General features: G+C 69.3%; 216 protein-coding genes and 4 tRNA genes (2 of these 220 cut by a window edge). 67 read left to right on the forward strand and 153 right to left on the reverse strand.

Annotated features, from left to right (window positions below; genetic code table 11):
- Window positions 1–729: the 5' portion of a Fe-S cluster assembly protein SufD gene (sufD, locus tag ACFWH5_RS10265; protein ID WP_378834417.1), read on the reverse strand. The gene continues 468 nt to the left of window position 1, outside the view; 729 of the gene's 1,197 nt are visible here — the first part of the coding sequence; it begins with the start codon at window positions 727–729; the stop codon falls past the left edge of the window.
- A 1-nt stretch (window position 730) separates the two neighbouring features.
- The gene (gene sufB, locus ACFWH5_RS10270) at window positions 731–2,149 is read right to left on the reverse strand and encodes a Fe-S cluster assembly protein SufB (RefSeq protein ID WP_378834419.1); all 1,419 of its coding nucleotides are present in this window, start codon (window positions 2,147–2,149) and stop codon (window positions 731–733) included.
- Window positions 2,150–2,386: 237 nt separating this feature from the next.
- Here sufB and ACFWH5_RS10275 point away from each other — a divergent pair, with 237 nt between their 5' ends.
- Window positions 2,387–3,502, forward strand: coding sequence for a heme A synthase (locus ACFWH5_RS10275; RefSeq protein ID WP_378834420.1), 1,116 nt, complete (start codon window positions 2,387–2,389; stop codon window positions 3,500–3,502).
- 164 nt (window positions 3,503–3,666) lie between these two features.
- Here ACFWH5_RS10275 and ACFWH5_RS10280 read toward each other — a convergent pair whose 3' ends face one another.
- Window positions 3,667–4,581: a heme o synthase gene (locus tag ACFWH5_RS10280; RefSeq protein WP_378834808.1), complete on the reverse strand. Its 915-nt coding sequence runs from the start codon at window positions 4,579–4,581 to the stop codon at window positions 3,667–3,669.
- Window positions 4,582–4,809: 228 nt separating this feature from the next.
- On the opposite strand from ACFWH5_RS10280, the gene tkt reads away from it, so the two are divergent.
- Genes tkt through pgl form a run of 6 tightly spaced genes read left to right on the forward strand, consistent with a single transcriptional unit; the run spans window position 4,810 to window position 12,924 of the window.
- Window positions 4,810–6,915 (forward strand): transketolase, encoded by a 2,106-nt coding sequence (tkt, locus tag ACFWH5_RS10285; protein ID WP_378834422.1) that lies wholly within the window; start codon window positions 4,810–4,812, stop codon window positions 6,913–6,915.
- Complete coding sequence (tal, locus tag ACFWH5_RS10290) at window positions 6,912–8,024, forward strand: transaldolase (protein ID WP_378834423.1); 1,113 nt, start codon at window positions 6,912–6,914, stop codon at window positions 8,022–8,024. The genes tkt and tal overlap by 4 nt, the downstream gene beginning before the upstream one ends.
- Window positions 8,021–9,625 carry a glucose-6-phosphate isomerase gene (locus tag ACFWH5_RS10295; RefSeq protein WP_378834425.1) on the forward strand — a complete coding sequence of 535 codons (1,605 nt, stop codon included), beginning with the start codon at window positions 8,021–8,023 and terminating at the stop codon, window positions 9,623–9,625. Before tal ends, ACFWH5_RS10295 begins: the two co-directional genes overlap by 4 nt.
- A gap of 32 nt (window positions 9,626–9,657) precedes the next feature.
- Window positions 9,658–11,208 (forward strand): glucose-6-phosphate dehydrogenase, encoded by a 1,551-nt coding sequence (gene zwf, locus ACFWH5_RS10300; protein WP_378834427.1) that lies wholly within the window; start codon window positions 9,658–9,660, stop codon window positions 11,206–11,208.
- On the forward strand, window positions 11,205–12,134 hold the full coding sequence (locus ACFWH5_RS10305; protein WP_378834428.1) for a glucose-6-phosphate dehydrogenase assembly protein OpcA: 930 nt from the start codon (window positions 11,205–11,207) through the stop codon (window positions 12,132–12,134). The genes zwf and ACFWH5_RS10305 overlap by 4 nt, the downstream gene beginning before the upstream one ends.
- A gap of 10 nt (window positions 12,135–12,144) precedes the next feature.
- The gene (gene pgl, locus ACFWH5_RS10310; RefSeq protein ID WP_378834810.1) at window positions 12,145–12,924 is read left to right on the forward strand and encodes a 6-phosphogluconolactonase; all 780 of its coding nucleotides are present in this window, start codon (window positions 12,145–12,147) and stop codon (window positions 12,922–12,924) included.
- Here the strand turns inward: pgl and ACFWH5_RS10315 are convergent.
- Entirely contained in the window at window positions 12,918–13,985 is a 1,068-nt protein-coding gene (locus tag ACFWH5_RS10315) for a DMT family transporter (protein ID WP_378834429.1), read from the reverse strand. The genes pgl and ACFWH5_RS10315 overlap by 7 nt on opposite strands.
- Window positions 13,986–14,040: 55 nt before the next feature.
- On the opposite strand from ACFWH5_RS10315, the gene def reads away from it, so the two are divergent.
- Both def and ACFWH5_RS10325 read left to right on the forward strand, forming a co-directional pair.
- Window positions 14,041–14,607, forward strand: a complete 567-nt coding sequence (gene def / locus ACFWH5_RS10320; protein ID WP_378834430.1) for a peptide deformylase — start codon at window positions 14,041–14,043, stop codon at window positions 14,605–14,607.
- Window positions 14,608–14,616: 9 nt separating this feature from the next.
- A complete protein-coding gene (locus tag ACFWH5_RS10325; RefSeq protein ID WP_378834431.1) occupies window positions 14,617–15,129 on the forward strand; it encodes a septum formation family protein in 513 nt (170 codons plus the stop codon).
- A gap of 60 nt (window positions 15,130–15,189) precedes the next feature.
- Here the strand turns inward: ACFWH5_RS10325 and ACFWH5_RS10330 are convergent.
- The 5 genes from ACFWH5_RS10330 to dusB form a co-directional block, all read right to left on the reverse strand.
- Window positions 15,190–15,265, reverse strand: a tRNA-Asn gene (locus tag ACFWH5_RS10330).
- An 89-nt stretch (window positions 15,266–15,354) separates the two neighbouring features.
- Window positions 15,355–16,122, reverse strand: a complete 768-nt coding sequence (locus tag ACFWH5_RS10335) for an ATP-binding cassette domain-containing protein (protein WP_378834433.1) — start codon at window positions 16,120–16,122, stop codon at window positions 15,355–15,357.
- Window positions 16,123–16,156: 34 nt separating this feature from the next.
- Window positions 16,157–18,019: a DNA primase gene (gene dnaG, locus ACFWH5_RS10340; protein ID WP_378834434.1), complete on the reverse strand. Its 1,863-nt coding sequence runs from the start codon at window positions 18,017–18,019 to the stop codon at window positions 16,157–16,159.
- Window positions 18,019–19,422, reverse strand: coding sequence for a deoxyguanosinetriphosphate triphosphohydrolase (locus tag ACFWH5_RS10345; RefSeq protein WP_378834435.1), 1,404 nt, complete (start codon window positions 19,420–19,422; stop codon window positions 18,019–18,021). The genes dnaG and ACFWH5_RS10345 overlap by 1 nt, the downstream gene beginning before the upstream one ends.
- Window positions 19,415–20,593: a tRNA dihydrouridine synthase DusB gene (gene dusB / locus ACFWH5_RS10350; protein WP_378834437.1), complete on the reverse strand. Its 1,179-nt coding sequence runs from the start codon at window positions 20,591–20,593 to the stop codon at window positions 19,415–19,417. Before dusB ends, ACFWH5_RS10345 begins: the two co-directional genes overlap by 8 nt.
- 60 nt (window positions 20,594–20,653) lie before the next feature.
- On the opposite strand from dusB, the gene ACFWH5_RS10355 reads away from it, so the two are divergent.
- Window positions 20,654–21,157, forward strand: coding sequence for a glutathione peroxidase (locus ACFWH5_RS10355; protein WP_378834438.1), 504 nt, complete (start codon window positions 20,654–20,656; stop codon window positions 21,155–21,157).
- Window positions 21,158–21,232: 75 nt separating this feature from the next.
- Here the strand turns inward: ACFWH5_RS10355 and ACFWH5_RS10360 are convergent, their stop codons facing one another.
- On the reverse strand, window positions 21,233–21,907 hold the full coding sequence (locus ACFWH5_RS10360) for a DsbA family protein (RefSeq protein ID WP_378834440.1): 675 nt from the start codon (window positions 21,905–21,907) through the stop codon (window positions 21,233–21,235).
- A gap of 53 nt (window positions 21,908–21,960) precedes the next feature.
- Between ACFWH5_RS10360 and ACFWH5_RS10365 the strand changes: the two genes are divergently transcribed.
- Window positions 21,961–22,566: an AAA family ATPase gene (locus tag ACFWH5_RS10365; RefSeq protein ID WP_378834441.1), complete on the forward strand. Its 606-nt coding sequence runs from the start codon at window positions 21,961–21,963 to the stop codon at window positions 22,564–22,566.
- Here ACFWH5_RS10365 and ACFWH5_RS10370 read toward each other — a convergent pair.
- Both ACFWH5_RS10370 and recO read right to left on the reverse strand, forming a co-directional pair.
- Entirely contained in the window at window positions 22,500–23,309 is an 810-nt protein-coding gene (locus ACFWH5_RS10370; RefSeq protein ID WP_378834443.1) for an isoprenyl transferase, read from the reverse strand. The genes ACFWH5_RS10365 and ACFWH5_RS10370 overlap by 67 nt on opposite strands.
- Window positions 23,306–24,049, reverse strand: coding sequence for a DNA repair protein RecO (gene recO / locus ACFWH5_RS10375; protein WP_378834444.1), 744 nt, complete (start codon window positions 24,047–24,049; stop codon window positions 23,306–23,308). The genes ACFWH5_RS10370 and recO overlap by 4 nt, the downstream gene beginning before the upstream one ends.
- Before the next feature lie 36 nt (window positions 24,050–24,085).
- Between recO and ACFWH5_RS10380 the strand changes: the two genes are divergently transcribed.
- Window positions 24,086–24,772 carry a trimeric intracellular cation channel family protein gene (locus ACFWH5_RS10380; RefSeq protein WP_378834445.1) on the forward strand — a complete coding sequence of 229 codons (687 nt, stop codon included), beginning with the start codon at window positions 24,086–24,088 and terminating at the stop codon, window positions 24,770–24,772.
- 138 nt (window positions 24,773–24,910) lie between these two features.
- On the opposite strand, the gene leuA is transcribed toward ACFWH5_RS10380, so the two are convergent.
- The gene (gene leuA / locus ACFWH5_RS10385; protein ID WP_378834447.1) at window positions 24,911–26,665 is read right to left on the reverse strand and encodes a 2-isopropylmalate synthase; all 1,755 of its coding nucleotides are present in this window, start codon (window positions 26,663–26,665) and stop codon (window positions 24,911–24,913) included.
- Between the two features lie 198 nt (window positions 26,666–26,863).
- On the opposite strand from leuA, the gene ACFWH5_RS10390 reads away from it, so the two are divergent.
- The gene (locus ACFWH5_RS10390; RefSeq protein ID WP_378834448.1) at window positions 26,864–27,520 is read left to right on the forward strand and encodes a hypothetical protein; all 657 of its coding nucleotides are present in this window, start codon (window positions 26,864–26,866) and stop codon (window positions 27,518–27,520) included.
- Between the two features lie 41 nt (window positions 27,521–27,561).
- Here ACFWH5_RS10390 and era read toward each other — a convergent pair whose 3' ends face one another.
- The 8 genes from era to hrcA all read right to left on the reverse strand — a co-directional run bounded on the left by era (window position 27,562) and on the right by hrcA (window position 34,628).
- Complete coding sequence (era, locus tag ACFWH5_RS10395) at window positions 27,562–28,458, reverse strand: GTPase Era (RefSeq protein ID WP_378834449.1); 897 nt, start codon at window positions 28,456–28,458, stop codon at window positions 27,562–27,564.
- Complete coding sequence (locus ACFWH5_RS10400) at window positions 28,451–29,746, reverse strand: hemolysin family protein (RefSeq protein WP_378834450.1); 1,296 nt, start codon at window positions 29,744–29,746, stop codon at window positions 28,451–28,453. Before ACFWH5_RS10400 ends, era begins: the two co-directional genes overlap by 8 nt.
- Window positions 29,743–30,201, reverse strand: a complete 459-nt coding sequence (gene ybeY / locus ACFWH5_RS10405) for an rRNA maturation RNase YbeY (RefSeq protein WP_378834451.1) — start codon at window positions 30,199–30,201, stop codon at window positions 29,743–29,745. Before ybeY ends, ACFWH5_RS10400 begins: the two co-directional genes overlap by 4 nt.
- Window positions 30,198–31,223 (reverse strand): PhoH family protein, encoded by a 1,026-nt coding sequence (locus tag ACFWH5_RS10410; RefSeq protein WP_378834811.1) that lies wholly within the window; start codon window positions 31,221–31,223, stop codon window positions 30,198–30,200. The genes ybeY and ACFWH5_RS10410 overlap by 4 nt, the downstream gene beginning before the upstream one ends.
- A gap of 67 nt (window positions 31,224–31,290) precedes the next feature.
- Window positions 31,291–31,638, reverse strand: coding sequence for an HIT domain-containing protein (locus ACFWH5_RS10415; RefSeq protein ID WP_378834453.1), 348 nt, complete (start codon window positions 31,636–31,638; stop codon window positions 31,291–31,293).
- Between the two features lie 42 nt (window positions 31,639–31,680).
- The gene (locus ACFWH5_RS10420) at window positions 31,681–32,409 is read right to left on the reverse strand and encodes a 16S rRNA (uracil(1498)-N(3))-methyltransferase (RefSeq protein ID WP_378834455.1); all 729 of its coding nucleotides are present in this window, start codon (window positions 32,407–32,409) and stop codon (window positions 31,681–31,683) included.
- Window positions 32,410–32,435: 26 nt separating this feature from the next.
- Window positions 32,436–33,542, reverse strand: coding sequence for a molecular chaperone DnaJ (dnaJ, locus tag ACFWH5_RS10425; RefSeq protein WP_378834456.1), 1,107 nt, complete (start codon window positions 33,540–33,542; stop codon window positions 32,436–32,438).
- A 42-nt stretch (window positions 33,543–33,584) separates the two neighbouring features.
- Entirely contained in the window at window positions 33,585–34,628 is a 1,044-nt protein-coding gene (gene hrcA / locus ACFWH5_RS10430; RefSeq protein WP_378834458.1) for a heat-inducible transcriptional repressor HrcA, read from the reverse strand.
- A 237-nt stretch (window positions 34,629–34,865) separates the two neighbouring features.
- On the opposite strand from hrcA, the gene ACFWH5_RS10435 reads away from it, so the two are divergent.
- A complete protein-coding gene (locus ACFWH5_RS10435; RefSeq protein WP_378834459.1) occupies window positions 34,866–35,789 on the forward strand; it encodes an endonuclease domain-containing protein in 924 nt (307 codons plus the stop codon).
- 103 nt (window positions 35,790–35,892) lie between these two features.
- Here the strand turns inward: ACFWH5_RS10435 and hemW are convergent, their stop codons facing one another.
- From hemW to lepA, 3 genes are all read right to left on the reverse strand, one after another.
- Window positions 35,893–37,113, reverse strand: a complete 1,221-nt coding sequence (hemW, locus tag ACFWH5_RS10440; RefSeq protein ID WP_378834461.1) for a radical SAM family heme chaperone HemW — start codon at window positions 37,111–37,113, stop codon at window positions 35,893–35,895.
- The gene (locus ACFWH5_RS10445) at window positions 37,113–37,763 is read right to left on the reverse strand and encodes a DUF1990 family protein (protein WP_378834463.1); all 651 of its coding nucleotides are present in this window, start codon (window positions 37,761–37,763) and stop codon (window positions 37,113–37,115) included. Before ACFWH5_RS10445 ends, hemW begins: the two co-directional genes overlap by 1 nt.
- A 69-nt stretch (window positions 37,764–37,832) precedes the next feature.
- Window positions 37,833–39,683: a translation elongation factor 4 gene (gene lepA, locus ACFWH5_RS10450; RefSeq protein WP_378834464.1), complete on the reverse strand. Its 1,851-nt coding sequence runs from the start codon at window positions 39,681–39,683 to the stop codon at window positions 37,833–37,835.
- Between the two features lie 262 nt (window positions 39,684–39,945).
- Here lepA and ACFWH5_RS10455 point away from each other — a divergent pair, with 262 nt between their 5' ends.
- The 5 genes from ACFWH5_RS10455 (at window position 39,946) to ACFWH5_RS10475 (ending at window position 46,476) form a co-directional block, all read left to right on the forward strand.
- Complete coding sequence (locus ACFWH5_RS10455) at window positions 39,946–40,929, forward strand: ABC transporter permease (protein ID WP_378834466.1); 984 nt, start codon at window positions 39,946–39,948, stop codon at window positions 40,927–40,929.
- A 1-nt stretch (window position 40,930) separates the two neighbouring features.
- Window positions 40,931–41,863: an ABC transporter permease gene (locus ACFWH5_RS10460; protein ID WP_378834468.1), complete on the forward strand. Its 933-nt coding sequence runs from the start codon at window positions 40,931–40,933 to the stop codon at window positions 41,861–41,863.
- Window positions 41,860–43,794 (forward strand): dipeptide ABC transporter ATP-binding protein, encoded by a 1,935-nt coding sequence (locus ACFWH5_RS10465; protein WP_378834469.1) that lies wholly within the window; start codon window positions 41,860–41,862, stop codon window positions 43,792–43,794. The genes ACFWH5_RS10460 and ACFWH5_RS10465 overlap by 4 nt, the downstream gene beginning before the upstream one ends.
- Before the next feature lie 152 nt (window positions 43,795–43,946).
- The gene (locus ACFWH5_RS10470; protein ID WP_378834470.1) at window positions 43,947–45,665 is read left to right on the forward strand and encodes an ABC transporter family substrate-binding protein; all 1,719 of its coding nucleotides are present in this window, start codon (window positions 43,947–43,949) and stop codon (window positions 45,663–45,665) included.
- A gap of 88 nt (window positions 45,666–45,753) precedes the next feature.
- A complete protein-coding gene (locus tag ACFWH5_RS10475) occupies window positions 45,754–46,476 on the forward strand; it encodes an alpha/beta fold hydrolase (RefSeq protein ID WP_378834472.1) in 723 nt (240 codons plus the stop codon).
- On the opposite strand, the gene ACFWH5_RS10480 is transcribed toward ACFWH5_RS10475, so the two are convergent.
- Together ACFWH5_RS10480 and ACFWH5_RS10485 are read right to left on the reverse strand one after the other, a co-directional pair.
- Window positions 46,427–47,656: an MFS transporter gene (locus ACFWH5_RS10480; RefSeq protein WP_378834473.1), complete on the reverse strand. Its 1,230-nt coding sequence runs from the start codon at window positions 47,654–47,656 to the stop codon at window positions 46,427–46,429. The genes ACFWH5_RS10475 and ACFWH5_RS10480 overlap by 50 nt on opposite strands.
- Window positions 47,653–49,050, reverse strand: coding sequence for a GH1 family beta-glucosidase (locus ACFWH5_RS10485; RefSeq protein WP_378834474.1), 1,398 nt, complete (start codon window positions 49,048–49,050; stop codon window positions 47,653–47,655). The genes ACFWH5_RS10480 and ACFWH5_RS10485 overlap by 4 nt, the downstream gene beginning before the upstream one ends.
- 244 nt (window positions 49,051–49,294) lie before the next feature.
- On the opposite strand from ACFWH5_RS10485, the gene rpsT reads away from it, so the two are divergent.
- Window positions 49,295–49,555, forward strand: coding sequence for a 30S ribosomal protein S20 (gene rpsT, locus ACFWH5_RS10490; RefSeq protein ID WP_378834475.1), 261 nt, complete (start codon window positions 49,295–49,297; stop codon window positions 49,553–49,555).
- 61 nt (window positions 49,556–49,616) lie between these two features.
- Here the strand turns inward: rpsT and holA are convergent, their stop codons facing one another.
- The 7 genes from holA to pabB form a co-directional block, all read right to left on the reverse strand.
- Window positions 49,617–50,681 carry a DNA polymerase III subunit delta gene (holA, locus tag ACFWH5_RS10495; RefSeq protein ID WP_378834477.1) on the reverse strand — a complete coding sequence of 355 codons (1,065 nt, stop codon included), beginning with the start codon at window positions 50,679–50,681 and terminating at the stop codon, window positions 49,617–49,619.
- A gap of 150 nt (window positions 50,682–50,831) precedes the next feature.
- On the reverse strand, window positions 50,832–50,960 hold the full coding sequence (locus tag ACFWH5_RS10500; RefSeq protein ID WP_378834478.1) for a hypothetical protein: 129 nt from the start codon (window positions 50,958–50,960) through the stop codon (window positions 50,832–50,834).
- Between the two features lie 93 nt (window positions 50,961–51,053).
- A complete protein-coding gene (locus ACFWH5_RS10505; protein ID WP_378834479.1) occupies window positions 51,054–51,506 on the reverse strand; it encodes a hypothetical protein in 453 nt (150 codons plus the stop codon).
- Between the two features lie 24 nt (window positions 51,507–51,530).
- Window positions 51,531–53,858 (reverse strand): ComEC/Rec2 family competence protein, encoded by a 2,328-nt coding sequence (locus ACFWH5_RS10510; protein ID WP_378834480.1) that lies wholly within the window; start codon window positions 53,856–53,858, stop codon window positions 51,531–51,533.
- Complete coding sequence (locus ACFWH5_RS10515; protein WP_378834481.1) at window positions 53,855–54,469, reverse strand: helix-hairpin-helix domain-containing protein; 615 nt, start codon at window positions 54,467–54,469, stop codon at window positions 53,855–53,857. The genes ACFWH5_RS10510 and ACFWH5_RS10515 overlap by 4 nt, the downstream gene beginning before the upstream one ends.
- Before the next feature lie 105 nt (window positions 54,470–54,574).
- Window positions 54,575–57,136, reverse strand: coding sequence for a leucine--tRNA ligase (gene leuS, locus ACFWH5_RS10520; protein ID WP_378834482.1), 2,562 nt, complete (start codon window positions 57,134–57,136; stop codon window positions 54,575–54,577).
- Between the two features lie 53 nt (window positions 57,137–57,189).
- Window positions 57,190–58,554, reverse strand: coding sequence for an aminodeoxychorismate synthase component I (gene pabB / locus ACFWH5_RS10525; RefSeq protein ID WP_378834483.1), 1,365 nt, complete (start codon window positions 58,552–58,554; stop codon window positions 57,190–57,192).
- A 43-nt stretch (window positions 58,555–58,597) separates the two neighbouring features.
- Between pabB and ACFWH5_RS10530 the strand changes: the two genes are divergently transcribed.
- From ACFWH5_RS10530 to ACFWH5_RS10575, 10 genes are read left to right on the forward strand one after another with little or no spacing between them, the layout of a single operon-like run.
- On the forward strand, window positions 58,598–59,254 hold the full coding sequence (locus tag ACFWH5_RS10530) for a DedA family protein (protein WP_378834485.1): 657 nt from the start codon (window positions 58,598–58,600) through the stop codon (window positions 59,252–59,254).
- 33 nt (window positions 59,255–59,287) lie between these two features.
- On the forward strand, window positions 59,288–60,316 hold the full coding sequence (locus ACFWH5_RS10535) for an App1 family protein (RefSeq protein ID WP_378834486.1): 1,029 nt from the start codon (window positions 59,288–59,290) through the stop codon (window positions 60,314–60,316).
- The gene (locus tag ACFWH5_RS10540) at window positions 60,313–61,188 is read left to right on the forward strand and encodes a 3-methyladenine DNA glycosylase (protein ID WP_378834487.1); all 876 of its coding nucleotides are present in this window, start codon (window positions 60,313–60,315) and stop codon (window positions 61,186–61,188) included. The genes ACFWH5_RS10535 and ACFWH5_RS10540 overlap by 4 nt, the downstream gene beginning before the upstream one ends.
- A gap of 35 nt (window positions 61,189–61,223) precedes the next feature.
- Window positions 61,224–62,066, forward strand: coding sequence for a hypothetical protein (locus tag ACFWH5_RS10545; protein ID WP_378834488.1), 843 nt, complete (start codon window positions 61,224–61,226; stop codon window positions 62,064–62,066).
- The gene (locus tag ACFWH5_RS10550; RefSeq protein WP_378834489.1) at window positions 62,059–62,811 is read left to right on the forward strand and encodes a hypothetical protein; all 753 of its coding nucleotides are present in this window, start codon (window positions 62,059–62,061) and stop codon (window positions 62,809–62,811) included. The genes ACFWH5_RS10545 and ACFWH5_RS10550 overlap by 8 nt, the downstream gene beginning before the upstream one ends.
- Before the next feature lie 10 nt (window positions 62,812–62,821).
- Window positions 62,822–64,444, forward strand: coding sequence for an AAA family ATPase (locus tag ACFWH5_RS10555; RefSeq protein ID WP_378834491.1), 1,623 nt, complete (start codon window positions 62,822–62,824; stop codon window positions 64,442–64,444).
- A 25-nt stretch (window positions 64,445–64,469) separates the two neighbouring features.
- Window positions 64,470–64,679, forward strand: coding sequence for a DUF2997 domain-containing protein (locus ACFWH5_RS10560; RefSeq protein WP_378834492.1), 210 nt, complete (start codon window positions 64,470–64,472; stop codon window positions 64,677–64,679).
- A complete protein-coding gene (locus ACFWH5_RS10565) occupies window positions 64,676–65,401 on the forward strand; it encodes a 4Fe-4S single cluster domain-containing protein (RefSeq protein ID WP_378834493.1) in 726 nt (241 codons plus the stop codon). Before ACFWH5_RS10560 ends, ACFWH5_RS10565 begins: the two co-directional genes overlap by 4 nt.
- Window positions 65,398–65,904, forward strand: a complete 507-nt coding sequence (locus ACFWH5_RS10570) for a hypothetical protein (RefSeq protein ID WP_378834495.1) — start codon at window positions 65,398–65,400, stop codon at window positions 65,902–65,904. The genes ACFWH5_RS10565 and ACFWH5_RS10570 overlap by 4 nt, the downstream gene beginning before the upstream one ends.
- Window positions 65,901–66,689: a helix-hairpin-helix domain-containing protein gene (locus tag ACFWH5_RS10575; RefSeq protein ID WP_378834496.1), complete on the forward strand. Its 789-nt coding sequence runs from the start codon at window positions 65,901–65,903 to the stop codon at window positions 66,687–66,689. Before ACFWH5_RS10570 ends, ACFWH5_RS10575 begins: the two co-directional genes overlap by 4 nt.
- Here the strand turns inward: ACFWH5_RS10575 and ACFWH5_RS10580 are convergent.
- Window positions 66,683–67,870: a glycoside hydrolase family 3 N-terminal domain-containing protein gene (locus tag ACFWH5_RS10580; protein ID WP_378834498.1), complete on the reverse strand. Its 1,188-nt coding sequence runs from the start codon at window positions 67,868–67,870 to the stop codon at window positions 66,683–66,685. The two genes, ACFWH5_RS10575 and ACFWH5_RS10580, sit on opposite strands and share 7 nt — an antisense overlap.
- Before the next feature lie 38 nt (window positions 67,871–67,908).
- The gene (locus ACFWH5_RS10585) at window positions 67,909–68,991 is read right to left on the reverse strand and encodes an NAD(P)-binding domain-containing protein (protein ID WP_378834499.1); all 1,083 of its coding nucleotides are present in this window, start codon (window positions 68,989–68,991) and stop codon (window positions 67,909–67,911) included.
- Between the two features lie 128 nt (window positions 68,992–69,119).
- On the opposite strand from ACFWH5_RS10585, the gene ACFWH5_RS10590 reads away from it, so the two are divergent.
- Window positions 69,120–70,304 (forward strand): calcium:proton antiporter, encoded by a 1,185-nt coding sequence (locus tag ACFWH5_RS10590; protein WP_378834500.1) that lies wholly within the window; start codon window positions 69,120–69,122, stop codon window positions 70,302–70,304.
- Between the two features lie 75 nt (window positions 70,305–70,379).
- Here ACFWH5_RS10590 and ACFWH5_RS10595 read toward each other — a convergent pair whose 3' ends face one another.
- Window positions 70,380–70,862, reverse strand: coding sequence for a winged helix-turn-helix transcriptional regulator (locus tag ACFWH5_RS10595; RefSeq protein WP_378834501.1), 483 nt, complete (start codon window positions 70,860–70,862; stop codon window positions 70,380–70,382).
- Window positions 70,863–71,043: 181 nt separating this feature from the next.
- Here ACFWH5_RS10595 and ACFWH5_RS10600 point away from each other — a divergent pair, with 181 nt between their 5' ends.
- Window positions 71,044–72,189 (forward strand): serine hydrolase domain-containing protein, encoded by a 1,146-nt coding sequence (locus tag ACFWH5_RS10600; RefSeq protein ID WP_378834502.1) that lies wholly within the window; start codon window positions 71,044–71,046, stop codon window positions 72,187–72,189.
- 96 nt (window positions 72,190–72,285) lie between these two features.
- On the opposite strand, the gene ACFWH5_RS10605 is transcribed toward ACFWH5_RS10600, so the two are convergent.
- Window positions 72,286–74,319, reverse strand: coding sequence for a hypothetical protein (locus ACFWH5_RS10605; RefSeq protein WP_378834504.1), 2,034 nt, complete (start codon window positions 74,317–74,319; stop codon window positions 72,286–72,288).
- A 99-nt stretch (window positions 74,320–74,418) separates the two neighbouring features.
- Here ACFWH5_RS10605 and ACFWH5_RS10610 point away from each other — a divergent pair, with 99 nt between their 5' ends.
- Window positions 74,419–75,474, forward strand: coding sequence for a family 43 glycosylhydrolase (locus ACFWH5_RS10610; RefSeq protein ID WP_378834505.1), 1,056 nt, complete (start codon window positions 74,419–74,421; stop codon window positions 75,472–75,474).
- A 61-nt stretch (window positions 75,475–75,535) separates the two neighbouring features.
- Here the strand turns inward: ACFWH5_RS10610 and ACFWH5_RS10615 are convergent, their stop codons facing one another.
- From ACFWH5_RS10615 to ACFWH5_RS10625, 3 genes are all read right to left on the reverse strand, one after another.
- A complete protein-coding gene (locus tag ACFWH5_RS10615) occupies window positions 75,536–76,432 on the reverse strand; it encodes a carbohydrate ABC transporter permease (protein ID WP_378834506.1) in 897 nt (298 codons plus the stop codon).
- Window positions 76,429–77,310, reverse strand: coding sequence for a carbohydrate ABC transporter permease (locus tag ACFWH5_RS10620; protein ID WP_378834507.1), 882 nt, complete (start codon window positions 77,308–77,310; stop codon window positions 76,429–76,431). Before ACFWH5_RS10620 ends, ACFWH5_RS10615 begins: the two co-directional genes overlap by 4 nt.
- A 69-nt stretch (window positions 77,311–77,379) precedes the next feature.
- Window positions 77,380–78,657, reverse strand: coding sequence for an ABC transporter substrate-binding protein (locus ACFWH5_RS10625; RefSeq protein ID WP_378834508.1), 1,278 nt, complete (start codon window positions 78,655–78,657; stop codon window positions 77,380–77,382).
- A 155-nt stretch (window positions 78,658–78,812) separates the two neighbouring features.
- Between ACFWH5_RS10625 and ACFWH5_RS10630 the strand changes: the two genes are divergently transcribed.
- Window positions 78,813–79,784: a LacI family DNA-binding transcriptional regulator gene (locus tag ACFWH5_RS10630; RefSeq protein ID WP_378834510.1), complete on the forward strand. Its 972-nt coding sequence runs from the start codon at window positions 78,813–78,815 to the stop codon at window positions 79,782–79,784.
- A 211-nt stretch (window positions 79,785–79,995) separates the two neighbouring features.
- Here the strand turns inward: ACFWH5_RS10630 and ACFWH5_RS10635 are convergent.
- A tRNA-Ala gene (locus ACFWH5_RS10635) sits at window positions 79,996–80,071 on the reverse strand.
- 215 nt (window positions 80,072–80,286) lie between these two features.
- Here ACFWH5_RS10635 and ACFWH5_RS10640 point away from each other — a divergent pair.
- A complete protein-coding gene (locus ACFWH5_RS10640) occupies window positions 80,287–80,604 on the forward strand; it encodes a hypothetical protein (protein WP_378834511.1) in 318 nt (105 codons plus the stop codon).
- 13 nt (window positions 80,605–80,617) lie between these two features.
- On the opposite strand, the gene rsfS is transcribed toward ACFWH5_RS10640, so the two are convergent.
- From rsfS to rplU, 9 genes are all read right to left on the reverse strand, one after another.
- The gene (gene rsfS, locus ACFWH5_RS10645) at window positions 80,618–80,995 is read right to left on the reverse strand and encodes a ribosome silencing factor (RefSeq protein WP_378834813.1); all 378 of its coding nucleotides are present in this window, start codon (window positions 80,993–80,995) and stop codon (window positions 80,618–80,620) included.
- Window positions 80,995–82,236 carry a hypothetical protein gene (locus ACFWH5_RS10650; RefSeq protein ID WP_378834512.1) on the reverse strand — a complete coding sequence of 414 codons (1,242 nt, stop codon included), beginning with the start codon at window positions 82,234–82,236 and terminating at the stop codon, window positions 80,995–80,997. Before ACFWH5_RS10650 ends, rsfS begins: the two co-directional genes overlap by 1 nt.
- On the reverse strand, window positions 82,233–82,835 hold the full coding sequence (gene nadD / locus ACFWH5_RS10655) for a nicotinate-nucleotide adenylyltransferase (protein WP_378834513.1): 603 nt from the start codon (window positions 82,833–82,835) through the stop codon (window positions 82,233–82,235). Before nadD ends, ACFWH5_RS10650 begins: the two co-directional genes overlap by 4 nt.
- Before the next feature lie 7 nt (window positions 82,836–82,842).
- Window positions 82,843–83,055, reverse strand: a complete 213-nt coding sequence (locus ACFWH5_RS10660) for a hypothetical protein (RefSeq protein WP_378834514.1) — start codon at window positions 83,053–83,055, stop codon at window positions 82,843–82,845.
- A 49-nt stretch (window positions 83,056–83,104) separates the two neighbouring features.
- Window positions 83,105–84,376, reverse strand: a complete 1,272-nt coding sequence (locus ACFWH5_RS10665) for a glutamate-5-semialdehyde dehydrogenase (RefSeq protein ID WP_378834515.1) — start codon at window positions 84,374–84,376, stop codon at window positions 83,105–83,107.
- 66 nt (window positions 84,377–84,442) lie between these two features.
- Entirely contained in the window at window positions 84,443–85,231 is a 789-nt protein-coding gene (gene proB, locus ACFWH5_RS10670) for a glutamate 5-kinase (protein WP_378834516.1), read from the reverse strand.
- Window positions 85,228–86,724: a GTPase ObgE gene (gene obgE / locus ACFWH5_RS10675; RefSeq protein WP_378834518.1), complete on the reverse strand. Its 1,497-nt coding sequence runs from the start codon at window positions 86,722–86,724 to the stop codon at window positions 85,228–85,230. The genes proB and obgE overlap by 4 nt, the downstream gene beginning before the upstream one ends.
- A gap of 87 nt (window positions 86,725–86,811) precedes the next feature.
- Window positions 86,812–87,069 (reverse strand): 50S ribosomal protein L27, encoded by a 258-nt coding sequence (gene rpmA / locus ACFWH5_RS10680; RefSeq protein ID WP_378834520.1) that lies wholly within the window; start codon window positions 87,067–87,069, stop codon window positions 86,812–86,814.
- A gap of 19 nt (window positions 87,070–87,088) precedes the next feature.
- On the reverse strand, window positions 87,089–87,397 hold the full coding sequence (rplU, locus tag ACFWH5_RS10685; protein WP_378834521.1) for a 50S ribosomal protein L21: 309 nt from the start codon (window positions 87,395–87,397) through the stop codon (window positions 87,089–87,091).
- A gap of 217 nt (window positions 87,398–87,614) precedes the next feature.
- Here rplU and ACFWH5_RS10690 point away from each other — a divergent pair, with 217 nt between their 5' ends.
- The gene (locus ACFWH5_RS10690; RefSeq protein ID WP_378834522.1) at window positions 87,615–87,881 is read left to right on the forward strand and encodes a DUF4031 domain-containing protein; all 267 of its coding nucleotides are present in this window, start codon (window positions 87,615–87,617) and stop codon (window positions 87,879–87,881) included.
- On the opposite strand, the gene ACFWH5_RS10695 is transcribed toward ACFWH5_RS10690, so the two are convergent.
- Entirely contained in the window at window positions 87,846–90,293 is a 2,448-nt protein-coding gene (locus tag ACFWH5_RS10695; protein ID WP_378834524.1) for an Rne/Rng family ribonuclease, read from the reverse strand. The genes ACFWH5_RS10690 and ACFWH5_RS10695 overlap by 36 nt on opposite strands.
- A gap of 269 nt (window positions 90,294–90,562) precedes the next feature.
- Between ACFWH5_RS10695 and ACFWH5_RS10700 the strand changes: the two genes are divergently transcribed.
- Entirely contained in the window at window positions 90,563–91,174 is a 612-nt protein-coding gene (locus ACFWH5_RS10700) for a vitamin K epoxide reductase family protein (protein WP_378834525.1), read from the forward strand.
- Between the two features lie 66 nt (window positions 91,175–91,240).
- Here the strand turns inward: ACFWH5_RS10700 and ndk are convergent, their stop codons facing one another.
- From ndk to ACFWH5_RS10765, 13 genes are all read right to left on the reverse strand, one after another.
- Window positions 91,241–91,657 (reverse strand): nucleoside-diphosphate kinase, encoded by a 417-nt coding sequence (gene ndk / locus ACFWH5_RS10705; protein WP_378834527.1) that lies wholly within the window; start codon window positions 91,655–91,657, stop codon window positions 91,241–91,243.
- A gap of 1 nt (window position 91,658) precedes the next feature.
- Entirely contained in the window at window positions 91,659–92,078 is a 420-nt protein-coding gene (locus ACFWH5_RS10710; protein WP_378834529.1) for a DUF4233 domain-containing protein, read from the reverse strand.
- The gene (locus ACFWH5_RS10715) at window positions 92,066–93,418 is read right to left on the reverse strand and encodes a bifunctional folylpolyglutamate synthase/dihydrofolate synthase (RefSeq protein WP_378834531.1); all 1,353 of its coding nucleotides are present in this window, start codon (window positions 93,416–93,418) and stop codon (window positions 92,066–92,068) included. The genes ACFWH5_RS10710 and ACFWH5_RS10715 overlap by 13 nt, the downstream gene beginning before the upstream one ends.
- Window positions 93,411–96,770 (reverse strand): isoleucine--tRNA ligase, encoded by a 3,360-nt coding sequence (gene ileS / locus ACFWH5_RS10720; RefSeq protein WP_378834532.1) that lies wholly within the window; start codon window positions 96,768–96,770, stop codon window positions 93,411–93,413. The genes ACFWH5_RS10715 and ileS overlap by 8 nt, the downstream gene beginning before the upstream one ends.
- Before the next feature lie 234 nt (window positions 96,771–97,004).
- Entirely contained in the window at window positions 97,005–98,024 is a 1,020-nt protein-coding gene (locus tag ACFWH5_RS10725; RefSeq protein WP_378834534.1) for an ArsA family ATPase, read from the reverse strand.
- Complete coding sequence (locus ACFWH5_RS10730) at window positions 97,967–98,251, reverse strand: cory-CC-star protein (protein WP_378834536.1); 285 nt, start codon at window positions 98,249–98,251, stop codon at window positions 97,967–97,969. Before ACFWH5_RS10730 ends, ACFWH5_RS10725 begins: the two co-directional genes overlap by 58 nt.
- 3 nt (window positions 98,252–98,254) lie before the next feature.
- Window positions 98,255–99,982 (reverse strand): carbon starvation protein A, encoded by a 1,728-nt coding sequence (locus tag ACFWH5_RS10735; protein WP_378834537.1) that lies wholly within the window; start codon window positions 99,980–99,982, stop codon window positions 98,255–98,257.
- Window positions 99,983–100,033: 51 nt separating this feature from the next.
- Window positions 100,034–100,744: a hypothetical protein gene (locus ACFWH5_RS10740; RefSeq protein ID WP_378834538.1), complete on the reverse strand. Its 711-nt coding sequence runs from the start codon at window positions 100,742–100,744 to the stop codon at window positions 100,034–100,036.
- Entirely contained in the window at window positions 100,741–100,908 is a 168-nt protein-coding gene (locus tag ACFWH5_RS10745; protein ID WP_378834540.1) for a CopG family transcriptional regulator, read from the reverse strand. The genes ACFWH5_RS10740 and ACFWH5_RS10745 overlap by 4 nt, the downstream gene beginning before the upstream one ends.
- A gap of 71 nt (window positions 100,909–100,979) precedes the next feature.
- Entirely contained in the window at window positions 100,980–102,464 is a 1,485-nt protein-coding gene (locus tag ACFWH5_RS10750) for an ATP-binding cassette domain-containing protein (protein WP_378834541.1), read from the reverse strand.
- Window positions 102,461–103,270 carry an ABC transporter permease gene (locus ACFWH5_RS10755; RefSeq protein ID WP_378834543.1) on the reverse strand — a complete coding sequence of 270 codons (810 nt, stop codon included), beginning with the start codon at window positions 103,268–103,270 and terminating at the stop codon, window positions 102,461–102,463. The genes ACFWH5_RS10750 and ACFWH5_RS10755 overlap by 4 nt, the downstream gene beginning before the upstream one ends.
- Window positions 103,267–104,262: an ABC transporter permease gene (locus tag ACFWH5_RS10760; protein ID WP_378834544.1), complete on the reverse strand. Its 996-nt coding sequence runs from the start codon at window positions 104,260–104,262 to the stop codon at window positions 103,267–103,269. The genes ACFWH5_RS10755 and ACFWH5_RS10760 overlap by 4 nt, the downstream gene beginning before the upstream one ends.
- Before the next feature lie 12 nt (window positions 104,263–104,274).
- Window positions 104,275–105,906 carry an ABC transporter substrate-binding protein gene (locus ACFWH5_RS10765; protein WP_378834546.1) on the reverse strand — a complete coding sequence of 544 codons (1,632 nt, stop codon included), beginning with the start codon at window positions 105,904–105,906 and terminating at the stop codon, window positions 104,275–104,277.
- A gap of 167 nt (window positions 105,907–106,073) precedes the next feature.
- Between ACFWH5_RS10765 and valS the strand changes: the two genes are divergently transcribed.
- Window positions 106,074–108,647 (forward strand): valine--tRNA ligase, encoded by a 2,574-nt coding sequence (valS, locus tag ACFWH5_RS10770; protein ID WP_378834547.1) that lies wholly within the window; start codon window positions 106,074–106,076, stop codon window positions 108,645–108,647.
- A complete protein-coding gene (locus ACFWH5_RS10775; RefSeq protein ID WP_378834549.1) occupies window positions 108,647–108,874 on the forward strand; it encodes a hypothetical protein in 228 nt (75 codons plus the stop codon). The genes valS and ACFWH5_RS10775 overlap by 1 nt, the downstream gene beginning before the upstream one ends.
- A 75-nt stretch (window positions 108,875–108,949) precedes the next feature.
- On the opposite strand, the gene ACFWH5_RS10780 is transcribed toward ACFWH5_RS10775, so the two are convergent.
- The 4 genes from ACFWH5_RS10780 to tdh all read right to left on the reverse strand — a co-directional run bounded on the left by ACFWH5_RS10780 (window position 108,950) and on the right by tdh (window position 112,099).
- Complete coding sequence (locus ACFWH5_RS10780; RefSeq protein WP_378834550.1) at window positions 108,950–109,168, reverse strand: hypothetical protein; 219 nt, start codon at window positions 109,166–109,168, stop codon at window positions 108,950–108,952.
- Window positions 109,169–109,170: 2 nt separating this feature from the next.
- Window positions 109,171–109,779, reverse strand: a complete 609-nt coding sequence (locus tag ACFWH5_RS10785; protein WP_378834552.1) for an ArsR/SmtB family transcription factor — start codon at window positions 109,777–109,779, stop codon at window positions 109,171–109,173.
- Window positions 109,780–109,861: 82 nt separating this feature from the next.
- Window positions 109,862–111,040 carry a glycine C-acetyltransferase gene (locus ACFWH5_RS10790; protein WP_378834814.1) on the reverse strand — a complete coding sequence of 393 codons (1,179 nt, stop codon included), beginning with the start codon at window positions 111,038–111,040 and terminating at the stop codon, window positions 109,862–109,864.
- 15 nt (window positions 111,041–111,055) lie between these two features.
- Entirely contained in the window at window positions 111,056–112,099 is a 1,044-nt protein-coding gene (gene tdh / locus ACFWH5_RS10795; RefSeq protein ID WP_378834553.1) for an L-threonine 3-dehydrogenase, read from the reverse strand.
- An 86-nt stretch (window positions 112,100–112,185) separates the two neighbouring features.
- Here tdh and ACFWH5_RS10800 point away from each other — a divergent pair, with 86 nt between their 5' ends.
- Both ACFWH5_RS10800 and ACFWH5_RS10805 read left to right on the forward strand, forming a co-directional pair.
- A complete protein-coding gene (locus tag ACFWH5_RS10800; protein WP_378834555.1) occupies window positions 112,186–113,088 on the forward strand; it encodes a LysR family transcriptional regulator in 903 nt (300 codons plus the stop codon).
- A gap of 28 nt (window positions 113,089–113,116) precedes the next feature.
- Window positions 113,117–115,168, forward strand: coding sequence for a M3 family metallopeptidase (locus tag ACFWH5_RS10805; RefSeq protein ID WP_378834556.1), 2,052 nt, complete (start codon window positions 113,117–113,119; stop codon window positions 115,166–115,168).
- 9 nt (window positions 115,169–115,177) lie between these two features.
- On the opposite strand, the gene ACFWH5_RS10810 is transcribed toward ACFWH5_RS10805, so the two are convergent.
- The 13 genes from ACFWH5_RS10810 to ACFWH5_RS10870 all read right to left on the reverse strand — a co-directional run bounded on the left by ACFWH5_RS10810 (window position 115,178) and on the right by ACFWH5_RS10870 (window position 126,528).
- Complete coding sequence (locus tag ACFWH5_RS10810; RefSeq protein ID WP_378834558.1) at window positions 115,178–115,723, reverse strand: NUDIX hydrolase; 546 nt, start codon at window positions 115,721–115,723, stop codon at window positions 115,178–115,180.
- A gap of 130 nt (window positions 115,724–115,853) precedes the next feature.
- Window positions 115,854–116,564, reverse strand: a complete 711-nt coding sequence (locus tag ACFWH5_RS10815; protein ID WP_378834559.1) for a Type 1 glutamine amidotransferase-like domain-containing protein — start codon at window positions 116,562–116,564, stop codon at window positions 115,854–115,856.
- A 3-nt stretch (window positions 116,565–116,567) separates the two neighbouring features.
- Window positions 116,568–117,836, reverse strand: coding sequence for an ATP-dependent Clp protease ATP-binding subunit ClpX (gene clpX, locus ACFWH5_RS10820; RefSeq protein ID WP_378834560.1), 1,269 nt, complete (start codon window positions 117,834–117,836; stop codon window positions 116,568–116,570).
- A gap of 155 nt (window positions 117,837–117,991) precedes the next feature.
- The gene (locus tag ACFWH5_RS10825; RefSeq protein ID WP_378834562.1) at window positions 117,992–118,240 is read right to left on the reverse strand and encodes a hypothetical protein; all 249 of its coding nucleotides are present in this window, start codon (window positions 118,238–118,240) and stop codon (window positions 117,992–117,994) included.
- 375 nt (window positions 118,241–118,615) lie between these two features.
- Window positions 118,616–119,467, reverse strand: a complete 852-nt coding sequence (locus tag ACFWH5_RS10830) for an aldehyde dehydrogenase family protein (protein ID WP_378834563.1) — start codon at window positions 119,465–119,467, stop codon at window positions 118,616–118,618.
- Window positions 119,464–120,906, reverse strand: a complete 1,443-nt coding sequence (locus ACFWH5_RS10835) for an aldehyde dehydrogenase family protein (RefSeq protein WP_378834564.1) — start codon at window positions 120,904–120,906, stop codon at window positions 119,464–119,466. The genes ACFWH5_RS10830 and ACFWH5_RS10835 overlap by 4 nt, the downstream gene beginning before the upstream one ends.
- Window positions 120,907–120,916: 10 nt before the next feature.
- Window positions 120,917–121,918, reverse strand: a complete 1,002-nt coding sequence (deoC, locus tag ACFWH5_RS10840) for a deoxyribose-phosphate aldolase (RefSeq protein ID WP_378834565.1) — start codon at window positions 121,916–121,918, stop codon at window positions 120,917–120,919.
- Window positions 121,915–122,850 (reverse strand): sugar-binding transcriptional regulator, encoded by a 936-nt coding sequence (locus ACFWH5_RS10845; protein WP_378834566.1) that lies wholly within the window; start codon window positions 122,848–122,850, stop codon window positions 121,915–121,917. Before ACFWH5_RS10845 ends, deoC begins: the two co-directional genes overlap by 4 nt.
- A gap of 173 nt (window positions 122,851–123,023) precedes the next feature.
- Window positions 123,024–123,665, reverse strand: coding sequence for an ATP-dependent Clp protease proteolytic subunit (locus ACFWH5_RS10850; RefSeq protein WP_378834567.1), 642 nt, complete (start codon window positions 123,663–123,665; stop codon window positions 123,024–123,026).
- Between the two features lie 16 nt (window positions 123,666–123,681).
- Complete coding sequence (locus ACFWH5_RS10855) at window positions 123,682–124,323, reverse strand: ATP-dependent Clp protease proteolytic subunit (protein ID WP_378834816.1); 642 nt, start codon at window positions 124,321–124,323, stop codon at window positions 123,682–123,684.
- Between the two features lie 30 nt (window positions 124,324–124,353).
- Window positions 124,354–124,830, reverse strand: a complete 477-nt coding sequence (locus ACFWH5_RS10860) for a tetratricopeptide repeat protein (RefSeq protein WP_378834568.1) — start codon at window positions 124,828–124,830, stop codon at window positions 124,354–124,356.
- A 70-nt stretch (window positions 124,831–124,900) separates the two neighbouring features.
- Entirely contained in the window at window positions 124,901–126,391 is a 1,491-nt protein-coding gene (gene tig, locus ACFWH5_RS10865; RefSeq protein WP_378834569.1) for a trigger factor, read from the reverse strand.
- Between the two features lie 60 nt (window positions 126,392–126,451).
- Window positions 126,452–126,528 (reverse strand) — tRNA-Pro (locus tag ACFWH5_RS10870).
- Window positions 126,529–126,636: 108 nt separating this feature from the next.
- Here ACFWH5_RS10870 and ACFWH5_RS10875 point away from each other — a divergent pair.
- The 5 genes from ACFWH5_RS10875 to ACFWH5_RS10895 all read left to right on the forward strand — a co-directional run bounded on the left by ACFWH5_RS10875 (window position 126,637) and on the right by ACFWH5_RS10895 (window position 129,550).
- Window positions 126,637–126,707 (forward strand) — tRNA-Gly (locus ACFWH5_RS10875).
- A gap of 160 nt (window positions 126,708–126,867) precedes the next feature.
- Window positions 126,868–127,419 (forward strand): alternate-type signal peptide domain-containing protein, encoded by a 552-nt coding sequence (locus ACFWH5_RS10880; RefSeq protein ID WP_378834570.1) that lies wholly within the window; start codon window positions 126,868–126,870, stop codon window positions 127,417–127,419.
- Between the two features lie 279 nt (window positions 127,420–127,698).
- Window positions 127,699–127,947: a hypothetical protein gene (locus ACFWH5_RS10885; RefSeq protein WP_378834571.1), complete on the forward strand. Its 249-nt coding sequence runs from the start codon at window positions 127,699–127,701 to the stop codon at window positions 127,945–127,947.
- Window positions 127,944–128,465 (forward strand): hypothetical protein, encoded by a 522-nt coding sequence (locus ACFWH5_RS10890; protein WP_378834572.1) that lies wholly within the window; start codon window positions 127,944–127,946, stop codon window positions 128,463–128,465. The genes ACFWH5_RS10885 and ACFWH5_RS10890 overlap by 4 nt, the downstream gene beginning before the upstream one ends.
- 8 nt (window positions 128,466–128,473) lie before the next feature.
- Window positions 128,474–129,550 carry a signal peptidase I gene (locus ACFWH5_RS10895; RefSeq protein WP_378834817.1) on the forward strand — a complete coding sequence of 359 codons (1,077 nt, stop codon included), beginning with the start codon at window positions 128,474–128,476 and terminating at the stop codon, window positions 129,548–129,550.
- Between the two features lie 155 nt (window positions 129,551–129,705).
- Here the strand turns inward: ACFWH5_RS10895 and ACFWH5_RS10900 are convergent, their stop codons facing one another.
- From ACFWH5_RS10900 to ACFWH5_RS10975, 16 genes are all read right to left on the reverse strand, one after another.
- Window positions 129,706–130,062, reverse strand: coding sequence for an RNA polymerase-binding protein RbpA (locus ACFWH5_RS10900; protein ID WP_378834573.1), 357 nt, complete (start codon window positions 130,060–130,062; stop codon window positions 129,706–129,708).
- Window positions 130,062–130,310, reverse strand: coding sequence for a preprotein translocase subunit SecG (gene secG / locus ACFWH5_RS10905; protein ID WP_309128603.1), 249 nt, complete (start codon window positions 130,308–130,310; stop codon window positions 130,062–130,064). Before secG ends, ACFWH5_RS10900 begins: the two co-directional genes overlap by 1 nt.
- 82 nt (window positions 130,311–130,392) lie before the next feature.
- Complete coding sequence (tpiA, locus tag ACFWH5_RS10910) at window positions 130,393–131,199, reverse strand: triose-phosphate isomerase (protein ID WP_378834574.1); 807 nt, start codon at window positions 131,197–131,199, stop codon at window positions 130,393–130,395.
- On the reverse strand, window positions 131,190–132,404 hold the full coding sequence (locus tag ACFWH5_RS10915; protein ID WP_378834576.1) for a phosphoglycerate kinase: 1,215 nt from the start codon (window positions 132,402–132,404) through the stop codon (window positions 131,190–131,192). The genes tpiA and ACFWH5_RS10915 overlap by 10 nt, the downstream gene beginning before the upstream one ends.
- A gap of 10 nt (window positions 132,405–132,414) precedes the next feature.
- A complete protein-coding gene (gap, locus tag ACFWH5_RS10920) occupies window positions 132,415–133,425 on the reverse strand; it encodes a type I glyceraldehyde-3-phosphate dehydrogenase (RefSeq protein WP_309128606.1) in 1,011 nt (336 codons plus the stop codon).
- A gap of 90 nt (window positions 133,426–133,515) precedes the next feature.
- Window positions 133,516–134,142 (reverse strand): superoxide dismutase, encoded by a 627-nt coding sequence (locus tag ACFWH5_RS10925; RefSeq protein ID WP_378834577.1) that lies wholly within the window; start codon window positions 134,140–134,142, stop codon window positions 133,516–133,518.
- A gap of 147 nt (window positions 134,143–134,289) precedes the next feature.
- Window positions 134,290–135,282 carry a DNA-binding protein WhiA gene (whiA, locus tag ACFWH5_RS10930; RefSeq protein ID WP_378834578.1) on the reverse strand — a complete coding sequence of 331 codons (993 nt, stop codon included), beginning with the start codon at window positions 135,280–135,282 and terminating at the stop codon, window positions 134,290–134,292.
- A 100-nt stretch (window positions 135,283–135,382) separates the two neighbouring features.
- Window positions 135,383–136,255, reverse strand: coding sequence for an RNase adapter RapZ (rapZ, locus tag ACFWH5_RS10935; protein ID WP_378834580.1), 873 nt, complete (start codon window positions 136,253–136,255; stop codon window positions 135,383–135,385).
- A gap of 26 nt (window positions 136,256–136,281) precedes the next feature.
- A complete protein-coding gene (uvrC, locus tag ACFWH5_RS10940) occupies window positions 136,282–138,243 on the reverse strand; it encodes an excinuclease ABC subunit UvrC (RefSeq protein ID WP_378834582.1) in 1,962 nt (653 codons plus the stop codon).
- Window positions 138,243–141,149 (reverse strand): excinuclease ABC subunit UvrA, encoded by a 2,907-nt coding sequence (uvrA, locus tag ACFWH5_RS10945; protein WP_378834584.1) that lies wholly within the window; start codon window positions 141,147–141,149, stop codon window positions 138,243–138,245. The genes uvrC and uvrA overlap by 1 nt, the downstream gene beginning before the upstream one ends.
- A 51-nt stretch (window positions 141,150–141,200) precedes the next feature.
- Window positions 141,201–141,755 (reverse strand): hypothetical protein, encoded by a 555-nt coding sequence (locus tag ACFWH5_RS10950; protein WP_378834585.1) that lies wholly within the window; start codon window positions 141,753–141,755, stop codon window positions 141,201–141,203.
- Window positions 141,752–143,068, reverse strand: a complete 1,317-nt coding sequence (locus tag ACFWH5_RS10955; protein ID WP_378834587.1) for a DUF58 domain-containing protein — start codon at window positions 143,066–143,068, stop codon at window positions 141,752–141,754. The genes ACFWH5_RS10950 and ACFWH5_RS10955 overlap by 4 nt, the downstream gene beginning before the upstream one ends.
- Window positions 143,065–144,030, reverse strand: a complete 966-nt coding sequence (locus ACFWH5_RS10960) for an AAA family ATPase (RefSeq protein ID WP_378834819.1) — start codon at window positions 144,028–144,030, stop codon at window positions 143,065–143,067. Before ACFWH5_RS10960 ends, ACFWH5_RS10955 begins: the two co-directional genes overlap by 4 nt.
- Before the next feature lie 50 nt (window positions 144,031–144,080).
- Window positions 144,081–144,548: a hypothetical protein gene (locus ACFWH5_RS10965; protein WP_378834588.1), complete on the reverse strand. Its 468-nt coding sequence runs from the start codon at window positions 144,546–144,548 to the stop codon at window positions 144,081–144,083.
- Window positions 144,545–145,291 (reverse strand): DUF4129 domain-containing protein, encoded by a 747-nt coding sequence (locus ACFWH5_RS10970; protein WP_378834590.1) that lies wholly within the window; start codon window positions 145,289–145,291, stop codon window positions 144,545–144,547. Before ACFWH5_RS10970 ends, ACFWH5_RS10965 begins: the two co-directional genes overlap by 4 nt.
- Window positions 145,292–145,348: 57 nt before the next feature.
- Entirely contained in the window at window positions 145,349–145,741 is a 393-nt protein-coding gene (locus ACFWH5_RS10975) for a MarR family winged helix-turn-helix transcriptional regulator (RefSeq protein WP_378834820.1), read from the reverse strand.
- A gap of 93 nt (window positions 145,742–145,834) precedes the next feature.
- Between ACFWH5_RS10975 and ACFWH5_RS10980 the strand changes: the two genes are divergently transcribed.
- Window positions 145,835–146,077 carry a hypothetical protein gene (locus tag ACFWH5_RS10980; protein WP_378834592.1) on the forward strand — a complete coding sequence of 81 codons (243 nt, stop codon included), beginning with the start codon at window positions 145,835–145,837 and terminating at the stop codon, window positions 146,075–146,077.
- Window positions 146,078–146,106: 29 nt separating this feature from the next.
- Here ACFWH5_RS10980 and ACFWH5_RS10985 read toward each other — a convergent pair whose 3' ends face one another.
- From ACFWH5_RS10985 to coaE, 3 genes are all read right to left on the reverse strand, one after another.
- On the reverse strand, window positions 146,107–146,433 hold the full coding sequence (locus ACFWH5_RS10985; RefSeq protein WP_378834594.1) for a TfoX/Sxy family protein: 327 nt from the start codon (window positions 146,431–146,433) through the stop codon (window positions 146,107–146,109).
- 20 nt (window positions 146,434–146,453) lie between these two features.
- Window positions 146,454–148,532: an excinuclease ABC subunit UvrB gene (gene uvrB / locus ACFWH5_RS10990; RefSeq protein ID WP_378834596.1), complete on the reverse strand. Its 2,079-nt coding sequence runs from the start codon at window positions 148,530–148,532 to the stop codon at window positions 146,454–146,456.
- A gap of 102 nt (window positions 148,533–148,634) precedes the next feature.
- Window positions 148,635–149,234, reverse strand: coding sequence for a dephospho-CoA kinase (coaE, locus tag ACFWH5_RS10995; RefSeq protein ID WP_378834597.1), 600 nt, complete (start codon window positions 149,232–149,234; stop codon window positions 148,635–148,637).
- A gap of 216 nt (window positions 149,235–149,450) precedes the next feature.
- Between coaE and ACFWH5_RS11000 the strand changes: the two genes are divergently transcribed.
- From ACFWH5_RS11000 to ACFWH5_RS11015, 4 genes are all read left to right on the forward strand, one after another.
- Window positions 149,451–150,005, forward strand: coding sequence for a hypothetical protein (locus ACFWH5_RS11000; protein ID WP_378834599.1), 555 nt, complete (start codon window positions 149,451–149,453; stop codon window positions 150,003–150,005).
- A gap of 41 nt (window positions 150,006–150,046) precedes the next feature.
- A complete protein-coding gene (locus ACFWH5_RS11005) occupies window positions 150,047–150,559 on the forward strand; it encodes a signal peptidase I (protein ID WP_378834601.1) in 513 nt (170 codons plus the stop codon).
- The gene (locus ACFWH5_RS11010; RefSeq protein WP_378834602.1) at window positions 150,556–151,086 is read left to right on the forward strand and encodes a SipW-dependent-type signal peptide-containing protein; all 531 of its coding nucleotides are present in this window, start codon (window positions 150,556–150,558) and stop codon (window positions 151,084–151,086) included. The genes ACFWH5_RS11005 and ACFWH5_RS11010 overlap by 4 nt, the downstream gene beginning before the upstream one ends.
- Before the next feature lie 114 nt (window positions 151,087–151,200).
- On the forward strand, window positions 151,201–151,944 hold the full coding sequence (locus ACFWH5_RS11015) for a response regulator transcription factor (protein WP_378834603.1): 744 nt from the start codon (window positions 151,201–151,203) through the stop codon (window positions 151,942–151,944).
- On the opposite strand, the gene ACFWH5_RS11020 is transcribed toward ACFWH5_RS11015, so the two are convergent.
- From ACFWH5_RS11020 to rpsA, 3 genes are all read right to left on the reverse strand, one after another.
- Window positions 151,926–153,092, reverse strand: coding sequence for a hypothetical protein (locus ACFWH5_RS11020; protein ID WP_378834605.1), 1,167 nt, complete (start codon window positions 153,090–153,092; stop codon window positions 151,926–151,928). The genes ACFWH5_RS11015 and ACFWH5_RS11020 overlap by 19 nt on opposite strands.
- The gene (locus tag ACFWH5_RS11025) at window positions 153,089–154,723 is read right to left on the reverse strand and encodes a sensor histidine kinase (RefSeq protein ID WP_378834606.1); all 1,635 of its coding nucleotides are present in this window, start codon (window positions 154,721–154,723) and stop codon (window positions 153,089–153,091) included. The genes ACFWH5_RS11020 and ACFWH5_RS11025 overlap by 4 nt, the downstream gene beginning before the upstream one ends.
- A 93-nt stretch (window positions 154,724–154,816) precedes the next feature.
- Window positions 154,817–156,271, reverse strand: a complete 1,455-nt coding sequence (rpsA, locus tag ACFWH5_RS11030; RefSeq protein WP_378834608.1) for a 30S ribosomal protein S1 — start codon at window positions 156,269–156,271, stop codon at window positions 154,817–154,819.
- A gap of 194 nt (window positions 156,272–156,465) precedes the next feature.
- Here rpsA and ACFWH5_RS11035 point away from each other — a divergent pair, with 194 nt between their 5' ends.
- Window positions 156,466–157,383 (forward strand): 5'-3' exonuclease H3TH domain-containing protein, encoded by a 918-nt coding sequence (locus tag ACFWH5_RS11035; protein WP_378834610.1) that lies wholly within the window; start codon window positions 156,466–156,468, stop codon window positions 157,381–157,383.
- 2 nt (window positions 157,384–157,385) lie between these two features.
- Here ACFWH5_RS11035 and ACFWH5_RS11040 read toward each other — a convergent pair whose 3' ends face one another.
- On the reverse strand, window positions 157,386–158,378 hold the full coding sequence (locus ACFWH5_RS11040) for a PHP domain-containing protein (RefSeq protein WP_378834611.1): 993 nt from the start codon (window positions 158,376–158,378) through the stop codon (window positions 157,386–157,388).
- A 21-nt stretch (window positions 158,379–158,399) separates the two neighbouring features.
- A complete protein-coding gene (gene trpD / locus ACFWH5_RS11045; protein ID WP_378834613.1) occupies window positions 158,400–159,458 on the reverse strand; it encodes an anthranilate phosphoribosyltransferase in 1,059 nt (352 codons plus the stop codon).
- A 156-nt stretch (window positions 159,459–159,614) separates the two neighbouring features.
- Here trpD and ACFWH5_RS11050 point away from each other — a divergent pair, with 156 nt between their 5' ends.
- From ACFWH5_RS11050 to ACFWH5_RS11070, 5 genes are all read left to right on the forward strand, one after another.
- Complete coding sequence (locus ACFWH5_RS11050; protein WP_378834615.1) at window positions 159,615–160,313, forward strand: heme-copper oxidase subunit III; 699 nt, start codon at window positions 159,615–159,617, stop codon at window positions 160,311–160,313.
- Window positions 160,314–160,333: 20 nt separating this feature from the next.
- On the forward strand, window positions 160,334–161,164 hold the full coding sequence (locus ACFWH5_RS11055; protein WP_378834616.1) for a c-type cytochrome: 831 nt from the start codon (window positions 160,334–160,336) through the stop codon (window positions 161,162–161,164).
- A 36-nt stretch (window positions 161,165–161,200) separates the two neighbouring features.
- A complete protein-coding gene (locus tag ACFWH5_RS11060) occupies window positions 161,201–162,277 on the forward strand; it encodes a ubiquinol-cytochrome c reductase iron-sulfur subunit (RefSeq protein ID WP_378834617.1) in 1,077 nt (358 codons plus the stop codon).
- Window positions 162,274–164,100 carry a cytochrome bc complex cytochrome b subunit gene (locus ACFWH5_RS11065; protein ID WP_378834618.1) on the forward strand — a complete coding sequence of 609 codons (1,827 nt, stop codon included), beginning with the start codon at window positions 162,274–162,276 and terminating at the stop codon, window positions 164,098–164,100. The genes ACFWH5_RS11060 and ACFWH5_RS11065 overlap by 4 nt, the downstream gene beginning before the upstream one ends.
- A 111-nt stretch (window positions 164,101–164,211) precedes the next feature.
- Window positions 164,212–164,631 (forward strand): rhodanese-like domain-containing protein, encoded by a 420-nt coding sequence (locus ACFWH5_RS11070; protein WP_378834620.1) that lies wholly within the window; start codon window positions 164,212–164,214, stop codon window positions 164,629–164,631.
- Window positions 164,632–164,725: 94 nt separating this feature from the next.
- On the opposite strand, the gene ACFWH5_RS11075 is transcribed toward ACFWH5_RS11070, so the two are convergent.
- The 5 genes from ACFWH5_RS11075 to ACFWH5_RS11095 form a co-directional block, all read right to left on the reverse strand.
- The gene (locus ACFWH5_RS11075) at window positions 164,726–165,142 is read right to left on the reverse strand and encodes a cytochrome c oxidase subunit 4 (RefSeq protein ID WP_378834621.1); all 417 of its coding nucleotides are present in this window, start codon (window positions 165,140–165,142) and stop codon (window positions 164,726–164,728) included.
- Window positions 165,143–165,146: 4 nt separating this feature from the next.
- Window positions 165,147–166,871: a cytochrome c oxidase subunit I gene (gene ctaD, locus ACFWH5_RS11080; protein ID WP_378834622.1), complete on the reverse strand. Its 1,725-nt coding sequence runs from the start codon at window positions 166,869–166,871 to the stop codon at window positions 165,147–165,149.
- 3 nt (window positions 166,872–166,874) lie between these two features.
- A complete protein-coding gene (gene coxB, locus ACFWH5_RS11085) occupies window positions 166,875–167,774 on the reverse strand; it encodes a cytochrome c oxidase subunit II (RefSeq protein ID WP_378834624.1) in 900 nt (299 codons plus the stop codon).
- A gap of 90 nt (window positions 167,775–167,864) precedes the next feature.
- Window positions 167,865–168,227 (reverse strand): iron-sulfur cluster insertion protein ErpA, encoded by a 363-nt coding sequence (erpA, locus tag ACFWH5_RS11090; RefSeq protein ID WP_378834626.1) that lies wholly within the window; start codon window positions 168,225–168,227, stop codon window positions 167,865–167,867.
- Window positions 168,228–168,333: 106 nt separating this feature from the next.
- The gene (locus tag ACFWH5_RS11095; RefSeq protein ID WP_378834627.1) at window positions 168,334–169,749 is read right to left on the reverse strand and encodes a dipeptidase; all 1,416 of its coding nucleotides are present in this window, start codon (window positions 169,747–169,749) and stop codon (window positions 168,334–168,336) included.
- A 44-nt stretch (window positions 169,750–169,793) separates the two neighbouring features.
- Between ACFWH5_RS11095 and ACFWH5_RS11100 the strand changes: the two genes are divergently transcribed.
- A complete protein-coding gene (locus ACFWH5_RS11100; RefSeq protein WP_378834628.1) occupies window positions 169,794–170,354 on the forward strand; it encodes a DUF3043 domain-containing protein in 561 nt (186 codons plus the stop codon).
- Window positions 170,355–170,395: 41 nt separating this feature from the next.
- Here the strand turns inward: ACFWH5_RS11100 and ACFWH5_RS11105 are convergent, their stop codons facing one another.
- The 7 genes from ACFWH5_RS11105 to ACFWH5_RS11135 all read right to left on the reverse strand — a co-directional run bounded on the left by ACFWH5_RS11105 (window position 170,396) and on the right by ACFWH5_RS11135 (window position 179,981).
- Window positions 170,396–171,418 (reverse strand): quinone-dependent dihydroorotate dehydrogenase, encoded by a 1,023-nt coding sequence (locus ACFWH5_RS11105; RefSeq protein WP_378834629.1) that lies wholly within the window; start codon window positions 171,416–171,418, stop codon window positions 170,396–170,398.
- A gap of 10 nt (window positions 171,419–171,428) precedes the next feature.
- Window positions 171,429–171,899 (reverse strand): transcriptional regulator NrdR, encoded by a 471-nt coding sequence (gene nrdR, locus ACFWH5_RS11110; protein WP_378834631.1) that lies wholly within the window; start codon window positions 171,897–171,899, stop codon window positions 171,429–171,431.
- 39 nt (window positions 171,900–171,938) lie between these two features.
- Entirely contained in the window at window positions 171,939–173,243 is a 1,305-nt protein-coding gene (gene hisD / locus ACFWH5_RS11115) for a histidinol dehydrogenase (protein WP_378834633.1), read from the reverse strand.
- Between the two features lie 4 nt (window positions 173,244–173,247).
- Window positions 173,248–174,570, reverse strand: a complete 1,323-nt coding sequence (locus ACFWH5_RS11120; protein WP_378834634.1) for a hypothetical protein — start codon at window positions 174,568–174,570, stop codon at window positions 173,248–173,250.
- A 121-nt stretch (window positions 174,571–174,691) separates the two neighbouring features.
- Window positions 174,692–178,210 carry a DNA polymerase III subunit alpha gene (gene dnaE, locus ACFWH5_RS11125; RefSeq protein ID WP_378834635.1) on the reverse strand — a complete coding sequence of 1,173 codons (3,519 nt, stop codon included), beginning with the start codon at window positions 178,208–178,210 and terminating at the stop codon, window positions 174,692–174,694.
- Between the two features lie 96 nt (window positions 178,211–178,306).
- Complete coding sequence (locus tag ACFWH5_RS11130) at window positions 178,307–179,341, reverse strand: hypothetical protein (protein WP_378834637.1); 1,035 nt, start codon at window positions 179,339–179,341, stop codon at window positions 178,307–178,309.
- Between the two features lie 37 nt (window positions 179,342–179,378).
- Window positions 179,379–179,981 (reverse strand): RNA polymerase sigma factor, encoded by a 603-nt coding sequence (locus ACFWH5_RS11135; RefSeq protein ID WP_378834638.1) that lies wholly within the window; start codon window positions 179,979–179,981, stop codon window positions 179,379–179,381.
- Between the two features lie 71 nt (window positions 179,982–180,052).
- Here ACFWH5_RS11135 and ACFWH5_RS11140 point away from each other — a divergent pair, with 71 nt between their 5' ends.
- Window positions 180,053–180,535, forward strand: a complete 483-nt coding sequence (locus ACFWH5_RS11140; protein ID WP_378834639.1) for an NUDIX domain-containing protein — start codon at window positions 180,053–180,055, stop codon at window positions 180,533–180,535.
- Here ACFWH5_RS11140 and ACFWH5_RS11145 read toward each other — a convergent pair.
- The 20 genes from ACFWH5_RS11145 to ACFWH5_RS11240 all read right to left on the reverse strand — a co-directional run bounded on the left by ACFWH5_RS11145 (window position 180,525) and on the right by ACFWH5_RS11240 (window position 199,596).
- Window positions 180,525–181,106 carry a GNAT family N-acetyltransferase gene (locus tag ACFWH5_RS11145; RefSeq protein ID WP_378834641.1) on the reverse strand — a complete coding sequence of 194 codons (582 nt, stop codon included), beginning with the start codon at window positions 181,104–181,106 and terminating at the stop codon, window positions 180,525–180,527. The two genes, ACFWH5_RS11140 and ACFWH5_RS11145, sit on opposite strands and share 11 nt — an antisense overlap.
- A 103-nt stretch (window positions 181,107–181,209) precedes the next feature.
- A complete protein-coding gene (locus tag ACFWH5_RS11150; RefSeq protein WP_378834642.1) occupies window positions 181,210–182,133 on the reverse strand; it encodes an RluA family pseudouridine synthase in 924 nt (307 codons plus the stop codon).
- Between the two features lie 2 nt (window positions 182,134–182,135).
- Window positions 182,136–182,708, reverse strand: a complete 573-nt coding sequence (gene lspA / locus ACFWH5_RS11155; protein WP_378834644.1) for a signal peptidase II — start codon at window positions 182,706–182,708, stop codon at window positions 182,136–182,138.
- A gap of 6 nt (window positions 182,709–182,714) precedes the next feature.
- Entirely contained in the window at window positions 182,715–183,302 is a 588-nt protein-coding gene (locus tag ACFWH5_RS11160; RefSeq protein WP_378834645.1) for a DivIVA domain-containing protein, read from the reverse strand.
- Between the two features lie 147 nt (window positions 183,303–183,449).
- A complete protein-coding gene (locus tag ACFWH5_RS11165; RefSeq protein ID WP_378834647.1) occupies window positions 183,450–183,749 on the reverse strand; it encodes a YggT family protein in 300 nt (99 codons plus the stop codon).
- A gap of 2 nt (window positions 183,750–183,751) precedes the next feature.
- Window positions 183,752–184,219 (reverse strand): cell division protein SepF, encoded by a 468-nt coding sequence (locus ACFWH5_RS11170; protein WP_378834649.1) that lies wholly within the window; start codon window positions 184,217–184,219, stop codon window positions 183,752–183,754.
- 44 nt (window positions 184,220–184,263) lie between these two features.
- Complete coding sequence (locus ACFWH5_RS11175) at window positions 184,264–184,941, reverse strand: YggS family pyridoxal phosphate-dependent enzyme (RefSeq protein ID WP_378834650.1); 678 nt, start codon at window positions 184,939–184,941, stop codon at window positions 184,264–184,266.
- A complete protein-coding gene (gene ftsZ / locus ACFWH5_RS11180) occupies window positions 184,938–186,077 on the reverse strand; it encodes a cell division protein FtsZ (protein ID WP_378834652.1) in 1,140 nt (379 codons plus the stop codon). Before ftsZ ends, ACFWH5_RS11175 begins: the two co-directional genes overlap by 4 nt.
- 172 nt (window positions 186,078–186,249) lie before the next feature.
- A complete protein-coding gene (locus ACFWH5_RS11185; protein WP_378834653.1) occupies window positions 186,250–187,278 on the reverse strand; it encodes an FtsQ-type POTRA domain-containing protein in 1,029 nt (342 codons plus the stop codon).
- A 1-nt stretch (window position 187,279) separates the two neighbouring features.
- On the reverse strand, window positions 187,280–188,680 hold the full coding sequence (gene murC / locus ACFWH5_RS11190; protein ID WP_378834654.1) for a UDP-N-acetylmuramate--L-alanine ligase: 1,401 nt from the start codon (window positions 188,678–188,680) through the stop codon (window positions 187,280–187,282).
- Window positions 188,681–188,718: 38 nt separating this feature from the next.
- Window positions 188,719–189,798, reverse strand: coding sequence for a glycosyltransferase (locus ACFWH5_RS11195; RefSeq protein WP_378834656.1), 1,080 nt, complete (start codon window positions 189,796–189,798; stop codon window positions 188,719–188,721).
- Window positions 189,795–191,015, reverse strand: coding sequence for a putative peptidoglycan glycosyltransferase FtsW (locus ACFWH5_RS11200; protein WP_378834657.1), 1,221 nt, complete (start codon window positions 191,013–191,015; stop codon window positions 189,795–189,797). Before ACFWH5_RS11200 ends, ACFWH5_RS11195 begins: the two co-directional genes overlap by 4 nt.
- 16 nt (window positions 191,016–191,031) lie before the next feature.
- A complete protein-coding gene (gene murD / locus ACFWH5_RS11205) occupies window positions 191,032–192,537 on the reverse strand; it encodes a UDP-N-acetylmuramoyl-L-alanine--D-glutamate ligase (protein ID WP_378834659.1) in 1,506 nt (501 codons plus the stop codon).
- A gap of 7 nt (window positions 192,538–192,544) precedes the next feature.
- Window positions 192,545–193,654 carry a phospho-N-acetylmuramoyl-pentapeptide-transferase gene (mraY, locus tag ACFWH5_RS11210; protein WP_378834661.1) on the reverse strand — a complete coding sequence of 370 codons (1,110 nt, stop codon included), beginning with the start codon at window positions 193,652–193,654 and terminating at the stop codon, window positions 192,545–192,547.
- Window positions 193,651–195,063 (reverse strand): UDP-N-acetylmuramoyl-tripeptide--D-alanyl-D-alanine ligase, encoded by a 1,413-nt coding sequence (gene murF / locus ACFWH5_RS11215; RefSeq protein ID WP_378834662.1) that lies wholly within the window; start codon window positions 195,061–195,063, stop codon window positions 193,651–193,653. Before murF ends, mraY begins: the two co-directional genes overlap by 4 nt.
- Before the next feature lie 32 nt (window positions 195,064–195,095).
- The gene (locus ACFWH5_RS11220; RefSeq protein ID WP_378834664.1) at window positions 195,096–196,889 is read right to left on the reverse strand and encodes a peptidoglycan D,D-transpeptidase FtsI family protein; all 1,794 of its coding nucleotides are present in this window, start codon (window positions 196,887–196,889) and stop codon (window positions 195,096–195,098) included.
- A 20-nt stretch (window positions 196,890–196,909) separates the two neighbouring features.
- A complete protein-coding gene (locus tag ACFWH5_RS11225) occupies window positions 196,910–197,470 on the reverse strand; it encodes a hypothetical protein (protein ID WP_378834665.1) in 561 nt (186 codons plus the stop codon).
- A complete protein-coding gene (rsmH, locus tag ACFWH5_RS11230) occupies window positions 197,467–198,405 on the reverse strand; it encodes a 16S rRNA (cytosine(1402)-N(4))-methyltransferase RsmH (protein ID WP_378834667.1) in 939 nt (312 codons plus the stop codon). The genes ACFWH5_RS11225 and rsmH overlap by 4 nt, the downstream gene beginning before the upstream one ends.
- Window positions 198,406–198,502: 97 nt before the next feature.
- Window positions 198,503–198,934 (reverse strand): division/cell wall cluster transcriptional repressor MraZ, encoded by a 432-nt coding sequence (gene mraZ / locus ACFWH5_RS11235; RefSeq protein ID WP_378834669.1) that lies wholly within the window; start codon window positions 198,932–198,934, stop codon window positions 198,503–198,505.
- A 275-nt stretch (window positions 198,935–199,209) separates the two neighbouring features.
- Window positions 199,210–199,596 carry a DUF3040 domain-containing protein gene (locus tag ACFWH5_RS11240; RefSeq protein WP_378834670.1) on the reverse strand — a complete coding sequence of 129 codons (387 nt, stop codon included), beginning with the start codon at window positions 199,594–199,596 and terminating at the stop codon, window positions 199,210–199,212.
- 92 nt (window positions 199,597–199,688) lie between these two features.
- Here ACFWH5_RS11240 and ACFWH5_RS11245 point away from each other — a divergent pair, with 92 nt between their 5' ends.
- On the forward strand, window positions 199,689–200,765 hold the full coding sequence (locus tag ACFWH5_RS11245) for a polyprenyl synthetase family protein (protein ID WP_378834822.1): 1,077 nt from the start codon (window positions 199,689–199,691) through the stop codon (window positions 200,763–200,765).
- A 51-nt stretch (window positions 200,766–200,816) separates the two neighbouring features.
- On the opposite strand, the gene ACFWH5_RS11250 is transcribed toward ACFWH5_RS11245, so the two are convergent.
- On the reverse strand, window positions 200,817–201,161 hold the full coding sequence (locus tag ACFWH5_RS11250) for an Rv2175c family DNA-binding protein (protein WP_378834672.1): 345 nt from the start codon (window positions 201,159–201,161) through the stop codon (window positions 200,817–200,819).
- Between the two features lie 125 nt (window positions 201,162–201,286).
- On the opposite strand from ACFWH5_RS11250, the gene ACFWH5_RS11255 reads away from it, so the two are divergent.
- Together ACFWH5_RS11255 and pknB are read left to right on the forward strand one after the other, a co-directional pair.
- Window positions 201,287–202,459, forward strand: coding sequence for a LysM peptidoglycan-binding domain-containing protein (locus tag ACFWH5_RS11255; protein WP_378834673.1), 1,173 nt, complete (start codon window positions 201,287–201,289; stop codon window positions 202,457–202,459).
- Between the two features lie 91 nt (window positions 202,460–202,550).
- Complete coding sequence (gene pknB / locus ACFWH5_RS11260; RefSeq protein WP_378834674.1) at window positions 202,551–204,497, forward strand: Stk1 family PASTA domain-containing Ser/Thr kinase; 1,947 nt, start codon at window positions 202,551–202,553, stop codon at window positions 204,495–204,497.
- A 24-nt stretch (window positions 204,498–204,521) separates the two neighbouring features.
- On the opposite strand, the gene ACFWH5_RS11265 is transcribed toward pknB, so the two are convergent.
- Both ACFWH5_RS11265 and ACFWH5_RS11270 read right to left on the reverse strand, forming a co-directional pair.
- Window positions 204,522–205,859 (reverse strand): class II 3-deoxy-7-phosphoheptulonate synthase, encoded by a 1,338-nt coding sequence (locus ACFWH5_RS11265; protein ID WP_378834676.1) that lies wholly within the window; start codon window positions 205,857–205,859, stop codon window positions 204,522–204,524.
- A gap of 70 nt (window positions 205,860–205,929) precedes the next feature.
- The gene (locus ACFWH5_RS11270; protein WP_378834677.1) at window positions 205,930–206,628 is read right to left on the reverse strand and encodes a lysophospholipid acyltransferase family protein; all 699 of its coding nucleotides are present in this window, start codon (window positions 206,626–206,628) and stop codon (window positions 205,930–205,932) included.
- A 117-nt stretch (window positions 206,629–206,745) separates the two neighbouring features.
- Here ACFWH5_RS11270 and ACFWH5_RS11275 point away from each other — a divergent pair, with 117 nt between their 5' ends.
- Window positions 206,746–208,572: an AMP-dependent synthetase/ligase gene (locus ACFWH5_RS11275; protein ID WP_378834678.1), complete on the forward strand. Its 1,827-nt coding sequence runs from the start codon at window positions 206,746–206,748 to the stop codon at window positions 208,570–208,572.
- Between the two features lie 144 nt (window positions 208,573–208,716).
- Here ACFWH5_RS11275 and ACFWH5_RS11280 read toward each other — a convergent pair whose 3' ends face one another.
- The 3 genes from ACFWH5_RS11280 to ACFWH5_RS11290 are packed head-to-tail and all read right to left on the reverse strand — an operon-like array spanning window position 208,717 to window position 214,652.
- The gene (locus ACFWH5_RS11280) at window positions 208,717–209,208 is read right to left on the reverse strand and encodes a peptide deformylase (RefSeq protein WP_378834680.1); all 492 of its coding nucleotides are present in this window, start codon (window positions 209,206–209,208) and stop codon (window positions 208,717–208,719) included.
- On the reverse strand, window positions 209,208–211,202 hold the full coding sequence (locus ACFWH5_RS11285; protein WP_378834681.1) for a MinD/ParA family protein: 1,995 nt from the start codon (window positions 211,200–211,202) through the stop codon (window positions 209,208–209,210). Before ACFWH5_RS11285 ends, ACFWH5_RS11280 begins: the two co-directional genes overlap by 1 nt.
- A gap of 42 nt (window positions 211,203–211,244) precedes the next feature.
- A complete protein-coding gene (locus ACFWH5_RS11290; protein WP_378834682.1) occupies window positions 211,245–214,652 on the reverse strand; it encodes a pyruvate carboxylase in 3,408 nt (1,135 codons plus the stop codon).
- Window positions 214,653–214,744: 92 nt separating this feature from the next.
- Here ACFWH5_RS11290 and ACFWH5_RS11295 point away from each other — a divergent pair, with 92 nt between their 5' ends.
- Window positions 214,745–215,557 (forward strand): ParA family protein, encoded by an 813-nt coding sequence (locus tag ACFWH5_RS11295; RefSeq protein WP_378834684.1) that lies wholly within the window; start codon window positions 214,745–214,747, stop codon window positions 215,555–215,557.
- Between the two features lie 130 nt (window positions 215,558–215,687).
- On the opposite strand, the gene ACFWH5_RS11300 is transcribed toward ACFWH5_RS11295, so the two are convergent.
- The 3 genes from ACFWH5_RS11300 to ACFWH5_RS11310 all read right to left on the reverse strand — a co-directional run bounded on the left by ACFWH5_RS11300 (window position 215,688) and on the right by ACFWH5_RS11310 (window position 217,516).
- Window positions 215,688–216,233 (reverse strand): MerR family transcriptional regulator, encoded by a 546-nt coding sequence (locus ACFWH5_RS11300; RefSeq protein ID WP_378834685.1) that lies wholly within the window; start codon window positions 216,231–216,233, stop codon window positions 215,688–215,690.
- A 117-nt stretch (window positions 216,234–216,350) separates the two neighbouring features.
- Complete coding sequence (locus ACFWH5_RS11305; RefSeq protein WP_378834687.1) at window positions 216,351–217,040, reverse strand: MerR family transcriptional regulator; 690 nt, start codon at window positions 217,038–217,040, stop codon at window positions 216,351–216,353.
- Complete coding sequence (locus ACFWH5_RS11310; protein ID WP_378834688.1) at window positions 217,040–217,516, reverse strand: FHA domain-containing protein; 477 nt, start codon at window positions 217,514–217,516, stop codon at window positions 217,040–217,042. Before ACFWH5_RS11310 ends, ACFWH5_RS11305 begins: the two co-directional genes overlap by 1 nt.
- 110 nt (window positions 217,517–217,626) lie before the next feature.
- Here ACFWH5_RS11310 and lpdA point away from each other — a divergent pair, with 110 nt between their 5' ends.
- A complete protein-coding gene (lpdA, locus tag ACFWH5_RS11315) occupies window positions 217,627–219,024 on the forward strand; it encodes a dihydrolipoyl dehydrogenase (RefSeq protein ID WP_378834690.1) in 1,398 nt (465 codons plus the stop codon).
- Between the two features lie 145 nt (window positions 219,025–219,169).
- On the opposite strand, the gene ACFWH5_RS11320 is transcribed toward lpdA, so the two are convergent.
- From ACFWH5_RS11320 to ACFWH5_RS11350, 7 genes are all read right to left on the reverse strand, one after another.
- Window positions 219,170–220,282, reverse strand: a complete 1,113-nt coding sequence (locus ACFWH5_RS11320; RefSeq protein ID WP_378834691.1) for an FAD-dependent oxidoreductase — start codon at window positions 220,280–220,282, stop codon at window positions 219,170–219,172.
- Window positions 220,269–220,991: a methyltransferase domain-containing protein gene (locus ACFWH5_RS11325; RefSeq protein WP_378834693.1), complete on the reverse strand. Its 723-nt coding sequence runs from the start codon at window positions 220,989–220,991 to the stop codon at window positions 220,269–220,271. Before ACFWH5_RS11325 ends, ACFWH5_RS11320 begins: the two co-directional genes overlap by 14 nt.
- The gene (locus ACFWH5_RS11330) at window positions 220,991–222,145 is read right to left on the reverse strand and encodes a type III polyketide synthase (protein ID WP_378834694.1); all 1,155 of its coding nucleotides are present in this window, start codon (window positions 222,143–222,145) and stop codon (window positions 220,991–220,993) included. The genes ACFWH5_RS11325 and ACFWH5_RS11330 overlap by 1 nt, the downstream gene beginning before the upstream one ends.
- A gap of 79 nt (window positions 222,146–222,224) precedes the next feature.
- Window positions 222,225–222,851, reverse strand: coding sequence for a CYTH domain-containing protein (locus ACFWH5_RS11335; protein WP_378834695.1), 627 nt, complete (start codon window positions 222,849–222,851; stop codon window positions 222,225–222,227).
- Complete coding sequence (locus ACFWH5_RS11340) at window positions 222,841–223,056, reverse strand: response regulator (RefSeq protein WP_378834696.1); 216 nt, start codon at window positions 223,054–223,056, stop codon at window positions 222,841–222,843. Before ACFWH5_RS11340 ends, ACFWH5_RS11335 begins: the two co-directional genes overlap by 11 nt.
- A 45-nt stretch (window positions 223,057–223,101) precedes the next feature.
- Window positions 223,102–223,572, reverse strand: a complete 471-nt coding sequence (locus ACFWH5_RS11345) for a prepilin peptidase (protein WP_378834698.1) — start codon at window positions 223,570–223,572, stop codon at window positions 223,102–223,104.
- Window positions 223,573–223,626: 54 nt separating this feature from the next.
- Complete coding sequence (locus ACFWH5_RS11350) at window positions 223,627–223,917, reverse strand: DUF1905 domain-containing protein (protein WP_378834699.1); 291 nt, start codon at window positions 223,915–223,917, stop codon at window positions 223,627–223,629.
- A gap of 103 nt (window positions 223,918–224,020) precedes the next feature.
- Between ACFWH5_RS11350 and ACFWH5_RS11355 the strand changes: the two genes are divergently transcribed.
- Together ACFWH5_RS11355 and ACFWH5_RS11360 are read left to right on the forward strand one after the other, a co-directional pair.
- Window positions 224,021–224,737, forward strand: a complete 717-nt coding sequence (locus ACFWH5_RS11355; protein ID WP_378834700.1) for a hypothetical protein — start codon at window positions 224,021–224,023, stop codon at window positions 224,735–224,737.
- Window positions 224,734–224,994: the 5' portion of a DNA polymerase Y family protein gene (locus tag ACFWH5_RS11360; protein ID WP_378834702.1), read on the forward strand. The gene runs 1,317 nt beyond the window's last position; the window shows 261 of its 1,578 coding nt (coding positions 1–261); the start codon lies at window positions 224,734–224,736; its stop codon lies off the right edge, out of view. Before ACFWH5_RS11355 ends, ACFWH5_RS11360 begins: the two co-directional genes overlap by 4 nt.

The raw sequence follows: 224,994 nt of genomic DNA on the forward strand, positions 1-224,994 counted from the left end.
CATGCGCCCTTCGGACCCCGCTCCGGCGAGCTCCAGGGTCGGGTTCACCCGCACGACCCCGCCGCCGAAGCTGACGACGATGTGCGTGAGCTTCGCGTCGCGGTCGACGCGAGCCTGGTGGGCGGCGGCGTGGATCGCATCGTCCTGCCACTGCTGCACCGAGACGACGGTCAGCTGTGCGCCGTCGCGGACGATGATCTCGACGTTCTGCGCGTACTGGGCCGTACCGGCGTGACGCAGCACGACGGTGGCCGCACTGTGTCGTCCCGCCTCGATGACGAGGTGGCCGTCGGCGCGCCCGCCGTTGCCGTCGATCCGCACGACGACCGGCTCGGCGAGCTCCTCATCGTCCGGGATGCTGATGTGCAGCGCCTCGTCGGCGCCCTGCCAGGCCACCGCCGACACGACGTCCTCCGGACGGAAGAACTCACCGCGCGGCGCGGCGCCGTGCGCGAGCGCGGGCCGCACCACGGTGCTGTCGCTGACCGTGCAGCTCACGCCGTCGTTCGTGCCGGCGACCTCGAAGAGGGGCTTCAGCTGCGCGATCGGCGTGTGCTTCCAGTTGACCTCGCGACCGGTCGGAGCGCCGAAGTCGTCCGGGTCGAACGAGACGGGCCGCTCCGAGCGGGTCTGCACCGGGACGAACCCGGCGTCGGCGACCTGAGCCGCGGGGTCGATGTGCGCGTTCGTCTGCGACGCCTGCGCGGGCGCCTGGGTGGGGGCCGTCATCTCAGCCGACCGATCCTTCCATGCCCATCTCGATGAGCTTGTTCAGTTCCATCGCGTACTCCATCGGCAGCTCGCGTGCGATCGGCTCGATGAAGCCGCGCACGATCATGGCCATCGCCTCGTCCTCGGGCATACCGCGGGACTGCAGATAGAACAGCTGCTCCTCGCTGACCTTCGAGACGGTGGCCTCATGACCGAGCTGCACGTCGTCGACGCGGATGTCGATCGCGGGGTACGTGTCGGAGCGCGACTGGGTGTCGACCAGCAGCGCGTCGCAGCGGACGGTGTTGGCCGAGTGGTGCGCTGCAGCATCCACGCGCACCTCGCCGCGGTAGCCGGCGCGGCCGCCGCCGCGCGCGATCGACTTCGAGATGATCGACGACTGCGTGTAGGGCGCCATGTGGACCATCTTCGCGCCGGCATCCTGGTGCTGGCCGGGGCCCGCGAAGGCGACGGAGAGGGTCTCGCCCTTGGCGTGCTCGCCCATCAGGAAGATCGACGGGTACTTCATCGTCACCTTGGAGCCGATGTTTCCGTCGACCCATTCCATGGTGGCGCCCTCGTGCGCCACCGCGCGCTTGGTGACGAGGTTGTAGACGTTGTTCGACCAGTTCTGGATCGTCGTGTAGCGCACCCGGGCGTTCTTCTTCACGATGATCTCGACGACGGCCGAGTGCAGGGAGTCCGACTTGTAGATCGGGGCCGTGCAGCCCTCGATGTAGTGGACGTAGCTGTCCTCGTCGGCGATGATCAGGGTCCGCTCGAACTGACCCATGTTCTCGGTGTTGATGCGGAAGTACGCCTGCAGGGGGATCTCCACGTGCACGCCCTTGGGCACGTACACGAACGAGCCGCCCGACCAGACCGCGGTGTTCAGCGCGGCGAACTTGTTGTCACCGGCCGGGATCACGGTGCCGAAGTACTCCTCGAAGAACTCGGGGTGCTCGCGCAGCGCAGTGTCGGTGTCCATGAAGATGACACCCTGCGCCTCGAGGTCCTCGCGGATCTGGTGGTAGACGACCTCGGACTCGTACTGCGCGGTGACGCCGGCGACGAGGCGCTGACGCTCGGCCTCGGGGATGCCGAGTCGCTCGTAGGTCTCGCGGATCTCGGCCGGAAGGTCCTCCCAGGTCTGCGCCTGCTTCTCGGTGGACCGGACGAAGTACTTGATGTTGTCGAAGTCGATCTCGCTGAGGTCGGCACCCCAGGTCGGCATCGGCTTGCGGCCGAAGAGCGAGAGTCCCTTGAGGCGGGTCTTGAGCATCCATTCGGGCTCGTTCTTGAGCGCCGAGATTCCACGGACGACCTCTTCGGAGAGACCGCGTTTCGCGGTGGCGCCAGCGGCGTCCTCATCGTGCCATCCGAATTCGTACACCCCCAGACCATCCAGCTCCGGGCGATCGATCAGCACATCCGACATCACACACTCTCCTCACAGGTCCCAAAACGGTGTCATCCGCCCCGACACACCTGATCCCCGTCGAGTCTGCGGGAGCGGGTGCCGTTGGTGGGCCCTCATCATCGGCGCTCGCGTCGCGCCTAAACTGTCAGTGATGGACGCCGCGCGTCGCGCACCCATCCCGAACAATCCGATTCTACAGGTTCCACCTGATCAGCGGGCCGTGCCCGCTCGCCGACCCGCGAGCCCGGAGGCATCATGACTGAAACCCTCGCACACCGCACCGACGAGCGCTCGACGCGGCGCCGGAGCGGCGACGCCGTCGCCGGGCTGCCCGGTGCGCGCAGCGCGCTGCGGGTGTTCGCCTGGCTGTCGTTCCTCGCCGAGGTCATCATCATCGGCACCGGCGGAGCCGTGCGCCTGACGGACTCCGGCCTCGGATGCACGGAATGGCCGTTGTGCACCCCGGAATCGCTCGTGCCGCTGCCCGAACAGGGCATCCACGGCATCATCGAGTTCGGCAACCGCACGATGACCGGTGTGGTGGGGCTGATCGCGTTGGCGGTCGTGCTCTTCACCCTGCACGCCGTGAGCGGTCGCACCGCCGTCATGCGTGCGCTCGGGTTCGCGCTCGGCGGAGTGATCCTCGCCGTCCTGGTCTACATCGCGGCCTCCCTCCTGTCCCTTCCCGCCGCGGCGCTCATGTCGGGCGCACTGCTGCTCGCCGTGCTCGCCGGGGCGGTCGACTCGCTTCGCCGGCCCATGGTGCGCCGCGACCTGGCAGTGCTCGCCTGGATCGTGCTGGCCGGTGTCATGGCGCAGGCCGTCGTCGGCGGTTTCGCGGTGCTGAGCCAGCTGCATCCGTTCATCGTGGGCTTCCACTACACGGTTTCGCTGCTGCTGGTCTGCGTGACCGCCGCCTATCTCGTGCGTCTCGGCGTCGCTCCCGGCCCGCGCACGCGCTCGGTGCCGCTCTGGTTCGCGATCACGACCCACGTCACCGGACTCGCCCTCGCGGCGACGATCCTCTTCGGAGTGCTGACCACCGCCTCCGGCCCGCACTCGGGAGACCTCGCGGTGGTCCGCGACGGCTTCGATGCGACGGTGCTCGCACACGTGCACTCCTGGCCGGGTTACATCCTCGGCGCGCTCGTCGCCGTCCTCGCCGCCTCGGCGGGGGCGCTGCGGCTGCCGCTGAGGCGGTGGCTGCTCGTGCTCATCCTCGCGATCCTCGTGCAGATCGGCGTGGGCGTGTGGCAGGCCCGCGAGGGGCTGCCGCAGATCCTCGTCGGCATCCACATGGTGCTCGCCTCGCTGTCGGCCGCCGCGTACACGGTCGTGGTGCTGAAGCTCAAGCGACCCGTCGACGCCTGAACTCGGTCCGTCGCGGGTGAGGGTGACCCGCCACAACACCGCACACGGCACCCGCGCGGCCGGTCACCGGGCCGACGACGTCCGATCCGTTCCGACCGGCGGGAGTGCTCAGTGCACGTGGGCGGCGGTCAGAACGGCCGCAGCAGTCAGAACGGCAGCGGCTATCAGAACGGCAGCAGCGGGTCGACCGCGACGGAGAGGAAGATCAGCGTCAGGTATGTGATCGAGGCGTGGAACACGCGCATCGGACGCGCCTCGCCGCCGCGCACCGCGCGGTTGTAGAGACGGTGCGACTCGTAGATGAACCAGCCGCCGAAGACGAGGGCCGACACGGTGTAGACGAGCCCCATGTGCGCGACCGGCACGAGCAGCAGCGAGCACGCGACGGTCGCCCAGGCGTAGAGGATGACCTGCAGACCGACCTGCGAGGCCGAGCGCGTCACGCCCAGCATCGGCACGTCGACGTCGTCGTAGTCGTCCTTGTACTTCATCGACAGCGGCCAGTAGTGCGGCGGGGTCCAGAGGAAGACCAGGACGAAGAGGACGAAGGGCGGCCAGTCCAGCGAGCCGGTCACGGCGGTCCAGCCGATCAGCACGGGGAAGCAGCCGGCGATGCCGCCCCAGATGATGTTCTGCTCGGTGCGTCGCTTGAGGATCATCGTGTAGATCACGACGTAGAAGAAGATCGCTCCGGCCGACAGCGATGCGGCCAGCACGTTCGTGGTGACCAGCAGCCAGACCGTGGACACGACGGCGAGCACCCACGAGAACACCAGGGCGCCGCGGGGCGACACCTCACCGGTGACGAGCGGACGGTTCTCGGTGCGCTTCATGTGCACGTCGATGTCGCGGTCCAGGTACATGTTGAACGACGCCGCCGAGGCGGCGCTCATCGCCCCGCCGATGACCGTCGCCAGCACGAGCCACAGGTCGGGCAGCCCACCCTGGGCCAGGAACATCACCGGCACCGTGGAGACGAGCAGGAGCTCGAGCACACGAGGCTTCGTGAGCGCGATGTACCCGCGGAACTTCTGACCGAACGAGTGGCTCGTCCCGGTGGTCTGCGACGTCGTCGAGATCGCGATCGCCTCCTCCTGCGCGCATGTGGACACTCCTTCCAGTCTATGCCACCGGGCGTGTCGGACCACGCTCGCGAGCCGGTCCGTCACGCCGTGAAACCTGCCCCCGCTCACCGGTACCGCCCCGCTATGCTGAAAGCCACTCGCGCGCCCGGCGCTGTGCATCCATTCCGTGACGACGCGGACCGCGCAGGGAATACGGGCGCCTTCGCAAGTGTCAGAAGGAGCATGGCCGTGACAGAACTTCAGTGGGACGAGATCGACCAGCGCGCGGTGGACACCGCGCGCGTGCTGGCGGCGGATGCCGTCGAGAAGGTCGGCAACGGGCACCCGGGCACCGCCATGAGCCTGGCCCCGGTCGCCTACCTGCTGTACCAGCGCGTGCTGCGACACGACCCCAGCGACACCGACTGGCTCGGCCGTGACCGATTCATCCTGTCGGCGGGGCACTCCTCGCTCACCCAGTACGTGCAGCTGTACCTCGGCGGGTTCGGACTCGAACTCGAAGATCTCGAGTCGCTGCGCACATGGGGCTCGAAGACCCCGGGTCATCCCGAGTACGGCCACACCAAGGGCGTCGAGATCACCACCGGCCCGCTCGGACAGGGTCTCGCCTCGGCGGTGGGCTTCGCCTATGCGGCGCGCTACGAGCGCGGTCTGTTCGATCCGGAGGCAGAGGCGGGCACCAGCCCGTTCGACCACTTCGTCTACGTCATCGCGAGCGACGGCGACCTGCAGGAGGGCGTCACCAGCGAGGCCGGGTCGCTGGCCGGTCACCAGCAGCTGGGGAACCTGATCGCGATCTACGATTCGAACCAGATCTCGATCGAGGACGACACCGACGTCGCCTTCACCGAGGACGTCGCGGCGCGCTATGAGGCGTACGGCTGGCACGTGCAGACCGTGGACTGGAAGAAGACCGGCGAATACGTCGAGGACGTCGCCGAGCTGCATGCGGCCGTCGAGGCGGCCAAGGCGGAGACCGGCAAGCCGTCGCTGATCGTCCTGAAGACCATCATCGGCTGGCCGTCGCCCGGCAAGCAGAACACCGGCAAGATCCACGGCTCGGCGCTCGGCGCCGACGAGCTCGCCGCCACGAAGAAGGCACTGGGCTTCGACCCCGAGCAGAACTTCGCCGTGGCGGATGACGTGATCGAGCGCACGCGCTCGACGCTCGCCGAGCGCGCGAGCACCGCGCGCGCCGAATGGCAGGAGTCGTTCGACGCGTGGGCGGCGGCGAACCCCGAGCGCAAGGCGCTGCTCGACCGTCTCGAGGCGGGTGAGCTGCCCGATGCCATCGCCGACGCGCTTCCGGTGTTCGAGGCCGGCAAGGACGTCTCGACGCGGGCCGCCTCCGGGCAGGTGATCAACGCGCTCGCCGCCGAGCTGCCCGAACTGTGGGGCGGATCCGCCGACCTCGCCGAGTCGAACCTGACGACCATCAAGGATGCGCCCTCGTTCATCCCGTCCGAGTGGTCCACCCACGAATGGGAGGGCAACCGCTACGGCCGCGTGCTGCATTTCGGCATCCGCGAGCACGCGATGGCCGCCATCGTCAACGGCATCGTGCTGCACGGCCCGACTCGCGCCTTCGGCGGCACGTTCCTCATCTTCAGCGACTACATGCGCCCCGCGGTGCGCCTGGCCGCTCTGATGAACATCCCGAGCATCTTCGTGTGGACGCACGACTCCGTCGCGCTCGGCGAAGACGGTCCCACCCACCAGCCGATCGAGCAGCTCGCAGCGCTCCGCGCGATCCCGAATCTCACGATCGTGCGCCCGGCGGATGCCAACGAGACGGCGGCCGCGTGGCTCGAGCTGCTGCGCCGCAACGCCGGTCCTGCCGGCATCGCGCTGACCAGGCAGAACATCCCCGTGTTCGAGCGCGGCGATGGCGCGGCATCCGGCGACGCGTTCGCCTCGGCCGACAACACTGCGAAGGGCGCATATGTCCTCGCCGAGGCGCCGAACGGCACACCGGACGTGATCCTCATCGCCACCGGCTCCGAGGTCCAGCTCGCCGTGAGTGCGCGCGAGACCCTCGCCGCCGAGGGCGTGAACGCGCGCGTCGTTTCCGCGCCGGCGCTGGAGTGGTTCGCCGAGCAGGACGCGGCGTACCGCGAATCGGTGCTGCCCGCCTCGGTCACCGCCCGGGTCTCGGTCGAGGCCGGATCCGTGCTGAGCTGGCGCGGGATCGTGGGTGACCGCGGTCGCTCCGTCGGCATCGACCACTTCGGTGCGTCGGCCGACTACAAGACCCTGTTCCAGAAGTTCGGCATCACCGCCGAGGCCGTCGTCGAGGCGGCCCGCGAGACTCTGAAGGAGAACGCATGAGCACCCCCACCGCAGACCTTTCCGCCGCCGGCGTCAGCATCTGGCTCGACGATCTGTCCCGCACGCGCATCGCCACCGGCAACCTGCAGCACCTCATCGAGACGCGCAACGTCACCGGCGTCACGACGAACCCGACGATCTTCGCCGGCGCCATCACGAACCCCGACGACACGTCCTACGACGCGCAGGTCGTCGAGCTCGCCGCATCCGGGGCGAGCGCCGAGGAGGCCGTGTTCGCCGCGACCACTCAGGACGTGCGCGATGCTCTCGACGTGTTCCGCCCGGTGTGGGAGGCCACGAACCACGTCGACGGCCGCGTCTCGATCGAGGTCTCCCCCGACCTCGCCCACGACACCGAGGGCACGGTGACGCAGGCGAAGGAGCTCTGGCACAAGATCGACCGGCCGAACCTGCTGGTCAAGATCCCCGCAACGAAGGCCGGCCTGCCCGCCATCACCGAGGCGATCGCGACCGGCATCAGCGTCAACGTGACCCTGATCTTCAGCCTCGAGCGCTACGCGGAGGTCATCGACGCCTACCTGACGGGTCTGGAGCGCGCGCACTCGGCGGACTTCGACCTGGCGAGCATCCACTCGGTCGCGTCGTTCTTCGTGTCGCGCGTCGACACCGAGACCGACAAGCGCCTGGAGAAGATCGGCACCGACGCGGCCCAGGCTCTGAAGGGCAAGGCGGGGCTGGCGAACGCCCGTCTCGCGTACGAGTTGTTCGAGAAGACCTTCGCCGAGAAGCGTGCGCAGGATCTGATCGCGCTGGGTGCCAACCTGCAGCGTCCGCTGTGGGCATCGACCGGCGTCAAGGACCCGGCCCTGCCCGACACCCTGTACGTCACGGAGCTCGTCGCCCCCGGCGTCGTGAACACCATGCCGGAGAAGACCCTCGAGGCGACCTTCGACCACGGCGTCATCACCGGTGACACCGTCACCGGCGGCTACGACGAGGCGCGCGAGGTCTTCGCCGGCCTCGCCGAGGTGGGCGTCGACTTCCACGACGTCACCAAGGTGCTCGAGGAGGAGGGCGTCGCCAAGTTCATCGACTCCTGGCACGGTCTGCTGGCTCAGGTCACCGAGGGGCTGGAAGCCACACGATGACCGTCTCGGTGCACGTGTCGCAGGCGGCTCGGGCCGCCGTCGACGAGCTCGTTCCCGGGCTCGTCGCAGGCCTCGTGGCGTCACGTGTCACCGCCGGCGATTCGACCCTCTGGGGTCCCGACGCCGAATCCGAGGCCGCCATCCGCCTCGGCTGGGTGGAGGCGGTCTCCGTGTCGCGGCCGCTCGTCGACGAGATCACGGCTCTGCGTCGTGCTCTCGCCGCGCGGGGAGTCGACCGGGTCGTGCTGGCCGGGATGGGCGGCTCCTCCCTCGCCCCCGAGGTCATCGCGAACACCGCGGGCGTGCCGCTCACCGTGCTCGACTCCACCTCCCCCGCCCAGGTGCTGTCCGCGCTCGACGGCGACCTCTCGCGCACCGTCCTCGTGGTGTCGTCGAAGTCCGGGTCGACCGTCGAGACCGACTCGCAGCGCCGCGTCTTCGAGACGTCCTTCCGGGACGTCGGTCTCGAACCCGCCGAGCACATCGTGGTCGTGACGGACCCGGGCTCGCCGCTGGACGCGTCGGCGCGCGAGGCCGGGTACCGCGTCTTCCACGCGGACCCTCAGGTGGGCGGGCGCTACTCCGCGCTGACCGCGTTCGGTCTCGTGCCCGCGGGCCTGGCCGGCGTCGACATCGCCGAGCTGCTCGACGAGGCGGAGGCCTCGATGCTGCAGTTCGCCGTCGACTCCGCAGAGAACCCGGCTCTGCGGCTGGCCGCCGCGATCACGGGGGTCGCGCCGCGGCGCGACAAGCTCGGCCTGGTCAGCGACGGCACCCACATCGTGGGCCTTCCCGACTGGATCGAGCAGCTGATCGCCGAGTCCACGGGCAAGAACGGCACCGGCCTCCTGCCCGTCGTCCTGCTTCCGGTGTCGCCGGAGCTCGAATCCCGCCCGCAGGACATGCAGGTCGTGCGGCTGGTCGACGACGCCGATGAGTTCCACATGACCGAGCACCACCCGGGCGAGATCCTGGTCAGCGGCACGCTCGGGGCGCAGTTCCTGCTCTGGGAGTACGCGACGGCGATCGCCGGGCATCTGCTCGGCATCAACCCCTTCGACCAGCCGGATGTGGAGTCCGCGAAGACCGCCGCACGCGGCCTGCTCGACGCGCAACCCGAAGCCACCGCACCCGCCTTCACGCAGGACGGCGTCGAGGTACGCGTCTCGGATGCGCAGCTCGCCGCCTCCGCAACGATCGAAGGCGTGCTCGATGCGCTCTGGTCCCGGCTCGCCGACGACGGCTACGTGGCGATCCAGGCGTACGTGAACCGTCTGGATCTGGAGCAGCTGCAGGGTCTTCGCGAGTTGGTCGCGGCGGACTCGGGGCGCCCCACGACCTTCGGCTGGGGTCCTCGATTCCTGCACTCCACCGGCCAGTACCACAAGGGCGGGCCCGCGCAGGGCGTGTTCCTGCAGATCCTGGAGCGCAGCGAGGTCGACCTCGAGATCCCCGGGCGCCCGTTCACCTTCGGCCGGCTGATCGAGGCGCAGGCCGCCGGCGACGCCGCTGTGCTCGCCGCGAACGGTCGTCCCGTCGTGACGCTCACCATCACGGATGCCGTCGACGACGTCCTCGCCCTCTTCGAGGCCGCTCAGTAATCCCTTCCGGAACCTGGAGATATCCCCCACCGATGACTGCCCCCGTCTCACGCGGAAACAACCCGCTCCGCGACCCCGATGACCGTCGCCTGAACAGGATCGCCGGCCCCAGCGCACTGGTGATCTTCGGGGTCACCGGCGATCTGTCCCGCAAGAAGCTGATGCCGGCCGTGTACGACCTCGCCAACCGCGGTCTGCTCCCCCCTGGCTTCGCGCTCGTCGGCTTCGCCCGCCGCGACTGGGAGGATCAGGACTTCGCCGAGGTGGTGTACGACGCGGTGAAGAAGCACGCGCGCACCGAGTTCCGCGAGGAGACCTGGCAGCAGCTGCTGCAGGGCATCCGGTTCGTGCAGGGCACCTTCGACGACCCGGAGGCCTTCGCGCGACTGCGCGAGACGGTCGAGCGGCTCGACGTCGAACGCGGCACCATGGGTAACCACGCGTACTACCTGTCGATCCCGCCGAAGGCCTTCGCCGAGGTGGCGAGACAGCTGCGCGAGTCGGGTCTGGTCGGCCCCGACAGCGACGACGCCTCGCACTGGCGACGCGTCGTGATCGAGAAGCCCTTCGGCCACGACCTCGAATCGGCCCGTGCCCTCAACGAGGTCATCGAGCAGACCTTCCCCGTCGACTCGATCTTCCGCATCGACCACTATCTCGGCAAGGAGACGGTGCAGAACATCCTCGCGCTGCGCTTCGCGAACGAGCTGTACGAGCCGCTGTGGAACCGCAACTACGTCGATCACGTGCAGATCACCATGGCCGAGGACATCGGCGTCGGAGGTCGCGCCGGGTATTACGACGGCGTCGGCGCCGCGCGTGACGTCTTCCAGAACCACCTGCTGCAGCTGCTCGCCCTGACCGCCATGGAAGAGCCGATCAGCATGTCGGCCGACCACCTGCGTGCCGAGAAGGAGAAGGTCCTCGAGGCCGTGCGCCTGCCAGACGACCTGTCCCTCGCCACCGCCCGCGGCCAGTATGCCGGCGGGTGGCAGGGCGGCGAGCGGGTCAACGGCTTCCTCGAGGAGGAGGGCATGGACCCGCAGTCGGCCACCGAGACGTACGCGGCGGTGAAGCTGGAGATCGATACGCGCCGCTGGGCGGGCGTGCCGTTCTACCTGCGCACCGGCAAGCGGCTGGGTCGCCGGGTCACCGAGATCGCCGTGGTGTTCAAGCGCGCGCCCGAGCACCTGTTCGGCCGCGCACAGACCGCGGAGCTCGGCCAGAACGCGCTGGTCATCCGGGTGCAGCCCGATGAGGGCGTCACCATCCGGTTCGGCTCGAAGGTGCCGGGAAGCGGCGCGAACGTGCGCGACGTGACGATGGACTTCGGCTACGGCCACGCGTTCACCGAGGCCAGCCCCGAGGCGTACGAGCGGCTCATCCTGGACGTGCTGCTCGGCGACCCGCCGCTGTTCCCGCGGCACCAGGAGGTCGAGCTGTCCTGGAAGATCCTCGACCCGGTCGAGGAGTACTGGGCATCGCTGCACGCGCCGCTCGAGCAGTACGCCCCCGGTTCCTGGGGGCCGGCATCCGCCGACGCACTTCTTGCCCGCGACGGACGAGTCTGGAGACGCCCGTGATCATCGACCTTCCCGACACCACGGTCAGCCAGGTCGCGAAGCAGCTCGTGCGGGTTCGCGAGGAGGGCGGTGCCGTCGCCCTCGGTCGCGTGCTGACCCTGATCATCATCGCCCGTCACGGCGTCGCCGAGGCCGCCATCGATGCGGCGAACGACGCGTCGCGCGAGCATCCGATGCGCGTGATCGTGCTGATCGCCGACGACGGCGACGCGCATCTCGACGCGCAGATCCGCGTCGGAGGCGACGCGGGCGCCAGCGAGGTCATCGTGCTTCGTGCCCACGGTGACGCGTCCAGCAACACCGAGAGCCTGGTCACGGGCCTGCTGCTTCCCGACGCGCCCGTCGTCGCGTGGTGGCCGGAGGAGGCGCCGACGGATGCCGCGGCGTCGCCGCTCGGGCGCATCGCCCAGCGCCGGATCACCGATGCGGCGACAGCACCCGATGTGCCCGAGCGTCTCGCGCTGCTCGGCAGGACGCACGCTCCCGGCGACACCGATCTGGCATGGACGCGCCTGACCCACTGGCGCGAGCAACTGGCGGCGGTGCTCGATCAGCCGCCCTACGAGCGGGTCACCGCCGTCGAGGTGCGCGGCGCCGCCGCATCGCCCTCGACGGCCCTGCTGGCCGCCTGGCTGCGCATGGCGCTGGATGTGCCGGTGAGCTGGTCGTACGAAGACCCTGAGCACTGGCAGGAGGGCATCAAGTCCGTGCGTCTGACGCGGGCGAGCGGTGACATCCTGCTCGAGCGGCCCGAGCCCGGCGTGGCGGTGCTGACGCAGCCGGGGCAGCCCGATCACGAACTGCATCTGCCGCGGCGCACGCTGCGCGAGTGCCTCGCCGAGGAACTGCGGCGCCTCGACGCGGATCTGCTGTACGGTCGGGTCATCACCGAGGGATGGAGTCGGCTCGGGCCGGCGGAGAAGTGAGCGGGTGAGCATGAAGGTGCAGGGATCGACCAAGACCGTCGTCGTCGAGCCGACGCCCGCAGCGCTGGCTGCGCGCGTCGCGGATCGGTTCCTCGCCCGAGTGGTCGCCCGCACGCGCAACGGACGCCTCGCACACATCTGCCTCACCGGCGGGTCGATGGGCGGCGCGGTCCTCGCGGCCGCCGCGGACGACGAGCGCATCCGCACGATCGACTGGTCGCTGGTGCACTTCTGGTGGGGTGACGAGCGCTTCGTCGAACTCGACGACGCCGATCGCAACTCCCGGTCGTCCCGCGAGGCGCTGCTCGACCGTCTCAGCATCCCGGCCGAGAACATCCATGAAATCGCCGTGCCCTCCTCCGGAGTCGGCCTCGACGAGGCCGCAGCCGCCTATGCCGACGACCTCGCCCGCTTCGGGCGGGGCGACGAGCCGTGGCCGTCGTTCGCGGTGTGCTTCCTCGGCGTGGGACCGGACGGGCACATCGCCTCGCTGTTCCCCGACCGCGCCGAGGTGACCGTGACGGATGCCGCGGCGCTGCCGGTGCGCAACTCGCCGAAGCCGCCCCCCGAGCGGGTCACCCTGACCCGCCCCGTGCTGAACGCCTCCAAGCGCGTGTGGCTGGTTCTCACGGGCGCCGACAAGGCGTCGGCGCTGGGGCTGGCCCTGGCCGGCGCCAGTTACCAGAGCGTTCCCGCAGCCGGGGCGAAGGGCCGCCGGCGCACCGTCTTCTTCGTCGACGAGGCCGCTGCGGCCGAGGTCTCCCCCGACCTCATCGACCGCGACTACTGATCGTCGCGGTCGTCCGCGCCTCCCGGTTCGGCGGGCGGATGCTGCGGCCCGGGCGGCCGCAGCGGGTTCGCGCTGTCGTTCCCGTCGCCAGGTGCCGCCGTTCCCCCGCTGCCGCGACGGATGGCGAGCTCCTGGCTCTCGCTGAGCACCTGCGGATGGTAGCGGGCCAGCCCGAACACACCCCACACCGCGATGGCACCGGCGACGACGAACACGATGACCACCCACAGCGGTGCGGCCTCCGCCTCGCCGAGCACGAGCGCGCCGATGAGCACGGCGACGATCGGGTCGATGACGGTGAGGCCGGCGATCACGAGGTCGGGCGGTCCGGAGCTGTACGCGGTCTGCACGAAGTAAGCGCCCACGACGCCGGCGGCGATCAGTGCGATGACGCACACCACGGTGAGCCACTCGAAGTCGCCCGCCTGGATGCGCTTGATGACGGCCTTGGCGAGGGTGGCGACGAAGCCGTAGAGGATGCCGGCGCCGGTGACGTAGAACAGCGCGCGCATGCGGTGTCGCAGGATCAGCCAGCAGGCGCCGAGCACGATGATCACCAGCAGCAGCACGGTGAGGATCGTGAACAGATCCTCGTTGCTGATCTCGCGCTCGGTGGCGTACAACGCGGCGAGGGCGACGAACAGGAAGATGCCGCCCAGACAGCACCCGATCGCGATCAGCGACTGCCGGGTGGGTGCGTGACCTGAGATGCGCGCGTTGAGCAGCGTCGTGATCACGAGGGCGACCGCGCCCAGCGGCTGCACGACGATCAGCGGTGCGATCGCGATCGCGCTGAGCTGGCACGCGATGGCGAAGCCCAGCATGACGGTTCCGAGGATCCACGACGGCCGTCGCAGCAGACCGCGCAGCTGCGCGCCGCTGAGCCCGCTCGTGCCCTCGACGCCGGTGATCCGCTCGACCTTCTCGACACCGCGGTGCTGGTACTGCGCGCCCAGCGACATGAAGACGGCGCCGGCGAGGGCGAGAGGGATGCCGAGCAGGAGCGCCGGGTTCTCGAACACGCCGACCAGCTGGTCGCGGACGCCCTCAGCGATCTCCACCCCATGATGCACAGTACGACCTTACCGGCCATCGGCCGCCCAGTAGTGTTGTGGCGTGGCTGTTCTTCCGATCCGCATCATGGGCGATCCCGTCCTGCACTCCCCCGCGAGCCCGGTGGGCGAGGTGACCGACGAGATCCGCACTCTCGTCGCCGACATGTACGAGACCATGGACGCCGCACCCGGCGTCGGCCTGGCCGCCCCGCAGGTGGGCGTCGCACTGCGCGTCTATGTGTACTCGTACGTCGACGACGACGAGCAGCCGTGGCGCGGCGAGATCCTGAACCCGGTGCTGTGGATGACGCCGCCCGAGCCCGGCTCGCCCGACCCCGACCTGGAGTCGGAGGGGTGCCTGTCGTTCCCCGGCGAGCGATTCCCGCTGAGACGCGCCGACCGGGTGATGGTGACCGGCACCGATCTCGAGGGCGCTCCCGTGCGCCTCGAGGTGGACGGATGGCGGGCCCGCATCATGCAGCACGAGTTCGACCACCTCGACGGCATCCTCTATGTCGACCGGCTGTCGGACGGCGATCGCAAGACCGTGCAGAAGATCGCCCGCAAGCGCGGGTGGGGCCGTCCCGGCGCCAGCTGGATGCCCGGCGTCGACGACCTCGAGGGGTGACCTGCCGCCATGCTCGACACCCGCATCCGTCGCGTCCTCACCGTCACCGCAGCGGCGATCCTCTTCTCCGCGATGCTCAGCGGTTGCGGCACGATCACCGGCATCATCAACGGCGGCGACGCTCAGCGCGACCGGGACGGCAGGGTCACCGAAGAGAAGCAGATCGACATCTTCTCCCTGAAGGTCGGCGACTGCCTGACCGCCGATGCCCTCACCGGCGGCGAGACGACCAGTGCGCCGGTGGTGCCCTGCGAGCAGGCGCATCCGTTCGAGGTCTACGCGGAGTTCGACCTGGAGGACGGCGAGTTCCCCGGCACCGAGGCGATCGAAGAGCCGGCGACCGAGTTCTGCGAGGCGGAGTTCGCGACGTTCGTCGGCGTCGGGTACCAGGAGTCGTCACTCGCCTACACCTGGTTCGAGCCCACCGCCGAGAGCTGGTCCGCCGATGACCGCCTGGTGCAGTGCATCATCGGCGACCCGGAGGGCGACGTGCAGGGCAGCCTGGCGGGCGTCAAGCGCTGACAGCGTCGGGGGGGGGAAGCGTCAGACGCCGAAGCCCCGCCACAGGGGCGGGGCTTCTGTTGGCTCCCCGGCTTGGACTCGAACCAAGAACCTGCCGGTTAACAGCCGGCTGCTCTGCCAATTGAGCTACCGAGGATCACGTTCCCCGCTCGGCGGGCAACTCCCCCAGCTTAGCAAACTCCGCGGGTGCTGCTGAACACCGGCCAGCGCCCGGGCGTGGCGCGGTCAGCCACGGAAATCGCCCTCCGCGTTCGGCGCCCAGATGAGGTTGCGGCCGACGCCGCGCGCGACGACGTGACCGGTGCGGAGCATCAGCGCCTCCGCACCCAGCTCGCGGATGAACGCCGCGTCGTTGGTCACCAGCAGCGCTGCCATCGACCGCTCGGTGCGCCGGCGCGTGATCGCGTCGAACACCACCGGGCGCACCTCGAGGTCGAGGTTCGAAAGGGGCTCGTCGGCGATGAGCACGCGAGGCTCCATCACGAGCGCACGGGCGATCGCGACGCGCTGACGCATGCCGGCGCTGAGCTCATAGGGGAACTTCGATGCGGCACCGAGCGGAAGGTGCAGCTCGTCGAGCAGCGACGCCACGCGGATCGCCAGCGCCTTGCTGTTCACCTTCTTCTCGCGCAGCGTGATCGGCTCGGAGATCACCTCACCCACCGTCAGCCGTGGCGGCAGAGCGGCGCCCGCGCCCTGTCCGACGTATCCGCTCAGCGCGGTGAGTACGCGCAGCTTGCGACCGGGCCGGCGGATGTTCACTCCGCAGACCTGCGCCTGACCGCCGGCGACGCGCAGCGAGGCATCGGCCCTGCCGGCGAGTGCAGCCACCAGCGTGGACTTCCCCGATCCGGTCGGACCGCCGATGCACAGCAGTCCGCCGGGCTCGACCTGAAAGCTGACCCCGTCGATCGCGCGCGTGACACCCCCGTGGCCGATGCGGTCGATCACCAGATCGGAGCACTCGATCGCATTCGCACCGGCGGCAGACATGACTCCATCCTGCCCGCTCGCGCGGTGTTCGCGCTCAGGACTCGGCGAATCTCGCCCGCTCTGCATCGAGATCGCGCAATCGCATCCGCAGTGCCCGTCCTCCGTCCGAGTCCGCCGGCACCCGCTGCACGGCACCGAGCAGTTCGTTCTTCTCACGGTCGATGCCGCGCACGATCAGGCGGCGGCAGAGATCGGCGGCCGAGGCCAGAGCGCCCTCCTCGTCCCGCGCGGGGAACGGCATCATGAGCAGCTCCCCGGCGAGGCCGCGATACGGCTCGCGCACGGCATCCGCGGCCGCCGTCGCCCAGCCGACCCTGGTGCGGTCCGCGACCGCGGCGACCGACTCGCGCACGGCCTCGAGCGCGGGGTGGCGGAACGGCTCGGCCAGCGCCCGCGAAAGCAGGTCGATGTCGATGCGGTGCCCGTACTGCAGTACGCCCATCAGCGCGTCGCGCTCGATCGCGACATCGGCGGTGCGCGGCAGATCCTGCAGGCGCATCCGTGCCGTCGCGGGCTCTGCCCCGGGCTGGGATCCCCCGGCCGGCGGCCGCTGGTCCTGCCTGCCCGGTGTCGCCGGCGCCCGAGACGCGCGCATCACCTGCTGGTGCACGGCCGTGGGATCCATGCCCAGCCGTCGTGCCAGCACGCGTTCGTACCCGGGTCGGAGCAGCTCGTCGCGGATCTCGGCGACGATCGGCGAGGCCGCGCGCAGCGCGCCCACCTGCCCCTCGACCGTGGCGAGATCGAAGCCTGCGAGCTTGCGATCGATCGCGAACTCGAACATCGGCACCTTGGCGTCCATCAGACCGCGCACGGCGGCGTCTCCACGCTGCAGACGCAGATCACACGGGTCGAGCCCGTCCGGCGCGACGGCGACGAACGTCTGCGCGGTGAAGCGGGAGTCCTCCGAGAAGGCACGCAGGGCCGCCTTCTGCCCCGCCTCGTCGCCGTCGAAGGTGAAGACCACCTCTCCCGCGGCGGAATCGTCGCCCATCACCCGCCGCAGCACCTTGATGTGCTCGGTGCCGAACGCGGTGCCGCAGGTCGCGATCGCCGTGGTCACACCCGCGAGATGGCAGGCCATCACATCGGTGTACCCCTCGACGACGACGACGCGTCGCGGGTCGCCGCGCGCGATGTCCCGCTTGGCCAGGTCGAGACCGTAGAGCACCTGCGCCTTCTTGTAGATCGGCGTCTCGGGCGTGTTCAGGTACTTCGGCCCCTGGTCGTCGTCGTACAGCTTGCGCGCACCGAACCCGATCGTCTGTCCGGTGACATCCCGGATCGGCCACACCACGCGGCCGCGGAAGCGGTCGTACACGCCGCGCTGGCCCGCGGAGACGAGGCCGGCAGCGGTCAGCTCGTCGCGGGTGAAGCCCTGCGCGATGAGCGCCTTCAGCATCCCATCCCAGCCCCGGGGCGCGTAGCCCACACCGAAGTGCGCGGCGGCTCCCGCATCGAAGCCGCGTTCGCCGAGGAACCGCCGCGCGCTCTCGGCCTCGGCGCTCAGCAGCTGCGAGCGGAAGAACTCTCCCGCGGCGGTGTTCGCCGCATACAGCCGGCTGCGTCCGCTGGTCTCCGGAGCGGCGCCGCCGTCCTCGTAGTGCAGCGAGTAGCCGATGCGTCCGGCCAGCCGTTCCACGGCCTCGGTGAAGCTGACGTGATCCATCTCGCGCAGGAACGAGTACACGTCGCCGGATGCTCCGCATCCGAAGCAGTGGTAGTAACCGACCTGCGGGCGCACGTGGAAGCTCGGGCTCTTCTCGTCGTGGAACGGGCACAGGCCCTTCATGGAACCCACACCGGCGGACTTCAGCGCGACCCTCTCGCCCACGATGTCGGCGATGTTCGTGCGGGTCTTGACCTCTTCGACGTCCGCCTGCCGGATGCGGGGCATCAGACCGCCCCTTCGACGGTCTGCGCCTCGGCACGCCGGCGCGCGCCGGGGCGCGCGTGACGCGGCGACCAGATGCCGACCTCGGCGGGGTCGATCTCGCCGACCAGCCTGTTGTGCCAGTCCACGGCCGTCTGGTCCGTGAGGCTCGCGATCTGGTCGACCACGACGCGGGCTCGGGCGGCGTCATCGGTGGCCGCCAGGAAGTCCGCGGCGAAGGCGGGCTCGAGCACGTCGGCGCCGGCCGACCAAAGGGCATCCGTCGACCACAGCGCGTCGGCGAGGCGCTTGAGCACGCGGCGCTGTTCCTTGTAGACGCCCTTGCGTGCGTCGATGGTCACGATCGCCTGGCCCATGATGCCCTTGAGCACGGCGATCTCGGCCTCGACGATGCGCGGCACCACCACGTGCGCGTTGTAGCGCGCGAGCGTCGCACCGCCGTACGCCTCCCTCGTGGCGGCGACGGCCGCCCGGGCGAAACGACCGATCAGGTCGCTGGTGAGATTCTTCAGGCGGGCGAGATCCTGCCGAGACCGGTCGAACGACTTCAGCCACATCGGCTGACGCGTGAGCCGGTACAGCGCATCGGCCAGCTCCTCGCGTGTGAAGTCGTAGCCGACCCACTGCTGGATCCGCCCGACCAGGGGGTGGTGCTCGACGGGGTCCGAGAGCTGGGCCACGTCGAGGTAGCCGTTCACGATGGCGTCCTCGAAGTCGTGCACCGAATAGCCGATGTCGTCGGAGAGATCCATGATCTCGGCCTCGATGCAGCGCAGGCGCCCCGGCGCGCCGTCGCGCATCCAGCGGAACACCGCCTCGTCCTCGGGGTACACCCCGAACTTCAGCCGTCCGCCCGGGTCGGGCAGCGGGCTGTCGACCGTCCAGGGGTACTTGCATGTGGCGTCGAGGCTGGCGCGAGTGAGATTGAGTCCGACGGAGTGGTCGTCGTCGTCGAGCACCTTGGCCTCGAGTCGGGTGAGGATGCGCAGCGACTGCGCGTTGCCCTCGAAGCCGCCGATGGGCTCGGCCCACTCGTTCAGAGCGCGTTCGCCGTTGTGCCCGAACGGCGGGTGCCCCAGATCGTGGCTCAGGCATGCGGTGTCGACGACGTCGCCCGAGACGCCGAGCGCGTGTGCGAGCTCGCGGCCGACCTGCGCCACCTCGAGGGAGTGGGTCAGCCGGTTGCGGGCGAAATCGGCCGTGCTCGCCGGACTCAGCACCTGGGTCTTCGCCGCCAGGCGCCGCAGCGCGGCGGAGTGCAGCACGCGGGCGCGATCGCGCGAGAAGTCGTCGCGTTCCGAACGGTGCGTCTCTGCGAAGAATCGCTCGGCGTCGTGCGCGGCGTAGCCGTCGACGAGTCGCGGTCCGCCGGCGCGCACCGCGGATGCCGCGGGCGCCTCAGCCACCACTGTTCTCGATCTCCGCCCCGCGCATCATGTCGCCGGTCTCGGCGGCGATGTCACGCGAGGTCAGCCACCCTTCCGGCAGCGCCGTGCGCTTCGGCGAGCCGGCGCGGCCGCGCTGGCCCTCCGCACCGGCACCGGGATACGGGGCGTCCTCGAGCGGGCCGAGCAGATCGTCGATCTCCTGCAGCGTCGAGACCCGGGCCAGCGCTGCGCGCAGCTCCCCTCCGACGGGATAGCCCTTGAAGTACCAGGCGACATGCTTGCGCACGTCCTTGCAGCCGCGATCCTCGTCCTCGAAGAACTCAACGAGCAGCTGAGCGTGCCGCCGGAACGCAGCCGCCACGAAATGCAGCGTCGCGTCGACGGCGGGCGGGGCGGCATCGGCCGGCCCGAGTGCGGCGGCCAGCTCACCGAAGAGCCAGGGCCGTCCGAGGCAGCCGCGCCCTACGACGACGCCGTCGCAGCCGGTCTCGGTCATCATCCGGACGGCGTCGTCGGCTGACCAGATGTCGCCGTTGCCGAGCACCGGGATGCTGGTGACAGCCTGCTTCAGCGCACCGATGGCGCCCCAATCCGCATGCCCGGAGTAGTACTCCGACGCGGTGCGCGCATGCAGCGCGACGGCGGCGGCGCCGGCGTCCTCCGCGGCACGTCCGGCGTCGAGGAACGTCAGGTGGTCGCGGTCGATGCCCTTGCGCATCTTCACCGTGAGCGGGACGTCGCCGGCCGCCCGCACCGCGCGCTGCACGATGTCGGCGAACAGCGTCGTCTTCCACGGCAGCGCCGCTCCGCCCCCCTTGCGGGTGACCTTGGGAACCGGACAACCGAAGTTGAGGTCGATGTGATCGGCCCGATCCTCGGCGACGATGATGCGCACGGCCTCGGCGATCGTCGCCGGGTCGACGCCGTACAGCTGGATCGACCGAGGGGTCTCGCTCTCGTGGTGCTGGATCAGGCGCATGGTGATCGCGTTGCGCTCCACGAGTGCGCGCGACGTGATCATCTCGCTGACGTACAGGCCGGCGCCGTACTCGCGGCAGAGGCGACGGAACGCGGTGTTCGTGATGCCGGCCATCGGAGCGAGCACCACGGGCACGTCGAGGTCGATCGGTCCGATGCGCAGCGCGGGCGCCGCCGCGGTGGCGAGAGGGGTGTGCGTGGCGAGAGTCATGTCCCTTCCATTCTCCCAGACGACGGCGCCCACCGGCGGCGCCGGAATTAGGCTGTGGATATGACCGACATCCCGCTCCGCCAGATCCCGTTCGTCGACGCCGCCGGCGACCGCAAGACCCTCGACGACTACGGCTCCGACGTCGTGCTCGTGGTGAACGTCGCCTCGAAGTGCGGTCTCACCCCGCAGTACGAGCAGCTCGAGCAGCTGCAGCGCGACTACGGCGACCGCGGATTCTCCGTGATCGGGTTCCCCTGCAACCAGTTCTTCGGACAGGAGCCGGGGTCGATGGAGCAGATCCTCGAGTTCTGCTCCACGACATACGGTGTGAGCTTCCCCGTGAACGACAAGGTCAAGGTCAACGGCAAGCACGCGCACGAGCTCTACAAGGCGCTCACGCAGACCGCGGATGCCGCCGGCAAGGCCGGCCGCGTGGAGTGGAACTTCGAGAAGTTCCTCGTCGGGCCGGACGGCTCGGTGCAGCGCTTCCGCCCGAAGCAGCGCCCTGACGCACCCGAGATCGTCGCGGCGATCGAAGACGCACTGGTCGCGGCTCGTCGCTGAGCGCGGCGTGCTCGGCATCCACCGCTCACAACCCTGAATTTCCGCCCTCGTCCGATCGGATCGGGCCGACAGCGTTCAGGCCTCGACGGGCGCTCCGCGCTGGGCCCACAGGTCGCGCAGCACGTTCTCGAACGCGGCGGGCGGCTGCGCGCCGGAGATGCCGTATCGGCCGTCGATGACGAAGAACGGCACGCCGTTGATGCCGTATGCCCGCGCCTGCGCCTGATCGGCGCGCGCGGCATCGAGATACTCCGCCGATTCCAGCGCCGTGCGTGCGTCATCGGCATCCAGTCCTGCCTCGACCGCCAGCTCGACGAGGTCGTCGATGCGGCCCACGTGCCTGCCCTCGGTGAAGTAGGCGGACATCAGCCGCTCCTCCATCTCGTGCTGCCGGCCCTTCGCCTTCGCGAAGTGCAGCAGCTCGTGGGCTTTGACCGTGTTGGTGTGCTGCAGCAGGTCGAAGCGGTACTGCAGGCCGGCGCCGGCGGCGACGTCCGTCACGTGCGACAGCATCTGCTCGACCTGCTCGCGCGGCATGCCCTTGTGACCGGCGAGGAAGTCGACCTCGTCGCCGTCGAAGTCGACGGGCGTGTCGGGTGACAGCTCGAAGGAGTGGAAGGTGATGTTCACCTGCGGCGCGTCCGCGTCATCCGCGACGGCGGCCAGCCCCTTCTCCAGGTTGCGCTTGCCGATGTAGCACCACGGGCAGGCGATGTCGGACCAGATGTCGATCGAGATGGGTTCGCTCACACTCCGGTGCAACGGCAGCCGCGCGGATCGTATTCCGCTGATAGCATCCACGGATGCCTTCGCCGCCTGTCGCGTCCTTCTCCCGCGTTCTCGTCGCCGGGGTGACGGGGTCGGGCAAGACCACGTTCGCGCGCCGGCTGGCCACGGCGTGGGATCTGCGTCATGTCGAGATCGATGCGCTCTTCCACGGCCCGGACTGGACTCCGCGGACAAGCTTCCTCGACGACGTGCGCGCCTTCGCCGCCGAAGAGCGCTGGGTCACCGAATGGCAGTACACCAGCAAGGGCACCAGCGAGATCCTCGCGCCCCGCGCGCAGCTGGCGATCTGGCTCGACTATCCGTACCGCGTCGTGCGCGCGAGGCTCATCCGGCGCACATTCGGCCGTGCGGTGCTCAGGACCGAGCTGTGGAACGGCAATCGCGAACGCGGGCTGGTGAACATGTTCCACCCCGACCCGCACCAGAACATCCTCGCGTGGCAGACGAAGACGCTGGGGCACTGGACCGAGCGCATGCCGGGCTTGCGGAAGCAGTACCCGCACCTGCGGGTGATGCGCTTCGGACATCCGCGCGAGGCGGAGCGCTGGCTGCGTCAGCTGTCGTCCTCGGCGGAGGGCGCGTCCACCGCGCCGCCGAAACGGCGATCGCGCGACAGATAGATGCCGATGGCGCGCCAGAGCTCCTCCCGCGAGAAGTCCGGCCACAGCGTGTCGAGGAACACCATCTCGGCGTAGGCCGACTGCCACAGCAGGAAGTTCGAGGTGCGCTGCTCCCCCGAGCTGCGCAGGAACAAATCGACGTCCGGCATGTCCGGCACGTACAGGTGGCCCCGGATCTGCTTCTCGGTGATGGCACCGGGTTTCAGCCGGCCCGCCTTCACGTCCTCGGCCATCGCGCGCATGGCATCGACGAGCTCGACGCGGCCGCCGTAGTTCACGCACATCGTCAGCGTGAGCACGTCGTTGTGGCGGGTGAGCTGTTCGGCGTACTGCAGCTCCTTGATCACCGATCCCCAGAGCCGCGGCTTGCGGCCGGCCCAGCGCACCCGCACGCCCCATTCGTTCAGCTGATCCCGGCGACGGTGCAGCACGTCGCGGTTGTAGCCCATGAGGAAGCGCACCTCGTCGGGCGAGCGGGCCCAGTTCTCCGTCGAGAAGGCGTACACCGACAGATGCTTCACCCCCGCCTGCACGGCACCGGCGACGACGTCGAGCAGCACCTCCTCACCGGCCTTGTGCCCCTCGATGCGGTTCAGGCCCCGGCGGTTCGCCCACCGCCCGTTGCCGTCCATGACGATCGCGACGTGGTTCGGCACCGCGGGGAAAGCCGGAGGACGGATGCCGGTCCAGTCCAGCGGACGGTACGGCACGGCGTCTTTGTGGGTGTACGGTTTCGGGGTCACCGGGGTCCTTCCGAGCGGCCGTCGGAGACGTGCGCGAGCGAGCGGATGCCGCGTTCGAGATGGTACTGGGCGTACGCGGCGATGGTGCCGGATGCCGCCGCGGTGTCAGCCGCAGGCGCGGCATCCACCGTCTGCCAGTCCCCCGCCATCAGTGCTCGCAGCAGCGCGAGCGCGGATGGCGCGATGCGCGGGCTGCCGGCCGGCGCGCATGCCGCGCAGACCAGCCCGCCCAGCGGCGCTCCGAACGCTGCGTGCGGCCCCGGCGCACCGCAGCGTGCGCAGTCGTCGAGAGCGGGAGCCCATCCCGACAGCGCCATGACGCGCAGCAGGTAGGAGTCGAGGATGCTGCGCGCGGCATGTTCGCCTCGCGACAGGGCTCGGAGCCCGCCGACGAGGAGCAGATACTGGTCGACGGTCGCCTCGGCCTCGTTCAGCCGATCCGCGGTCTCGACCATGGCGCTGGCCGCCGTGAACCTGTCATAGTCGGCGGCGATGTCGGCGCCGTAGGCGCCCAGCGACTCGGCCTGCTGCACGATGTCGAGCGAGCGCCCCTGGTACAGCTGCACGTCAGCCACCATGAACGGCTCGAGACGGGAGCCGAACTTCGAGGAGGTGCGCCGCACGCCCTTGGCGACGGCACGGATCTTGCCGTTGCTGCGCGACAGCATGGTGACGATGCGGTCGGCTTCACCCAGCTTGTGGGTGCGCAGGATCACCGCTTCGTCTCGATAGGTGGGCATCTGACGATTATCCTCCGCGCACGGAAGAATGGACGCGTGACGGAACCGCTCTTCACCATCCCGCTCTGGGCGGATCTGCTGGGCGTGGGCCTCGGCGGCATCCAGGGCGCAATGTTCGCCTCCGGGTTCCAGGGGCAGCGCCGGCTGGACTGGCTGGGTGTGGCGATCATCGGTGTGATGATCGGCATGGGAGGCGGTCTCATCCGCGACCTGATGATCGGTCAGCCGCCGGCGACCCTGCAGAGCAACTGGTACCTGCTGACCGCCGCCGGGGCCGCGCTGCTGGACATGCTGCTCGCCGGGGTCTTCCATCGCCTCAACACGTTCATCGTCGTGCTCGACGCCATGGTGATCGGCATGTTCGGCGCCTTCGGCGTGAGCAAGGCCGTCGCGTTCGGCATCCCGGAGGTGCCCGCGGTGTTCGTCGGCGTCTGCGCGGCGGTGGGCGGCAGCGTGCTGCGCGACATGCTGATGGGCCTGCCCGTCGCCATCATGCATGTCGGCTCGCTGTACGCGGTGGCCGCCGGGGCAGGGTGCGCGTTCATCGTCGTCGCCCATCGGTTCGGCATGAGCATCACCGTTGCAGCGGTCCTCGGGATCGTCGTCACGGCCGTGATCAGGGTGCTCGCCGTGCTCTACGACGTGTCGCTGCCCGAGCAGCGGCGCCTCTACCGCCGCAAGGTCGCGGCGGAGACCGGCGTCGTGCCGATCATCAAGCCCTAGTGGGGCCGGGAGTCATCGCACGAGGGCGCCCCGGATGCGGAATGTGCTTCCGGGGCGCCCTCGCGATCGCACGGACGGTTGGTCACGGGCGGACGCTCCGCGCACGGATGACGGCGCGGAGGCGGATCTGGGCGGCTGTCAGACCGCCGCCAGCTCGCTCTGGCGGGTGCGGATGGAGCGGTTCACGCAGGAAACGATCGCCTTGAGGCTCGCGGTGGAGATGTCGCCGTCGATGCCGACGCCCCACAGCCGCTGATCATCGACCTGCAGTTCGATGTACGCGGCCGCCTGGGCGTCGCCACCGGTGGACAGCGTGTGCTCGACGTAGTCGTACAGCGAGATCTCGAATCCCCGTTCGCGCAGCACCTCGATGAACGCCGCGATCGGGCCGTTGCCCCGGCCGGAGGTCTCGACCCGCTCGTCATCGTCGCGCAGCACGACGTCGAGCGAGACCTCGCCGGACATGTCGCTGCGCGTCTGCGTGGCCAACAGCTCGAAACGGCCCCACTTCGACGCACTGTCATCGGCCGGCAGGTACTCGTCGGTGAAGATCGACCAGATCTGGCCGCTGGTGACCTCGCCGCCCTCGGCATCCGTCTTGGCCTGCACGACGCCCGAGAACTCGATCTGCAGCTTGCGCGGCAGGTCGAGCGCGTGATCGGTCTTCAGCAGATAGGCGACGCCGCCCTTGCCGGACTGGGAGTTCACGCGGATGACCGCCTCGTACGATCGGCCCAGATCCTTGGGGTCGACCGGCAGGTAGGGAACGGCCCATTCGATCTCGTCGACCGTGACGCCCTCGGCTTCGGCTTTCGCAGCCATCGCCTCGAAGCCCTTCTTGATCGCGTCCTGGTGCGAACCGCTGAACGCGGTGAACACCAGGTCACCCGCCCACGGGCTGCGCTCGGGCACCGGCAGCTGGTTGCAGTACTCGACGGTGCGCTTGACCGGGTCGACGTCGCTGAAGTCGATCTGCGGATCGATGCCCTGCGTGAACAGGTTGATGCCCAGCGCGACGAGGTCGACGTTGCCGGTGCGCTCCCCGTTGCCGAACAGGCAGCCCTCGATGCGGTCGGCGCCCGCCAGGTAGCCGAGCTCCGCCGCCGCGATGGCCGTGCCGCGGTCGTTGTGCGGGTGGAGCGACAGGATGACGTTCTCGCGATGAGCCAGGTGACGGTTCATCCATTCGATGGAGTCGGCGTAGACGTTCGGCGACGCCATCTCCACCGTCGCCGGCAGGTTGATGATCACCTTGCGATCGGGCGTGGGCTCGAGCACCTCGATGACCGCGTTGCAGACGTCGACGGCGTACTCCAGCTCGGTGCCGGTGTAGCTCTCGGGCGAGTACTCGTAGTACACCTGCGTGTCGGGGATGCGCTTCTCGAACTCACGGCACAGGCGTGCGCCCTCCAGCGCGATGCGCTTGACGCCCTCGCGGTCGGAGCGGAACACCACCTCGCGCTGCAGCACGCTGGTGGAGTTGTAGAAGTGCACGATCGCCTGCTTCGCTCCGGCGATCGACTCGTAGGTGCGCTCGATGAGGTGCTCGCGGCACTGCGTCAGCACCTGGATGGTGACGTCGTCGGGGATCAGGTTCTGTTCGATGAGCTGGCGCACGAAGTCGAAGTCCGTCTGGCTCGCCGACGGGAAGCCGACCTCGATCTCCTTGTAGCCCATGCTGACGAGCAGCTCGAACATCACGCGCTTGCGCTCGGGTGACATCGGGTCGATGAGCGCCTGGTTGCCGTCGCGCAGGTCGACGGCGCACCAGCGCGGCGCCTCGGTGATGCGCTTCGTGGGCCAGGTGCGGTCGGGAAGGTCGACGCGGATCTGCTCGTGGAACGGCCGGTACTTGTGCACCGGCATCGCGGAGGGCTTCTGGTTGTTCTTCATGATGAGGCTGCTCTTCTTCGTCAGGAATTGTGCTCAGGCCAACACGAGCGCCGCGACGAGAGAGGCCCGAAGATCAGGACTCGTCGCGGCAGCTAAGAAGAAGCAGACCGCCCAGAGGCATGGGTCGATCGTAACAGCATCCGGTGCGCGATCGCACACGCGCCTGAGACGATCCGGACGCCGGTGACACTCTTCAGCATGAGCAGATCGCACACCATCCGTGTTCTGAGCATCCTGTCGCTTGTCGGAATGCTCGCTCTGACCTCGTGTTCCGCGACGCCGGGATCGGCGCCGCCGACGAGTTCGGCGGGGCCGGACGACGGAGGCGCCGCCTGGCCGACGCCGGATCCACCCTCGGGCGAGGTGATCGGCGCGGGCACGGTGATGGATGCCGATGGCAGGGTCGAGCTGTGCCTGGGGGCGGTCGCGGAGTCGTACCCGCCGCAGTGCTCCGGCGTTCCGCTCGCCGGCTGGTCGTGGGACGGCATCGAGGGCAGCGAGAGCAGCGGCGACGTGACGTGGGGCGCGTATGCGGTGACCGGCACCTTCGACGGCGAGACGTTCACCTCGACGCAGCCTCCGATGCTGCTCGCGCTGTACGACCCGATGATGCCTGAGGACCCGACCGGAGGGACGGAGGGCGAGACGCCGGAGGCCCGTCTGCTCGAGATCCAGGAGCAGCTTCCCGACCGGCTCGGCGACGACGGCTCACGCTACCTGAGCTCGTTCCCGGACCGCGGATACCTCTGGGTGGACGTGCTCTGGGACGACGGCACCGTGCAGGACGCCGCCGACGAGGAGTTCGGCGACAGCGTCGTGGTCGTCCGCTCGGCGCTGCGGCCCGTCGAGGGCTGAGCGGGGTCGGGGCCGGCTCGACGGCCCAGCCCACCGCCGCGTCAGAAGCCGAGACGACCCAGCTGCTTGGGGTCGCGCTGCCACTCCTTCGCGACGCGCACGTGCAGCTTGAGGAACACCCTGGTGCCGAGCAGCTGCTCGATGCCCTCGCGCGCGGTCGCGCCGACATCGCGCAGACGCGCGCCCTTGCGCCCGATGATGATCGCCTTCTGACTGTCGCGCTCGACCACGATCGAGGCATGCACGTCGGTGAGATCGCTGTCCTCGCGCGGCTCGACCTCGTCGACGACCACGGCGATCGAGTGCGGGAGCTCATCCCGCACCCCCTCGAGCGCCGCCTCCCGGATGATCTCGGCGATGCGGTCCTCGTCCGATTCGTCGGTGACGATGCCGTCCTCGTACAGCCGTGGTCCCTCCGGCATGAGCTGCAGCATCTCATCGGCGAGCACGTCGAGCTGCTCGCGGGTGAGTGCAGACAGCGGGATCACCGCCGCCCAGTCCTCACGCAGCGAATCCACCTCCATGAGCCGCTCGACGATCTCGTCCTTCTCGGCCGCATCCGTCTTGGTCACGATCGCGACCTTCTTCGCCCGCGGGTAGCCGTCGAGCGACGCGGCGATCCGGCGGTCACCCGGACCGACCTTCTCGGTCGCGGGAACGCAGAAGCCGATCACGTCCACGTCGCCCAGCACCTGCTCCACCAGGTCGTTGAGCCGCTCACCGAGCAGGGTGCGCGGCTTGTGGATGCCGGGGGTGTCGACGATCACCAGCTGTCCGTCCGGACGGTTCAGGATGCCGCGGATCGCCCGTCGCGTGGTCTGCGGCTTCTCGCTCGTGATGGCGATCTTTTCGCCGACGAGGGCGTTGGTGAGCGTGGACTTGCCGACGTTCGGCCGCCCCACGAACGTCACGAATCCGCTGCGTGTCTGCTCAGTCATCCCGCTGTCCCCCATCATCCATGTCCGTCTCTGATCTCTCGTGCGCGCGCTCGACGAAGACCGTCGCGATGCCGCGTCCACGCCCCCGGGACGCACCGCCGGTGAGCACGAGCCCCTCGACCGTCGCGGACGCTCCGGGCTGCGGGATCTGTCCGAGCGCCTTGCCGAGCAGCCCGCCGATCGAGTCGACGTCGTCATCCTCCAGCTCGAGCCCGAAGAGGTCACCGACGTCCTCGAGCGGCAACCGCGAGTTCACCCGGAAGCGGCCGTCACCGATCTCGACGATCTCGGCCGGGCCCCGATCGTACTCGTCGGCGATGTCCCCGACGAGCTCCTCGATGAGATCCTCGAGCGTGACCAACCCCGAGATGCCGCCGTGCTCGTCGACGACGATGCACACGTGCACCGCGTCGCGCTTCATCTGCTGCAGCAGCGTCTCGGCGCGCATCGACTCGGGCACGAAGGCCGCGGGGCGCGCGATCGGCCGCACCCGCGCGGTACGCCACGAGCTCTCGTCGCGATACGCGAACTGCACGAGATCCTTGAGATACAGCACCCCCACGACGTCGTCCGCGTCATCGTCGACGACGGGCATGCGTGAGACGCCGGTGCGCAGGAAGAGATCCATCGCCTCCGCGGTGGTCGCCGCGGCATCCACGGTCTTCATCTCGGTGCGCGGCACCATCACGGCCCGCACGAACTGATCGGTGAAGTCGAAGACCGAGTGGATCAGGTCGCGATCGTCCTCTTCGATGAGCGCATTCGAGGCGGCCTCATCCACCATGCTCAGCAGCTGCTCCTCCGAGGCGAAGCTGCTGCGTCCTCCCCCGGGGGTCACACGGCGTCCTGCGGCGACCAGCAGCTGTGCGAGCGGCCCCAGGAGCACTCGCACCGCACGCACGGTGGGACCCCAGCCGCGCAGGATGGCCGGGGCGTGCAGCCGTCCGAAGGAGCGCGGGCTCGCCCCGACCAGCACGAACGTGATGCCGGTCATCAGCACGGCGGCCGCGAGCATCGCCCACCAGATGCTGGGCAGGAGCGCGTCCAGCGCGACGGTGACGAGCACGGCGGCGGTCGTCTCGGACAGCACGCGCATGAACGCCACCGCGTTCACGTGCGGGTCGGGATCCTCGGCGATGCGCTGCAGAGCCGGCGCGTTGCGTCCGGAGGAGCCGAGCTCCTCGAGATCCGCGCGCGAACTGACCGAGAACGCGGCGTCCACCGCGGCCATGAGGCCGCCGAAGGCGACCAGCAGCACGGCGGCGGCGAGCAGTATCGCCGGGGTCATCGGCGGCGTTCGGCGTGGGCGAATCCTTCGATCAGCGACCGCTGCAGCCCGAACATCTCACGCTCCTCTTCCGGCTCGGCGTGGTCGAAGCCCAACAGGTGCAGCAGGCCGTGGGTGGTGAGCAGGATCAGCTCGTCCATCATCGAGTGGCCTGCCGCCTGCGCCTGCGTCTCGGCGACCTGCGGGCAGAGCACGATGTCGCCCAGCAGCCCGGGTGCGGTCGGCCTGTCCGGCGTGCCGGGACGCAGCTCGTCCATGGGGAAGCTCAGCACGTCGGTCGGTCCCGGCTCATCCATCCACTGCACGTGCAGCGACTCCATCGCGCCCTCGTCGACCATCACGATGGCGACCTCCGCGTCGGGGCTGACGTGCAGCTGGGCGAGGTTGAACTCGGTGAGCCGCTGCAGCACCGTCTCGTCGACCGCGATCGCCGACTCGTTGTTGATCTCGATCATTCCAGGCCTCGCTTCGGCTTGCGGTCTCGGAGGTTCGGTCGCATCCCGGAGCGCCGATCGGCGCGGTTCGCGAACTCGTGCGCCTGCTCGCGCTCGACGCGCGCGGCGGTGCGGCGCTCGTCGTATTCGCTGTAGGCATCGACGATGCGCCCGACGAGCGAGTGACGCACGACGTCGTCACTGGTCAGGCGTGCGAAGTGGATGTCGTCGATGTCGCTCAGCACGCGCGTGACCAGCCGCAGGCCGGAGGCGCCGGTCGGCAGGTCGATCTGGGTGATGTCGCCGGTGACCACCATCTTCGTGCCGAATCCGAGCCGGGTGAGGAACATCTTCATCTGTTCCGGCGTGGTGTTCTGCGCCTCGTCGAGCACCACGAAGGAGTCGTTGAGCGTGCGTCCGCGCATGTAGGCGAGAGGCGCGACCTCGATCGTGCCCGTGGCCATCAGGCGCGGCACGATCTCGGGGTCCATCATCTCGTTGAGCGCGTCGTACAGCGGCCGGAGGTAGGGGTCGATCTTGTCGTTCAGCGATCCGGGAAGGAAGCCCAGCCGCTCGCCCGCCTCCACGGCCGGCCGGGTGAGGATGATGCGCTGCACCTCTTTGCGCTGCAGCGCCTGCACCGCCTTCGCCATCGCCAGATACGTCTTGCCGGTTCCGGCGGGGCCGATGCCGAACACGACCGTGTTCTGCTCGATCGCGTCGACGTACTCCTTCTGACCGAGCGTCTTGGGGCGGATGACCTTGCCGCGGGTCGACAGGATCGCCTCACCGAGCACCTCGCTCGGGCGCGGTCCCTCGGAGCGCTGCAGCATCCGAGCCGAGTTCTCGACGTCGCTGGGGACGAGGTCGTACCCGGAGCGGGTCATCTCGAGCAGCTCCTCCACGAGCTTCCTGGCCGCGGCGACATCGGTCTGCGTGCCGCCGAGGGTGATCTCGTTGCCGCGCACGAGCACCTGCACCTGTGGATGCTGCTTCTCGAGCACGCGCAGCAGGCGGTCCTGCGGGCCGAGCAGCTGCACCATGGCGACGCCGTCGGCGAAGATGCGCTCGGTGTGCTCGGGCTGAGCGGGGAAACGGGGGGTGGATTCGTCAGAAGCCAACGAGTTTGCTCTCCTCGATGTCGCCGAGCACGTGCGCATGCACGTGGAACACGGACTGGCCGGCGCTGGCGCCGTTGTTGAAGATCAGACGATACTCGCCGTTCGCGTGCTCGGTGGCGAGCCGCTTCGCCATCGCGACCATCTCGGCGAGCAGTCCAGGGTCGCCCTCGGCGAGCTCGGTGACGTCGCGGTACTGCTCCGTCTTGGGGATGACGAGCGCGTGCAGCGGCGCCTGCGGGTCGATGTCGCGCACCGCGAACACCCGGTCGGTGTCGGCGAGGATCTCGCCGGGGATCTCCCCGTTCAGGATGCGGGTGAAGATCGAGGGTTCCGTCATGGCGTTCAGTCTACTGACCGGCCGGCGCCGCGGGTCGGGCGGTCACCAGCGGCCGAGCATGGTCGACAGCACGGCGATCGCGGCGGGTCCGGCCGTCGAGGTGCGCAGCACGGTGTCGCCGAGGCGCACGCGTTCGGCGCCGGCCGTCTCGAGGCGCTCCAGCTCCTCGGGGGCGATGCCGCCCTCGGGACCGACGACGAGCACGATGTCCCGGTGGTCGGGACGGATGCTCGACAGCCGCGTCTCGGTCCAGGGGTCGAGCACCAGCAGCCGTGCGTCGGGCGCGCGCTTCGCGAGCTGCGCCGTCGATTCGACGGCGGTGACGTCGGGAATCCACGCGCGGTGCGCCTGCTTGGCGGCCTCGCGCACGATCGCCGACCAGCGCTCACGCCCCTTCCCCGCCTTCGCCCCCTCCCAGCGGGAGACGCTGCGGGCCGCCTGCCACGGCACGATCTCGTCGACGCCCAGCTCGCAGGCCGCCTGCACGGCGAGCTCGTCGCGGTCACCTTTCGCGAGCGCCTGCGCCAGGGTGATGCGCGCCACGGGTGCGTCCTGCGTCGAGCGGCGGGAGATGCGCACCGTGACCTGCGACGCCGAGACGTCCTCGACGGCGCCCTCCAGCCAGACGCCCGCTCCGTCGCCGATCGTCACGCTCTCGCCGACCCGCACCCGCCGCACGACGGCGGCGTGCTTGGCCTCGGCTCCGGTGAGCGTGATCAGCTCGCCGGCATCCGCACCGGAGCAGGTCGGGACGATGAAGTGCAGGGCCATGGGGCTCCGATCCGCGTGCGCGTGGGTCAGTGGCTGCGGAAGCGGTCGCGCAGCTTCGAGAACAGTCCCTGCTGGAACTGGGCGAGCTTGGGCGCCGGCGCCTTGGTCTTCTTCGCGAAGTCCTCGATGAGTTTGCGCTGCGCCGAATCCAGCCGGGTGGGCGTCAGCACCTGCACGCCGACCCGCAGATCACCGCGTTGCGACCCGCGCAAGGGTGTGATGCCCCGGCCGCCGATGGTGAGCACGTCGCCCGATTGAACGCCGGCGCGCAGCTCCAGATCGACCGTGCCGTCCAGGCCGTCGATCGTGGTCGTGGTGCCGAGGATCGCGTCGGTCATCGACACCTCGAGCGTCGCCAGCAGGTCGTCGCCCTCGCGGCTGAAGACCGGGTGCGGGGCGACGGTGACCTCGACGTACAGGTCGCCGTTCGGGCCGCCGGCCCTGCCCACCTCACCCGAGCCGGGAAGCTGCAGGCGCAGACCGGTCTCGACGCCGGCGGGGATGTCGAGCGAGACGGCGCGACGCGAGCGCACCCGTCCCTGCCCGGCGCACGTGCCGCACGGGTACGGGATGGTCGTACCGTAGCCTTCGCAGGTGCCGCACGGCTGAGTGGTGACCACGTTGCCCAGCAGGCTGCGCACCTGTCGCTGCACGTGCCCGCTGCCGCCGCACACGTCGCAGGTGACCGGCGCGGTGCCCTCCTGACAGCAGCTGCCCTTGCAGGTCTCGCACAGCACTGCCGTGTCGACCTCGATGTCACGGTGCACGCCGAACACGACGTCGCCGAGGTCGAGGGTGATGCGCACCAGGGCGTCCTGCCCTCGTTCGCGCCGCGACCGGGGTCGCGCTCCCCTGCCGCCGCCGGAGGCGCCGAAGAACGTCTCGAAGATGTCGCCGAAACCGCCGAAACCGCCGAAGCCGCCGTCCTCGCCACCGCCCATGTCGTAGCGGCGTCGTGACTCGTCGTCGCTGAGCACGTCGTACGCGTGCGTGACCAGCTTGAAGCGCTCCGCGGCGTCGTCTCCCGGATTCACATCCGGGTGCAGCTGTCGTGCCAGTCTGCGGTAGGCCTTCTTGATCTCATCCTGCGTGGCGTCGCGAGACACCCCGAGAACCTCATAATGGTCCGCCACGATCACCTTTCTGCGTGTGCGTGCTGCTGTGTGCCGTCCGCGTCAGCGGCCGGCCTCGTCGTCCTCGAGCATCCGCGACAGGTAGCGGGCGACGGCCCGTGCCGCTGCGAGATTGCTCGGATAGTCCATGCGCGTGGGACCCATCACCCCGACGCGCGCGGTGCCGCCGGGGGCGGCGTAGTTGCTCGCGACGATCGACGCCTCGCCGAGCCCGAAGGGCGCGTTCTCGGTGCCGATGCTGGTCGCGAGGCCATGCTCGTCGGTGACCATCTCACCCATCAGCCGCAGCAGGGTCACCTGCTCCTCGATGGCCTCGAGCAGCGGGTGGATGCTGCCGCGGAAGTCCTGCTCGCGGCGCGCCAGGGTCGCCGCACCCGCCATGACCAGCCGCTCCTGACGGAACTCGGCCAGTTCCTCGGCGATCACCGCGGCGAGCGACACGAGCGCGGGATGCAGACGCGCGGCCGGCGATCCTGCCTCGGGCCGGCCGAGCGAGGTCATCCGGTCGGCGGCATCGCTCACCGCGCGACCGGTGATCAGGGCGGACAGGCGAGCGCGCAGCACGGCCACGTCCTCGTCATCGACCTCGATGGGCAGCGGCGAGATGCGCTGCGACACCCCGCCGGCGTCGGTGACCAGCACCACGAGCAGCCGATTCGGGGCCAGGGCGACCAGCTCCACATGCGTGATGCTCGCCCGTGCGAAGGACGGGTACTGCGCGAGCGCGACCTGCCCGGTGAGCTGGGTGAGCACGCGCACGGTGCGGGCCATCAGGTCGTCGAGGTCGCTGGGGTCGGCGAGGAATGTCTCGATGGCGCTGCGTTGCGCGGCCGAGAGCGGCCGCAGCTGCGCCAGGTGGTTCACGAAGAGCCGGTACCCCTTGTCGGTGGGCACGCGCCCCGACGAGGTGTGCGGAGCGGTGATGAGCTCCTCATCCTCGAGCAGCGCCATGTCGTTGCGGATGGTGGCCGCCGACACCCCGAAGGCGTGCCGCTCCACGATCGACTTGCTGCCGACCGGCTCGTGGGACTCGACGTAGTCCTGCACGATCGCGCGGAGGACCTGCAGTCCTCGTTCCGTGACCATGTTCCCCTCCCGCTGGCACTCCGACGTTCTGAGTGCCAATTCTACTCCGGACTGCCTGTACCGAGCCCAACACCCTTGCACGCGGGGCGTCGATGCGTCTCAGGCGAGATCAGAAACGCCTGTCGGGAGCCGGTCCGGGAAGCGTTTCTGATCCGCTTCGGCGAAGCGGCGGTGAAGGTTGTCCACAGCCGGGCCTGGATCGGCGCGCGCAGTCCGCCGAACCGGGAACATGTCAGGATGCGACACCGGGTACCACTGCCCGCCAGACTGGGCGAGAGCTTCCTCATGCGGGATGCCGCGCGCGCGGGCGTGCGGCGAGGGCGAGCGGATGCCGCCGACCTGCATCGTCCCTTCCACGGCGTGCGCAGTCTCGCCGCACCGGCCTGCTTCACCGAGCAGGTCGCCGCCTATCGACCACGAATGAGCCCCGACCAGTATCTCGTCGGCGTGTCGGCTGCGCGCGCCTGGGGTCTTCCGCTCGCTCGGTCCTGGTCCCCCGCCGAGCCGATCGAGATCGGCGTGCCCACTCAATTGAGTCCACCACGCACCGCAGGCGTGCGCGGACGGCGACTGCACCGCGACAGGGTCCGGATCCACCGCTCGCGCGGCGTCCGCATCGCCGATCCGGTCGCGACCTGCTTCAGCCTCGCGCCTACTCTCACACGCGATGAAGCGGTGACGATCCTCGATGCCCTGGTGACGTCGTCCTTCAACTACCCCGGTCTGGGACCGGGGCGCCCGCTGAGCTCACTCGACGAGATCCGGGAGCGGCTGGCCCAGTGGGGGCGGTTCCCGGGGTCCGGAGTCATCCGCGCTGCACTGCCGTCAGTGCGCGAAGGAGTCGAGTCTCCGAAGGAGACCGAGACCCGGCTTGCGCTGGTCTCCGCGCGGCTGCCCGAGCCGGTCGTGCAGCACGACGTCTTCGATGGCGGGCGGTTCGTCGCCCGCGCCGACCTCGCCTATCCGCAGCTGCGCATCGCCATCGAGTACGAAGGCGACGGGCACCGCACGGACAAAGACCAGTGGCGGACGGACATCCGTCGCCAGCGTGAACTGGAGGATCTCGGCTGGATCGTCATCCGGCTCACGGCTGACGATCTCACACACGGCCGTGACGCCTTCCTGAGCCGCGTGCGTCGGGCCATCTCCGCGCGCTCCTGATCGCACTCGGGCCGGCGGAGATCAGAAACGCCGCTCCGCGGGCGATCGCAGCAGCGTTTCTGATCCGGGCTGGGGCCGGCGGCGCTCAGGCCGGGCGCGGCGATCAGCCCGTGAGCGCCCGCACGACCGCGTCGGCGAGCAGCCGTCCGCGCAGGGTGAGCCGCACCCGGCGCTCACGCAGCGCGGCCGCGGCGTCGACGAGGCCGTCGGATATGAGACCCGCGACGCGGTCGCGACGCTCCTCGGCGATCTCGTCGATCGCCAGCCCTTCGACCAGGCGGCTCTGCAGCAGCACCCGCTCGAGCATGCGCGCCTCGGCATCGGGGCGTTCCCGTCCGGCCGCCGGGGAATCCCCCGCGTCGAGACGCTGAGCGTAGGCGGCCGGGTGCTTCACGTTCCACCAGCGCAGCCCGGCGACATGACTGTGGGCTCCTGGGCCGAAGCCCCACCAGTCCGAGCCTCGCCAGTAGGCGAGGTTGTGCAGCGAGCGGTTCCGGTCGCTGCGCGCCCAGTTGCTGACCTCGTACCATCCGAAGCCCGCGGCCGCCAGGCGCTCATCGGCGGTCTCGTACATGTCGGCCTGCAGATCGTCATCGGGCGCGGGCACCTCGCCCCGGCGGATCTGGCGCGCGAGCTTCGTGCCGTCCTCGATGATCAGCGCATAGGCGGAGACGTGGTCGGGTTCCAGGGCCAGCGCGGCGTCCAGCGAGCGCTCCCAGTCGGCGAGCGTCTCCCCCGGTGCGCCGTAGATGAGATCGACGCTGACATCGAGGCCCGCCTGGCGTGCCGCATGCACGGCCGTGCTGACGTTCTCCGGCCGGTGCGTGCGGTCGAGAGCCGCGAGCACGTGCGGCACCGCGGACTGCATCCCGATGGACATGCGGGTGACCCCCGCGTCGGCGAGCGTCCGCACCACCTCGGGCGTGACGGTGTCGGGGTTCGCCTCGACGGTCACCTCGGCGCCGGGACGGATGCCGAAGGCCGCGGCGACGCCGTCCAGCATCCGCCCGAGATCACCGGCCGGAAGCAGCGTCGGCGTGCCGCCGCCGAAGAAGACGGTGTCGAGGGGACGCAGCGCGTCCGCCTCGGACAGCACCTCTCGTGCGAGAGAGACTTCGCGCAGCAGCGTCGACGCGTAGTCCTCCTGCTTCGCGCCGCGCAGCTCTCCGGACGTGTAGGTGTTGAAGTCGCAGTATCCGCAGCGTACCCGGCAGAACGGCACGTGCAGGTAGGCGGAGAACGGCGTGGCGCCGTCCGGTCTCAGATCGGCGGGCAGGCGTCCGTCGGCGGGCGCCGGGTCGCCCAGCGGCAGAGGACCCGCCATCAGATCGGCGTCGCGTACAGCGGCGAGATGGCCCGCAGATACAGCGCGAAGAGCTCACGACGACGACGCTTCACCAGCCCCGGCAGACGGTACAGCAGCGACACCGGTGCGTCGAAGGCGCGCACGGTGAACCACACCTCATCGGTGTCCTCGCGCCAGTCGATGTCGAACGACTCCTCGCCGCTCACGACCGAACCGCCGATCGTGCCGAGCACGAAGCCCACACGGCGGCGCTCCTCGGTCACCGAGATGACGCGCAGCTCGGCATCCGCACGCATGCCCTTCGCCCTGCCGCGCAGCTTCAAAGTCATGCCCGGCGCGACGAAGGGCGTGCCCTCGGCGTCGAAACGCTGCTCGACCTGGGTGCGGTTGGGGGCGATCGGCGCACCCTCGGCGTCGAAGCTGACGCCTGTGTACGCCGTACCGGATGCCGGTCGCACATCCGTGAGCTCGAGACCGGCCGCCCGCTGAGCCGTCCACGACAGCAGCGCGTCACCGGCACTGCGGAACCGCTCCTCGCCGCTGCCGATGCGCCAGGACTCCTCGGCAGGGATGCTGCGCTCCGGCGGATACTGCATCAGATCGGGGGCGTGCGTCGCCCCGACCGCGGCATAGTCCACCGTGCCTTCTCGGAATGTCCCGCGACGCATGGGCTCCAGCCTACGTGAGGTGCCTGGACAGCGGCTCATCACCCGCAGCATCCGAGGATGCCGCGGTGATCACTTCTTGTCCTTGCCCTCGACATCGCCGGAGAGCGCGGCGATGAACGCCTCCTGCGGCACCTCGACGCGGCCGACCATCTTCATGCGCTTCTTGCCCTCCTTCTGCTTCTCGAGCAGCTTGCGCTTGCGGCTGATGTCACCGCCGTAGCACTTGGCGAGCACGTCCTTGCGGATCGCGCGGATCGTCTCCCTGGCGATGATGCGCGCGCCGATCGCAGCCTGGATGGGCACCTCGAACTGCTGCCGAGGGATGAGCTTGCGCAGCCGTTCGGCCATCATCGTGCCGTAGCTGTACGCCTTGTCGCGGTGCACGATCGAACTGAACGCGTCGACCTTCTCGCCCTGCAGCAGGATGTCCACCTTGACGAGATCGGCCTCCTGCTGACCGGAGGGCTCATAGTCCAGCGAGGCGTAGCCCTGCGTCTTGGACTTCAGCTGATCGAAGAAGTCGAACACGATCTCACCGAGCGGCATGTCGTAACGCAGCTCGACCCGCTCCTCGGAGAAGTACTCCATGCCGAGCAGCGAGCCGCGCCGCGACTGGCACAGCTCCATCACCGTGCCGACGTAGTCCTTCGGCAGCAGGATCGCCGCCTTCACCATCGGCTCCGACACCGACGCCACCCTGCCGTCGGGGTACTCGCTGGGATTCGTGACCGTCACGGTCTCCCCCGTGTCGGTCGCGACCTCGTAGATGACGCTCGGGGCGGTGGTGATGAGATCGAGGCCGAACTCGCGCGAGAGGCGCTCGGTGATGATCTCCAGATGCAGCAGGCCGAGGAAGCCGCAGCGGAAGCCGAACCCGAGCGCCACCGACGTCTCGGGTTCGTACTGCAGCGATGCGTCGGACAGCTTGAGCTTGTCGAGCGCCTCGCGAAGCTCGGCGTAGTCGCTGCCGTCGATCGGGTAGATGCCCGAGAACACCATCGGCTTCGGATCGGTGTAGCCGGCGAGGGCTTCGGATGCCGCACCGCGCGCGGTCGTGACCGTGTCGCCCACCTTCGACTGACGCACGTCCTTCACGCCGGTGATGAGGTAGCCGACCTCGCCGACGCCGAGGCCCTTGGTGGGGATCGGCTCGGGGCTCGAGACGCCGATCTCGAGCAGGTCGTGCGTCGCCTTGGTCGACATCATCTGGATGCGCTCGCGCGGCGCCAGCTTGCCGTCCACCATGCGCACATAGGTGACCACGCCCCGGTACGCGTCGTACACCGAGTCGAAGATCATGGCTCGCGCGGGCGCCTCGGGGTCGCCGACCGGCGCGGGGATCTCGCTGACGAGACGGTCGAGCAGGTCCTCGACGCCGACGCCGGTCTTGCCCGAGACGCGCAGCACGTCCTCCGGACGCCCGCCGATGAGGTCGGCGAGCTCCTTGGCGAACTTCTCGGGATCGGCGGCGGGCAGATCGATCTTGTTGAGCACCGGGATGATCGTGAGGTCGTTCTCGAGCGCCAGATACAGGTTGGCGAGCGTCTGCGCCTCGATGCCCTGCGCGGCGTCGACGAGCAGAATGGCACCCTCGCAGGCCGCCAGCGACCGCGAGACCTCATAGGTGAAGTCGACGTGACCCGGCGTGTCGATCATGTTCAGCGCGAACGTCTCGCCCTCGATCTGCCACGGCATCCGCACGGCCTGACTCTTGATGGTGATGCCGCGCTCGCGCTCGATGTCCATCCGGTCGAGGTACTGGGCGCGCATGTCGCGGTCGGAGACCACGCCGGTGATCTGCAGCATCCGGTCGGCGAGGGTCGACTTGCCGTGATCGATGTGAGCGATGATGCAGAAATTGCGGATCTGCGTGGCGGGTGTCGCGGCAGGCGACAGCGGAGTGAGAGCGCGGGGAGACATGTGGTCCTTGGATGTCCGAAAGGGTTCTGACGATTCTACGTTCAGGGTGCCCGGATCCCTCATTCGCACCGAGCGGTGATAGTCTCGCGAAGTTGCCCTGACGGATCCGGTGGAACCGGATGCCGCGAGCGACAGGACTCCGTCACAGCCCGAGTGCGGAGCGGATGTGCGTAACCCCGGGGATGATGCTTGAATTGCATCCCGACCCAGCGTTGCGTCGGCAGATCCCGCGCGCGGCTGTAGAAGAGAAAGAATCACCACCTTGATCAAGTATCTCGTGCGCCGGACACTCGGCTGGCTGCTCATGATCGTGGTCGCGACCAACATCACGTACTTCCTGGCCTGGTCCTTCCTCGATCCCCGCAGCAACTACGTGGCAAGAAGGCCCCCGCTCAGCCCGGAGCAGATCGAGAATCTGCTCGGCCCGCGCAATCTCAGCGACAGCACGCCGCTGATCGAGCGGTGGTGGAACTGGTTCACCGGCATCCTGCTGCGCTGGGACTGGGGCGTCAGCCCGACCGGCGGATCGGTCAACGAGCAGATCGGCTTCCGCATGTGGGTGAGCGCCGAGCTCGTCCTCGGCGCGACCGTCATCATGACGGTGCTCGGCATCGCGATCGGCGTGTACACGGCGTCGCGTCAGTACAAGGTGGGCGACCGCATCTGGCAGGGCATCTCGATCATCACGATGAACATCAACATCATCGTCGCGGGCCTGGCCGTCGTGATCCTCGCGATCAACTTCAACAACTGGGTCGGAGAGCGGGTCTTCTACGTCACCGGCTCCTCGAGCGAAGGCGTGACCGGGTTCTTCCCCGTCGTCATCGACACCCTGCAGCATCTGATCCTGCCCACGATCGCCCTGGTCCTCACCGGCTACGCGGCGACGCACTTCCTGCAGCGCTCGCTGCTGCTCGACAACATCAAGGCCGATTACGTGCGCACCGCGCGGGCCAAGGGCCTCACCAAGCAGCAGGCGATCCGCCGCCACGCGCTGCGCACCGCCCTCATCCCCGTGTCCACGCAGGTCGCCTTCGCCATCCCCGGCATCTTCACCGGCGCCATCCTGACCGAGACGATCTTCGCCTGGCAGGGCATGGGCCGGTACTTCCTGACCACCATCAACGGTAACGACGTGCACGGCGTCGTCGCCGTCGCGGCCTTCGGCGCCGTGCTGACCGCGATCGGCGCCCTGCTCGCCGACATCGCCGTCGTGGTCCTCGACCCGCGAGTGAGGGTGAGCTGACATGAGCACCGAGATGATCGATTCCCAGGTCCAGCCGCCGGTCGGCCCGGACACCACCGCCGAACGCATCCCCAGCAAGCAGCTCTCCAAGTGGACGCTGTACACCCGGCGCTTCATGCGCAACAAGCCCGCCGTCGTCGGCGTCGTCATCTTCGTCCTGATGGTGCTGTACTCCATCATCGTGCCGCTGATCTCGCCGTACACGATCGAGGACATGGACTTCCTGAACCTCAGCACCGGCCCCTCGGCCGAGCACTGGTTCGGCACGGACGCCTCCGGTCACGACACCTGGACCCAGACCGCCGTCGGTCTGCAGCGCTCGCTGATGATCGCCGTGACGGTGTCGGTAGGCGTCACCGTGCTGTCTGCGATCGTCGGCGCCGCCGCGGCGTACTTCCGCGGCCGGGTCGAGCGCTTCACGCTGCTGGTCATCCATTTCCTGATGGTCATCCCCACCTTCCTGATCCTCGCCCTGGTCTCGAACAACGCGGGCGGCGACTGGCGGGTGATCGCACTGGCGATGATCTTCATCGCCTGGTTCTTCCCCGCGCGTGTGATCTGGACGATGGCGCTTTCGCTGCGCGAACGCGAGTACGTCGACGCCGCCCGGTACATGGGCGTGAGCGGCATGCGCATCGTGATGCGCCACCTGGTGCCCAACATCGGCTCCCTGCTGGTCATCAACTTCACCCTCGGCGTCGTGAGCGCGGTGATGACCGAGACCGGTCTGTCGTTCATCGGCTTCGGCGTCAAGATCCCCGACGTCTCGCTGGGATCGCTGATCGGCATCGGCGCGGCGAGCGTGACCAGCGCTCCCTGGCTGTTCTACTTCCCCGCTCTCGCCCTCACGCTGCTGACCGTGTCGATGGCGCTCATCGCCGACGGCCTGCGCGACGCGCTCGATCCCACTTCGGCGGCGGGAGGCCGCGCATGACCCCCAACACTGTTCTCTCCGTCCGCGACCTCACCGTCAGCTTCCCGTCCGAGGCGGGCCGTGTCGACGCCGTCCGCGGCGTCTCCTTCGATCTCGAGGCGGGGAAGACCCTCGGCATCGTCGGCGAGTCGGGTTCGGGCAAGTCCGTCACGTCGCTGGCGATCATGGGCCTGCTCGACGACAGCGCCAAGGTCACCGGCTCCGTGCAGTTCAACGGCCAGGAGCTGCTCGGCAAGACCGACAAGCAGATGTCGATGATCCGCGGCAACGGCATGGCCATGGTGTTCCAGGATCCGCTCACCTCGCTGACGCCGGTCTTCACGATCGGCGATCAGCTGGTCGAGGCGCTGACCGTGCACCGCAGCATCTCCAAGCAGGAGGCGTGGGAACGCGCCGTCGAGCTGCTCACCCTCGTCGGCATCACCAGCCCCGAGAAGCGGATGAAGTCGTTCCCGCACGAGTTCTCGGGCGGCATGCGCCAGCGCGTGGTGATCGCGATCGCCATGGCGAACAACCCCAAGCTGATCATCTGCGACGAGCCCACCACCGCGCTCGATGTCACGATCCAGGCGCAGATCCTCGACCTCATCGAGAAGGCGCAGCACGAGACCGGCGCCGCGGTGATCATGATCACCCATGACATGGGTGTCGTCGCCCGCACGGCGGACGACGTGATGGTGATGTACGCGGGCAAGCCCGTCGAGCACGCACCGGCCCACGAGCTGTTCCACCGAACGCGGATGCCGTACTCGATCGGCCTGCTGGGAGCCATCCCGCGCGTGGACAAGGCCGAGAAGGAACCCCTGACGCCGATCAAGGGCAACCCGCCGCTGCTGATCGACCTGCCGGACGCCTGCCCGTTCGCCGCCCGCTGCCCCATCGCGATCGATGCGTGCGTGCGGCGCGAGCCCGACCTCGCCCCGGTCGCCACCGGCAGCGGCCAGCCGCACACGGCCGCGTGCATCCGTGCTGATGAGATCGACGACGCCGGGTTCATCGGCGGGCTGCCGGTGTACCCCGTGCTGCCTGTGCCCGAGAGCGAGCTGACCCGGATGCCTCGCGAGCAGCGGCCGGTCACCCTCGAGGTGCAGAACATGACCAAGACCTTCCCGCTGCTCAAGGGCGCGCTGTTCAAGCGCAAGGTCGGCGAGGTCCACGCGGTCAAGGGCATCAGCTTCGACGTGCGCGAAGGCGAGACGATGGCCATCGTCGGCGAGTCCGGCAGCGGCAAGACGACGACCCTGCTGCAGATCATGGACTTCGCGAAGCAGGAGCACGGCGACATCATCATCGCCGGCACCAGCGTCAACACGCTCGACGACCGGAAGCTCGAGCGCACGCTGCGCCGCGACATCCAGATCGTCTTCCAGGACCCGATGGGCGCCCTCGACCCGCGCATGACGGTGACCGACATCATCGCCGAGCCGCTGTTCGCGATCGGCACCCCGAAGGACGAGGCGTTCGCCCGCGTCGAGGAGCTGATGGACCTGGTGGGTCTGAATCCCGCGCACCGCGACCGGTTCCCCGGCGCGTTCTCGGGCGGGCAGCGTCAGCGCATCGGCATCGCCCGTGCCTTGTCGACGAACCCCAAGGTCGTCGTCCTCGACGAGCCGGTCTCGGCGCTCGACGTGTCGATCCAGGCGGGTGTGATCAACCTGCTCGACGAACTGAAGGTCAAGCTCGGGCTCTCGTACCTGTTCGTGGCCCACGACCTCTCCGTCGTGCGCCACATCGCCGACCGCGTGGCGGTGATGTACCTCGGCGAGTTCGTCGAGCACGGGCCCGTCGACGAGGTCTTCGACGATCCGAAGCATCCGTACACGCAGGCGCTGCTCTCGGCGATCCCGGTTCCCGACCCCGACATCGAGCGCACGCGTCAGCGCGTGGTGTTCGATGCCGAGACCATGAGCACGCGGCCCGCCACCGTCTGATCGCCAGGGGAGGCCGTGCGCGCGGCCTCGGAGCGATCACCGTCGATCACCGTCCGATAACAGTTAGTCACGATTCACTCACGTGCGCCGCTCACGTGGTCACGCGAGAACTATCCTCCCCTTATGACACGCCGAAAGGCGAAAGGAGCACCATGAAGCAGTACAAGCTGATGGGAGCGCTGGCACTCACCGGCGCTTTCGCACTCGCTCTGAGCGGGTGCGCAGCCAACACCGGCGGCGACAACGGTGACGGCGGCGACAACGGCGACGGCGCCAAGGAAGTCGAGCAGGCGGACTACAACCCCCAGCCCCGCGAGAACCTCAAGGAAGGCGGCACCGCCAACTTCCCGATCAACGAGATCCCCGAGCAGCTGAACGCGTTCCACGGTGACGGCAGCGCCGACACCTCGCGCGTGGCCGCGTGGTACATGCCGCAGATCCTGCTGCAGGAGCCGGACGGCACGCCCTACAAGCACGACGCGTACCTCGACGAGTGGAAGATCGACACGGTCGACGGCAACACCCAGATCACCTTCACCTTCACGGAGGAGGCGACCTGGAACGACGGCACCCCGATGGACTGGACCGCCATCGACGCCACCTGGAAGGCCAACCGCTCGAACGACGAGGGCTTCGTGCCGAACGCCATCGACGGCTACAAGGAGATCGCGTCGGTCGAGCAGGGCGACACCCCCAAGACCGCCATCGTCACCTTCGACGGCGAGTTCGCCTGGCCGCAGATGCCGTTCCTCACCGGCGTCATCCACCCGAAGCTCGCCGAGAGCCCCGAGGTGTTCAACACCGCGATGATCGACAACCCGCACCCCGAGTGGGGTGCCGGCCCGTACACGATCGACGAGTTCGACGCGAACACCGACTTCGTGTCGTTCAAGCCGAACGACAAGTGGTGGGGCGACAAGCCGCTGCTCGAGAAGGTCACCTTCAAGGGCATGGACGCGCAGGCTTCGATCAACGCGTTCAAGAACGGCGAGATCGACACCGTCGGCGTCGGCACCAAGGACCGCCTCGCGCAGGTCGCCGACATGAAGGACATCGAGATCTACCGGGCGATGCAGACCGCCAACACCCTGCTCGAGGTCGACGCCGAGAAGCCGCAGTTCGCCGACGTCAAGGTTCGTGAGGCGTTCTTCAAGGCCGTCAACATCGACCAGCAGAAGAAGATCGCCTGGAACGGCCTGGACTACGACGAGGAGCCGGCCGGTTCCTTCACGCTGTTCAACTTCCAGCCGGGCTACACCAACGCGCTCGCCGAGGCGGGCTGGGAGTACGACCCCGAGGCCGCCAACGCGCTGCTCGACGAGGCCGGCTGGGAGGCCGGCGCTGACGGCGTCCGCGAGAAGGACGGCGTGAAGCTCTCGGCCACGTACCCGATCTTCAGCGACGACCCGACCCAGGCCGCGCTCGCGCAGTCGCTGCAGGCGTCGCTCAAGGAGGTCGGCATCGAGGTCAAGGTCGATGTGCGTCCGTCGAACAAGTTCGCCGAGGACTACAACAACAAGAACTGGGACATCATGAGCCTGCGGTTCACCTCGTCCGACCCGTTCGGCGCGGCGTGGTTCTTCCAGCTCTACGGTCAGGACCAGGGTCTGAACCTCTCGGGTGTTCAGAACGAGGAGACCGACCAGCGCATCCACGATGAGGTCGAGTCGATCAAGGACCCGGTCAAGCAGACCGAGGCCGCGATGAAGCTCGAGGCAGAGATCTTCCAGGAGTGGGGCCTGATCCCGCTCTACAACGGTCCGTCGATCTCCGCTGCCAAGGCGGGTCTGGCCAACCTGACCCCCGAGCCCTACGTGGGTCTCGACCTGTTCGGTGTCCAGCCCGTCGAGAACGTGGGCTGGGAGAAGTAATCCCTGACGGGTCGCTGCGCTTCGGCACAGCATCCTGAGTGCGGGGCCGGTGGTTCGTCCACCGGCCCCGCTTTCGTATGCTGAAGGGGTGACGCCTCAGGTCGTACTCGTGCACGGCATCCGCACCTCCGCGACGATGTGGCGCGCGCAGCTCGCGTGGTTGAAACAGCACGGCATCCCGGCGCACGCCGTGGACCTCCCGGGGCACGGCACCCGCATGGCCGAGCCGTTCACCATCGAGGCGGCGTTCCGCACGATCGACGAGGCGGTCCGCGATGCCGCCGAGCGCGGTCCCGTTCTCCTCGTCGGTCACTCGATGGGCGGGCTGCTCTCGCTGGAGTACACCGGCGCCGAGGAGCCGCCGCCGGTGGCCGCTCTGGTCGCCGCATCCTGCACCGCACTCCCCCGTGGTGCGGCGCTGTCGACCTATCGCGCCTTCGCCGGTGCGTTCGACCGACTGCCCGATCGTGGGCTGTGGCTCACCGAGCGCGTGCTGGCCGCGACCATCCCCCTCGAGACGCGAGGAGACTTCGCCGCCGGCGGGTACGCCCTCGACGCGCAGTCGGTGGTGCTGCGCAGCCTGTCCTCACTCGACCTGGCGGCGGCCGTGCGCCGCATCCGCGTGCCGCTGTGGTTCGTGAACGGCCAGTTCGACCAGCTGCGCGCCCACGAGTCGCTGTTCCGGCGGCTCGCACCGCATGCCGAGCTGATCGTGGTGCCGCGCACATCGCACCTCGTCACCGCGATGCGCCCGAAGGTGTTCAACGCGGTGCTGCGCCTGGCGCTGGCTGTCGTGCGACAGCGGTCATGAGCCCGCCGACGAGCGACAGCACGGCGGCCGCCGCGAAGACCAGCCAGAATCCACCCACCAGGGCGACGAGCCCCGCACCGAGCACCGGGCCGATGACCTGACCGAGCGCGGCCGTCGCGTTGACGATGCCGAGATCGCGGGCGTGATCCTGCCCGTCGGGCAGCAGGTCGGTGGCGAAGGCGAGGCCGACCGTCGAGAACGCGCCGTAGCCGACGCCCATCAGGGCGGCGGCGACCAGGGTCATCTCGAACGTCGGCACCGCGACGATCGCGACGCCGGATGCGGCCTGCACGACCGTGGCCGCCACCGTGAGGCCTCGACGGTTCCCCGTGCGATCGGAGATGATGCCGAGCACGACCGAGGCGCACACGACGAACACGGTGTAGACGACGATGAGGAGCAGCAGGTTGTCCTGCGCCGCGGCGCGGGGCTGTCCGAGCCCGTGCAGCAGGAAGAACAGGAAGAGCGCGGTGCCCAGTGCGTTGCCGATGTTCGCGACGAGGCGTCCGGAGAGCATCCAGGCGAAATCGCGATCACGCAGCGAGGCGAGGCGCGCGCGCCCCCTCGGCGGCTGATCGGATGCCGCGGCGGGCGGATCCGGCAGGAGCAGCGCCGCCGCGGTGCCGACGGCGGCGATGAGGGCGGCGAGCAGCAGGTAGCCGGCCAGCACCCCCAGTCCGAGCAGGACGACCAGCCCGACGCCGAGCACGATGCCGACGGCCTGGCTGGATCCCACGGCCGACGACGCGGTCCCGCGCTGCGACACCGGCAGCTGGTCGGCGATGAGCGCGGTGAACGCCGCGGACGCGATCGACACGCCGATCGAGACACCGACCCAGCACGCGCCGACGAGCCAGGCGCCCTCAGCGATTCCGGTCAGCACGAGGAACCCCGCGGCCGTCCACACGCCGACGAGCGCCCACGGACGCCGCCGCGATCGCCCCTCCCGCGCGCGGTCCGAGAGCGCACCCGCCAGCGGACCGGCGACGATGCCCGCCAGTCCCCCGACGCCGAGCACCAGGCCGGATGACACCACACCACGGATCCAGTCGGCTTCGGAGGTGTCGAGCTGCAGCGGCAGCAGCAGTTGCACGGGCGTCAGCTGCGCTGTCCAGATGACGAGCCAGGCGAGCGTGAACAGCGTCATCCACCCCGCGCCCACTCTCGCGGCGGCGGTCATCGCGTTCTCCCCGCCCGAGCGGCACCCGCCGGACCGTGCGTGGCCTCACGCTCGCGTGCGGTCGCGATCACTGCGCGATACCAGTCGTACGATGCCTTCGGCGTGCGGATCCCGGTGGCGAAGTCCACGTGCACGAGGCCGAACCGCTGGGTGTACCCGTCGGACCATTCGAAGTTGTCCATCAGCGACCACACCGTGAACTCCTGCACGGGCACTCCCCGCGCGACGGCCTCGGCCACCGCCTCGATGTGCCTCGCCAGATAGTCGATGCGTTCGTCGTCGCTCACCCGCCCGGCGTTCGCGGGTTCGGGGAAGGATGCGCCGTTCTCGCCGATGACGATCGGCACCATCCCCGGGTGGCGCTCGACGAGATCGATGAGGAAGTCGCGCAGCGCGGAGGGCATGATGGGCCATTCCGGTCCGAAGCCCGTGTGCGGGACCCCTGGTGTGGCCACGAGCGAGAAGGGCAGCGGGCTGCCGGGCTCGGCGGCGGCGACGGTCGTCGGGTTGTAGAAGTTCACGCCGTAGAAGTCGAGGGATGCCGCGATCTCGCCGAGATCCCCCGCCCGCACGGGCATCTCCGGCAGACCCAGCGCCTTCAGATCCGGATACTCGCCGGCGAGCAGCGGCTCGGAGAAGAGCCTGTTGTGAACGATGTCGTAGAGCGCCGCCGCCGACCGGTCGCCCTCCTCGTCGCTGCGGGGAAGCACGTGCGTGTGGTTGTTGGTGAGCCCGACCCTCGTCGCACCGGCGGAGCGCAGGGCGGCCGCCGCATGCGCGTGAGCGAGCAGCTGGTGATGCACGGTCGGCAGCGCCTCGAACATCAGCTGCCGGCCGGGAGCGAGCGTGCCGGCCCCGTAGCCCTGCAGGGTGGTCATCGCCGCCTCGTTAATCGTGTACCAGTCCGTCACCCGGTCGCACAGCCGGTCGGCGACCAGTGCGGCATAGTCCGCGAAGCGGTCGGCGGTGTCGCGGTTCAGCCAGCCGCCGTCCTGTTCGACCTCGCTCGGCAGCTCCCAGTGGTACAGCGTCGGAAAAGGGGTCACGCCGCGCTCGAGCAGGCCGTCCACCAACCGCGAGTAGTGGTCGAGCGCCGCGCTGTTCGCCGCTCCCCTGCCGCCGGGCTGGATGCGCACCCACGGAATGGAGAACCGGTAGCTGTCGACGCCGAGTCCTGCCACGAGGGCGATATCGTCGGCGGGGCGTCGGTAGCTGTCGCAGGCCGGGTCGGCCGTGCCCCCGTCCACGACGGCCCCGGGCGCGTCGACGAAATCGTCCCAGATGGAGCGTCCGCGCCCCTCGGCGGTGCGCGAACCCTCGATCTGGAACGCCGAGGTGGCGGTGGACCAGCGGATGCCGCGGGGCAGCATCCGTGCGGGGCTGCGCGAGCTCATGCCTCTCCTCTGACGTCGTCGTCGTCGGTGAACATCGGGTTCACGTCGATTCTGCACCCGGTTCCACGTTTCGCGCGACCGAGTCCCGCTCGGCGCGTCGCACCGCGGCCGTTTCGCACTGTGCGGCTCAGTGCTGGTAACATTGACTCTTGGCTTGCGTGTGGGTTCGTCCCTCACGACCGTCGCATGGCGCCCCTCTCGCGCTCGCGGCATCCGAATCCATCCAGACAGAAAGCGTCCACACGTGGCAAACATCAAGTCGCAGATCAAGCGCAACAAGACCAACCTGAAGGCGCAGGAGCGCAACAAGGCCGTCAAGAGCGAGCTGAAGACCCTCGTCCGCAAGACCCGCGAGGCCGTCGTCGCCGGCGACAAGGAGACCGCTGAGGCAGCGCTCAAGGTCGCGTCCGTCAAGCTCGACAAGGCCGTCAGCAAGGGCGTCGTGCACAAGAACCAGGCGAAGAACCGCAAGTCGGCCATCGCCAAGCAGGTCGCCGCTCTCTGAGGTCGATCTTCGAGAAGGCCCGTCCCGTTCGCAGGGCGGGCCTTCTGCGTTTCGTCCGGGGTCAGCGTGCGGGATCGGCGCCGAAGGGCTCGCGCGTCGCGATCACGGTGACCATCCGCTCCAGCGCGAAGATCGGGTCGCGGGCCGCGCCCTTCACCTCGGCATCCGCACGCGCGGTCGCCTGGATCGCCATGCCGAGCGAGCGCTCATTCCAACCGGCCAGGTCGCGGCGGGCCCGGTCGACCTGCCAGTCCTTCATCCCGAGCCGTTGAGCGAGCTGCCGGCTCGGTTCGCGGTTGCCCGCGACCCGCGCCATCGTCCGCAGCTTCATCGCGAACGCGGCGACCATGGGCACCGGATCGGCGCCCGATGCGAGTGCGTGCCGCAGAGCGACCAGCGCTTCGCCGTACCGGCCGGCGATGGCGGTATCGGCGACCACGAACGCCGACACCTCGACGCGTCCGCCGTAGTACTTGGTGATGATCTCGTCGGTGATGTCGCCCTCGACGTCGCCGATCAGCTGCTGGCACGCGGCGGCGAGCTCGGTCAGATCATCGGCGAAGGCCGAGACCAGTGCGCGCAGTGCGCTCGGTGCGATGCGCTTCTTCGCGGCCTTGAACTCACCTGCGGCGAAGTCGACCCGGTCGGAGTCGCGCTTGATCGCCGCGCAGGGGATCTCGATGCCGCCACCGGTGCCCGCGCGGATCGCGTCGAGCAGCTTCTTGCCCCGCACGCTGGCGCCGGTGTGGCGCAGGACGACGGTGGCACCCTCCTGCGGGTTCTCGATGTACTTCAGCGCCTCCTGCAGGAACGCGTCGGTGCACTTCTCCACTCCGGCAACCCGCACCAGCCGCGGCTCGCCGAACAGCGACGGGGAGGTCACCGCGAGCAGCGTGCCTGCACCATAGTCATCGGCGCGGATGTCACTGACCTCGAGGGCGGGATCCTCCGCGCGCAGATACTCGCGCACGCCCGCGATCGCGCGCTCCGCGAGGATCTCCTCCGGACCCGACACCAGCACGAGGGGTGCCGGCCGGGGCTCGCGCCACGGCACCTGTGGAATCTGCGGGCCCTTGGCGCCGCCGCGCGCACTCGATCCGCGGGCGGAGGAGCGAGGGGCGGCCATGTCCCCAGCCTACCCGCGGCCGCGGACGCTCCACGCGGACCGCGGGGCGGCACGCCGTCGTCCTTCCCCGGGAGTTCTGGGCGGCGCAGCGTGGTCAAGAAGTGAGGACCTCTCCGACGCCCCCGGTGCGGGCGAGGAGAAGAACAACAGCTAGCGCGACGTGCTTCCCTGCTGACCCTCCTCCAGTTCCTTCAGCCGCTTGAGCTTCGTCCAGGGGTAGCAGGCGATCCACCCGACCGACGCGATCGAGGCACCCATGATCATCGAGGCGGTATCCATGTCGACGACTCTACGAGCGGCGTCGCCCCGGCGGATCCCCCTCACGACGGACTTCCACCTCGCCTCGACGTGACGGCTCAGAGGCTCGCATGGTCACAGCCCCAGGTAGACGACGAAGGGCGCATCGAGCGCCCACAGGCAGGCGTCGCGCTCATCGACCCGAACCACCGCGTCCAGGTTGACGCGCCGGGCGAACTCCTGTTCGTCGTGGACCGTGTCCGTGAACGACGCGGTGAAGAACTCGGCGTCCGGGTCGGGATCCGTGTAGCTCGACCCCTGCAGCGAAAGCGGCTCGATCGAGCGCAGCTCGACCGAAAGCGGCGCAGGCGGACGAGGATCCGCTTGCACCTCGATCACGCGCCAGGGATGCTCGCAGGTGAGCCGTTCGATGGCCTCGGGGTCGAGGTTCGACAGGGCGTCGCGGATCTGCTCGGCCTCCTGCTCCACCGCCTGTGCGCGCATCTCCTGCGAAGACAGCAGCGGCGCGCATCCACTCAGCGCCGCCACCATCGCGGGGACGACAACCAGCATTTGCTTTCTTTTCATGTTCAGTCCTCCTGGATCGGTCTTTCACTCGTCGTTCTGCTCGGTATCCGGCGGCGCGCGCTGCGACCACACCTCGAGACCGTGGTCTCCCTCGCCGAGCAGGATCAGTCCCCTCCGGTCGGTGCGCAGCACGCGCGCGCCGACCGCTTCGAGCAGCGCGAGGGTCTCGGCGCGCGGATGGCCGTAGTCGTTGCCGTCGCCCACCCCGATCAGAGCGACGTGCGGCCGCACGGCCTCATAGAGGTCGTGCTCCTGGTCTCTGCTGCCGTGATGGGCGACCTTGACGACGGTGTACGCGCCCCGCAGTCGTCCGCTCGACAGCAGCATCCGCTGCGGGGCTTCCGACAGGTCACCGAGCAGCAGCGTGCGCGGCACGCCGCCGCCTTCGATCTCGATGACGACGCTGGCGTCGTTGCCCGCCGGGAACGCCATCGAGTCCGCCGTGGGCCAGAGCACCCGCCAACGAGCCGCGCCCAGTCGCCCCTGTACGCCCGACGTCCCCTCGACCAGGGTCGCTCCCCCGGCCCGCAGCGACGCCAGTGCACGGGCATCCTGCTCCTCCACGGCCGGACCGTGCAGCACCGTGCCCACCCGCCCTTGCACCGCGGCCACGCCGCCGGAGTGATCGAGATCGAAATGCGTGAGCACGAGCAGATCGATGCGATCCGTCGCCGTCTGCGCCAGACAGTCGCGCAGCGCGTCGGGCTCCGAACCCGTGTCGATCAGCGCGACGCGGCCTGCCGAGCGGATCAGGAACGCGTCGCCCTGGCCGACGTCGCAGGCGGCGATCGCCCACTGCGCGGGTGTCGTCAGTGCCGCGAGCGGCCCGGTGAGCAGCATCCGCGCTCCGCCCAGGCCGAGCGCGAGGGTGATCACCAGCACGGATGCCGCGCGCAGGCGTCGTGAGCGCGGGCGCACCAGCGCCACGGTCACCGCGGCGCTCAGTACACCGACGAGCAGGGCGGCCAGCGGTCCCGCGACGACGGTGACCGTCGCTCCCGGAAGGCCGGCGCTCACGCTCGCCGTCGTCGCGATCCACGTCGAGGGCAGCCACGCGGCGGCGGCCAGGAGATCCGCCAGCCAGGGCAGCGGCGCCGCAAGGCAGGCCAGCAGCCCGATCACCGTCGCGATCGGGGCGACCGGGGCCGCCAGCAGGTTCGCCACCACGCCGACGAGTGACTGCTGCGCCGAGAACAGCGCGATGATCGGACCGCACACCACCTGAGCGGCCAGCGGCACCGCCAGCGCGAGCGCAAGCGGCTGCGGCATCCACCGGCCCAGTCCGGTCAGCAGCGGGCGCGACAGCACCAGCAGGGCCGCCGTCGCCGTGGCCGACAGGGCGAACCCGGGAGACGCGGCCAGCCAGGGATCGGCGAGCAGGATGCCGCACACCGCGACCGACAGCATCGCCAGCCCCGCGCTGGGCCGGCCGAGCAGCACCGTGACCATGGCCAGCGCCGCCATCACCGCGGCTCGCACGACGCTGGGCTCCGGCGTCACCAGCACGACGAAGGCAGCGAGAGCGGTCAGGGCGAGCACGACGCGGAGGGTCCTGCCCCCGCCGAGCAGCGACACGATCCAGAACACCGCGGCGACCACGATCGCGCAGTTCGCACCGGAGACCGCGGTGAGATGTGACAGTCCCGACGCGAGCATCGCGTCATCGAGCTCGGCGGAGACGGCGCGGGTGTCGCCCACCGCGAGCCCGGGGAGCAGACCGGCGCCGGGTTCCGGCAGGGTCGCGACCCTCGCCACGAATCCTGCCCTGGTGCTTGCGGCGACGGCGAAGACGCCCGACGCCGGCCGGACCAGCTCTGCACTCGACCCGAAGACGACCAGTCCGGCCCGTTCGAACGGGTCCGTCGCCTTCCCCTGCCCCATGACCCGCACCGTCGCGCCGAGATCAGCGCCGTCGATCGGCGCGATTCCCACGCGTACGGGCGCTGCGACCGCGACGAGACGCCCGGGCGCACCGAGCTCGACCGTGACAGCGTCGAACCAGAGCCGGCCGTCGTCACCGATCGATGCCGACGACGCCACCTGCACGACCGCCTCGACCGCGCGCCCGTCGGACTCGGCCAGCAGCGCACGCTGCGGCTGCGCCGCCGCGACGACGACGCCCACCCCGGCGCCGCAGAGCACGGCGAGCACGACCAGTCCTGCGCTCGTCGCTCCGGCGTGGGAACGGACCGCCGGCACGGAACCCCGCCGCCGGCGTGCCACGACGACCAGCACACCGGCGACGGCCACGCAGCACAGCGCGCCAGGAAGCGCGATCGCGGGGAAGCAGATGGTGAGCAGCGCCGCAACCCACACCACCACTGCGAGGACGGCGCTGCGCAGGTCCTTCACACCCGCACCTTCTCCTGGATGCCGGCGAGCAGCTTCTCACCGATCCCCGGTACGGCGAGCAGGTCCTCCACCGCCCGAAAGCGGCCGTTCTCCTCACGCCATTCCAGGATGCGCTGGGCGAGCGCGGGTCCGATCCGCGGCAGCGTCTCCAGCGCCGCCTGGTCCGCGGTGTTGAGGTCGATCCTGTCGTCGGCCGGCGGCGCCGGTGCGCCGCCGCCGTCGGAGGTTGCTCCCCTGACCGGCACGACGATCTGCTCGCCGTCGCTGAGCGGACGCGCGAGGTTCACCGCCTGCAGATCCGCGGTCTCGAGGGTGCCGCCCGCCGCGGCGAGGGCGTCCACCAGCCGCGCCTGCGGATCGAGGATGTACAGCCCGGGCTTCGCCACCTCCCCCAGCACATGCACGTACAGCGCCGCGCTCTCGGCGACGGCCGCGCCGCTGTCGGACGCGCCGACCGGGATGCTCTCGGTCGGCGATGCCTGACCGCGCAGGATCCCCCAGCCGACGGCGGCGGAGAGCACCACGAGTCCCAGCGTCACCGCCGCGCCGACGCCGAGCTTCAGACGTGGGCGCGGCGGCGGCTCCGGAACGGTCGACTCAGCGGATGCCACTCCGCCACGCTAGACACGCGCGCCACTGCACCATGCCGCTACCGCGGCAGATGTGGAGAACTCCCGCACATCGCGATGATGTGCAGGAGCTCTCGGATGCCTCGATCAGCCCTTGACGGCGAAGTTCACGATCTTCGGAGCGCGCACGATCACCCGCACGATCTCCTTGCCGTCCAGCGCCCGCTGCACGCGCTCATCCGCCCGGGCGAGAGCCTCCAGTTCCGCCTCGCCGATCTTCGCCGGCACCTCAAGCGTCGCCCGCACCTTGCCGCCCACCTGCACCGCGACGGTGGCGGTGTCCTCGACGAGCAGGGCGGGGTCGGCGTGCGCCCAGGGGACGAGGCCGACGGACGGCTCATGGCCGAGCAGCTCCCACATCTCCTCGGCCGTGTGCGGGGCGATGAGGTCGAGCATGACCGCGACGGTCTCGGCGGCCTCGCGCACGGCGGGATCGGCCGCGCCGGCGCCGGTGTCGATCGTCTTGCGAATGGCGTTCACCAACTCCATCAGGCGCGCGACGAGCACGTTGAACTTCGTGTGCTCGACCAGCCCCGGCGCTTCGGCGAGCAGGTGGTGCGTGATCCGCCGCAGCGCGGCGTCGCCGTCGTCGGCGTTCACCCCGGTCTCGCTCGACACCTCACCGGCGATGCGCAGCGCACGCGACAGGAACTTCTGCGCCCCCGTGGTCGACACGTCGGCCCAGTCCTTGTCGTCCTCCACGGGTCCGGCGAAGGCCAGACCGACCCGCAGCGCGTCGGCCCCGTGCGCGTCGAGCTCTTCCTGGAACAGCACCAGGTTGCCCTTCGACTTCGACATCTTCGCGCCGTTCAGGATCACCATGCCCTGGTTGATCAGGCTCGAGAACGGCTCGGTGAAGTCCACCAGCCCCATGTCGAACAGCACCTTCGTGATGAAGCGCGCGTAGAGCAGGTGCAGGATCGCGTGCTCGACGCCCCCGATGTACGAGTCGATCGGCGCCCAGCGCTTCGCCTCGTCGGTGTCGAACGCCACCTCGGGGCTGTTCGGCGACAGGAAGCGCAGGTAGTACCACGAGCTGTCGACGAAGGTGTCCATCGTGTCGGGGTCACGCAGAGCGGGTTCGCCGGTGCCGGGTACCACGGTCCGCACCCACGACTCCGCCGCACCCAGGGGCGAGCTGCCCTTGGGGCGCAGGTCGAGGCCCGCCGCATCCGGAAGGCGCACCGGCAGCTGGTCCTCGGCCACCGGCACGATCCCGCCGTCTTCCGTGTGCAGCATCGGGATCGGCGTGCCCCAGAAACGCTGACGGGAGATCAGCCAGTCGCGCAGCCGATAGTTCTTCGCCGCGCGGCCCACGCCGTCCTTCTCGAGGCGCTCGATCTGACGGGCGATCGCGTTGCGCTTGGACAAGCCGTTCAACTCGCCCGAGTTGATCATCCGGCCCTCGCCGGTCAGGGCGACGCCGGTCTTCGCCGGATGCTGGTCGTCGAGCGACTCGACGTCGGCGTCCGCGTCGATGACGGGGATCGCGCCGGTGACCGGCGCCGTGGTGTCGACCACGACCTTCACCGGCAGATCGAAGGCACGCGCGAAGTCGAGGTCGCGCTGATCGTGCGCGGGCACGGCCATCACCGCACCGTGGCCATAGTCCGCCAGCACGTAGTCCGCCGCCCAGATCGGCATCCGCTCCCCGTTCACCGGGTTGATCGCGTAGCGCTCCAGGAACACCCCGGTCTTGGGTCGATCGGTCGACTGGCGGTCGATCTCGCTGGTCCTCTGCACCTGTTCCAGGTACTCCTCGAACCGCGCGCGCACCTCCGCGGGTGCCGCGGCTGCCAGCTCGGCGGCGAGTTCGGAGTCGGGGGCGATCACGAAGAACGTCGCGCCGTGCAGCGTGTCCGCGCGGGTGGTGAACACGGTCACCGGCGCGTCGCGCCCCTCGATGCGGAAGTCGACGTCGGCTCCGACCGACCGGCCGATCCAGTTGCGCTGCATCTGCAGCACCTTGTGCGGCCAGCGGCCCTCGAGCTGGTTCAGGTCGTCGAGCAGGCGGTCGGCGTAGTCGGTGATCTTGAAGTACCACTGCGTGAGCTTCTTCTTCACGACCTCTGCGCCGCAGCGCTCGCAGCGTCCGTCCACGACCTGCTCGTTCGCCAGCACCGTCTGGTCGTTGGGGCACCAGTTCACCGGGCTCTTCTTGCGGTACGCCAGGCCCCGCTCGTACATCTTCAGGAAGAGCCACTGGTTCCAGCGGTAGTACTCCGGGTCCGAGGTGTGCAGCACGCGCGACCAGTCGAACGAGACACCGTACGCGCGGAAGCCGGCCTTCTGCTGGTCGATGTTCTGATAGGTCCACTCCCGCGGGTCGGCACCCCGGCGGATCGCGGCGTTCTCGGCCGGCAGGCCGAACGAGTCCCACCCGATCGGGTTGAGCACGTTGTGCCCGCGGTGCCGCCAGAAGCGCGCCACGATGTCGCTGTACAGGTAGTTCTCCGCGTGGCCCATGTGCAGGTCGCCGGAGGGGTACGGGAACATCGCCAGCACGTACTTGCGCGGCCTGGTGTCGTCCGCGCCACCGGCGAGGAACGTCTGGTTCTCGGCCCAGTACTTCTGCCACTTCTCCTGGAGGGCGTGCGCAGACGGCGTGTCGTGGATCTCGGCGGTGGGTGCGGACGAATGCTCGGACAAGGATCGGCCAATCTACGGATGCGGAACATCCCGGAAAATCGGGAGATTCCAGGTTATCGCGTGTTGCCCGCTCCCCTGCCCTCGGGACGCTCGGCGGCGAGCGCGGCCCACTCCGCAGGCAGCTCCGCGGCGAGCGCCGCCAGCGGGGCGCGCGCCTTGGTGGCGACCTCGGCCGCCTCGGCGTCCGGCCGGGAGAGCCAGGTGATGCCGCCGCCGGTTCCGACGTAGGCGCCGTCGCGCTCGACCACGATCGAGCGGATCACCATGGCCAGATCCACCCGGCCGTCCAGACCGACATGCCCGAAGCAACCCGCATACACCCCGCGAGGGGCGTCCTCGAGCCGGTGGAGGATGGTCATGGCCGAGAGCTTCGGGGCTCCCGTCATGCTGCCGGCGGGAAACGCGGCGTCGCACAGGTCGCCGAACCGGATGCCGTCGCGCAGCCGTACGCTCACCGTGCTGACCAGCTGATGCACGGCCGGGTAGCTCTCGACCTGCCACAGCCGTTCCACGCGCAGGCTTCCCGGCACGCCGACGTGCGAGAGGTCGTTGCGCATGAGGTCGACGATCATGACGTTCTCCGCGCGCTCCTTCACGTCGGTGCGCAGCTCCTCCGCGAGCCGCGCATCCTCGGCCGGGTCGTCCGATCGGGGTCGCGTCCCCTTGATGGGGCTCGTCGACACCACGCCACGGGACACGGCGAGGAACTGCTCGGGGCTCGCGCTGAGCAGGCAGCGGTCGCCCGCCCGCAGGTAGCCGCCGTGGTGCGCGGGAGTGGCGGCGCGCAGCCGGCGGTACACCGACAGCGGGTCCGCGGGCCGCGGCGCACAGAATCGGGTGGTGAGGCAGAGCTGATAGGCGTCGCCGCGCCGGATCGCCTCCCGGCAGTCCGCGATCAGGGCGGTGTACTCGCGCACACCGTGCCGGGCGACGGCCGTCGACGCCGCCGGCACGGCCGGAGGCGCGGCGGGAACGGCATCCGACATCACCGCCTGCACCTGCGCATGCCACGTCTCAGCGCTCGCCGTGTCGGCGAGTGTCCACAGCCGGCGTCGCGCGTGGTCGAGGGCGACGGCCCGCTCCGCCGCGACCCATGTGCCTCGCGGCTCCCCCTCCGTCGTCGCCACGGGTGCTCCGGCGGCGCGCGCTCCGGTCTCGTAGTCCAGCCAGCCCACCCAGCCGCCGCGGAACGGCACGGCCGCATCCTCCCCGTCGTCCGCGGCGAGCGGCAGCTCGCGCACGGCATCCGGATCGTGCTCCACCACTCCCGCGCCGAGGATGCTCCAGCCGTCGACCGCCTGCGGCCCGGCGTCGAGCCAGAACGCCGCATCACTGTCGGCGAAGAGGTGCAGGAAGAGGCTTTCCGCGTCCAGCCATCCGTCCAGCGGACGGGCGATCAGCGGCGAAGGAAGGGGCACGATTCTCAGCGTACGACCCGCGTCGGACTCGTAAGCTCATGGGGTGAACGACTTCGTGCTCTGGGCCATCGAACTGGTGCAGTCGGTCGATCCCGTCCTGCGCACGGTGCTCGCCGGAATCGCCATCATCCTCGAGACGAGCATCCTGATCGGGCTGGTCGTTCCCGGGGACACCGTGGTGCTCGTCGCCTCGATCGGCGTCTCCGGATGGGTCGAGGGCGTCGTGCTCGGAGCCGTCGTCATCGTCGGCGCTCTCATCGGGGAGTCGATCGGCTTCTGGCTCGGCCGATGGATAGGACCGCACATCCGCACCTCCTGGCTGGGCCGGCGCATCGGCGAGACGCACTGGGTACGCTCGGAGCGCTATCTGCGCCGGCGCGGCGGGATCGCGATCTTCCTCTCCCGTTTCCTCCCGGTGCTGCACTCGCTCGTGCCGCTGACAGTGGGCATGAGCGGCTTCGCCTACCGGCGCTTCCTGGCCTGGACCTTCCCCGCGTGCGTGCTGTGGACCTCCATCTACGTCGGCGTCGCCTCCGTGATGGCGGGCAACTTCAAGGAGCTGTCGCAGACGGTGCACTACGCCGGCTACGTGTTCGTGGGCGTGATCGTGCTGCTGCTGATCGCCGTGCTGGTGGCGAAGAAGGTCATCGCCAAGCGCGAGGAGCGGCATATGACCGAAGAGGGCCCGCACGACGCGTGAGCCTCGGCGGCGAACCGTGAAAGACTGAAGGAGATGTCCCCAGCCTCCGCGGCCAAGATCCACTGGTTCGCTCGACTCGAGCACCGTTTCCACGTCTGGCGCGAACGCCGCGCCCGCAGGCGAGGCCGTTCGGCGACCGCCGTGCCGTTTCCCGGCTACGGGGGCTCCGCGTGGGTGCGCGTCGTCGGCCGGGTGCTGATCGTGCCGCCGGCGCCGAAACGCGCCCGCGGCGACCGCGCCGGTGTGCGCGGATGGCGCTCCTTCGTCGGCATCCCGGTGAGCTTCGCCGAGGCGCGCGTCGAGATCGGCGGCCGCGTGCACGAGGTCGTCGCCGATCGGGGCGGGGTGATCGACACCGTCGTCGAGGCGCACCTCGAACCCGGCTGGCAGACCTTCACCATGTCGGTGGAGGGTCAGGAGCCGGTCGAGGCGAGCGTCTTCATCGTCGGCGACGAGGTGCGCTTCGGTGTGGTCTGCGACGTGGACGACACCGTGATGGTCACGGCACTGCCGCGTCCGTTCATCGCCGCGTGGAACTCCTTCGTCCTCGATGAGCACGCGCGCACCCCCGTGCCCGGGATGGCGGTGCTGCTCGAACAGCTGCGCCGCGACCACCCCGGGGCGCCGATGATCTACCTGTCCACCGGGGCGTGGAACATCGCGCCGACCCTGCGACGCTTCCTCAGCCGGCACCTGTTCCCGGCCGGAGCCATGCTGCTCACCGACTGGGGGCCGACGCACGACCGCTGGTTCCGCAGCGGACGTGAGCACAAGACCAGCAACCTGCGCCGGCTGGCTCAGGAGTTCCCCGACGTGCGCTGGCTGCTCATCGGCGACGACGGTCAGCACGACGAGGCGATCTACTCGCAGTTCCTCGAGGAGCATCCGTCGTCGGTCGCGGGCATCGCGATCCGGCGCCTGCTGCCCGCCGAGGCGATGCTCGCCGGCGGTCGCGCCACCGCTCCGCACGACGAGAACGCCGTGCCGTGGGTGAGCGCCGAGGACGGCGCGGGACTGCGCGATCAGCTCGGCGACGTCGGCATCATCGACGCGGGTTCATGACCGCCGAGCCCGTCTCCTCTCTTCCCCGCGCGGAGTGGCTCGAGCGGGCCGAGCGCCATGCGCAGCGTGCCGACGAACTGACGGCCGCGCACCGCGAGCGTGCCGCCCGTGGCGAGAAGCATCCGGTCTGGGACTTCCTCTTCACCTACTACTCCTACAAGCCCGCGCAGCTGCGCCGCTGGCATCCCGGCGCCGGGGTGCCCCTCGAGGACGCCGCCGAGCGGTCCGACTGGCGCTGGTACTCCCCCGGCACCCGGTCCGGCGAGTACTTCCCCGACGCCCGAGCGTTCTCCGCCGACAAACCCGAACTCGCGCGGCTCGTGGAGCGGATGCTGCGCCGCACGGCGTCCCGCCCTGGCCAGTTCGGCTGCTTCGGCCTGCACGAGTGGGCCATGGTGTACCGCGCCGGCGAGCACCGGCATCCGGTGCCACTGCGGCTGGGACAGGAGGGCACGGACGCGGTCGTCGAGACGCACGACCTGCGGTGCACGCACTTCGATGCCTTCCGGTTCTTCACCCCCGAGGCCGCGCCCCGCAACCGCCTCTCCCCCACGCGCGACACCCAGCCCGCTCTCGAGCAGCCCGGCTGCCTGCACGCCGGGATGGATCTGTACAAGTGGGCGATGAAGCTCGGCCCGCTCATCCCCGGCGAGGTGCTGTTGGACGCCTTCGAGCTGGCGCGCGACATCCGCCTGCTCGATATGGAGGCGGCGCCGTACGACCTGTCGGCATGGGGCGTGCGGCCCGTGCCGATCGAGACTGCCGAGGGCAAGGCGGAGTATGTGCGGCGACAGCGCGGTTTCGCGGAGCGCGGCGCGGCGATGCGCGAGCGGATGCTGAGCCTGTGGCTCGGCACCTCCGTCGCGGCGTGAGCCCCCGCTAGGGTTGCCTGGGAGGGGAAGGACCAGTGAGCTTGAGGGCAGAGCCGTCTTCGCGCGCGCGTGCGCGGATCCGTGCGTTCAGCGTCGGCTACACGCTGGTGGCTCTGCTGCTGATCGCGCTCATCGCCTGGCCGATGCTGAGCTCGGCGGCCGACGGCACCGGTCCCGGGACCGGCGGCGTCGTCACCTCGGATGACTACTACGACCCCTGGGAAAACCCGGAGCCGACTGCCGCTTCCCTGACGGACGGCACCTGGACGGGCCACGGCCAGCAGTACATCCCGCTCACCGGTCTGACCCCGGGTGAGCCGCTGCTGTTCACGTATCTCGATGAGGACACTCCGATCTCCGCGGTGTTCCTCGCCGAGAGCGGTGCGGCCGGCGACGATCTCGACCCCGCGGAGTTCAGCGATTACTCCTCCGACCCGTTCCACGTGATCCCCACGGCATCCGAGATGACGGTGTGGATCCGCGCCAGGACCGCCGACGAGTGGCGGCTGCGGATCGCGCCGGTGCGCCTCGACGCGCGGGCGGGGATCGTGTCCGGCAACGGATCGGAGACCTTCGTCTACACGGGCGCCGCGACCGCGGCCCGGATGACCGCGCGCGGCGACTACTCGGTGCGGCTGACGGTCACGACGGTCGAGGGTCGCGATCCGGAGTACCGCTCGTTCAAGGACTCCTCCTCGACGATCGCCTGGCCCGACAGCACCGCCGTGGTGTTCTCCGTCGACAGCTACGACGACTCCACCAGCTGGTCGATCGAGTTCTTCGAGCCGGCGCCGGCCGCCACGCCCACGCCGGCGCCGACCGCCACGCCGACGTCGAGCACCGCCGCCACGCACCCCGAGGGGGAAGCGGATGAGTGACCCGGCGCTGCGTCGCATCGGCGTGTTCTCGCGAGCGACCTGGGGTGTGGGTGCGCTCGGCGTCATGATCGCCGCCTTCCTCGTCGTCCCCCAGGTCGCACTCGTCGACGGTGCGCTCCACGTCGACCCGGGCAACGGTCTGGGCATCGATCGGGTCTACCCGTACTACGAGGACGACCCCGTCGAGCTGGAGCTCGTCGACGGGCGCGTCAGCGGCGACGAGCGCGGCGGCTGGCTGCCCTTTCCCGCAGGGTCTGAGCCGTTGGCCTTCCGCATGACGCACGAACACGACGATTACGTCAACGTGTTCCAGACCGCCGACGCGGCGTCGTTCGCGCTCGGTGACGACCGCCCCGAGAACCTCGACGCCCTGTGGGATCCGGAGGACGTGGTCTACGCGGCCCCCGCGCTCACCGACGGCAGGCTCTGGTTCTCGGCCGGCACCCCCGCCTGGGACCTCGCGGTCGAGCCGGTCGAGAGCACCCCGCTCGTCGAGGGCGCCGCAACAGGCACCGGTGACGCCCTGCTCTCGTACCGCGGTGACGCGCTGAGCGCGCGCTTCGCTCACACCGGGCCCGGGTTCCTGCGCGTGACGCTGTACGCGCCGGAACTCGAGGACGCCGGCGATCCGGCCGTGAACGACGTCGATGACTTCACCACCCGCGCCTCCTGGCGCGTGCCCGGTACCGTGCTGTTCAGAATCGAATCGACCGGCGGCGAGTGGGCCGTCGACGTGGACGAATGAAAGGGATGCGATGACGTTCGCCCAGACGCTCGACGAGGCTCTCAAGGCGCGCCTGCCGCTGCTGTACCTGGAGACCGGCGAGGAGGTGCGCGCCATCGAAGCGGTGACGCAGGCCGCGGCCGCCCAGCGGCATCCGCGCCCCGTGTGGACCTGGACCAGCGCGCTGGGGCTGATCGACCCCGACGGCAAGAGCGTCGCCAACACCACCAACCCCGCGCGGGCCCTCTCGCACATCGCGGGGGTGCCGGACGCCGGCGTCTTCGTGTTCTGCGACCTGCACGCCTACTTCGGCTCGGAGCATCGCCAGGGCGAGCCGCTGGTCGTGCGCACGGCGCGCGAGACGGCGCTGGACTTCCGCCACGGCGACGCCTCGCGGGTGCTCGTGCTCATCTCGCCGGTGCGTACCATCCCACCCGAGCTGAGCGAGCTCACCCACCTGCTGGAGTTCCCGCTGCCCGACCCGGCCGAGATCCGCGCGCTGCTCGACACGATGATCGAACGCAACTCATCGGGGCCGAGGCGCATCCGCATCGATGCCGACGACGAGGTCCGCGATCAGCTGGTGCACGCGGCGCTGGGGCTGTCGATGGCCGAGGCCGAGAACGCGTTCGCCCGCGCCATGGTGAACGACGGCTCCCTCGGCGCCGCAGATGTGCACGTCATCCTCGACGAGAAGGGGCAGATCGTCCGCAAGTCGGGTCTGCTCGAGTTCATGGACGCCGGCATCGATCTCGACGACGTCGGCGGGCTGAACAACCTCAAGCGCTGGCTCTCGCGCCGCAGCGGCTCCTGGCTCAGCGGGGCCAAGGACTACGGCCTGCCCGATCCCAAGGGGGTCCTGATCACCGGCGTGCCCGGCTGCGGCAAGTCGCTGACGGCGAAGGCGACCGCCGCGTCGTGGGGGCTGCCGCTGCTGCGCCTCGACATCGGCCGCATCTTCTCGGGCCTGGTCGGCTCGAGCGAGCAGAACCTGCGCACGGCGATCGCGACCGCCGAGGCTGTCGCACCGTGCATCCTGTGGGTGGACGAGATCGAGAAGGGCTTCTCGAACACCACCGGCAACGGCGACTCGGGCACCTCCGCCCGCGTGTTCGGCACCTTCCTCACCTGGATGCAGGAGAAGAAGCGGTCGGTCTTCGTCGTGGCGACCGCCAACAACATCGATGCGCTGCCGCCGGAGTTCCTGCGCAAGGGACGCTTCGACGAGATCTTCTTCGTCGACCTGCCGACCGCCGCCGAGCGTGAGGTGATCTGGCGCCTGCAGCTGCAGGCCAACGCCTCCGCCGCGAACGGGCTGGGCGATGTCGCGCGGGATCCGGATGCGATCGCCGAGCTCGTGCGGCGCACCGAGAACCACTCCGGCGCCGAGATCGAGCAGGCCGTCGTCGCGGCGCTGTTCGAGGGGTACAGCCTGGGGCGTCCGGTGGACCGCGACGTGCTGCGGCAGGTCGTCGAATCCACGATCCCCCTGGCCGTGACGCAGGCCGAGGAAGTGCGCCGCATCCGCGACTGGGCGTCGGAGCGTGCCGTCCGCGCCACCGGGTCGGAGGACCTCGACCCGATCGACGCCGGCGGCGTTGAGGTGGCCGGCGCGCTGTCCTCGCGCCGCGGCGGCCGTACCGTCGACTACTGAGAGCCCGAGGGATCGGAGGAGAACCGTGCAGAAGCAGCTGATCGTCAACCTGCGCCCCGACGGCTCGGTCGCCGCCGAGACGCTGGGGATGGCCGGCGACGAATGCCTGGCCTACATCTCGGCACTCGAGGACCTGCTCGACGCCACCACGACGTCCTCGGCGTACACCGCGGAGTACGCGGGGATCGCGACCGATGCGCAGGCCCCGCTACATGACGAGGAGCGCCGCACATGAGGGTGCACGCCGAGGCACCGGGCCTCCGCGTACCGAGCCCGCTGGGGTCGTGCCCTCCGCCGCACGCCGACGGTCCGCTGCGATGGTCGCGCTTCCTGCCCGCGACCGACGCGGAGGGCCCGGGTCGTCGCGCCGCGGTCTGGGTGCAGGGCTGTCGCCTGCGATGCCCCGGATGCTTCAATCCGCAGATGTGGGCCGAACGCGGCGGTGAACGCTCGGATGCCGCCGAGATCGGTGCCCGCTGGGCGGCCGAGGCGGCCGCTGCCGGGTCGAGCGGGCTGACCCTGCTCGGCGGAGAGCCCTTCGATCAGGCAGCGCCGCTCGCGGAGGTCGCCGGGGCGTTCCGCGCCGCCGGCATGACGGTGATGGCGTTCAGCGGGTACACCCTCGCGTCGCTCACCTCATGGGCGCGCAAGCGGGCGGATCTCGCCGCGCTGCTCGAGCTCACCGACCTGCTCTGCGACGGACCCTACCTGCGGGAGCATCCCGAGACACGTCGTCCCTGGATCGGCTCCGCGAATCAGAGCATCCGCGCCCTGAGCCCCGCTTACGCCGACGAGGTGCGCCGCATCGCCGCATCCGGCCGCACCGACACCGTGGAGGTGCGCATCGCCGCCGACGGAACGGTGAGCGTCAACGGGTGGGCATCCGACGCCGCGCTGGCGGCATTGTTCGACGACCTCGGCGTGCGCGCCGACCGACCCCGGGAGCGTGCCGCATGAGCGTGTCGCTGATCCTGATCCCCGCCGCCCTCGCGGTCGCCGGCATCGCCGGCGGCGCCGGCGCCTTCGGCATCGCCTCGCAGACGGATCGGTCTGAGCAGTCTTCCGCCGGTCGCGGCGACGCCGCGCCGGTCGCGGTGCAGACCCGCATGAAGGATGCCGCGCTGCTGGGCGCCGCGCTGCGCGATCTCGGCGCGTCGACCGTCGATCTGCAGGACGACGAGCTGTCGGCGGTGATCGGCGACCTCGCCCTGACGATGACGCGCGACCCGGACGGCATCTGGGCGGCTCGCATCACCGGCGCCGACGGGCGCCAGGCCGTCCGCGCGGAGGCGGAGGAGCTGATCGGCCGTGTGGACGCGGCGTACGCCGGGCAGGTGCAGCGTGCGGTGGCCGCGCGGATCCGCGATCGCGCCGACGACGCCGGATTCGAGCTGCTGTCGGAGTCGCGGGAGGACGACGACAGCGTGACCATGGTGCTCTCGGTGAGGGAGCAGCGATGACGGATCCGCGGCGCGCCGTGCCGGGCGTCGGGTGGATGCTGCTGATGAGCACCTGGATGATCTCGACGGTCATCCCTGGGTCGTTGTTCGCCTGGCTGGGGTTCCTCAGCATCGGGATCATCGGACGGATGCGGCGCTGGGTGCTGGTCGGCGTCGCGCTCGGCGTCGCCGCGATCCTCGCGGTTCTCCCGGTGTGGCAGCACTGGCAGCCGATGGTCGCTGCGATCGTCTACCTCGGCGGTATGCTGCTCGCGCTGGCGGCCAATCCGTCGTGGCTGCGCGCCATGTGGGCGCGGTCGCAGGCCGCGGTCTCGGCCGCGCCGGTGAAGGCGCCCGCGCAGGCGCCCGCGACGGCGCCGGCCGAGAGCAGCGAGGACCGCACCGTCACGGAGCGACGTTCTCGCGCCGGCAGGCGGCGCGCGAAGGCGACGGCGTCGCGGGGAACCCGTTCCTCGGCGGCCACCGCCGACACCGAAGCCGCACGTCTCGCCGATCGCGCGGGAGCGTCGACAGCATCGTATTTCGCGGCGACGGACACGCCGCCGGAGCGCGTGGATGTGAACGCGGCGGATGCCGCTGCGCTCGCCGGTCTGCCCGGCATCACCCGCGGTCGCGCACGCAGCCTCGTCAAGCAGCGCGAGCGGCAGGGCGGCTTCGTGTCGCTGGACGCCTTCGCGACCGCCGCAGGACTGCAGCCGCACGAACTGGTCCGGCTGCGGCAGACGGCGGTGTGCTCCCCTCCTGCGCGCGGTCAGCGCCGGTTCGGCCGCCGCGTCGACTACTGAGCCGGTGGTCCGTCCGCGGCGTCGGCGCCGAGCTGCATCCGCAGGCGCAGGACGCGTTCGGCGGCATCCGCAAGCCGCGCGGCCGGCAGCCGGCCGTCATCGACGGCCTGGGCGATCGCCATGGCCATCGCCTGCGCGGTGTCCGGCGTCGAACCGGCGATCATCAGCACCATGTCGTTGCCCGCCGCGATCGCCGCGACGGCGTTCGCCGCGGGGTCGCGGTAGGCGGCGACACCCGAGGAGCTCAGCATGCCGAGGTCGTCGGTGATCAGCACCCCCTCGAAGCCCAGCTCTTCGCGGGCGATCTCATGCCAGCGTGGTGAGAGCGACGCGGGGGCGGCATCCACGGCGGTGTACGCGAGGTGCCCGAACATCAGCAGTTCCGCGCCGGCCTCGATGCCGGCGATGAAGGGTCGCGCGTCAGCCGCGCGCCACTGCTCCAGACTCATCGGCGTCGAAGGGATGGCATGGTGCGAGTCGCCCGGTGCCGCGCCGTGCCCGGGGAAGTGCTTCAGGGTCGACAGGACCACGCCCTTCTCCCCCTGTACCGCGGCGCGTACGCGATCCGCGGCCGCTTCGGGGTCGGCGCCCAGAGCACGGGACGCGATGAAGGAGGAGGCGTCGGCGGGTACGTCGGCGACGATCCCGAAGTTCACGGTGGCGCCGGTGCCGGCCACCAGGGCCGCGCGCTCCGTGAACGCCGCACGGGTCTCCGGGGCAGCGGAGGACTGCAGAGCGCGGCCGGCGGGAAGGTCGTCCCACCCCAGCCGCGAGACGACGCCGCCCTCCTGGTCGATGGCGATCAGCGGCGGCAATTCGGCATCCCGCGTCAGTGCTGCCGTGACCGACCGCACCTGAGCGGCGTCGCCGGTGATGTTCGCGCCCATCAGGATGAATCCGCCGAGCGGTGCTCCGCCCGGGCCCGACGCCATGTAGTCGCGCAGCGCTGCGGGTTCGGTGGTGGGCACATGGCCCATGATCACGCTGGCCGCCTGCTCGGCGGTCGTCATGCTCTCGACCGCCGCCTCGGCGGGGTCGGGCTGCGGCGTGGGCGTCGGCGTGCGCGACGGCGTCGACACCGCGGGTGTCGGTGCCGGCGCGCGGGTGTCCGACGGCGTGCATCCGGTCAGCGCGGCGACGACGAGCATCGCCACGATGGCTCCCCGGACGGCTGCGCGCATGATCCGACCCTACGCGCATCCGTCCGCGCGGTGGCCCGTCAGCCGATGGGTGCCGCACTCCTCGCGGGCACCGCGGCACGGGAGAGCCGGCGCAGGACGCCTTTGGCTGCGGTGCGCCCGGCGCGGTTGGCGCCGATGGTGCTCGCCGAGGGGCCGTACCCGACCATCTGGACGCGGGGATCGGCGACCGCTGTCGTGCCCCTGCCGTGACGGTCGAGTCGGATGCCGCCCTCGGCGCTGCGCAGATGGAGCGGCGCCAGGTGCGCGATCGCCGGGCGGAACCCCGTGGCCCAGAGGATCACGTCCACCCGCTCGAACGAGCCGTCCGCCCAGCGGACGCCGTCGGGTTCGATCCGCGCGAACATCGGACGGCGGGCCGCATAGGCGCCGAGCCTCTCGGCCTCGCGCTCCTGCGGGCGCAGCATCAGGCCGGTCACGCTCACGACGCTCTCCGGCGGCAGCCCCTGCGCGACCCGCTGCTCGACGAGTGCGACGGCGGCCGCGCCGGCTTCGGGGGTGAAGTCGTCGGTGCGCCACACCGGCGGGCGGCGGGTGACCCAGAGGGTGTCGGTGATCGGCGCCAGCGCCCCGAGGAACTGCACCGCCGAGGCGCCGCCGCCGACGACGAGCACCCGCTTGCCCCGGAAGTGCGCGGGGCTCGGATACTCCGCCGTGTGCAGCTGCTCGCCGAGGAACGTCTCCATACCCGGATAGTGCGGCAGGAACGGACGGGTCCAGGTGCCGGTGGCGTTCACCAGCGTTCGCGTGCGCCACCGACCCGCATCCGTGTGGACGACGAGGATGCCGTCGTCATCGGTGACCCGGTGCACCACCACCGGTCTGATCACCGGCAGGTCGTGTGCCCGCTCGTAGCGGTCGAAGTATCCCGGTACGACGAGGTTGGCGCGCTGCGCCGTGCGCGCCGGCGGCACGTCGCCCGGCAGCTCGGCCACCCCGTGCACATCGCGCATCGTCAGCGCATCCCAGCGGTGTTGCCACGCCCCACCCGGTCGATCGTTCGCATCGAGCACCACGTGCTCGACACCCACGCGCTTCAGGTGGTACGACGACGACAGGCCCGCTTGTCCGGCGCCGATCACCACGCTGTCGAGGATGCTCACATGGCTCTCAACGTCACGGGGTGCACAGATGTTCCGGTCCGGATACCCTGGACGGACCAGCAGCCCCACGGGACGACCCGTCGGTGAGATCGTGCGCGGGGACGACCCCGCAGATTCGGACACCGCCCGTGCGCACCTCCTCCTCGCTTCTCCCTCGCGTCCTCACCCGCACCGCGCTGCTGCGGCTCGGGCTCGGCTGGGGATCGTTCCTCGCGGTGCTGCTCGCGGCCCCGCTGCTCGCGGCCCCGCTGCCGGCCTGGGCACTGTGGATGGTGCTCACCGGCATCGTCGTGGTGATCGTGGTGTGCGCCTTCGGCGTCGTCACCGAGGCCGAGCATCTCGCGCAGCGCCTGGGCGACCCGTACGGCACGCTCGTGCTGACGCTGTCGATCGTGCTGATCGAGGTGATCCTCATCGCGGCCGTCATGCTCGGTCCCGGCGAGCACGCCACGATCGCCCGCGACTCGGTGATGGCCGTCGCGATGATCATCCTGAACCTGGTGATCGGCGCCGCGCTGCTCATCGCCGGCCTGCGGCATCCGAGGGCTCGCGCGAATCGCACCGGAGTCTCGACGTACATCGCCGTGCTCGTCGTGCTGCTGGCGGTCGCCTTCGCGCTGCCCGGTCTGATCGGAGCCGGAGGCGGATACACGCCGGCTCAGTCGATCCCCCTCGTCGTGCTGACCCTGGTGTTCTACGCGTTCTTCCTGTGGCGCCAGACCGGCGCGCAGCGCGGCGACTTCGTCGAGGAGAAGCCCCCGGCCTGGGAACAGGGCCTCACCTGCGCGCAGGCCGGAACCGCGCCGGAATCCGGCGGGGGCGCGACCCACGCGCCGTTCGGCGAGACGTGGGCGCGGCACCGCCCCGAGCTGCTGCTCAGAACCGCACTCCTGATCGCCACCGTGCTGCCGATCGTGCTGCTCTCGCACGACATGGCGACCCTGCTCGACGACGGGCTCGGGCGGGCGGGTGCGCCCGTCGCGCTCTCGGGCGTCCTGATCGCGATGATCGTCTTCCTGCCCGAGACGATCACCACGATCCGCGCGGCGCACGGCGGTGAGATCCAGCGCGTGAGCAACCTCTGCCACGGCGCGCTCGTCTCGACCGTGGGACTCACCATCCCGGCCGTGCTGGCCATCGGACTGCTGACGGGCCAGCCGGTCGTGCTGGCGGAGCGTCCGGTCAACCTGGTGCTGCTCGGCGTGACGCTGCTGCTGACGATCGCCACGTTCTCCGGCCGCCGGGTGAACGCCGTCCACGGCGCCGCCCATCTGCTCGTGTTCGTGCTCTACGGCATGACCGTGTTCGCCTGAAAGGCGACCGCGTGAGACGACGAAACCCCCGCGATGCGTCGCGGGGGTTCCGCTCAGCCTCACCGGGCTGGCTGATCAGCGAGTGGCGTTGTCGTATGCGGCGTGGAGCTGTTCGCTCGCGCGCGCGATTCCGGCAGGCAGCGGGATGCCGAGGTGTGCCTCACGGAGTTCGTCCATCATCGCCTCGACGAGTTCCGGTCCACCGTCGCGCAGGAGTTCGGCACGAACGCGCAGCCGCCGGACACCGCCGCGATTGGCGAGGCCCCAGTTGCCCAGGGCGACCATGACCGGCAGCGTCTGGATGCCCGCCTCGGTGAGGGAGTACATCGCCCGCTGCCCGCGGCGGGCATCCTCCCTGGTGAGCAGTCCGGCGGCGGTCAGCTGCTTGAGCCGGCTGCTGAGGATGTTGCTGGCTATGCCCTCCTCCGACCCCGTGAGCAATTCCCGGAAGTATCGGCGATCGCCGAACATGATGTCGCGCAGCACCAGCATGGCCCACGGATCGCCCAGCACCTCGACCGCGGCGTTGATCGGACATCCTGACCGTGCGCTCACCATGACGCCTCTCCCCGAGTACTGGTTGCAATCCACTATCACTTCTTCTAGAGTCCCATCAACTGATTGTAGATCGCAATCACTAGGGTCCTCGTCTCCGACGCAGATCCATGCGGTGTGGGTTCTGCCACGGTTGTGCCATGAACTACGGGGGGCCTGCGGGGTCCGGAACGGAGGGTTTCCAGTGAGTGGTCTGGAGTCGTTGCTGAAGCAGTACGTGTCTGACGGGACGTTGCCGGGTGCGGTGGCGTTGGTGGGCTCGAGTGATCGGGTCGAGGTTGCTGTTGCCGGTTCGCGGGATATCGAGGGAACGAGTCCGATGACCCGGGATTCGATCTTCCGGGTTGCTTCGATCACCAAGACGGCCGTGGCGACCGTCGTGATGATGCTGGTGGACGACGGCAGGATCGGGTTGAACGATCCGATCGCGCAGTGGTTGCCCGAGATGGCCGCGCCCATGGTCGCCCGTACGCCGCAGAGTGCGCTCGACGATGTGGTTTCGGCGGTTCGGCCGATCACCGTGTCCGATCTGCTCACGTCGCGTGCCGGTTGGGGCTGGCCGTCCGATTTCAGCTATCCGGCGGTGCAAGCGCTGTTCTCCGTGCAGCGTGACGGCCGGCGGCTCAGCCTGTATCCCGCCACCCAGGAGGAATGGCTGAGCGAGCTGGCTGCGGTGCCGCTGCTCTACCAGCCCGGCGAAGCCTGGTTGTACGACACCTGCTCGGTGCTGCAGGGCATTCTGATCTCGCGGGTCACCGGCCAGTCGCTGGCCGATGTCATGACCGAGCGCCTGTTCGAGCCCTTGGGCATGGTCGACACCGGATTCCACGTGCCGGCGGCGAAGCGGGACCGGATGACGACCTTCTATCTCTACGATGCAGACGGCCGGATCGAGCATGTCGACGGCCCGGACGGCGACTGGAGCAGGCCGCCGACCTTCCCCCTCGGCCATGGCGGGCTGGTGTCCACGATCGACGACTGGTACGCCTTCGCGCGGTTCCTTCTCGCCGAAGGACACGTCGCCGAGAAACAGCTGCTTTCCGCCGAAGCCGTGCGCCAGATGACCACGAACCATCTCACGCCCGCACAGCGCGAGATCGGGCAGCTGTTCCTGGACGGTCAGGGCTGGGGCTTCGGCGGCACGGTCGATGTCGAACCGAGCCAGCCTTGGCATGTCCCCGGCCGTTACGGCTGGGTCGGCGGCACCGGGACCTCGGCTCACATCGTTCCATCGGCCCGATCGATCGCCGTGTTTTTCACGCAACGCGGCGGTGGTCCGGGCACACCGAGCTGGCTGAGCGACTTCTGGACCTACGCGACCCACGCCTGACCGACCGACGCCACGCCGAGTTCTGGCAACGCGCCGGCCAGCTTCACCCGACATCACGACCAGGGCAGGGTTGATCGCGGGCGCTGCTTCCAGGACTCAGTGGGCCTGGGTGACGCGGTGAGTTCCCGACGTCAGTTCCTGGCCTTGGACGACAGCCACACAGCCCTCAGGGATGTCGAGTTCGAGCAGATCGCCGACTTTTCGGATGCCGATCGGGCCGTGATCGCTCGGCACGACGGCAGCCGCCCACTCGAGCGCCACCTCACCGAGAGACACCTCGAAGCGCCGCCACCCCGGGACCGAGGGCCGGAGGCCGAACACGGCCTCCGGCAGGAGCGCCGCAGGCCCGGCACCCCAGGCGTGACACAGGCTACGCGCGAACCGGCGGCCATACATGGCGTAGGAGGATTCCCCCGGAGTGGGAAACTCCTCCCAGAAGGTGGTGCTCTCGGGCGTCAGCATCTCGCCCCAGTCCCGTCGGATCCGATCGAGGACGGCGCTCTGCTGACCGCCGGCGAGCATCGCGCGCAGCAGGACCGTCTGCATATACGGGGTGCGTCCGCGCTGTCGCTCGAACGCCGCGAGCACTCCGGGCTCTTCGGCGAGGTCTGTGATCCCCGCTGCCACAGCGAGGAAGTTGGCATAGGAGTCGGGCGCGGAAACGCCGTCGACGCATGCCCGCCACGCTCCTGCTTCCACGTCCCATGCGCGTGCGTGAAGCGACGACATCGCCTGAGCCCGAGTACGGGCGAGGCGATCCGCCGACTCCCCCGTCGCGGTCCGCCCTGCGCATGAGAGCGCCCAGACCCATAACATCTGCAGCGCTGTCGACACTTCACCGGGAGGCGTCTCGTATCCCCAGTCGATGAGGACCGACCCGTCGTTCGTGGCGGTGAAACCGTCGTGCGTCATGCTCGGGGCGAAGAGTCCATCGGCATCCGCCTGTGCGAGGAGCCGGGCGACGAAGTCTTCCGTCAGGTCGGGGAGCGGGTCGTCGGGCCGAGGGAAGTACTCCTTGAGGATGTCGGCCGTGATGACCCACCAGAGGGAGTAATCGGAGATCCCGTTGACGTATCCGTGCGTCGGACGGCCGAGGGCGAGATGGCTGTCGCGGGCGATCTCACCGTCGCCGAAGGCGAATGCGTTCGCGAGCGCCGAGATCGCCTGGTCGCCGACCCACGGCATCCGGTCGCGCTTGAGCCCATCGACCACCAGAGTCTGCATGCACAGACGCAGCGTGTAGGCGCTCACGGCCCAGATGCGCGAGAGACGCTCGTCCGAGCACACGAATGCTCCGCGGTGCCGGATCGGGCGGATGTGCGCCAGGGCGGACGCCTCGTCTACCGGGCGGTCGACGTGCAGGTAGCGCATCGCGACCGGGTGGCGCGTCGTCCAGCGCCCGGGCCCCTCCCCCACGACCTCATGATCATCCTCCTGATCTGAGCCGCGAGCGACCAGCGCCTCCTCACGGCTCTCCCCGGTCGCGAGCATGGGCGCGGACGCGACCGTGACGACCGGTCGCGCGAGAATCTCGGCCGGTGCCTCCAAGAGCCCGTCCGCGTCGAGCAGCCGGAGCTTCACGACTGGTTCGGGCGCGAGGTGCGGCGGGACTGCATTCCCGCGCCGCGACTGCAGCAGGACACTCCGGCCCTCGGCCGATCGGGCCAGCATCGGACCCCTCAGCGGCGCTCCGTCAGGCACGGCCAACGCGGCCGGCGCACCGGGCAGCGGCGAGATGCGGAGGGTGACCGTTCCGCCGTCCGGAGCCGTGACGATGAGCGATTCACCGTCGATCAGAGTGTCGGCGACCGTCGCGGATACGAGTTCCAGCCGGCCGTGCACAGCCAGGCGCACCGGCTCGTCCGACGGACGCAGTCCGAGTTCGAGTCGGAGCTCCTCGCCCGGCTGTCGATAGTTCGTGGCGTACTCGGAGTAGCGGGCGACAGCATCCGACTCCCGCACGATCCGGTGCAGAGCCCCGGCTTCATACTCGCCCGGGAGGTAGTACCACGTCCGATCCGTCGCCGCCGCGACATCGTCCGGGAAGGGATCAGGAGAGTGACGGCGCGCCGCGTCGAGCGTCTCCTCGATGGATCGCGGCGCGATCGACTGCTGAACACCGTCGTCCATGAGGTCCAACTTTCTCTTGTTAGGAAAAGCTCGACAGCAGGTTACACGTGCCAGTAGCATCGGACCAAGCACCTGCTCAAATGAAACGAAAGGATTCGGATGCTGCAAACCACGCGCAGCTCGATCACCCCTGGCCAGGTCTGGCTTGACACCAAGGGCGAGCGCATCCACACCCACGGCGGGTCGATCATCATGGTCGAAGGCGTCTTCTACTGGTACGGCGAGAACAAGGAGAAGTCGACTCCTGGGAGCGGCATCTGGCACTACGGAGTGCGCTGCTACTCGTCGACGGACCTTTACAACTGGGAAGACCGGGGTCTCATCATCCCGCCGGACCTCGACGACGAGTCCTCCCCGCTGCACCCGGCCCAGTACCTCGATCGCCCGCACATCATCTACAACGAGCGCACCCGCAAGTTCGTGTGTTGGATCAAAGTGATGACGCCGGGCGAGCCGACGCAGCGCTCCACGGTGCTCGAAGCGGACAGCATCCTGGGCCCGTACCGGATTGTGCGTTCGTGGCTGCGGCCGCTCGGCATGAACGCCGGCGATTTTGATCTCGTCGTCGACCCGACGGACGGCAAGGGCTACTACTACTTCGGGCGCGTACACAGCGAGCTGATCTGCGCGGATCTCACGGACGACTACACCGACGTGACCGGGTACTACTCGACGCACTTCCCGCGCCGCCAACCCCCGTTCGTGCGAGAGGCTCCGTCGTACTTCACGCGCGACGGTCTGCACTACCTGATCACATCAGGTACGACGGGGTATTACCCGAACCCCTCCGAGATCGCCGTCGCACCCAGCTACCACGGGCCCTTTACGGTGCTCGGCGACCCGCACGTCGACGACCCCAGCCACACGTCGTTCCGCACGCAGATCTCCTCCGTGTTCAAGCATCCGTTCAAGAAGGATCTGTACATCGCCATCGGCGACCGCTGGCTGCCGCACTACACCGAGGACTCGAGCGCAGCGCTGAAGGCATTCGAGGTGCACTTCGGTCAGGAGCAAGGCGGCGACGTGGAGCCGATGGATGAGCTCACCACGATCGACACGTCGACGGCAGACTATGTATGGCTGCCGCTGCGCTTCGACGGCTCGATGGCGTACATCGACTGGAAAGAGGAGTGGCGCATCGAAGACTACGACTGACGTCCTCCGAGCACGAATTAGGGGTGGACCGATCCGGCCCGCCCCTTCTTCGTGCTCTGACTCAGCCCTTCACGGCTCCGTCCGTCAGACCCCGCATCACGCGCTGGTTGAGGATCACGTAGATCAGCAGGGTCGGGATGATCGAGATGCAGATCGACGCGAAAGTCGGACCCCACTCGGTCTGGCCGAACTGTCCGATGAAGGCCAGCAGACCCGCTTGGATCGTGCGCGAATCGTTCGTCGTCATGAACGTCAGGGCGAAGAGCAGATCGTTCCAGAAGAAGAAGAACTGCACGATCGCGATCGTCATGATGGCGTTGCGCAGCAGCGGCAGCGTGATCGAGAAGAACACACGGTAGATGCTGGCACCGTCGACGACGGCGGACTCGATGATCTCCCTCGGCACCGAGCGGTAGTAGCCAGCCATCATGAAGACGGTGAGCGGCAGCCCAGTGGCGGTGTAGGTGAGGATCAGAGCGAGGGGGTTGTTGAGCAGGCCGGCGCGGAAGTACATGGAGAACAGCGGCAACAGGATCATCTGCAGCGGCACCATGAGGCCGATGATGAAGGTGAGCAGCACCGCGTTGCGGCCACGCCACTTGAGCACCTCCAGCGCGAAGCCGGCCATCACTCCGGTGACGAGTAGCAGCGCGATGGCGGGGAAGGTCGCCAGCATGCTGTTGCGGATATAGACGTCCATGTTTCCGCGCGTCCACGCGTCGACGTAGTTCTGCCAGTACGGTACCTCGGGAAGAGCCCACATCGGCTGACTGCTGAACTCGGCCGGCGATTTGAGCGACGACGACAAAAGCCACAGGAGGGGCACGACCTCGATGAGGATGAGGGCGGTGATTCCGAGGGCGGCGAGAACCGTTCCGACGGTGATGCGCCGGCGACGCGGGCTGACCAGCGCTTCGGGCACGGCGACGCCGGCCTCTGGTTCCATGACGGCGGTCATACGGTGACGTCCTTTCGGGCTCCGCGGAAGATGGCGACGGTCACGACGAGGCTCAAGAGAGTCAGTGCCATCGCTATGGTCGACCCGTAGCCGTACTCCATGTACGAGAAGGAGGTGCGGAACATCGCGAGCGTCAGCGGCGTCGTGGCGCCGTTCGGACCGCCGTCCGTGAGGGCGAAGACCGAATCGAACACCTTCAGGCTTCCGTTGATGCTGAAGATCAGAGCCGACACGAGAACCGGGAGCAGGAACGGAAGCACGATGTGCCGCACGAGGGTCCACCGGTGCGCGCCGTCGAGCCGCGCCGCTTCGATGACGTCCTCGGGGATGGTGACGAGCCCGGCGTAGAGCAGCACGGCGTAGAACCCCATCGAGCGCCACACGTCCATGACGACCAGGATGACGAAAGCGGTGTCGGGCTGCCCGAGCCAGTTCACCGCGTCGAAGCCCATCCACTCCACGAACGTGTTGACCGGGCCGCGCTGGGGCACGAGCTCGAAGAGCTTCACGAACAACTGGGCGACGGCGGCGGTCGGGAGGACGATCGGGAAGAACACCAGCGTACGCACGATCGCCGATGACTTGCGCAGAAAGAACACGTAGAGCAGTGCGAGCCCGAGGCCGGCGGCTACCTGGGCGATCGTCACGACGACGGCGTACTTGACGCTGAATCCGGTGGCCTGCCAGAAGGCCGGGTCGCCGATGAGGGCGACGTAGTTGTCGAAGCCGACGGGCTCGTACCCGGAGATCGGATTGCCTTCGACGAAGGTGTAGCCGGTGGACCAGACGATGGGCACCAGCATGATGACGGTGTACAGCAGCAGCGCTGGACCGATGAAGAGAAAGATCGCACGACGATCGCCGAGAACCTTGTCCATGGGAATCTCCTTACAGGCGGGAGGGACCCCGAGCGTGAAGGCGCTCCGGGTCCCTCGAAGCGGTACGGCCTATTCCTGCGCCGCTTGCACCTGCTTCATGAACTGCTCTGGCGTCAAGGTGCCTCCGACCAGCGCGGTCGCGCCCTCCTGTGATGCGGTCGTGCCCTTCGAGGATTGGATCGACTCGAACCACCCGATCGAATCGCTGGTCGAGTTCACCCGCTCGAGCGTCTCGGAGACGAGCGCCGACTCCGGCTCCACGTCCGTGGCGAAGCCGGTGATCAGGTCGAGATTCTCCATCGCGACATCGCCGTAGTTCTCGACGAGGAACGTGAGGAACTCCTTGACCTGCGGCGTCAGCGTCTTCGCGGTCACTGCCATAGGCAGACCGACGTTCGCCGGGGTCTGGGCCGAATCACCGGCGCCGTCGTCGACGTTCGGGACGGGGAACCAGCCCACGTTGTCGGCGCCGATGAGGCTGCGCTCCTCGTCCTCGAAGCTCGAGATCGCCCACGAGCCCATGTAGTACATCGCGGCCTCGCCCTGGAGGAAGAGATCCTCGGCGGGGCCGTAGTCGAGCGCGTCTGGCGCCTCACCGAAGTACCCGGCCTCGGCGAAGCCCGAAATGACCTCGGCACCCTCGACGTACTCCGGATCGGTGAAAGCGGCGTTGCCGTCTGCGATCGCCGGAAGCGCGTCGGGTCCGAGGTCACGGGAGATGTAGCCGCTGATCAGACGGGTGACGGGCCAGCCTGCCTTGCCCGCGGTCGCGAACGGCTGGATGCCGGCGGACTCGAGCTGCTCGGCCGCGTCGGCGAGGTCGTCCCACGTCTCGGGGATCTCGATGCCGTTGTCGGCGAAGATCTGCTCGTTGTACCAGAAGCCCTCGATCGCGACCTCGAGCGGCAGACCCACGAGGTGCCCGCCGTACAGGTTCTTGATGATGTCGACCGACAGCGGATTGAGCTTGTCGAGCACGCCGAGCTCCTCGAGCACGGGCTCGAGGTCGACGATCTTGCCTGTCTCGTAGAGCTCGACGATCTGCGACGGTGTACCCACCTGGAAGAAGGTGGGAAGGGCGTCCTGGGATGCCATCAGCTGGATCTTCTGGTCCATGTCGGCACCGAGGTAGTCCATGGAGAGCGTGGTGTCGTTCCCGTATTCGGTGACGAGAGCGTCCATGGTGAACGCGCTGCCGGTGCCCTCGGCCGAGCCAGTGAGGAACGAGATCTCGAGGGGACCGTTGTCGTCCCCGGAGGGGGTGTTGCTGCTGCTGGTGCCGGAGCATCCACCGAGCGCGAGTGCGAGGGCGGCGCCGGCGGCGATGACGGCGATCTTGGATCGCATGGGACCTCCAGGTGTCGGGTCCGGGACGTTCTTTGGCCCGGTGTTGGGATGCTAAACCGACCTACTTGCACGTGTCAACGACTTTTTTGACACGTGCAACTGAATCTTGTCAGTAGAGTGACCGAGACGAATCGATCGCACCGAGGAGGGTGGCGATGCAGAAGCGGGTGACGAGCGCCGATGTGGCACGCGAGGCGGGCCTGTCGCGAGCGACGGTGAGCTACGTTCTCAACGGCGATCCGCGTCAGCAGATCCCCGAGCCCACGCGCCAGCGCGTGCACGAGGCAGCGGAGCGTCTCGGCTACCGGCCGTATGGGCCCGCGCGGCTCCTGCGCGGCGCGAAGAGCCGGCTGGTGCTGATGTTCACGCCAGGCCTCGAACACGCCTCGGACTTCGTGGCCGCCGACATCATCACGAGTCTCGGCGACGCACTGTCCGCGTCGGGCCTTCATCTGGTGTGGCAGCTGGGGGACTCCGAGGCGCAGGGGGCGTCGATCGATCTTGCGCCGGCCGTCGTGCTCTCGTCGGCGCGCGAGAGTGACGAGGCGTTCCTGCAATTGCGACAGCAGTTCTCGGTGCCTGTTCTGCCGGCGTTCCCGGGTCTCGACGGTTTCATCGCGGGCGCCGCCGAAGCGCAGGTCGAGCACCTCACCGCCCAAGGCAGAACGACGCTCGCATTCGCCGCGCCGGAGCAGCCGGACCTCAAGCCGACCGCCGACCTGCGCTGGGTCGGAGTGACGCGGACAGCGACACGCCTCGGTCTCCCCGACCCGGTGCGGTTTGCCGTGCCTGCGGACAGGGATGGCGCCGTTCGCGCGCTCTCGACCCTTCTCGACACCCATCCCGACATCTCGGGCATGTGCGCCTACAACGACGTCGTGGCGTTCGGCGTCCTTGCCGCCGCAGCAGATCTGGGCGTGGCGGTCCCCGAGCGCCTGGCTGTGGTCGGTGTCGACAACCATAGTCTCGGGCCGCTCGCCGTGCCCGCGCTGTCGACCGTCCGTGCGGACGTCGGTGACTTCGTGCGGGCGCTGGCCCGCGAAGTCGCCCGGGCAGCCGCTGGCGACGATCCGGAAACGGTCCTGCTGCCGACCCGCTCGGAGGTCGTCCGGAGGAAGTCCAGCTGAACTCGCCCTTGTGCGGCCAGAGCGCCCGACGACCGCGAATGAAGGCCTTCGAGAACGCGAGTTCTCCCGGGCGATCGACCTGACACCGCGCGACGTCGCCGTCCACATGGCGTCGAACGCGCTACGGCGACCAGGTGAAGTGTCCAGTAAACGACCAAACACTCCAACTCCGTGATCAGGGAGTGAAGGATCGGTGTTTTACCGAGAGTTTTGGTGGACCTGAGGGGACTCGAACCCCTGACCCCCTGCATGCCATGCAGGTGCGCTACCAGCTGCGCCACAGGCCCAGATGCTGTCCGCGGCGTCCGCGACAACTCCCTCAGCTTACTACACGGCTCGAGACGGATGCGAATCGACGGTCCGCTGTTGTGCGGCCGGGCGTGTCAGCGATCACGACCATCGAGGCGCAGCGCTAGCGACAGCGCGGGCTGCCGTCAACCCGCTCGGATTCCACCCCCGCGCCGGGATAGCGTCTTCTGCACTTCCAGCGAGAGGAACCGAGATGTCGAACCCCACCCCCAATTACCTGCCCGAAGATCCGGATGCCGCGACCGACGAGGATCTGGCGACCCGCGAGGTCGACGGCGAGACCGTGCTCGATCCCGACGCCGACCCCGACATGGTGGACAGCGTCGAGGCGGACCGCATCGCCGCCGGAGCCGACGGCGACGCCGATGTCGGCCAGGTGCCGGCCGGGGGGGCGGGAGCCGATTCCGGCGCCGCCGATGCGGTGCAGGTCGACCCGGACGACGAGGCCGAGATCCCGGACATCTCCGAGACGAACGACGAGCCCGGCGTCGGCACGCGACGTCAGGAGTGACCGCGGCGGGGGGTCACTCCCCCGCTGTGTCGACGGGAAGGTCGATCGGAACGATCGGGCAGTCCTTCCAGAGCCGCTCCAGCCCGTAGTACACGCGCTCTTCGGAGTGGAACACGTGCACGATGAGGTCGCCGAAGTCGAGCAGCACCCAGCGCGCCTCGGCGCGACCCTCCCGGCGTACGCGCTTGTGGCCGGCCTCGATGAGCTTGTCCTCGATCTCGTCGGCGATCGCGGCGACGTTGCGCTCGCTGGTGCCGGTGACGAGCAGGAAGATGTCGACGAGCGGGAGCGGCTCTGAGACGTTCAGCGCGACGAGATCCTCGCCGCCCTTCGCGTCGGCCGCACGCGCGGCGATCTGGAGCATGTCGACTGCGGTGTCACGTGATTGCATCATCCAAAGAGGTTCGTGGTGAAGGCGATGATGAGCACGGTGGCCAGCGCGAGCGCGAGACCACCGGCGACGACCGCCAGGGTGAGCATGAGCTTGTTGCCCTTCTCCGGCGCAGGCGGGCGGATGACCTCGCCTGCGGGCTTCGAAGTGCTGACCGCGGAACTCGCGGCGATGGGGGTGGGTGACGAGGCCGGTGCCAGCTCGCCGTCGATGAGCACGGCGTCGATGTCCTTGCCGTCGGCGACACCGAGGGCATGTCCACGCGAGCCGAGGCCCTCCGGCAGTTCGTACGTGCCGGTGATGAGCAGCTCGCCGGTGGACGCGACCGGGCCGGAGAGCGAGCCCACACCAGGAGCATGGGTGAAGATCAGGGCGCTCGGGGCGGTGTGGTGCGAGCCGGTCGAGTCGCCTTCCAGGATGGCGTCGAAGAGCGGCGGGAAGCTCTGTGCGGAATCCGCCGTCTTGACGCCGAGCCCGAAGGCCGCGCCGACCATGGGACGCTCCGGCGCCGTCTCCGTGGCAGCAGCGGCGCCACGGGGCGCCACGTCGTCAACGGCGGGCTCGGCGACGTCGGCGTCTTCGACGATGACCTCGTCCGTTCCCGAGAGGACCTCGTCAGCGGTGTCCGCGTCAGCAGCATCCTGCTCAGCAGCATCCTGCTCGTTGATGGGAACCTCGACGACGGGTGCTGCCTCGTCGGTGACCGGCTCGAACTCCGCGTCCTCGGCCGGCGCCGCATCGAGATCGGGCGAGGCCGCCACGGCGGCGTCGTCGGCGGGCGCCGGGTCGAACCGGGGAACCTCCGAGACGATCGCCGCCTCCTCCTCGGGCGCGAACTCGTGCTCTTCCGCATCGGATGCGGCGGCTTCCGGAGTCTCCGCGACCGGCGGGTCCTCCTGCGGGCCCGACTGAGCCGCGTCGTCGTCATCCCCCTCAGCCGGCTGCTCCGGCGACGGTGCCGATGCGGTACGGGTGCGCTCCTGGGCACGGGCCTGGCGGCGCGTCAGCGGAACGCCGGCTGCGTCGACCGGCACCTGCTCGGGGGCGGGCTCGGCGACGGCAGGCTCGGCGACGGCGGGCTCGGCGACGGCGGGTTCAGCGGCGCGGGGAGGCACGGGTGCCGCCTGTGCCGCAGTCGTCGCCTCCTCGTCGCTGATGACCGGCGTCGAACCGGTCAGCCGGAGTTCACGCAGCTGCTTGCGCGTCAGCTGCCCGTTTCCGTCCTGATCCGATGTGCTCATGCCTTGCTCCGATACAGATGATGCTTCGCGATGTACTGGACGACCCCGTCGGGAACCAGATACCACACGGGCTCCCCCTCGGAGACCCGTTCCCGGCAGTCGGTCGATGAGATCGTCAGCGCCGGCACCTCGAGCTGGCTCACGTTCTCGGTGGGCAGACCATCGGTGCTGAGCACATGTCCGGGGCGCGAGACGGCGACGAAGTGGGCGAGATCCCACAGTTCATCATGGTCCCTCCAACTGAGAATCTGCGCCACGGCGTCCGCGCCGGTGATGAAGAACAGCTCAGCACCCGGACGCTCACGGTGAAGATCGCGCAGCGTGTCGATCGTGTAGGTCGTGCCCTCACGGTCGATGTCGACGCGGCTGACGGTGAAGCGCGGGTTGGACGCCGTGGCGATCACCGTCATGAGGTATCGGTGCTCGCTGGGCGACACGCGCTGCTTGTGCCACGGCTCTCCCGTCGGCACGAAGACGACCTCATCGAGGTCGAACGAGTGCGCCACCTCGCTCGCGGCGACCAGGTGGCCGTGGTGGATGGGGTCGAACGTGCCACCCATCACGCCGATGCGTGGTGCCCTCGCGGTGGAATCGTGCATGCGCGCCTTAGTGGCTGTGCCCGTCCCTGCCGTGCTTCTCGGCCCAGGCCTCGGCCTTCGCCGAGTGACGGTTGGCGACGTTGCGGTAGGACAGGGTCACGAGACCCAGCGCCGCGAAGACAGCCGCCGCGATGAGGCCGTAGATCACCGTGTCGGCAGCCACGTTCCCATGGTGCTCCGCCTCGGCTGCGGCCATCGCGAGTTGTGCGACGAGGTTCATCGTGACTCCATTTCTGAGCGTGCAAGCAAACGCCTGTCCATTCTAGTCCTCAGCCGCGGATCTGACCGGCGCCCCGCGCCAGCCATTTCGTGCTGGTCAGCTCGGCGAGCCCCATCGGTCCGCGCGTGTGCAGCTTCTGGGTGGAGATGCCCACCTCGGCGCCGAAGCCGAACTCCGCGCCGTCGGTGAACCGCGTCGACGCGTTCGCCATCACCACGGCGGAGTCGACCTCGGCGAGGAAGCGCTCCGCGTTGCGGGAGTCCGTGGTGATGATGGATTCGGTGTGTCCGGTGCTGTAGCGGCGGATGTGATCGAGGGCATCATCGAGCGTGTCGACGACCTTGATGGCGATGTCCATGCTGAGGTACTCGGTCGACCAGTCCTCCTCGGTCGCCGGGATGACGTTCGGCACGAGACCGGCCACCATGTCGTCGCCATGGATCGCGACACCCTCGCTCTGCAGGGCGCTGACCACGACGGGGATCAACTGGGGCGCGGCCTGGCGCAGGACGAGCACGGTCTCCACGGCGTTGCACACGCTCGGACGCTGCACCTTGGCGTTCACGACGATGTCGCGCGCCCAGTCCTGCGGCGCTGACTCGTCGAGCACGATGTGCACCACCCCGGCACCGGTCTCGATCACGGGCACCGTCGACTCGGTCACCACGGTCTCGATCAGCGCGGCGCTGCCCCGCGGCACGAGCACGTCGACGAAGCCGCGGCCGTGCATGAGCGCCCTGGCGCCGTCGCGCCCGAAGTCGTCGACGGTCTGGATCGCCTCAGGGGTGACGCCGGCGCTCTGCAGGGCGGTCCGCATCACGTCCACGAGCACCGTGTTCGACTCGCGAGCCGCGCTGCCGCCGCGCAGCACCACGGCGTTCCCCGCGCGAAGGGCGAGAGAGGCGATGTCGACGGTGACGTTCGGCCGCGCCTCGTAGATCGCCCCGACGACGCCGAAGGGCACGCGCACCTGTTCGAGGGCGACGCCGTTCGGCATCCGGTGCCCGCCCACCACCTGACCGATCGGGTCGGGCAGCAGCGCCACGTCACGCACGGCGGATGCCAGGGAGGCGACCCGCTTCTCATCCAGCCGGAGGCGGTCGATGAGCGCATCGCCGATGTCGTCCCGACGCCCGCGCTCGATGTCCGCGGTGTTCGCCGCGATGATCCGCGCGGCGTCGCGCTCGATCCCGGCGGCGATCGCCTCGAGAGCGTCGGCCTTGCGTCCGCTGGTGAGCTGCGCGACGGCGCGGGAGGCATCCTTCGCGCGGGCCAGACGTTCCTGGGCGGTGTCGACGGGTGCCTCGGTCGGGGTGCTCATCCGGTCAGTGTATCGGCGCGGCGTGCCGCAGCCGGGCGCCGTGACGCCGGGCAGGACGGGTGATGCTCAGCCGTGCACGACCGGCTCGAACCACGTGCCGATCTCAGCGCCGTCGAGCGCCTTCGCGACGAGGTCGGCGCTCGTCACCAGCACGCCGATCCCGGACGCGGCCGCCATGCGGGCCGCCGACACCTTGGTCGCGGCGCCTCCGGTGCCGACGCTGTTGACGACGGTCGCCCCGAACTCCAGGCCTGCCAGGTCGGCATCGGCGGGGATGACGTCGATCGGCTCGGCGGCCGGATCGGTTGGCGGTCTGGTGTACAGCGACTCGATGTCGCTGAGCAGCACCAGCGCGTCGGCGTTCAGCAGCTGAGCCACCAGCGCCGCGAGACGGTCGTTGTCGCCGAAGCGGATCTCCTGGGTCGCGACGGTGTCGTTCTCGTTCACGATCGGCAGGATGCGCAGCGACAGCAGCCGCTCCATGGCCCGGCGGGCGTTGCTGCGGGAGGTGGCGTTCTCGAGGTCGCCGGTGGTCAGCAGCACCTGGCCGGCCACGATGCCGAACGGCCGCAGCGCCTCCTGGTAGCGGAACACGAGCACGTTCTGGCCGACGGCCGCCGCTGCCTGCTGAGTCGCGAGGTCCGTCGGGCGCGCGTCGAGGTCCAGGTACGGGATGCCGGTGGCGATCGCTCCGGAGGACACGAGGATGATCTCGGCGCCGCGGCGGTGCGCGGTCGACAGCGCCTGAACGATCATGGGGATCCGCCAGGAGGACTCGCCGCTGATCGACGACGAACCGACTTTCACGACGATCCGCTCGGCCCTGGCGAGCTCGCCTCTGGTCCGCGCGGTCATTCCTCGCCCTCGCGGGATGCCCTGCGCTGCGCCTCCAGTTCCTCGCGGGCGGCCGCCTTCGCGTCCATCCGCTCGTGGTACTGCTCGCGGCGCTGGCTGGTGGTGCGGCGCGTGCTGCGGTCGAAGCGCGCATCGGTGCCGCGCGGCGCCGTGACCAGCTCGGCCGCCGACGAGATCGAGGGCTCCCAGTCGAACACGATGCCGTCGCCGGGCCCGATCATCACGGTGGACCCGGCGGTCGCACCGGCGCGGAACAGCGCGTCCTCGACGCCGATGCGCTCCAGACGCTCGGCGAGATAGCCGATGGCCTCCTCGTTCTGGAAGTCGGTCTGCTGCACCCAGCGCTCGGGCTTCTCTCCCAGGATGCGGTAGAAGTTGCCGTAGCTGCCGCCCTCGAGGCGCACGGTGAACTGCGCCTGTGCGCCCTTCGGGCGGATCACAACGCGTTCGTGGGGCGCCTCGGCGGCGGCCTCGGCACGGTGCTCGTCCACGATCTCCGCCAGGGCGAAGCTCAGCGCCCGCAGGCCCTCGTGCGACACGGTGGAGATCTCGAACACGCGGAAGCCGCGGGCTTCGATGTCGGTGCGCACCAGTTCTGCCAGATCGCGCGCCTCGGGGACGTCCACCTTGTTCAGGGCGACCAGCTGCGGGCGCTCCAGCAGCGGCAGCTGGCCCTCCGGCACCTGATAGGCCGCGAGCTCGGCGAGGATCACGTCCAGGTCGCTCAGCGGGTCACGGCCCGGTTCGAGAGTCGCGCAGTCCAGCACATGCAGCAGCGCGGTGCACCGCTCGACGTGACGGAGGAACTCCAGACCGAGCCCCTTGCCCTCACTGGCGCCCTCGATCAGACCCGGCACGTCGGCGACGGTGTACCTGCTGTCGCCGGCCTGGACGACGCCGAGGTTCGGATGCAGGGTGGTGAACGGGTAGTCGGCGATCTTCGGCCGTGCGGCGGACATCGCCGCGATGAGGCTCGACTTGCCCGCGGACGGATAGCCGACCAGCGCGACGTCGGCGACGGTCTTGAGCTCGAGGACCACGTCGCCCTCGAATCCGGGCGTGCCGAGCAGCGCGAAGCCCGGTGCCTTGCGTTTCGGCGATGCCAGCGCCGCGTTGCCGAGCCCGCCGCGGCCACCCGGGGCGACGACGAAACGCTCGCCGGGCACGACCATGTCGCGCAGCACCGCACCTTCGGGGGTCTTCACCACGGTGCCGACCGGAACGGGAAGCTCGAGGGTCTCCCCAGCGGCACCGGCGCGCAGGTCTCCCATGCCGAAGCCGCCGTTGCCCCCGTGACGGTGCGGTGAGTGGTGGTACGACAGCAGAGTCGTCACCTGCGGATCGGCGACGAGCACGACGTCGCCGCCGTCGCCGCCGTTGCCCCCGTCGGGTCCGCCGAGCGGCTTGAACTTCTCACGGCGCACCGAGACGCAGCCGTTGCCGCCCTTGCCTGCACGCAGGTGCAGGGTGACGGTGTCGACGAAGGTGACCATGACCGGTTCTCCTCAAGGTTCGTGCCGGCGGAAAATGCACGGACGGGGCGGGCCTAAGCCCGCCCCGTCCGAGGAAGTACGCTGCGCTTACTGCGCGGCTGCGACGATGTTGACGACCTTGCGGCCGCCCTTCGCGCCGAACTCCACCGCGCCCGCGGCGAGGGCGAACAGCGTGTCGTCGCCGCCACGGCCGACGTTCACGCCGGGGTGGAAGTGCGTGCCGCGCTGACGGACGAGGATCTCGCCGGCGTTGACGGTCTGGCCGCCGAAGCGCTTCACGCCGAGTCGCTGTGCGTTGGAGTCACGACCGTTGCGGGTCGAGCTCGCACCCTTCTTGTGTGCCATTGTTCAGCCTCTTCCGTGCTTACTTGATGCCGGTGATCTTGACGCGCGTGAGCTCCTGGCGGTGGCCCTGACGCTTCTTGTAACCGGTCTTGTTCTTGTACTTCTGGATGATGATCTTCGGGCCGCGGAGGTCGCCGATCACCTCGGCGGTGACGGTGACCTTCGCCAGCGTGTCAGCGTCGGTGGTCACCGTGGCACCGTCGACGAGAAGCACGGCGGGCAGCTCGATCTTCTCGCCCTGGGCAGCCTGAACACGGTCGAGCTGAACGATCGTGCCGACCTCGACCTTCTCCTGCCGGCCACCGGCGCGCACTACTGCGTAAACCACTTCATACCTGTTTCGTTGGGGAGCGCTTCGGCTCCGGGAATCTCACGGGAAGACTGTTGCTTGCGTACGACGCCTGCGCGACGGGTGCGGACGCAAGACTTGTCCTGAACGACTGGGAGAGCCGACAGGGGTCGCGCACCAAAGGACAACTTTACCGGATGCCGGGCCATGCCGCAAAGTGAGCCCGGATGCGGGTCGCGGGCCTAAGCTCGGCGACATGACCGTTCTCGTCGACGATCCGATCTGGCCGGCGCACGGGCGGCTGTGGTCGCATCTGATCAGCGACGAGAGCCTCGACGAGTTGCATGCCTTCGCCGCGGCGCAGGGCGTCCCCGCCCGCGCCTTCGACCTCGACCATTACGATGTGCCCGCCGACATGCTGACCAGGCTCCTCGCCGCCGGTGCCGTGCACGTCGGCGGCAAGGAGCTCGTCAGGCGGCTGATCGCGTCAGGACTGCGCGTCCCCGCCCGCGACCGGCGCTGAGGACTCCGGTCGCACGGTCGGAGTGACCGTGAGGGCGGCCGTCGTGACGCGGCGACGGTTGCGGCCCTGCCCGGGCGCCTTGGGCTCCGGCAGCGCGTCCAGCACCGAGTCGAGCAGCTGCTCCGCCTCGGTCTTCGGCGCCTTGCGATCGGAGTTGCGCTTCTTGCGCGCCTTCTTGGGACGCTCGGCCGGCTCTGCGACAGGACGATCGACCTCGGGGCGCTCGGCGATCTCGAGCTGCGTGTCGACGTTGGAGACGATCGTCGATGCGGCGATCTGAGCGAGCGCGGACTTGGCGCCCTCGGTGATGCTGTGCGTGCCGCCGTTCGTGCCGGCAGCCGCCTGCTGCTGCGGAGCAGGCGCCGACTGGCCTCCCCGTGAGCGCCGGCCCTGACCGCCGTTCGACGGCCCGCCGCGGTGCTTGACGACCGGGTCGTGATGCACGATGACCCCGCGGCCCGCGCACACCTCGCACGCTTCGCTGAAGGTCTCGAGCAGGCCGAGACCGAGCTTCTTCCGGGTCATCTGCACGAGACCGAGCGAGGTGACCTCAGCGACCTGATGCTTCGTGCGGTCGCGGCTGAGGCACTCGATGAGGCGACGCAGCACCAGGTCACGGTTGGACTCGAGCACCATGTCGATGAAGTCGACGACGATGATGCCGCCGATGTCGCGCAGGCGCAGCTGGCGGACGATCTCCTCGGCCGCCTCGAGGTTGTTCTTGGTGACGGTCTCCTCGAGGTTGCCGCCCGAGCCGACGAACTTGCCGGTGTTCACGTCGACGACGGTCATCGCCTCCGTGCGGTCGATCACGAGGGATCCGCCGGAGGGCAGCCACACCTTGCGGTCGAGGGCCTTCTCGATCTGCTCGGTGATGCGGAACGCGTCGAACGGATCGACCTCGTCGGTGTACGACTCGACCCGCTCGAGCAGATCGGGCGCGACGCCCTCGAGATAGCCGCGGATCGTGTGCTGTGCGTCGTCGCCCTGGATCAGCATCCTCGTGAAGTCCTCGTTGAAGACGTCACGCACGATCTTGACCAGCAGATCGGGCTCGGCGTGCAGCAGCGTGGGCGCCTGCTGCGACTGGACCTGCTTCTGGATGTGCTCCCACTGCGCGGTGAGACGCTGCACATCGCGGGTCAGCTGCTCCTCGGTGGCGCCTTCGGCGGCCGTGCGCACGATCACTCCCGAGGACTCGGGCAGCACCTCTTTGAGGATGCGCTTCAGGCGGGCGCGCTCATTGTCGGGGAGCTTGCGGGAGATGCCGTTCATCGAGCCGCCGGGAACGTACACCAGGTACCGGCCCGGCAATGAGATCTGGCTGGTCAGGCGAGCGCCCTTGTGCCCGACCGGGTCCTTGGTGACCTGCACCAGCACGCGGTCGCCGGGCTTGAGCGCGAGCTCGATGCGGCGCGGCTGGTTGCCGGTCTCGACCGAGTCCCAGTCGACCTCTCCGGAGTACAGCACGGCGTTGCGGCCGCGACCGATGTCGACGAAGGCCGCCTCCATGCTGGGCAGCACGTTCTGCACGCGGCCGAGGTAGACGTTGCCGATCAGCGAGGCGTCCTGGTTGCGGGCGACGTAGTGCTCGACGAGCACGTTGTCCTCGAGCACCCCGATCTGGGTGCGGCCGTTCTTGGCGCGCACGACCATCATGCGGTCGACGGATTCGCGACGGGCGAGGAACTCCGCCTCCGTCACCACCGGACGGCGCCGGCCGGCATCGCGGCCGTCGCGGCGGCGCTGCTTCTTTGCCTCGAGGCGGGTGGATCCCTTGATCGCCTTCGGCTCGGTGATGTACTCGACCTGGCGCTGCCGCTGGCGCGGCTCGTCGCGGCCGTCGTCGTCCGATCCGCCGCGGCGGCGACGGCCGCGGCGCGAGCCGCGGTCGTCGTCCTCGTCCTGGTCGTCATCGGCGCGCGCGGGAAGCGGCGTGACCTCCGGCGCGTAGAAGTGCAGCTGCGTCGAGACCTTCGACACGAAGACCTCGGGCAGCAGCCCCAGCGTCACCGCCGTGACCCGCTGCGGCTCGGAGGGCGTCTCCGGCCCGGAGGGCGTCTCCGGCTCGGAAGGCGTCTCCGGCCCGGATGCGGACTGCGCCGGCTCGTCCGTCGGTGCGTCGGAAGCGGGTGCGTCGGAAGCGGGTGCTTCGGAAGCGGGTGCTTCGGAAGCGGGTGCGTCACCCTCCGAGTCCGATGTCTCCGGTGCGATCACGGCGGAGCCCGGCTCGGCGGAATCGGCAGATGCGGCGTCCGTGGTGGCCGTCTCGGCCGGCCCGTTCTCCGCGGACGTGTCACCGTCCGTCGCATCGTCGCCGGGCGCGTCCGCGGCGGTCGTGTCCTCGACTACCGGCTGCGCCGGAGTCTCGTCGAAGTCGGGGGTGTTGTTGTCATTGGTCTCATCGGCCATCTCTGGCTTACTCCCTGCGCGGGCACTGCGTGCGCCGCGAAAACTCGTGCGGCGAAACTGCGGCCGCGAACTCAATCGGCATGCGGTCTGCACTGTGGCCGTGACCGCCTGGGGCGCTTGCCCCGAAGTCTTGTCGATGCGGTCGCGACTGCTCGCGACGCCATCTGAAGCCATTATCGCACCTCTCGGCCCGCGGCGTGGCATTGTCGTTCCTCGCGGCACCGCCGCGTTCACGTCCGTCCCATAGCCGGCGCTGAGATAATCGCGCCATGACCGCGCAGCGCACACGGCACATCGGGTACGGAATCTGGCTCATCATCGCGAGTCTGGTCGGCTGGTGGGCCGCGTTCCAGCTGACCGTCGAGAAGTTCTTCCTCCTCGAGAACCCGGGCGAGCAGACCAACTGCTACGTGAGCGTCCTGCTGCAGTGCGACCGCAATCTCGGCTCATGGCAGGGCGAGGTGTTCGGGTTCCCGAATCCGCTGATCGGCGTCGCCGGCTGGATGGCGGTGCTGGTGATGGGCGTCGCCGTGGTCGCCGGGGTGCGGTTCCCGCGGTGGTTCTGGGCCCTCTTCGGCGTGGGGATCGCCGGCGCGTTCGCCTTCATCTGCTGGCTGATCGGGCAGAGCGTCTTCGTCCTGAACACTCTGTGCCCGTGGTGCATGGTGACATGGGCGGTCACGATCCCGACGTTCATCTCGACGGCCGTGCATCTGGTGCGCAACGGAACGCTCACCACGTCGCCGCGCGCGAAGGAGCGCGCCGGCCGTCTGGTGGTGTGGATTCCGCTGATGACGATCGTCGCCTACGCGATCGTCATCGCGATCATCCAGTTCGCCGGTCTCGACCTGCTCGGCGAGCTGGTGGGAATGCTCTTCTGACTCTCGCCCCGATGCGACAGCGGGCTCCTCGACCGGAATCGAGGAGCCCGCTGTCGTCTCTGCGGATCAGTCGAACCAGATGCCGAGCTCGCGCGCGGCCGACTCCGGGCTGTCGGAGCCGTGCACGAGGTTCTGCTGCACGGCGAGACCCCAGTCGCGGCCGAAGTCGCCGCGGATGGTGCCGGGGGCGGCCGACGTCGGATCGGTGGTGCCCGCCAGCGAGCGGAATCCCTCGATGACGCGGTTGCCGGCCAGGCGGATCGCGACCGACGGGCCCGACATCATGAACTCGAGGAGCGGCTCGTAGAACGGCTTGCCCTCGTGCTCGGCGTAGTGCGCGGCCAGCAGGTCGCGATCCGGCTCGACGAGTCGGATGTCGACGAGTGCGTAGCCCTTCGCCTCGATGCGGGCGAGGATCGCGCCGGTCAGACCGCGGGCGACGCCGTCGGGCTTGACCAGGACGAGGGTTTCTTCAGTGGCCATGTCAATCGCTCTCTGTGTGAGGGTGAGCCGGAGGGCCCGCGGGACGCTGTCGGTCGATCCGGGCCCCCACGATCGTCGCATACGCCCACATGCCGCCGAAAATCAGCGCGACGAGGGCGATGGCCGGCACGAGCACGCTCGCCGCCAGCACCAGTCCCTGCAGTACCCAGCCCGTCACGATGGCGCCGGGGCGTGTGATCGCGCCGGCGACGCCGGTCATCACGACCGCGAGCGCCGCGCCGCCGACGATGGCCCACCACGAGGGGATGCTCTCGGGCAGCACCCGCAGACCGTAGACGGTGAGCCCGGCCAGGAATACGACGATCGACTCGAAGCCGAGCACGATCGCCCCCAGCTTCTGCGTGAGGGTGCGGACCGGTCTGGGCGCGGGCCGCGCGCGCCGCGCGTTCACGAGCGCCATCCGCTCTTCCAGTCCTCGTCCTCGGCGAGAAGCAGCGCCTCGCCCGCGAGCACGATGGATCCGGCGATGACGACAGCGCGGCGATCGGATGCGGATGCCCATTCCCGGGCGGCGTCCGCCGCCTCGGCGAGGCTCGCATGCACGCTGGCGCGGCGTCCGCCGGCCTCTACCAGATCGGCGAGGGTGTCGGCATCCGCGGCGCGCGAGGACTCCGGTGCCGTGGCGAACACCTCGGTGACAGCCGGCAGCAGGCTTCCCAGGATGCCGGCGGCATCCTTGTCGGCGAGCACTCCCAGCACCAGCCCCCACTCGTCGAAGTCGAAGCTGTCATCGAGCGACCGGGCCAGCGCGGCTGCGCCGTGCGGGTTGTGCGCGGCGTCGACGACCACGGTCGGTGCGATGCCGACCAGCTGCAGCCGGCCGGGCGAGGTGGCGTTCTGGAACCCATCCGCGAGGATGTCGCCGGCGATCCGCTGAGTCGCGCCGCCGATGAGCGATTCGACCGCCGCGACGGCGAGCGCCGCGTTGTGGCCCTGATGAGCGCCGTACAGCGGCAGATACTCGTCGGCGTACTCGCCGGCGAGCCCGCGCACGGTGATCAGCTGGCCGCCGACCGCGAGCTTCTGCGCCGACAGGCCGAACTGCTCGCCCTCGAACGCGATCGACGCGTCGTGCTCGGCGGCGGCACGGCGCAGGACCGCTGCGGCTTCCGCCGGCTGCTGCGCCGAGACGACGGCGGCGCCCTGCTTGATGATGCCGGCCTTGACCTCGGCGATCGCGGCGATCGTGTCGCCCAGGCGGTCGGCATGATCCAGGTCGATGGGGGTGAAGACCGCGACGTCGCCGTCGGCGGTGTTCGTCGAATCCCATGACCCGCCCATCCCGACCTCGAGCACCAGCACGTCGACCGGAGCATCCGCCACCGCGACGAAGGCGAGCACGGTGAGCAGCTCGAAGAACGTCAGCGGCTCATCACCCGTGGCCGCGAGCTCGGCGTCGACGATGCCGACGAAGGGCTCGATCTCGTCCCAGGCGTCGGCCACCGCGGCATCCGCTATGGGCTCGCCGTCGATCATGATCCGCTCGGTGAACCGCTTGAGGTGCGGGCTCGTGAAAAGCCCCGTGCGCAGGCCGTGCGCCCGCAGCAGGCTCTCGATCATCCGCGCGGTCGACGTCTTGCCGTTCGTGCCGGTGATGTGCACCACGCGGTACGTCCGCTGAGGGTCGTCGAGCAGCGTCAGGACGCGCGCGACGCGCTCCTTGCGCGGCTGCACCCAGCGCTCCCCTGCACGAGCGAGCAGCTTCTCGTAGACCAGATCAGCGCGTTCGCGATCAGACATCCGCCGCTCCCTCGATGTTCGCGTCGATCGTGACGATGATCGGCGCCTTGTCCGAGCCGATGGCGGTCGCACCTGTCCGGAACACTCCGTCGCCCGGGCTGACGACACTCGTCACGAGTTCGTCCATCTCCTCGGTGGGCTGCACGGCGAACGCGACCGCCAGCGTCTCCCCCGCGATCAGCTCGGCATGCGCACGGAGCGCATCGACATGCTCCGGCGACACGTTGAGCGCGAGCACGATGCGATCGCTCACGTCGAGTCCGGCGTTCTTGCGCGCCTCCTGGATGACGCGGATGGCGTCGCGGGCCATGCCCTCGGCCTCGAGTTCCGGTGTGGTCTGCGTGTCGAGCAGCATGAAACCGCCCGTCGGCACCAGCGCGAGCGCCTCACCCTCGGGGCGCCCCGACGTCTCGAGCACCAGCTCGTACTCGCTGGGCTCCAGCACGATGCCGTCGGCGGTCACGACGCCGTTCTCCTCGGTCCAGAAGCCCTCCTTTGCGGCCCGGATGACCTTCTGCACCTCCTTGCCGAGGCGGGGTCCGGCCGCGCGGGCGTTGACGCTCAGGCGGTGGCTGATGCCGTAGTCGACCGCGGTGCTCTCGTCGAGCGGCACGAGCTCGACGTCCTTGACGTTGAGCTCCTCGCGCAGGATGGCCTCGAACTGCGCCAGCTCGATCGCGAGCGGCGAGACGACGGTGAGCCGCTGCAGCGGCAGCCGCACCCGGAGCTTCTCCTTCTTGCGCAGGGCGTTGCCGACGCTGGAGAGCTCGCGCACGGCATCCATCGCATCGCGCACGTCGTCGGCGGCGGGGAAGGCGGCGTCATCCGGCCAGTCCTGCAGGTGCACGCTGCGTCCGCCGGTGAGCCCCTGCCAGATGCGTTCGCTGACGAGCGGCACCAGGGGAGCGGACACTCGAGTGAGCGTCTCGAGCACGGTGTAGAGCGTATCGAAGGCCTCGCGGCTCTTCGGATCCTCGGTGACGCCCGCCCAGAACCGATCCCGGGAGCGTCGGATGTACCAGTTGGTGAGCACCTCGGCGAAGTCACGTAGGCGCGCGGACGCCGTGGTGGAGTCGAGTCCCTCGAGATCCGCGCGCACCTCACGGACGAGGTCGCCGAGCCGGGCCAGGATGTAGCGGTCCAGCACGTCGGTGGAGTCCGTGCGCCACCGGGCTTCGTATCCGCCTTCGGACGCGTTCGCATAGGTCGCGAAGAAGTACCACGAGTTCCACAGCGGCAGCAGGAACTCCCGCACCCCGGAACGGATGCCCTCCTCGGTGACGGCGAGGTTGCCGCCGCGCAGCACCGAGCTCGACATGAGGAACCAGCGCATCGCGTCGGAGCCGTCGCGATCCAGCACCTCCGAGACGTCCGGGTAGTTGCGCAGCGACTTCGACATCTTGTACCCGTCGCTGCCGAGCACGATGCCGTGGCAACTGACACCGGTGAACGCCGGGCGGTCGAAGAGCGCGGTCGACAGCACGTGCATCAGGTAGAACCAGCCGCGGGTCTGCCCGATGTACTCCACGATGAAGTCCGCCGGCGCGTGCGTGTCGAACCACTCCTGATTCTCGAACGGGTAGTGCACCTGCGCGTACGGCATCGAACCCGAGTCGAACCACACGTCGAAGACGTCCTCGATGCGGCGCATCGTGCTCTTGCCTGTCGGGTCGTCGGGGTTGGGGCGGGTCAGGTCGTCGATGTACGGGCGATGCAGATCGACCTCTCCCGCGGAGTTGCGCGGCAGTCTGCCGAAGTCGCGCTCCAGGTCCTCGAGGGATCCGTACGCGTCGACGCGCGGATACTCCGGGTCGTCGCTCTTCCAGATCGGGATCGGCGAACCCCAGTAGCGGTTGCGACTGATCGACCAGTCACGCGCGCCCTCGAGCCACTTGCCGAACTGGCCGTGCTTGACGTTCTCGGGTACCCAGGTGATCTGCTCGTTGTTCGCGAGCATCCGATCCTTGATGTCGGTCACGCGGATGAACCAGCTCGACACGGCCTTGTAGATCAGAGGGTTCCGGCAGCGCCAGCAGTGCGGATACGAGTGCACGTAGCTCTGCTCGCGCAGCATCCGCCCCGCCGACCGCAGGAGGCGGATGAGCGGCGTGTTCGCGTCCATCCACAGCTCGCCGGCGACATCGGTGACGTGCGAGAGGAAGCGTCCGCCGTCGTCGAGCGAGATGATCGTGGGGATGCCGGCGGCATTGGTGACACGCTGGTCGTCCTCACCGTATGCCGGTGCCTGATGCACGATGCCCGTGCCGTCGGTGGTGGTGACGTAGTCGTCGACGAGGATGCGCCAGGCCTTCTCTGTGTTCCACGTCTCCGCGTCGGCGTAGTAGTCGAACAGACGGTCGTAGGTGACGTCCTCGAGCTCCGTGCCGAGGACGGTCTGCTCGACCGCGGCGAGCGCGTCATCGGCCGACTCGTAGCCGAGGTCCTTCGCGTAGCCGCCGAGCAGGTCACGGGCGAGAAGATACCGGTGCGCGTCGCTCTCGGCGGGGTCGTCGCCGGGCCGGATGTCCGCAGCGCCGTTCGGGCCTGCGGGCACCACGACGTATTCGATCTCCGGTCCCACGACGAGCGCCAGGTTGGTGGGCAGCGTCCACGGAGTGGTCGTCCAGGCGAGGGCGCGCACCGCCGTCAGCCCGAGCGACTCGGCCCTGGCGCCGGTCAGCGGGAAGGTGACGGTGACCGACGGATCCTGCCGGTCCTGATAGACGTCGTCGTCCATGCGCAGCTCGTGCGCCGACAGCGGCGTCTCATCGCGCCAGCAGTACGGCAGCACGCGGTAGCCCTCGTACGCGAGACCCTTGTCGTAGAGGGTCTTGAACGCCCACAGCACGCTCTCCATGTAGCCGAGGTCGAGGGTCTTGTAGCCGCGCTCGAAGTCGACCCAGCGCGCCTGGCGGGTGACGTAGTCCTGCCATTCACGGGTGTAGGCGAGCACCGAGTCGCGGGCTTTGGCGTTGAAGACGTCGATGCCCATGGCCTCGATCTCGCTCTTCTCGGTGATGCCGAGCTGCTTCATCGCCTCGAGCTCGGCCGGCAGGCCGTGCGTGTCCCAGCCGAACACCCGGTCGACCTTCTTGCCCAGCATCGTCTGGAAGCGCGGGAAGACGTCCTTGGCATACCCGGTGAGCAGGTGGCCGTAGTGCGGCAGTCCGTTGGCGAACGGAGGACCGTCGTAGAAGACCCACTCGTCCGCGCCCTCGCGCTGCGCGATGGATGCCCGGAAGGTGTCGTCCGCCTTCCAGAAGTCGAGCACGTCACGCTCGATGTCGGGGAAGCGCGGGCTCGGAACGACGGAGTCGGCGGCGGGGCCGAAGGAGGAGCGCGGGTAGGTCATCGTCTCTCGCAGTGATCGTGGTGGCGGATGCTGCTCGCGAGGACGATCGTGCGACCGCGGTACCACCCCGCTTGCGACACCTCACGGCGACGCCACTCTCCCTGCGGCGATGACGGGCCTGCCCCGCTCGGTTCTACTGAGCCCGCACCCTGTGGTGGAGGGCGAGCGGTTCTTCCGAGAGCTCCCCGGTGATGGCCGGATCAAAGCTGTTGGGGTCATTCTACCCCCCGACGATCAGGAGGCGGAGCGCAGCAGCCCGGCGAGATCGGCCAGCGCCCGCGGGCCGGTGAGCTCCCCCGCCATCAACGGGATCTCGGCGATCGCCGCATCCGGGATCCGTTCGCGAAGGGCGGCGAGCTGACGGTCCTCGACCGTCCGTCGTGCGCGCAGCAGCGCTCCGGCGTCGTCCGGTGAGCGGCGGTTCGCGATCAGCGCCGCCACCTCGACCCGCATCGCGCCGAGGGACTCGATCACCTCGATCGTCTCGGCCACCGGCAGCGCCTCGGCGGTGAACACGACCACGAACCCTGTGCGCTCGGGGTCGGTGATGTCTCGCTGCAGCGCCTCGAAGCGCTCGCGGCGACGATGCAGCGCCTGTCGCAGTTCGCTCTCGGCCGACGGCTGCGGGGCAGAACGCCCCGCGAGGCCGCGCATGGCGGCGGCGAAGCGCTCGGATCGGTCGCGATTGCGCAGCAGGGTGTCCGTCCAGCCCGCCAGCTGCCCGGGAAGCGCGAGCAGGCGCAGCGTGTGACCGGACGGCGCGGTGTCGAACACCACGAGGTCGTACTCCCGCTGCCCGCGCTCTGCGGCGTCGGCGATGCGCTCGAGCACCGCCGATTCGTGGCTGCCCGGCGCGTGTCTGGCCCGTTCGAGATGTGCGCGCACTTGAGGATGCTGCTGCTCGGGCAGCATCCGCATCATCGTCCGCTCGACGGCCGCGAGATGCCGGTCGATCGTCGCGTGCGGGTCGATCTCGACACCGTCCACGATCCCGCCTTCCGCGGTCTCCGCGAGTCGCACCGGCTCGTCGCCGACGCTGCGCTGCCAGAGGTGGCCGAGGTTGTGCGCCGGGTCTGTGGAGACCACCAGCACGCGCCCGCCCTGCTCCGCACGCGTCAGCGCGAGCGCGGAGGACAGGGAGGTCTTGCCCACTCCCCCCTTGCCGCCGACGAAGAGGATGCGGCGACGCAGCACGTTCAGCAGCACGCGACGTGATCCAGGGGCGACCGCGGCATGCCCATCCGGCGATGCCACGCATGGAAGTCCTGCGCCAGCATCGGCAGCAGCTCCGCGCTGTAGTACGCGGCGGGATCGGGCACGCCGAGCGCCTCACCGAGCACGACGAGCGTGAACAGGTCGTCCTCGTCCCGCCGCTCGCGCGCGAGAGTCTGCCGGTACGGGCCGGCGTAGTACTCCGCCAGTCCGCGCCGGAAGGCGGCCCAGCCCTCGACGAGGCGCCGGGCCGCCCTCTGATGCGTCACCGATCAGACCTCCTCGCGCACCGCTTGCAGGCTGGCGTCCTCGTCCTCGGCCTCCGGCGGCTCCACCGCCGCCCTGCGCATGGCGATGATCGCCTCGACGGCCACCCACACGCTGGACACGATGATGATCACGTCGAGCACCAGCAGCAGCCAGTCCGGCTGCGCCGGGTCGGCGAACGACGACAGCTGCTCGATCGCGGCCCAGAACGACATCACGAAGACGAACACGAGCGGGATGAGCGCCGGCAGCGGATTGCGGCGCTTGCGGATGAGCATCACGGCGACGATCGAGAGCGTGAGCGAGGCCATCAGCTGGTTGGTCGTGCCGAACAGCGGCCAGATCCGCAGGCCTCCATCGCCACCCAGACCCTGCGAGAAGGTCAGCCCGAGCCCCACCACGACGACGATCAGCGTCGCCGGGAGCTTCGTGATGCGAATACGCATCGACTCGCCGATCTCCTGCACGACGAAGCGCAGCAGGCGCATGCCGGTGTCCATCGTGGTGGCCGCGAACAGCACGGCCATGGTGGCGAGCACGGTGGCGCTGAGCGAGGCGGGAAGGCCGATGCCGTTCTGCATGAGCGCTCCGCCGCCCTCGACGAAGGCCGCCACGCCGCCGGCGCCGAACGCGCTGTACACCTCGTCCCACTCCGCCGCGGTGCGGAAGCCGCCGATGACGGCGAGGATCGTGCCGAGCGAGAGCAGGCCCTCGCCGACCGCACCGAAGTAGCCGACGAAACGGGCGTCGGTCTCCTTGTCGAGCTGCTTCGAACTGGTGCCCGACGACACCATGCCGTGGAAGCCGGAAATCGCACCGCAGGCGATGGTGACGAACAGCAGTGGCAGCAGGCTCGGCGTGCCCTCCGGTACCGCGGTGTTGATCATCGGCGCGACGATCTCGGGCTTCTGTCCGGCGAAGATCGCGCCGATGAGCACTGCCCCGTACAGCAGTCCGAGCCCGACGAACAGCTGAACGCCGTTGATGTAGTCGCGCGGCTGCAGCAGCACCCACACCGGCAGCAGCGAGGCGATCGCCCCGTAGACGAACAGCGCGACGATCCAGAAGGTCGCCGGGGTCATCCCGAGGAAGCTCTCGGGCAGCACGACCGGCATCTGATCGCCGAGGACGATCAGGGCGTACAGCGTCACGACGCCGACGATGGTGACAGGAAGCAGCGGCCAGCGCAGCCGGTACACCGCGACTCCGACCAGCAGGGCCACGACGATGGCGCCCCACGTCGGAATGACAGCGGTCGGAGTGCTGATCAGCAGGTTCTTGATGACCACCGCGAAGGCGGCGATCACCATCAGCAGCAGAAGGAAGATCACGACGAGGAACAGATTCGCGCCGCGCTTGCCGATGTAGCGCGCCGAGAGCGCGCCGATGGAGCGCCCCTTGTTGCGCGCCGAGGCCCACAGGGCCCCGAAGTCGTGCATGCCGGCGAAGAAGACGGTGCCGAGCGTGACCCACAGGAAGGCGGGCAGCCAGCCCCAGATCACCGCGATCGCCGGACCGACGATCGGGGCGGCACCGGCCACCGAGGTGAAATGGTGGCCCCACAGGATGAACTTGTTGGTCGGCACGTAGTCGACGCCGTCGTTGAGCTCGTGCGCGGGGGTCTTGAAGGCCGCGTCGAGCCGGAAGGTCCGGCGTGCGAGGAACTTGGAGTAGACGAGATAGCCGAACGCGAAGAGCGCGAGGCCTATGAGCATCAGGAGTACGGAACTCATGGTCGGAATCCTCTCTCGTGGCGACCACGTCGTCGCCACACATCGCTCACCCTAGCAAGGCTGAGAGAATGCTGTGGGTTTCGCCTCGCGGTGATAGCCGTACAGGTCGTCCTGCATCCCGTTGATCCACGCAACCGGATCGGCGACCCGGATGGTGCGCGCGTAGGCCTCGTCCACCACGGAAGCCGCGAATCCCGCGTCGACCAGCCGCGCGGCGAGCGCATCGAGGTCGCCCTGGGTGAGGAAGCCGAGCCCGATCGACGGTTCCGAGGCGGCGTGCACGCCGACCGAGCCGCCCCCGTCCGCGTGCATCTCGACCCATCCGCCGCGGTCGGCGACGATGTCCGCGCGCAGACCGAGCGCCTCGAGGATGCCGCGGGCCTCCGCCACGTCCTCCTGGAACCAGATCGGCTGCATGAGGAGGTCTCCCGAGGCGGCCTTGGCACCGGCGGACACGGTGACCTGCACACCGGAGGCGGCGCGCACGGTGAGCATCTCCCCCACCCCCTTCATCACGGAACGGGTGACGTCGCGCCCCGCGACAGCCCGCTCGGCGGTGTCCAGATCGTCCACCAGCAGGTGCAGATCCGCCGTGCCATCCGCGTGATCGTCGATCTCGCGGTGCACGGCGAGCACACCGCCGCCGTCGAACTCGGCCCAGTCCGCTGCCGGCGGGAACGGCGCGACCAGTCCCAGTGCGGCGGCCAGCGCATGCCAGCGCTCGGGGTGCCGTGCGTACACGATCTGCTGCACGGTGATCATGATCCGTCCTCCTCCAGGTACTCGCGCAGCGCCCGCTCCACGAGGGCGGAGAGGCTGGAGCCCTCGTCGATGGCACGGTGCTTCACTGCGCGTACGACTTCGGGCGGCAGATAGACGTTGAACTGCACCTTCTGCTCGCCGTGCGGCCGCTCAACCGATCGCATGCTAGCAACATAGCAAGGGTCGTGCCCGTCGGCAACACACAAGTCAGGCTCCGGATGTCAGGCTCCGGATGTCAGGCTCCGGCGGCGAGCAGCTCCCGGGTGAACGGATGCCGCGGATCGGCGAAGACGCCGCGCACCGGCCCCTGCTCGACGATCACACCGTCCTTCATCACGAGCACCTCGTCGCTCACCGCCGCGATCACGGCGAGGTCGTGCGAGACGAAGACCATGGTCAGCTCGCGTTCGCGCTGCAGACGGGAGAGCAGCTGCAGCACGCGGGCACGCACCGTCGGGTCCAGCGCCGACACCGGCTCATCCAGCACCAGCACCTGCGGATCGGCGGCGAGGGCCCGGGCGATCGCCGCGCGCTGCCGCTGCCCGCCGGAGAGCTGCCCGGGGCGACGAGCGGCGATCTCGGGGGCCAGCCCGACCTCGGTCAGCAGCTGCGCGGTACGGCGCATCCGATCTTTGCGCGGTGCCCCTGCCGCCTGCAGAGCCTCCGCCAGCGAGCGTCCGATGGTCCACCGCGGGTCGAAGGCGCCCAGCGGATTCTGATGCACGAGCTGCACCCGCTGCGGCGAGGACCATTCCAGCCTCCCTGCGTCCGGATGCTGGACGCCGACGAGCATGCGGGCGAGAGTCGTCTTGCCCGAGCCGGACTCGCCGACGATCCCCATGGTGCGGCCCGCGCTGAGCGTGAAAGACGCACCGACCACGGCGGGACGATCGAAGGACTTCGAGACCTCGTGCGCGACGAGCAGCGCGCCCCCCGGGGTGCGGACGTCCGCACGGGGTGCCGGGACGCTGGCGGCCACCAGCTCCCTGGTGTGCTCGGAACGCGGGGCGCGCATCACCTCGGTGGTCGTCCCCTCCTCGATCATCACGCCGTCGCGCATCACCAGCACCCGATCGGCGACCCGTCGCACCGCCGCGAAGTCGTGACTGATGAACACCACGGCCGTGCCGGTGTCGGCGATGTCGCGCAGCAGCCCGAGCACGCGCGCCTGCACGGTGGCGTCCAGGGCCGTGGTCGCCTCATCGGCGACCAGCACCGCCGGGTCGCCGGCGAGGGCGGAGGCGATCAGGGCCCGCTGTCGCAGGCCGCCGGACAGCTCATGCGGGTGACTGCGCGCACGCCGCTCCGGGTCGGGCATCGCCACCGACGTGAGCAGGTCGATGACCCGGCGCTCGCGATCCTGCGGATGCAGCCCGTGGATCTCCATCGGCTCGGAGACCTCGCGTCCGACCCTGCGCAGCGGATCGAGCGCGGCGAGCGCATCCTGCGACACGAGCGCGATGGCGCGGCCCCGCAGCCGGCGCCACCCGCTGTCGTTCAGGCCGCCCGCATCCGTCCCATCGATCTCGAGGCGCTCGCTGGTCGCACGCAGCCCCTCCGGGAGCAGCCCCAGCAGGGCACGTGCGGTGAGCGACTTGCCCGCTCCCGATTCGCCCACGATGGCCACGCACTCGCCCGACGCCACGGTGAACGAGACGTCATCGACGAGCGTGCGCGAGCCCGCGGTGATGCGCAGGTCCTGCACGTCGACCGCGGTCACGACGCGCGCCCCTCGGCTCGGGCGCGCAGCCGGCGGCCGACGACGGTGGCGCTGATCACCGTGAGGGTGATCGCGATGCCGGGGAAGACCGAGATCCACCAGGCGCCGCCGAGCACGTTGCGGCCGCCGGACAGCATGAGACCCCATTCCGGCGAGGGCTCCGTGGGGCCGAGGCCGAGGAAGCTGAGTCCCGCGGCAGCGAGGATGCTGGAGCCGATGCCGATCGTCGCCAGGACGCTGAGCGAGCCGACGACACCGGGCATGACATGGCGCAGGAACGCCCGCAGCGGCGGCACGCCGAGGATGCGCGCGGCCTCGACATGCTCCGCGATCCGCAACGTCCTGGTGCGGGTGCGCGCCAGGCGCACGTACACGGGCATCGCGGCGATCGTGACGGCGATCGCGACGTTGGCGTGCCCTGGGCCGAGCAGCGCCACGACCACGAGGGCGACGAGGAACTCCGGGAACGCCAGCAGGATGTCGGTGAGGCGCATCAGCACCGTGTCCAGCGCACGCGGCGCCGCACCCGAAGCGGATCCGAGGACGAGGCCGACGACGAGCGCGAGCGACGTGGCGAGCACGCCGATGCCGACCGAGGCACCGGCCCCGTGGACGACGCGGGAGAACACGTCGCGCCCGCTCTGATCGGTGCCGAACGGATGCTGCCCGCTCGGCGGCAGCAGCGCCGAGGCGACGTCGGTCTGCACGGGGTCGTGCGGGGCGAGCAGGCCCGGCGCCACGGCCGCGAGACCGACCAGCACGAGGAACGCGGCCGCCGCCAAGACGCCGCCGGTGCGCGCCGTCATCGGCGCTCCTCCGCCGCGGGGGCCGCGATCCACACCGGCGCCGACCGCAGACGCGGGTCGATGAGCGGATGCAGCAGCTCGACCAGTATGTTCACCACGACGAACGCGACGGCGCTCAGCATGATCACGCCGGTGACGACGGGCAGGTCGCGGTCGGTGATCGCCGCCAGGGTGACGCTGCCGATGCCGGGCCGGGCGAAGACGGTCTCGACGAGCACCGCTCCGCCGAGCAGTGAGCCGACGAGATAGGCGGTCAGCGTGAGGGCGCCGGCGGCGCCGTGCCGCAGCGTGTGATGCAGGGTGAGCCGGGCGTGGTCCGCACCGCGTGATCGCACCGTCTCGGCGAACGGCTGGCGCTCGGCCTCGTCGATGCCGTCGCGCAGCACCTGTCCGATCAGCGCCGAGACGGGAAGCGCGAGGGTGAGCGCCGGCAGCACGATGGTCGCGGGGTTTCGCGATCCCGCCACGGGGAACCACCCCAGCCCGAAGGCGAACACACTCAGCAGCACCAGCCCTATCCAGAACACCGGAGACGACAGCACGATGAGCTCGAGGCCGGCCACGACGGTCCTCGCCGCTCCCCGGCGGGCGAGCAGGACTGCGGCGAGCGCCAGCACCACCGCGATCAGCAGCGCCACCAGCGCGAGCTGCACGGTCGCACCGAGCTGTCGTCCGATGACTTCGGTCACCGGCATCCGCAGCTGGTACGACTCGCCGAGATCGCCTCGCAGCAGCCGTCCGAGGAAGTCGGCGTACTGCTCGGGAACCGGTCGGTCCAGTCCGAGCTGCGCGCGGATGCCGTCCTTGACCTCCTCGCTCACCTGAGCCTGCGGCCCGAGCATCACCGAGACGGGGTCACCGGGGATGAGCCGGAACGAGATGAAGGCGAGGGTCGCCGCGCCCCACAGCACCACCACGACCGACGCCGCCAGGGCGCCGACGCGTCTCAGGATGCGGAGCGGGGCGTCTCGTCGCCCCCGTGAAGACCTCACGGCGGCGGGTGGTCAGCGCGTGACCGACACGTCGTAGAACAGCGGGCGCCCGTAGAGGTCGTAGGAGAGTCCGTCGACACCGTCGTTCACCGCGGTGATCAGCGAGGGGACATACAGCGGCACGATCGCGACGTGCTTCGCATTCCACTGCTGCAGCTCGGTGTACACCTTCTCGCGAGCGGCCGGGTCGGTGGTGCTCAACCCCTGCTCGAGCAGGGCGTCGACCTCGGGATCCTTCACCTGCGACGCGTTCTGGAAGCCCTCGCTGCCGAGGTGGCTGCGCAGCAGGTCGGCGTCCACCCCCGAGAACCCCCAGTCGGTGATGTCGAAGGTCTTCGGTCCGTACTGCTCGTTGTACGCACCGGGCTCGAGCACCTCGCGCGTGATCTCGAAGCCGACCTTCTTCAGGTCGGACTGGATGGCGTTGGCCAGCGCGGCCCGGTCGTCGGGAACGGGTGTCCACGCGATCCAGCGCGCCGAGAGCCGCGCGCCGTCCTTCATGCGGATCCCGTCGGCGTCGCGCTCGGTCCAGCCCGCGTCGTCGAGCAGCTCGTTCGCACGGTCCGCGTCGAAGGGCCAGCTGCCCTCGAGCGTCTCGTCATAGCCGGGAGTCGTGGAGCCCAGCACGCTCCACGCCCGAGGGAACTGACCGAAGAAGATCTTCTCGATGGCGGTGTCGACGTCGATGGCACGCTCGAACGCCTCACGCACCTTCTGATCGGCGAACACGCCGTACGCCTCGTTCAGGAACAGCGAATAGGGCATCCCCGGGTACTCGATCGACTCGACGGTGAGCTGCTCGCCGAGTTCGGCGGCGATGTTCGGCGGCAGCTGGCTGGCGAGGTCCGCCTCGCCGGACTCGACCACGCCGGCGCGGACGGACGCCTCGGGGAGGATCTGCACGCGCAGCGTCTCGAACCGGGGAGCCTTCTCACCGTGCGGACCCCAGGCGTAGTCGTCGTTGCGGGTGTACACGATCTCCTGGTTGGGGGTGTACTCCGTCATCTCGAACGGACCGGTCCCCACATTGACGTCGGGTCCGCCCGCCTTGAGCTGGTCGCCGGAGTTCGCGAGCACGGTCGGCGACCAGAATCCCAGCTGCGCCGTGCTCGCGGCCTGCAGGAACGGCGCATAGGGGCCGGTGAAGTGCACGGCGACCGTGTGCCCGCCGACGACCTCGGTGCTCTCGTACAACTCGCCGCCCAGCATGCTGGCGGCCTGCGCCGAGGCCGTCGCCGGATCCATGATGCGATCGAAGTTCGCCTTCACCGCGGCGGCGTCGAACGGTGTGCCGTCGGTGAAGGTGACGTCGTCGCGGAGTTCGAACGTGTAGGTCATGCCGTCGTCGGAGACCGTCCAGCTCTTCGCGAGCCACGGCGAGAACGTGCCGTCCGCCTCCTGGAACACCAGCGAGTCGAGAACCTGACGCTGCACCATCGCCGAGACGTCGAGCTGGCTGATCTGCGGGTCCATGTGTCCGGCGGACAGATTCGCGCCCTCGATGGCCCAGATCAGCTCGGCATCCGGATCGGCGGTGGTCGAGCCGCCGTCGGAGGCGGGCCCGGCGCAGGCGCTCAGGATCAGAGCGGATGCGGCGGCGATCGCGGCGAGCGGAAGCAGACGGCGCACGGCGGATGAAGGCATCGGGAACCTCGGAGATGTGCGGAAAAAGGGGGACATCCCATGCTACCGAGGATTTGTTGGACGCGGTCGATCTACTACCTATCGCGTGGCCACCGGGTAGACTTCCTGCACAACCCACACTCAGGCACGCTCACACGGTGCCGCACACATCGCTCAAGGAGACCCTCATGTCCGCGATCCCCGACAAGCCCGCCCTCGAAGGTCTCGAAGCGAAGTGGGGTGAGCGCTGGTCCGAGCAGGGAACGTTCCTCTTCGACCGCGCCGGCGCCGCGGCATCCGGGCGCGACGGCGTGTACTCGATCGACACGCCCCCGCCGACCGCCTCCGGCAGCCTGCACATCGGGCACGTGTTCTCGTACACGCACACCGACATCAAGGCGCGCTTCGAGCGCATGCGCGGCAAGAAGGTCTTCTACCCGATGGGCTGGGACGACAACGGCCTGCCCACCGAGCGCCGCGTGCAGAACTACTACGGGGTGCGCTGTGATCCTTCGCTGCCCTACGACCCCGATTTCGCCCCGCCGTTCGAGGGCGGCGACAACAAGTCGGGCCGTGCCGCCGACCAGGCTCCGATCAGCCGCCGCAACTTCATCGAGCTGTGCGAGAAGCTCACGGTCGAGGACGAGAAGCACTTCGAGGCGCTCTTCCGCCAGCTCGGGCTGAGTGTGGACTGGACGCAGACGTACCGCACGATCTCCGACGACACCATCCGGCAGAGCCAGCTCGCCTTCCTGCGCGGGCTCGAGCGGGGCGAGGCGTACCAGTCGCTGGCGCCGACCCTGTGGGACGTCGACTTCCGCTCCGCCATCGCGCAGGCCGAGCTCGAGGACCGCGAGCAGCAGGCCGCGTTCCACCGCATCGCCTTCCCCAAGAGCGACGGCTCGGGTGACATCCACATCGAGACCACCCGGCCGGAGCTGCTGCCCGCCTGTGTGGCCCTGGTCGCGCACCCCGACGACGAGCGGTACCAGCCGTACTTCGGTTCCACCGTGCGCACGCCCCTGTTCGACGTCGAGGTGCCCGTGCTCGCGCATCATCTCGCGCAGCCCGACAAGGGCTCCGGCATCGCCATGATCTGCACCTTCGGCGACGTCACCGACATCGTGTGGTGGCGCGAGCTGGATCTGCCCAACCGCACGATCCTCGGCAAGGACGGCCGCGTGCTCTCCGACGCGCCGGAGGCGATCGGATCGGATGCGGGCAGGGCCGCGTACGCGGAGCTCGCCGGCAAGACGGTGTTCAGCGCCCGCAAGCGCATCGTCGAGCTGCTCGGCGAGAGCGGCGAGCTGCTCGAGGTGTCGAAGCCGTTCAGCCACGCGGTGAAGTTCTTCGAGAAGGGCGACCGTCCTCTCGAGATCGTGTCGACGCGCCAGTGGTACATCCGCAATGGCGCGCGCGACGAGCAGCTGCGCGACGAACTGCTCGCCAACGGCCGTGAACTGGCCTGGCACCCCGATTTCATGCGGGTGCGCTACGAAAACTGGGTCGGCGGCCTGACCGGTGACTGGCTGATCTCGCGTCAGCGCTTCTTCGGCGTGCCGATTCCGGTGTGGTACGCACTCGACGAGAACGGCGAGCGCGACTACGAGCGGGTCATCGTGCCCGACCACGACCGGCTGCCGATCGATCCCACCAGCGAGGTGCCTGCCGGCTACACCGAACAGCAGCGCGGCGTGCCGGGCGGGTTCGACGCCGAGAAGGACATCTTCGACACGTGGGCCACCTCCTCGCTCACCCCGCAGCTCGCCGGCGGATGGCAGCGGGATGAAGACCTCTGGAACCTGGTCGCGCCGTTCGATCTGCGTCCCCAGGGCCAGGACATCATCCGCACCTGGCTGTTCTCGACCATGCTGCGCTCGACACTCGAGGATCACCGCTCGCCGTGGCGCAACGCCGCGATCTCGGGCTTCATCGTCGACCCCGACCGCAAGAAGATGTCGAAGTCGAAGGGCAACGTCGTCACGCCGGCCGACATCCTCGACAAGCACGGCTCGGATGCGGTGCGCTACTGGTCGGCCTCCAGTCGTCTGGGCATGGACGCCGCCTTCGACCCGCAGAACCCCACCCAGGTGAAGATCGGGCGACGCCTGGCCATCAAGATCCTCAATGCGGCCAAGTTCGTGCTCTCCTTCCCCGTGCCGGAGGGAGCGCAGATCACGCATGCGCTGGACGCGTCGATGCTGGCGACCCTCGACGGCGTCATCCGCGAGGCCACCGCGGCGTACGAGCACTACGACCAGGCGAAGGCGCTCGAGGTGACCGAGGCGTTCTTCTGGACCTTCTGCGACGACTACCTCGAGCTCGTCAAGGAGCGCGCCTACGACCAGACCGATGTGGGCCAGGCCTCCGCGGCCCTGGCGCTGCGCCTGGCGCTGTCGACGCTGCTGCGCCTGCTCGCGCCGATCGTGTCGTTCGCGACGGAGGAGGCGTGGTCGTGGTTCGAGGAGGGTTCGATCCACACCGCCGCATGGCCCGAACCGCTCGGAAGCGAAGGAGATCCCGCGGTGCTCGCCACCGCGAGCGCAGCGCTGATCGGCATCCGCCGTGCGAAGACGGAGGCCAAGGCGTCGCAGAAGACCCCCGTGTCGAGCGCGACGATCGCGGCGCCCGCCGAGCGGATCGAGGCTCTGCGCGCCGCTGCCGGAGATCTGAAGGCGGTGGGGCGAATCGCCGAGCTGAGCTTCGCAGACGCCGCCGAGCTGGCCGTCACCGCGATCGAGCTGGCCCCGGTGGAGGCATGATGCAGCTCGGGACGCGCTGGGCGATCGGCACGCGGCCTCCGGGCTCGGTGCCGGAGGCGCTGCTGCCCGCCATCGCCGAGGTGGAGACCCACATCGCGGACACGGCGCGTCCGGCCTACTGGACGCTCACCTGGCTCGAGGGCCGGCCGATCGCCGAGCTCGACGCCGGGTGGGAGGTCCTCCTGACCGCCCAGAACGAGGTCGTCGCCCGCCCGTTCCAGGACTGATCTCCGCACGTCACAGCGCCGGCGCGCTACCCCGGGCCGTCGGGGCGCGTGGCGCACCGCGAGGAGGCCCGTCGTTCAGCGCGGGCGCGAGCCGATCGAGAGCAGGGCCGCATCGAGCGCCCGCGGGTCCGGTATACGCGCGTGCTGCTCGCGGAGCAGGTCGAGCGCGATCGCACGACGCTCGGCCCTGGCGGCGATGCGGCGTTCGACGTAACGCGACAGGGCGCCCGCGAGATGCTGCAGCCCGCGCTCGAGCGGTGTCGGGGAGGCGAGAGGAAGGGTTGCACTGGTCATGATCAGTCCTGGTTCATCGTGCCGCGGCTGTTCGCCGTGGCCAGATCGAAGATCTCGGAGCGCAGTGAGACGCGCCGCGTGCCCGGTGCGCCTTCCTGCCCCTGGTAGCGCTCGATGATCGCGTCGACCGTCGCGCTCATCTCGGTGGTGACCTCGGCCATCTGCTCCGGAGTGAGGTCCAGCATGGTCGTCATGAACAACCCGGCATCCTTCCACTCCTCCGGCTGCTCCGACACGGGGCGGTTGAGGTAGTCCATCAGCGTCTGGTGCCGCAGCCGGAAGAACTCCGCGGTGACGATCTGCGCGGCCGCCCGGTTGGATGGACTCATGCTCTCGTCGGGGCCGGGAAGATTGATCCGGCCCTTCGGCCGTTCCCACCAGCGCTCTCTCGCGGTTCCGCGGCCGGGCACCTCACGGATGAGGTCGTGCGCGGCGAGCGCCCTCAGGTGGTAGCTCGTCGCGCCGGAGGTCTCGCCGATGAGCACGGCGAGGCTGCTGGCCGTCTGCGGCCCCCGCTCGCTGAGGAGATCGTAGATCTTCACTCGCAGCGGGTGCGCGAGCGCCTTCAGCGCCCCCGCGTCGAGTGTGCGACCCTGCGTGTTCTTCGTCATGCATGCAAAGCTACCTTTGCAAACACATCTTTGCAAGCATTTCTTTGCAAAGATCCGCGGGGAACCGATCGTCGAGTCGTCGTCAGCTCACCGCGGCGCGCGCGGCGACGAACGCGTCGACGCAACGCTCGACCTGTCTGGCGGTGTGCGCCGCCGAGAGCTGCACGCGGATGCGCGCCAGCCCGCGAGGCACCACGGGAAAGCTGAACGCCGTGACATACACACCCTGTGCCTGCATCTCCTTCGCGATGCGCGCCGTCAGCGCCGCATCCCCGAACATGACGGGCACGATCGGGTGCTCCCCCGGCAGCAGCTCGAAGCCCTCCGCCGTCATGCGCTCACGAAAGAGCGCCGCGTTATCGCGCAGTCGCGCACGCAGGTCCGCGGAACCCTCGACGAGGTCGAGGGCGGTCAGCGTCCCCGCGACGATCGCGGGCGCCAGGGTGTTCGAGAAGAGGTACGGGCGGGAACGCTGGCGCAGCAGCGCGACGACCTCGCGGTGGGAGGCCACATACCCGCCGGATGCCCCGCCGAGCGCCTTGCCGAACGTGCCGGTGTAGATGTCGACGCGATCGGCGACACCGCACAGCTCGGGGGTGCCGCGGCCGTTGTCGCCGACGAATCCGACCGCGTGCGAGTCGTCGACGAAGACGAGGGCGTCGTAGCGCTCAGCGAGGTCGCAGATCGCCTCGAGCGGCGCGATGTAACCGTCCATCGAGAACACGCCGTCGGTCACGATGACACGGAAGCGCGCGTCGGATGCCGCCTGCAGCTGCTCTTCGAGATCGGCCATGTCGCGGTTTCGGTAGCGCAGCCGGCGGGCCTTGGACAGCCGGATGCCATCGATGATCGAGGCGTGGTTCAGCTCGTCGGAGATGATCGCGTCCTCGGCGGAGAAGAGCGTCTCGAACACGCCGCCGTTCGCGTCGAAGCACGAGGAGTACAGGATCGCGTCGTCGGTGCCGAGGAATTCGGACAGCCGGCGCTCGAGCTCGAGGTGCTGCTCCTGGGTGCCGCAGATGAAGCGCACGCTCGCGAGGCCGTAGCCCCACTCATCCAGAGCGCTGCGGGCGGCATTGAGGATCCGTGGGTCATCGGCGAGACCGAGGTAGTTGTTGGCACAGAAGTTCAGCACCTCCGCGCCGTCGGCGGTGATCTCGGCGCTCTGCGGTCCGCGGATGCCCCGCTCGTGCTTCGTCAGGCCGGACGCCTCGATCTCGGCGAGTTCCGCGGCCACGTGGGTCTTGAAGTCTTTGTACATCGCCACTCCGTCTTCTTACAGCTGTGTCCAGTCGAGGATGATCTTGCCCGTGCCCGCCGACTCGGCGGCGGCGAAACCCTGCTCCCACTCGCGGGCGGGGATGCAGTCGGCGATGACGCGGCTGATCGACTCCCGCAGGGTCGCGCTCGTCTGCAGCATGGCGCCCATCGCGTTCCAGGTCTCGAACATCTCACGGCCGTAGATGCCCTTGATCGTCAGCATGTGCGTGACCAGCTTGCCCCAGTCGATGTCGAAGCCGCTGCTAGGCAGTCCGAGCATCGCGATGCGACCGCCGTGGTTCATGTTGTCGATCATCGACGGAAGAGCCGACGGCGCCCCGCTCATCTCGAAGCCGATGTCGAATCCCTCACGCATGCCGAGCGCAACCTGCGCGTCGTGGATGTCCTGCTGCGACACGTCGACCACGCGGTCGGCCCCCATGGCCTTCGCCATCTCGAGGCGGGGCGCACTGATGTCGGTGGCCGTGATGAAGCGGGCGCCGGCGTGGCGGGCCACGGCGATCGCCATCAGTCCGATCGGCCCGCATCCCGTGACGAGCACATCCTCGCCGACGAGCCGATACGTGAGCGCGGTGTGCACGGCGTTGCCGAGCGGATCGAAGATCGCGCCGAGTTCGGGGGTGACGTCATCGTGGTGCACCCATACGTTGGTCGCGGGCAGCGAGAGGTACTCGGCGAAGGCGCCGTCACGCTGCACGCCGAGTCCGATCGTCCGAATGCACATCTGGCGACGGCCGGCGCGGCAATTACGGCATGTGCCGCAGACGATGTGTCCCTCGCCTGAGACCCGGTCGCCCACGGCGATATCATGCACCAGCGAGCCGATCTCGACGACCTCGCCGTAGAACTCGTGGCCGGGGATGAGCGGGGCGGCGACGGCCGACGCCGCCCAGTCGTCCCAGCGACGGATGTGCAGGTCGGTGCCGCAGATGCCGGTGCGCAGCACGCGGATGATCACCTCGTCCGGGCCGGCGACGGGATCGGGCCTGTCGACGAGCTCGAGTCCCGCGGCGGGCGCGGGCTTGAATAACGCCTTCATGCTTCGATCAGACCGCATCCGAACATGTAGAGCAACCACATCTTCCTGCAATAACCATTCAGGAGTACTGAATCTAGAATGGAGGTGTGGAACTTCATCAGCTGCAGATCCTGCGCGAGCTCGGTGCGCTCGGGAGCGTCACAGCGGTCGCCGCCGCACTGCGGGTGACGCCGTCAGCGGTGTCGCAGCAGCTGGCGGCGCTGCAGCGCGGGTTCCGCACCCCGCTGACGCGCAGGCAGGGGCGCAGCCTCACTCTCACCGCCGCCGGCGAGGTGCTCGCGGCGGCCGGGGCCGAGGCGATCGACGCGATGGCCGCGGCCAGGAGCGCTCTCGACGCGTTCGAGCACGACGTCACCGGAGTGGTCACGCTGAGCGGGTTCCACAGTGCGGGTCAGGCACTGTTCGGCCCGGTGCTGCGCGAGATGCGAGCGCCGGCTCCGAGCGTGCAGCTCACCGACGAGGACGTCGCACAGACCGAGTTCCCCGCGCTCACCGCGCGCTACGACCTGGTGCTCGCTCATCGGATGGAGCACTCCGCGCCGTGGCCGACGCAGGGCATGCGCAGCCTCACGCTCGTGCGGGAACCCCTCGATGTCGCGGTCGCCCTGTCGCATCCGCTCGCGAAGCGCCGATCGCTCACACCCGCCGACGTGGCGGGTGAGCGCTGGGTGACGAGCCGCATCGGCTATTCCCCCGACGACGTGCTCACGACCGTCGCAGCCATCGCGAACCACCCGGTGCAGGTGCAGCACCGCATCAATGACTACGGCGCCGTGGCGGCCGTCGTCGCCACCGGCGATGCGATCGGGATGCTGCCGCGGTACACGTCTCGCAGCGTCGACGACCGCGACATCGTGCGGCTGCCTCTGGAGGGCGTCAACACGCTGCGGTCGATCGACCTGCTCAGCCGGCCCGAGAACCTGCGCCGCAGTTCGGTCCGCGCCGTGGTCGAGGCGCTGCAGCGGGTGATGGCGCGCCTGAGCGGGTGAGCGCGGCGGCGGGCCATAGGCTCGAAGGATGACCGTGGCTACGAATCCGCTGCTCCAGCCGTCCGCGCTCACTTACGGGCTGCCCGACTTCGCCGCGATCCGGCCCGAGCACTACCTTCCGGCGTTCCGCCAGGCGTTCTCCGAGCAGCTGAGCGAGATCCGCGCGATCACCGCGGTGCGATCGATGCCGACGTTCGAGAACACCATCGAGGCGCTGGAGCGCAGCGGTGAGCTGCTCGACCGCGTCGCGCATGCCTTCTACACCGTGAGCTCTGCCGATGCGACTGCCGACATCCAGGCGATCGACGAGGAGCTGGCGCCGCTGATGGCTGCGCACGAGGACGCGATCCGCCTCGACGCCCCGCTGTACTGGAGGGTCTCGCAGGTGCACGCGCAGCTCGACGACCTCGATCTCGATGCCGAGCAGCGCTATCTCGTCGAGCGCCACTTCCGCGAGATGACCCACGCCGGCGCGGCGCTCGAGGATGATGCCAAGGCACGACTCACCGGCCTCAACCAGCGGCTCTCGACGCTGAGCACCACGTTCGAGAAGAACCTGCTGAACGACACCAACGAGCTGGCGGTGCTCTTCGACGACGCCGCAGAGCTGGACGGACTGACGCCGGGCGAGCTGAGCGCGACGGCGCGTGCCGCTGCCGATCGGGGCCAGGAGGGCAAGCACCTGGTGACCCTGCCGTTGTTCAGCGGCCACCCCTACCTGGCGTCGCTGCGCGTGCGCGAGAGCCGCCGTCGTATCATGGCGGCCTCTTTGGCCCGCGGCTCGCGTGACAACGCCAACGACAATCGCGGGGTGCTCGCCGAGATCGTGCGGCTGCGCGCCGAGCGGGCTGCCCTGCTCGGCTACGCGTCGCACGCCGCGTACGTCACGGCCGATGAGACGGCGGGCTCGCCTGAGGCCGTGGAACGGATGCTCCGGCGGTTGGCTGCGCCTGCCGCGCGCAACGCCGATCGCGAGCGCTCCGCGCTGCAGGAGATCATCGATGCGAACGAGCCCGAGCCGTTCGCGCTGGAGGCGCACGACTGGGCGTTCTACACGGAGAAGGTGCGTCAGGCGCGCTACGACATCGACAGTGCGGCGCTGCGGCCCTGGTTCGAAGCGGAGCGCGTGCTGCGGGACGGCGTGTTCTTCGCAGCGACACGGCTGTACGGCGTGACGTTCACCGAACGCGATGACCTCGTCGCGTATCACCCGGGTGCACGGGTCTTCGAGGTGCACGACGCCGATGGCGCCGAGGTCGGCCTCTACGTGCTCGACCTGTACACGCGGGATTCGAAGCGCGGCGGCGCGTGGATGAATCCGATCGTCAGTCAGTCCGCCCTGCGCGGCACCCTCCCGGTCGTGGTGAACAACCTCAACGTCTCGCGCCCCGGCGACGGGCAGCCCACGCTGCTCACACTCGACGAGGTGACCACCCTGTTCCACGAGTTCGGTCATGCGCTGCACGGCCTGTTCGCCCGCGTGACCTATCCGCACTTCGCCGGCACGAACGTGTTCCGCGACTTCGTCGAGTTCCCCAGCCAGGTGAACGAGATGTGGATCCTGTGGAGCGAGGTGCTCGACAACTATGCCCGCCACCACGAGACGGGTGAGCCGCTGGATGCTGCGATCGTCGATCGGCTGCGGGCGACGGAGACGTTCGACCAGGGCCACGCCACGAGCGAGTACCTCGCCGCCGCGTGGCTCGACCAGGCGTGGCACCGGGTGCCGGAGGGGGTGGAGGTCGGCGATGTCGCGGCGTTCGAGGTGGCCGCCCTCGACGACATCGGGCTGCACGATCCGGTGGTGCCGACCCGCTACTCGTCCACGTACTTCGCGCACGTGTTCTCGGGCGGCTACAGCGCCGGGTACTACTCCTACATCTGGAGCGAAGTGCTCGACGCGGACACCGTCGAGTGGTTCCGCGAGAACGGCGGACTGACGCGGGAGAACGGCGACCGCTTCCGCGGCCGACTGCTCGGGGTCGGTGGGTCGAAGGATCCGCTGGAGGCGTACCGCGACTTCCGCGGCCGGGACGCCGACATCGCTCCGCTGCTGACGCGGCGCGGGCTGGCGAACTGAGCCGCCTGATCATGCCGGTGCGCGGCTGAGCCACTCCCGCGCCTTGTACCAGGTCAGCTGATGGTAGCTCTGCTCAAGCTCTGAGCCGAGGGTGTCGAACGGCCGCTTCCGGACGGCGATCGTCTCTCCCTCATCGAGTTCCTGCTCGGCAAGGTGAACGCAGTGCAGCGCGAGGAAATGGTGCACCCGGTTGGTGTGGTTACCGAAGTTCGCCCAGGTCGCACCGAGGTCGACGATCTCCGCAGCTGTGTGGCCGGTCTCCTCCAGGAGCTCACGACGAGCGGCGTCCAGAGGCTGCTCGCTCGCCTCCACCGCACCGCCGACGGTACCCAGGGCTACGATGCCGGCGCCGTGCCGGTACTCCTCGACCACGACGGCCTCGCCGTCGGGGGTGAGCGCGAGCAACGAGATCCACTCCCCTGGTTCGAGCACGTAGTACGGCGCGATCACGCGCCCTGCGGCATCCTCGCACTCGTCGGCGCGCAGACGGATCCAGCGGTCGGCGACGATCGTCTCACTGCTCCGCACCCGCCACGGCAGGGGTACGGCGGTCATGACTCGGGACTCCTGGCCGGAGTCAGGTGCTCTTGCGCTTCCCGGTGAGCACGCCAGTGAATGGTGCTCCCGCGTCGACGGCGGCCTTCGTGACGGTGATTTTGGTGACGCACCGACCTCACCCTTCCTGTCAGCCGAGCACCCGTACCGGGAGCTCCGTCTCCACGCCGGCACCGCCGTTGCGAGACACGGCGGCAACAGGTCGGTCTCCGCGCTCGCTGACCGCTTCGACGATCTCGCCGTCGCGCCAGACGATCGCGGTGTAGTCGTCGGCTGCGTGGCCCTCGGGGAGCGACCCGGAGCCGATCCAGTCCAGGTACAGTTCCCGGCGGCCGGGTTCGCCGAGGTAGTGGGGGCACGCGCTCCCCGGCAGGAACCCGAGCCCGTCAGACAGCGGGGCGAGCGGGCCGAAGGAGTCCGTGGACGAGGCCTCGAACCAGCAGTTCATCCCCGCGCTGAGACCCGCCAGGATCGTTCCCGCGGCAGCGGCCTCCCGCAACACCTCGGGAACGCCGTGCAAGCGCCAGATCGCGAGCAGGTTCGCCGTGGAACCACCGCCGACGTAGATCAGGTCCTGCTCCAGCAGCACTCCTGGGTCGCTGTAGTCGTATGCCGAGTTGCCGAAGAGCGACAGCACCGAGGCATCCGTCCGCCCCGCGAACGCGGCTTCGAATCGTCTGCCGTAGTCGACGGAATCGCCGCTCGCCGTCGGCACGAAGCACACTCTCGGCCGCTCACGCCCGGTGAGCTCGAGCAACAGGTCATCGATCGCCGAACCGCCGTCGTCCGACATCGAGAAGCCGCCGCCACCGAGCGTGACGATCGTGCCAGGAACCGCCACCGCTCAGGCGCTCTTGCGCTTGCGTGCCAGCACGACCGTGGGCGGCGCGCCCTCGTCGACCGCCTCCCGGGTGACGACCACCTTCGTGACGTCCTCGGTCGAGGGGATCTCGAACATGATTGGGCCCAGCACGTCCTCGAGGATCGCCCGCAGCCCACGGGCACCCGTCTTTCGCTCGACGGCCAGGTCGGCGATGGAGCGCAGCGCGTCCTCTTCGAACTCGAGTTGCACGCCGTCGAGTTCGAACATCCGCTGATACTGCTTGACCAGCGCGTTGCGCGGGCCGGTGAGGATGTCGATCAGCGCCTCCTGGTCGAGCGGCGACACCGAGGTCACCACGGGGAGTCGGCCGATGAACTCGGGGATCAGGCCGAACTTGTGCAGGTCCTCCGGCAGCACCTCGCTGAACAGGTCGAGATCCTTGCCCTTGTCGTGCAGAGGCGCTCCGAACCCGACGCCGTGCTTGCCGACCCGGGCGGAGATGATGTCCTCCAGGCCGGCGAAGGCACCGGCGACGATGAACAGCACGTTCGTCGTGTCGATCTGCAGGAACTCCTGATGCGGGTGCTTGCGCCCTCCCTGCGGCGGCACCGAGGCGACCGTGCCCTCGAGGATCTTCAGCAGCGCCTGCTGCACACCCTCGCCCGACACGTCCCGCGTGATCGAGGGATTCTCCGCCTTGCGTGCGATCTTGTCGATCTCGTCGATGTAGATGATGCCGGTCTCGGCGCGCTTGGTGTCGTAATCGGCGGCCTGCAGCAGCTTCAGCAGAATGTTCTCGACGTCTTCGCCGACATACCCCGCCTCGGTCAGGGCGGTGGCGTCGGCGACGGCGAACGGCACGTTCAGGCGCTTCGCCAGAGTCTGCGCGAGATAGGTCTTTCCGCAACCGGTCGGGCCGAGCATCAGGATGTTACTCTTGGCGACCTCGACCTCGTCGGCCTTCTGCTCCGCGGGCTGCAGGGTGCTGCGCGCGCGGACCCGCTTGTAGTGGTTGTACACGGCGACCGCCAGCGAGCGCTTGGCGTCGTCCTGGCCGACGACGTACTCCTCGAGGAAGGAGAAGATCTCGCGAGGCTTCGGCAGCTCGAAGTCGGCGACGGGGCCGCTGCCGGCCTCGGCCATCCGCTCCTCGATGATCTCGTTGCACAGTTCGACGCATTCGTCGCAGATGTACACGCCGGGACCGGCGATGAGCTGCTGCACCTGCTTCTGACTCTTTCCGCAGAAAGAGCATTTGAACAGGTCAGCGCTTTCGCCTATGCGAGCCATGCGCGTCCTCCTCGAAGCGAGCGGTCAGGCGGGATCCTGACTCCGTCAATCGAGCCTAACCGCTGGGTAGGACACCGGGGCGTATTGGCGCGGGCCCGGTCTGCTGTCAGCAGAACCGGGCCCGTCGCCCGGCCCCTGGCGCGGACCATCCTGTCTCATGGCACGCGGGTGAATTCCACAGCCGGGTCGACCAGCAGTGTCAGCACGTCGCCCGGTTGCACTGTCGTTTCGATGTTGTTGAACTGAAGCACGGTGATGTAGTCGATGCAGAAGCGCTCGCCGATGGCGGCCGGGGCATCACCCGACTGGACCGTGTAACTCTGGACACGCCCGTCGTCCGTGAGGCTCGCCGGACCGCCGGCGAGGCTCGCCGCGCCGGTGTCGACGGCCCCCGGCCCCTGCATCCACACGTTCGTGGTCAGGTCGTCCTCGCCGGCGTACGCGCCGAAATGGATCTTCGACCAGCTGGTGCACTTGCCGGGCGGGAACCCGTCCTGCGCTTTCGGCGCTTTCGCGGGAGACGGCGTCGGCGACGGCTCCGGACCGCCGACGGCGTCCCCGCCTCCGCTGCCGGCGTTCCGCCCGCGTTGACGGGGGCGGATGCAGTGCAGCCGCTGAGCACAGCGAGAGACACGGTGGTGAGAATCGTCACGGTGATGACAGCTGTGCGGTTCGGCATGAGTGAACGGTAGCGCGGGACGTGGCGAACCGGCGAGAGATATATGCCGTCTTTCGCTTCGGCCCCGCGCACCTGCTCGGACGAGCCCGTCGCCTCGTTGTCACACCATGCTCTTGGTGTGCCACACCGTCTTCGTCTCGGTGAACGCGGTGATCCGGTCGAGGCTCTGCTCGACCACACCGGGCCGCAGCACGCGCTTGAGCGTGTCGGCGGCGGCGATCTCCAGGTCGACCCAGTCGAGATCGCCCGCGCCCGCGAGGTCGATCGCGTTGACGTCGGCATGCGCGGCGAGCCAGGGTGCGATCTCTGCCGGCGAGCCGGTGAGGATGTTCACCACTCCCCCGGGCACGTCGCTGGTGGCGAGCACCTCGGCCAGGCTGATCGCCGAGAGCGGGAAGCGCTCGCTCGCGATCGCGACGACGGTGTTGCCCGTCACGAGCGCCGGCGCGACGACCGATACCAGCCCGAACAGCGCGGAGTCCTGCGGCGCGACGATCGCGACCACACCGGTGGGCTCGGGGACCGAGATGTTGAAGTAGGGCCCCGCCACCGGGTTGGCGTTGCCGCCCACCTGCGCGTACTTGTCGCACCAGCCGGCGTACCAGACCCACAGGTCGATCGCGGCATCCACCTGGGCGCCGGCAGCGGCGGTGCTCACGCCCTCCTGGTCGACGATCTCGTCGATGAACTGGGCGCGTCGACCCTCGAGGATCTCGGCGACGCGGTACAGCACCTGCCCGCGGTTGTAGGCCGTGGCGCCCGACCAGCCCTTCACGGCGGAGCGGGCGGCGACCACGGCATCCCTGGCATCCTTGCGCGACGCCTTCGCGGCGTTGGCGAGGAAGGCTCCCTTGACGGAGAGGACTTCGTAGGTGCGCCCGGACTCGCTGCGCGGGAAGGCGCCGCCGATCGCGAGCTTATACGTCTTCGGAACGGTCAGCCTCTTGCTCACGCGGATGCTCCCTTCAGGTACGCGGTCAGGCCGTGCCTGCCGCCCTCTCGGCCATAGCCCGACTCCTTGTAGCCGCCGAACGGGCTCGACGGGTCGAAACGGTTGAAGGTGTTCGCCCACACGACGCCGGCGCGCAGCCGGTCTGCGACGGCCAGGATGCGCGAGCCCTTGTCGCTCCAGATGCCGGCGGACAGGCCGTACGGCGTGTTGTTCGCCTTCGCGATCGCCTCGGCCGGGGTGCGGAAGGTGAGCACCGACAGCACAGGGCCGAACACCTCGTCGCGGGCGATGCGGTGCGACGCCTCGACGCCGGTGAAGATCGTCGGGGCGAACCAGAAGCCCTTCTCGGGGATGACGCAGTCGGCGGTCCACCGTTCGGCTCCCTCGGCTTCGCCGATGTCGCTGAGCTCGCGGATGCGCGCCAGCTGCGCGGCGGAGTTGATCGCCCCGATGTCGGTGTTCTTGTCCAGCGGGTCGCCGAGCCGAAGAGTCGAGAGGCGGTTCTTGAGCCGGTCGATGACCTCGTCGTGCACCGACTCCTGCACGAGCAGACGGCTGCCCGCGCAGCACACGTGCCCTTGATTGAAGAAGATGCCGTTCACGATGCCCTCGACGGCCTGGTCGATCGGTGCGTCGTCGAAGACGATGTTCGCCGCCTTGCCGCCGAGCTCCAGCGTGACGCGCTTGTCGGTTCCGGCGATCGCCCTCGCGATGTCACGCCCGACGCCGGTCGATCCGGTGAAGGCCACCTTGTCGACGTCGGCGTGGCGCACGAGCGTCGCACCGGTCGACCCGGCTCCTGTGACGATGTTGACCACCCCGGCGGGCAGGTCGGCCTGCTGCAGAATCTCGGCGAAGATCAGCGCCGTCAGCGGCGTCGTCTCGGCGGGCTTCAGCACGACCGTGTTGCCGGCGGCGAGAGCGGGCGCGATCTTCCACGCCAGCATCAGCAGCGGGAAGTTCCACGGGATGATCTGACCGGCCACACCGAGCGAGCGGGGGTTCGCGCCGAGGCCCGCGTGGTCGAGCTTGTCGGCCCAGCCCGCGTAGTAGAAGAACCAGGCGGCGACGAGCGGCACATCGACGTCGCGGCTCTCCTTGATCGGCTTGCCGTTGTCGAGGCTCTCGGCGACCGCGAGCTCACGCGCCCGCTCCTGCACGAGTCGGGCGATGCGGAACAGGTACTTCCCGCGGTCGCGGCCGCTCATCTTCGACCACACCTTGTCATAGGCGCGACGCGCCGCCTTCACGGCCCGGTCGATGTCGTCGTCCGACGCGGAGGCGACCTCGGCGATGCGGCTCTCGTCGGCCGGCGAGATCGTGTGGAAGCTCGATCCGCCGCCGTCGACGAACTCGCCGTCGATGAACAGCCCGTAGCTGTCCTTCAGGTTCAGGATCGCCGTGGACTCCGGGGCGGGAGCGTATTCCAGGAATGACATGCGAAGCTCCTCAGTCGATGGTCACGTAGTCGGGGCCGGAGTAGTGGCCGGTCGAGATCTTCTGGCGCTGCAGCAACACGTCGTTGAGCAGGCTGGATGCGCCGAAGCGGAACAGGTGCGGCTGCAGCCAGTCCTCGCCCGCGGTCTCGGCGACCGTGACGAGGTACTTGATGGCGTCCTTCGACGAGCGGATGCCGCCGGCCGGCTTCACGCCGATCTTCTCGCCGGTCGCGCGATGCCAGTCGCGTACCGTCTCGAGCATGAGCAGCGTGGTCGGCAGGGTCGCGGCCGGCTGCACCTTGCCGGTGGACGTCTTGATGAAGTCGCCGCCGGCGAGGATCGACAGCCACGACGCGCGCTTGATGTTGTCGTACGTGTTCAGCTCTCCGGTCTCCATGATGACCTTCAGCGATGCGTATGTACCGTCCTCGCGATGACAGGCCTCCTTGACGCGGGCGATCTGGTCGAAGACCAGGCCGTAGCGCCCCTCCAGGAACGCGCCGCGGTCGATCACCATGTCGATCTCGTCGGCGCCCGCCGCCACCGCGTCCGCGGTGTCGGCCAGCTTGACGTCGAGCGAGGCGCGGCCGGACGGGAAGGCGGTCGCCACGGCGGCGACCGCGATGCGACCGTCGTCGGGGTCGCCGTGCAGCGACCCGAGTGCCTCCACGGCGTGCCCGACCATGTCGCCGTACACGCAGACGGCCGCCACGAGGGGCGTGCTCGGGTCGGCGGCGTCGGGGTTCTTCGCCTTGGCGACGAGGGAGCGCACCTTGCCGGCCGTGTCGGCGCCCTCGAGCGTCGTGAGATCGATCAGCGAGATGATCCTGTCGAGCGCCCACGCTTTCGAGGTGGTCTTGATCGAGCGGGTGCCGAGACCGGCAGCCCGCTGCTCGAGGCCGACCGCATCCACGCCGGGCAGTCCGTGCAGGAACCGGCGCAGGGTGGCATCGTCGGGCTCACCGCCCAGTACGTCGACGGCGTTGCGCCGGACGATTTCCGTGGTCGTCACATGTCCTCCAAGAGTGCTTGTGCTGTGGATTCGTCGGTCACCAGAACGCTGCACAGCCCGTTGCTCACGACTGTACGCGCGATGTCGTGCTTCGGGGCGCCCGCGGTGACGAAGAGCGATCGTGACGCGGAGCGCACCTGGTCGAGCGCGACGCCGACCGTGCGCGCATCGAGCTCGGGGTCCACGATGTTGCCATCGGCGTCGATGTACCGGCCGAGCACATCGCCGACCGCGCCGCGTCGCGCCAGTTCGGCGATGTCCGCTGGGGTGAGGTAGCCGTTCTCGACGTGGGCGGACGCCGGATCGCACGGTCCCGCGGTGAAGAGAAACGTCCCGGCGTGGGCGGCCTGGTCGAGGATCGCTGCGACAGTGCGGTCCGCTTCGATCGCCTGCTTCGTCTCGACGCGCTCGAGGATGGCGGGGCTCGGCAGCAGCACGGCCTGGCCGGATCCACGCTGCGCGATCGTCACGGCCACGGATGCCGCGCCCCCGGAGCGGCGGTTCAGACTGACGCCCCCGTTGGCCTGCACGACGGTCACGCCGCGCGCCCAGCCCTCGGGCAGCGCCTCGGCGATCGCGGTGAGCGTGCGCCCCCAGCTGACGGCGAGAACGCGAGGCACGGGCCGCAGTGCGGTGAGCAGATCGGCGGCGGCGCGTGCGACCCTGTCCAGCACGGGACCGGGATCGTCGGGCGCGGGGACCACCACGGCATCCTCGAGGCCGAACCGCTCGACGAGAGCACGCTCCAGGCCGAGCCGCCGGGCCCGTGGATGCACGATCTCGATCCGCACGATGCCGCGCTCGCGGGCCTGCACCAGCAGTCGGCCGACCTTCCAGCGCGAGATGCCGAGGAGCGCGCCGATCTCGTCCTGGGTCTTGTTCTCGTCGTACGAGAGTTCAGCGACCCGCACCATCAGCAGCTCGTCGTCCACGGCATCCTCCTTCCGGATCCAGCCTACGTTTCGGCCGACGCACGCGCACGCCACTGCTCATATGAGCACTGCGGTCCCCCGGGCGTGCGCATCCGTTGCGTAGCATCCGCATCGGCCGGACGTAGAAGAGCGGCCCGGGTGTTCCCGGACCGCTCTTCGTGGACGCGAGCGCGTCAGGCGCGCTTGCGAGAGGTGAGCACCTGGTCGACGATGCCGTAGTCCTTGGCTTCGTCGGCCGAGAGGATCTTGTCGCGGTCGATGTCCTTGTTGATCTGATCGACCGGCTTGCCGGTGTGGCGAGCCATCGTCTCCTCGAGCCAGGTGCGCATGCGCAGGATCTCGGCCGCCTGGATCTCGATGTCGGACGCCTGGCCGTGACCGGCCTCGCCCATCGCCGGCTGGTGCATCAGCACACGGGCGTTCGGCAGTGCGAGGCGCTTGCCGGGGGCACCGGCGGCGAGCAGCACGGATGCAGCGGAGGCTGCCTGGCCGAGCACGACGGTCTGGATCTGCGGCGCCACGTACTGCATGGTGTCGTAGATCGCGGTCATCGCGGTGAACGAGCCGCCGGGCGAGTTGATGTACATGGTGATGTCGCGCTCGGAGTCCTGGCTCTCGAGCACGAGCAGCTGGGCCATGACGTCGTCTGCCGAGGCGTCGTCGACCTGCACGCCGAGGAAGATCACGCGGTCTTCGAACAGCTTGTTGTACGGATCCTGACGCTTGAAGCCGTAAGCCGTGCGCTCTTCGAACTGCGGGAGGATGTAGCGGCTCGAGGGCAGATCGCCCGCGGAGCGGAACGTGGGTGTGTACATGTGTTCGTGTCCTGCCTTACTTGTCCGCACCGGTGCCGCCACCGCCGTGCACGTCGCTGGCGTGCTCGCGGATGTGGTCGACGAATCCGTACTCGAGGGCCTCGTCCGCGGTGAACCAGCGGTCGCGGTCACCGTCGGCGTTGATCTGCTCGACGCTCTTGCCGGTCTGCGCCGCGGTGATCTCGGCGAGGCGCTTCTTCATCGACAGGATCAGCTGCGCCTGCGTCTGGATGTCGCTCGCCGTGCCGCCGAACCCACCGTGCGGCTGGTGCAGCAGCACCCGCGCGTTCGGGGTGATGTACCGCTTGCCCTTGGTGCCGCTGGTCAGCAGCAGCTGGCCCATGGATGCGGCCATGCCGATACCGACGGTGACGATGTCGTTCGGGACGAACTGCATGGTGTCGTAGATGGCCATGCCCGCGGTGATCGAACCGCCGGGCGAGTTGATGTAGAGGTAGATGTCCTTCTCGGGATCCTCGGCGGCGAGAAGGAGGATCTTCGCGCAGATCTCATTCGCGTTCTCATCGCGCACCTCAGAGCCCAGCCAGATGATGCGATCCTTGAGCAGCCTGTCGAAGACGCTCGTCGCGACCAGGGGTTCAGCCATGTCAGCTCCTGTTTCCGTGTTTCGGTGATTCGAATCTACCGGCGGGCGGATGCGCCATCTCCCGTGTTCGCCGTCGGCATATCAGCGGGCGGGGCGCAGCTCTCTGGCGTAGGCGCCCACGGCACGACCGTATCGGGGCAGATGCGGGGCGAGCGCGTCCAGAGCCACGGATGCCGCGCTGAGAGGGTCGCCGGCCGAGGCCAGCGACAGCGCGTAGAAGGCGGAAGCCGATTCGTGCAGCGGCCCGCCTCGCTCCCGTTCGGCGCGCAGCAGGTCGAGGCTCTCTGCGACGCGTCCGAGATTGCGCAGCGTGCTGGCGAGCTGGATGACGGCCTGCGCGCGCAGGTCGTCGGGAAGGCCCAGCTCGAGCGCGCGCCGGTACAGCGGCTCGGCCTCCGCTTCGAGGCCCGCCGAGTCGCGGGCGCCTGCTCGCTCGAACGCCGAGCGGGCCTCGTCGCCGCAGTCGACGGCGACAGCGTCGATGCGCACGAGGCGCTCCTCGTCGCTCAGGGACGGATCGTCCCACACCGCCGCGAAGCGGCTGTCCACGTCAGTCATGCTTCTCCTCTGCAGATGAAGGGGGGCGGATGCTGCGCAGCATCCGCCCCCCTTCATCTCCGATCGCGGATCACTCGGCGGCGTCGGCGTCGTCCTTCTTCGCGGCCTTCTCGGCAGAGGCCTTCTTCGCGGCCGGCTTCGCCGCCTCGGCACCGTCCTCGGCGGCGGCCTTCTTCGCCGGAGCCTTCTTCGCGGCCGGCTTCTTGGCCGCGGGCTTCTTGGCAGGCTTCTCGTCGGCCGCAGCCTCGTCGCCGGAAGCCTCTTCGGTCTCCTCGGCTTCGTCGACGTCGCCGATGAACTCCGACAGGTCGACGGTCTTGCCGTTGCTGTCGACGACGTTCACCTTGCCCAGCACCGAGGCGAGCGCCTTGTTGCGGGCGACCTCGCCGACGAGCGCCTGCAGCTGTCCAGCGCCCTGCAGCGCCTCGACGAACTCCTGCGGAGCCATGCCGTACTGCGCCGCCGACTGGATGAGGTACTGGCTAAGCTCCTCCTGGGAGACCTGCACGTTCGCGCCCTCGGCGATGGTGTCGAGCAGCACCTGCGTGCGGAACTGCTTCTCGCTGGCCTCGGCGACCTCGGCACGGTGCTCGTCGTCCTCGAGGCGGTTCTCGGACTCGAGGTGGTTGTGCACCTCGTCCTCGATGAGCTGAGCCGGCACCGGAATCTCGACCTTCTCGAGCAGCGCCTCGATGAGCTTGTCGCGAGCGGATGCGCCCTGAGTGAACACGCCCTGCTGGCCGACGCGCTCGGCGAGGCTGGCACGCAGCTCGGCGACCGTGTCGAACTCCGAGGCCATCTGAGCGAAGTCGTCGTCCGCCTCGGGCAGCTCGCGCTCCTTGACCGCCTTGACGGTGACGGAGACCTCCGCCTCCTCACCGGCGTGGTCGCCGCCGACGAGCGTGGAGCGGAAGGTGGTCTGCTCACCGGCGGTGAGCGAGTCGATCGCCTCGTCGATGCCCTCGAGAAGCTCGCCGGAGCCGACCTCGTACGACACGCCGTCCGCACGGTCGATCTCATTGCCGTCGATCGTCGCGATCAGGTCGAGGTCGACGAAGTCACCCTTGGTGGCAGGACGGTCGACGGGGATCAGCGTGCCGAAGCGGGCGCGCAGGCTGTCGAGTTCGCTGTCGATCGCGGCGTCGTCGGTCTCTACGGCGTCGACGGTGATCGTGATGTCGTCGAACGAGGGCAGCTCGATCTCCGGGCGCACGTCGACCTCGATGTCGACGAGCAGGTCGCCCGAGAAGTCCTTCTCGTTCGGCCACTGCGTGATGTCAGCCGAGGGACGGCCGACCATGCGGATGCCGTGCTCCGAGGCCGCCTGGCGGAAGAAGCCGTCGAGACCCTCGTTCACCGCGTGCTCGATGACCGCGCCGCGACCGATGCGCTGATCGATGATCGGCGCCGGAACCTTGCCCTTGCGGAAGCCGGGGATCTGCACGTCCTGAGCGATGTGCTCGTAGGCGTGCTTGATGCTGGGCTTGAGGTCCTCAGGGGTGACCGTGATGCTGAGCTTCACCCGGGTCGGGGACAGCTTCTCGACGGTGCTGTTGGCCATACTGGTGTGTTCTCCTTGTGGTTTCCGCGTGTACGACGCGGTCGTGAAGTCTTCGGGCCGTGGTCGGGGCGACAGGATTTGAACCTGCGACCTCCCGCTCCCAAAGCGGGCGCTCTACCAAGCTGAGCTACGCCCCGGCTTGAACCCGCGCGCACGGGATCGGCCTCCACGAGTCTAACGGACGGGAGCAGCTCCACCGTCCGCTATGCTGGACAGGTCGGCCGGGTCACCCCTGCGCCGGACACGGGGATGTAGCTCAATGGTAGAGCCTCAGTCTTCCAAACTGATTACGCGGGTTCGATTCCCGTCATCCCCTCCGACAAACGAGGCCCTCACCGCCAGGTGGGGGCCTCGTTTGGTTAAGCGGACATCGCGTAATACAGGAGTCTTCTCCTGAACAGCGGCGATGGCGCGTGCCGATGCGGATACTGTGAGCTAACGGCGCCCTACCCACGCGCCATCGAGAGGGGATTCTCATGGAGACCACAGCATCAGCGCGCGCCGCGCGTCCCGCGCCGAAGGCCCGAACCAAGGCGATCGTCGCCATCGCGGCCGGCGCCGCACTGCTCCTCGGAGGCGGCACGACGCTGGCCTATTGGAGCACCAGCGAAACGCTCGGCGCCGTCACCGTCGGCAGCGGTGATCTCGCCATCAGCACGCCTGGCGCTCAGACCTGGACGCTCAACGGAAACCCCGTGGCAGACATCACTGACGTATCGATCGTTCCGGGCGACGTCGTCACCGCGACACAGACCGCAACGCTCACTCTCGTCGGGGACAACCTCGAGGCGACTCTCGCTGCCACGCTCACCGGAGCGGAACTTCCTGCGGACGTCATCGCTCCGACTCCCACCGTCTCCGTTCCCGAGGTCACCGACATCACGGCTCTCACTCCTGAGAACGCCAATGGAAAGACGGTCACGGTCACGGTCAGCTACACGTTCCCCGCGGAAACTGAGAACCGAGACTTGACCAACGCGAAGTTCGAGTTCGGAAGCGTTGCGCTGACGCTGACGCAGAACACGTAACGCTTGAAGCCGATGAGGTCGAGCAGGCGCCGCTCGTTGATCGGAGCCGCTGTCGGGTGCGTCATAGCCCTGACAGCGGCGTCGAGCGTGTCCGCCTACTGGGCTGCGCAGCAGCGGATGGATCTGCAGTCCGCCTCGTCAGGAGATCTTCGCATCGATGCAACGTGGCTAGGGGGACCTCCGGACTGGGAGCCGCTGTTTCCGGGCGACTCTACTTCCGACTCTGTGATACGCGTGACGTCTCACAGCAGCGGAACCTCGTTGCGGTGGAAGCTGACCGTGACGAGCACTGTGTCGGGGGTGGTGCGCGACTATGTTTCCTTCACTGCCTGGCGAGACGAATGCGACGTGGGAGCACCGATCGCTTCGACGACGAGTGCTGAGGTCGCGGAAGTCACCGACCTTCCACCGAACGCGGTTGTCGACGTATGCGTGCGGTTCATGCTGGAGGACGACGCGCCAAGCTCTCTGCAAGGTGACCAGATATCGCGCGAGATCACGATAGATGCCGAGCAGGTGGCGTCATGACGCAGGAACGCAAGGTCGGATGGCGGGTCTCCGCGATGATGGGACTGATCGCTCTGCTCACCTTCGGAGGTCCCGCCTCATCATGGGGGTATTGGAGAACAGAAGCGTCGGTCGAGAATGTGGCGGTCGACGCCGCCACAGTCGCTCCGGTGAGTGACGTCCGGTGCTTTTCCAAGACGGAAGGTCTACTGAATCTCGTCAATTACGTCCGGATTGAGTGGAGAGGATCTGGGGACGCCTCTTCCTACTCGATTTACGTGAGTGATCCGAAGGCCCCTGACAAGCGGTACCTGCTCAAGGACAAGATCACTCAAACTTCGGTCGAGGTGCGAGAAGGCGACATCGTCGGCGAACTCTTGGGCAACGTCTTGGCGATCTTGTTCGGATCCAGCTCTGCGAAGATCGAGATCGTCGCAGTGCACTCCAGCGGCTGGGACTCGAAGCCCGCATTCTCCGACAAGAACATCAGGCCCACAGGCTTGACGTCCTTGCTTCTCGGCGGCCTGAAATGCGCGTGACGGCCCGTATGGTCAGCTGCGCGGCACTGACCGTCGTATGCGTCCTTGCGTTCTTCACCGTGGTCATGCCGCTCCTGCTCGGCGCGCACTCCTACACCGTGCTGACCGGGAGCATGCGCCCCGGACTCGAGCCCGGCACCCTCATCGCCGCGCGGCCGACCGACCCCTCCGAGATCCGTATTGGCGACATCATCACCTTCCAGCTCCGTTCGGGGCAGCCGGAGGTCGCCACGCACCGAGTGGTCGGTGTCGGCGTTTCCGGTGAGGGTGAGCGCATCTTCACGACCCGCGGCGACGCCAACAACGTCAATGACGCCGCCCCGGTGCTCGGTGTGCAGGTGCGCGGCGTGCTCGTCTATGCCATGCCGTGGCTCGGCTACATCAACATCTGGGCGACGCCCCTGACGAAGTCGATCGTGATCACGGTGCTCGGTGTCGGCGCGATCGGTTGGGGCGTGGTCGCACTGCTTCGAGACGCATCCCTCCGGCGACGGGTCCAGCGGGCGGCACCCGCGCTCGCCATCGTGGCAGCCGTCGCCATCGCGCTGTCAGTCCCCCCGTCAGCGCAGGCGGAGGAACCCGAGACGCTGCTGCTCAGCACAGATGGCGACGTCTGGGTCGCCGGTCCGAACCTCACCTTGACTGATGTCTCAGCGCTGTTCGTGCCCGGGGACGAGCGGACTCTTGAACTCTGGATACGCAACGCGTCCGATAATCCGGCCCTCCTCTCCGTGGAACCCCGCTGGCGTGCCACCGACCTGCAGAGCGCGGCGGACGTCGCACTTGCAGCACAGCTGACTGCCCGCGTCGACGCGCCACAGCGCCTCTCCCCCGATGGCGCCGTGCGCAGCACAATCGACATCGGACTTCCTGCGACCGCAGCGAATCCGACACGAGACGGATCGGCGCAACTCGTCGTGACCGTGACGCTCGAACAGGCGACTACCGCGTCGAATGGCGGTCAGGACACGAGGCTTCCCGCCACCGGCACGACCTTTCCGACGGTCGCCACTGTCGCGGCCGTCATGCTGATCGCGCTCGGTGCACTGCTGGTGTTCCTGCGCGCGCGGCGGCGACGTCGCTGACAGCGACACGTCTGTCCGACTGCGACCACTCCGGCCGCCTCGGGTTTCCGCTGAAGAAGTGCGGCGTGCGCACGCCGCGTGAAGGGGGGCACCCCTCACGCGCATAAAGAGACCGCCGTGTCATCCGACACGGCGGTCTCTTGATCTGCCTGCGCTCAGACCAGACCGCGACGCTCGCGCAGTTGGGTGAGAGCGTCTTCGAGGAGCTGCTCGGCCTCTTCGTCGGTCCGGCGCTCCTTCACGTACGCGAGGTGCGTCTTGTACGGCTCGGCCTTGGCGAGCTCCGGCGGGTTCTGCCGGTCGCGCCCTGCGGGCAGTCCCGAATGCGGGTGGTCGATGATGTCCGGGATCTCCTCCTCGGGGAGCCCGGCCGCGAAGTATCGGACCGTCTCGTTGCCGAGGCCGTCCCAGTACGAAACCGCGATGCGGTCGGCGTGGTAGCCGTGGTCCTGCTCGCCCATCGGGCCCGAACCGACCCGCGTGCCGCGGATCGCGTTTCCACCGGTCGCCATCAGATCACCTGCACCTTCGTGATGAGCCCGAGTGCCACGATCGACACGAACCACACCAGGGCGAGCACCACCGTGAACCGGTTGAGGTTCCGCTCAGCGAGGCCCGAGGAGCCCACGGCCGCGGACATGCCGCCGCCGAACATGTCGGACAGACCGCCACCGCGGCCCTTGTGAAGAAGGATGAGGAGGGTCAGCAGCACGCTGCTGATACCCAGCAGCACCTGCAGAACGAACTCGAGAACCTGCACGAGGAGAAGCCTTTCGCCAGGGCCGCGAACGACCCGCCTAGCTGTCGATTATAGGCCGAGGCGCCTGCGCGCCCCGACCGACTCACACACCGACGTGCTTCTCGAAGCGCACGATCGCCGCGAACTCGTCGACCACGAGGCTCGCGCCGCCCACGAGAGCGCCGTCGACGTCCGGCTCGCGCATGAAGCTCGCGATGTTGCCCGACTTGACCGAACCGCCGTACAGCACACGGGTGCGCGCCGCGGCATCCTCGTCGAGAGCGGATGCGATGACTTTGCGCAGCGCGGCGCAGACGTCCTGCGCCTGTGCCGGCGTGGCCGCCTGTCCGGAGCCGATCGCCCAGACCGGCTCGTACGCCACGACGATGTCGGCGGATGCCGGAACACCATCGAGCGCCTTCTCGAGCTGCCCCGCCGGAACGGCGCTGGCGCCGAAGCGCTCGAGGTCTTCTGCCGTCTCGCCCACGCAGATCACCGGCACGAGACCGTTCTTCAGCGCCGCCTTCACCTTGGCGTTGACGAGTTCATCGTCCTCGCGGTGGTACTCACGACGCTCCGAGTGCCCGATGATCACGTAGCCGACGCCGAGCTTCGACAGGAACGCGCCCGCGACCTCGCCCGTGTACGCGCCGGAGTCGTGCGGCGACACGTCCTGCGCGCCGAGGGCGAACGGGATCTTGTCGGCGTCGATCAGCGTCTGCACCGAACGGATGTCGGTGAACGGCGGGAAGACCGCCACCTCGACCGAGTCGCCCTCGTGGCCGGCGTCCTTCAGCGTCCAGTGCAGCTTCTGCACGGTCGCGACCGCCTGCAGGTGATCGAGGTTCATCTTCCAGTTGCCCGCGATCAGCGGGGTGCGCCGGTTCGTGGTCGCAGAGTTCACTGCCATCCGAGGACCTCCAGTCCAGGTAGCTTCTTGCCCTCGAGGAACTCGAGGCTCGCGCCCCCGCCCGTCGAGATGTGTCCGAACTGCTCGTCGGCGAAGCCGAGCTGACGCACGGCGGCCGCCGAGTCACCGCCGCCGACGACGCCGAGCCCGTCGACCTCGGTCAGCGCGCCGGCCACGGTCTTGGTGCCCGCCGCGAAGGCGGGGAACTCGAACACGCCCATCGGGCCGTTCCAGAAGACGGTCTTCGAACCGCGGATCGCATCGGCGAAGCGCGCGGCCGTCTGCGGCCCGATGTCGAGCCCGATGCCGGACGCGCCGAACGAGCTCTGCTCGATGGCGTCGGCCGCGACCACCTCGTGCTCGGCATCCGCGGCGAAGGCGGACGCGACGACGACATCGGTCGGGAGCACGAGCTCCACGCCGCGCTCCTTCGCCTCTGCGATGTAGCCGCGGACGGTGTCGAGCTGATCCTTCTCGAGCAGGCTCGACGCCACCGCGTGACCCTCGGCGGCGAGGAACGTGAACAGCATCCCGCCGCCCACCAGCAGCCGATCCACGCGCGGCAGCAGATGGGAGATCACGCCGAGCTTGTCGCTCACCTTCGATCCCCCGAGCACCACCGTGTACGGACGCTCCGGCTTCTCGGTGAGGCGATCGAGCACGTCGAGCTCGGCGGCGATCAGCAGGCCGGCCGCCGACGGCAGGATCTCGGCCAGGTCGTAGACGCTGGCCTGCTTGCGATGCACGACGCCGAATCCGTCGGAGACGAAGGCGTCGCCCTGCGCCGCCAGCTCGGTGGCGAAGGCACGGCGCGTCTCGTCATCCTTCGCGGTCTCCCCCGCGTTGAAGCGCAGGTTCTCCAGCACGACCACGTCGCCGTCTTCCAGCGCCGCCACCGCCTCGCGCGCCGACTCGCCGACGGTGTCGCGCGCGAAGGCGACCGGCTTGCCGAGCAGCTCGGACAGGCGCTGGGCCACCGGCTCCAGGCTGTACTGCGGGTCGGGTGCCCCGTCGGGGCGGCCCAGGTGCGAGCAGACGACTACCCGTGCGCCGGCGTTGATGAGGGCGTTGAGGGTCGGAAGCGAGGCGCGAACACGACCATCGTCCGTGATGACCCCGTCCCGCAGGGGGACGTTCAGGTCACAACGGACGATGACGCGCTTGCCCTCGAGGGGACCCAGAGAGTCCAGGGTGCGCAGAGTCATGTATCAGAGCTCAGAGACGCTCGGCGACGTATTCGGTCAGGTCGACGAGACGGTTGGAGTAGCCCCACTCGTTGTCGTACCAGCTGGACACCTTGACGAGGTTGCCGCTGACATTGGTCAGTCCGGCGTCGAAGATCGACGAGTAGGGGTTCTGCTGGATGTCGCTCGACACGATCGGGTCCTCGTTGTACTGCAGGATGCCCTGCAGACGACCGTCCGCGGCGGCGGCGCGGTACGCGGCGTTGATGTCGTCGACCGTGAGGTCTTCGCGACCGGTCACCAGGGTGAGGTCGACGATCGATCCGGTGGGCACGGGCACGCGGTACGACGAGCCGCTGAGCTTGCCGTTCAGCTCGGGCAGCACCAGGCCGATGGCCTTGGCGGCACCGGTCGAGGCCGGAACGATGTTGATCGCCGCGGCGCGGGCGCGGTGCAGATCGCTGTGCGGGCCGTCCTGCAGGTTCTGGTCGGCGGTGTAGGCGTGCGCGGTCATCATGAAGCCGCGCTCGATGCCGAACTCGTCGTTGAACACCTTGGCCAGCGGCGCGAGGCAGTTGGTGGTGCACGAGGCGTTCGAGATGACGTTCATGGTGGCCGAGTCGTAGCTGTCCTCGTTCACGCCCATGACGAAGGTGCCGTCGACATCGGTGCCCGGTGCCGAGATGATGACCTTCTTGGCGCCGCCGGCGATGTGCTTGGAGGCATCCGCGGCCTTGGTGAAGCGGCCGGTCGACTCGATGACGATGTCGACGCCCAGCTCGCCCCACGGCAGGGCTGCCGGGTCGCGCTCCTCGAACACCTTGATGGCGCGGCCGCCGACGTTGATGACGTCACCCTCGTAGGAGACCTCGTCGGCGAGGCGTCCGCCGACCGAGTCGTACTTCAGAAGGTGCGCGAGCGCCTTGTTGTCGGTGAGGTCGTTGACTGCGACGATCTCGAGGTCCGCGTTCTGCGCGAGCGCCGCGCGGAGGAAATTTCGTCCAATACGACCGAAGCCGTTGATACCGATCTTGACAGACACGAAAGTCTCCTGGTTCTTAAGGGGTTTTCCGGCGGGTTTCGCGGACAACGGCGTCCTGATGGGCATTTCGCCCATCAGGACGCCCATCTTTTACGACAGTACCAGCAGTCCCGACGTCTTCTCCCGCGCGATGTCGAAACGCTGCGCGACGTTCTGCCAGTCAGCGATGTTCCACGCCGCCTTGACGTAGTCGGTCTTCACATTGAGGTAGTCGAGGTAGAACGCGTGCTCCCACATGTCGAGCTGGAACAACGGCACCGTGCCCTGGGCGGTGTTCGAGTGCTGATCGAACAGCTGCTGGATGATCAGGCGGGCGCCGATCGGGTCCCAGCTCAGCACGGCCCAGCCGGAGCCCTGGATGCCGGTCGCGGCGGCGGTGAAGTGCGCCTGGAACTTCTCGAACGAGCCGAAGTACTCGTCGATGGCGGCCTTGAGCTCGCCCTCGGGCTGTCCGCCGCCGTTCGGCGAGAGGTTGGTCCAGAAGATGGAGTGGTTGACGTGACCGCCCAGGTTGAACGCGAGGTCCTTCTCGAGCTTGTTCACATTCGCGAGATTGCCGCTGTCGCGGGCCTCGGCGAGCTGCTCGAGGGCGGTGTTCGCACCGGCGACGTAGGCGGCATGGTGCTTGTCATGGTGCAGCTCCATGATCTTCGCGCTGATGTGAGGCTCCAGCGCCGCGTAGTCGTAAGGGAGGTCAGGAAGCGTGTAGGTCGCCATGTCTCTTTCATCCAATCCGCGCCGCGCCGCGGCGCTTGCCGGTCCCCCGCGCCGCCGAAGTGCGCCGCGAGGCAGACGTTTCACATCCTACTGACGGCAACGTGACACGTCAGGGGATCCTTCCCCGGATGACGAGATCGAGCGTCGCTAGTCCTCCAGGCCGGCCGGGACGGCCGCCTCGGTGCCGGGGATGCCCTCCTGCTGAGCGCGCTTGTCGGCCATCGCGAGAAGACGGCGGATGCGGCCGGCCACGGCATCCTTCGTGAGCGGCGGGTCCGCGTGGTGTCCGAGCTCGTCGAGGCTGGCGTCGCGGTGCGCGAGGCGCAGATCGCCTGCGGTGCGCAGATGATCGGGCACGTCGTCGCCGAGGATCTCGAGAGCGCGCTCCACGCGGGCGCAGGCCGCGACAGCGGCCTGCGCGGAGCGGCGCAGGTTCGCGTCATCGAAGTTCACCAGACGGTTCACGCCGGCGCGCACCTCACGGCGCTGGCGCATCTCCTCCCAGGCGGCGGCGGTGCGCCCGGCGCCCATGATGCTGAGGATCGCACGGATCGCCTCGCCTTCGCGCACGACGACGCGCGGCAGGCCGCGCACCTCGCGGGCCTTCGCCGTGACGCCCAGACGGTGGGCGGCGCCGACGAGCGCCATCGCGGCCTCACCGGACGGGCATGCCACCTCGAGCATCGCCGAACGACCCGGTTCGCTGAGTGATCCCGCGGCGAGGAAGGCGCCACGCCAGAGACCGGCGAGCTCCTCGGGCGACCCGGTGGTCAGCCGGTTCGGCAGGCCGCGCACGGGTCGTCGCCGCGCGTCAAGCAGACCAGTCTGGCGGGCGAGGGTCTCGCCCGCGGCGATGACCCGCACCGCCCAGCGCGCGCCGTCGCCGGCAGCGCCGGACTGCGCGCTGCTCGACTTCACCTGGGCGATCTCTGGGCGCACGCCGTAGATCTCCGCCAGATCGCGCGCGACCCGGCGGGCGAGCAGCTCGGCATCCACCTCGGCCTCGACGGCGACGCGACCGGCGATGGAGTGCAGCCCACCGGCGAAACGGAGGATGGTCGTCACCTCCGCGACACGCACCGTCGGGGGCGCATTGCGAATGCTGACCAGCTCTGCCTTGACGTCGGTGGTTAGTGCCACGAGACTCCTTCACGATCCGCGCGTCGGATCGCGACGCAAGGGAACAGCCTACAAGGCCCGGGCGGAATCCACCGCCTCGAGGGCCCGCCAGGGCGTCGGCTCACTCCCGTCCGAGATCCCGGTGGCGCACGTTCACCGAGACTCCGGGAACGTCGGCGAGACGGCGTGCCAGCTCCTCCGCCGTGGCGACCGAGCGGTGCTTGCCGCCGGTGCATCCGATGGCGACGGTCGAGTGACTCTTGTTCTCGCGTTGATACCCCTCGAGCACCGGTCGCAGCGCCGCGGCATATGCGTCGAGGAACTCCGTGGCTCCGGCGCGGGAGAGCACGTAGTCGCGCACGTCGGCATCCTGCCCGGTGTGCTCCCGCAGTTCCTCTTTCCAGAACGGGTTCGGCAGGAAGCGCATGTCGGCGACGAGGTCGACGTCGGTGGGCAGTCCGTATTTGAACCCGAAGCTGAGGATCGTGAGGCGGTGACGCGCGGCGCCCTCCTCGGAGAACAGCTCGGACACCTGCGTCGCCAGCTGATGGATGTTCAGCATCGAGGTGTCGACGAGCAGGTCGGCCGCTTCACGGATCGGAGCCAGCCGCTGACGTTCCATCCGGATGCCGTCGAGGAGCGTCCCGTCGCCCTGCAGCGGGTGCGGCCGCCGCACCGACTCGTAGCGGCGCACCAGCACATCGTCCGAGGCGTCCAGGAACAGCACCTTGACCCCGCCGCGCGCACGGAGAGAACGCGCCACGCCGGGGAAGTCGTCGAACAGGCTGCGCCCGCGCACATCGACGACGGCGGCGATCTTGGGAAGGTTCCCCGCGCCCATGTCGGTCAGCTCGAGCAGCGGACGCAGCATCTGCGGCGGCAGGTTGTCCACGACGTACCACCCGAGATCCTCGAGGGCGTTGGCCGCGGTGGTGCGTCCTGCGCCCGACATCCCGGTGACGATCAGGAATTCGCCCTTATCAGCGGCGGCCATCGACGACTCCTCTCCCGCGGTCAAGCCTATCCAGTCAGCGAGGCCGCTTCGTCATCGGGCGCGGAAGTCGGCGTGAGCGTCGCCGGCTCTCGCAGCTCGGAGGGTGCGCCGCGCGCCGCTCCGGCGCCGGTGAGGTGCGCGCAGATCGAGGCGGCAAGGGCGGGGCCGATGCCGTTCACCTCGCAGATCTGCTCCGCCGTGGCCGAGCGCAGCGCGGCCACGGAGCCGAAGTGCTTCAGCAGCGCCCTGATGCGCGCCTCCCCCAGCCCGGGGATCTCGCTGAGCACGGTGGAGATGTCGCGGCGCCGCCGGCGGCGCTGATGCGTGATGGCGAAACGGTGCGCCTCGTCACGCAGCCGCTGCACGAGGTACAGCGCCTCGCTGGTGCGCGGAAGGATCACCGGGAAGTCGTCGTCCGGGAGCCAGATCTCCTCCAGGCGCTTGGCGATCCCGCAGAGCGCGATCTCGGTGTGGCCGCTGTCCTGCAGAGCACGGGCCGCCGCCTGCACCTGAGGCCGTCCGCCGTCGACGATGAGCAGCTGCGGGCGGTAGGCGAACCTCGGTCTGCGACGGCCGCCCTGCTCCTCGGCTTCGGCGTCCTCCGGTGTGGCGTCCACCCTGGCCAGGCGACGCATCAGCACCTGGTACATCGAGTCCGTGTCATCCGTGGTCTCGGCGATGTTGAACGACCGGTACTGATCCTTGCGCGGCAGTCCGTCCTCGAACACGACCATCGACGCGACGACGTTCGTGCCACCGAGATGCGAGATGTCGAAGCACTCGATGCGCAGTGGCGCCTCGTCCATGCCCAGCGCCTCCTGCAGGTCGGTGAGCGCCTGCGTCCGGGCGACGTAATCACTGGTACGGCGGGTCTTGTGGCGCAGCAGCGCCTGCTGCGCATTGAGCGTCGCCGTGCGCATGAGCTCGGCGCGCTGACCGCGCTGTGCGACGGCGATCTCGACCTTGCGCCCGCGCCGCTCGCGCAGCCACTGCTCGAGCTCGGGCGCGTCGGGCGGCATCGCGGGGACGAGCACGCGCCGCGGCACGTCGGATGCTTCGCCGTAGGCGCGCTGCAGGACCTGCTCGACCAGCTCGCCGCCGGAGATGTCGAGCTCCTTGTCGAGGGTCACCGCACGTACGGCGCGCACCCGGCCGCCGCGGATGACGAAGTGCTGCACGGCCGCGGCCAGCTCGTCCTCGGCGATGCCGAACAGGTCGGCGTCCTCGTCGGACGGCAGCACCAGCGCGCTTCTGCCGAGAACCGCCTCGATGGCGAGCAGCTTGTCGCGATGCTTCGCCGCGGACTCGTAGTCCATCGCAGCGGATGCGGCCTGCATCCGCTTCGTCAGTTCCCGGGTGAACCGCTCGTCACCTCCGGCCATGAACGCGACGAAGTCGTCCACCATGGCCCGGTGCTCCTCGATGGTCACCTTCATGGAGCAGGGCCCGCCGCACTTGCCGATCTGACCGGGGAAGCACGGCCGGCCGGTCTGCATCGCCCGCTTGTAGCTGGCATCGCTGCAGGTGCGGATCGGGAACGCCCTGACCATCAGGTCGATGGTCTCGTGCACCGCCCACACCTTGGGATAGGGGCCGAAGTACCGCGCGCCGGGGATCTTGCGGTTGCGGGTGACCATCACCCGAGGCGCCTCGTCGCCGAGCGTGATCGCCATGAACGGGTACGACTTGTCGTCGCGGTAGCGCACGTTGAACGGCGGATCGAACTCCTTGATCCACATGTATTCGAGCTGCAGCGAGTCGACGTCGGTGGCGACGACGGTCCACTCCACGGATGCGGCGGTCGTCACCATCCGCCGCGTGCGCTCGTGCAGCGTCCGCAGCGGCGCGAAGTAGTTCGAGAGACGCTGGCGCAGGTTCTTCGCCTTGCCGACGTAGAGCACCCGGCCGTCCGTGTCGCGGAAGCGGTAGACCCCCGGGTCGGTCGGAATCTCCCCCACCCGCGGCTTGTAGGGCAGGACGTCCGCCATCAGCCCGCCTTGCGCCTCTGCCCCGGTTCCTGCGCCTCGCGGACGACACCCAGGATCTCCGCCAGGAACTGACCCGTGTGGCTCTCCTCGACGCGGGCGACCTGCTCCGGCGTACCGGTCGCGATGATCTCGCCGCCGCCGGACCCGCCTTCCGGACCGAGGTCGATCACCCAGTCGGCGGACTTGATCACGTCGAGGTTGTGCTCGATCACGATCACCGTGTTGCCCTTGTCGACCAGCCCGTTCAGCACCTCGAGCAGCTTGCGCACATCCTCGAAGTGCAGCCCGGTGGTGGGCTCGTCGAGCACGTAGATGCTGCGACCGTTGCTGCGGCGCTGCAGCTCGGTGGCGAGCTTGACGCGCTGCGCCTCGCCGCCCGAGAGCGTCGTGGCCGCCTGACCGAGGCGCACGTAGCCGAGACCGACGTCGACGAGGGTCTTCATGTACCGGTGGATGGCCTGAATCGGCTCGAAGAAGTCCGCGGCCTCCTCGATCGGCATCTCGAGCACCTCGGCGATGTTCTTGCCCTTGTAGTGCACGGCCAGGGTGTCACGGTTGTACCGCTTGCCGTGGCATACCTCGCAGTCGACGTACACGTCGGGCAGGAAGTTCATCTCGATCTTGATCGTGCCGTCACCGGAGCACGCCTCGCAGCGGCCGCCCTTGACGTTGAAGCTGAACCGCCCCGGCTGGTAGCCGCGCACCTTCGCCTCGGGGGTCTCCGAGAAGAGCGCCCTGATGCGGTCGAAGACGCCGGTGTAGGTCGCCGGGTTCGAGCGGGGGGTGCGGCCGATCGGCGCCTGGTCGACGTGCACGACCTTGTCGAGGTTGTCGAGACCGGTGACGCGGGTGTGCTTGCCCGGCACCGTTCGGGCGCCGTTGAGTCGTGAGGCGAGCACCTGGTACAGGATGTCGTTCACCAGCGACGATTTGCCGGAGCCGCTCACGCCGGTGACCGCGGTCAGCACGCCGAGCGGGAAGTCGGCGGTGACGTTCTTCAGGTTGTTCTCGCGCGCGCCGACGACGCTCAGCATCCGCTTGCGGTCGATCTTGCGGCGCTTGACGGGCGTGGGGATCTCGCGGCGGCCGGACAGGTAGTCGCCGGTCATCGACTCGGTGTCGGCCAGCAGAGCGCTGTACGGCCCGGAGTGCACGACCTCTCCCCCGCCGACGCCGGCACCAGGGCCGATGTCGACCACCCAGTCGGCGGCCTCGATCGTCTCCTCGTCATGCTCGACGACGATGAGCGTGTTGCCGAGATCACGCAGCTTCTCGAGCGTCTGGATCAGACGGCGGTTGTCGCGCTGGTGCAGGCCGATCGACGGCTCGTCGAGCACGTACAGCACTCCGGTGAGGCCGGAGCCGATCTGCGTGGCGAGACGGATGCGCTGCGCCTCGCCACCGGAGAGCGAGCCGGCCGAGCGGCTTAGATTGAGGTAAGCGAGACCCACCTGGAGCAGGAAGTCGAGCCGGAGGCGGATCTCTCGCAGCACCTGCGCGGCGATCTTCGCCTCGCGGTCGGTGAGCACGAGCTTCTCCATGAACGCGCGCGCCCCGGCCAGGCTGAGGTGGGAGACCTCGGCGATGGAGTGGCCGTGCACGAGCACCGACAGCACCTCGGGCTTGAGCCGGTCGCCGTCGCAGACCGGGCAGGGAACCTCGCGCAGGTACTCACCCCAGCGGCTGCGCTGCGTGTCGCTCTCGGCCTGCAGGTACTGCCGCTCGATGTACGGCACCACCCCCTCAAAGCCCGACGTGTAGCGCATTTCACGGCCGTAGCGGTTCTTCCACTTCACCGTGACCTTGTAGTTGTCGCCGCGCAGCACCGCCTCGCGCACGTCGGAGTGCAGCTTGCGCCACGGCGTGTCGAGTGAGAAGTCGAGGTCGCGGGCGAGGCCCTCGAGAAGCCGCTCGTAGTACTGGAACAGGCCCTTGCCCTGCGTGGTCCACGGCAGGATCACGCCCTCGCGGATGGAGAGCTCCTCGTCGCCCAGCATGAGATCCACATCGACCGACATGCGCGTGCCGAGTCCCGAGCAGGCCGGGCAGGCTCCGAACGGGGCGTTGAACGAGAAGGTGCGCGGCTCGATCTCGGTGAGGGTGATGGCGTGCCCGTTCGGACAGGCGAGCTTCTCGGAGAACGACTGCCAAGCGGCATCCCCCTCCTCGTCGACGAAGTTCACCTGCACCACGCCGCCGGCCAGGCTCAGTGCCGTCTCGACCGAGTCCGTCACGCGGCCGAGGATGTCGGGCGACGCGACCAGGCGGTCGACGACCACGGCGATGTCGTGCTTGTAACTCTTCTTCAGTGTGGGCGGCTCGGCCAGCTGGATGAGGTCGCCGTCGACGATCGCTCGCGAGTAGCCCTTCGCACCCAGCTCGCGGAAGAGGTCGACGAACTCGCCCTTCTTCTGCGAGACCACCGGCGCAACGATCTGATAGCGCGTCCGCTCCGGCAGCTCCATCAGCTGGTCGGCGATCTGCTGCACGGTCTGACGCTGGATCCGCTCGCCGCACTCCGGGCAGTGCGGCACTCCGATGCGCGCCCACAGCAGGCGCATGTAGTCGTAGATCTCGGTGATCGTTCCCACCGTCGACCGCGGGTTGCGGTTGGTGGACTTCTGATCGATCGACACCGCGGGGCTCAGCCCCTCGATGAAGTCGACGTCGGGCCGATCCACCTGACCGAGGAACTGGCGCGCGTAGGCGCTCAGCGACTCGACGTAGCGACGCTGCCCCTCGGCGAAGATCGTGTCGAACGCCAGGCTCGACTTGCCGGACCCCGACAGGCCCGTGAACACGACGAGGGAGTCGCGTGGGATGTCGATGTCGACGTTCTTGAGATTGTGCACGCGGGCACCGCGGACACTGAGTTTTCCGGAGGAGGCGACGGGAACGATGGGCACCCGTCAAGTCTAAGAGCGGCCACCGACACTGGCTTCGCCACCGCCGCCGTCTCAGCGCTCTGCCAGGTGTGCGGAGTGCGAATCGGGGGGCGAGAACGCATGGGAGCGCTGCGCGCGCAGCATCCGCCCGGCGAGCACGCCGACCGTCAGCGAGGCACCCGCGCCGGCCAGGACGGCGAAGGGCACGGCCGGACCGCGCGGCAGCAGGTGCACGACGAGGGATGCCGCCTGGCCGATGCCCTGCATCCATGCGAAGCGGATGCCGGTCGGCGCCAGTGCCCGCAACGACACCGCGGCGCGCATCGGGATCACCGACGTCAGCGAGGCGAGGACGTGCAGCAGGTGCACGGCGGCGATGGCCACCGCGGCTCTTGCCGGGTGCGGCTCGTTCAGCAGCAGCATCAGCCCGGCGCCCGCGGCGGCGAGCCAGACCCCGGCGGTCTGCGGCCAGACCGCCCCGACCGCGCAGACCAGTCCGATGACGACGACCCATCCCACGGGCGCGGACAGCAGGATCGCGGCGCCCACCGCCACGCCGATCGCGACGGCGCGCAGGGTATGACCCGGTATCGCCGGGCCCAGCGAGAAGGTGTCGTTGCGTCTCATCGCGCCGCCCCCGCCGCCTGACGCCGCACCGATCCGACATTCGCGGGAGGTGTGCGAGACAGGGCTGCCAGCTCGGCCGCGGGGTCGCGCGCCCACCGGAGCGTCTCGACACCCGACGTGCGCAGACCGTGCAGCATGTCGTCTCGCTCGGCGAGCAGCACCCGGAGCGCGAACTCGCGTTCGCGGGACAGCTTGCCGACGTCCAGCGCCGGAAGCGTGTCCACCGCGACGACACGGTGCCCGGCAGCGCGCCACTTCAGTGCGATCTCCGCCGCCGCACCGTCGAAGAAGGTCGACAGCACGTAGATCATCGATCCCTGTGGCACGGGTGGCGTGCGCCGGAAACGGGCATCGTCGCCTTCACGTCCGCTCGCCGAGATGTCGGCGATCACGCGTGCCAGATGGCGGGAACCGCCGCCGCTGCGCACGGAGCGCCCGCCGTGCGCGAGAGTGTGGAACGCGACCCGGTCACTGTGGGCGACCGCGGCGGCGGCGATCGACCTCGCCGCACTGCGGGCGTGATCCAGCGAGGTCACACCGCTGCGTTCCAGATCGCCCGTTCCCCACGTGGCGACAACCGCGCCCAGCTCGTCCGCGGTGTCCATCGCGATGACCACCGAGGCGTCGCTGAGCGTGTTCGTGCGGCGTACCAGCAGGTCACCAGGACGACGAGCCGCACGAGCGGTCGCCTTCCAGTCCACCCGTCGGAGCTCGTCGCCGGGCGCGAACGGATGGATGTCGCGGAAGTCGCCGCCCTGCCCGGGCCGCGCACCCTCGTGCGCTCCGTGCAGCCCCGTCAGCCTCGGCGCCAGCGGCAGACGGGCGAGGGCACGCCTGGGAGGCTGCACGGTGCGGACTGTCGACACCGCCTCGATCGGCGGCGCCAGCATCCCCCCGTCTGAGTCGACCGCGCGAGCGGCCACCTCCACGGTGCGCAGCGGCCCGGAGTGCAGCACACGGCTGCGCGTGCGGATGCGTCCGGTCCCGGGAACGAACGCTTTCGCACGTGTCCGCTCGCCCTGGATCAGGGACACTTCGACCATGTCGGCCGCCGAGCGGGCCCGCACGTCGTCGAGCAGCCATCCCTGCTCCCAACCGTCCGCTGCCCGCACCTCGGCCACGACGTCGGCCGGGGTCCTCCTGCCGACGGCCGCCACCGCCCACAACGCCAACGGCATGGACACGGCGATGGCATCCGGCCGCGAAAGCGCCACGCCGGCGACCAGCAGAGCGAACGCGCCCAACGAGGCGAACACGACAGAAGGCGCGACCCTCCAACCGGTTCCCGGCACACGGTTGCGCAGGCGGGTCATCGCCGAGCGGTCGCGATGCTCGGCGGCACGGGAACCGCCGCCACGAGTGTGCCGACGAGGTGCTCCGGGTCGACGCCCTGCGCCCACGCCTGCGGAGTCAGGGTAAGACGGTGGGCGAGCACGGGCACGGCGACTCGTTTGATGTCGTCGGGTCGGACGTAGTCGCGTCCGTCCAGCGCCGCCAGTGCCCGGCCGAGCAGCAGAAGCGCCTGGGAGCCTCTCGGCGACGCACCCACCGCGATGTGCTGGGCGCTGCGCGTGGCAGCGGTCAGGTCGACGCAGTAGCGCGCCACGTCCGGATCGACGTGGATCCGCTCCACGGCCCGCTGCAGCTCGATGAGATCACGGGCGGTGAGCACCGCGTCGACGTGCGTGGTCTCCTGCTGCCGTCGCACGCGCCCGAGCAGGATGTCGGTCTCGCCCTCCGCCTCGGGATAGCCCACCGAGAGCCGCACCATGAAACGGTCGAGCTGCGCCTCGGGCAGCGAGTACGTTCCCTCGTACTCGATCGGGTTCGCGGTGGCGATCACGTGGAACGGGGCCTCCAGCGGAAAGCTGTTGCCCTCGACCGTCACCTGCCGCTCGGCCATCGCCTCGAGCATCGCGGACTGCGTTTTGGGGGTCGTGCGATTGATCTCGTCGGCCAGCAGCAGCCCGGTGAAGATCGGCCCGGGACGGAACACGAACTCGCCCGTATCGGGGGCGTAGACATACGATCCGGTGACATCGCCGGGAAGCATGTCCGGCGTGCACTGCAACCGCCGGAACGACAGGCCGAGCGCCGCCGCGAGACTCCGCGCCGCCAGGGTCTTCCCGAGGCCGGGGACATCCTCGAACAGCACGTGGCCCCCGGCGAGGATCGTCGCCAACGCGATCTCGAGCGGATCCTCCATGCCCACGACCACGGTGGCGACCGCCGCGCGGATCTTCCTTCCCGCTTCGGCGATGTCCTCGAAATCCATCCGGCCGTCCTCCCTCTGCGAACCGTCATCCGTCCGCGTCGCCGTATCGGTCATGGTGCCTCCTTCGGTGCGAGTCGCTCGGCGGCGGCAAGGGCGTCGCCGATGTCCTGGATGCTCGTGCGCGGCCCGTTCAGCCGCGCCCAGAGACCGGCACCCAGCCGCCTCTCCACCTCTTCGGCGTCTGCGGGGGCCTCGGGGTCGAGGTCGGCCAGCGCGAGGCGGCGGCGCAGCGTGGCGCGGACGCGCCTGGTCACGGCCGCGCCCACCTCACCGGTGCGCGGATTGATCGCCCACGCGAGTCTCGACACCTCCGACCCGCGGAAGCCGTCGCCGATGTCGCGTCCCGGGGCGTCCGCCCTGGGGTCGTCCGGCAGGGCGACGCCGAGCACGGCGATCACCGCGGCGATCAGCCCGCCCCATGCCCAGGCGAACGTCGCCTGCACGCCCAGGCCCGAGAAGCCGACCGCGGCGAGCACCCCGGCGCCGGCCGCGAGCGGAATCCGTACTCGTGCTCTCATCGCCATCCGCCTTCGATCTCGGTGAGGGCGGCGAGGGCGGCGTTCCTGTCCTGTTCGGATGCGGAGCGCCCGGCGAAGCGCACGCCCTCGTACAGGCGCAGCAACAGCCTCGTCGGGACGTCGATGCCTTCGCGACGCAGCAGGATCCGCAGGGTGAACTCCGCAGGGGTCTCGCTCCTGCCGCGCGCGCTTCCCGAATCGGCGGCGGTCTCCTCGAGGCCCACCCACGCGGCGATGATCGCGTCGCCCGGATCGGGGTGAGCGGAGATGTCAGCCCGCGCGGCCGCGATGCCGCGTCGGATCACCGCGGCATCGGGCGCGGACTCGTCGGTGGCGGCGCCGTGCGTCTCCGCGTCCGTCGGTGCCGCGTCCTGCAGCGGCGGGCGCGCCGACCACGCCCGCACCCGATCGATCAACGCGCGCACGACGACGTACACGACGAAGAGGATCACGCCCACCACGAGCAGCAGCAGCACCAGCTTCAGGATCGCGTCGGCGATCCCTGGGTCCTCCTCGGGCTGCACGGGGAGCAACGGCATCGGCGTCGCCTGCTCCGTGGGCGTGATGGGCGGATCCGGACGCCCCGGCTCCCGCAGAGAGATCTTCGGCGCACCGGCCAGGGCGGACGCGAGCATCGCGATCAGGAAGAGCACGAGCGTCGCCACGAGGGGCGTGGCGCCGGAAGGCGGCCGTCGATCATCGCTCGGCGACGAGGTGTCCCTGTCAGCCGCGCTGGTGCTCATGGGACCACCCTAGGCGAGCGGGCCGAGCGAGCCGCACCGCCTGTGGATAACGCCGCGTCACCGAGCGCGGGAGCCGCTCCCGGCGAAGGGGCGCAGCGCTTCCCGCAGGGCGGCGACGGAATCGAAGTCGATCCCCGCCCGCGCCATGACCTGGCCCGGCACGTCCACCGCTCGTTCCCGCAACGCCCGGCCGGCGTCGGTCACCCCGATCTCCAGGCGTCGTTCGTCGCGCGCACTGCGCACGCGCTCGACGATGCCGCCCTTCTCGAGCCGCTTGACCAGCGGCGACACGCTGGCCGGCTCCAGCGCCAGTTCGTCGGCGAGTTCCCCCAGCGATCGCGGCGAACGCTCCCACAGCGCGAGCATGACCAGATACTGCGGATGCGTGAGGCCGAGCGGCTCGAGGATCGGCCGGTACACCGCGACGACGTTGCGGGCGGCGGTCACCATCGCGAAACACAGTTGATTCTCCAGGCGGAGCAGCTCATCGTCGTTCGTCACGGACAAATTCTATCCACGCTAATCGTTAGTACACTAACCATCATGGACGAGCACACACGACGGATGCCGCTGCGTGTCCGCATCCGCGAGGCCGGCGGCCTGTACGCCTGGCTCAACTCCCGGCTGATCCGGTACGCGGGCCCGGCATCCGTCGGGCCTTACGAGACCACGCCTCCGCCGACCGCCGCGGAGCGCGCCGAACGTGCCTGCCCACTGTGCGGCGCGGCGATGAACCGGCATGAGATCGATCGCAGCGGCCCGAAACCGCTCATGCACTGCCCCTGAGCCCGCCCATCGGGATGGTCAGCCGACGTTCAGCCGCGCAGATCGTGATCGCGCGCGGCGTCGAGCCAGAAGATCAGCTCGTCGTCATCGAGCACCGCCGGATCGATATCGAGCCACCCCTGCCCCATGGTGCGCTCGCCCATCGACGCGATCCGCGCGCCCGGCCGTTGCTGCAGCGACGCACTCCGCTCCTCCGGCACGCGCACGAGCAGTGTGCCGCCGCCGCGCGCCGCGACGAGGATCCTGCCGTTCACCATGAACGCGCGCGAGCCGAACATGCGCTTCTCGTCCAGCGTCGGCTCGCCCGCCAGAAGCGCCCGCAGCCTGTCCGCGAGCTCGGTCCCTGCCGCATCCATCCCGGTGCCCTCCCCTGCCGTTACGCGTGCCCTGCCCGCTCCATCGCGCGCAGCTCCTTCTTGAGGTCCTGCACCTCGTCGCGCAGCCGGGCGGCGAGTTCGAACTTCAGCTCAGCGGCAGCCGCCAGCATCTGATCCGACAGGTCGGCGATGGTCTCCTCCAGCTGCGTCGCACCCTCGGCGGCGATGCCCTCGCGGCGCAGATTCGGTGTCGGCGACTTCCCTCGGCCGGGCTTGCCACCCTTGTTCCGCCCCGCACGCATGTCGGCGGTGTCGGCGGCCTCGCGGGCGAGCACCTCGGTGATGTCGGCGATCCGCTTGCGCAGCGGCTGGGGGTCGATGCCGTTCGCCGTGTTGTACGCGATCTGCTTCTCGCGCCGGCGATCGGTCTCTTCGATCGCGTTCCGCATCGAATCGGTCATGTTGTCGGCGTACATGTGCACCTGCCCCGACACGTTGCGGGCCGCGCGGCCGATCGTCTGGATGAGCGACGTGCCCGAACGCAGGAAGCCCTCCTTGTCGGCATCGAGGATCGCCACCAGCGACACCTCAGGAAGGTCGAGGCCCTCGCGCAGCAGGTTGATGCCCACGAGCACGTCGTACACGCCGGCCCGCAGCTCGGTGAGCAGTTCGACACGCCGCAGCGTGTCGACGTCGGAGTGCAGGTAGCGCACCCGCACGCCGTGCTCGCCGAGGAAGTCGGTGAGCTCCTCGGCCATCTTCTTGGTCAGGGTCGTGACGAGCACGCGCTCGTCCCGACCGACGCGCAGCCGGATCTCCTCGAGCAGGTCGTCGATCTGTCCCTTCGACGGCTTCACGATGATCTCGGGATCGATCAATCCGGTGGGCCGGATGATCTGCTCGACCACTCCGTCGGCGATCCCCATCTCGTACTTGCCCGGCGTCGCCGACAGGTACACCGTCTGTCCGATCCGGTTCTTGAACTCGTCCCACCGCAGCGGCCGGTTGTCCATCGCGCTCGGCAGACGGAAGCCGTGCTCCACGAGCGTGCGCTTGCGCGACGCGTCTCCCTCGTACATGGCGCCGATCTGCGGCACGGTGACGTGCGACTCGTCGATGACGAGCAGGAAGTCGTCGGGGAAGAAGTCCAGCAGCGTGTGCGGCGGCTCACCGGCCTGGCGGCCGTCCATGTGCCGGGAGTAGTTCTCGATGCCGGAGCAGAAGCCGAGCTGCTGCAGCATCTCGAGGTCGAACGTCGTGCGCATGCGCAGGCGCTGCGCCTCGAGCAGCTTGCCCTGCCGTTCCAGCTCGGCCAGGCGATCGGCGAGCTCCGCCTCGATCGTGCCGATCGCGCGCTGCACGACATCCGTGCCCGCCACGTAGTGCGAGGCGGGGAAGATCGGCACCGAATCGAGCTTCGCGATCACCTCGCCGGTGAGCGGATGCAGCGAGTAGAGCGCCTCGATCTCGTCGCCGAACAGCTCGATGCGGATCGCGTGCTCCTCGTACACGGGGATGATCTCGATGGTGTCGCCGCGCACGCGGAAGTTGCCGCGAGAGAAGTCGACGTCGTTCCGGTTGTACTGCATGGCGATGAACTGCCGGATCAGCGCGTCTCGGTCGTACCGCTCGCCCACCTGCAGCGCCACCATGGCTCGCAGGTACTCCTCGGGGGCACCCAGGCCGTAGATGCAGGAGACCGTGGAGACCACGACGACGTCGCGCCTGCTCAGCAGGGAGTTCGTCGTGGAATGCCGCAGCCGCTCGACCTCGGCGTTGATCGACGAGTCCTTCTCGATGAAGGTGTCGGTCTGCGGCACGTACGCCTCGGGCTGGTAGTAGTCGTAGTAGGAGACGAAGTACTCCACGGCGTTGTGGGGCATCAGCTCGCGGAACTCGTTGGCCAGCTGCGCCGCCAGCGTCTTGTTGTGCGCCAGCACCAGAGTGGGGCGCTGCACCTGCTCGACCAGCCAGGCCGTCGTGGCCGACTTGCCCGTTCCGGTGGCGCCGAGGAGCACGACGTCCGTCTCGCCGGCGTTGATGCGCGCCGCGAGCTCGGCGATCGCCTGCGGCTGGTCACCGGCCGGCGCGTACTCGCTGACGACCTCGAAGGGGCGGACGCTGCGCGTGGGTTGCATGCCTTCCAGCGTAGAGCCGGCCACTGACATCGGCTCCGAGCGCCCTGACTCGGCGCCGCCGGCGGCCGACACGCTCCGTGCGCCGATTCGCCGGTGGTGCGCTCAGGCGGCTACGAGCCGTCGCCAGAGGTCATCGGTGCACTCGAGAGTTCGGGTGAGGCTGCCGGACGTGTCGATCACGACGTCAGCGATCTCGAGGCGCTTCTCGTCGGGCACTTGGGCATCGATGCGCGACTGCGCCGCCGCCCGGTCCATACCGCGCAGCTCGATGAGCCGGTTCAACCGCACCTCGGCGGGGGCATGAGCGACGACGATCATGTCCCACGGATCGTCCACTCTCGCTTCGACGAGCAGCGGCACGTCGTAGACCACCACCGCGTCGGCATCCGCGGCGAAGGCCTGCTCGAATCGCCGGGCCGACTGCTCCCGAACGGCGGGATGCACGATGGCGTTCAACCGTGCGAGCGCCTCCTGATCGCCGAACACCCGGGCGCCGAGTGCCGCTCGATCGAGCGTTCCGGTCGCCTCGATGACGTCCTCTCCGAATGCGGCGCGGATCTCCCCCAGCAGGGGTGATCCCGGCGCTTGCACTTCGCGCACGATCTCGTCGGCGTCAACGACGATCGCGCCGTGCTCCTGAAGGCGCCGGGCGATCGTGGACTTCCCGGAGGCGATGCCGCCGGTCAGGGCGATGAGAGGCATGCGTCCATCCTGGCACGCGTCACCGGCGCACCGAGCAGCGCTCGGGGGCGAGCGGCTGCCGCGTCGCCGTGTTCACGCGGGTCCGGGTGGATGCCCCGACTGCCCGCCGTCAGCGCGGTCCGCCCGTCCGGAGGCAGGGAAACCATCGGGAAAGCCTGCGGCGGACTTGAGGAAGACCTGAGGCTGGCTTGAGGCGCTGTCCCTACCGTTGCACACATGACGAACATGAACTCCTCCGCCGCTCCTTCTTCCCAGACCCGAACCACTCGGCGCAAGCGCCGCCCGGTTCTCGCCTTCGGCCTCGCCGTGCTCGCTGTCGGCGGCATCGGCGCCGCCGCCACGAGCGCCGCGTGGACCGACAACACCTTCTTCTCCGCGCCCGCTGCCGCCGCGACCTTCGACATCCAGGGTTCGATCGACGGGACCACCTGGCTCGACTCCGGCACGAAGGACAGCGTCCAGCTCACCATCCCGGCTGAGACCCTCGCGAATCTCCTTCCCGGACAGTCCCGCACCGTGAAGCTCTGGGTGCGCAACCAGAGCTCGGTGAGCGCCGCGCTCACGTCCGAGGTCGCTTTCGCGACCGGATCCACTTTCGTCGTGAATCCCGGCGCCGCCGTCTCCGGACTCGCTGCGACGCTCACCCCTTCCGGCAGCGGCGCCACAGACCAGTTCGACCTCACCGTCACGGCACCCGCGGACTGGGCACCTGCCAACCAGGGCAAGACCGGAACGATCGTCGTCACGGTCGCCGCGACCGCCACCGCCTGACCACCACGCCGCGGCATCGGAACCAGAAAGGACATCCGGCGATGCACATCCTGCGCAGCTTCTCCCTCGTCGTCCTCTGGATCCTCGGCGCCGCGGGTCTCGCCTGCGGCGTCCTCTGGGGAGCCACCGCCGCCGGCGTGATCCAACCGCTGGTCGTGATCTCCGGGTCCATGGAACCCGGGATCATGACCGGTGACCTTCTGATCGCGATGAGGGCGCCTGCGGACGACCTCGAGGTGGGTGACGTCGTGAGCCTGCCCAGCGAGCTGACCGATGATCTTGTCACCCACCGGATCGAGGCCATCGAATCCGCAGACGACTCGTTCGTCATCACTATGAAGGGCGACAACAACGACTTCTCCGATGCACTGGACTACACCGTTTCGGGCGACGTCTGGAAGCCCGTCCTGCAGCTTTCCGGGTGGGGCACGGCGATGATGCGCCTGACGACCCCCGCCGTCGCCGTGCCGCTGCTCGCCGGCCTGATCGGTCTGCTCGGTCTGAGCATGCTGACGCCGCCGGAGATCGCGCCCAGCCGAAAGGCGACCGCATGAGCGGACGACTGCGTCGGCGCGCAGTGGCCTTCGGCGTGGCGCTCCTACTGGTGGGAGCGCTCGGCACCCTTCCGGCCGAGGCGCAGAACACCACCGCTGCCTGGACCGATCGCCATGTCACCTCGGGGACGGTCACGGCCGGCATCTGGCAGATCGGCACGAACTCCTGCACCGCATACTCACTGCTCGGCATCCGACTGAGCTGCTCGGTGACCGGTGTCCAGTTCACGGCCTCCAGCGCGGCCGGCGTGCGCTCGAGGACGTATTCCGTCAACCTGCGCACGTCCTCTGTGCTGTTGGCGCCTCGGACGGTCATGCTCGACGTCGATCTGCGATCGGCCGGCGGAGCCGAAGGCCCCGAGTGGTCCTGGACGAACGCGGGAATCGCCACGGGTTCGACCATCACGACGGGTGATGGCTGGACGTGCCGGCAGCTCCCGCGGGTCGTGGCGGAGGGCAAGTGGGCGCAGACCATCCAGTTCACGGTCATCGAGCAACGCACCGCGCAGTCGACGATATGCCCCTGAGACCGCCGGAGTGCCGCCACCATGCCGAGTGAAGCCTTCACGCGCATCTTCTGCGATATCATCGCCGAAGTCCCGCGCGCCCCTGCTGCGAGCGAGGGCTCGGAGGGGATGAGGATGCCGGAGGGTCGTGTCGCGGTCGTCATCGAGGACGAGCCGGACATCCGCGCGCTGCTCGCCGAGGTGCTCGAGGAGGCCGGCTTCGATGTCCACACAGCGGGCACGGGCCTCGACGGGATCGAACTCGTCCGCCGGGTCGATCCCGTGGTCACGACGCTCGACGTGAGCATGCCGGGGATGGACGGCTTCGAGACGGCCAAGCGCATCCGAGCCTTCAGCTCGACCTACCTCCTCATGCTGACCGCGCGATCCGAGGAGATCGACGCTCTTCTGGGCTTGCAGTCGGGTGCCGACGACTATGTGATCAAGCCCTTCCGCCCCCGCGAGCTGCGCGCTCGGGTGGAGGCGATGATGCGCCGGCCGCGGAGCGTCCGAGCGGAGACCTCGGCCGCCGGCGTCTCGCGCTCTGCGGATGGAAGCGGGTGGCTGGACCACCGCGGGCTCCGCGCCCATCCTGAGATGCGCATGGCCACCGCTGATGATGCGCCGGTCGAGCTGACTCGAAGCGAGTTCGAGATCCTCATCGAGCTACTGGACGCCGGCCAGCGGGTGATCAGCAAAGCAGATCTGGCCCTGGTGCTGCGCGGCGAACGAGGCATGCCGTCGGATTTCGTCAGCGACCATGACGCGCGGGCCATCGAGGTCCACGTCGCGAACCTGAGGCGCAAACTGGGCGACTCCAGTGCGCGACCGCGCTGGATCGAAACCGTACGCGGCGTGGGCTACCGGCTGACGACCTGATCTCCGTCGCCGACGTCCCCCAGCGCCCCTTCCGCGTCGACGAGGGCTGCGCGTGCCGTCGCGATCAACGCGGCGGCATCCACCTCGCCGTCGTCGACCGCCGTTCCGACCTCGATCCCCGGCACGACACTCGCACCGATCGCGGCGAGTTCGCTGTATACCTGCACGCCGATGTCGGACGCGGCTCTGCGTGCGTCTCCATCGCCGATGAGGCCGATCAGCAGACCACCCTCTCCGTCCTCACCGACCCACGACTGCGTGGCAGCCGCTCGGCGCACCGAACGCCGCCAGGCCTTCGCGAGAGCATCCGCCTCGGCGACGCCGAAGGCGGTCGCCACATGCCGCATGTCGGTGAGACGGATCGCGACGACCGCGAGCGACTCCGATCTGTCCCGAGCGCGCGGGAGCGCGTCGTCGATCAGCTGTGTGAAAGACCCGGCGTTCAGAACCCCCGCTTCGACCGCCGACGGGTTCTCCCGCCGGCGCCCGCGAAGCTGAGCGCGCTCGGCACGCAGAACCGAGGCGATCACCACCGCGACGATCGTCAGGACGATGGTGAGCAGGCTCGTCGGCACTGTTCCCCACCAGATGAGGAACAGCTCGCTCGTCTCCCCCGCAACGACGATGACCACCGTGCGGCTCAGGAAGAACAGCGCCTCCACACAGAAGATGACGGTGAGCACGATGGCCGTCCGGACGCCTCGCAGGTCGCCGCGGCGGCACTCGGAGGCGCCGCACGCCGCGAGCACCGCGAGCGAGACGTACATGATCGGCGCGCCGGCCCACGCACCGCCGGCTTCGCCCTGAACGGCGACCGCCAGCAGGCTGGCGGAGACGAGAACAGCGAGCAGGATGCCGGTCCACCGGATGTCGCGTCCGTTGAACAACCGGCACCCGAGGTACAGGAATCCGGTGCTGGCGACGAAGGCGGCGTTGCCGACGGCGGTCGCCCACCAACCCTCCGCGGGATCGATGTTCCAGACGACGTAGGCCACGGCCGCGAGGATGCCGGCGAGAAAGCCGACCGACCACGCGCGTCCGACCCGATCGTCCTCGCGCAACATGGTCTCCAGGATGAACATCACGCCGGCGACGATCACCACCAGTGCAGTCATCGCGGACACGGTCGTCAGATCGAGCTCCATCACGCCCGCCCTTCTCTGTGGTGAAGCGGCAGCCGGACGAGGAACGTGGCGCCGTGTCCTGGCTCGGATTGAACGGTGATCTCTCCCCCGTGCGCGTGGACGATGTCCCGCGTGATCGCGAGACCGAGCCCGTTGCCGTGCACGGAAGTTCGACGCACCGCATCTCCGCGGAAGAATCGCTCGAACAGCCGCTGCTGCTCCTCTGCCGAGATGCCGGGACCGTGGTCGCGCACGGCGATCCAGGCGTGGTCGCCGTCACTGGTGACGCCGACTTCGATCCGCCCGCCGTCATGGGCGTACTTGATCGCGTTGCCGATCAGGTTGTCTGCGACCTGCCCGATCCGGAGCGGGTCGACGTACGCCGTGGTCTCCTCCATGGCCGAGGTGTCGATCACCATACGCCGTTCGGCGGCGCTCTCCGCCAGACCGTCCACGCAGGCCCGCACGACCTCATCGAGTCGCGTCGGTTCGCGGCTGATGGACAGCTGCACCCCGATCCGGCCCGCCGCAGAAGCGCTGAGGAGGTCAGCGACGATCGCCAGCAGCCGGGTCGCGTTGCGCTCCACGATCGCAAGGCCCCGGCGCGCACGGGCCGGCACGTCGTCCATGTCGAGCGCGAGTTCCACGTACCCGAGGATCGAGGTCAACGGCGTGCGCAGCTCGTGTGAGACGGAGGCGACCAGATCCTCCCGCGCTCGGAGCGCCATCATCTCCTCCGTCACGTCCCTCGAGACCATGATCGTGCCCATCGGCCGGTCGTCGTTGGAGCGCAGAGCTCTGGCGGTCACGCTGAGCGCACGGCGGCCGGAGCCCGGGCTGCCATGCCAGACGAGCTCGCCCTCGAAGGTGTCGCCGCGAGCGGCTCGCTCAAGCGGGAAGTCGCCCTCGGACAGCACCGTGAGGCCGTCAGGAGCGTAAAGCGTGCGGTCCTCCGAACGGGACGGTCGATGCATGCGTGCGTGCGCCTCGTTGCGCACGGCGATCTTGCCGTCGGCGTGGAAGCGCACGACGCCGAAGTCCACCGCGTCGAGCACCTCGGCGAGGATGAGCTCCTGCCTCTGGGCATGCTCGACGGAGCGCGCCAAGCGGCGGGCCTGCTTGTCCAGCAGGTCACGCTGATACGCGGAGCGGCGCGCGGCGCTGTAGGAGGTGACCGTGATCGCGACGATCATCATGGGGATCAGCGCCACCACCGGAGTCTTCTCCTCGACGTCGTCGAGCGCCACGGTGAGCCAGTACAGGCCGTTGATGAGCACGTTCGCACCGACCGCGCCCGGCAGGCCGAAGCCGCCCGCGAGGCACATCGCGGGGAAGATCCACAGCAGGCTGTAGCCCGCAGCCGGATCGGAATTGCGCATCAGCGCGATCGCGAGGCAGTCGCCGATGGGCAGGAGGATGCTCCACCTCGGATCGACGCGACCCCATGGAAAGGCGATCGCGAGGGCCGTCAGCAGGAACAGCGCCACAAGCCCGGTCAGCAGCAGCGAGAGATCCCCGTCCGATCCCATCGCGATGGCGACCATGCTCGCGAAAACCCCCATCAGACCGACGGTCAGCTGGTACAGCACGGCCACGCGGACGCGCGAGTCGCCGTGGGGTGCGCCGATGCGATGCATGGCGTCTGCGATGGGCATGATCACGACGCTACCGGTTGCGCGCCCGGCACACGAGAAGCGGGCCGCCACACCCACCCGAGGGTGAGGTGACGGCCCGCTTCTGAGGAGTGCTTACGCGTTGCCGCCCGAGAGCTTCTCGCGCAGAGCCGCGAGAGCCTCGTCGTCGGCGAGGGTGCCCGCACCCGACGCGTCGCTGGCGAACGACGGGGCGACGAAGTCGTCGCCCGCGGCGGCCTCGGCCTCTGCGGCCTTGAGGACCTGAGCCTTGTGCGCCTCCCAGCGCGTCTGCGCCGCGGCGTACTCCTGCTCCCAGGCCTCGCGCTGAGCGTCGAAGCCTTCCTTCCAGGCGCCGGTCTCCGGGTCGAAGCCCTCCGGGTACTTGTACTCGCCGTTCTCGTCGTACTCGGCGAGCATGCCGTACAGGGCCGGGTCGAACTCGGTGCCGTACGGGTCGACCGACTCGTTGGCCTGCTTCAGCGACAGCGAGATGCGACGACGCTCGAGGTCGATGTCGATGACCTTGACGAAGACCTCTTCGCCCACCGACACGACCTGCTCGGCCAGCTCGACGTGCTTGCTGGAGAGCTCCGAGATGTGCACGAGACCCTCGATGCCGTCAGCGACACGCACGAACGCGCCGAACGGCACGAGCTTGGTGACCTTGCCCGGGGTGACCTGGCCGATGGCGTGGGTGCGGGCGAAGACCTGCCACGGGTCCTCCTGCGTCGCCTTCAGCGACAGCGAGACGCGCTCGCGGTCCAGGTCGACCTCGAGGATCTCGACGGTGACCTCCTGGCCCACCTCGACGACCTCGGAGGCGTGCTCGATGTGCTTCCAGGACAGCTCGGAGACGTGCACGAGACCGTCCACGCCGCCCAGGTCGACGAACGCACCGAAGTTGACGATCGACGAGACGACACCCTTGCGGACCTGACCCTTGTGCAGGTTGTTCAGGAACGTGGTGCGCGACTCCGACTGCGTCTGCTCGAGCAGCGCACGGCGGCTCAGCACGACGTTGTTGCGGTTCTTGTCGAGCTCGAGGATCTTCGCCTCGAGCTCCTGACCCAGGTACGGGGTGAGGTCGCGGACGCGGCGCAGCTCGATGAGCGACGCGGGAAGGAAGCCGCGGAGACCGATGTCGACGATGAGCCCGCCCTTGACGACCTCGATGACAGTGCCGGTGACGACGCCGTCGTTCTCCTTGATCTTCTCGACGTCACCCCAGGCGCGCTCGTACTGCGCACGCTTCTTGGAGAGGATCAGACGGCCTTCCTTGTCCTCCTTCTGGAGAACGAGGGCCTCGACCTGGTCGCCGACGGCGACGACCTCGTTGGGGTCGACGTCGTGCTTGATGGAGAGCTCGCGCGAGGGGATGACACCCTCGGTCTTGTAGCCCACGTCGAGCAGAACCTCATCGCGGTCGATCTTGACGATCGTGCCCTCGATGATGTCGCCGTCGTTGAAGAACTTCAGGGTCTTCTCGACCGCGGCCAGGAAGTCCTCAGCAGAGCCGATGTCGTTGATCGCGACCTGCTTGGTGGCCGGGGCGGTCGTTGCGCTAGTCATGTAGTGGGTAGTCCTTGTGAATGGAGGATCGGGCCTCGGTTCTGGCATGCCAGGATGATGCCGAGGCGGGTGGATTCAGGATTGCTTGTCACGAGGGCACGCGGATGCTCGCCACGAGTGACACTCCAGATTAGCAGACAGAGCAGGCGGCCCGCTCCCCCGGGTTTCCTGCGTCGCCCTCGTATGCTGATCCCGTGACCGGACGCCTGATGCTGCTCGACACCGCCAGCCTCTACTTCCGCGCCTTCTACGGCGTGCCCGACAAGGTGAAGGCGCCGGACGGGTCGTCCGTCAACGCCGTGCGCGGCCTGCTCGACATCATCGCGAAGCTCGTCACCACCTACCGGCCGGCCGAGCTCATCGCCTGCTGGGACGACGACTGGCGGCCGCAGTGGCGCGTCGATCTGATCCCGAGCTACAAGGCGCACCGCGTGGTGGAGGTGGTGCCGGCCGGACCGGACGTGGAGGAGGTGCCCGACCCGCTGGAGCAGCAGATCCCGCTGATCCGCGAGGCCCTGGCCCTGCTCGGCATCCCGATCATCGGCGCTGCGGAGCATGAGGCCGACGATGTGATCGGCACTCTCGCGACGCAGGCGACCTCTCCCGTCGACATCGTCACCGGCGACCGCGACCTGTTCCAACTCGTCGACGACGTGCGCGACGTGCGCGTCATCTACACCGCACGCGGGATGAGCAACCTCGAGATCGTCACCGATCAGAGCGTCGTCGCCAAGTACGGCGTGCTGCCCTCCCAGTATGCGGACTTCGCCACGCTGCGCGGCGACGCCTCGGACGGCCTGCCCGGGGTGAAGGGCATCGGCGAGAAGAGCGCCGCGACCCTGCTGCTCGCGCACGGCGACCTGGACGGCATCAGAGCGGCCGCGTCCGCCGGAGCGCTGAGCGCCTCGGCGGCGGCGCGCATCCTCGACGCCGCCGCGTACCTCGACGTGGCCCCGATGGTCGTGCGGGTCGCGACCGATCTCGACGTCGCCGCCCCGGGGACGACGCTGGGTGCGCTCACGGACGAGGTCCGCTCCGATGCCGAGGCACTCGCGGAACGCTGGAACCTCGGGGGCTCGATGACCCGGGCCCTCGCCGCGCTCCAGCTCTGATCTCAGTCGGAGCGAGCCCAGGCACGCAGCCGGTCGACGCCCCAGGTGGTGACGATCCGCTCGGCGGGAACGCCCGCCGCCTCGGCGCGCTGGGCCCCGTGATCGAGCAGCGACAGCTGGCCGGGTGCATGCGCGTCCGAGTCGATCGAGAACAGACATCCCTCGGCCAGCGCCACCGCGATCAGGTCGTCTGGCGGGTCCTGGCGCTCGGGCCGCGAGTTGATCTCGACCGCGACGCCGTTCTCGGCGCACGCGGCGAACACGGCCTGCGCGTCGAACAGCGACGGTGGCCGCGTGCCGCGGGAGCCCTCGACGAGCCGCCCTGTGCAGTGACCGAGCACGTTCACGTGCGGGTTCGCCACGGCGGCGAGCATCCGGCGGGTCATGGGTGCGGCATCCATCCGCAGCTTCGAATGCACGGACGCGACGACGACGTCGAGCTCGGCGAGCAGTTCCGGATGCTGATCCAGCTGGCCGTCCTCGAGGATGTCCACCTCGATCCCGGCGAGCACGGTGAGGCTGCCGCCCGATTGTGCGCGCACGAGCGGAATCTGCTCCTTCAGGCGCTCCGCCGACAGTCCCCGGGCGACCCGCAGCCGTGGCGAGTGATCAGTGATCGCCAGATACTCGTGGCCGAGGGACCGCGCCGCCTCGACCATGGCCTCGATCGGCGTCGTCCCGTCCGACCACTCCGTGTGGGCGTGCAGGTCGCCCCGCAGCCGCCCGCGCAGCGCGGAGCGGATCTCGGGCTCGACCTCACCGCGCAGTTCGACGAGGTAATCAGGGACCTGCCCCTGCTGCGCCTGACGGATCACCTCGAACGTCGACGACCCGATGCCCTTGACCGCGCGCAGCCGTTCCGGATCGGAGAGCACATCGTCCGGAAGGCCGGCGATGACGGATGCCGCCGCACGGAACGCCTTCGCACGGTAGCGAGACGCTCGCTCGCGCTCCAGCAGCGAGGCGATCTCCTGCAGTGCGGCGACGGCGTCCATGCGGCTCCCGGGTCGTTCCGCTCAGGCGGGTTCGTTCGTCGCGCGGACCCACTCGTCGAGCTTGGCCGCGGCGCGGCCGTCGTCGATCGCGGCCTGCGCGACGCCGTACGCCTCGCGGAGGCGATCGAGGATGGGCACCTGGGTGAGGGAGGCATCGCGGGAGAGTTCGAAGGCGACGATGCCCGCGGCGGCGTTCAGGAGCACGATGTCCCGCACGGCACCGGTCTGCCCGTTCAGCGTGCGGCGCAGCACTTCGGCGTTGTGCTCGGGTGAGCCGCCCAGCAGGTCGGAGAGATCCGCGAGCGGGATGCCGAGGTCGCGAGGGTCGAGATCATGCTCGTGGATGTCGCCGCGCGCGACCTCCCAGATGCGGCTGTGACCGGTGGTCGTGAGCTCGTCGAGTCCGTCGTCGCCCCGGAACACGAGTGCGGTGGCGCCGCGCGTGCGGAACACGCCCGTGATCAGCGGCACGCGGTCGAGCTGTGCGACGCCGACCGCGTTCGCCTCCGCCCGTGCCGGGTTGCACAGCGGACCGAGCATGTTGAACACGGTCGGGACGCCGAGCTCGGAGCGCACCGCGCCGGCGTGCCGGAAACCGGGGTGGAACGCCGCGGCCCACGCGAAGGTGATGCCGGTGCGGTCGAGCACGGTCGCCACCCGCGCCGGATCCAGCGAGATGTCCAGACCCAGCGCGGTGAGCACGTCGGACGATCCCGACGACGAGCTCGCCGCCCGATTGCCGTGCTTGACCACGGGCACGCCGGTGGCGCCGATGATGATCGCCGCGGTCGTCGACACGTTCACGGTACCGACGCGGTCGCCGCCGGTACCCACGATGTCGAGCACATCAGACGAGACCGGAAGCGGGACCGCCGCCTCCAGGATCGCGTCGCGGAAGCCGACGATCTCGTCGATGGTCTCGCCCTTGGCGCGCAGCGCCACGAGGAATGCAGCCAGCTGCGCTTCCGTGACCTTGCCCTGCATCACCTGACGCATCGCCCATGTCGACTCCCAGACGCTCAGATCCTGCCGCTGCAGCAGGGACGTGAGGACATCGGGCCAGGTCAGGTGATCCGCCATGAGGCGATCCTAGTGGCGCGAAAATCGACGAAGAGACGAGATTGCGCTGCGCGCGGGGCGCGTTCCGATCATGAGGAGACGGGATCACCCCGCGGAACCGGCGGATTCGCAGGATTCTCTTAGGTTCCCCTAAGTCGGAAACCAGCGGAGCACGCCATGCCGGTGCGAGAATCACGGCCGCGAATCGGCCATAATGGAACCGTGACCACTTCAGCGACGTATGCCCCGGCCGCGAGAACGATCAAGCGGCCCAACCCGGTAGCTGTCGGCACCATCGTGTGGCTCGGCAGCGAGGTGATGTTCTTCGCGGGACTGTTCGCGATCTACTTCACGCTCCGCAGCACCTCCCCGGAGCTGTGGGGTGACCGTACGGACCTGCTGAACGTGACCTTCGCGGCGGTGAACACCGCGATCCTGGTCGCGTCGTCGTTCACCTGCCAGATGGGCGTGTTCGCGGCCGAGGACCTGCAGCCGTACCGGATCGCCCGCGGGCAGCTCAACGCCATGGGGCGTCGCCGTCTGTTCGGCTGGGGCATGGTCGAGTGGTTCTGGCTGACCTTCATGCTCGGTGCGATCTTCGTGTGCGGTCAGGTGTGGGAGTACGCGCAGCTGGTCATGGAGGGCATGCCGATCCAGGCGGACTCCTACGCGTCCGCGTTCTACATCACCACCGGCTTCCACGCCCTGCACGTGACCGGCGGCCTCATCGCGTTCCTGCTGGTCATCGGCAGGGCGTACGCGGTCAAGAACTTCGGCCACAAGGAGGCCACGACCTCGATCGTCGTGTCCTACTACTGGCACTTCGTCGATGTCGTCTGGCTCGTCCTGTTCGGCGTCATCTACTTCCTGAAATAAGAGCGGAGCGATTTCCCGAAATGGCACGAGAGAAGAAGCGCCGCGCTCGCGGTCGTCGCAGTCCGTTCGCCGCCGCCGCGCTGATCGGAGCCGGCCTGCTGCTCACGGGCGGCGTGTACGCCGGAGCATCCGCCGCGATGGCCTCGACCGACACACAGACCGCCGCGAAGGCCGAGCTGACGGTCGAGGACGGCGAGAAGCTGTTCACGGCGAACTGCGCGACCTGCCACGGCGCCGACCTGCAGGGCACGACCGAAGGTCCGAGCCTGGTCGGCGTGGGTGAGCTCGCGGTCGAATTCCAGGTCGCGACCGGGCGGATGCCGCTGCAGATGCAGGGACCGCAGGCTCCCCAGAAGCCGCCGCAGTTCACGCAGGACCAGATCGAGGCAATGGCCTCGTACGTGCAGTCGGTCGCACCCGGCCCGAGCTACCCCGAGGACTGGGTGGTCTCCGGCGAGGCGAATCCCGAGGACAGCGCCGACGAGCCTGACGTCTCGCACGGCGCCGAGCTCTTCCGCATCAACTGCGCGATGTGCCACAACGTCGCGGCAGCCGGTGGAGCGCTCACCGAAGGCAAATACGCCCCCGCGCTGACGTCGACCAGCGCACTGCACATCTATGCGGCCATGGTCACCGGCCCGCAGAACATGCCGGTGTTCGGCGACATGAATCTCAGCACCGAGGACAAGCGCGACATCATCGCGGCGCTCGTCTACCAGCAGGACGCCGTTCAGGTCGGAGGGTTCACGCTCGGCTCGCTCGGTCCGGTGTCCGAGGGCCTGTTCGCCTGGATCTTCGGCATCGGCGCACTCGTCGCCCTCACCGTGTGGATCACGGCGAAGTCCAACTGACGCACTTTCATCGACGAGTTAGGTACGAGGAGAACCATGGCACACGACGACGACACGATGGCTCTGGACAGGGCCTACCAGCCCTCCACGGGGCTGGGCGTCGCAGTCAGCGATCCCGCGCAGAACCCGGGACTGCCGCCTCACCGCGAGCGGATGACCGATAAGGACCCGAAGGTCGAGAAGGCTGCGGCCCGCACGGTCTACACCCTCTTCTACCTGTCGCTCGCCGGCAGCATCTGGGCGGTCGCCGCCTACATGCTGTTCCCGATCGAGTCGGGTGCGCTCATCGACGTGCGGAACAACAACCTGTTCATCGGCCTCGGCATCGGCCTCGCCCTGCTGGCGCTGGGCCTCGGCGCGATCCACTGGTCGAAGGCGCTGATGTCGGACAGGGAGTTCATCGAGCACCGGCACCCGACCCGCGGCCGTGACAGCGTGCGTGAGGCGTCCATCCAGGCGTTCGCCGACGCGAACGAGGAGTCCGGCTTCGGCCGTCGTGCGATGATCCGCAACTCGCTGATCGCAGCCGTGGTCGCCTCGATCGTGCCGGGTGTCGCACTGTTCCGCGGACTCGCGCCGCACGCCACCGCGGAAGAGCCGACCGCCGGCGACCCGGTGGCGCTGCTCAAGCACACCATGTGGGACAAGGGCACCCGCCTGGTCCGCGACCCCGACGGCACGCCGATTCGCGCCGCCGACGTCACGCTCGGCTCCGCCGTACACGTGATCCCCGAGGGGCTCAACGAACTCGGACACGAGGGCGGCCTGCTCGAGGAGAAGGCGAAGGCCATCGTGTTGCTCATGCGTCTGCGTCCCGAGCAGCTCATCGAGGCCGAGGACCGCAAGGACTGGTCGTACGACGGCATCGTCGCCTACTCCAAGGTCTGCACCCACGTGGGATGCCCCGTCGCGCTGTACGAGCAGCAGACCCACCACCTGCTCTGCCCCTGCCACCAGTCGCAGTTCGATGTCACCGAGCACGCCAAGGTCATCTTCGGACCGGCTGCACGACCGCTGCCGCAGCTGCCCATCGAGGTCGATGACGAGGGCTACCTCGTCGCGCAGAGCGACTTCAAGGAACCCGTCGGCCCGAGCTTCTGGGAGCGTCATTGAGCACCTCAACTCTTCACGAGACCAAGCCCGCCGAGACGCGGGACAAGCCGCTCGGCGGCCGGTTCATCGGCGCGACCGCGAACTACATCGATGAGCGCACCAGCCTCTCCGGCTTCGTCAAGGAGCTCGGCCGCAAGATCTTCCCCGATCACTGGTCGTTCATGCTCGGCGAGATCGCGCTGTGGAGCTTCGTCGTCGTGTTCCTCTCGGGCACGTTCCTGACGTTCTTCTTCGAGGCGTCGATGGTCCCCACGCACTACACGGGCGCCTACGAGCCGATGCGCGGCATCGAGATGTCGGCGGCTCTCGAGTCGACCCTGCACATCTCCTTCGACCTGCGCGGCGGCCTGCTCGTGCGCCAGATCCACCACTGGGCGGCTCTGGTGTTCATCGCCGGCATCGGCGTTCACATGCTGCGCATCTTCTTCACGGGCGCTTTCCGCAAGCCGCGTGAGCTGAACTGGGTGATCGGCTTCGTGCTGTTCATCCTGGCGATGGCAGAGGGCTTCACCGGATACTCGCTCCCCGACGACCTGCTCTCGGGCAACGGCCTGCGCATCATCGACGGCATGATCAAGGGCCTCCCGCTGATCGGCACCTGGACGTCGTTCCTGCTCTTCGGCGGCGAGTTCCCCGGCAGCGACATCGTCGGCCGGCTGTACACGCTGCACATCCTGCTGCTGCCGCTGCTGGTGATCGGTCTGATCGTCGTGCACCTGATGCTGATGGTCATCAACAAGCACACGCAGTTCGCCGGCCCTGGCCGCTCGAACGACAACGTCGTCGGTTACCCGATGATGCCGGTCTACATGTCGAAGATGGGCGGCTTCCTGTTCATCGTGTTCGGCACGATCGTGCTCATCGCGACGTTCTTCCAGATCAACCCGATCTGGAACTACGGACCGTACGACCCGTCGCCCGTCTCGGCCGGTACCCAGCCGGACTGGTACATCGGCTTCGCCGACGGCGCGCTGCGTCTCGCTCCGTCGAACCTCGACATCGTGTTCCTCGACCGCACCTGGTCGTTCGGCATCCTGCTCCCGGTGGCGGTGCTCGGCCTGTTCATCGTCGTCGTCGCGATCTACCCCTTCCTCGAGGCGTGGATCACCGGCGACAAGCGCGAGCACCACATCGCCGAGCGTCCGCGGAACGCGGCCACCCGCACCGCCATCGGCGCCGCCGGGGTCATCTTCTACGCGGTGCTGTGGGCGTCCGCCTCGTCCGACCTCATCGCGACCCACTTCATGCTGACGATGGAGGGCGTGATCCACACGCTCCAGGTGCTCCTGTTCCTGGGACCGGTGCTGGGCTACTTCGTCACCAAGCGGATCTGCATCGCGCTGCAGAAGAAGGACCGCGAGATCGTGCTGCACGGTTTTGAATCCGGTCGCATCGTGCGCCTCCCCGGCGGCGAGTTCATCGAGGTGCACCAGCCGGTCGACGTGTACGACCGCTGGAAGCTCGTCGACTACTCGACCTACGAGCCGCTGGTCGTGCGCCCCAATGCGAAGGGCCGCATCCCGTGGCACGAGAACCTTCGCTCCGCGGTCTCCCGCTGGTTCTTCGAGGATCGCCTGCAGCCGCTCACCCAGGCCGAGATCGAGGCGGCCGACGCACACCAGCGCCACGCGCTCGCTCATGACGCCGAGATCGAGGCCGAGGAGATCGCCGGTGCACACCACCGCGCCGGTGTCGACTCCGAGGCTCAGATCGCTCCCGCCGACCCGCACGTCAGCGAGACGCCGAACACCCCGAGTTCGGTGATCGCCACGGAGCCGGCCAGGAAGCCGCGCATGAAGAAGCCCGAGGAGGACGGCGAGTAAAGGCAGCCGCACTCCCCCGCGCTGAGGGCCCCGTCCACCACGGACGGGGCCCTCAGCGCATCCCCTGCAACATCCGCTCACCGGGGGTTCCGGGACACGTAGTCTGAGTGCATGATCGACCGCCGTGAGTTCTTCGCCGCCAAGCTCGCGTACGAGACCGACGCCAGCGACCTGCATGCGGCCAGGCAGGCCGGCGAGCAGATCATCGTCGTCGACGTCCGATCCGACGAGGCCTGGGCACAGGGGCGCATCCCCGGAGCGGTTCGCATCCACTACCGGGAGATCGCCCAGCGCGCGCCGAGGGAGATCCCGGCGGACGCGGACGTGGTGGTGTACTGCTGGAGCCCGGGCTGCAACGCCGCAGCGAAGGGCGCCCTGGAGTTCGCGAAGCTCGGTCACCGTGTGCGGGAGCTCATCGGCGGGTTCGAGTACTGGGTGCGGGAGGGGTACCCGATCGAGAACGCCGACGGCGTGCACCGTCGCCCCGTCGATCCCCTCACCGGGGTGCCACGAGTGCGCACCCGCGCCTGAGTCCACACCGGATGCCGCGCACACCGGGGCGGCCGACGCAGAAGGCCTCCCGGAACGGATCCGGGAGGCCTTCTCTCAGGGCGTCAGCGGCCCGTCAGCGGGCGAAGTGCCCGCGGTAGTACTCGTAGACCCACCCGACGATCGCCACGGCGAACAACGCCAGACCGATCGGCAGCAGGAAGTGACCGACGGCCAGGCCGATCATGAACACGGCTGCCGAACCGGCGAGCACGATGGGCCACCACGACCAGGGGCTGAACTCACCCATCTCGGGGTCACCGTCATCGATGTCGCTGGTCAGCACGTCTTCGGGCAGCTCCCCGCCCTGGGCGCGATAGGTCTTGTGCAGGTAGAAGGCGACCATCGCGCCCATGAACGCGGTGAAGAGCAGTGCCACCGAGCCGACCCACTCGACGTAGCCGTGCGAGATCACGTTCCACACCGTGTAGATCGCCGAGACGATCACGAAGAAGACGGCGACGATCCACCAGAGGACGATATTGGAGCGCATGACTTTACTTGGCCTCTCCTGCTGCGGCGCCGACCGGGTGCTCCGCGGCCTCGGGGTGGTTCAGGTCGAATGCGGGACGCTCGCTGCGGATCCGCGGGATCGAGACGAAGTTGTGCCGCGGCGGAGGGCAGGACGTCGCCCATTCGAGCGATGCGCCGTAGCCCCACGGGTCGTTCACCGTGACCTTCGGTGCGGTGCGCGCGGTGATCCAGACGTTCAGGAAGAACGGAAGCATGGACGCACCGAGGATGATCGCCCCGATGGTGGAAACCTGGTTGCCCCACTCCCAGTTGTCGTACGAGGAGTAGTCGGCGTAACGACGCGGCATGCCGTCGACCCCCAGCCAGTGCTGGATGAGGAACGTCATGTGGAAGCCGATGAACAGCATCCAGAAGTGGATGTAGCCGAGACGCTCGTTCAGCATCCGCCCTGTCCACTTCGGCCACCAGAAGTAGAAGCCGGAGAACATCGCGAACACGACCGTGCCGAACACCACGTAGTGGAAGTGCGCGACGACGAAGTAGGAGTCGCTGAGCTGGAAGTCCAGCGGCGGCGAGGCGAGGATGACGCCGGTCAGACCGCCGAAGACGAACGACACCAGGAAGCCCAGGGCGAAGACCATCGGCGTCTCGAAGGTGAGCGAGCCTCGCCAGAGGGTGCCGATCCAGTTGAAGATCTTCACACCGGTGGGCACGGCGATGAGCATGGTCATCAGCGCGAAGAACGGCAGCAGCACACCGCCCGTGACGTACATGTGGTGCGCCCACACCGCCACCGACAGGGCCGCGATCGCGATGGTCGCGTAGACGAGGGTCTTGTAGCCGAAGATCGGCTTGCGGCTGAACACCGGGAACACCTCGGAGACGATGCCGAAGAACGGCAGCGCGATGATGTACACCTCCGGGTGGCCGAAGAACCAGAACAGGTGCTGCCACAGCAGCACGCCGCCGTTGGCGACGTCGTAGACGTGCGAGCCGAGCACGCGGTCGGACGCCGCCGCCAGGATCGCCGCGGCGAGCACCGGGAACGCCATCAGGATCAGCAGGCTGGTGATGAGGGTGTTCCACGAGAAGATCGGCATGCGCCACATCGTCATACCGGGCGCGCGCATGGTGATGATCGTGGTGACGAAGTTCACCGCACCGAGGATGGTGCCGAAGCCCGAGAGGCCGAGGCCGAGCATCCACAGGTTTCCGCCGGCGCCCGGCGAGAACGAGGCGTTCGCGAGCGGCTGATACGCGAACCAGCCGAACGAGGCGGCGCCCTGCGGGGTGAGGAAGCCGGCGACGGCGATGGTCGAGCCGAACAGGAACAGCCAGAAGGCGAAGGCGTTCAGACGCGGGAACGCCACGTCGGGCGCACCGAGCTGCAGCGGCAGGATCGCGTTGGCGAAGCCCGCGAAGAGGGGCGTCGCGAACATGAGCAGCATGATCGTGCCGTGCATGGTGAAGAGCTGGTTGTACTGCTCCTTCGTCGGCACGATCTGCATGCCGGGAGCGAACAGCTCGGCACGGATCACCAGTGCCATCACACCGCCGAGCAGGAAGAACAGCACGGACGCGATCAGGTACATGTAGCCGATCGTCTTGTGGTCCGTCGAGGTGATCCACTTGACGACGAGGTTGCCCTTCTGCTCCACGCGCGTGGAGGAGAGCAGCGCAGCCTGACGCGGCGGGATCGTGGACGGACGAGCGCCCGGCACCGTGGTGGGTTCGGCTGTGGTGGTCATGGCTTACTCCTCTTCCTCGGGATGCGTGCTCGCGCCGTTCCCGGGGAGGTTGCTGAGTCGGTCGTAGGCGTCGGAGATGTCGCCCGTGTTTCCCTGCTCGCGCAGGGAGTCGAGGTACGCGTCGTACTCGGCCTGCTCGACGACCTTCACGTTGAACAGCATCATCGAGTGGTATTCGCCGCAGAGCTCGGCGCACTTGCCGTCGTACTCTCCGACGCGGGTCGGGATGAACGACCAGCTGTTGTCCTTCCCGATGTACATGTCCTTCTTGTACAGGAAGTCGATGATCCAGAACGAGTGGATCACGTCCCGCGACTGCAGGTCGATGGTGACCTTCTGGTCGACCGGCAGCACGAGCGTGGGCAGCTTGCTGCGGTCGATGTCGCCGGCCTCGTCGGGGTCTGCCTGCACGCCCATCGTCCAGACGGCGTCGGAGTTGTCCTCCTCGGTACCGTCGTACTGGAAGTCCCACGCCCACTGCTTCGCGATCGCGGTGATCTCGACGTCGGGGTCGTCCCACTTCGTCTCGATCGCGGTCTGATCCTTCGCGGTGAAGAAGAACAGGCCGAGCACCAGGATCAGCGGGATCACCGTGTAGAGGATCTCGATCGGCATGTTGTAGCGCAGCTGCACGGGCAGACCGGTCTGCCCCCTGCGGCGGCGGTAGGCGACCAATGCCCAGCCCATCAGACCCCAGGTGATCAGGCCGACGGCCAGCAGGACCACCCAGGAGGTGACCCACAGACCGGAGACGCGCTCCGTCTGGTTGGTGGCCGCGGGTCCGCCCTCGACGAAGCCCGGCAGGAAGCCGTTGAGCTCGGTGGCAGAACAACCTGCGAGGACCAAGGCTGCCACGACTCCCATGGGGAGTGCGGCCCAACGAAGGCGGCGTCTCGAGGGCACGATGCACCTTTCAGATACACGGACAGGGGCGACTCAAGTCTAGGGCAACCTCACACCCGATTCATGCCAACCACGCAGGTTGGCCGGGCGTCAGTGGAAGCTGTCGCCGCAGGCGCAGCTGCCCGCCGCGTTGGGGTTGTCGATGGTGAAACCCTGCTCGGAGATGGTGTCCTTGAAGTCGATGGACGCACCGTCGAGATAGGGGACGCTCATGTTGTCGACGATGACCTCCACGCCGTCGAAGTCGACGGTCTCGTCGCCTTCAAGGTAGCGCTCGTCGAAGTACAGCTGGTAGATCAGACCCGAGCATCCGCCGGGCTGGACGGCGACGCGCAGACGCAGATCGTCACGTCCCTCCTGCTCGAGCAGGCTCTTCACCTTGCCCGCGGCGGCTTCGGTCAGCGAGACCCCGTGGGCTCGGGTGGTCTCTGCGGTCAGTGCGGTGTCGCTCATGTCACTCCTCAGAACGTGCAGCATCCGCTGCGACTCTCTGTCGATTCTACCGCCGGGGGCGTGCGCGGGACCGGAACGCCCGTCGGATGCCGGCCGCGAGCGACCCTCAGGATGCGGAGCCGCGCGCGTTCATGCGCGTCAGCAGCAGCGCCTCGGTGCGCACCGCGTTGCGGAACGTCTCCAGATGCAGGGACTCGTTCGGGCTGTGGGCCCGCGCGTGCGGGTCCTCGACGCCGGTCACGAGGATCTGTGCCTCGGGGAACTCGCGCACCAGGTCGGCGATGAACGGGATCGACCCGCCGACACCCAGATCCACCGGTGCGACGCCGTAGCCGTCCGCCATCGCCTCTCTGGTCATCTCGACGGCCCAGCCGGAGGTGTCGACGAGAAACCCGTCACCGAGATCGATGTCCGAGAAGGTGAGCTCGGCGCCGAAGGGGGCGTTGGCGCGCAGGTGCGCCTCGATCGCCCGGTACGCGTCCTCCGCGTTCTGCCCCGGAGCGACACGGGCGCTGATGACGACGGAGACCTCGGGAAGCAGCGTGTTCGAGGCGGCCGCGACGCTCGTCGCGTCGATGCCGGTGACGGTGATGGACGGCTTGTGCCAGATGCGGGACAGGATGCTGTCGCGCCCGATCGGCGTGGTGCCGGGCAGCAGGCCCGCCTCGTCGCGCAGCGTCTCCTCGTCGTACGGCGGGGTGTCGGCGTCACGGGCCGTCATGCCGTCGACGGCGACCGCGCCGTCGGCATCCCACAGCGTGGCGAGCAGCCTCACGGCCGCCATCATGGCGTCGGGCACCGCGCCGCCGAACATCCCGGAATGCGAGGCGTGGTCCAGGGTGCGGATCCTCAGGGTGAAGCGCGCATTGCCGCGGAGCGAGACCGTCAGACCGGGCGTGCGCGCGTCGAGATTGCCGGAGTCCGCCACCACGATGGCGTCGGCGCGCAGCGCGTCCGCGTTGTCGCGCAGGAAGCGCGCGAACGAGCGGGAGCCGTACTCCTCCTCCCCCTCGATGAACATCGCCACACCGAGGTCGAGGTCGTCACCGAGCACCGACGACACCGCCCTCAGCGCCGCGATGTGGGCCATGATGCCGGCCTTGTCGTCGGCCGCTCCCCTGCCGTACAGACGTCCGCCGCGAACCGTCGGCTCGAACGGCGGAGTGTCCCACAGGGCGTCGTCGCCGGGCGGCTGCACGTCGTGGTGCGCGTACAGCAGGATGGTCGGCCGCCCGTTGCGCGCCGCCCTGGTCGCCAGCACGGCCGGCTGGCCGAGTTCGTCGGTGTCGTCGATGTGCGCGCGCAGCACCCGGACCTCGTCGAACACCCCGGTGTCACGAGCGAGCTCGGCGACGGCGTCGGCGCTGCGCTCCAGCGCCGTCTGGTCGAACGCCGGCCACGCGATGCCGGGGATGCGCACCAGCCCGCCCAGATCGGAGAGCGCTGCGGGCATGCCGAGCGCGACGGCCTCGGCGAGGGCGGATTCGTGTTCGGCGGGGGCCGGTGATGCAGACGAAGTCATGCGAGTAATCTTAAGGCGAACCCGATTCCGAACTGAGGTCGCACGTGCCCACTCCCACCGCTTCGAACGACGACGCCCCCGAGACGCCCGCCGTGGGCAAGGGACGCGCGACACCCACCCGTGCGGAACGCGAGGCCGCTCGCCGCCGGCCGCTGGTCGCGAACACCAAGGAGGCCAGGGCCGCGGCCAAGGCTGACCTGCAGGCGCGCCGGGAGCGCGCCCGGATCGGCATGGAGAACGGCGAGGACAAGTACCTGCCCGCCCGGGACAAGGGCCCGCAGCGCCGCTGGGTGCGCGACTACGTCGATGCCGGGTGGCACCTGTCGGAGTGGATCATGGCGGCGATGCTGCTGGTGATCCTGCTGAACCTCGTGCCGATCCCGGCCATGCAGTTCTGGGCCATCGTCGGCCTGTGGGGTTACATGGTGCTCGCGATCGGCGACATGCTGCTGCTCAGCATCCGCGTGAAGCGCAAGGTGGCCGCGAAGTTCGGTGCCGATCGGCGCGAGAAGGGGCTGGGCTGGTACGCGGCGATGCGCGCCCTGCAGATGCGCTTCATGCGCCTGCCCAAGCCTCAGGTCAAGCGCGGCCAGTACCCGGCCTGACCTGACGAGAGCCCCGACCGGTCGGCCGGGGCTTTCTCGTCTCAGCGCCCGCGCAGCCCGCGGTTGATCTGACGGGCCCACAGCGGACCGCGGTACAGGAAGGCCGTGTAGCCCTGCACCAGCGTCGCTCCGGCATCCAGTCGCTCCTGTACGTCCTGCGGGGTCTCGACCCCGCCGACCGCGATCACGCAGAAGTCCTCGGGCACCGCGGCTCTGACGACGGCGAGCACCTCGAGCGAGCGCGCCTTCAGCGGCGCACCGGAGAGACCGCCGGCGCCGGCGGCCTCGACGACCGCCGCGTCGGTGCGAAGACCGTCTCGCGAGATCGTGGTGTTGTGGGCGATGATGCCGTCGAGTCCCTCCGCGACGGCGAGGCGCGCGATCGCCGTGATTTCGTCGTCGGAGAGGTCGGGCGCGATCTTCACGAGCAGCGGGGTGGCGCCGGCGGCATCCTTCACGGCGCGCAGCAGCGGTGCCAGCGTCTCGACGGCCTGCAGTCCGCGCAGACCCGGGGTGTTCGGCGACGAGACGTTGATCGCCAGGTAATCGGCGAGGGGGGCGAGCCGAGACGCCGACGCGACGTAGTCGGCGACGGCGTCGTCGACCTCGACGACCCGGCTCTTGCCGATGTTGACGCCGATGACTGCGCGCGGGGCACGTCTGCGAAGTCTCTGCAGCCGTCGCGCCGCGGCATCCGCGCCCCGGTTGTTGAAGCCCATCCGGTTGATCACCGCCCGGTCGGGCACGAGGCGGAAGAGTCGCGGCCGGGGGTTGCCGTCCTGCGGGATCGCCGTGATGGTGCCGACCTCGATGTGCCCGAAGCCCAGTGCGTCGAGCCCGCGCACGCCGACCGCGTTCTTGTCGAAACCGGCGGCGACGCCGAACGGCGAGGGGAAGGTGAGACCGAGCGCACGCACCCGCTGCGACGTGCCGGGTGCGGCGATGGCGCGGGTCACCCACGAGAAGGGCGGCACACCGAGCACGCGGATCACGGCCATGGCGGCGTGGTGGGCGAACTCGGGATCGAGGCGCGAGAGGACATGGCGGAAGAGCAGTGGGTACATCAGTGCCAGGCTACCGGTCGGCCGGGCCGCGCCGCGCGTGGTCGGAGCGCAGCTCGCCGATCGCGGTCTCGAAGTCCTCGAGGGAGTCGAACTCCTGGTAGACGCTCGCGAAGCGCAGGTAGGCGACCTCGTCCAGCTCGCGCAGCGGGCCGAGAATGGCGAGTCCGATCTCGTTGGTGTCCAGCTGCGAGACTCCGGTCTGCCGCACGGCCTCCTCGACCTGCTGTGCGAGCACCGCGAGATCGGCGTCGGTCACCGGGCGGCCCTGACAGGCCTTGCGCACGCCGGAGATGACCTTGTCGCGGCTGAACGGCTCGACGACGCCGGAGCGCTTGATGACCACGAGGCTGGCCGTCTCCGTGGTCGAGAACCGGCCACCGCACTCGGGGCACTGCCGCCTGCGGCGGATCGACAGACCGTCGTCGCTGGTGCGGGAATCGATGACGCGGGAGTCCGGATGCCGGCAGAAGGGGCAGTGCATGATCTCCCAGCGTACCCGGTCGGGTCGGAGCGACCTGAGTCAGCGCTCGAAACGCGCGTCGACGGCATCCCCGTGTGCGGGCAGCACCTCGGCGTTCGCCAGTGCCACCACGCCTGCGCGAACCTCGGCCAGCGCGGCGTGGTCGTACGCGATCACCTGCTGCGGACGCAGGAAGGTGTACGCACCGAGACCCGCCGCGTAGCGCGCCTGTCCCCCGGTCGGCAGCACGTGATTGCTTCCGGCCATGTAGTCGCCGAGGCTGACCGGCGTCTGGTCGCCGACGAAGATCGCCCCGGCGCTGGTGAACCGCTCGGCCGCCGCCGCGGCGTCGGCGAGGTGCAGTTCGAGGTGCTCCGGAGCGTACGCGTTGCTGAACGCCTCGGCCATCGCGCGGTCGTCCACCAGCACGATCGCCGACTGCGGCCCGTCGAGTGCCGCGGCGACCCGTTCCGCGTGCGCGGTGCCGGGCACCCGGTCGGCGACCCGCGCGGCGACGCGCTCCGCGAGCGTCGTCGAATCGGTCACCAGCACGGCGGACGCCTGCTCGTCGTGCTCGGCCTGGCTGATGAGGTCGGCCGCGATGAGGTCGGGGTCGGCCGCCGCATCCGCCACGATGAGGATCTCGGTGGCGCCCGCCTCGGAGTCGGTACCGACCACGCCGGCGACCGCCCGCTTGGCCGACGCGACGTAGTTGTTCCCGGGGCCGGAGACGACGTCGACCGGATCGAGACCCAGCTCCGCCACCCCGTGTGCCAGGGCACCGATCGCGCCGGCTCCGCCCATCGCGTACACCTCGTCGACGCCGAGGAGCGCCGCGGCGGCGAGGATCGTCGGGTGCACCCGTCCGGCGTGACCCGCCTGTGGCGGCGAGGCGAGCGCGATCGATGTCACCCCCGCGACCTGGGCTGGGACGACGTTCATGATGACACTGGACGCGAGGGGTGCCTTGCCGCCGGGGATGTAGACCCCGGCGCGCGTGACCGGTTGCCAGCGCTGGATGATGCGCGCCCCGGGGCCGATGTCTGTCGTCCTCGGCGCGGGCACCTGTGCGGCGGAGCCACGCCGCACGCGGTCGATCGCCGCCTCCAGCGCCTCGCGCACGGCCGGGTCGACGGATGCCGCGGCGTCGGCGATGTGCTCGGACGGCACGCGGATGGCGTGATCCGACACTCGGTCGAACCGCTCGGCCTGCTCCCGCAGCGCCTGCTCACCCCGCTCGCGCACGTCGTCGACGATGCGGCCCGCCGCTTCGAGCGCCTCGGCGCGGGCCTGGGTCGCTCTCGGCACGGCGGCGAGCATGTCGGCGGGAGCGAGGCTGCGCCCGCGGAGATCGATGGTGCGCACGCGCTCAGCCCTTCGTGATGTTCGTGAGGTCGTGGAGGTATCCGATGCGGCCGTCATCGTGACGCACGACGTACGCTCCGCCCCGGTCCTCGATGACGAGCGCCCAGGCCCGCGGGCCGATGCGGAACAGCGGACGGCCGTGCTCGTCGTGCACATCCCGCTCACTGCCGGCGAGGATCCAGAACGGACCGGGCATCGGGTCGGCTCCGGCGCCGCCCTGCTCTGCTGCGTCCTGGCCATTGCGGCGGGCGTAGGCGGGCTGGTGGTCCGCGGTGCGGGTCGTGCCGGTGTCGCCGCCGGAGACGTGGTCGCCGGCAGAGATCTGCTCGGCGGTGGCATCCGGTGCGCTCTGCTCGTCGGGCAGCTCGCCGGTCGGGGCGTCGATGGCGAAGATCTCCCGCAGATCCTGTGTGGTCATGTGCCCGTCGACCGGTGCCGCGGCATCCGACGACTCGCCGGCGGCGACGTTGAGCGCCGTCTCGACGCGGGGCTGATCGGCCGCGTTCGTGGTCTCCGCCTCGGGCAGGTTCTGCGGGACCGGCTCGATCACCGCGGTGACGTCGGGATCGCGTCGGTCGGCCCGGCTCGCGTCCGCATCGGGCGACGGCGCATCCGTTCCCTCCCCGGCGCGGGCATCGCCGGAGAGCGCATCCGCGGCATCCGGGGTTGTACGGGTCCCACCCGCTGCGGGCGCCGGAGTGTCATCCGGGCCACGCTCCGGGCGCGGCCTCGCGATCACGGGACGGACGGGGTTGGCGTTGCGGTGCGCGAGCGTCTCGAGCCGGCCGTGGAAGTCCTCGCGCAGGCGAGGGACGAGGGGTGCGGCGACCGTGAGGACGACCAGGCCCAGGAAGGCCACCGTCTCGAAGACGGTGACCCAGCCGACCAGGTAGACGCCGACCGCGATCGTCGCCGCGACCGCGTTCCACAGTGCCTGCGCCCAGACCACCGCCGCGACGGAGAACGCGACGGACGCGAACTGATCGATGCCGAGGGAGCCGACCCGGCGGATGCCGTCCGGAGAGAAGCGGCGCAGCACGAGCAGGAACACGGCGACCGTCGGCACCCCGATGGACAGGATCCAGGAGATCCCCTGCACCCACACCGTCGCCGCTCCGGGTGCGACGGGGAAGAACGAGGTGATGAAGGCCAGCGTCCACACGGCCACGATGAGCAGCTCACGCAGCGTGAATCCGAGGATGCCGTACTCGGGCTGCACCTGCTCTTCGTAGAGCACGCCGTCCTCGGCGTCGTCCTCTGCGGGAACCGGCCCTGCCGGATCCGGCTCGAGGGGATCCGGCTCGATGCTCGCCTGATCGGTGCTCATGGCAGCAGGTCCTTTCGTGGCCTTCGCGTCGCGGTGCGAGTGTCGATCCTATCGGCGCAAGCCGAGTGGATCCTTTCGGTGTCCTGTCCCGTGCGGTGATGTGACGCGGCCGCCGAGCCCGTCAACCCAGGCAGGAGGGGCCGAGCAGCGATTTGAGATCGCCGAAGAGGTCTGCGGACACCTTCACCGGCATCGGCACCTCGAACACCTTCGCGGATGCTCCGCGGTGCACCCGCAGCAGCACCTCGGTGTCGCCGGCGTGGCGGCGCAGCACCTCGGCGAGGTCGTTCATGACCCGCTCGGTGGCGCGCTGCTCGGCCACGAGCAGTGCCAGCGGTCCCGCGGCGTCGAAGGAGCCGACATCCGGCGAGAAGGCCGACTGGGCGTGCAGATTGAGCCCGTCGTCGCGGCGGGACACCCGGCCGCGCACGGCGAGGATGGCATCCTGCTGCAGCGTGTGCTGGAACTCGGTGTACGTCTTGCCCATGAACATCACGGTCACCTCACCGTTGAAGTCCTCGACGGTGATCATGCCGTACGGGTTCCCGCTGGCCTTGGCGACGCGGTGCTGCACGCTGGTGACCAGTCCGGCCACGGTGACCTGGTCGCCGTCCTGCAGGTCCTCCGAGGTGAGCAGGTCGTTGATCGAGATCGACGCGTGCTTGGCCAGCGGAACTTCGAGGCCGGCGAGCGGATGGTCGGAGACGTACAACCCGAGCATCTCGCGTTCGAAGGCGAGCTTGTCCTTCTTGATCCATTCCGGGCGGTCGGGCACCTTCGCGGGGGCCGTTTCCTCCGTCCCGTCGTACAGGCTGTCGAAATCGAAGCCGATCGCGCCCTGGGCTTCGTTGCGCTTGCGGTCGACCGACGCCTCGACGGCATCCTCGTGGATCTCCATCAGCGCGCGACGGGTGTCGCCCATCGAGTCGAACGCTCCCGCCTTGATGAGCGATTCGACGGTGCGCTTGTTCGCCACGTGGAGCGGCACCTTGTCGAGGAAGTCGTGGAACGAGGAGAACTTCTCGTCCTTGCGCGCCGCGATGATGCCGTCGACGACGTTGCCGCCCACGTTGCGCACGGCACCGAGGCCGAAACGGATGTCCGCGCCGACAGCGGCGAAGTAGTTGATCGACTCCGAGACGTCCGGCGGGAGCACCTTGATGCCCATGCGGCGGCACTCGTTGAGGTACAGCGCCATCTTGTCCTTGGAATCACCGACGCTGGTCAGCAGCGCAGCCATGTACTCGGCGGGATAGTGCGCCTTCAGATAGGCGGTCCAGTACGAGACGAGGCCGTAGGCGGCGGAGTGCGCTTTGTTGAACGCGTAGTCCGAGAAGGGCAGCAGGATGTCCCACAGTGCCTTGATCGCGCCCTCGCCGTAGCCACGCTCCTTCATGCCGCCCGAGAAGCCCTCGTACTGCTTGTCGAGCTCGGACTTCTTCTTCTTTCCCATCGCGCGGCGCAGGATGTCGGCCTGACCGAGGCTGAACCCGGCGACCTTCTGCGCGATCGCCATGACCTGCTCCTGATAGATGATCAGGCCGTAGGACTCCTGCAGGATGTCGGCGAGGGGTTCCTCGAGCTCGGCGTGGATCGGCGTGATCGGCTGCTGACCGTTCTTGCGCAGCGCGTAGTTGGTGTGCGAGTTCGCGCCCATCGGGCCCGGCCGGTACAGGGCGATGAGAGCGGAGATGTCACCGAAGTTGTCCGGCTTCATCAGGCGCATGAGCGAGCGCAGCGGCGGGCTGTCGAGCTGGAACACGCCCAGCGTCTCACCGCGGGCGAGCAGGTCGTAGACGCCGCGGTCGTCGAGCTCGAGATGCTCGAGATCGAGCTCTTCGCCGCGGTTGAGGCGGATGTTGTCGAGGGCGTCGGAGATGATGGTGAGGTTGCGCAGCCCCAGGAAGTCCATCTTGATCAGGCCGAGCGACTCGCAGGACGGATAGTCGAACTGCGTGACGATCTGGCCGTCCTGCTCGCGCTTCATGATCGGGATGATGTCGAGCAGCGGCTCGCTCGACATGATCACGCCGGCGGCGTGCACGCCCCATTGCCGCTTCAGCCCCTCCAGGCCCAGGGCCCGGTCGAAGACGGTCTTCGCCTCGGGGTCGGTGTCGATGAGGGCGCGGAACTCGCTCGCCTCCTTGTACCGCGGGTGTGCCGAGTCGTACATTCCGCTGAGCGGCATGTCCTTGCCCATCACCGCCGGCGGCATCGCCTTGGTGAGGCGGTCGCCCATGCTGAACGGGAAGCCGAGCACGCGCCCGGCGTCCTTCAGCGCCTGCTTCGACTTGATGGTGCCGTAGGTGACGATCTGCGCCACCCGCTCGGAGCCGTACTTCTCGGTGACGTAGTCGATCACCTCGCCGCGGCGGCGGTCGTCGAAGTCGACGTCGAAGTCGGGCATCGAGACACGATCGGGGTTCAGGAAGCGCTCGAAGATGAGGCCGTGCTCGAGCGGGTCGAGGTCGGTGATCTTCATGGCGTATGCGACCATCGACCCGGCGCCCGAGCCACGGCCCGGCCCGACGCGGATGCCGTTGTCCTTGGCCCAGTTGATGAAGTCGGCGACGACGAGGAAGTAGCCGGGGAACCCCATCTGCAGGATGATGCCGGTCTCGTACTCCGCCTGCTTGCGCACCCGGTCGGGGATGCCGCTCGGGTAGCGGTAGTGCAGCCCCTTCTCGACCTCTTTGACGAGCCAGCTGTCCTCGCTCTCGCCGTCGGGCACCGGGAAGCGCGGCATGTAGTTCGCGGAGGTGTCGAACTCGACCTGGCAGCGCTCGGCGATCAGCAGCGTGTTGTCGCACGCTTCGGGGTGGTCGCGGAACAGCTGGCGCATCTCCTGCGCGCTCTTGATGTAGTAGCCGTCGCCGTCGAACTTGAACCGGTTCGGGTCGTCCATCGTCGAACCGGACTGCACGCACAGCAGCGCCTCGTGCGCGTCGGCCTCGTGCTGGTGCGTGTAGTGCGAATCGTTGGTCGCGACCAGCGGGATGTTCAGATCCTTCGCGAGCCGCAGCAGATCGGTCATCACCCGACGCTCGATGGAGAGGCCGTGGTCCATGATCTCGGCGAAGTAGTTCTCCTTGCCGAAGATGTCCTGGAACTCGGCGGCGGCAGCGCGGGCGGCGTCGTACTGCCCGAGGCGCAGGCGGGTCTGCACCTCGCCGGAGGGGCAGCCGGTGGTGGCGATGAGGCCCTTGCCGTAGGTCTGCAGCAGGTCCCGGTCCATGCGCGGCTTGAAGTAGTAGCCCTCGATGCTCGAGAGCGAGCTGAGCCGGAACAGGTTGTGCATGCCCTGCGTGCTCTGGCTCCACATGGTCATGTGCGTGTAGGCGCCGGATCCCGAGACGTCGTCGCTCTTCTGGTCGGGCGACCCCCACGCCACCCGCGACTTGTCGCTGCGGTGCGTGCCGGGGGTGACGTAGGCCTCCAGGCCGATGATCGGCTTGACCCCCGCGGCGTTCGCGGCGTTGTAGAACTCGAAGGCTGCGAACGTGTTGCCGTGATCCGTCACGGCGATGGCCGGCATGCCGTAATCGGCCGCCGCCTGGGTCATCGCCGCGATCTTCGCCGCACCGTCCAGCATGGAGTACTCGCTGTGGACGTGGAGGTGCACGAAGGAGTCGGAGGCCATGCATCGAGTCTACGTTCGGGGTCGGACATACAAGGCCCGGCGCCCGCTCCGGCCTCGACATCGACTGCGACGCCGGGGCCGGTACGGCGGATGCGGTCAGGGGGCCGACTCCACCACGGAGACTTGGTGACTCGTCCGGGTCTGCCAGTTCGGGAGACCGTCGATGGCGGACTGATCTCGGGTGACCACGCCGGAGTCGGTGACTCCCACGATGAGCCCGCGCTCCGTGTCGACTTCGATGTCCCTCCATGCCGTCCACCATTCGGTCGACCATTCGAATCTGATCGTCGTCACGTCGCCGTCGACCGCCAGCACCCTGGAGCCGTCGAGCAACGCCAGCGTCCGTAGCACCGCCGCTCGCACGTCAGGCGGCGCCAGCGGGAGGGACGGGTCGTCGACCAGGGTTTCCACGATCGAGCTGTCCGAGGCGGAGCTGTCCGCGGACTCCCCCAACCGGCCGCGCATCCAGCTGAGCACCTCTCGCGGGTCGGTGGATGGCATGTCATCCCAGAAGCGACGGCCGTCGAGATAGTCCGTCACCGTGCCCTCACCGTCCTGTCCGTCGACATGCTCGTACGCGCCCGCTGCGACTCGCAGCGTCTCCGGGGCATGAGGCTGATCGAAGTGGATCTCGGCGTCCGCCATCGCCTCCTCGGCGCGTTCGCCAAATGCCTCGACCGTCTCCGACGGCTCCTTCACTTTCACCCACTCACCTGTGCGGTCCGCCGGAACGTACAGCGAAGCGACCCCTCGGGTCAGCAGCGCGGCTTCTGCATCGGCACGGTTCCCGTTGTTGAAACGGACCCATTCCTCGCCGTCGGCCGCCGGCATGTCGACGTCCCAGTATCGGACGGTCTCCGACACGGACCGGATCAGAAGATATCCGCCGGACGGCACGGCGAGGCCACCGGCTTGGATGGTCACGTCTGCGGCGTCCTCCAGCACTTCTGCGGCTGATGCGCTCGGAGCCTCGGCCGGCGCGAGCACCGTCCCGGCCACGATCGCCGTCACTGCGGTACCGGCGACCAGACCGCCGATGCCGATCCCGGCCCATCGCACCGTCGAGCGACGCTTCCGCACAGGCTTGCTTCGCGCGATCTCACGCATCAGCTCGCCCCTTGCAGCTGCCACTGTGCGCTCTTCAACATGCTCGCCCTCAGCGCCGATCTCACGCACGCGTTCCATAAGCGACATCGCTGTTCTCCTTCGCCATCCAGGTCAGCCGGGCCGCGGAATGCGAGCCCGGGGGCGCGAGCTTCCTGCGCACACGGTTCAGTCGGGATCTCACGGTCCCCACCGGCACGCCCAGCGCCAGAGCGATCTGCTCATAGGTCAAATCTCCCCACGCGTACAGCAGCAGAGTGTCGCGATCCCGCGCCGACAGCGCGGCGATGCGAGGCGCCAGGGCTCGGATGGCGGTATCTGCATCCACCCGCTCATCCACCGCGCCGTGGCCGTTCTCCCCCACCTGCGCCGTACCCGAAACCGCCTCGAACGACCGCCACTGCCTCGCTTCATCCGCACGGTGGCGCTTGACCACCCGTGTCGCGATGCCGAGCAGCCACGGCAGCGCCGAGCCGACGCTGCCGTCGAACGACGCACGTCGCCGGAACGCCACGAGGAACGTCTCACTCAGCGCGTCGTCCACGGCATCCACGCCCACCCGTCGGCGGATGTAGCCGCCGACGGGACGGACGTGTCGCTCGAAAATGCCGGAGAACGCCTCAGGCTCATCGATCGACCGCTGGATGATCTCGCTGTCTGTGCTCACACTGGGTATTGCCTCCGACGGCGGTTCCGGTTCACGTGTTCTTCCTATCAGCCGCCGATACGCTGATCGACATGGCCACCCCTGACTTCGTGCTCGCCCTCCGTGAGCGCATCGGACACGACCCGCTCCCCCTCATCGGCGCGACGGCCGTCGTGTTCCGGGATGAGAAGGTGCTGCTCGGCAAGCGCGCCGACAACGGCGCGTGGCAGACCATCGCGGGGATCGTCGAACCCGGCGAGGAGCCCGCGGATGCAGCGGCACGCGAGTGCCTCGAGGAGGCCGGCGTCGTCGTGTCGGTCGATCGGCTCGCCCTGGTTCAGCAGCTTCCCCGCGTCACTTACCCGAACGGCGACCATGTCGACTACCTCGACATCGTCTTCCGCTGCACCTGGGTATCGGGAGAGCCCGACCCCGCGGACGGAGAGCTCACCGAGGTCGGCTTCTACGACCTCGCCGCCATGGGCGACGTCGACGACGCCCATGTGCGCAAGATCGCCCTGGCCATGGCCGAGGACGACCCCGCGCACTTCCGCGGCGGCCGGGTCAAGCGCTGACGCGCAGGTCTCGCCGCATGAGCACCCGGGGATGGCCGTCGAGCACCGATCCGGTGTCGGCCGCCTTCTCGAAGCCCGCGCTCTCGAAGAGCGACCGGGTGCCCACGTACATCATCGTCTGATTGACCTTCGCGCCTCGGTTGTCGACCGGGTAACCCTCGACAGCCGGCGCTCCGCGCTCGCGCGCGTACTCGACCGCGCCGTCGACGAGCGCGTGCATGAGGCCCTGCTTGCGGTGCCCCGGGCGCACGCGGAAGCACCACAGCGACCAGACGTCGAGGTCGTCGATGTGCGGGATGAGCCTGTTGCGCGCGAAGCTCGTGTCGCGCCGGGGATGCAGCGCCGCCCAGCCCACGGGCTCGTCATCGAGATAGGCGATCACACCCGGCGGCGGGTCGTGATCGCACAGCTCCCGCACCCTCGCGGCTCGCGCCTCGCCACGCAGGGCGACGTTCTCCTTGCTGCCGATCCGGTAGCTCAGGCAGAAGCACACGTTGGACGCCGGGTTCTTCGGCCCGACCAGCGTGGCGACGTCGTCGAACGCCGTCGCGGGGCGCACGTCGATGCTCATGCCCCGAGTCTGTCGCACGCCGCCGACATCCGCTGCGGCGAACACTCCGCGCGTCGCGCACCGCCCGGCTCGGGGCGGCGCGAAGCATCGCGTCGCAGGCTTGTCAGCGACCGGGGTCGAGCACGGCAAGAGCGTGCTGGAAGTCATCCGGGTAGGGCGACGCGAACTGCACCCACTCACCGGTGGCGGGATGCGCGAAGGCGAGCTGATGCGCATGCAGCCACTGCCGGGTCAGCCCCAGCCGGGCCGACAGGGTCGGGTCCGCGCCGTACAGCGGATCGCCGACGCACGGATGCCGGTGGGCGGCCATGTGCACGCGGATCTGATGGGTGCGACCGGTCTCCAGATGGATCTTCAGCAGCGACGCCCCGGGAAACGCCTCCAGCGTCTCGTAGTGCGTCACGGACGGCTTGCCGTCGGGGGTGACCGCGAACTTCCACTGATGATGCGGATGCCGCCCGATGGGCGCGTCGATCGTGCCGGACAGCGGATCCGGATGACCCTGCACGACGGCGTGATAGATCTTCTCGACGGTGCGCTCCTTGAACGCCCGCTTCAGCGCGGTGTACGCGGATTCGGTCTTCGCGACCACCATCAGGCCGCTGGTGCCGACATCGAGCCGGTGCACCACTCCCTGCCGCTCGGGGGCCCCGCTGGTGGCGATCCGGAAGCCGGCGGCGGCGAGGGCGCCGACGACCGTCGGACCGTCCCACCCCAGCGACGGGTGCGCCGCGACCCCGGTGGGCTTGTCGACCACGACGATGTCGTCGTCGTCGTGCACGATGCCGAGCTCCGGCACGGCGATGGGCACGATGCGCGGCTCCTCCTTGGGCTGCCAACTCACATCGAGCCAGCCGCCGGCACGCAGCCGGTCGGCTTTGCCGATGGGCGCGCCGTCGAGGCTCACCCCGCCGGCTTCGGCGACCTCGGCGGCGAAGGTGCGCGAGAAGCCGAGCATCTTCGCCAGGGCGGCGTCCACCCGGCTGCCGTCGAGGCCGTCGGGCACCGGAAGACTGCGCGACTCCACGCTCAGCTCTCGCTCGCCGCGGCGGGCGACTCCACCGCATCCGCGGCATCGGTCTTCACCGCGTCGCGCTCGCGGGTGCCGTCGAGGCGCAGACCCATGACGACGAGCAGCGCCACGGCGATCATCCCCGTGACGATGAAGATGTCGGCGACGTTGAAGATCGCCGGCATCATCCACGGCATCGAGATCATGTCGACCACGTGGCCGACCGCGAAGCCGGGTTCGCGGAGGAGCCGGTCGGTGAGGTTGCCGAGCACACCGCCGAGCAGGCAGCCCAGCACGACGCTCCACAGGCGAGAGCGCACCTCGAGCGTCTTCCAGACGATGACGCCCGTCACGACCGCGAGCGCGATCGTGAAGATCCAGGTCATGCTCGAGCCGATCGAGAATGCCGCACCGGAGTTGCGCACGAAGTACAGCTGAAGGAACTCCCCCAGCACCGGGACGGCCTCATGCAACGGCAGGTTCTCGATGGTGAGGTGCTTTACAAACTGATCGGCGGCCAGGACGATCGCCGCGAGAGACGCGACGATCGCTCCGGCCGCCGACCGACGAAGGGGACGACGCCCTGCCATTCAGACCTACAGTCCGATGGCGGAGACCGGCGTCGACTCCGAGGACGACGCCTTCTGGTCGAGGTCTCGCAGCTGCCCCTCGATGAGGGCGCGCAGCTTGCCGCGGTAGTCGCGCTCGAACTCGCGCAGCTCGGTGATGCGCCCCTCGAGGGTGTTGCGCTCGCGCTCGAGGCGTGCGGACTCCTCACGCTGCTTCGCCTCGGCTTCGGTGCGGATGCGGGCGACCTCGGCCTCCGCCTCCTCGATGAGCTGCTTGCGCTTGGCCTCGCCCTCGGCGACGTGCTCGTCGTGCAGGCGCTGGGCCAGCTCGATGATCCCCGCGGAGGTGCTGGTGGCTCCGCTGCCCTCAGCGGGCGCGGCAGGCGCCGGCGCGGCGGCGACCGGAGCGGCAGTGACGGGCGCGGCGGCCGGAGCGTTCTCGCCGGACTCGTACGCGGCGAGCTTCGCCTTCAGCTCGTTGTTCTCCTCGATGGTCTTGCGCCACTCAACGACGATCTCGTCGAGGTAGTCATCGACCTCCTCGGGGTCGAAGCCGTCCTTGAAGCGGACGTGCTGGAACTCCTTGTGGACGACGTCATCCGGGGTAAGTGCCATGGGTGGCTCCTCTTTCGGTGAGTTCGGTGGCCAGTCGTTGAGAATTGGCGCGGTGTTTCGGTCGACGCGTACCCGGGGCGCGCGCCTGGGAGCCAAGCATAGTCCCCTCGGCTGGGCGGCGCGATGAGCTCATGACCGGCGACGGGGTCAGGTGAGGGCGCGTACGACCGACATCAGGATGAGCACGACGAGCATCGTGAGAGCGAAGCCGAAGTCGAGTGCGAACGAGCCGATCCGCAGCGGCGGGATGATCCTCCGGAAGAACCGGATGGGCGGATCGGTGATCGTGTACACGATCTCCGCCGCGATGAGACCGGCGCCCTTCGGACGCCACTCCCGGTTGAACAGCGGGATGTAGTCCAGCACCAGACGCGCGATCAGCACCAGCACATAGAGCGTCAGCAGCAGCTCGAGGATGCCGCCGATGATGGCGAGAACGGATCCCAAGGTCAGGAATCGAACGAGGCGGACTCCGCCTGCGCGATGCCGCCTTGACCGGACACGGCGATGTTCTCGGGCGACAGCAGGAAGACCTTGCTCGTCACGCGCTCGATGCGACCGTACAGGCCGAGCGAGAGTCCGCTGGCGAAGTCGATCAGACGACGGGCATCCGCGTCGCTCATCTGCGACAGGTTGATGATGACCGGCACACCGTCACGGAAGTTCTCGGCGATCACCTGCGCGTCGCGGTACTGCTTCGGGTGCACCGTCAGGATCTCGTTGACCGTGCCAGCGGAGGGCTGGCGCACCGCCGTGGGGCGGCGCAGCGGTGTGACCGGGGCAGGAGCCTGCTCCTCGCGCTCGTGCTCGCGCTCACGAACCGGGCGTGCCGGCGAGTGTGCGGCGGTCTCGTCGTAGACCTCTTCCTCGTCGGCGAGGCCGAGATACACCATGGTCTTCTTCAGCGGGTTACCCATCGTGTCCTCCGGTTCGAACGTTTGGGGCTGGTCTGGCCTTCAGGTTAACCCTGCACAGGCCGGGGTCCTGTGATTGCGGAGCCGATCCGCAGGTGTGTCGCACCGGCCTGGACGGCTTCGACGAAATCGCCGGTCATGCCGGCGGAGATCCAGTCCGCCTCGGGGGCGAGCTGTCGGATGCGGTCGGCGACCGCGCGCAGTCGCGCGAACGCGGAAGCGGGCTCCTCATCGAGCGGCGCCACGGCCATCACGCCGCGCAGCCGCAGCGAGTCGAGCCCGAGCACGTGCTCGGCGAGCGCCTCGGCGTCGGAGAGAGTGCTGCCGCCGCGGCCGGGGTCCTCCGTGAGGTTCACCTGCACGAGCACGTCCAGCGCATGGTCGTCGACGGCCGCGCGATGCAACGCATCCGCCAGTTTGACGCGATCGATCGAATGCACGACATCGGATGCCCGACGGATCGCGGCGGCCTTGTTCGTCTGCGCCTGGCCGATGAAATGCCAGCGCAGCGGCACGTCGTGCAGCTCCGCACGCTTGGCGGTGAGCTCCTGCTGCCGGTTCTCGCCGATATCGGTCACGCCCAGCGCGTGCAGGTCGCGCACAAGCTGCGCGGGGTGGAACTTGGTCACCACGATCCGGGTGATCTCCCCCGGCTCGCGACCGGCCAGGCGCGCGGCGTCGGCGATCCGCTCGTCGATCGCCGACAGCCGCGCTGCGAGGGTCACTTCAGGAACTCGGGAATGTCGATGTCGTCGTCGGCGAAGGCCGGCTCGATGCTCGTCGCCACGGGAGCAGGGGCGACGGGCTTCGGCGCTTCGGTCGTGGGCTCCTCGACCGCCTCGTCCAGACGCACCTCGGGGAGCGGTGCGGCCGCCGAGCGCTCGACGACCATGGGCTCCAGACGCGTGGTGGGCTCGCCACCGTCGAAGCCGGCGGCGATGACCGTCACCCGCACCTCGTCGCCGAGCGTGTCGTCGATGACCGTACCGAAGATGATGTTCGCCTCGGGGTGCGCGGCTTCCTTGACGAGGTCGGCGGCGTCGTGGATCTCGAAGATGCCGAGGTTCGACCCACCCTGGATCGACAGCAGCACACCGTGCGCACCCTCGATCGATGCCTCGAGCAGCGGCGACTCCACGGCGAGCTCGGCGGCCTTGATGGCCCGGTCGGCGCCGCGCGCCGATCCGATGCCCATCAGCGCCGATCCTGCGCCCTGCATGACGGACTTCACGTCGGCGAAGTCGAGGTTGATGAGACCGGGCGTGGTGATCAGGTCGGTGATGCCCTGCACACCGGCGAGGAGCACCTGGTCGGCCGTCGCGAACGCCTCTATCATCGAGATGCCGCGGTCGCTGATCTCGAGGAGGCGGTCGTTCGGAACCACGATCAGGGTGTCGACCTCCTCCTTCAGCTTGGCGACACCGGCCTCCGCCTGGCTCTGCCGGCGACGCCCCTCGAACGAGAACGGCTTGGTGACGACGCCGATGGTCAGGGCGCCGATGGACTTGGCGATGCGCGCGACGACGGGTGCGCCGCCCGTGCCGGTGCCGCCGCCCTCTCCGGCGGTGACGAAGACCATGTCGGCCCCGGTGAGCGCCTGTTCGATCTCCTCGGCGTGGTCCTCGGCTGCGCGGCGCCCGACCTCAGGGTCGGCCCCCGCGCCGAGTCCGCGGGTGAGCTCGCGGCCCACGTCGAGCTTGACGTCGGCGTCGCTCATCAGCAGCGCCTGGGCGTCGGTGTTGACGGCGATGAACTCGACTCCGCGGAGCCCGAGCTCGATCATGCGGTTGACGGCGTTGACGCCGCCACCGCCGACGCCGACGACCTTGATCACGGCGAGGTAGTTCTGGTTCTGGCTCATGGCCGGCCTCCGTTATTCGAGCCTGACGTGGGATAAACCTTCAACCTCTACGAGAGGGTTAAACTGTTTCCCGGTATTGCGTTCTCCTGATCGACGGTAGGCGCACACCTCGCCCCTGCGTGCAGCGACACGGCGTGTCGTGCCGATCTGCCCGGCGCGGGCGTTCGCGGCCTCAGCGGACGACGGGAACGCGCGGCGACGACACGTCGAAGGTGCGCGCCTCGGGTGCGGCCGCGATCAGCTTCACCAGCACCAGAGCCTTCTCGACGGAGTCCGCGTCGCTTCCCCAGACGACGGTCTTGCCGTCACTCGTCGTGAACGCGACGTCGTCCGCGGAGTTCGCCCTGACCTCGGTCACCGTCGCCCGCAGATCCGCCGGCAGCGAGCGGACGACGAGCCCCGCGCTGTGGAACGCCGGTGAGTCGACCCCCGCGGAGATCTCGAGCATCGGCTGCCCCTCGGGGCGCTCGGCCGTCGTGGCCAGCGCGACACCCGCGGCGTCGACCACCGTGTACCCGGCATCCGAGGCGATCACGCCGATGGGGGTCCGCTCCACGATGCGGACGAGCAGCTCGTGCGGCGGTCGCGCCTCGAGCGCGTAGGACTCGATCATCGGGAACTCGGTGAGCGCCGACTTCACGGCGCTCGCGTCGACCAGGGCGAGGGGCGCCCCGACCTGGTCGGCGAGGGCCTGCTGCACGGATGCCGCGTCGAGCGTCTGCGCTCCGGCGACGGTGATCTTCTGCACGGAGAACAGCGGACTGTACGCCGCGATCACGCTGCCGAGCACGACCACGACGAGCGCGCCGGCCCACCCCCACAGCACCATGCGGCGACGGCGGCTGCGCTGGGTGAAGCGACGGATCTCGGCACGAAGAGCCTTTCGCCGCGCCCGCGCGGCCCGCCACACGTCGGCGCTGCGCATGCCGGGGCCGGGGGCGGGATCCGGCGTGCCTTCGCCGTCAGCCGCAGGCTCCCCGGATGCGGCGAGCGAGGCGATCGGCGCGGCGGCGCCCGTGGCGGGATCCGCGGCGCGCAGCCCGTCGAGCGGCTGCGTCTCGGCATCCGTGGACGCCGCGTCGGTTCCGGCATCCGGCAGGTCGTTCCGCCGCCGCGACGACGCGCGGCGCGAGCGCGCCGGCTCGGCGGCGACGTCCTCGGGCTCGTCCGCCGACGCGGGAAGAGGTGCCGGGCGCCGCACGTCAGCTCTCGTCTGTGCGCCGGAGGGACTCGAGCACCTGCGGGATGATCTGATAGACGTTCCCGCAGCCGAGCGTCACCACGAAGTCACCCTGGTGCGCCACCTGAGCCGTGTAGTCGGCCGCCTGCTGCCAGTCGGGCACGTAGTGCACCCTCGTGGGGTCGGCGAAGGCGCCGCTGACCAGCTCGCCGGTCACGCCGGGCACAGGGTCCTCGCGGGCGCCGTACACGTCGAGCATGACGGTGTGGTCGGCGTAGCGCTCCAGCACCTCGGCGAACTCGCGGTACATGTGCTGGGTGCGCGAGTACGTGTGCGGCTGCTGAATCGCGATGATGCGCCCGGCACCCGCGACGCTCCGCATGGCCTCGAGGGCCGCGCGCACCTCGGTGGGGTGGTGCGAGTAGTCGTCGTACACCTGCACCCCACGCTCGGCGCCGTGCAGTTCCAGGCGACGCACCGTGCCGGCGAAGCCCTCCACGGCGCGCACCGATTCGGCCAGCCCGCGACCGAGCGTGATCAGCACCGCCACGGCTCCTGCGGCGTTGACGGCGTTGTGCACACCGGGGACCGCCAGCTGCATGCGCACCGATTCGCCGGCGTGACGGAGCGTCGCGGCGACGGGGCCGTCGGTGACGATGTCCTCGATGCGCACGTCCGCATCCGCCGCCTGACCGAAGGTGATGACCTTCTCGTGCGTGAGTCCGGCGTGCACCCGCTGTGCGCCGGGGTCGTCGCTGGAGATGACGACGGCCTCGCGCGCCTCGTTCCCGAACCGCACGAAGGCGTCGTAGAACGCGTCCTCCGAGGCGAAGAAGTCCAGGTGGTCGGGGTCGACGTTGGTGATCAACGCGACCGAGGTCGCGTACAGCAGGAAGGTGCCGTCCGACTCGTCGGCTTCGATGACGAACAGCTCGTCGGCGCCGGACGAGCTCGACACGCCGAGCTGTTCGATCACTCCGCCGTTGACGAAGTTCGGGTCGGCGCCCAGCGCCTGCAGTGCGGTGACGAGCATCCCCGTGGAGGTCGTCTTGCCGTGTGCCCCGGCGATCGAGACCAGCCGGCGCCCGCCGATCAGCCAGAACAGTGCCTGAGAGCGGTGGATCACGTGCAGGCCGCGCTGCTTCGCCGTGACGAACTCCGGATTCTCCGGCCAGATGGCGCCCGTGTGGATGACGGTGTCGGCGTCGCCGAGGTGCGCCGCGTCGTGACCGACGTGCACGGTCGCTCCCGCCGCCTCGAGCGCGCGCAGATTGTCGCTGTCGGCACGGTCGGAACCGGACACGCGGATGCCGGCGTCCAGGAACATGCGGGCCAGTCCGCTCATGCCCGAGCCGCCGATGCCGATGAAGTGCGCGGAGGTGATCGTCTCGGGGATCGGGAGGGTGAGGTCGGGTCTGATCATGTCCTGCTCAGTCTAGATGGGGCGCCGGCTCGAACGGCTCAGCGTGCTCGACCGCCGAGGGCACGGTCGACCAGGGCGACGAGGTTCTCGGTGCCGGTGCGGGTGCCGACCCGCTGCGCGGCGTCGGCCATTCCCGCGATGCGCTCCCTGTCGCCGAGCAGCGGCACCACGGTCGCCCGCACGGCGTCCGCGTCGAACGTGCCGTCGTCGATCAGCATGGCGGCCCCCGCGGACACCGCGGATGCGGCGTTAAGGCGCTGCTCGCCGTTGCCGACCGCGTAGGGGACGTACACGGCCGGAATGCCCAGCGCGCTGATCTCGCTGACCGTCGCCGAGCCGGCGCGGGAGACGATCAGATCGGCCAGCGCGAAGGCGAGGTCCATCCGGTCGATGTAGCGCAGCATCGTGTACCCGGGGGCGCCCGGATCGACCAGGTCGCTGCGCTCCCCCGTGGCGTGCAGCAGCTGCCATCCGGAGTCGAGCACGTCGCGCCACGACCCCGCCAGCGCCTCGTTCAGGCGCTGCGCCCCCAGTGAGCCGCCGAACACGAGCAGCACGGGTCTTGCGGGGTCGAGCCCGAAGGCGGCCGCGGCCTCCGCACGCTTGCCCGCACGGTCGAGGTCGACGACCTCGCGGCGCAGCGGCATCCCGACCACCTCCCCGCGCTTCAGCGGCGTGCCGGCGAAGGCGACGCCGACGCCGGCGGCGCGACGGGCGCCGAGCACGTTCGCGAGCCCCGGCTTCGCGTTCGCCTCGTGCACCACGAACGGGATGCCCTCGCGGCGCGCGGCGACGTAGGCCGGCGCCGCGGCGTAGCCGCCGAAGCCGACCACCACGTCGACGTCGCGGTCGCGGATGAGCGCCCGCACCTGCGCGACCGCGCGGCGGAAGCGCGCGGGAAAGGCGAGCGCCGCGCGGTTCGGCCGGCGCGGAAACGGCACCTTGTCGACCACGAGAAGCTCATAGCCCCGCTCCGGCACGAGCCGCGCCTCGAGGCCCTCCTTCGTGCCGAGCACCAGAACCGAGTCCCCCTCGCGTTCGCGCAGCAGATCGGCGACGGCGAGCAGCGGATTGACGTGTCCGGCGGTGCCTCCGCCGGCGAGAAGGTAGGTGGTCACCCGGTGACCCTACCCTGCGCGGTGACGGCCCGTGGCTGCGGTGCCGGCAGCGTGCGCGCGAAGGCGAGCAGCACGCCACAGCCCAGCAGCACCGACAGCAGTGCCGTCCCACCCTGCGACATGAACGGCAGCGGCACGCCCATCACCGGGAACACGCGCAGCACGACCCCGATGTTGAACAGCGCCTGACCGACGATCCAGACCGTGATGCCGCCGGTGGCGACGCGTACGAACGGGTCATCGGTCTTGCGGATGATGTGGAACGCCCCGACGGCGAAGCATCCGAAGAGCACGAGCACGAGCAGGCAGCCGATCAGCCCGAGCTCTTCACCGACGATCGCGAAGATGTAGTCGTTGGCTGCCGCCGGCAGCCAGCCGTACTTCTCCTGGGAGTTGCCGAGACCGACGCCGAAGATGCCGCCGTTCGCCATGCCCCAGATGCCGTGCGTGGACTGGAAGCACTCCCGGTAGTAATCGCAGTCGTCAGGGTTGAAGGCGGCGACGATGCGCCGCATGCGGTTCTCGCTGGAGAGCGCGTACCCGAGCACACCGGCAATGCCGCCGACCAGCGGCAGGATGAACAGGCGCAGCTTGACGCCCGAGAAGAACAGGCAGCCGAGCACGACGAGCACGAGCACCATCGCCGTGCCCAGGTCGCCGCCGGCGATGACGGTGCCGATCGCGAGCACGGCCACCGGGACGATGGGGATGAACACGTGGTGCCAGATGCCCAGGCGCGCCTGCTTGCGCAGCAGCACGAACGCGATCCAGATCGCCAGGGCGAGTTTGAGGAACTCGGAGGGCTGCAGCTGGAACCCGGCGATGTTGACCCAGTTCTGATTGCCGTACGACGAGACGCCGAGGCCCGGCACGAAGACGAGCAGCTGGAACGCCGTGGCGAGGATCAGGGCCGGCCAGGCGATCCGCCGCAGGAAGGTGATCGGGAAGCGGCTCACCAGCAGCATCATCGGGATGCCGATCGCGGCGAACATGCCCTGGCGCATGGCTCCCTCGAACGGACCGGCGGCGTCTGCGCTCGTCGCCGAGAGCACCATGACGATGCCGAACAGGGTGAGCACCACGGCGGTCGAGGCGATCAGGACGTACTCGGTCGACGGCACGACGAACAGCCGCCCGAGCGAGACGCGTGCGGCGAGACCGCCGCCCTGGATCCGCGAGGGGCGGTCAGCCCGCGGCGGGTGAGCCGTGTGCGTCATGCGCCCCTCCCCGCTCTTATGATCCGTCCCGCTCGATCCAGTCGCGCACCGCCCGGGCGAAGCGCTCTCCCCGGTCCGCATAGCTGGTGAACTGGTCGAAGGATGCCGCGGCGGGGGCCAGCAGCACCGTCCCCGTACCGTCGACGATCCCCGTCGCGAGTTCCACGACACGGTCCATGACCTCTCCAGTGTCGCCAGGGACGGCCTCGAAGACCGGCACGTGCGACGCGTGTCGCCGGAATGCCGCGAGCACGGGCTCCCGGTCGACGCCGATCACGATCGCGGCCCGCGCGGTGCCGCCGGCACCGGCGACGAGTTCGCCGAGGTCGACGCCCTTCAGATCGCCGCCGACGACCCAGATCGCTCCGGGATGGGCGCGCAGCGACGAGGCGGCGGCGTGCGGGTTGGTCGCCTTGGAGTCGTCGACCCACAGGATGCCGCGATGCTCGGCGATCACCTGGATGCGGTGCGCGTCGAGGCGGAAGTCCCGCAGCGCGTCGTGGATCGCCTCGGGCTCGACCCCGAGCGAGCGGGCCAGCGCGGATGCGGCGAGGATGTTCTGCACGATGTGCGGGGCGGCCAGTCCCGCCGCACGCAGCTCGTCGATCGTGGTCAGCTCGAGCGCGCTGGTGCGGCGCTCGGCGTGGAAGGCGCGGTCGACGAGGATGCCGTCCACCACGCCGAGATCGCTCGGTCCCGGCGTGCCGAGGTCGAAGCCGATCGCCCGCGCACCCTCGACGACGTCGGCCTCCTCCACCATGCGCAGCGTGGCCTCGTCGGACTTGTTGTAGACGCACGCGACCTTGGTGTTGCGGTAGACGAGCGCCTTCGCCGCGCGATACGCCTCGGCGCTGCCGTGCCACACCAGGTGGTCATCGGCGAGGTTGAGGCAGGTGGCTGCGTACGGCACGAGCTCACCTGCGGCATCCGACTGCCCGAGGTACCAGAGCTGGTGGCTGGAGAGTTCGACGACGAGCACGTCGAAGCCCGCCGGGTCGCGCACGGCGTCGAGCACGGGCACGCCGATGTTGCCGCAGGGCGCCGCGCGCAGACCGCCCGCGACGAGCAGCGTCGCCGTCAGCTGGGTGGTGGTGGTCTTGCCGTTGGTGCCGGTGATCAGCACCCACTCGGCGGGGGTGCCGTCGGGGCGCAGGACCTTGTCGCGCACCCGCCAGGCGAGTTCCACATCGCCCCACAGCGGGATGCCGCTCTGCTGCGCCCACCGGATCACCGGATGGGCGGGCGCGAAGCCGGGTGAGGCGACGACCACCTCAGGGTCGAAGTCGCGCAGCGACGCGGGCACCTCGTCGAGCGGGCCGAGTTCGAGGCGCGCACCGATCACGGGCACCAGGCGCGAGTACTCTTCGCTCGCCCCCTCCGACAACACGAGCACCTCGGCGCCGAGCTCGGTGAGCGTGTCGGCGGCCGAGAACCCCGTCATCGAGAGTCCGAGGACGGCGACGCGCAGGCCGGCCCAGTCGGCGTGCCAGCTGGTGAGCGCGTCCAGACGTGCGGAGGTCACGGCCGCCTCATCCCAGCGACGCCTGTGCGAACCAGTCGACGTAGAACAGGCCGACGGCGGAGGCCGCGAGCAGGCCGGCGATGATCCAGAGGCGCACGACGATGGTGACCTCCTGCCAGCCTCGCATCTCGAGGTGGTGATGGAACGGGCTCATCAGGAACAGGCGCCTGCCGCGCGTGATCTTGAAGTAGAGCCGCTGCAGGATGACCGAGCCCGAGGAGATCACGAAGATGCCGGCGATGACGAGCAGCAGCAGCTCGGTGCGGGTGAGGATCGCCATCGCGGTGACCACGCCGCCGATGGCCATCGATCCGACGTCGCCCATGAACACCTTGGCCTTGGGTGCGTTCCACCACAGGAACCCGATCAGGCCTCCCGCGAACGCCGCCGCGACGGTGGCCAGGTTCAACGGCTCGCGCACCTCGTAGCATCCGGCGAGGCCCATGCCCTCGCCCACGCAGGACTGCTTGAACTGCCAGAACGCGATCAGCCCGTAGGAGCCGACCACGAACACGCTCGAACCGGCGGCGAGGCCGTCGAGCCCGTCGGTGAGGTTCGCGCTGTTGGAGGTGGCGACGCCGATGATCGAGATCCAGATCAGGTACAGGATCCAGCCGAGCACCGCCCCGAAGGCGAACAGGTTCAGCCAGGAGATGTCGCGGAACAGCGAGACGTGACCGCTCGCAGGGTACTGACCGAGCGAGTTCGGGAAGTTGAGCGCGACGACGCCGAACGGAATGAGCACGAGCAGCTGCCCGACGATCTTGCGCCACCCGGAGAGACCGAGACTGCGCTGGCTGCGCACCTTCATGTAGTCGTCGATGAAGCCGACCGTGCCGAAGCCGACCATCAGCCAGAGCACGAGGATCGCGGACAGCGCGGGCGTGGTTCCACCGAACAGCACTCCGGCGAAGTAGCCGACGATGGTGCCGAGGATGAAGATGAGGCCGCCCATCGCGGGGGTGCCGCGCTTCGCCTCGTGGTTCGGGTTCGCGATGTTCTCGGGCGTGCGGATGACCTGCCCCCACCCGAGGCGACGGAACACCTTCAGGAAGACGGGGGTCAGGAAGAGCGAGAAGGCGAGGGATATCGCCGTCGCCATAAGAAGAGACCTCACGAGAACGATTCTCCCAGACGATCGCCGAGGTGCCGGAGCCCGACGGAGTTGGATGACTTGACCAGCACGCGATCCCCGTCACGCAGTTCGCCGCGCAGGTACTCGTACGCGGCATCCTGGTCGGGCAGGTGCACCGCCTCGCCGTCCCACGAGCCCTCGCCGACGACGGCGAGGAAGAGCCGGCGCGCCTCGGGCCCGACCACGACGATGCGCTGGATGTTCAGTCGCACCGCGAGCAGGCCGATCCGGTCGTGCTCCTCGCCGGCGGCATCCCCGAGCTCGCTCATCGCGCCCAGCACGGCCACGGTGCGCTCTCCCGGCCCGGCGATCTGGGCGAGGGTGCGCAGCGCCGCGGCCATCGAATCGGGGCTGGCGTTGTAGGCGTCGTTGATGATCCGCACCTTCTCGCCGCCCATCGGCTGCATGCGCCACCGCTCCGCCACCTCGACGGTCTCGAGCCGCGCGACGGCGGTCTCGACGGGGACGCCGAGCACGCCGGAGGCGGCGATGGCGGCCAGCGCGTTGCCGATGTGGTGCGCCCCCAGCACCTTCAGGCGCAACGGGGTACGGCGATCGCCGGCGATGACGGTGCAGGAGGTGCCGGATGCCGACACGTCGATCTGCTCGGCGCGGACGGCTGCCGCGGATCCCTGCCCGAAGGCCACGATCTGCATGCCGCGCTCCGCGGCGATCTCGCGCATCGCCCACACCCGCGGGTCGTCGGCGTTCAGCACGGCGGTGCCACCGGCACGGGCCGCCTGCACGAGTTCGGACTTGGCCTTCGCCGTCTGCTCGATGCCGCCGAATCCGCCCGCGTGCGCCAGGCCGACCATGAGCACCACCGCGACATCCGGCTGGACGAGACCGGCGAGCGTCGCGATGCTGCCCGGGCCCGCTGCACCGAACTCGCAGACGAGGTATCGGGTGCCGTCGGTGACACGCAGCATGGTGAGCGGAGCGCCGACCTCGTTGTTGTACGACTTGACGGGCGCGACCGTCTCGCCCTCCTCGGAGAGGATGCGGGCGAGGAAGTTCTTCGTCGTCGTCTTGCCGTTCGACCCGGTGATGCCGACGATCTGCAGCCCGCCGCGGGCGCGCACGCGCGCGACGACCGCGCGGGCCAGATCGGCCAGCGCCTGGACCGCGCGGCCGACCACGATCTGCGACACCTCGACGTCGACCGGATGCTCGACGATCGCGAGCACCGCGCCCGCGTCGACGGCGGCGCCGACGTACCGGTGACCGTCGGTGGTCTCGCCGGGCTTGGCGACGAAGATCGCACCGGGGGTCATGGCGCGCGAATCGGTGTCGACGACGCCGTCCACGACGGTCTGGGGCGTGTCGGCGCCGGAGAGGCGCAGTTCACCGCCGAGGATGTCGGCGATCTCTGCGAGCGACAGGGCGATCATGAGGCATCTCCATGCGCGGTCGGGATGCCGCGCTAGTCGAACTTGGGAAGCAGCGTGTCCATGGGCTGCGAGGAGGGCGCGACGCTGTAGGTCTTCATCACCTGGGTCATCGCCTTCTGGAAGGCGCTGGCCGTCGCGGCCGAAGATCTGATTCTAGTCGGCTCGTCCAGGGTGACGACCACGACGTACTGCGGGTCCTCGATGGGCGCGATGCCGACCATGTTGGTGAAGTACAGGCCCTGCTTGTACCCGCCCTTGCCGTCCGGCTTCTGCGCCGTTCCCGTCTTCGCGCCGATGCGGTACCCGGGAACCTCGATCGACTTCGCCGTCGTGCCCTGCACGGCGACGTTCTCGAGCATCCGCTGCACGTCTGCGGCGGTCTTCTCGGCGATGATCCGCTCGCTCGCCGACTTCCCGGCATCGATGACGGTGCCGTCGGCCGAGGTGCACGACTCGACCAGCGACAGCTCGACCTTCTCGCCGTCGTTCGCGATGGCCTGGTACGCCCCGGCGATCTGCGCCGGCGTCACGGTGAAGTGCTGCCCGAACGTCGTCGTGTAGAGCGACTGGCTGTCCCATTCCGACGCTTCGTAGAGCAGACCGCGCTGCTCGGCGGGGAGCTCGACTCCGGTGTGCTGACCGACGCCGAACCGCTGCAGGTACTCGTACCGGCTCTGCGGGGTGACGAGGGAGCCGAACTTCGACATCGACACGTTCGACGAGTCGATCAACGCGCCGGTCAGGGTGTACTCGTAGACCGGGTGGCGGAACGGGTCGTTGATCACGGCGCCGTTCGGGAAGTTCTCCCGCGACGGTGCGGTGACGTGTGACAGAGGCGTGGCCTTGCCCTGATCGATCACCGACGCCGCGGTGATCGGCTTGAAGGTCGATCCCGGCTCGTAGGCGTCCGAGAAGATCTGCGACTTCCAGTACCTCGGATCCACGGCGTTGATGTCGTTCGGGTCCAGCGCCGGGTATTCGGCCGCCGCGCGGATCTTCCCCGTCTTCACCTCGACGACCGTGATCGAGCCGCCCTTGGCGCCCTGCTTCTTCGCCTCCTCGGCGATCACCTGCTGCAGGTACCAGTTCAGGTCGCTGTCGATCGTGAGTTGCACGCTGCCGCCGTCGACCGCCGGCGTGGTCCGCTCGCTGCCGGGGATCTTGTTGCCGGACTTGCCGACGAGGAAGGTCTCCTCGCCGTCCTTCGGTGCCAGGCACTGCTTCTCGGTCTTCTCGACGCCGTACTGCGCTTTGCCCTCGCCGTTCAGGAATCCGAGCATGTTGCCGGCGACGGCGCCGTTGGGGTACACCCGTACCGAGCGCGGGAACATCGCCAGGTACGATCCGAGGCCCAGGCCGCGCAGTTCGAGGTACTGGTCGGTGGACAGACCCTTCGCGAGCTCCAGGTACTGCGAGTCCGGGTCGGCGGCGAGCTTGTCGGCGACCATCCCGCGGACCTCGTCGCCGCTCTTGCCGATGATCGCGGCGATGCTCTCGCTCGCCTCGGCCCAGGGCGGGGCGAACTTCTTCTTCGGGTCCTCTTCGTCCTCGTTGTCCTGGATCAGAACCGGTGACAGCTGCGCGTCGTACACGAAGGTGCTCGACGCCAGGACGGTGCCGTCGGTGTCGACGATCTCGCCTCGCGCCCCGGCGATCGTGCGGGTCGCTCCGAGCTGGCCGAGGCTGAGCGAATCCGCCACGTGCTCGTCGGCGCGCACCACCTGGATGTCGACCAGCCGGACGATGAACGCCGACAGCACGGCGAGGATGACCGCCAGCGCGACCACCGTGCGCCGCCGCGGCCCGCGTGTTGCTCGTGTCGTCATCGGCGGTCTCCGTTCCGGTGTCAGCGCGTCGTGGGCGAGGGAAGTCCGTCGGTGACGGCGGGCGGCAGTGTGGGAGACGGGTTGTCCTGCGCGGTGGAGTCCAGAGCCTCGCCGTCCGTGGCGGACGACGGCGGTACGAGCAGCGCATTGCCGACGGCGGCCGCCCCTTTGGGGTTCACCGTCGACGTCCAATCGGCGCCCCGGCCGGCGCCGAGGACGGCGCCGTCGCTGAGTCGCAGGTACGAGGCGGGTCCGGCGACCACGAGCCCCAGGCCGTCGGCCTTCACGGCCAGCGCCTGCGGCGAGCTGAGCGCGACCAGTTCATCGTTCAGCGCCTGCTTCTGCAGTGTGAGCTCGCGCTGCTGAGCGGTGAGGTCGCGCAGCACGAAGGAGTCCTGCGTCGAGGCGAGCGACACCGCCATCTGCGCGGCGCCGATGGCCAACGCGCCGCCCACCGCGAGCGCGGCGTAGGCGAGCTTCGGCCGGCGTCTCGTCGCAGGCGCGGTGACCGGGCGGAGGCGCGGCTCCGGCGCCCTGCGAGGTTCAGGGCGAGGGTGGACGCGCGCGGCTTCTGCGCTCATGACGTCTCCCTCAGCTTCTCGGCCGCGCGCAGCCGCACCGGGATCGCCCGCGGGTTGCGCGCCTTCTCCGCATCGCTCGCCAGCTCGGCGCCCTTGGTGAGCACCCTGAAGCGCGGCGCGTGCTCGGGCAGTTCGACGGGCAGTCCTGCCGGGGCCGTCGACGCGGATGCGGCGGCGAAGGCCTGCTTGATCAGCCTGTCCTCGAGCGATTGATACGACATCACGGCGATGCGACCGCCGACGGCCAGCGCGTCCATGGCAGACGGGATCGCGTCGGCGAGCACGTTGAGCTCGGAGTTGACCTCGATGCGCAGCGCCTGGAACACCCTCTTGGCCGGGTGCCCCGCGCGCTGAACGGCTGCCGGCGTGGCCGCGACGAGCAGATCCACCAGGTCGCCGGAGCGCACCAGGGGGCTCTTCGCACGCGCCTCGACGATGAACCGCGCGTACCGGCCGGCGAGCTTCTCCTCGCCGTAGCGCTCGAAGATGCGGCGCAGCTGGCCCTCGCTGTACTCGGCGAGGATCTGCGCGGCCGTCGTGCCCTTGGTCTGGTCCATCCGCATGTCCAGCGGAGCGTCCTTGGCGTAGGCGAAACCGCGGTCGGCCTCATCGAGCTGCAGCGACGAGACGCCGAGGTCGAACAGGATCGCCGAGGCGCCCTGCGCGTGCAGGCCGATCTCGTCGTAGACGGTGTGCACGAGGGTGACGCGGTCGCCGAAGGGCGCCAGCCGCTCCCCCGCGATGCGCAGCGCATCCGTGTCGCGGTCGAGGCCGATGAGCCGGATGGTGGGGAAGCGCTCGAGGAAGGCCTCGGAGTGCCCGCCCATGCCGAGCGTGGCGTCGACGAGCACGGCGCCGTCGTGCGCGAGCGCGGGCGCCAGCAGCTCGATACAGCGATCGAGCAGGACCGGGGTGTGGATGTCGCGGAGGTTCATGATCGTCTTCCCGTGACCTCCGGCTCTGATTCCTCTCCGCTCGACCCGGCACCGGGGAAGTGTGTCGGGGCGGAGCGGCGAGGCATCACAGCCGTGGTCAGAACAATCCGGGAATCACCTCCTGCTCCAGATCTGCGTACGTGGACTCGTTGCTCTCCAGGTATGCGTTCCATGCGGACGCATCCCAGATCTCGGCGTGGGCGCCGACTCCTGTGACCACCAGCTCCTTCTCGAGGCCGGCGTACTGACGCAGGTGCCCGGGAAGAGTGATCCGGTTCTGGCTGTCGGGCATCTCGGCACTGGCGCCGGAGAGGAACAGCCGCAGGAAGTCACGTGCCTGCTTGTTGCTCAGGGGCGCCTGGCGGATGCGGTCGTGCATCGCCTCGAACTCCGCCGTGCTGAACACGTACAGACAGCGCTCCTGCCCTCGTGTGACCACGATGCCGCCGGCGAGATCCTCGCGGAACTTCGCGGGGAGGATGACCCGCCCTTTGTCGTCCAGCTTCGGAGTATGCGTTCCCAGCAGCATCGGCCATCACCCCCATTCGTTCCGGCCAACTCGAGGTGCGCACCACTTTACTCCACTTCCCTCCACTTTCCTACGACGAATTGCGACGATCGTGGCGGCGGGATCTTCTCGCAGACGACAGAACCCCCGAGATCTCGCGGGATCACGGGGGTGGAGGGCAGGTGGAGGAGGGTGGAGGCCGGGTGGAGGGAGACGGGCGGGCGAGGGCCGAAATGAAGAAGAGCCCGGATGCCATGCATCCGGGCTCTGCGAAGCGGTCTGCGCCGACGACGCGATCAGCGCTCTTCTTGGCGCCGGTCCCATCGGTCGTTCATGCGGTCCATGAAGGACGCGTCCCTCGGACGCGGCGGGCGGTTCGACGCCCGCGGGCCGGAATCCGGATCGCGTCGCACGGGGGTGAAGGCGAGCATCGCGCCGCCCAGCATCGCCAAGAAGGCGACGACGCCGATGACGATGCTCCAGACGGGGCCGATCTGGCCTCCGGACGCCACGGCGGCGATGAGCCCGCCGATGCCGACCAGCAGCAGAAGGGCTCCGTAGATGAGATTCCGGTAGCTGAGCGCCCGGTCACCGGACGGCGCCGTCACGACGTCGGCGTCGTTCTTGAGGAGATGGCGTTCCATCTCGTCGAGCAGTCGCTGCTCCTGTTCGGAAAGAGGCATTTCCATCCCCCTATGGTCGGTCGATCCAGTCTACTCTCGCGGGAGCCGGGCGGCTAGCCGATAACGGCCCTGATCCTGCATCTAGGCTGGGAATCGTGCCCTCCTCACACGTGGCAGACGCGGTCGCCGCCCGCCTCGACGCCTTCATCGCCCGAATCCGTGAGAACAGCGCCGAGTACGGCCCCGACGGCGCACTGTTCCTGGATGCCGCGGCCGACACGCTGCGCGGGGGCAAGCGCCTGCGAGCGCGCTTCTGCCACGCGGGGTGGCTGGCGGGCGGAGGCGCCGAGCTCGGCACGGACGCCCTGTGGGATCTCTCCGCGGCGCTGGAGGTGTTCCAGTCCGCCGCACTCGTGCACGATGACCTGATCGACAACTCCGACACTCGTCGCGGGCGACCGGCCGCGCACCGGGCGCTCGAGTCGCTGCACCACGTCGCGGGATGGCACGGGGACGCCGAGTCGTTCGGCCGCTCCGCCTCGGTGCTGCTGGGCGATCTGCTGGTCGCATGGAGTGATGACCTGCTCGAAGAGGCGCTCGCCGATCACCCGCACGCCTCCACCACACGCGCCGAGTACGCCCGCATGCGCCGCGACGTCACCGTCGGGCAGATGCTCGACATCACCGAGGAGTCGGCCTGGAGCATCGCCCCGGCGCACACGCTGCTGGAGCGTGCGCTGCGCGTGGCCGCGCTGAAGTCCGCGCGGTACAGCGTCGAGCAGCCGCTGGTGCTCGGCGCGTCGCTCGCCGGCGCGGACGCGGTGGCCGTGGCGGCGCTGCGCAGCTTCGGGCACCCGATCGGCATGGCGTTCCAGCTGCGCGACGACGTGCTCGGCGTCTTCGGCGATCCGGAGGTCACCGGCAAGCCCGCCGGCGACGACCTGCGCGAAGGCAAGCGCACGGCCCTCATCGCGATCGCGCGCGAGCGGCTCTCCGACCGCGATCGCACCGCCCTGGACGCCGGCGTCGGCGACCCCGCGCTCTCGCCCGCCGACGTGGCCGGGCTGCAGCGCCTGGTGCGCGACACGGGCGCGCTCGAGCGCGTCGAGGAGATGATCGACGACTACACCGCGCAGGCCGAGCGAGCCCTCACCGAAGCCCGCCTCGCCGACACCGCCGTGACGGCGCTGCGCACGCTGGCGGAAGCGGCTGTCGCTCGCAGGGCGTGACGCGCAGACCGACGCTCTCGGGCGCACCGCCCGCACAGCCGAGACGGTGAGCTACGCCAGGGTGCGCGCGATGCGGCGCACCTCGCTCTTGTGCCCGTCCAGCAGCGCCGCCAGCGGGCTGCGGCCGAGGGTGTCCTCTTCGGCGAGCATCCAGTCGATGACCTCGTCATCGCTGAACCCGGCATCCTGCAGGGCGATCACGGTGCCGCGCAACGACGACAGCGGGCGTCCGTCGACGACGAAAGCCGCCGGCACAGCCAAGGCGCCGTTCCGCTTCGAGCCGACCAGGTGCTTGTCGTCGAGCAGTCGGCGCACCCGCCCCGGCGTCTCGCCGAGAACCTCGGCCAGGTCGGGGATCGTCAGCCAGGCGGTGGTTTCAGCGGCGTTCTCAGACACCTCTCCACTATGTCATCTGTGTGCAGGAACCGCTCCATTCCCCACCAGTCACACCTGTCACTTCTGTTGACAACTCTTTACATCCGTGTCAGCGTGTCTGGAGCGAAACAGGGGGAGCGATTGATATGAGCACCGGAACCACACGCGCTCGCGCGATCACGCTGACGGCGCCCGCGGCGGTGATCGGAACCCTCGCGGTGGCTCTCGGCGCGGCGCCCGCCGACGCACAGGAGCCGAGAGCGACCAGCCACGCTCCCGCGTCGGCACCGCGCGCCGCCCTGACTCCGCTGCACAGCGCACCCGCCGCCGCGGTGCGCCCGGCGGCCGCGCGACCCACGTCGTACACCGTCAAGCCCGGCGACACGGTCAGCAGCATCGCCGCTCGACACGGCCTGCGCACGGTCGATGTGCTCGAGTGGAACCGCCTCGGCTGGCGGTCGGTGATCTACCCCGGCCAGAAGCTCCGCCTGACCGCCGACGCCGCTCCCGCCTCGGCGAAGCCTGCGCCCGCTCCCCGCACGACGGCGAAGACGCACACCGTGGTGCGTGGCGACACCGTCTACGCGATCGCACGCAAGCACAAGACCACGGTCGCCGCCATCATCGCCGCGAATCGTCTCGGCGCTGCGGCCGTCATCCACCCGGGACAGAAGCTCGTCGTCGGCGCGGCCGTGGCCGCGATCGACCCCGTACCGGTCTCGACCTCCTCCCCCGCACCGTCGAAAGCCACCTCGCACACGGTCGTGGCCGGCGACACCCTGTTCGCGATCGCCAGGAAGCACGGCACCACGGTGGCGACGCTGCTCGCCGCGAACGGCCTGGGCACCGGCAGCATCATCTACCCGGGACAGACTCTGCGACTCACCGCGCCGAACGGACAGCGGTTCGCGACGCTCGACGCCGCTCAGCGCGCGAACGCGCTGCACATCATCCGCGTCGGTCGCGAACTCGGCGTGCCCGCCCGGGGCATCGCCATCGCGCTCGCCACCGCCATGGTGGAGTCGTCGATGCGCAATCTCGATCACGGCGACCGTGACTCACTCGGGCTGTTCCAGCAGCGGCCGAGTCAGGGCTGGGGCACGCGGGCGCAGATCACCGACGCCGACCGCAGCATCCGGGTGTTCTACGGTGGGCCGAAGGACCCGAACCGCGGAAACACCCGAGGGTTGCTCGACATCCCCGGCTGGCAGGCCAAGCGCTTCACCGACGCCGCGCAGGCCGTGCAGATCTCGGCCTTCCCCGAGCGCTACGGGCAGTGGGAGCAGCAAGCACACCAGTGGCTCGCGACCCTGCGTTGACACGCCCGGGGACCGCATCCGTCACCGGATCGCAACTTTGCGGGGCGAGCCGTTGCCCGGCCTCACAGCCCGAGCTTCATAGACTCTCTCTGTGACGACCAATCAGCAGGCCGACCCCCTCATCGGGCGGCTTGTCGACGGCCGCTACCGCGTGCGCGCCCGCATCGCACGCGGTGGAATGGCCACGGTGTACGTCGCCACCGACATGCGTCTCGAGCGCCGTATCGCGCTGAAGGTGATGCACGCGCACCTCAGCGACGACTCCGCCTTCCAGAGCCGCTTCATCCAGGAGGCCCGCGCGGCAGCCCGCCTCGCCGACCCGCACGTCGTCAACGTCTTCGATCAGGGGCAGGACGGCGAACTCGCCTACCTGGTGATGGAGTACCTGCCCGGCATCACCCTGCGCGAGCTGCTGCGCGAGCAGAAGCGTCTCACCGTGCCGCAGACGATCACCATCATGGATGCCATCCTCTCCGGACTCGCGGCCGCGCACCGCGCGGGCATCGTGCACCGCGACGTGAAGCCCGAGAACGTCCTGCTCGCCGAGGACGGCCGGATCAAGATCGGCGACTTCGGCCTGGCCCGCGCGACCACCGCCAACACGGCGACGGGAGCGCAGCTGCTCGGCACCATCGCGTACCTCGCCCCCGAACTGGTCACCCGCGGCACGGCGGACGCACGCAGCGACATCTACGCGCTCGGCATCATGCTGTACGAGATGCTCGTCGGCGAGCAGCCGTACAAGGGCGAGCAGCCCATGCAGATCGCATTCCAGCACGCCACCGAGCAGGTGCCTCGACCCAGCGTGCGCAATCCGGCCGTGCCGGAGCAGCTCGACGAGCTCGTGCTGTGGGCGACGGAGAAGTCTCCGGACGAGCGGCCGACGGACGCCCAGGTGATGCTCGATCGGCTGCGCGACATCGAGCGTGAGCTGGGCGTGACCCCGGTGGCGACGGCGGCCGTCGCGCGACCCGGCGAGCACGACTCCGGCGCGGTCACGAAGATCCTGCCCGGCACACCCGTGCTCGGCGAGAGCACCGACGAGATCGCCGCGCCGGCCGCCGACAACGCCACCCTGCTGCGCCGCCGCACCGCCAAGCGGCGTGCCCGCGGAGCGTTCCTGCTCTCCCTCGTGCTGCTGCTGGCGGTCCTGGCGGGTGGGGTCGGCTGGTGGTTCGGCTCCGGGCCCGGCTCTCTCATCGCCGTTCCGGCCGTGGTGGGTGAGACCTACGATGACGCCGCCGCGGCACTCGCCGCCGAGGGCTTCGTCGCGAAGCGCGCCGAGCAGGCGTCGACCGTGGTCGACGCGGGTCTGGTGATCAGCGTGAAGCCGGGTGAGGGCGAGCGGATCGAACCGGAGAGCGCGGTGACCCTCGTGGTCTCGACGGGGCCGGCGCTGCACACGCTCGAGAAGCTGAGCGGGAAGAGCGTGGACGATGTGCGCGGCATCCTGGCCGCGAACAACCTCAGGGTCGACGAGGATGCCGAGGAGTACTTCTCGGATCTCGACGACGGCCTGGTGCTGAATGTGCGCATCACCCCGCGGGCCGGTGGTGACGCCTACGGGTGCGCCGACGGCTGCGAGGTGTACGAGGGCGACGCGGCCGTCATCCAGCGCTCCCTCGGGGCGGTGCCGAAGGTGGCAGGCAAGTCCGTCGACGAGGCTGTGCGGATTCTGGAGGACGCCCGCCTCACCGTTTCGGACAACCGCCCCGAGGAGTGGAGCGACACCGTGGCCAAGGGCACGGTGATCTGGCAGACCACCGAGCGCGAGGGCGGCGGTCTGTGGCGACCGGGCGATGTCGTGACCATCGCGGTGTCGAAGGGACCTCAGCTGTTTGAGGTGCCGGACGTCGCCGGCAAGACGCGTGATGAGGCGGCGCAGGCTCTGCGGGATGCCGGCTTCGCGCCGAACTTCGCGCCGTTCTGGAACGGCGTGCCCAACGCCCTCACCGAGGTGCAGAGCACCGATCCCGAGAATGGCGCGATGCGCCGCAAGAACACCGACATCTACATGGTGATCAACGTCAGCGGCTGAGCCGCTGACGCGGGCATCGCGGGCTCAGCGCTTCTCGAGCTCCTCGGCCACGAGGAACGCGAGCTCGAGCGACTGCATGTGGTTCAGGCGCGGGTCGCACAGGCTCTCGTAGCGCGTGGCAAGACCCGCCTCGTCGATCTGCTCCGAGCCGCCGAGGCACTCGGTGACGTCGTCGCCGGTGAGCTCGACGTGGATGCCGCCGGGGAACGTGCCCACGGCGCGGTGCGCCTCGAAGAATCCGCGCACTTCGTCGATCACGTCGTCGAAACGGCGGGTCTTGTAGCCAGTCGGCGTGGTGATGCCGTTGCCGTGCATCGGGTCGGTCACCCACAACGGCGCGGCACCGGCATCCTTGACGGCCTCCAGCAGCGGCGGCAGCGCGTCCCGGATCTTCCCCGCACCCATGCGGGTGATGAAGGTGAGCCGTCCGGGCTCGCGCTCGGGGTCGAGCCTGTCGATCAGCGCGAGAGCGGTGTCGGGCGTCGTCGTCGGGCCGAGCTTCACCCCGATGGGGTTGCGGATCTTCGAGAAGTAGTCGACGTGCGCCCCGTCGAGCTCGCGGGTGCGCTCGCCGATCCAGAGGAAGTGCGCAGAAGTGTTGTACGGGGTTCCGGTGCGCGAGTCGATGCGCGTCATCGGCCGTTCGTAGTCCATCAGCAGGCCCTCGTGGCCGGTGTAGAACTCGACGCGCTTGAGCTCGTCGAAGTCGGCGCCGGCGGCCTCCATGAACTTGATGGCGCGATCGATCTCCGCCGCCATGCGCTCGTAGCGCTGGTTGGCCGGGTTCTGTGCGAAGCCCCGGTTCCAGGAGTGCACCTCGCGGAGGTCGGCGAAACCACCCTGCGTGAACGCGCGGATGAGGTTCAGCGTCGAGGACGCCATGTGGTAGCCCTGCAGCAGCCGGCCGGGATCCGCGCGGCGGGACTGCTCGGTGAAGTCGTAGCCGTTGACGATGTCGCCGCGGTACGCCGGCAGCGTGACGTCGCCGCGCGTCTCGGTGTCGCTGGAGCGCGGCTTGGCGAACTGGCCCGCCATGCGCCCCATCTTCACGATCGGCATCGAGGCGCCGTAGGTCAGCACGACCGCCATCTGCAGCACGGTCTTGATGCGGTTGCGGATCTGGTCGGCCGTCGCGCCGGCGAAGGTCTCGGCGCAGTCTCCGCCCTGCAGCAGGAACGCTTTTCCGGACGCCGCGCGGGCGAGGCGGTCGCGGAGGTTGTCGACCTCACCGGCGAACACCAGAGGCGGAAGCGCCGAGATCTGGGCCGACACCTCGGCGACGCGGTCGGCGTCCGGCCACTGCGGCTGCTGCTTGATGGGAAGGGATCGCCACGCGTCGAGGTCGGGGTGCGAGGGGAGCATCCTCTCAGCCTAGTGCGCGCGCGCGATCGACGATCGCGGTGTGACGTCGCGCCGCGAGCGCGGCGCCTGTTCAGCGACGCGCGGTCGCCGCGGCGGGGAGGCGGTTCTTCACGCTGGACGCGTACACGTCGTCGTAGCGCTGCCCGCCCAGCCGCTGCAGAGCGATCATGATCTCGTCGGTGACGCTGCGCAGGATGTAGCGATCGTTCTCCATGCCGGCGTAGCGCGAGAAGTCGAGGGGCTCGCCGATGACGACGCCCACGCGCATCACATTCGGGATGCGCCGCCCGATGGGCATCGCCGTGTCGGTGTCGACCATGATCACCGGGATCACCGGAACCTTGGCCTCGAGCGCCATGCGCGCGATGCCGGTGCGACCGCGGTACAGCCGGCCGTCGGGGCTGCGCGTCCCCTCCGGGTAGATGCCGAGCAGGTCACCGCGGCCGAGCACCTGCAGGCCGGTGTTCAGCGACGCTTCGGACGCCTTGCCGCCCGAGCGATCGATGGGCAGCTGGCCGGTGGCCTTCATGAAGAACCTCGTCGCCCAGCCCTTGATGCCGCGACCGGTGAAGTAGTCGCTCTTGGCGAGGAACGACATCGGTCGATCGATCGTCAACGGCAGGAAGATGGAGTCGGCGAACGAGAGATGATTGCTCGCGAGAATGGCCGCGCCGCTGGTGGGGATGTTGTCGCGCCCCACCACCCAGGGTCGGAAGATCGCCTTGATCAGCGGCCCGATCACGACGTACTTCATCAGCCAGTAGAACATCGCCTCGCAGTCTAGCCCCGACCCGGCATCCGCGACCGGGTTTCATGTTGTATGCGACTGAATCCCATGGCCTAGACTCGGGGAAAGATCCGCCTGTCCGGTACCGAAGGAGCTGCCGTGGTCCAGTTCGAAGTCCCTGCGATCGTCCCCGCCGACCCTGAGGCGAACATCACAGACCTGCTCGATCAGCGCGTGAAGGCCACGCCCGATCTCGCGCTCTTCTCCGTGCCGGAGGGCGACGGGTGGCGTGACATCACCGCACAGGACTTCCGCACCGCCGTGGTCGCGCTGGCCAAGGGCTTCGTCGCCGCCGGCGTCCAGCCCGGCGAGAAGGTCGGGTTCCTCGCGCGCACCACCTACGACTGGACCCTCGTCGACTTCGCACTGTTCTATGCCGGAGCGGTCATGGTGCCGATCTACGAGACCAGCTCGCCCTCGCAGATCCAGTGGATCATGGAGGACTCCGGCGCGAGCGCCCTCATCGTCGAGTCGCCCGACCACTTCGCCCGCGTCGACGAGGTGCGCGGCGACCTGCCGCTGGTGCGGGAGGTGTGGCAGCTGCACCTCGGTGCGATCGACACCCTGACCGCGCAGGGTGCGGAGGTCGACGACGCCGAGATCGAGCGTCGCCGCAACCTCGCCGTCGGCGCCGACATCGCGACACTGATCTACACCTCCGGCTCCACCGGCCGCCCCAAAGGCTGCGTGCTGACCCACAGCAACTTCGTCGAGCTGTGCCGCAACTCGGCCAAGGCGCTGAACGCGGTGGTGACCATGCCGGGAGCATCCACTCTGCTGTTCATCACCACGGCGCACGTCTTCGCGCGTTTCATCTCGATCCTCAACATCCACGCCGGCGTGCGCACCGGCCACCAGCCCGACACCCGGCAGCTGCTGCCGGCGCTCGGCTCGTTCAAGCCCACCTTCCTGCTCGCCGTGCCGCGCGTCTTCGAGAAGGTGTACAACTCCGCCGAGCAGAAGGCCGAGGCGGGTGGCAAGGGCAAGATCTTCCGCGCCGCGGCCGCGACGGCGATCGAGCACTCCACCCTGCTCGAGGAGGGGCGCAAGGTGCCGCTCGGCCTGAAGCTGAAGTTCGCCCTGTTCGACAAGCTCGTGTACGGCAAGCTGCGTGCCGCGATGGGAGGCAACGTCGTCTACGCCATCTCGGGGTCAGCGCCCCTCGGCGCCCGTCTCGGGCATTTCTTCCACAGCCTGGGCGTGGTGATCCTCGAAGGGTACGGGCTCACCGAGACGACCGCGCCGGCCACGGTCAACCTGGCCGACAAGTCGAAGATCGGCACCGTCGGTCCCGCCCTCCCCGGCGTGGGCGTGCGTCTCGCCGACGACGGCGAGATCGAGGTCAAGGGCATCAACGTCTTCAAGGAGTACTGGAACAACCCCGAGGCGACGGCAGCGGCGTTCGACGACGGCTGGTTCAAGACCGGCGACATCGGCGGATTCGACGCCGATGGCTTCCTGACGATCACCGGGCGCAAGAAGGAGATCATCGTCACCGCCGCCGGCAAGAACGTGGCGCCGGCGGTTCTCGAGGACCCCATCCGCTCGAACCCGATCGTCGGTCAGGTGGTCGTCGTGGGCGACCAGAAGCCGTTCATCTCGGCCCTCATCACGCTCGACTCCGAGATGCTGCCGACCTGGCTGGCCAACAACGACCTGCCCGCGGACATGACGCTCGCCGAGGCGTCGAAGAACGCCGCGGTGCGCGACGAGGTGCAGCGTGCGGTCGACCGGGCGAACAAGACGGTCTCGCGCGCCGAGTCCATCCGCAAGTTCACGATCCTGCCGAGCGAGTGGACCGAGGCCAGCGGGCACCTGACGCCGAAGCTGTCGATCAAGCGCAATGTCATCCTCGACGACTTCGCCGACGACATCGCCGCGATCTACGACGAGCCGGTGCAGACCACGAACGTCTCCCTCAAGTAGCTCGGAGGGGCCCCACGCCCCGAGGCTCAGGGCAGCGCGAAGCGAACCCCGACGGCCGAAAGCCCAGTTCCGCCGCGCCCCAGAGGGGCCCCACGCCCCGAGGCTCAGGGCAGCGCGAAGCGATGCCCTGAGAGGGCGTGGGGATCAGAACCAGTCGCTCTCGCGCACCTGACGCATGGCGAGCTTGCGCGTCTCCCCCTCGAGCCTACTGAGGTAGACCGTGCCGTCGAGGTGATCTGTCTCGTGCTGCAGCGCCTGCGCGAGCAGGCCCTCCCCTTCCACGACCACCGGGTTGCCGTCGAGGTCGGTGCCCTCCACCCGCGCCCACGGGTGGCGAGGGGTGTCGTGCCACAGCCCCGGCACCGACAGGCAGCCCTCGCCGGTGGGCACGGCGTCGCCGCGCACCTCGGTCAGCACGGGGTTGATCACGTAGCCGATGTCACCGTCGATGTTGTAGCTGAAGGCGCGCAGCGCCACGCCGATCTGATTCGCGGCGACCCCGGCGCGGCCGGGCAGCTCGACGGTGTCGACCAGATCGCCGATCAGTGCCCGCACCCCGTCGTCGATCGTCTCGATCGGCGTGCAGACGGCGCGCAGCACGGGGTCTCCGTACAGCCGGATCTCGCGGACGGCCATCAGGCGGCCCTCGCCCGCAGGCCCTCGATGAGGGCGGCCGCCAGCTCGCGTGCTGCCTGTCGCGTCTGGGGCTGCAGGCCGGCGAAGTCGATCGCGCCGCCGCCGGCGATCTGCGGGTCGTACGGGATGCGCAGCACGTGCTTCGCACGGGTGGCGAAGTGCGTCTCCAGTTCGCTGAGCCGTACCAGCGGCGCCCCGGGGGTGGACTGGTTCAGCACGACGATCGCATCGCGGGCGAGCGCGGCATGGCCGTTCGTCTCGAGCCAGGTGAGCGTCTCGGATGCCAGGCGCGCCTCGTCGACGCTGAGTCCCGACACGATGACCAGCTGGTCGGCGAGGTCGAGTGTGGCGGCCATGACCGAGTGCACGATCCCGGTGCCGGAGTCCGTGAGCACCAGCGAGTAGTACTGCGCGGCGACGGTCGCGACGTCGCGGTAGCCGCTGTCGCCGAACGCCTCGGCGACCCGGGGGTCCGCGTCGGAGGCGAGCACGTCGAGGCGGGTCTCATCGCGCGCCACGAGTGCGGAGATGTCGTGGAAGCCGCGGATGGCGTGCTGTGCGCGCACCAGATCGCGCACCGACTTCGCCGGCGTCCCCACGACGCGCTCCGCCAGCGTGCCGCGATCGGGATTGGCGTCGACGGCGATCACGCGGTCGTCTCGCGCGTCGGCGAGAGCCATCCCGAGCAGCGCGGTGACCGTCGTCTTGCCGACGCCCCCCTTCCTTGAGAGCACGGGAACGAACCGCGCGCTGCCGGTGAGGGGTGCGGCGATGCGGGCGGTGAGCTGCTTGCGCTCGCGCGCCTTGCGGCTGTCGCCGATGTTGATCCGGCCGCCGGAGAGCGTGTAGAGCAGGTGGCTCCAGGTGCCCTCGGGCTGCGGCTTCGACACCTTCGAGGGGTCGAGCAGCCGATCGGCGGTCAGCAGGTCGGCGCTCTCGCGCGACGCGTCGCCGAGGTCGTCGAGCCGCTTCGCGGTGAGCGCGACCTCCGCGGCGGGTCGGGCGCCGTCGGCTGCGGGGCCCGCCGCGTCCTTGCGGTCGTCGTCGTGCACGGAGTCGTTCACGGGTCGGTCCTCCTCTGCGGGCGCCGCTGGCCGCGGCGTCCTCTTCGCGGGTGCGGTCGTGGTGGCTTCCGCACGGGCCGGCAGCGACGCCTCTCTCACCGCGGGTGCGGTCGGCGTCGCGGTGGCGGTCGGGGACGTCTCGTTCTCGGCCCTCGCGGGAGCGGTGCGCTTCACCGGGTCGGTGGTTGCCGGCTTCGCCGTCGACGGCTTCCCGTCCCGAGGCGACGCCATGCCGGGCGTCGCCGTTTCGGCCTTCTCCGGAGCGGTCCCGGATGCTTCCCGCGTGGGCTGATCCGCATCCGCCGACGTCTGCGGGGCCGCCGCGGGCCGCGAAGCCGCCGCCTTCGTCGCCGGCGTTGTCTTCGCCGAAGTCTTCTTCGCCGGCGTTCTGGACGCCGCCGCCTTCCCGGCGGGCTTCTTCGCCGGCGACGGCGACATCGCCTCACGGAGCTCGGCCTTCGCCGCGGCCACCGCCGACTGGATGTCGTCCAGCGGCGCATCCTCGTCAGCCGGAGCGTCGTCGGCCCCCGGGCCCACGGGCTCCGCCTCGATGATGATCTCCTCGTCGGCGTCGGCGGCGCCGGGCCCGCCCTCCGACGACTCGTCCAGCTCCGCCTCGGCGTCCGGCGCGGACTGCTCGGGAAGCTCGTCGGCGGGCAGCTCGATGACGATGTCGGGTGTGTCGCGGCTCATCCTGGCCACGGTGACGTCATCCGCGACCGCGGACGTGTCGATGACGAGATCGGAGACGATCTCGCCCTCGATCACGCCGTCGTCGGCGAGATCGTCATCCTCGTCAGTCGGCAGGGACACGCTCACCTGAGCGGTCCCGCCGTGCAGGCCGATGCCGGTCGTGTCCGACGACGGAGTGTCGTCGAGCACGCCCAGCGAATCATCCCCTTCGGGTTCGGGGGTGTTCTTCGGGTTCACGGGCATACTCCAAGCTCGGGCGCACGTCGCGCCCGGACAAGGTTAGTGTGCCGCGCGGATGACGACCAAAAGGTCACCGGCGTCGACCTGCTGGGTGCCGGCGATGGCGAGTCGTTCGACCACCCCGTCCACCGGAGTGGTGATCGCTGCCTCCATCTTCATCGCCTCGATCGAGGCGACCGGGTCCCCCGCCTTCACGGCGTCACCTTCTTCGACCTTGAGCGTGACCGCGCCCGAGAACGGCGCCGCGATCTGACCGGGCTTCGAGGTGTCCGCCTTCTCGACGTCGTGCGCGTCGACCGCGATCGAGCGATCCCGCACCGACACGGGGCGCAGCTGACCGTTCAGGGTCGTCATCACGGTGCGCATGCCCTTGGGATCGGCTTCGCCGATGGCCTCGAGGCCGACGTACAGCCGCACGCCGCGTTCGATCTCCACCTCGTGCTCGACGCCGGGAACCAGGCCGTACAGGTAGTCCGCCGTGTCCAGGGCCGACAGGTCGCCGTACTCCTCGCAGTTCTGCCGGTAGATCTTCGTCGGCGCAGGGAAGAGCATCTCGTTCAGCATCCGTCGGCGCTCCTCGGAGCTGCCGGACAGCGCCTCCTGCTGCGGCGCGGTGATGGGGGTGACGCCCGCCTTCGCTGCTCGGCCCGCGAGTACCTTGCTGCGGAACGGCTCCGGCCATCCGCCGGGCAGGTCGCCCAGCTCGCCCGACATGAAGCCGACCACCGAATCCGGGATGTCGAAGCGCTCCGGATTCCGCTCGAACTCCTCGGGGTCGGCCTTGACCGCCGCGAGGTGCAGGGCGAGGTCGCCGACCACCTTCGACGACGGAGTCACCTTCGGCACCCGGCCGAGGATGCGGTCGGCCGCGGCGTACATGTTCTCGATGAGCTCGAAGTCGTCGGCGAGGCCGAGGGCGATGGCCTGCTGACGCAGGTTGGACAGCTGCCCTCCGGGGATCTCGTGGTGGTAGACGCGCCCGGTCGGGCTGGGCAGCCCCGATTCGAACGGGCGGTAGAGCTGCCGCATCGACTCCCAGTAGGGCTCGAGGTCGGACGCCGCCTGCAGGTCGATGCCGGTGTCGCGCTCGGTGTGCGCGAGCGCGGCGACCAGGGCCGACAGGGAGGGCTGACTGGTGGTTCCGGACATCGGCGCCGCGGCCGCGTCGACGGCGTCCGCTCCGGCTCCTGCTGCGGCGAGCAGCGTCGCGAGCTGACCGCCGGCGGTGTCGTGCGTGTGCACGTGCACCGGCTGGTCGAACCGTTCACGCAGAGCGGACACCAGCTTCGCCGCCGCGGTGGGACGCAGCAGGCCGGCCATGTCCTTGATGCCGATCACGTGGGCGCCGGCGTCGACGATCTGCTCCGCCAAGCGCAAGTAATAGTCGAGGGTGTACAGCTTCTCGTCGGGGTTCAGCAGGTCGCCGGTGTAGCACAGCGCCGCCTCGGCCACCGCGGTGCCTGTTCCCAGCACCGCGTCGATCGCCGGGCGCATCTGCGACACGTCGTTCAGGGCGTCGAAAATGCGGAAGATGTCGACGCCCGTCGACGCCGCCTCCTGAACGAAGGCGTCGGTCACCTCGGTCGGGTAGGGCGTGTAGCCGACGGTGTTGCGACCGCGCAGCAGCATCTGGATGTTGATGTTGGGCAACGCGGCGCGCAGCGCCGCCAGCCGCTCCCACGGATCCTCGGCGAGGAAGCGCAGCGCCACGTCGTACGTGGCGCCTCCCCATGCCTCGACCGACAGCAGCTGCGGGGTCAGCCTGGCCGTGTACGGGGCGACGGCCACCAGATCGCGGGTGCGCACCCGGGTCGCCAGCAGGGACTGGTGCGCGTCGCGGAAGGTGGTCTCGGTGACGGCGGGGGGCGTCTGGGCGCGCAGCGCCGCGGCGAACCGTTCCGGACCCAGCTGCTGCAGACGCTGACGCGAGCCCTCGGGCGCCGGTGCGCTCAGGTCGATCGCGGGCAGCTTGTGCGCGGGCGGCAGGGCGAGCGGGTTCTCGCCATGCGGCCGGTTGACCGTCGTCTCGACCAGCCAGCGCAGGATCTTGGTGCCGCGATCCTTCGAGACCCTCCCGCGCAGCAGCTCGGGACGCTCGTCGATGAACGAGGTCGACAGGTCGCCTGCGGAGAAGGCCGGGTCGTCGAGCACGGCCTGCAGGAAAGGGATGTTCGTCGAGACGCCGCGGATGCGGAACTCCGCGAGGGCGCGGCGGGCGCGCGACACGGCGCTGCTGAACGACCGCCCGCGGCAGGTGAGCTTCGACAGCATGGAGTCGAAGTAGGGGCTGATCTGCGATCCGGCCGCCGTGGTGCCGCCGTCGAGGCGGATGCCCGCGCCACCCGGTGAGCGGTAGGTGGTGATCTTGCCGGTGTCGGGGCGGAAGCCCTGCGTCGGGTCCTCGGTGGTGATGCGGCACTGCAGCGCCGCGCCGCGCAGCTGGATGTCGTCCTGCTCGAGCGAGAGCTCTGCGAGGCTGGCGCCGTCGGCGATCTGCATCTGCGCGCGCACCAGGTCGACGTCGGTGACCTCCTCGGTGACCGTGTGCTCGACCTGGATGCGTGGGTTCATCTCGATGAACACGACCTCGCCGGCGCGGGGTCCTGCGGTCTCGAGCAGGAACTCCACGGTGCCGGCGTTCTGGTAGCCGATCGACTCCGCGAAGGCGACGGCGTGACGGTGCAGGGCATCGCGGATGCTGCTGTCGAGGTTCGGCGCGGGGGCGATCTCGATGACCTTCTGGTGGCGGCGCTGCACCGAGCAGTCCCGCTCGAACAGGTGCACGATGTTGCCGTGACCGTCGGCGAGGATCTGCACCTCGATGTGCCGCGGCCGCAGCACGGCCTGCTCCAGGAACATCCGTGCGTCGCCGAACGCCGCGCCGGCCTCGCGCATCGCCTCGGCGAGAGCGGGCGCGAGCTCCTCGCGGGTCTCCACGCGGCGCATGCCCCGCCCGCCTCCGCCGGCCACGGCCTTCGCGAACAGCGGGAAGCCGATCTCCTCGGACTGCGCGACGAGCGTCTCCACGTCGTCGGACGCTTCGGTGGAGCGCAGCACCGGCACTCCGGCGCCGACCGCATGCCGCTTCGCCTCGACCTTGTTGCCCGCCATCTCGAGCACGCTCGCGGGCGGACCGATGAACGTGATGCCCGCGGCTGCCGCCTTCTCGGCGAGCTCCGGGTTCTCGGAGAGGAATCCGTATCCGGGGTAGATCGCGTCGGCGCCCGCGTCGAGGGCGACCGCGATGATCCCGTCGACGTCGAGGTAGGCCTGCACGGGATGCCCGCGCTCGCCGATCTCGTAGGCTTCATCGGCCTTCAGCCTGTGCAGCGAACCGCGGTCCTCATAGGGGAAGACGGCGACCGTCCGTGCCCCCACTTCGTATGCCGCACGGAATGCTCGGATCGCGATCTCACCGCGATTGGCCACCAGGATCTTCTGGAACATGCACACCTCTTGAGAGGTCGATGCGCGCGGTATCCACGCGCAGGGCGGGGGCTGAGTGTGTGTCCAGACTAGGGCACGGTAACGTGGAGGTCGTGCACGTACTCAGCGTCAGCTCCCTCAAGGGAGGCGTCGGGAAGACGACCGTCACCCTCGGTCTCGCCTCCGCCGCCTTCGCCCGCGGCATCCGGACCCTGGTCGTCGATCTCGACCCGCAGTCCGACGTGTCCACCGGCATGGACATCCAGATCGCCGGGCGGCTGAACGTCGCCGACGTGCTCGCCAACCCCAAGGAGAAGGTCGTCCGCCAGGCGATCACCAGCAGCGGCTGGGCGAAGGTGCATCCCGGCACCATCGACGTGCTGATCGGCAGCCCCTCCGCCATCAACTTCGACGGACCGCATCCGAGCGTGCGCGACGTCTGGAAGCTCGAAGAGGCACTGGCCGCCGTCGAGACCGAGTACGACCTCGTGCTGATCGACTGCGCGCCGTCGCTGAACGCCCTCACGCGCACCGCCTGGGCGGCCAGCGACAGGGTGATGGTCGTCACCGAGCCCGGGCTGTTCTCGGTCGCCGCCGCCGACCGCGCTCTGCGCGCGATCGAGGAGATCCGGCGCGGCCTCTCCCCCCGCCTGCAGCCGCTCGGCATCGTCGTGAACCGGGTGCGCCCGCAGTCGATCGAGCATCAGTTCCGCATCAAGGAACTGCGCGACATGTTCGGTCCGCTGGTGCTGTCGCCTCAGCTGCCCGAGCGCACGTCGTTGCAGCAGGCGCAGGGCGCCGCGAAGCCGCTGCACATCTGGCCCGGCGACTCCGCTCAGGAGCTCGCCACCGACTTCGACGCGCTGCTCGACCGCATCATCCGCACCGGCCGCGTGCCCGTGCCGGAGACTGGCGCACAGGCGTAACCGCGAACGCAGGAAGCCCGCTCATGGAGCGGGCTTCTTCTGTATGGTCACGCCCCGGGCAGCCGAAGCGGTGTCCTGGGAGAGGGGCTGCGCCCGAGGGGGCGCAGCGATCCCGAGAGGACGTGGGGACTTATGCCGTGCGCTTGGCGCGTCGTGCGGCGAGCTCGTCGACGGGGTCGGGAGCGGTCGGGTCGAACTCGACGAGCGAGACCTCGACCTCGCGGAGGACCTTGCCCACGGCGATGCCGAACACGCCCTGACCGCGGCTGACCAGGTCGATGACCTCGTCGTTCGAAGTGCACAGGTAGACCGAGGCTCCATCGCTCATCAGCGTGGTGCCCGCCAGATCGCGGATGCCGGCGGCGCGCAGCTGGTCGACGGCGGTGCGGATCTGCTGCAGCGAGATGCCGGTGTCGAGCAGCCGCTTGACGAGCTTGAGCACGAGGATGTCGCGGAAGCCGTAGAGGCGCTGCGATCCGGAGCCGCTGGCGCCGCGCACCGTCGGGACGACGAGTTCCGTGCGCGCCCAGTAATCCAGCTGCCGATAGGTGATCCCGGCCGCGCGAGCGGCGACCGCACCGCGGTAGCCGACCTCGTCGTCCATCGCCGGCAGGCCGTCGGTGAACAGGAGTTCGGTCACGAACCGCGGGTCGCCTGCGAGGTCATCCGCTTTCATCCTCTGTCCTCCCGTGAACACCCAGACCGTCCTGGGCGATTACCTCCACGCTAGAGCAGCCCACCTGCCCCGGCAATGACATCCCGCGCGCGGCGAGGGTGTGTCGCAACCCGTTCGTTACGAAAGCACCCGATCCAGCGCCTGCTTCACCAGCATCCCGCGCACCTCGCCGATCCGCGTGGCCAGCTCCGGAGCCAGTTCACTCGCGCGACCGCGCGACGCGGCATCCGGACGGCGCAGCAGCGTCGCCAGCGCGGACTCGATGAGAGCGGCCTCCCGCTCGGCGTTCTGCCGCAGGCTGCGCAGGTGACGGGGCTCGATGCCGTGGCGCGCCAGCGTGACGATCCCGCCCAGCAGCGTCGCGATCTGCTCGGAGTACGTCTCCGACGGGGTGATCAGGCCCGCGCTGATCGCGTCGTTCAGCAGCTGCGGGGTCGCCCCGGTGGTCGCGAGCAGCTCCTCCCGGCGGTGCCGCCGCGCGCCGGGCGCGATCGACCGCGGTGCCACCATGCTGCGCCCCTCGCCCTTCGCCTCGGCCTCGTCGAGCTGCTCGCGGATCACGCTGAGCGGCAGGTAGCGATCACGCTGCAGGGTGAGGGCCGTGCGCAGCCGCTCGACATCCGACGCCGAGAACTTGCGGTACCCCGACTCGGTGCGGGACGGGGTGACGATGCCCTGCACCTCGAGGAAGCGGAGCTTGCTCGACGTGAGCTGGGGGAACTCCGGGGTGAGGCGAGCCAGAACCTGGCCGATGCTGAGAAGGCCCGTGGGCGCGGAGCGCTCCCGGGCGGCGCCGGCCGCCGCCATCAGCCGTTCGCCGTCGCGAGGTCGATCGGAGAGGCGAAGAAGTTCATGCGGAACTTGCCGATGCGCAGTTCATACCCGTTGTCGAGTTCGCTGCGGTCGACGCGTTCGCCGTTCACATAGGTGCCGTTGAGCGAGCGCTGGTCGATGATCTCGAAGACCGAGCCCGTTCGCGTGATCTCGGCGTGACGGCGAGAGACGGTGACGTCGTCGAAGAAGATGTCCGCTTCGGGGTGCCGGCCGACCGTGGTGACATCGGAGTCGAGCAGGTAGCGGGCTCCCGCCAGGGCGCCGGCGCGCACCAGCAGCAGCGCCGATCCCGCGGGCAGCGCGGCGATGGCGGACTGCTCGGCCTCGGTGAGCTCGACGCCGAACGGCACGAACGAGAGATCCGAGTCGTGGCCGAACGTCTGCGTCACATCATGCCGCTGCTCGCCGCTGCGGCGGATCGCGCCGTTGGTGCTGTCGCTGTCTGTCACGGGTATCCCTCCTCCGGGTCCCCAGCCTAACGGATGCAGCGGGGTGATCGGGAGGTCGGATCTCGGCGTCCAGCCGTCTCCCGTCGACCCGCAGAGGATAGGCTGGAGGCATGCCACACTACGATGTCGTCATCCTCGGCGCGGGCCCTGGCGGATACGTCGCCGCCGTCCGCAGCGCTCAGCTCGGAAAGTCCACTGCGATCATCGAGGAGAAGTACTGGGGCGGTGTGTGCCTGAACGTGGGCTGCATCCCCTCCAAGTCGCTGCTCAAGAACGCGGAGATCGCGCACACCTTCACCCACAAGGCCGAGTTCTTCGGCATCTCGGGTGACGTGCACTTCGACTTCGGCGCCGCGTTCGACCGCAGCCGCAAGGTCGCCGAGACCCACGTCAAGGGCATCCACTTCCTGATGAAGAAGAACAAGGTGACCGAGTACGACGGTCGCGGCACCTTCACCGGACCCAAGGCGATCTCCGTGGCGAAGTCCGACGGCAGCACCGAAGAGGTCACCTTCGACAACGCCATCATCGCCACCGGCTCGACCGTGCGGCTGCTGCCCGGCGTGCAGCTGAGCGAGAACGTGGTGACCTACGAGGAGCAGATCCTCAGCCGCGAGCTGCCCGAGTCGATCGTCATCGTCGGCGCCGGCGCGATCGGCATGGAGTTCGCCTACGTGCTGTCGAACTACGGCGTGAAGGTGACCATCATCGAGTTCCTCGACCGCGCCCTCCCTAACGAGGACGCCGACGTGTCGAAGGAGATCACCAAGCAGTACAAGAAGTACGGCATCGAGATCCTCGCCTCGACCAAGGTCGAGACGGTCACCGACAACGGCTCGTCCGTCACCGTCACGTACACCGGCAAGGACGGCAACCAGGCGTCCATCGAGGCCGGCAAGGTGCTCATGTCGGTCGGCTTCGCGCCCAACGTCGAGGGCTTCGGGCTCGACGCCACCGGCGTGAAGCTCACCGAGCGCGGCGCGATCGACATCGACGACCACATGCGCACGAACGTCGAGGGCATCTACGCCATCGGCGATGTCACTGCCAAGCTGCAGCTCGCCCACGTGGCCGAGGCGCAGGCCGTCGTCGCCGCCGAGACCATCGCCGGCGCCGAGACCCAGACGCTCGGCGACTACCGGATGATGCCGCGGGCGACGTTCTGCTCCCCGCAGGTGGCCAGTTTCGGTCTCACCGAGGAGCAGGCGAAGGCCGAGGGTCGCGAGATCAAGGTCGCGAAGTTCCCGTTCAGCGCGAACGGCAAGGCGAACGGCCTTGGTGAGCCCATCGGCTTCGTCAAGCTGATCGCCGATGCCGAGCACCTCGAGCTCATCGGCGGCCACCTGATCGGCCCCGACGTCTCCGAGCTGCTGCCCGAGCTGACGCTGGCCCAGAAGTGGGATCTCACCGCCCTCGAGGCCGCCCGCAACGTGCACACCCACCCGACCCTGTCGGAGGCGCTGCAGGAGGGCTTCCACGGCCTGGCCGGTCACATGATCAACCTCTGAGGCTCCGCGCTTCTTGACCGAGGCCCCCGCCCACCGTCCACGCCCCCGCCGGGAGCGCGACGGGGCGGGGGCTTCGGCATGCAGCGAGGGGCAGCGAGTGCTCCGGGCATAGCGATGGCTTCGGTTGCGCGAGGCCGATGCGCCGTCACAGACCGGCCATCGTCACGAGGTTCTCAGCCCGCCCGCGCAGCGGTGCGGAGCCCAGCATCCGGATCAGCGCCTCCCGCCCGGCCTGCTCGAACGGCGTCGCCGCGGCGCCCATGCGCATGTAGAACGCCGAGCGTCGCTGTGCGTCGGCGGCGGCGCGTGCGGTGCGCCGGTCGTAGCCGGGCAGATCGGATGCGCCGCGACGCAGCGCGTCGAGCAGCAGCGGCGAGAGGCGGCGGGCATCGGTCCAGCCGAGGTTCATGCCCTGGCCCCCGATCGGGCTGATCTCGTGCGCGGCGTCGCCGAGCAGCACGATGCGCCCGTGCACCGTGCGCTGCGCGCGATGCTGGGCGGCGACGAATTCCGCGGGGCGGATGCCGGCGGGGATCTCGATCCGCATCCCCGTGCGGTGCAGCACGGCCTCGCGGAACCAGTCCGCGTCGAGGGGCTCGACCAGTTCGCGCACCACCCAGCGTCTCGCCCCGCCCGGCAGGGGGAAGGACTCCACCAGTCCGGCCGGCTCGCAGTGCAGTCGGGCGACGGCGTCCGGTGCGGGATCCGGGACGTCGACCATGGCGTAGCGGGCGCTGCGGCCGCGGGCGTGCCATCCGACGCCCAGCATGCGTCGCAGCTTGCTCCGCACGCCGTCGGCCACCATCAGGAATGAGGCCGTCGTATCCTGCCACCCCGCCGTGTCGGCGATCCGCACGCGCACCTGATCCCCCTGCTGCCAGGCGGCGAGCACCCGGCAGCCCGTCGCGACAGGGCTGCCGAGCCGCGTCAGCCGTTCCCGCAGCAGCGCGTGGGTGCGTGGCTGAGGCAGGGTGAGCACGGGGCGCGGCGCGCCGAACCGCACGGCGGCCAGCATCCGTCCTCGCGCATGCACCTCGCCGCCCTCCAGTGCCAGGCCCTCGGCGCGCACGGCATCGCCGACACCCGCGTCGTCGAGCGCGGCGAGACCCGGCGGATGCACCCCGATGGCGCGGGTGCGATCGTCGGCGTCCTCGTGTCGTTCGCAGATCAGCACGTCCGCGCCGTGCGCGGCCAGCAGGCAGCCCAGCAGCATCCCCACCGGGCCGGCACCGGCGATGATCACGTCATGGTCGGGCATCGTCCTGCTCCGTGCGCAGCAGCAGCCGGGCCGGCATCCGCTGCTCCACGCGCCACCCGTCTCCCGCGGCCGCCGCCAGCTCGCCGGCCGTGTAGGAACGGCGGATGCTGGTGAGCCCGTCGGCGCGGATGAAGGAGTCGGCGAGCAGCGTGCCCGCCAGCGGCAGCGTCGCCGCCGCGAACAGCGCATAGGCGGTACGCCCGCGCGCGATGTCGCTGTGGATGACGAGCCCGCCGGGCGCGGTCAGCAGGCGGGAGTCGTCCAGCAGGCTCGACAGCTCCTGGCCGGTCAGATGGTGCAGCAGATGATTGGACAGCACGACGTCGAACTCCTCACCGTCGCGCACCAGATCGGCCGTCGAGGCGCACAGCCAGCGCACACCGTGCGATCCGCTCCGCGTGGCCGCCCATCGGATCGCCCGCTCGTCGAGGTCGAGCGCGGTGACCCGCGCGACGCACCCGTCCGCGCGCAGCCGGCGCTGCAGCGCCCGTGCGAGGTCTCCCCCGCCGGCTCCCACGTCCAGCACGCGCAGCACCCCCTTGCGCCGTGCCAGCGGTCGGATGTCGCGCCGGTACACGCCGCGCCAGCCCGACACGACGGCGTTGACCGGCGCGAAGCGCGCGTAGGTGCGCTCGAGCATCCGATCGTCGGCCTGCGGGTCGTCCATCAGCTCGCGCGCGTCGACCGCCCGCGAGGCGAGGTCGGGCATCATGCGCCGTGCAGCACCGTGAGCAGCGCGCTCTCCGCGGTGAGCCCCGGCCCGAACGCCATGGCGGCCACCCGGCCCCCTGCCCGGGTGCCCTCATCCTCGAGGATGCTGCGCAGCACGAACAGCACCGTGGCGCTGGACATGTTGCCGTACGCCCGCAGGACCTCGCGCGCCGGCGCCAGCTGCGCGTCGCTCAGCGCGAGGCGGTCCTGCACCCGGTCGAGGATGCTGCGCCCGCCGGGGTGGATCGCCCAGTGCGCGACCGGGTCGCCGATCCTGCCCTCGTCGAAGGCCTCCACCAGTGCGGGCTCGTCGCGCCACAGCGGGCGCAGCGCAGTGTGGATGCTCTCGCCGATGATCTGCGGCACGGCGGTGGACAGCACCATCTCGAACCCGCTGTCGCCGATCGTCCACGCCATGTCCTTCTCGCCCTTCGGGGCGATCGCGGTGTGGAACCGGTCAAGACCGAACGCGGGCACCGCGGAGTCGAACGTGCGCGCGGTGACCAGGCCGGCGGCGGCGCCGTCGGAGAACAGCGACGAGGCGATGATCGTGTCGGGGTCGTCGGATGAGCGCAGGTGCAGCGTGCACAGCTCCACGCTCACGACGAGCACCACCGCCTCCGGGTCGGCGAGGCAGAACTGCCGCGCCGCGCGCAGCGCCGGCATCGCCGCATAGCAGCCCATGAAGCCGAGGTGGTAGCGCTCCACCGCATCGGACATGCCCAGACCGCGCACGATCTCGTAGTCGGGACCCGGTGCGTGAAAGCCCGTGCACGAGACCGTGACGACGTGCGTGACGTCGGCCGCCGTCAGATCGGGGTCGGCCTCCAGAGCGCGGCGAGCGACCTCGACGAACAGCCGATCGGCCTCGCGGATGTAGACCTCGTTGCGTGCCTTGGTGCCGGGGGCGAGCAGCCGACCGCTCTCGCGGTCGTAGAACAGCGCCGATGTCGCCTCGGCGCTCAGATCGAGCTCGTCGAGCACGGTGTGGCGCATCTCGACGCCCGATCCGTTGAACGATGCCGACACCAGCCGTGTGCCCAGCCTGCCGATGTCGGGTTGCGCGGCGAAGACGTCGCGCACCATGCCCTGCTCGAGCGGGACGTCGGGAACGAGGGTCTGCAGGGAGCGGAGCTGGACGGTGCGGCTCATGCGCTCACTCAAGCATCCCGCCCCCGCCGGCGAAAGGGGGGTTGCGCTTCGCAGGGATCGTCAGGAAAGAACGGCCGGTTCAGAGACCGAGTGCGCGAGCGAGCTTGGAACCCGACGACGGCGGGCGGCCGCCGACGGCGAGGACCGCCCGTTCGACCGCCGCGAAGAACATCTCACGCCCCGCGTCGTCGGCGGGAGCCGCCGGTCCGAGCTCCATCTCCCACTCGCGCCATTCGCGCCGGGTCCCGGAGCGCAGGTCGGTGGCCCGCACCCTGTCGTCGACGAACTCGGCGAGCACCCCGCCCTCGCCACGCAGAGCGTAGGCGGTGCGGGAGTTCTCGATCCTGGCGATCGGATGCAGTTCATCCGTCGTCCACTGCGCGACCACGGCGGCGACGGCGTCCGGCATCCGATCGCCGTCGTCCAGCGGCCAGCCGAGCTCGAGCCGGCCGTCGCCCTGCCGCGGGCCCTTGATGTGCCAGCCGGCGTCAGGGCCGCCGGTGCGGCGGCGCAGCGCCACGCCGTGGCGAGCCAGCGCCGTATCCGCGGTGTCGAGGTATCGGGCGTCGAGTTCGCGCCGCTCGCCCTGGCCCTCCTCCGTCACCCCCGGCAGGCCTGACCAGTCCGGCAGACCGGTGCCGGAGTCGGCGTCGTACTTGCGCTCGACCTCGAAGGTGCGCTGCGGTGCGGCGTCGTCAGTCGACATCGGGGACGATGTCGTCACCGGACTCGACGAACCAGAACGCGACCTCGGTCGGACCGTCATGGTCGCCGGTGTTCGACGCATCGCCCTCACGCCGGTAGGTCAGCTGCGTCTCGCTGTAGGGCAGGATCAGGGAGTCCTGATCGGCGCTGTCCATGGGGATGATCTGCCCGTCGAGCGGGCCTCCGTGAAGTCGTGCGAGTGCCATGCGTTCACCCTAGCCCTCATCGACGACGACGGCGGAAGCGGGGTGTCACGAGAGCAGGATCGCGGATGCCGCGCCCAGGATCATCCACGGCCCGAACGCGATGCGGGTCGTTCTGCTGGCGCGGCGCAGCAGAATGAGCGCGATCGCGAACAGGGATCCGAGCAGGAAGGCCGCCGCCGCACCCAGCAGCAGCGTCTGCCAGCCGTGCCAGGCCAGCACCACGCCGATCACCGCGGCGAGCTTCACATCGCCGCCGCCCATCCCCTGCTTCGACGCCAGGTGCAGGATGGCGTAGAAGGCGCCGAGGGCGAGACCGCCGAGCAGGGCGCGCAGCATCCGCTCTCCGTCACCGGTCGCGAGCGCCTCGACGCCCACCAGGGCGATCACGGCGGCGAGCGCGGGCAGCACGATGCGATTGGGCAGCCGGTGCGTGCGGGCGTCGATGACGATCAGCCACAGTCCGACGCCGGCCGCGACGAGATGCGCGATCAGCACGGCGACGTCGTGGAGGACCATGCTCGCAGGCTAGGCGATCGCATCGATCCGCGCGGAGGGCTGTGGACAACCCGTTCAGACGTCGAGGATCTCAAGATCGACGGTGACCGTGGCCCCCTCCTCGATCCCCTGCTCCCGGCGCACCTGCTTCTTCAGCGGCAGCACGAAGGCCGAGCCGTTGAAGAAGATCGAGGTGCTCCACTGCGTGAGCCCGATCCGCGCCCGCACACGCAGCGAGCCGAAGCCGCGCGAGGGCGCCGGCAGCTCGCGGATGTCGAGGGAGAGCTCTTCGGGCAGGGTCGCGAAGTACCAGGAGTCGACCCGCGCATCCCAGCGCGTGACGACGCTGTCGAACTCGAGGCGCATGCCCTCATGGTACCGGCTCCCCGGGCACGCGCCGATGTCGGATGTGCGAAGTACTGTGCGAAGTGGACTTGAACAATTCGAACCTTTCTTCGAGGATGGATACATGGGGATCGGAACGATTTCGGCGCTCTCCCCCGCCGACGAACGGGCGGGAGAGATCCTCCGGCTGCGCCGCGAGATCGGCAGGATGCAGCGTCGCCGCAGCGACGATCCCGTGCTGCCGGTGGATGCCGCGCTGCAGACGCTGCTGCCGGAGCAGGGGCTGCAGACCGGCACGGTGTACTCGGTCTCGCCCTCGCCGAGCCTGATCTTCGCGCTGATGAGCGCTGTCTCCCGTCGCGGCGGCTGGTGCGCCGCGGTGGGCATGCCCACGCTGGGACTCGAGGCCGCGGCCGCGAGCGGCATCGACCTGTCGCGCCTGATCCTCGTGCCCTCTCCCGGCGAGAGGTGGATGGCCGTGGTCTCGGCGCTGGCCGAGGTGGTGCCGCTGATCGCGGTGAATCCCGGGGCGAGGGTGCGCGATGCGGATGCGGCCCGGCTGGCCGCCCGGCTGCGCGATCGCGGCTGCACGGTGCTGGCCACCTCGCCGTGGCCGCAGAGCGAGGGGCTGATCAGCCTGCACGACCCGCACTGGGAAGGTCTCGGCGACGGGTGGGGGCTGCTCTCGGACCGCACCGTGACGGTGACGGCGCAGACCAGGTCGACGCCCCGGCCGCAGAGCCTCAGGGTGCGCCTGCCGGGCAGCCTCGGCGGCGTCGAGTCCGTGCCGGTGCAGACCCCCGCACTGCCCACCCATCCTCGCTGGGCGGCCGCGTCATGAACGAGCAGGAGCCCACCACCCGCACGCACGTGCTGTGGTTCCCGGACTGGCCGCTGCGGGCGACGCTGGGCACGGCCCCGCCGCATCCGCCCACCGCCCTCGTGCACGCGAACACCGTGGTCGCATGCACCGCCTCGGCCCGGGCGCACGGCGTGCGCGTCGGCCAGCGGCGCCGGCTCGCCCAGGGGCGCCTTCCGTCGTTGCGGATGCTGCCGCACGACCCCGCCAGGGACGAGCGCGCCTTCCTTCCCGTGCTC

It is taken from the genome of Microbacterium sp. NPDC058345, from assembly GCF_042723855.1.
Classification (GTDB): domain Bacteria; phylum Actinomycetota; class Actinomycetes; order Actinomycetales; family Microbacteriaceae; genus Microbacterium.

What these genes read in the sequence shown, in the direction of transcription:
- ACFWH5_RS10695 (WP_378834524.1), bottom strand. Translation starts at nt 90,293, where the DNA reads ATGGCCGATGAGACCAATGACAACAACACCCCCGACTTCGACGAGACT.
- ACFWH5_RS10960 (WP_378834819.1), bottom strand. Translation starts at nt 144,030, where the DNA reads ATGGATTTCGAGGACATCGCCGAAGCGGGAAGGAAGATCCGCGCGGCG.
- ACFWH5_RS10690 (WP_378834522.1), top strand. Translation starts at nt 87,615, where the DNA reads ATGACCGTTCTCGTCGACGATCCGATCTGGCCGGCGCACGGGCGGCTG.
- ACFWH5_RS10825 (WP_378834562.1), bottom strand. Translation starts at nt 118,240, where the DNA reads ATGCAGGGGCCGGGGGCCGTCGACACCGGCGCGGCGAGCCTCGCCGGC.
- tdh (WP_378834553.1), bottom strand. Translation starts at nt 112,099, where the DNA reads ATGAAGGCGTTATTCAAGCCCGCGCCCGCCGCGGGACTCGAGCTCGTC.
- ACFWH5_RS10625 (WP_378834508.1), bottom strand. Translation starts at nt 78,657, where the DNA reads ATGCGATCCAAGATCGCCGTCATCGCCGCCGGCGCCGCCCTCGCACTC.
- murC (WP_378834654.1), bottom strand. Translation starts at nt 188,680, where the DNA reads ATGATCAGACCCGACCTCACCCTCCCGATCCCCGAGACGATCACCTCC.
- ACFWH5_RS10925 (WP_378834577.1), bottom strand. Translation starts at nt 134,142, where the DNA reads ATGGCGACCTACACGCTTCCTGACCTCCCTTACGACTACGCGGCGCTG.
- ACFWH5_RS10335 (WP_378834433.1), bottom strand. Translation starts at nt 16,122, where the DNA reads ATGTCTGCCGCCGGTGCGAATGCGATCGAGTGCTCCGATCTGGTGATC.
- rsfS (WP_378834813.1), bottom strand. Translation starts at nt 80,995, where the DNA reads ATGCAATCACGTGACACCGCAGTCGACATGCTCCAGATCGCCGCGCGT.
- ACFWH5_RS10850 (WP_378834567.1), bottom strand. Translation starts at nt 123,665, where the DNA reads ATGTACACACCCACGTTCCGCTCCGCGGGCGATCTGCCCTCGAGCCGC.
- ACFWH5_RS10505 (WP_378834479.1), bottom strand. Translation starts at nt 51,506, where the DNA reads ATGAAAAGAAAGCAAATGCTGGTTGTCGTCCCCGCGATGGTGGCGGCG.
- erpA (WP_378834626.1), bottom strand. Translation starts at nt 168,227, where the DNA reads ATGAGCGACACCGCACTGACCGCAGAGACCACCCGAGCCCACGGGGTC.
- dnaE (WP_378834635.1), bottom strand. Translation starts at nt 178,210, where the DNA reads ATGGCCTCCGACTCCTTCGTGCACCTCCACGTCCACAGCGAGTACTCC.
- sufB (WP_378834419.1), bottom strand. Translation starts at nt 2,149, where the DNA reads ATGTCGGATGTGCTGATCGATCGCCCGGAGCTGGATGGTCTGGGGGTG.
- ACFWH5_RS11320 (WP_378834691.1), bottom strand. Translation starts at nt 220,282, where the DNA reads ATGCCCGACCATGACGTGATCATCGCCGGTGCCGGCCCGGTGGGGATG.
- ACFWH5_RS10665 (WP_378834515.1), bottom strand. Translation starts at nt 84,376, where the DNA reads ATGAGCACCCCGACCGAGGCACCCGTCGACACCGCCCAGGAACGTCTG.
- ACFWH5_RS10780 (WP_378834550.1), bottom strand. Translation starts at nt 109,168, where the DNA reads ATGACCAGTGCAACCCTTCCTCTCGCCTCCCCGACACCGCTCGAGCGC.
- ACFWH5_RS11300 (WP_378834685.1), bottom strand. Translation starts at nt 216,233, where the DNA reads ATGAAAGCGGATGACCTCGCAGGCGACCCGCGGTTCGTGACCGAACTC.
- ACFWH5_RS10615 (WP_378834506.1), bottom strand. Translation starts at nt 76,432, where the DNA reads ATGACCGCCGTCATGGAACCAGAGGCCGGCGTCGCCGTGCCCGAAGCG.
- ACFWH5_RS11050 (WP_378834615.1), top strand. Translation starts at nt 159,615, where the DNA reads ATGCCGGTGCGAGAATCACGGCCGCGAATCGGCCATAATGGAACCGTG.
- ACFWH5_RS11335 (WP_378834695.1), bottom strand. Translation starts at nt 222,851, where the DNA reads ATGTCGACTGACGACGCCGCACCGCAGCGCACCTTCGAGGTCGAGCGC.
- ACFWH5_RS11345 (WP_378834698.1), bottom strand. Translation starts at nt 223,572, where the DNA reads ATGGTCCTCCACGACGTCGCCGTGCTGATCGCGCATCTCGTCGCGGCC.
- ACFWH5_RS10735 (WP_378834537.1), bottom strand. Translation starts at nt 99,982, where the DNA reads ATGAGTTCCGTACTCCTGATGCTCATAGGCCTCGCGCTCTTCGCGTTC.
- ACFWH5_RS10355 (WP_378834438.1), top strand. Translation starts at nt 20,654, where the DNA reads ATGACCGACATCCCGCTCCGCCAGATCCCGTTCGTCGACGCCGCCGGC.
- lepA (WP_378834464.1), bottom strand. Translation starts at nt 39,683, where the DNA reads ATGTCTCCCCGCGCTCTCACTCCGCTGTCGCCTGCCGCGACACCCGCC.
- ACFWH5_RS10650 (WP_378834512.1), bottom strand. Translation starts at nt 82,236, where the DNA reads ATGAGCACATCGGATCAGGACGGAAACGGGCAGCTGACGCGCAAGCAG.
- ACFWH5_RS10470 (WP_378834470.1), top strand. Translation starts at nt 43,947, where the DNA reads ATGAAGCAGTACAAGCTGATGGGAGCGCTGGCACTCACCGGCGCTTTC.
- ACFWH5_RS10435 (WP_378834459.1), top strand. Translation starts at nt 34,866, where the DNA reads ATGCGACACCGGGTACCACTGCCCGCCAGACTGGGCGAGAGCTTCCTC.
- ACFWH5_RS11095 (WP_378834627.1), bottom strand. Translation starts at nt 169,749, where the DNA reads ATGACTTCGTCTGCATCACCGGCCCCCGCCGAACACGAATCCGCCCTC.
- tpiA (WP_378834574.1), bottom strand. Translation starts at nt 131,199, where the DNA reads ATGGCAGTGAACTCTGCGACCACGAACCGGCGCACCCCGCTGATCGCG.
- ACFWH5_RS11070 (WP_378834620.1), top strand. Translation starts at nt 164,212, where the DNA reads ATGATCGACCGCCGTGAGTTCTTCGCCGCCAAGCTCGCGTACGAGACC.
- uvrC (WP_378834582.1), bottom strand. Translation starts at nt 138,243, where the DNA reads ATGGCGGACGTCCTGCCCTACAAGCCGCGGGTGGGGGAGATTCCGACC.
- holA (WP_378834477.1), bottom strand. Translation starts at nt 50,681, where the DNA reads ATGGCCGCCCCTCGCTCCTCCGCCCGCGGATCGAGTGCGCGCGGCGGC.
- ACFWH5_RS11055 (WP_378834616.1), top strand. Translation starts at nt 160,334, where the DNA reads ATGGCACGAGAGAAGAAGCGCCGCGCTCGCGGTCGTCGCAGTCCGTTC.
- ACFWH5_RS11200 (WP_378834657.1), bottom strand. Translation starts at nt 191,015, where the DNA reads ATGACGCACACGGCTCACCCGCCGCGGGCTGACCGCCCCTCGCGGATC.
- ACFWH5_RS11015 (WP_378834603.1), top strand. Translation starts at nt 151,201, where the DNA reads ATGCCGGAGGGTCGTGTCGCGGTCGTCATCGAGGACGAGCCGGACATC.
- mraZ (WP_378834669.1), bottom strand. Translation starts at nt 198,934, where the DNA reads ATGCTGCTGGGAACGCATACTCCGAAGCTGGACGACAAAGGGCGGGTC.
- tal (WP_378834423.1), top strand. Translation starts at nt 6,912, where the DNA reads ATGAGCACCCCCACCGCAGACCTTTCCGCCGCCGGCGTCAGCATCTGG.
- ACFWH5_RS11000 (WP_378834599.1), top strand. Translation starts at nt 149,451, where the DNA reads ATGACGAACATGAACTCCTCCGCCGCTCCTTCTTCCCAGACCCGAACC.
- ACFWH5_RS10880 (WP_378834570.1), top strand. Translation starts at nt 126,868, where the DNA reads ATGGAGACCACAGCATCAGCGCGCGCCGCGCGTCCCGCGCCGAAGGCC.
- ACFWH5_RS10595 (WP_378834501.1), bottom strand. Translation starts at nt 70,862, where the DNA reads ATGGTGAGCGCACGGTCAGGATGTCCGATCAACGCCGCGGTCGAGGTG.
- ACFWH5_RS11290 (WP_378834682.1), bottom strand. Translation starts at nt 214,652, where the DNA reads ATGTTCCAGAAGATCCTGGTGGCCAATCGCGGTGAGATCGCGATCCGA.
- ACFWH5_RS11120 (WP_378834634.1), bottom strand. Translation starts at nt 174,570, where the DNA reads ATGAGCACCGATCAGGCGAGCATCGAGCCGGATCCCCTCGAGCCGGAT.
- ACFWH5_RS10700 (WP_378834525.1), top strand. Translation starts at nt 90,563, where the DNA reads ATGACCGCGCAGCGCACACGGCACATCGGGTACGGAATCTGGCTCATC.
- ACFWH5_RS10860 (WP_378834568.1), bottom strand. Translation starts at nt 124,830, where the DNA reads ATGACTGACGTGGACAGCCGCTTCGCGGCGGTGTGGGACGATCCGTCC.
- ileS (WP_378834532.1), bottom strand. Translation starts at nt 96,770, where the DNA reads ATGACCTACCCGCGCTCCTCCTTCGGCCCCGCCGCCGACTCCGTCGTT.
- ACFWH5_RS11330 (WP_378834694.1), bottom strand. Translation starts at nt 222,145, where the DNA reads ATGAGCCGCACCGTCCAGCTCCGCTCCCTGCAGACCCTCGTTCCCGAC.
- ACFWH5_RS10785 (WP_378834552.1), bottom strand. Translation starts at nt 109,779, where the DNA reads ATGACGAAGAACACGCAGGGTCGCACACTCGACGCGGGGGCGCTGAAG.
- hemW (WP_378834461.1), bottom strand. Translation starts at nt 37,113, where the DNA reads ATGGCGGGTCCTCTGCCGCTGGGCGACCCGGCGCCCGCCGACGGACGC.
- ACFWH5_RS11005 (WP_378834601.1), top strand. Translation starts at nt 150,047, where the DNA reads ATGCACATCCTGCGCAGCTTCTCCCTCGTCGTCCTCTGGATCCTCGGC.
- ACFWH5_RS10985 (WP_378834594.1), bottom strand. Translation starts at nt 146,433, where the DNA reads ATGGATGCGGCAGGGACCGAGCTCGCGGACAGGCTGCGGGCGCTTCTG.
- ACFWH5_RS10610 (WP_378834505.1), top strand. Translation starts at nt 74,419, where the DNA reads ATGCTGCAAACCACGCGCAGCTCGATCACCCCTGGCCAGGTCTGGCTT.
- ACFWH5_RS10575 (WP_378834496.1), top strand. Translation starts at nt 65,901, where the DNA reads ATGACGGATCCGCGGCGCGCCGTGCCGGGCGTCGGGTGGATGCTGCTG.
- trpD (WP_378834613.1), bottom strand. Translation starts at nt 159,458, where the DNA reads ATGGCGGATCACCTGACCTGGCCCGATGTCCTCACGTCCCTGCTGCAG.
- valS (WP_378834547.1), top strand. Translation starts at nt 106,074, where the DNA reads ATGTCCGCGATCCCCGACAAGCCCGCCCTCGAAGGTCTCGAAGCGAAG.
- ACFWH5_RS10605 (WP_378834504.1), bottom strand. Translation starts at nt 74,319, where the DNA reads ATGGACGACGGTGTTCAGCAGTCGATCGCGCCGCGATCCATCGAGGAG.
- ACFWH5_RS10710 (WP_378834529.1), bottom strand. Translation starts at nt 92,078, where the DNA reads ATGGCGCTCGTGAACGCGCGGCGCGCGCGGCCCGCGCCCAGACCGGTC.
- rpmA (WP_378834520.1), bottom strand. Translation starts at nt 87,069, where the DNA reads ATGGCACACAAGAAGGGTGCGAGCTCGACCCGCAACGGTCGTGACTCC.
- ACFWH5_RS10890 (WP_378834572.1), top strand. Translation starts at nt 127,944, where the DNA reads ATGACGCAGGAACGCAAGGTCGGATGGCGGGTCTCCGCGATGATGGGA.
- ndk (WP_378834527.1), bottom strand. Translation starts at nt 91,657, where the DNA reads ATGGCCACTGAAGAAACCCTCGTCCTGGTCAAGCCCGACGGCGTCGCC.
- ACFWH5_RS10640 (WP_378834511.1), top strand. Translation starts at nt 80,287, where the DNA reads ATGTCGAACCCCACCCCCAATTACCTGCCCGAAGATCCGGATGCCGCG.
- ACFWH5_RS10810 (WP_378834558.1), bottom strand. Translation starts at nt 115,723, where the DNA reads ATGACCGCCGTACCCCTGCCGTGGCGGGTGCGGAGCAGTGAGACGATC.
- nadD (WP_378834513.1), bottom strand. Translation starts at nt 82,835, where the DNA reads ATGCACGATTCCACCGCGAGGGCACCACGCATCGGCGTGATGGGTGGC.
- ACFWH5_RS10835 (WP_378834564.1), bottom strand. Translation starts at nt 120,906, where the DNA reads ATGTCATTCCTGGAATACGCTCCCGCCCCGGAGTCCACGGCGATCCTG.
- ACFWH5_RS11010 (WP_378834602.1), top strand. Translation starts at nt 150,556, where the DNA reads ATGAGCGGACGACTGCGTCGGCGCGCAGTGGCCTTCGGCGTGGCGCTC.
- ACFWH5_RS10915 (WP_378834576.1), bottom strand. Translation starts at nt 132,404, where the DNA reads ATGACTCTGCGCACCCTGGACTCTCTGGGTCCCCTCGAGGGCAAGCGC.
- ACFWH5_RS10565 (WP_378834493.1), top strand. Translation starts at nt 64,676, where the DNA reads ATGAGGGTGCACGCCGAGGCACCGGGCCTCCGCGTACCGAGCCCGCTG.
- ACFWH5_RS10950 (WP_378834585.1), bottom strand. Translation starts at nt 141,755, where the DNA reads ATGAGACGCAACGACACCTTCTCGCTGGGCCCGGCGATACCGGGTCAT.
- ACFWH5_RS10275 (WP_378834420.1), top strand. Translation starts at nt 2,387, where the DNA reads ATGACTGAAACCCTCGCACACCGCACCGACGAGCGCTCGACGCGGCGC.
- ACFWH5_RS10410 (WP_378834811.1), bottom strand. Translation starts at nt 31,223, where the DNA reads ATGGTGCAGCTGCTCGGCCCGCAGGACCGCCTGCTGCGCGTGCTCGAG.
- ACFWH5_RS11325 (WP_378834693.1), bottom strand. Translation starts at nt 220,991, where the DNA reads ATGCCCGACCTCGCCTCGCGGGCGGTCGACGCGCGCGAGCTGATGGAC.
- ACFWH5_RS10480 (WP_378834473.1), bottom strand. Translation starts at nt 47,656, where the DNA reads ATGACCGCCGCCGCGAGAGTGGGCGCGGGGTGGATGACGCTGTTCACG.
- coaE (WP_378834597.1), bottom strand. Translation starts at nt 149,234, where the DNA reads ATGCCTCTCATCGCCCTGACCGGCGGCATCGCCTCCGGGAAGTCCACG.
- ACFWH5_RS11265 (WP_378834676.1), bottom strand. Translation starts at nt 205,859, where the DNA reads ATGCTCCCCTCGCACCCCGACCTCGACGCGTGGCGATCCCTTCCCATC.
- lpdA (WP_378834690.1), top strand. Translation starts at nt 217,627, where the DNA reads ATGCCACACTACGATGTCGTCATCCTCGGCGCGGGCCCTGGCGGATAC.
- ACFWH5_RS11280 (WP_378834680.1), bottom strand. Translation starts at nt 209,208, where the DNA reads ATGGCCGTCCGCGAGATCCGGCTGTACGGAGACCCCGTGCTGCGCGCC.
- ACFWH5_RS10400 (WP_378834450.1), bottom strand. Translation starts at nt 29,746, where the DNA reads ATGACCCCGGCGATACTGCTCGCCGCCGCCGTGCTGCTGGTCGCCTTC.
- nrdR (WP_378834631.1), bottom strand. Translation starts at nt 171,899, where the DNA reads ATGCACTGCCCCTTCTGCCGGCATCCGGACTCCCGCGTCATCGATTCC.
- ACFWH5_RS10970 (WP_378834590.1), bottom strand. Translation starts at nt 145,291, where the DNA reads ATGAGCACCAGCGCGGCTGACAGGGACACCTCGTCGCCGAGCGATGAT.
- proB (WP_378834516.1), bottom strand. Translation starts at nt 85,231, where the DNA reads ATGACCGCGCGGACCAGAGGCGAGCTCGCCAGGGCCGAGCGGATCGTC.
- zwf (WP_378834427.1), top strand. Translation starts at nt 9,658, where the DNA reads ATGACTGCCCCCGTCTCACGCGGAAACAACCCGCTCCGCGACCCCGAT.
- ACFWH5_RS10790 (WP_378834814.1), bottom strand. Translation starts at nt 111,040, where the DNA reads ATGTACAAAGACTTCAAGACCCACGTGGCCGCGGAACTCGCCGAGATC.
- ACFWH5_RS10955 (WP_378834587.1), bottom strand. Translation starts at nt 143,068, where the DNA reads ATGACCCGCCTGCGCAACCGTGTGCCGGGAACCGGTTGGAGGGTCGCG.
- ACFWH5_RS11225 (WP_378834665.1), bottom strand. Translation starts at nt 197,470, where the DNA reads ATGAGCGCAGAAGCCGCGCGCGTCCACCCTCGCCCTGAACCTCGCAGG.
- ACFWH5_RS11040 (WP_378834611.1), bottom strand. Translation starts at nt 158,378, where the DNA reads ATGGACGCCGTCGCCGCACTGCAGGAGATCGCCTCGCTGCTGGAGCGC.
- ACFWH5_RS10895 (WP_378834817.1), top strand. Translation starts at nt 128,474, where the DNA reads ATGGTCAGCTGCGCGGCACTGACCGTCGTATGCGTCCTTGCGTTCTTC.
- ACFWH5_RS10550 (WP_378834489.1), top strand. Translation starts at nt 62,059, where the DNA reads ATGAGTGACCCGGCGCTGCGTCGCATCGGCGTGTTCTCGCGAGCGACC.
- ACFWH5_RS10555 (WP_378834491.1), top strand. Translation starts at nt 62,822, where the DNA reads ATGACGTTCGCCCAGACGCTCGACGAGGCTCTCAAGGCGCGCCTGCCG.
- ACFWH5_RS10445 (WP_378834463.1), bottom strand. Translation starts at nt 37,763, where the DNA reads ATGCGTCGCGGGACATTCCGAGAAGGCACGGTGGACTATGCCGCGGTC.
- ACFWH5_RS11305 (WP_378834687.1), bottom strand. Translation starts at nt 217,040, where the DNA reads ATGGCGGCGGCCGGCGCCGCCCGGGAGCGCTCCGCGCCCACGGGCCTT.
- uvrB (WP_378834596.1), bottom strand. Translation starts at nt 148,532, where the DNA reads ATGCAACCCACGCGCAGCGTCCGCCCCTTCGAGGTCGTCAGCGAGTAC.
- ACFWH5_RS10295 (WP_378834425.1), top strand. Translation starts at nt 8,021, where the DNA reads ATGACCGTCTCGGTGCACGTGTCGCAGGCGGCTCGGGCCGCCGTCGAC.
- ACFWH5_RS11075 (WP_378834621.1), bottom strand. Translation starts at nt 165,142, where the DNA reads ATGCGCTCCAATATCGTCCTCTGGTGGATCGTCGCCGTCTTCTTCGTG.
- ACFWH5_RS11025 (WP_378834606.1), bottom strand. Translation starts at nt 154,723, where the DNA reads ATGCCCATCGCAGACGCCATGCATCGCATCGGCGCACCCCACGGCGAC.
- dusB (WP_378834437.1), bottom strand. Translation starts at nt 20,593, where the DNA reads ATGACTCTCGCCACGCACACCCCTCTCGCCACCGCGGCGGCGCCCGCG.
- ACFWH5_RS10500 (WP_378834478.1), bottom strand. Translation starts at nt 50,960, where the DNA reads ATGGATACCGCCTCGATGATCATGGGTGCCTCGATCGCGTCGGTCGGG.
- ACFWH5_RS10975 (WP_378834820.1), bottom strand. Translation starts at nt 145,741, where the DNA reads ATGGTGACCGCCGCCCGCAACGTCGTCGCGGTGTACCGGCCGATCCTC.
- ACFWH5_RS10465 (WP_378834469.1), top strand. Translation starts at nt 41,860, where the DNA reads ATGACCCCCAACACTGTTCTCTCCGTCCGCGACCTCACCGTCAGCTTC.
- murF (WP_378834662.1), bottom strand. Translation starts at nt 195,063, where the DNA reads ATGATCGCCCTGTCGCTCGCAGAGATCGCCGACATCCTCGGCGGTGAA.
- ACFWH5_RS10630 (WP_378834510.1), top strand. Translation starts at nt 78,813, where the DNA reads ATGCAGAAGCGGGTGACGAGCGCCGATGTGGCACGCGAGGCGGGCCTG.
- ACFWH5_RS11355 (WP_378834700.1), top strand. Translation starts at nt 224,021, where the DNA reads ATGGGGATCGGAACGATTTCGGCGCTCTCCCCCGCCGACGAACGGGCG.
- ACFWH5_RS10740 (WP_378834538.1), bottom strand. Translation starts at nt 100,744, where the DNA reads ATGATCACCGTGCAGCAGATCGTGTACGCACGGCACCCCGAGCGCTGG.
- ftsZ (WP_378834652.1), bottom strand. Translation starts at nt 186,077, where the DNA reads ATGAGCCAGAACCAGAACTACCTCGCCGTGATCAAGGTCGTCGGCGTC.
- ACFWH5_RS10965 (WP_378834588.1), bottom strand. Translation starts at nt 144,548, where the DNA reads ATGAGAGCACGAGTACGGATTCCGCTCGCGGCCGGCGCCGGGGTGCTC.
- ACFWH5_RS10420 (WP_378834455.1), bottom strand. Translation starts at nt 32,409, where the DNA reads ATGGCCCTGCACTTCATCGTCCCGACCTGCTCCGGTGCGGATGCCGGC.
- ACFWH5_RS11160 (WP_378834645.1), bottom strand. Translation starts at nt 183,302, where the DNA reads ATGGCACTTACCCCGGATGACGTCGTCCACAAGGAGTTCCAGCACGTC.
- ACFWH5_RS10540 (WP_378834487.1), top strand. Translation starts at nt 60,313, where the DNA reads ATGACCGCCGAGCCCGTCTCCTCTCTTCCCCGCGCGGAGTGGCTCGAG.
- ACFWH5_RS10980 (WP_378834592.1), top strand. Translation starts at nt 145,835, where the DNA reads ATGGACGAGCACACACGACGGATGCCGCTGCGTGTCCGCATCCGCGAG.
- ACFWH5_RS11145 (WP_378834641.1), bottom strand. Translation starts at nt 181,106, where the DNA reads ATGAGCATCGACGTGCGCCCCGCGACGGCGTTCGACGACGTCGCCACG.
- ACFWH5_RS11170 (WP_378834649.1), bottom strand. Translation starts at nt 184,219, where the DNA reads ATGGGTAACCCGCTGAAGAAGACCATGGTGTATCTCGGCCTCGCCGAC.
- ACFWH5_RS10715 (WP_378834531.1), bottom strand. Translation starts at nt 93,418, where the DNA reads ATGTCTGATCGCGAACGCGCTGATCTGGTCTACGAGAAGCTGCTCGCT.
- tig (WP_378834569.1), bottom strand. Translation starts at nt 126,391, where the DNA reads ATGGCCAACAGCACCGTCGAGAAGCTGTCCCCGACCCGGGTGAAGCTC.
- ACFWH5_RS11140 (WP_378834639.1), top strand. Translation starts at nt 180,053, where the DNA reads ATGGCCACCCCTGACTTCGTGCTCGCCCTCCGTGAGCGCATCGGACAC.
- rapZ (WP_378834580.1), bottom strand. Translation starts at nt 136,255, where the DNA reads ATGGCCGCCGCTGATAAGGGCGAATTCCTGATCGTCACCGGGATGTCG.
- ACFWH5_RS10805 (WP_378834556.1), top strand. Translation starts at nt 113,117, where the DNA reads ATGACCGTGGCTACGAATCCGCTGCTCCAGCCGTCCGCGCTCACTTAC.
- ACFWH5_RS10755 (WP_378834543.1), bottom strand. Translation starts at nt 103,270, where the DNA reads ATGACGGCGCGCACCGGCGGCGTCTTGGCGGCGGCCGCGTTCCTCGTG.
- ACFWH5_RS10535 (WP_378834486.1), top strand. Translation starts at nt 59,288, where the DNA reads ATGTCCCCAGCCTCCGCGGCCAAGATCCACTGGTTCGCTCGACTCGAG.
- dnaG (WP_378834434.1), bottom strand. Translation starts at nt 18,019, where the DNA reads ATGCCCCGCATCCGGCAGGCGGACGTCGAAGAGGTCAAGACCCGCACG.
- ACFWH5_RS10390 (WP_378834448.1), top strand. Translation starts at nt 26,864, where the DNA reads ATGAGCAGATCGCACACCATCCGTGTTCTGAGCATCCTGTCGCTTGTC.
- ACFWH5_RS11220 (WP_378834664.1), bottom strand. Translation starts at nt 196,889, where the DNA reads ATGACGACACGAGCAACACGCGGGCCGCGGCGGCGCACGGTGGTCGCG.
- ctaD (WP_378834622.1), bottom strand. Translation starts at nt 166,871, where the DNA reads ATGACCACCACAGCCGAACCCACCACGGTGCCGGGCGCTCGTCCGTCC.
- ACFWH5_RS10775 (WP_378834549.1), top strand. Translation starts at nt 108,647, where the DNA reads ATGCAGCTCGGGACGCGCTGGGCGATCGGCACGCGGCCTCCGGGCTCG.
- ACFWH5_RS10660 (WP_378834514.1), bottom strand. Translation starts at nt 83,055, where the DNA reads ATGAACCTCGTCGCACAACTCGCGATGGCCGCAGCCGAGGCGGAGCAC.
- ACFWH5_RS10415 (WP_378834453.1), bottom strand. Translation starts at nt 31,638, where the DNA reads ATGACGGAACCCTCGATCTTCACCCGCATCCTGAACGGGGAGATCCCC.
- recO (WP_378834444.1), bottom strand. Translation starts at nt 24,049, where the DNA reads ATGCCCACCTATCGAGACGAAGCGGTGATCCTGCGCACCCACAAGCTG.
- clpX (WP_378834560.1), bottom strand. Translation starts at nt 117,836, where the DNA reads ATGGCTCGCATAGGCGAAAGCGCTGACCTGTTCAAATGCTCTTTCTGC.
- ACFWH5_RS10365 (WP_378834441.1), top strand. Translation starts at nt 21,961, where the DNA reads ATGCCTTCGCCGCCTGTCGCGTCCTTCTCCCGCGTTCTCGTCGCCGGG.
- leuA (WP_378834447.1), bottom strand. Translation starts at nt 26,665, where the DNA reads ATGAAGAACAACCAGAAGCCCTCCGCGATGCCGGTGCACAAGTACCGG.
- rsmH (WP_378834667.1), bottom strand. Translation starts at nt 198,405, where the DNA reads ATGAACCTCCGCGACATCCACACCCCGGTCCTGCTCGATCGCTGTATC.
- ACFWH5_RS11240 (WP_378834670.1), bottom strand. Translation starts at nt 199,596, where the DNA reads ATGCCTCTTTCCGAACAGGAGCAGCGACTGCTCGACGAGATGGAACGC.
- ACFWH5_RS11340 (WP_378834696.1), bottom strand. Translation starts at nt 223,056, where the DNA reads ATGGCACTCGCACGACTTCACGGAGGCCCGCTCGACGGGCAGATCATC.
- ACFWH5_RS10460 (WP_378834468.1), top strand. Translation starts at nt 40,931, where the DNA reads ATGAGCACCGAGATGATCGATTCCCAGGTCCAGCCGCCGGTCGGCCCG.
- ACFWH5_RS11105 (WP_378834629.1), bottom strand. Translation starts at nt 171,418, where the DNA reads ATGTACCCACTGCTCTTCCGCCATGTCCTCTCGCGCCTCGATCCCGAG.
- ACFWH5_RS10620 (WP_378834507.1), bottom strand. Translation starts at nt 77,310, where the DNA reads ATGGACAAGGTTCTCGGCGATCGTCGTGCGATCTTTCTCTTCATCGGT.
- ACFWH5_RS10900 (WP_378834573.1), bottom strand. Translation starts at nt 130,062, where the DNA reads ATGGCGACCGGTGGAAACGCGATCCGCGGCACGCGGGTCGGTTCGGGC.
- pgl (WP_378834810.1), top strand. Translation starts at nt 12,145, where the DNA reads ATGAAGGTGCAGGGATCGACCAAGACCGTCGTCGTCGAGCCGACGCCC.
- ACFWH5_RS10325 (WP_378834431.1), top strand. Translation starts at nt 14,617, where the DNA reads ATGCTCGACACCCGCATCCGTCGCGTCCTCACCGTCACCGCAGCGGCG.
- lspA (WP_378834644.1), bottom strand. Translation starts at nt 182,708, where the DNA reads ATGGCAGGGCGTCGTCCCCTTCGTCGGTCGGCGGCCGGAGCGATCGTC.
- ACFWH5_RS11060 (WP_378834617.1), top strand. Translation starts at nt 161,201, where the DNA reads ATGGCACACGACGACGACACGATGGCTCTGGACAGGGCCTACCAGCCC.
- obgE (WP_378834518.1), bottom strand. Translation starts at nt 86,724, where the DNA reads ATGGTCACCTTCGTCGACACCGTCACCCTGCACCTGCGTGCAGGCAAG.
- ACFWH5_RS10570 (WP_378834495.1), top strand. Translation starts at nt 65,398, where the DNA reads ATGAGCGTGTCGCTGATCCTGATCCCCGCCGCCCTCGCGGTCGCCGGC.
- hrcA (WP_378834458.1), bottom strand. Translation starts at nt 34,628, where the DNA reads ATGGTCACGGAACGAGGACTGCAGGTCCTCCGCGCGATCGTGCAGGAC.
- rpsA (WP_378834608.1), bottom strand. Translation starts at nt 156,271, where the DNA reads ATGACTAGCGCAACGACCGCCCCGGCCACCAAGCAGGTCGCGATCAAC.
- ACFWH5_RS11350 (WP_378834699.1), bottom strand. Translation starts at nt 223,917, where the DNA reads ATGCGCCTCGAGTTCGACAGCGTCGTCACGCGCTGGGATGCGCGGGTC.
- ACFWH5_RS11270 (WP_378834677.1), bottom strand. Translation starts at nt 206,628, where the DNA reads ATGTTCTACTGGCTGATGAAGTACGTCGTGATCGGGCCGCTGATCAAG.
- tkt (WP_378834422.1), top strand. Translation starts at nt 4,810, where the DNA reads ATGGCCGTGACAGAACTTCAGTGGGACGAGATCGACCAGCGCGCGGTG.
- era (WP_378834449.1), bottom strand. Translation starts at nt 28,458, where the DNA reads ATGACTGAGCAGACACGCAGCGGATTCGTGACGTTCGTGGGGCGGCCG.
- ACFWH5_RS10765 (WP_378834546.1), bottom strand. Translation starts at nt 105,906, where the DNA reads ATGCCTTCATCCGCCGTGCGCCGTCTGCTTCCGCTCGCCGCGATCGCC.
- ACFWH5_RS10580 (WP_378834498.1), bottom strand. Translation starts at nt 67,870, where the DNA reads ATGCGCGCAGCCGTCCGGGGAGCCATCGTGGCGATGCTCGTCGTCGCC.
- ACFWH5_RS10745 (WP_378834540.1), bottom strand. Translation starts at nt 100,908, where the DNA reads ATGCGATCGGTTGAGCGGCCGCACGGCGAGCAGAAGGTGCAGTTCAAC.
- ACFWH5_RS11255 (WP_378834673.1), top strand. Translation starts at nt 201,287, where the DNA reads ATGAGCACCGGAACCACACGCGCTCGCGCGATCACGCTGACGGCGCCC.
- ybeY (WP_378834451.1), bottom strand. Translation starts at nt 30,201, where the DNA reads ATGATCGAGATCAACAACGAGTCGGCGATCGCGGTCGACGAGACGGTG.
- ACFWH5_RS10485 (WP_378834474.1), bottom strand. Translation starts at nt 49,050, where the DNA reads ATGAGCTCGCGCAGCCCCGCACGGATGCTGCCCCGCGGCATCCGCTGG.